A 227559-nucleotide genomic window follows, 5' to 3' on the forward strand; every position below is an offset into this window, starting at 1 on the left:
TATCGAACAGCAGATTAACGAGCTGACCGCGATGGCGAAAACCGGTGCGGACGCGCTGGTGCTGGTGACCAATCACCTGGATCCGAAGAATCAGGGCAGTGAGACCTTCTTTGCCACGCTCGACCAGTTGCTGAGTGCGTTACCCGAATCCATGCCGCTGGGGCTGTATGAGTGTCCGGCGCCGTATCGCCGCCTGCTGACCGACGAAGAGCTGACGTACTGCGCCAACACGGGGCGTTTTGTGGTGCTTAAAGACGTGAGCTGCGATTTGTCTACCGTGACCCGTCGCGTGAAACTGGTGGCACAGACGCCACTGAATATTATCAATGCCAATGCGGCGATCGCCTATCCGGCGATGCTGGCGGGTTCGAAGGGCTTTAGCGGCGTGTTCACCAACTTCCACCCGGAACTTTACGGCTGGCTGTATCACAAGGCCGCTGCGCATCCGAAACTGGCCGAAGAGCTGGCGATTTTCCTGTCGTTAGGAGCGGTGACAGAAACGCTGGGTTACCCGAAAAACGCCAAAATTTATCATCAGCGTCTGGGCACCTTTGATAGCGAGTTCTGTCGGGTAAACAAAGACAACGTGCTGGAAAAATTCTGGGGACTCACCGTGTTGCTGGACCAGATAAGCACCGGCACCGCGCTGTGGCAGAAAAAAATCGCGGCCGTTTAAGCCGCGATAACGTGTGGATGAGTCTCGACCTCATCCGCTTTTTGAATATCCCAGACTGAAAGTGGCATCAGGCGAATTAATTTTTATCGCCATTCTGTGCCTCGACTTTCGGAATAAAAAATATAAAAGGATTATTCAACATGATCGTATGTTGCCTGCGTGATTGGGAGCGTGAAAAGTTTGCTCTCCATCCGATTATTAATAAAGGTATCGAATTTATTACTCAAACCGATTTTTCAACGCTGACGCCAGGGAAAATAGACATTATTCCGGGAAAGATGTTTTGTCTTTTACAGGAAATGAATACCGTTCCCGCGAATGAAATGCGAGCTGAGTCACACTTTAAGTTTGTCGATATCCAGTTTCTCTTGCAGGGCGAAGAAACCATCGGCGTGGCGCGCGGTGCGGCACAGCATCAGGTGGTCGAAGACCGTGCCGAGAATCACGATATTGTGTTTTATCAGGAAACGAATAATGAATCGCTGATTCGTTTAGTGCCTGGCATGTTTGCTGTTTTCTTTCCGCAAGATTTACATCGCCCGTGTTGTCATACCTATAGCGAGTCTTTTATTCGTAAAGCCGTGATTAAAATTCACCTGAGCCTGTTTGACGATGGCTTATTTATGAATAACCCCTAGTGGATAATTAAAATTATGAAAGACGTCACCTCTTCCCTCAATGTACCTCTGGTAAAAAAGGCGGCTCCGGCTGTTTCACGCTTGCGCTGGGGTATTATTTTTATTCTGCTTATCGCGGCGGTCATTAATTATCTCGACCGTGCCAATCTCAGTATTGCCAATACGACCATCGCCAGGGAGTTTGGTTTTAGTCAGACTGAAATGGGCCTGCTGCTGTCGGCCTTCCTGTGGCCTTACGCGCTGGCAAACTTGCCTGCGGGATGGTTGGTCGACCGTTTCGGACCGAAAAAAATGTTCTCGTGGGGCGTCGGCCTGTGGTCGACCTTTACAGTGATGGCCGGTTTTGTGAACGGTTATTCGATGTTTTATACGCTGCGCGTGCTGCTGGGCATTTCCGAGTCGCCGTTCTTTACCTCTGGCATCAAGATAACCCACCGCTGGTTCTCGGATAAAGAGCGTGCGCTGCCGACCTCGATCATTAACACCGGTTCGCAGATTGCAAACGCCGTAGCACCACCGATTCTCACCGTGCTGCTGCTGACTCTCGGCTGGCGCGGTATGTTTATCGCCATCGGCCTGGCGGGCATTCCGCTGCTGCTGGTGTGGCTGAAGTTTTATCGAAACCCTTCCGAGCGTGAAGAGCAGTCGATCCACGCCAACGCTCAACGAGTGCAGCCGTCGGTCGTTGAGGCTAACGGCAACAACAGGGCGAGCTGGGCGGCGTTGTTCAAACATAAAACCACCTGGTTCATGGTGATCGGCAACTTCTCTATCATGTTTACCATCTGGGTTTATCTGACCTGGCTGCCGGGCTATCTCGAGAAATCACTGGGCTTTAGCCTGAAACAGACCGGCTGGCTGGCGGCAATTCCGTTCTTTGCGGGGATTTTGGGCGTGCTGTGCGGCGGCTCTATCTCAGACCGATTAATTCGTCGCGGTGTGAATACCATTACGGCACGTAAAGTGCCCATTGTCGTCGGTGCCGCCATGGCTGCCTGCTTCGTTGCGCCGGTTCCGTTCGTGCACAGCACCGCGCTGAGTATTGGGCTGCTGTCGGTGGGTTATTTCTTCTCACAGCTGCCACAGGGCGTTATCTGGACGCTGGCCTCCGACATCGCGCCAAAAGAGCAGGTGGCTTCGATGGGGGCTATCCAGAATTTTGGAGGATTTCTTGGGGCCGCCTGTGCACCGATTGTTACCGGCGTCATCCTCGACGCCACGGGGCAGTTCACTAACGTGTTCTTCCTTGGCGCGGGGCTACTGACGTTGGGCGCGTTGAGCTACGGCCTATTCGTGAAAAAACCGATTCAGGTCACGATGCAGAAATAAAGACCTAGCAGAGAAGCCCTTTTGCCACAGCGCGTGGGGGGTGAGAGGAGCGGCCCATTCAGCGTCGCTCCTCCGCGAGAAAAACCTTATACCTCAACGTCCTGAGGGAAGGTTTTCGACCAGGCTTCAAAGCCACCATCGACGCTATATACCGAATCAAATCCCTGGGTCAGCAGATATTGTGCGGCACTGCGGCTGCTGATGCCGTGATAGCACATCACCATCACCGGCGTGGTGGATTCAGTTTGCTGCATAAATGCGCCGATGCTTTCGTTACTTAAATGGAAAGCGCCGGGTGCGTGGGCGTTGTTAAAGCTCTGAATGTCACGGATATCAACCATCACTGCACCCCCTTCTTTCAGGCGGTTATGGGCCTGCTCAACGCTGATTGCTTCAAACTGTTCCATGCTGCTTTTTGCCTCGTCATGACGGGATGCGTCTATTAAGAAATATTCAGTCCTATTGTAACCAATTCTTTGTCCGGCAAGACCAGACAGAATGTGCGGGCTTTCGCTAAATCGCCCGTGCTGATGCGAAAAATTATGAAAATCTCAGACAAATAGCCACTCAAATTTCCTTAACTCATGATGCTGTCAGGAGTTTTAGCTGATTAACCTATGAGCAAATTTCTCGTATAGGGTTTATACATATAAGTGTCAGAGATCACATTACCTCCCTCGTCGTAAAGGAAAGAGATTCCCCTATGCCAAAACCGACTTTCAAGCAGGACAGTTTTTTGGCGGCTTTGACTCGCCAGTGGCAAGCTTTCGGACTCACTTCAGCCCAGGATATGACCCAGCACCAGTGGTGGCACGCCGTGAGCGCCGCCGTAGCAGAGCAACTGCCGCCGCGACCCGACAGCGGTAAAGGCAGCAATAAGGTTAAGCGCCACGTGAACTACATCTCGATGGAGTTTCTGGTCGGCCGCCTGACTGGCAATAATCTGATTAACCTGGGTTGGTACGATCAGGTCGCAAAAGCGCTCGAACAATATGATATTAATCTGACCAATCTGCTCGAAGAAGAGGTGGATCCTGCTTTAGGCAATGGCGGGTTGGGGCGACTTGCCGCCTGTTATCTCGACTCTATGGCCTCCGTCGGCCAACCGGCGATTGGTTATGGCCTGAATTACCAGTACGGCCTGTTTCGCCAGAGCTTCGTCGAAGGAAAACAGCATGAAGCGCCGGACGACTGGCATCGCAATGATTATCCTTGGTTCCGCCACAATAGCGCGCTTGCGGTTGACGTCGGCGTGGGCGGCAAGATAGTGAAAGGGGAAGGCGGAAAGTCTTACTGGAAGCCTGGTTTTAACCTGCGCGGCGAAGCCTGGGACCTGCCGGTCATCGGCTATAAAAATGGCGTGACTCAACCACTGCGCCTCTGGGAAGCGACCCACGTTCACCCGTTCGATCTCGAAAAATTCAATGACGGCAAATTCCTGCAGGCAGAACAGCAGGGGATTGACGCTGCCAAGCTGACTAAGGTGCTGTATCCTAACGATAACCATGAGGAAGGTAAACGCCTCAGGCTGATGCAGCAGTACTTTCAGTGTGCCTGTTCGGTCGCCGATATTTTACGCCGCCATCATTTCCTGGGCCGTAATATCCACGAACTGCCGGATTACGAGGTCATTCAGCTCAACGATACCCATCCGACCATTGGCATCCCGGAAATGCTGCGCGTGCTTATCGATGAACACCAGATGAGCTGGAACGACGCCTGGCACATCACCAGCCGCACCTTCGCCTACACCAACCATACGTTAATGCCTGAGGCGCTGGAAACCTGGGATGAAAGGCTGGTACGCAGCCTGTTGCCGCGCCACTTTGCGATTATCAAACAGATAAATGCCAACTTTAAGAAACTAGTCGACCAACACTGGCCGGGAGACGAGGCAGTATGGGCCAAACTGGCCGTGCATTACGATAAACAGGTCCGTATGGCAAACCTCTGCGTGGTGGCCGGTTTCGCGGTCAACGGCGTGGCGGCACTTCACTCGGATCTGGTGGTGAAAGACCTGTTCCCGGAATATCACCAGCTGTGGCCGGAGAAATTCCACAACGTCACCAACGGTATTACCCCAAGACGCTGGCTCAAGCAGTGTAATCCCGAACTTTCAGCGCTGATTGACGAGACGCTGAAAACTGAATGGGTCACGGACTTAGACGCGTTGAAAGGGCTTGAAGCCAGCGTCAAGGACAAGAAATTCTGCAAACGCTATCGACAGATCAAGTACGATAATAAGGTGCGTCTGGCTGAGTACGTTAAACATCATGTCGGGATTGAGCTTAATCCAGAGGCCATCTTCGACGTGCAAATTAAACGCCTGCACGAATACAAACGCCAGCACCTGAATCTACTGCACATCATTCATCTTTATCACCAGATTCGCGCCAATCCGAAGCTCGACATTGTGCCCCGCGTGTTCTTGTTCGGCGCCAAGGCAGCCCCAGGCTACTATCTGGCGAAAAATATTATTTATGCGATCAATCAGGTCGCCGAGAAGATCAATAACGATCCCCTGGTGGCTGACCGTATCAAGGTGGTGTTCATTCCGGATTATCGGGTTTCCGTGGCCGAGGTCATGATCCCCGCTGCGGACGTCTCAGAGCAGATTTCGACTGCCGGTAAAGAGGCTTCGGGCACCGGTAATATGAAGTTGGCGCTGAATGGCGCATTGACCGTCGGCACGCTGGATGGCGCTAACGTTGAAATCGCCGAGCAGGTAGGCGACGAAAATATCTTCATCTTCGGTAACACGGTCGATGAAGTGAAGGCGCTGGTGAAAAAAGGCTACAAGCCGAAAACGTGGCTTAAAAAGGACAAAGGACTCAAAGCTATTCTTGATGAGCTGGCGAGCGGTTTCTACAGCAACGGCGACAAAAAAGCCTTCGAACCTCTGCTGCATAGCCTGCTCGACGGCGGCGATCCCTATCTGGTGCTGGCGGACTTCGCTGAATACTGCGAGGCTCAGGACAAGGTCGACAAGCTTTACCGCGACCGCGATGAATGGACAAAACGCACGGTGCTTAACACCGCGCGGGTCGGGATGTTCAGTTCAGACCGGTCGATTCGCGATTACCAGCAGCGCATTTGGCAGGCTAAACGTTAAGGAGCAAGCATGCGGGGCGAGCAACTCGAACTGGCAGCAAAACGGGCTGGTATTCTGGACAGCTTTATCAATATGGTTGACGAGGTGCAATCCGTCTCTGCAGAGACCAAGCAGGCATTGTTAGAAGCGATGGGGCGCGACGAGCAGGAGCCTGACGTCGGCCCCCTTTCTCACGTGAAAGTGTTTATCGTTGGTGAGCCGGTCGATCTTTCCCCGCGCGGGGAAGGTCAGTATCGGTGGCAACTGACGCTGGAAAACGGCGATATCTCAGAAGGGACCGGCATTTTTGGCGAGTCTCTGGAGCTGGGCGACGACTACATGACCGGCTATCACCACCTCACCTTGAAGTGGGGAGAGGAGCAGTGGGGGTGTCGGATTATTGTTGCGCCGGAGCGTTGCTACGAGCCTGAGGCGTTGAAAAGCGGTGAGAAGCTTTGGGGCGCCTGCGTGCAACTTTACACCCTGCGTTCTGAAAATAACTGGGGAGTAGGCGATTTTGGCGATCTGAAACAGATGGTTGAGCAATTGGGGCAGCGTGGCGGAGCCTTTGTGGGCCTCAACCCGATCCACGCGCTTTACCCGGCGAATCCTCTCAGCGCCAGCCCTTACAGCCCGTCTTCTCGCCGCTGGCTCAACGTAGTCTACGTTGACGTTAACGCGGTCGAGGAGTTCCAGCAGTCTGAGAGCGCCCAAAGCTGGTGGCAGTGTACCGCCACCCGTGATGCGCTAAAACAGGTGCGCAGCGTTGACTATGTCGATTACGTCGAGGTCATGCGGCTGAAAATCACCGCGCTCGAACTGGCGTGGCAGACGTTCCGGAGTATTCCCGAGGCCAGCCAGCGAAAGCGTGATTTCCGCGCTTTCGTCCTGCTGGGCGGAGAGAGCCTGAAGCAGCAAGCGGTGTTTGACGCCCTGCACGTGCACCTCAATCAGACGGCAGAAGGACAGTGGGGATGGCCGGTATGGCCGAAGCCTTATCGCGATCCTCATCACCCCGGGGTACATGAATTTGTTGAACATTATTACGATGAGGTGGAGTTTTATCTCTGGTTGCAATGGCTGGCGCACGTGCAGTTTGCCTCATGCTATGAGGCCAGCCTCGCGCTCGAGATGCCGATCGGCCTTTATCGTGATTTAGCGGTAGGGGTGGCCGAAGGCGGTGCCGAAACCTGGTGTAATCGTTCTCTTTATTGCATGGGCGCGACAGTCGGTGCTCCACCGGATATCCTTGGGCCGCAGGGGCAGAACTGGGGATTACCGCCGCTTGACCCTCACGTGATGCGTGCCAGAGCCTACCAGCCCTTCATCGATCTGCTGCGCAGCAATATGGGCGACTGCGGTGCGCTGCGTATCGACCACGTGATGGGGCTGCTTCGGCTGTGGTGGATCCCAAAAGACGAGCACGCTGGATTTGGTGCCTACGTTAGCTATCCGCTGCGCGATCTTCTTGGCGTGCTGGCGTTAGAAAGCCAGCGCCACCAGTGCATGGTGATCGGTGAAGATCTGGGCACGGTGCCCAAGGAGATAGTCGCTAGCCTGCGTGACAGCGGGGTCTATTCCTACAAGGTGCTCTATTTTGAGCACGATAAAGACTTACACTACCGTGCGCCTGAAGACTATGTGGTACAGGCGATGGCGACTATCACCACCCACGACTTGCCGACGCTGCGCGGCTATTGGCAGGACGACGATTTAAGCCTGGGCGAGAAGCTGGGCATTTATCCCGATGAGGCAGTGCTGGCGCATCTGCGGCGCGAGCGAGCACTAACGCGACAGGCGTTGCTCGATGCTCTGCATCGTCATCACTGTGTACCAAAAAGTTTGGGAACCCACGCTGAACGCATGCCGATGAGTCCGGCGTTGAATCGCGGGCTACAGCGCTACGTGGCCGAAAGCGCGAGTGCTTTGCTCGGGCTACAGCCTGAAGACTGGCTGGATATGAATACGCCGGTCAACGTGCCCGGAACCAGTTCCGAATACCCGAATTGGCGCAGAAAGCTCACGATGTCGCTCGAGGAGATGTTTGCTGATGAAAGGATTAATTTACTGCTGAAGGATGTGGACAAGCGGCGCAGAAGGGTATGAATCACCGTGCCAACGGGAGGCACGGTGTTTTGCAGCAAGATGACTTAGTAGAAAGAGTGCTCGCCGCGCTGGTGCTCGGTCAGGTCGCGAACCCCTTTAAGCTCAGGGAAGGCCTGCAACAGTTCTTTCTCGATACCGTCTTTCAGCGTCACGTCAATCATTGAACAGCCGTTACAGCCGCCGCCGAATTGCAGAACGGCGATACCGTCTTCGGTAATTTCCATCAGTGACACGCGGCCACCGTGGCTTGCCAGCTGCGGGTTAACCTGCGCCTGCAGGAGATATTCAACGCGTTCCATCAGAGGGGCATCGTCTGAAACCTTGCGCATTTTGGCGTTAGGTGCCTTCAGGGTCAGCTGAGAGCCGAGCTGATCGGTCACGAAGTCGATTTCTGCTTCTTGCAGATAAGGTGCGCTAAGCTCATCAACGAAGGCTGACAGCCTTTCAAATTTTAGCTCGGTATCCGTGGATTCCACGGCATCGGGTGGGCAGTAAGAAACACCGCATTCGGCAGTAGGCGTACCTGGGTTAATCACGAATACGCGGATCTGGGTGCCTTCTTCCTGGTTTGCCAAAAGTTTGGCAAAGTGCTCTTGGGCAGCATCGGTAATAATGATCATAGCATTGGCTCAATAGTTGACTACTCTAATTGGTCATAATACGCCCTTTAACAGACTGACTACAAGGTGCGGCAAATGCACCAAACCTGTAATGAGGCAATATTGTTTTTATTCAGTATCTTACTGACTTCGCTAATTGTGCTACCGGTTGTCACCACGTCATCTATTAGCGCGATATGCTTTCCCTCCAGGTCCTGTTTGCAGCAGAAAGCGCGCTTTAGGTTAAGTTTCCTTTCAGTTTCCGAAAGCTGTTGCTGGGGAGGCGTAGCGCGACACCTTTCAAGCGCATAGGGCAGATATTCACAGCCGAGCCAGCGGGCAAGAGGGCGGGCCAGCAGTTCTGCCTGATTGTAGCCACGTTGCCGATGACGGTGTAAATGCAGAGGCACGCTGAGGATGGTGTTCGGCCTGACAACGTTGCCGTCTCGCCAGCGCTCCAGCCAGCGCAATAGCAGCAGCCTCGCCAGCGGTTCGGCCAACTCAGGAGTAGAGGAAAATTTCAGACGCAACAGCAGTGTGCTGAGCGGCGGCAGATAGACACCAGCAAAAATTAGCGACTGCCACGCGGGTGGCTTAATCAGGCAGCGGCCGCAGGATTGAAGCGCGCTGCCGCTCGGTAATCCACAGCGTGGGCAGCAAAGAGGGAGGGGCGGGAAGTGCCTGATACACAGGTTGCATAGGCCATGTCGGGCAATATGCAGCGGCTGCTGGCATAGCCAACAGCGGCTGGCAATGGTTAACATACTCGCTATCATGACCATGATAATGAAATCATCCCTGATGAAATCGCCGAGCTGCCTCTCGCAGGTCGGCGCTAATTTTCGAACAACAGACATGGACACTACAGTATGAATCGTCTCTATTGGCAGACTTTAGGTGAAGGATCGCGCGATATTGTGCTGCTTCACGGATGGGGACTGAACGCCGAAGTGTGGCGTTACATCGCTGAGCGATGGGCACCGCATTTTCGCCTGCATCTGGTGGACTTACCCGGTTATGGCCGTAGTCAAGATTTCGGTGCGCTTTCGCTGGCGGAAATGACCGAGGTCGTGCTGGCACAGGCACCAAAAAAAGCGGTGTGGATGGGGTGGTCGCTTGGCGGGCTGGTGGCGAGTCAGGCTGCGTTAACAGCCCCAGAGCGAGTTGACGCATTGATTACCGTTTCTTCCTCACCGTGCTTTGCCGCACGCGATGACGAGCAGTGGCCGGGCATTCGTCATGAGGTGCTTCATGGCTTTCAGCAGCAGCTGAGCGAAGACTTTCAGCGCACGGTAGAACGTTTTCTGGCCCTGCAAACGCTAGGCAGTGAAAGCGCACGTCAGGACGCCAAACTGTTGAAGTCGATGGTGCTGAACTTGCCCATTCCTCCGGTTGAGGTTTTGGCAGGAGGGTTGGATATTCTCAACCAGGAGGACCTGCGTTTAGCGCTAGCGTCACTTGAGATGCCGTTCCTGCGTATTTACGGGGCATTGGACGGTTTAGTGCCGCGTAAAATTGTGCCTCTGCTGGACGCCCGATGGCCAGATTCGCGTTCCGCCATCGTTGAAAAAGCCTCGCATGCGCCTTTTGTGTCACATCCTGATGCCTTCAGTGCATTAGTTACGGATTTTCTTGACGAAAATCATCTGATGTAACGTTTCAATTTCATACTCTAAAACAATGCGCCACTTCACAAAATAAAGGTTAAGTGGCGGGTCGTGACCTCTTTTATGGATAATTTCTCACGGTGATTAATACTCAATAAGGTAACGCCGGACGGTTGATGAAACGCGACTGTATGCGCTTTATCGGCGTCTGTGTCTCTGGGAGAGTTTGCGGTATTTGGGCGGGAAGTTCACTGCCGACGCAGAGGGTCTGGCGTGCGTTATCTTGACTGCTTTTAAAAATAATTCACCTAATAAAAGAGGTAATGTCATGAATTACAAGAAAATGGTTGTTGCTGCTCTGTTAGTGGGTACTTTCTCTGCCGGCGCGATGGCGGCCAAGGAAATCACCCGAGAAGATGCGCAGAAAAATAACTACACCAGTCTGGGCACCGTATCTATTGATAATGAGCAGACGGCGCCAATGGATGCGAAAAAGGCTATTTCTAAACTGGCCGATGAGAAGGGCGGTAAATATTTTGTTGTCATCTCTGCTGACACTGATAATAAAATCAGTGCGACGGCAGAAGTGTTTAAATAACCGTCACCTCATCGACATGAGGGTAGCTGTTTGCTTTACCCTCATGTCATAAACCTAACTCTGATGCTGATTTCAACGCCTGAATGTCATGAGTTTTTTTAAGATATTCCGCATTTTTTCCCTTCTGAACACCCTTTACAGCCACTTGATACCCGCGGTTTACTCACTGCGATGATGTCTGTCACCCTGTTCGAAACCCGGCTTTTTGAACGGCGTAATCCGATAAGAATAAAACCATTAACGACGATCACTGCGCCAATAATGGTCAGGCTTTGAAGAGGGTGCTCGGGGAGGGTTGCCGCCTGATAAAACAGCGTTGCCAGTGAGTAGGCAACGTTAAGTCCCCAGAGAATGGAGAACGCCATCCAGCTGCGGCTGGTTTCACGGGCGATGGCGCCCATCACCGAGACACAGGGCACATAGAGCAGCACGAAAATTAAATAGCTGTAGGCCGAGATGGCGGAGCCGAATTTGGCGCTCATTACGCCCATCGCGCTGGCGGCCATTTCACTGTCACCTTTGCTGGCCTCGATAGGGTTCGCCAGTACGCTCAGGCTAAAGGTATCGACCAGACTCTGCCCGGTTTCACGCACGGCATTGCGCAGCGCGCTTGCAGGGTCATAGCTGTTGGCATCAAAGGGTTCTGACTTCATTCTGTCGGCGGTATACAGCGTGTTTAAGGTACCGACAACTACCTCTTTGGCGAGCGCGCCTGTGACCAGGCCGACCGTGGCCTGCCAGTTGTCAGGATGCACGCCTATAGGCGATAGCACCGGCGTCAGGACCTTGCTGACGCTTGCCAGCGCCGAGTCGTTAAGGCCGTCGGCCGCCCTGCCGCTCAGTGAGAAACTGTTTAGTGCACCAATAAATACGCAGGCAATGACGATAACGCCACCCGCACGAAGGATGAAGCCTTTTAGGCGCTGCCAGGTTTGTTTCAGCAAACTTTTCAACTGAGGAATGTGGTAAACGGGCAGCTCCATGATGAACGGCGAAGCCTCGCCGCGCATAAGGGTATGCTTCATGACCAGACCGGTCATGACGGCGACGGTGATTCCGAGCAGATAAAGAGAAAAGATCGCCGAAGCACCGTGTTGCCCAAAGAAGGTAGCAGAAAACACGGCAAAGATGGCGAGCCTTGCGCCGCAAGACATAAACGGTGCCATCATCACGGTCATCAGGCGCTCACGCGGGGCGTCGAGGGTGCGTGCGCCCATAATCGACGGAACGTTACAGCCGAAACCGACAATCAGCGGCACAAAAGATTTGCCTGGCAGACCGAGCGACTGCATCAGTCGGTCCATAACGAATGCCGCGCGGGCCATGTATCCCGAGTCTTCGAGAAAGGAAAGAAACAGATACATCATGCCAATTTGTGGAATGAGCGGCATCACGGTGCTTATTCCACCGCCAATGCCCTGCGCCAGAAACAGCGTGAGCCAGACCGGAAAATGCAGTGAATAGCCTATCCACTGAATGCCGTCGACAAATATCGTCGCTGAACCTATTTCAAACAGCGGCTTCAGCGCGCCGCCGATGTTGATGGCCAGTACGAACATCAGGTACATCACCAGCAAAAAGAGGGGCACGCCGAGAAAGCGATTGAGGATGATTTTGTCCAATGCCTGCGTCAGCCTATGAGGCGAGCTCAGATGCGCGTTACTGGCGGCGGCACCTATCGCATTTATGGAGATGTAGCGTGCTTCGGCAATCGCCAGCGCGGGGTCAGCAACATTGGCCTCGACGAGAGTTTCCCGCACCTCAGGCAGTCGCGTGTTGGCATCACCGGCGTGCGTCGCGCTGTAGATATCGCCTTCGAGCATCTGTACCGCGAGCCAGTCACGTCTTTGATGCGGCAGATCGACAGGCATGGCTTCGGCCAAATTAACGATGGCATGCATCAGCGCCGGAGGATAATTGACGCGCTGGAGTGGGAGCGCCTGTGGGAAGCCGTCTATCGCGGCTGTTAAATCCGCGATTCCGTCGGTGCGGGTTGAAACCAGAGGGACGACAGGGCAACCGAGGCGTGCAGAGAGCATCTTGATATCGATAGTGATGTTTTGTTTTTCGGCGATATCGAGCATGTTGAGCGCCACGATACAGGGAATACCTAGATCGAGGATTTGTAGCGTCAGATAAAGATTTCTTTCAAGACTGGAGGCGTCGATAACGTTTATAAGCAGGTCGGCGTCGTTGCTTAATATGTAGTGGCAGGCAATCTGCTCGTCGAGCGAGGTCTGACTGGAGATAGTCGTCAGCGAATAAGTGCCGGGCAGGTCAACCAGTTTTACCCTGTGCTCGCCGGTCAGGAAATGGCCTTCCTTACGCTCAACCGTCACACCCGCCCAATTACCCACCCGCTGGCGTGAACCTGTAAGTTGGTTGAAAAGGGTGGTTTTACCCGAATTAGGGTTTCCAATCAGGCCTATTGTCATTGCTTTCATGGCGTTATCTTTGCTCCTGCAGCTCGACATGCAGCAGCTGCAAATCTTTCTTGCGCACGATGAGGCAGGTACGTCGGGTTTCTATCTGCATAGGGTCACCCAGCGGGGCGACGCGCAGCACGTTGAATTCGGAGCCAGGCAGCATGCCGAGCGACAGCAGTTTTTGCCGGTAGGCGGGGCTGATATCACGAGAGAAGCCGATGACTTTGTAGCAGCGCTGAGTCTGAAAGTGCATGGTGAACCTCTGTAGTGTCCTTTGGGACCAAAGTTTTGCATCCTGTTTGCATAACTTATTGAACAGTAAGGCTAATAATAATCATTACTGATTTGCGGAAGGGGTGAGACAGTCCGGCAGCGAAGAATAGTTTCGGTGCGTGAGTATGCTAATCCTCAGGGGAAGGGCGTTTATTGATGTAGCTCAGGTTAAAAGGGGTAAGAAGGGGAAATTAAGGCAAAATAAGGGAAAAATAAGGGAGCAGGCGTATCGCTGCCCCCTATTCTGTTTAGCGTTTTTTACCGAAGGCGGCAGCCAGAGCGTCAGCCATCGCATTGTTGCCCGCGCTGGCGTTGCCACGACCGGCCGGTGCCGCGTTCCCGCGTTTCGGTGCTTCACGTCCTTTGGCCGTGGCCGGTGCAGGCGAGCCACTGCTGCGGCGCGCTGGGCCTTCACCCGGCTGTTCGTCGAGACGCATCGTCAGCGCAATACGCTTACGCTGCAGGTCAACTTCCATGACTTTAACCTTCACGATATCGCCGGTTTTCACCACCGTATGCGGATCTTCTACGAACTTGTTCGCCAGAGAAGAGATATGCACCAAACCGTCTTGATGTACGCCAATATTAACAAAAGCACCGAAGTTAGTGACGTTGGTCACTGTGCCTTCGAGCACCATGCCCAGCGTCAGATCGTTCATGGTCTCGACGCCTTCGGCGAAGGTCGCGGTTTTGAACTCAGGACGCGGATCGTGACCCGGTTTTTCGAGCTCTTTGATGATGTCGGTGACGGTCGGCACACCGAAGGTGTCGTCGGTAAACTCGCTGACCTTCAGCCCACGCAGTACGTTTGAGTCACCCATCAGCTCTTTCAGCGCCAGCTGAGTCGCCGCCAAAATTCGCTCAACTACCGGATAGGTTTCCGGGTGAACGGTCGAGGCGTCGAGCGGGTTATCTCCGTGGTTAATACGCAGGAAGCCCGCGCACTGTTCAAAAGCTTTAGGCCCGAGACGGCTGACTTTTAGCAGCTGTTCACGGTTGCGGAACTGGCCGTTCTCGTCGCGCCAGTTCACGATATTCTGCGCCATCATGCGGGTCAGTCCCGCAACGCGCGTCAACAGAGGAACCGAAGCGGTATTGAGGTCCACGCCGACGGCGTTTACGCAGTCTTCCACTACGGCATCAAGTTTTTTGGCCAGCAGACTTTGGCTGACATCGTGCTGATACTGGCCCACGCCGATAGATTTTGGGTCGATTTTCACCAGTTCGGCGAGTGGGTCCTGCAGGCGGCGGGCGATAGACACGGCGCCGCGAATAGAGACGTCGAGATCCGGGAACTCGAGCGCCGCCAGTTCAGAGGCCGAGTAGACCGAGGCTCCGGCTTCGCTAACGATAACTTTCTGTGCTTTAACTTCAGGGAACTGCTTTTGCAGCTCGATGAAGAAGCGTTCGGTCTCGCGTGAGGCGGTGCCGTTACCGATAGCCACCAGCTCGACGTTGTGTTTGATGCACAGCGCAGCGACCTGTTGGGCTGCTTTCGCTGCCTGACCGGTGTGGGGATAGACGGTGTCGGTGCCGACCAGTTTACCGGTGTTATCCACCACGGCGACCTTAACGCCGGTACGCAGACCCGGATCGAGACCCATGGTGGCGCGCATCCCCGCTGGAGCGGCCATCAGCAGGTCGTGCATGTTGCGGGCGAATACGTTGATAGCCTCGTCTTCGGCACGTTCGCGCACGGTGCTCATCAGCTCGGTTTCAAGGTGCATCAACACTTTGATACGCCAGGTCCAGTTGACAACCGCGCGACGCCAGACGTCAGCCGGAGCATTGTTGAGCTTCAGGCCCAAGTGGTCGATGATGATTTGCTCGGCATAGCTCTCGCGCGGCGGTTCATCAGACTGAGGATCGGCATTCAGGCCCAGCTGTAAGACGCCTTCATTGCGGCCGCGGAACATCGCCAGCGCACGGTGTGAAGGCACCTGAGAAATCGGTTCATGATGATCGAAATAGTCGCGGAATTTCGCGCCTTCCTGCTCTTTGCCCTCGACCATACGCGAGGTCAGATGGGCATTTTTCCACAGATAGTCACGTACTTTCGCCAGCAGAGAGGCGTCTTCGGCGAAGCGTTCCATCAGAACGTAGCGGGCACCGTCAAGGGCGGCCTTCACGTCGCTTACGCCTTTATCGGCATCGACGAAGGCGGCGGCGGCCTGCTCTGGCTCTTGTTGTGCGTCCTGCCACAGCAAGTCGGCCAACGGTTCGAGACCGGCTTCGATAGCAATCTGGCCACGCGTGCGGCGCTTTGGTTTAAACGGAAGATAGAGGTCTTCAAGCTCGGTTTTGCTCAGCGTGCCATTAATGGCCTTCGCCAGGTCATCGCTCAGCTTGCCCTGTTCTTCGATAGACTTGAGGATAGTCTGCCGACGGTCTTCCAGTTCGCGCAAATAACCCAGGCGGGTGTCCAACTGACGCAGTTGGGTATCATCCAACCCGCCGGTGACTTCCTTACGATACCGCGCAATAAATGGCACGGTATTACCTTCATCCAGTAAGCGGACGACAGAAGCAACCTGCTCCGGACGTACCTGCAATTCTGTCGCGATAATGCGGCTCAGTTGATCATTCATAAGTTTTTTATCTTACTTTGGGTATAAGTAGATGACGTGAAAACAGGGGGACAGTTATACGTTTTGAACGCCCAAAATGCCAGCCATCCACGCGTGGTGACCGGCGTTTTGAGAAACTTGGAAGGTCATTCGCCTTGAGTATAGTCAATCTCGTTGACGTACCAGACGGCATCGCCGACCGGCGTGGTGACGACGGTGCTGTCTCCGACCTCTTTTTTCAGCAGGGCACGGGCCATCGGTGAATCGATGGATATATAGTCTTTGCGGCCAAAGATTTCATCATAGCCGACGATACGAAAACGCATCGTCTGGCCGTCGTCATTTTCAATCTCGACCCAGGCACCGAAGAACACTTTGCCGTCCTGCTGTGGCGAGTAATCGACAATGCGCAGCTGTTCCATGCATTTGGTGAGATACCTCACCCGGCGGTCGATTTCGCGTAAGCGTTTCTTATTATACTGATAATCGGCATTTTCACTTCTGTCGCCAAGGCTGGCTGCCCAGGTCACTTTTTTGGTGACTTCGGGACGTTCTTCCCGCCAGAGAAAGTCGAGTTCCTGCTTGAGTTTCTGGTAGCCTTCGCGAGTTATCAGCTTGGTTTTCATCGGCTTCTTCGTTTTTATCTGAGGAGGTGGAAACAGTGTTCACCGGAATTTATCCGGATTTTGTCTATCAGGGCAGAATAACTCAGCGAAACGCATCAGGGAAACCCTCTATTGCCGAGATTTTTGCCTGCAAAAGGAGAGTGCGCCCAAAAGTGTAAAAAGCATAAAGATATGAACAGACCCCTTAGCGGCGTAGTTTTTGCTGCAAGAAGGCGTGAAATCCCTAAAATTTATTGATAAATTGGGCAAACCATAAGCATTGTTACAATTTCGACTAGAATATATACCATTAAAAGCTGTTGGTTATAGCCAGCTTTTTTAACAATACCGGCTTCAGGTATTAGCGCCTTTGGGAGTAAGAAAATGCAAGAGAATCACAAGATTCTGGTAGTTGATGATGACATGCGTTTGCGCGCACTTTTAGAACGTTATCTGACCGAGCAAGGCTTCCAGGTGAGAAGCGTTGCCAATGCTGAACAAATGGATCGTTTATTAACGCGTGAATCCTTCCATTTGATGGTGCTTGACCTGATGCTTCCAGGTGAAGACGGCCTGTCAATCTGCCGCCGCCTGCGTAGCCAAAGCAACCCAATGCCGATCATCATGGTGACCGCGAAGGGTGAAGAAGTCGATCGTATCGTTGGCCTCGAAATTGGTGCCGATGACTACATTCCAAAACCGTTTAACCCGCGCGAGCTGTTGGCGCGTATCCGTGCCGTGTTGCGCCGTCAGGCCAATGAACTGCCGGGTGCACCTTCGCAGGAAGAAGCGGTGATTTCGTTTGGTAAGTTCAAACTTAATCTCGGCACGCGTGAAATGTTCCGTGAAGACGAGCCTATGCCTTTGACCAGCGGTGAATTTGCCGTGTTGAAAGCGCTGGTAAGCCATCCACGTGAGCCGCTGTCTCGTGACAAACTGATGAACCTGGCTCGCGGCCGTGAGTACAGTGCGATGGAACGTTCTATTGACGTACAGATCTCGCGTCTTCGCCGCATGGTTGAAGAAGATCCGGCGCATCCGCGTTATATCCAGACCGTTTGGGGCCTGGGCTATGTGTTCGTACCGGACGGCAGTAAGGCATGAGGAAAATACGCTTTTCACCGCGTAGCTCCTTTGCCCGTACTTTGCTTTTAATCGTCACCCTGCTGTTTGTCAGCCTGGTGACGACCTATCTGGTGGTGCTGAATTTCGCTATCCTGCCGAGTTTGCAGCAGTTCAATAAAGTCCTGGCCTACGAAGTCCGTATGCTGATGACCGACAAGCTGCAGCTTGAGGACGGCACACTACTGGAAGTGCCTCCGGCATTTCGCCGTGAGATTTACCGAGAGCTGGGCATCTCGCTGTACACTAACTCTGCTGCCGAAGAGAGTGGTTTACGCTGGGCGCAGCACTACGAGTTTCTGAGCCAGCAAATGGCTCAGCAACTTGGTGGCCCCACCGATGTTCGTGTCGAAGTAAACAAAAATACCCCGGTCGTATGGCTCAAAACCTGGTTGTCGCCCGACATCTGGGTGCGCGTGCCGTTGACCGAGATCCATCAGGGCGATTTCTCGCCGCTGTTCCGCTACACGCTGGCGATTATGCTGCTGGCTATCGGCGGTGCCTGGCTGTTTATCCGTATTCAGAACCGACCCTTGGTTGAACTGGAGCACGCCGCGTTGCAGGTTGGTAAGGGGATTATTCCGCCGCCGCTGCGCGAATACGGTGCCTCGGAGGTGCGTTCAGTGACCCGGGCGTTTAACCAGATGGCCGCGGGCGTCAAACAGCTGGCAGATGACCGAACTCTACTGATGGCTGGCGTTAGCCACGACCTGCGCACGCCGCTGACGCGTATACGTCTCGCGACCGAGATGATGAGCAGTGAAGACGGTTACCTCGCTGAATCAATCAATAAAGATATCGAAGAAAGTAACGCGATTATCGAGCAGTTTATTGATTATCTGCGCACGGGGCAGGAGATGCAGACTGAAGTTTGCGATCTTAACTCGATTCTGGGCGAAGTGGTGGCAGCAGAAAGCGGCTACGAGCGCGAGATTGAAACTGACCTGGTCGATGGCGACGTGCTGGTCAACGTGCATCCGTTGTCCATCAAACGAGCAGCGGTGAACATGGTTGTCAATGCGGCACGCTACGGTAATGGTTGGATCAAGGTCAGCAGTGGTCATGAGCTGAATCGTAGCTGGTTCCAGGTCGAGGACGATGGTCCGGGCATTGAGCCTGACCAGCTGGCACATCTGTTCCAGCCGTTCGTACGCGGCGACAGTGCGCGTACCATCAGTGGAACTGGGCTGGGTCTGGCTATCGTGCAGCGTATCATTGATGCACACGCCGGCAGCCTGGATATCGGCAAGAGTCCGCGCGGTGGGCTGCGGTTTAGGGCTTATCTTCCGAGGGTGACTCGGGAGCCGATGGCGGCATCAACGACAGAGTCTTAAAAGCAAAGGCCTCGGAGGTCGGCTTCATAGGACTCCGAGGAACTTTTCCGCTCCGCTTCGACAGCTTCAATGGGCATTTGATCGCCCGCACCTAGCCCGTAAGGGATTAAGATTTGCGACTCATGATAAAGTATTCGGCTGCTTCTTCGCGCCAGCGCGGGCTTCCCTGGTTTTCCCATGGGTTGAGCAGCGCAATGCCGGTCTGCGAGAAGCGCGCAACCTCGGAGGTTGCCAGTCGCGCCTGATGGTGTCGGCAAATCGCCGCGGTCTGTAATTCGTTGTAATTCAATGGGGTAGGGTACGCCTGATTCTCAGCGTAAAGCTGGGCGTAAATCAACGCGCTCGGCGCATCGAAGGCCAGCAGTCTGCCGGCAAAGTCTTGATTAAGCATCTCGAGGAGCAACGTCGAAACCTGCGCTTTCTGGCGGTTGTCTGCCAGGCATTCCGCGCTGGCAAACAGTTCCGCGACGGAGATAGCGGTCAGGAACAGCTGCTGCGCGTCCTGCGCGTTCAGCCACTCCAGCAAATATTTGTGCGGTTTTGGCCGCATTATTTCCGCTATCACCGGCGTATCAAGCACAATCATTCGTCATTGTCTCTTTGACGAGATGCTTCACTTCTTTGTGGTAAAGCCAACTCAACGCCACCGCTCTGCGAGAAACGCTGTTGCAGTCTGCTGCCTAAACCATAGCTCGGCTGGCTGCCTTGCAGCGCCTGGCGGAGAATGATCCGGGCCTCCTCTTCCATGGAGTGCCCGTTTTTTGCAGCCGAGAGTCGCAGCAAATCTTTGACTTCGTCATCAAGGTTGCGAATCGTCAGCGTCGCCATTACAGCTTAGGTCCCGCGCTTACCAGAGCGGCACCGGCCGGGGTGTCAGTGTATTTGCTGAAGTTTTCAACAAACAGCGTGGCCAGATCTTCAGCTTTGCTCTGCCACTGCTCTGCGCTTGAATAGCTGTCGCGTGGGTCAAGGATCTGCGTGTCAACGCCCGGCAACGACTGTGGAACCGCCAGGTCGAAAATTGGCAGCTGAGTCGTTGGCTGATTGTCGATTTCACCGCTGAGGATGGAGTCGATAATCGCACGGGTATTTTTCAACGAGATGCGCTTACCAGTCCCGTTCCAGCCGGTGTTGACCAGATAAGCCTTCGCGCCAGACGCCTTCATGCGTTTTTCGAGCACTTCTGCATACTGCGTAGGGTGCAGCGTCAGGAAGGCCGCGCCGAAGCAGGCTGAGAAGGTTGGCGTCGGTTCGGTTACGCCGCGCTCGGTACCGGCCAGTTTGGCGGTGAAGCCAGACAGGAAGTAGTATTCGGTCTGCTTGTCGGTCAGGCAGGAAACCGGTGGCAGCACGCCGTAGGCGTCGGCGGTCAGGAAGATGACCTTGGTCGCATGGCCTGCTTTAGAAATAGGCTTGACGATATTATCGATGTGATAAATCGGGTAGGTCACGCGGGTATTTTCGGTTTTAGCACCGTCGTTGAAATCAATGATGCCCTGCTCATTGACGGCAACATTTTCCAACAGCGCATCGCGCTTGATGGCGGCAAAAATGTCTGGCTCGGCTTCGTGGCTCAGATTAATGGTTTTTGCGTAGCAGCCGCCTTCAAAGTTGAACACGCCTTCGTCATCCCAGCCGTGCTCGTCGTCGCCGATAAGCTTGCGTTTAGGATCGGTAGACAGGGTGGTTTTACCGGTCCCTGACAGGCCAAAGAACACCGCCACGTCGCCTTTCTCGCCAACGTTTGCGGAGCAGTGCATAGAGGCGATGTTGTTGAGTGGCAGCAGGTAGTTCATCACGGCGAACATGCCTTTCTTCATTTCGCCGCCGTACCAGGTGCCGCCAATTAGCTGAACGCCTTCAGTCAGGTTGAACGCGATGAAGTTCTCGGAGTTCAGACCCTGCTCTTTCCAGTGTGGATTGCTGCACTTGGCGCCGTTCAGCACCACGAAGTCTGGCTTAAAACCGACCAACTCTTCATCGGTAGGACGGATGAACATATTTTTGACAAAGTGTGCCTGCCAGGCTACTTCAGTGACGAAGCGAACTTTCAGACGGGAATTCTCGTTGGTGCCGCAAAAAGCATCGACAACAAACAGGCGTTTTCCAGAAAGCTGACGGCCAACTAACTGCTTCAGCTCCTGCCAGGTCTCCTGACTCAACGGCTTGTTGTCATTCTTTCCTTTGCCCTGATCTGCCCACCAAACGGTGTCGCGGGTCGTGTCGTCACGGACGATGTATTTGTCCTTTGGCGAACGGCCGGTGAAGATACCCGTATCAACGTTAATAGCGCCGAGCTCGGTCAATTGACCGCGTTCAAATCCTTCCAGACCAGGAGCCAACTCCTCCTGATAAAGCACTTCGTAACTCGGATTATAAATGATTTCATTAGCTTGAGTGATCCCGTACTGGGCCAGCTCATCAGCTGAAAAAGGTGTACTAGACATATCCCTGCTCCTTTATATACATCGTCTGTCTGCGCGATATTGTAGGGAGAACAATAGTCCTTTTACACGGGAGTCACCAAATAATTGAAGCTATTGGAACATTTTTGGTAGATTTGAGATGTAGAGCACGGAGTAATGTAACAGGAGCAGCTATTAAACTGCTCCTCAGGTGGAATTTTATGCGGGATTTACTCAGTGAATGCTGTCATTGCTGCTGTTTGCGCCCGAGCGAATCGATACCATGTCCATCGCGTCAAACACGTAATGACTGCCGCAATAGTCGCAGTGCATATCAATTTTTTCATCTTCTTCAAGCATTTCCAGAACTTCTTCATCCGGCAGCGTCAGCAACGCGTCAGCACAACGCTGACGAGAGCAGGTGCACTTGAAGCAAACGTCCTGTGGTTCGTACAGCGTCACCTCTTCCTGGTGATACAAACGATACAGTACTTCGTTGGCTGGCAAGGTGAAAAGCTCTTCCGCCTTGATGGTGGTTGTCAGCTGAGACAGGTGGCTGAACTCTTCAGCATCGGTTTCCTGCGCAGGCAGAACCTGAAGCAGCATACCGCCCGCCGCTGGCTGGCCTTCCGACTCACCGGTGCGGATAAAGATGCGCGTAGGCAGCTGCTCTGAGCGCAGGAAGTAATCTTCCAGACATTCTGCCAGGGTTTCCCCTTCGAGGCCCACCACGCCCTGATAGCGCTCGCCTTCGGTTGGGGAAATGGTAATAACCATATACCCATTGCCGACCATCTGTTTCAGCGTGCTGCCTTCGGCGATGTCACCCTGCAGACGCGCTACGCCACGCATTTCTTGCAGATTGTTGCCGTTGATAACCGCCAGCTTCAGAGGACCATCGCCCTGAACCTGCACGGTGATGTCACCGTCGAACTTCAGCGTGGCGGTCAGCAGGCTGGTCGCAACCAGCAGCTCGCCCAGCAGCGTGCGAACTTCAGCAGGATAATCATGGCCATCTACGATTTGCTGAAAGGTTTCGCTCAGGGATACCAACTCGCCGCGCACGGCGTGATGATTGAATAAGTAACGGTGTAATTGATCTTTATTAGACATAGTTTACGTTCTCTTTTTGGCGATCGTGCCCTTGCAGCGGTTAACGCAGAGGACGTTATTCTTGATCGCTATATTTAAATTTAATCAGGCTGCGGCGTTCTTTCTTGTCCGGACGCCTGTCGGGATGCGGCATCGTCAGAGCATTCATCTTGCGGGCCTGAGAGATTTTCTCCCGATTGGCCACGCTGGCTTCCGTTTCCTGATAAAGCGTTTGAGCCTGTTCTGCACTGCGTCGCTGGTCGGTGACGTCTAGCACCACCACGACTTTTTCGTCATTGCCCTGACGCAGTTTTATCTCAGCGTTAAGCTCGACCAGTTTACTGGGCTTACCACGCTGGCCGTTGTAATGAACCTTGCCGCCTTCAATCATCTCTCGGGCGAGGGCGCGGGTTTTATAGAAACGCGCGGCCCACAGCCATTTGTCGAGACGAACGGCGTTATCATCCTGTTGCTGTGCTTTTGCCTTCATGATTCCTCCCGTTTCGGGCAGGGGCATAATCTGCTGAGGCCGCGCCGGTTAACCCAAAGGTAACAGACTGCGGTAATCACTGATTGAAGGATGACCCTGAAATGACTTTGTCGCCATCGTAGAGTCGGGATTTTCTATACCAAGACAGTAGCGGATCCCGTAGGCCTTCGCTGCATCAAGAATAGGTTCGCCGTCGTCTACAAAAAGCGTCCTCGCCGGATCAAAACCGGTTTGCTGCTGGACGGCAGCCCAAAGGCGCTGATCTTCTTTCGGATAACCAAATGTGTGGGTGGAAAGCAATAAATCAAGGTGCTGGTCTAAACCCGTATGCTCAATCTTCACCGCCAGACTGTGCGGATGCGCATTGGTTAGCAGGATGGTGCGTCGCCCGCTTTGGCGTAACTGTGTTAAAAAAGGCGTAGTATCTTCGCGCAGTTTCGCGTTACTGCCAATATCCGTGGTCATCTGGTAGATGTCCAGGTCGAGCTTTTTACTCCAATAGTCGAAGCAGTACCAGTTCATAGTGTGCTGTACTGCAAGATATTCCTCGTGGATGTGCTGCCTGGCCTGCTGCAGCGATATCTGGCGTTTCTCGCTCAGCGCCATGGGAACCTGCTGAAGCCAAAAATGGCTGTCGAAGGCTAAATCCAAAAGGGTGCCGTCCATATCCAGCAGTACGGTATCAATGTTATTCCAGTCCAGGTCCAGCATCATCTCTCTGTACTCTTCAATCTTTGATGAGGTCAGTCGCGCAGAGCAACGGTTACGACATCAACGTGGGATTAAAACAGCTGCTGTAATAGGCCTGAATTTTTTCCATCCGCTGCCTGTCGTTTATGCGGCGCTTAATCAACAGCACGACATTGGTCAACAGCGTGGCGATAACCCCCATCAGCAGGATGGTCGTGCCGAGATAGCGCCACAGCGTCGAGATATCCGGTTCGCTGTGCAGCGAGATATGGCGCGTGCCGTTGGCATCAATGCTGATGTTGGTGATGACACCCTGTGCTGCAAAGCGAGTATGCAACAGCATTGATGACAGATTTTGCAGCTGTTTCCATTGGTCCAGCGGATTATAGGCGAAAAGTGACAGAGCAGGACGGGCTTCTGGCACCAACTGTTTGCCTTCGTCGTTACTGATCAGGAAACCGCCCGGCGGTGGGCTGTTAAGCGCTGAAGCCGCGCGCAGGGTTTCATGGGAGTAAAACGCATTCGTCGCGCTGTTGACTAATTCATTGAGCGACTCGGCGCTTACCGGGCGCAGCAGAACGTTCATGCCTTTAAGCTGGCCTGACTTAGCGCGTTTGACCAGCGTGCTCCAGTTATCGGCATTGCCCAGATTGACCAGCGCATTTTTCAAACGCACGCAGTCTTCGCTGTTGCTGCACAGCGATTCGGTTTTCAGCACAATGTCCGAGAAGTCGTCGAGTAGAATCATGCCGGATTTCTCGATGGCGGTCGCCAGCTGCGGGTTGATGCTTTGCTCGTTACCCGCGCTGCCCGGATGCAGCTGATTGTGCACCGTCGCTATTAGGTCATCGGCGGCTTCAATCGTTTCAGACTGTGGGATAGGCAGCGGAGTGGCCTCGTTCCAGTACACTGAAGAACAGTCAAACGGCAAAAATGGCGACGTGTTGCCGCTGCTAAGATGTGGCGGCACATAACACATGCCAGTACCCTGTACTTTAAGCGTGTCGCCAACGCGCAGTGGCGTTTTTTCTAACGCGGCCACGCTGTTGACCTGCGTACTCTGCGCGCCCTGAAGCCAGGCTACGCTGAGTTTCAGCGACAGGCTAAGAGGCACGTAGGCCAGCAGCATCAGCAGCAAAAACAGTGAACTACAGGTTAGAACCAGATTCTTGCCCCAGCGCTGTAGCGGAAAGTTTTTGACTTCGTCGTGCAAGGAAAGGAACCGGCCCTGACGAACCACCTGGCTGTTGAGATAGACGTCAATATTGGTTTTTTGACCCAGCTCACGGCCAATGTAGGACTGCCAGTGTGACGGATAAACCAGGTCTACCACGCCGAGCGAAATGTTGCTGATATCGCCCTGTTTCGATTCGCCAAACAGGCCCCAGCGCTTAGGCATGCCGCGCAGGCAGTGGATCTCTTTGCGATTGCGGCCGAGCATATCCGACAGCAATCGCCAACCTACCCACGCCGCCAACAGCAACGTAAGTGCCATCATCCACGGCAGGATTGCCGGCGGACCAATCAGCGCAATAAACACCAGTATCATCGCCAGCGACAGGGCAATCGCCTCGCTCACGCCGTTCGACTGGGTAAGCTTATGTTCTTCTCTGGTTTCCTGACGCACGCTGACCAGTTCGACGTGGTCACTCTCTTCGGGGCGAATAGACGCGTTACGCGGCGGCGGGGCAACCACCGCAGAGGTCACCGAGGCACGGTCGTAAATATGGTCGACCAATGAATGCCCGTTGAGCGAGATGACCAGCGGGATAGTCTGTGTCTTGATTAACTCGACGTGGTTTTCCTGCGCAATGTACTGTTCCCAGAACAGCGGCAGGTGAATTTCCGTGGTCTCGAGAAAATAGCGCCATTTATTCGGATCGTCACTGGCCAGCCCGTAGCGGGTAATGGCGCGGGTAACGGAATAAACGCTCTCGCTTTTGGCGGTCAGAGCTAGCTTGTCGCGCTGCAGCATGAGGTTGCTGCGGTGGGTCATTGGCGTTGGGCTAAGAGGATCGTTCTGGCGGAAATACTTTTCAACAGCGTCGCGCTCCTGTTGAGTCAGTTTGCGCTGGTGTGGTTTTGAAAAATGTATGCTGGAAGAGGCTAACCGTCGGCGTTGCAGCACAAATCTCAGGCCTATGCCCGCGATGAGGAGAACTGCACACAATAAAATCAGCGTCTCGACGACTGTACTCATCCTATCCCCGTTCAGACTCAGGCGTGGTGAGTCATCTGATTGAAAAATTTAAACATATTGAAATCTGAAATATAAAGTTCAAAAGTGTTTAGAACCTGTCTCTTATCAGAAAAGCTACTATCAGGAAAAAGTTTTATTATTGTAATCAAAGTATTTGTTAGTCTGAATCGAGGTATGAAGAAATGTTTCACACAGTCCATGCCACTTTGAATCATAACAATCTCTTGCCCAAAATGGGTATCGGCATAATCCTATTTTTAATCATCTCTGAATTTGCTAACACCTCGAATGTACCGTGAGGTACGCAGATGTTACACAAATGGAACAGTAAAGGCAGGCATTACGTAAAGAATCGCGTTGAAAGATTGCGATACGGGTGAGCATTAACGCATTATAGGAATCGTGAATGTTAGGTAGTACAGGCTGGCTGCGGTAAGGGTTGGTCGTAGCAAGGGGATAATATTATTGGGGACGATATGGATAAGCACCTGCAAAAACCTAAGATCCTGAAAGTTGACACTATAGCCCGCTCCCGTTTGTTTACCATCGAGTCTGTCGATTTGACGTTTAGCAATGGCGAACAGCGTGTCTATGAAAGGATGCGGCCTTCGGATCGCGAAGCGGTGATGATTGTACCGATCGTGGGTGACGATTTGCTGCTGATTCATGAATACGCCGTCGGCATCGAGAGCTACGAGCTGGGGTTTCCTAAAGGGCTCATTGATCCAGGTGAAACAGTACTCGAAGCGGCTAACCGTGAACTGATGGAAGAGGTGGGCTTCGGCGCACAGCATTTCGACGTGCTGGCCAAGCTGACGATGGCACCGTCTTATTTTTCCAGCCGGATGAACATCGTGATTGCCAAGGGGCTTTATCCGCAGAGTCTGGTCGGGGATGAACCTGAGCCTTTGCCGCAAACGCGATGGCCTATCGCCCGAATGATGGAACTGCTGGAGCAGCCTGATTTCAATGAGGCAAGGAACGTTAGCGCCCTGTTTTTGGCGCACAAGTTTCTCACGCGCTGATGAATAGAATTCAGAATTGAAAAAGCCGGACTGAGAATTCCCAGTCCGGCTTTTTTATTGGCGAATCAGCCGAGATTCAGAGGCCCGCAGGCATCAGAACAGCTCTTTAGACTGGCCGTTATCCATGATGGTGGTACCGACGTCGTGCACGGCGTGCTCGGTCGGTTGAGTTCCATCAATAAAGTACTCCATGCGGCTGTCGGCAGACCCATCGGCCAGCTTGCCGCTGCGTTTGTCGATTTTGACCGACACGATGCCAGGAGGCGGGCTGAGCATTTGCTCGGGAACGCCATCCAGAATGGTCTTCATGTAGTCGTCCCACGCTGGCTGTGCACTCTTCGCGCCACCTTCATAACCGGAGATCTGGTCAGGGATTTCGCCCGATGCCGTAGTGCGGCCCAAATCACGACGGTGATCGTCGAACCCGATGTATACCGAGGTCACGACGCCCGGACCGTAGCCTGAGAACCACGCATCTTTCGAACTGTTGGTGGTACCGGTTTTACCGCCGATATCATGGCGCTTAAGGTCTCGTCCTGCGCGCCATGCGGTACCCATCCAACCCGGTTCGCCGAAGATGTTGCTGTTCAGCGCATCGTGGATAAGGAACGACAGCTGAGTACTGATAACGTGTGGCGCGTACTCTTGCTGGGTATCGCTCTGTACCTGGCCCGGCGTCACCTGTTCAAGCTGCGGTTGAGGAACGGTGGCGTTATTTGGCTCGTTGGAGACCGCCACGTTCTCGACGTTGTCATCCGACAGCACGGCGGTTTTCTGCGAGTTGCCGTAAATCACCGGAATATCGCAGGTTTCACAGGCAATACGCGGCTTCTCTTCGAAGACGGTCTTGCCCGACTCATCAACAATCTTGGAGATGAAGTACGGATCAATCAGATAGCCGCCGTTGGTCAGCGCGGCATAACCTCGCACCAGCTGCATTGGCGTAAAGGACGCAGAACCCAGCGCCAGAGACTCCGAGTGCACGATATTCTCAGGCGGGAAGCCGAAACGCTGCAGATAGTCTGCGGCATAGTCGACGCCCATCGCACGCATCGCACGCACCATCATCACGTTTTTAGACTGCCCAAGGCCCTGACGCAAGCGGATTGGACCATCGTAGGTTGGCGGTGAGTTTTTAGGACGCCATTCGGTACCTGCACCTGCATCCCAGCGGGTGATCGGCACGTCGTTGAGAATGGTCGCCAGCGTCAGGCCTTTGTCCATCGCGGCGGTGTACAGGAACGGTTTAATGTTCGAGCCCACCTGACGCAGCGCCTGCGTTGCACGGTTAAATTTGCTCTGATTAAAGTCGAATCCGCCCACCAGCGCTTCAACGGCACCGGTCACGTTATTCAGAGACACCAGCGCCGAGTTGACGTCTGGCACCTGCGCCAGCCACCAGTCGTTGCCGACCTTGCGCACCCAAATTTGCTGACCCGGCTGAACCACGTCACCGACTTTCTTCGGATTCGGGCCCTGGCTGGTGTCAGAACGGAAGGCACGTGCCCAAGTCATACCGCTAAACGGCATGCTGATGTTGTCGCCGTTGGCCATGACGGCCGTTGCCTGATTATCGTCAATCTGGGTCACTACGGCCGGGAACAGCGGTCCATACACCGGCAGCGTTTTCAAGGAGTTAACAATGCGCTTCTGGTCCCACGGCGTTTCACCCACTTTCCACAGCTGGTTCGACGGGCCACGGTAGCCGTGACGCATGTCATAGGCCAGCACGTTGTTACGCAGAGCGTCCTGTGCGGCCAGCTGAGTTTTGCGGGTAATGGTGGTGTAAACGGAGTAACCGTCGGTGTAGGCATTGTCGCCGTAACGTTTAACCATCTCCTGACGCACCATTTCGGTGAGATAAGGCGCGGAGAAAGCGATTTCTGGCGGATGGTAGTTGGAAACCAGCGGAGCCTGACGGGCCGCATCGTACTGCGCCTGAGTGATGTATTTCTCGTCAAGCATACGAGAAAGCACCACGTTGCGGCGAGCCAGCGCACGGTCGTGCGAATACAGCGGGTTAAAGGTTGACGGCGCCTTAGGCAGACCGGCGATAACCGCCATTTCACTCAGCGTCAGCTGATCGACATTTTTACCGAAATAAACCTGAGCAGCCGAACCCACACCGTAGGCGCGATAGCCGAGATAGATCTTGTTGAGGTAGAGCTCAAGGATCTCGTCTTTGGTCATCAGCTGTTCAATACGGATAGCCAGGAAGGCTTCCTTGATTTTACGGGTCAGGGTGCGTTCTGGACTCAGGAAGAAGTTTCTGGCCAGCTGCTGGGTGATGGTGCTCGCACCCTGCGAGGCACGGCCTGTAAACAGGGCAACCGAAGCGGCACGGAAAATACCGATAGGATCGATACCGTGATGCTCATAAAAGCGGCTGTCCTCGGTTGCGATAAACGCATGCACCAGGTCCGGTGGGATCTGGTCGAGTTTCAGAGGAATACGACGCTTTTCACCGTACTGAGCGATCAATTCGCCGTCGGCGCTGTAAACCTGCATAGGTGTCTGCAAGCGTACGTCTTTCAACGTCGCGACATCGGGCAGCTGTGGTTCGATATATTTGTAGAGTCCATATATCGAGGCGGCTCCCAGCACAATGCAACACACTATTAGAGTCAATAAATACTTTACGAACTTCACCTGATAATTCCCATTAAATGACATTTGGGCAGTTTATAAACAGCCGCGCGCGCAGTACGGTAGTCGAAGGCAGAGTATAAAAGCAAGCCTGCCACATAGATATACCCACGATACGGAGCCGGGTATGCCCTAAAATCGACAAGGAAGCGTAATGCAATGCGACACTGTTCATGGTACGTGGGCCTGGATATTCAAAACGATTATGCCAGAGCTATCGCCGTACAACGGCGGCGAAACGGCTGGCAGTTGCGCCATTGGTGGCAGCAGCCGTTACCGCAGGTGGTCATGCGGCAGGGAATATTACATGAGACCGAACAATTAATCGCCATTTTATCGCGCTGGCGTCACTCTTTGCCTTCAACCATTTCATTACGCATTTGTTTACCTGCACAGCGGATTATTCAGGTTCGTCTCCCGCTACCGGACAATAGGCTGAAGGAGCCGCATCGTCATACCTTTATAAGTGCTAGCGCTGCCAAACAGCTGCCGTTGGCGATGGAGTCACTGGCAATCGACTATCGCGTCGAACCCTGCGATGACCAGCGATTGATTGTTACCGCAGCGCGGCGGGAAGAACTTGCCCAGTGGCAGCACTGTCTGGCGCAGGCCAGGCTTTTCCCTGAGGTTATCGAACTGACGCCTTGCGCGCTTCAGTCTGCCGCCAGCGCGGCGGGGGTATCGAGAGAGTCGCTGCTGCTGCACCGCTTAAGCGACGGGTGGCTGTGGGCATCGCCACACGGGCTACCCTTCCAGTTTGGATTGTTTGATGACGATGAGGTGGCCGATCCCAACTCGCTTGGCCCCACGCTCGCCCCACTTTATCTGGCACATAAACTTTGCGACGGTGACATCTATTACACTAGCGTTGTCGATACTGCGCCGCCTAAGGGGGTGCAGAACTGGTCACCTTTCGCCGCCTTTTCCCAGATGTCACCCCCCATTCCGCCCAACTGCGGTGCGTTCGCTATCGCGGCGGGTCTGGCCGTTCGCCCGGCCGACCAGTGATGCTGCGCGTCAATCTGCTCCCCTGGCGTGAGCGAGCCTTTGAGAAACGCTATCGTTTTTGGCGCGGGCTGTTGCTGTGCGGAATCGCGGGCTGTGCGCTGTGGCTGATATTTTCTGCCTGGAGTACTCAACGGCAGACGGCAAGTCGGCAGCAACAGCTCTCGGCGCTTATGGCCTATCAGCTTTCCCTGCAACGTCAGCTCGAATCGGTACAGGCTCTGGGTGAACGCTACAGGCTGGCCGAGGCATTGAACCAGCAAAGCGACGCGCATTTTCAGCGCAGCCTGCACGTAGTCCAGCGCTTACGGCATCTGTCGCGGGTGGTGCCGGAGGGGGTATGGGCGACGCGGCTAAGCGACAGTGCCGTCCAGTTTCGGCTCGACGGGGAGGGAGTGGCATACGGAGAAATCCTGGCGCTCAGTAAAAGTCTCAGGGATGCGCCGCAGCTGCCGCAGGTGCAGTTGCAGGAGGTGAGGTTGCTTCCGGCCGCGAATCTGTCCTTTTCGGTCAATGCGAGACTTCCCGGCGCTGATTCTGTGGCCCGCGGCGATTAAAAGAAAGGAAACATCAATGCGAACGGAATATCGCGAAATGCTCAAGCGCCTGATGCAACGGCCCAATGGGCAGATTGCCTTACTGCTTGCCTTAGTGCTGTCGCTGCTGCTCACGGCCGGTTACGGACTCTCGCTCCATGGTCGGAAACAGTATGCTCAGGCGATTGCAGTGCAAATAAAGGAACAAAGGCAGTTGAGTGCCCAGCGCCAGCGTGTGTTGCTGTTGCAACCTTCGCGGCGTGCATGGCAGGCCAATCTGGATTTGCTGAAGCCACCTGCTGAAGCGAGGCAGTCTTTGCCTCATTATCTCCTGGCGCCGTTAGACGCGGTCTCTGGGCGCTTGCTGCACTGGCAGCCGGAACAAAAGACGCCCGTCAGCGCGGGGCAACAGCAAGGCGCTTTCAGGCTACAGGTCTCTTTTCACGGACTGATTCAGTTATTGCAGACCCTGCTGTTGCAGCAGCCTGCGCCCGTGGCAATTGAGCAGCTCAACGTGACAAAAAATCAGAGTATCGCCCCGCTGCTGGACGTCACGCTGCACCTCGCCACCTATGCGGGGCGCGTCAGTCAGGCGCAAAGGGAGCGGGCAGCGTCTGACATCGCCTCACCGCTGCTGCGAGACCCCTTTCAGGCAGATGATAATCGCCCTTGCGGTGAACCTTCCGACGGAGAAACGCTGACTCAGCTTAAGGGAATACTCGGTGGCGCGGGGCGCTATACCGGCTGGCTTATCGATGCCAGGGGGATGTGGCTCAAGGCGCAGGCGGGCGGGACGATAGCCGAGGGGAACTGGCACGTTGAAGAGGTGACCGATAAGCAGGTGCGTATCCGCACCCGCAGCGCCCAGTGTGGCGAGCGGCAACAAATATTCACGCTTGTGCGCCCTGATTAGGGTCAACGAAACGCGTCATGGAGGACTGCTTGATGAATTATTGTAAAAAGCTTATGCATAATAAATCTAAAGACGGCAAAGGGCAGGTGCGCGGAGCTTCCGACTGCGCGCGGTGCGGCATCATCTTTATCGTTGGCATAACGCTGTCAGCGACTTGGGCCATGGCTGCCGAAAAGCCGAAAGTCATACAGTTAAAGGAAAAGGCGGTGCCAACGACGGTGAGCCTCGAATTTTTCGATGCCCCGACAGGCCTCATCTTGCAGGCATTGGCCGACCATCAAGGCCTCAATCTGATTATCGGGCAGGGCGTAGAAGGCCGTTTGAGTCTTCGGCTGAACAACCTGCCGTGGCAGCAGGCGATGGACGTCGTGATGCATATGGGGAAATTGACCAGTCAGAAACAGGGCAACGTGCTGATGATTTTCCCGGAGTCTGAGCTGGCGGTGCAGCGCCAGCAAAAGGTCGAGCAGGCCGAGCGGCAGAAACAGGCGCGGCCTCTGGTCAGCCTGACGCTCGGGCTTAAACACGCCGATGCCACAGCGGTGGCGGCGCAGCTCAACGCCCAGAAAGGTACGCTGCTTTCTCTACGTGCGATGGTCAGCGCCGATTCGCGTACCAACCAGCTGCTGCTCCGCGATGCGCGGCCCGAGCTCGATAACGCACGGCGCTGGGTCGAGGCGATGGACTTCCCGATTCAGCAGGTGCGGATTGCCGCGCATATCGTGACCATGAACCGAGACAGCCTGAACGAGTTAGGCCTGCGTTGGGGGCTGAACCAACCGGCGACGGGCGCCAGATCATCGCTGGTAGAAAACGTCGAGATGGGGCAAGGCATTGAGAATCCGATGGTCACCGCCGGATTCACCCTTGCCCGCATCGGTGAGCGGTTGCTGAGCCTGGAGCTGACGGCGCTGGAGCAGAAGGACCGCGTCGAGATAATCGCCAGCCCGCGCCTGATGACGGCCAACATGCAGACCGCCAGCATCAAGCAGGGCACCGAAATCCCCTATCAGGTCTCGAGCGGGACCAGCGGCGCAACCTCTATCGAGTTTAAAGAGGCGGTACTGGGCATGGAGGTTACGCCGAAAATCCTTCCTAACGGTGCGATTACGCTGGCGCTGCAAATCAGCCAGAACATGCCGGGGCGCAAGATAAAGCAGGCAGAGGGCGAAGCCCTGTCGATAGACAAGCAGGAAATTAAAACCCAGGTCACGGTAAAAGACGGTGAAACGCTGGTGTTGGGCGGGATTTTTCAGCAGCAAGACATAAATACCGTGAATAAAGTGCCGGGATTAGGCGGTTTACCGTTGATTGGTGGGCTGTTCAAACAGCAATCTTCGCATGACCAACGTCGCGAATTAGTTATTTTTATCACTCCAACGCTGATCAACAGCCAATAACCTTTATTACTTGAGTATACTGTCAGACTGAAATCGCACGATAACGTTGAGCTTATGCAACTTTTTGTGTCGGTAAAGGCTTCTGAGTTTGACGCTGCGGCCGATTTAGCTTACAAGGGTTACCGAATTGAGCACCGAGATTTTTATTTAATGCCATCGCGCCGATAAAAACGTATGGTTTCCCTCCTGCGGCGCGCTATGTAATTTATTCGGTTGCCAAACTACCAGGAGTGTTGAGATAATTTTTATCTGATCTCGCACTATCGCTCATGAGGTTTCAGTTTAGGTCCCGCCGCTAATTTGATTGGCGGGGCGGGTTATCATCAACGAATTGTCTTAGTAATACCGAAAAACATGGCAGAGAAACGCAATATCTTTCTGGTTGGGCCTATGGGTGCCGGCAAAAGCACTATTGGTCGACAGTTAGCTCAACAACTCAATATGGAGTTCTTCGACTCCGATCACGAAATTGAGCGACGTACCGGAGCTGATGTGGGCTGGGTATTTGATTTGGAAGGTGAAGAAGGATTCCGCGACCGCGAAGAGAAAGTGATCAACGAGCTCACCGAAAAACAAGGCATCGTTCTGGCAACCGGAGGCGGTTCCGTGAAATCACGTGAAACCCGTAATCGTTTGTCAGCCCGCGGCGTCGTCGTATATTTAGAAACTACAATTGAAAAACAGCTGGCACGTACTCAACGTGACAAGAAACGTCCTTTGTTGCAGGTGAGCTCCCCGCCACGCGAAGTGCTTGAAGCACTTGCGGCAGAGCGTAACCCGTTATACGAAGAGATAGCGGATGTGACTATCCGTACCGACGACCAAAGCGCCAAGGTTGTTGCTAATCAAATCATTAACATGATTGAAGGCAACTGATTCTGGCATTCCACCACAGCCTGAGGGTGTAAGTTAAGAAGGTCATTGAGCACGACATGGAGAGGATTACTGTAACGTTAGGGGAGCGTAGCTATCCCATTACGATTGCCGCCGGATTGTTCAACGATCCGGCTTCTTTTATGCCTGTAAAGGCAGGTGATCAAGTCATGCTGGTGACAAACCAGACATTGGCACCTCTCTATCTGGACAAAGTTCGTTCAGTGCTTGAGCAAGCAGGCGTTCGTGTTGATCAGGTTATCCTGCCTGATGGCGAACAGTACAAATCCCTGTCTGTTCTGAATGAGGTCTTCTCTGCTCTTCTCGAGAAGCCTCACGGTCGTGATACCACCCTCGTGGCTCTTGGCGGTGGCGTAATTGGCGATTTGACCGGCTTTGCTGCGGCCAGTTATCAACGTGGTGTGCGCTTTATTCAGGTGCCTACCACGCTGCTTTCTCAGGTTGATTCTTCCGTTGGGGGCAAAACTGCCGTCAACCATCCGCTGGGTAAAAACATGATTGGGGCGTTCTATCAGCCTGCCTCGGTCGTGGTCGATTTAGACTGCCTGCGCACTCTGCCGGCCCGTGAGCTTTCGTCCGGTCTGGCAGAAGTTATCAAATACGGCATTATTCTGGATGCCGACTTCTTCACATGGCTCGAAAACAACATGGATGCCCTGCTGTCGCTGGATATGAACGCGATGGCTTACTGCATTCGTCGTTGCTGCGAGCTGAAGGCCGAAGTGGTTGCCGCCGACGAGCACGAGCACGGCATGCGTGCGCTGCTCAATCTGGGGCACACCTACGGCCATGCTATCGAAGCCGCCATGGGTTACGGCGTCTGGTTGCACGGCGAAGCCGTTGCTGCGGGCATCGTGATGGCGTGTTACACCGCGCATCGTCTCGGTCAGTTCAGCCTTGAAGATATTGCTCGCGTTAAATCTTTGCTGGTGCGCGCAGGCCTGCCTGTCAGGGGTCCGCAAGAGATGACCGCCGAGTCCTATTTACCGCACATGATGCGCGATAAAAAGGTGCTGGCGGGCGAACTGCGTCTGGTCCTGCCTACGGCAATCGGCGCGTCCGAAGTCCGTAAAGGCGTGCCTCATGATACGGTGCTTGCATCAATCAATGACTGCCGGGTGCCTTAAGCACTCAAGAAAGTCACGCGCAGTAAGCCAGAACAGTTGCCGGCCCTAATCATTGATGAATGGGCCATTTTGACGGGTTGGAGGATTTTAGATGGATGATTTAACACCGGAAGACGATCTTAAGCCAGATACCAGCGACCGCCGACCACAGCGCTCGCGTAAACCGTCTTCACAAGCCCCGAAGCTTGCGGTATCCCGTCAATACTTGATGATTGGCATCGGCATTATCGTGCTGTTGCTACTGATTCTTGGCATTGGTTCTGCACTGAAATCTCCGTCGCAAAACAACGCGGCTGCGCCGTCCAACGGGCCGAAAGACATTAATCTTTCTGGCGCGAACGCTGACGCGAGCACTTCAGGCTCAGCCCCGGCCGCTACGCCGGTGCCGACGCCTAATGACCAAACGCCTGCGGCTTCTGCTCCTTCTGACGCTAACGCGTCTGCGCAGCCGAAGAGTATCGGTTTGCCGCCTATTTCCTCTACGCCGACCCAGGCTCAGCCACAGGCTGACAGTGGTCAGAAAGAGCGTGTGGATCTTCCAGGCGACATCAACGACGCGCTTTCCCAGCAGCAAGGCCAGGTTAACGCCGCCGCTCAAGACGGTATCAACGCGGGCACGCAGTCTCTGACCTCGTTGCCAACCGCGCCGGCTACCGTCAACAGCAGCCTGAAAGGCCGAGCTCCAGCCGTTGCTCCAGCGCCACACGCGGTTCGCCGTGCGTCGGAGAAAACCACGCCAGTCGAGCATCGCGCCGAACGCCACAGCTCGTCGACCAGAACACCGGTTGCCAAAGCGGCAGAGCCAGTGCGTAAACCTGAAATCAGAAAAGAACCCGAACATCATACTGCTGTCAGTGCGCCTGCACATCAGAGCGTTGAGTCGGGCAGTGCGGCGGCGCTGAAGACTGCGCCGGGTAGTCACTTTACCCTGCAGCTTAGCAGCGCATCACAGTCGACCTCTTTGAATAACTTTGCCCGTCAGCAGGGACTTAAAAATTACAGCGTCTATCAGACAGTTCGCGATGGCAAACCTTGGTTTGTTCTGGTGAGCGGTAACTATGCGTCCTCAGCTGATGCAAAACGCGCGATAGCCAGTTTACCTGCCGACGTTCAAGCAAAAAAACCGTGGGTTAAGCCTGTACATCAAGTACAGCAAGACCTTAAAAAATGAATCTGATCTGTACGCGATGTGCTGTCTAAAACAGGGTACAATCCGCGGCTGTGAATTGTATAAGTAGCTAACTGACGGCATGAAGAAGAACCGCGCTTTTTTAAAATGGGCTGGTGGCAAGTATCCGCTGGTTGATGACATCAAACGTTATCTGCCAGCGGGAGATTGTTTGATTGAGCCTTTTGTCGGTGCGGGTTCGGTGTTTTTGAACACCGATTATGACGCCTATATTCTGGCCGATATCAACAACGATTTGATCAACCTGTACAACATCGTTAAAACGCGTCCCGACGAGTTTATCCGCGATGCTCGGGCGCTTTTTACGCCTGAATTCAATCAGTCAGAGCGTTACTATCAGTTAAGAGAAGAGTTTAACGCCAGCGCCGATGTCTATCGTCGTTCTCTGCTTTTTTTATACCTGAACCGCCATTGCTATAATGGGCTTTGCCGCTACAACTTGAGCGGTGCCTTTAATGTGCCTTTCGGTCGGTATAAAAAACCTTATTTCCCTGAGGACGAGCTCGCCTGGTTCTCTGAAAAAGCACAGAATGCACAGTTTGTATGCGAGCATTACCAGCACACTCTGCTGAAGGCGAAGAAAGGGGCTGTGGTGTATTGCGATCCGCCTTACGTGCCGCTTTCGGCGACGGCGAACTTTACGGCGTATCACACCAATAACTTCAATCTGACCGACCAGCAAAATCTGGCCAAACTGGCAGAGAAACTCTTGGCAGAACGCCAGGTGCCGGTGCTGATTTCGAACCACGATACTGCCTTGACCCGCGATTGGTATTCCGCCGCAGCGCTCCACGTGGTGACGGCGAGAAGAACCATCAGCAGCAATATTTTGCAGCGCAGCAAGGTAACCGAGCTATTGGCGTTGTATAGCTAAAGGACTTTTAAACGTAGGAGAAGCAGATGAAAGATTTTTTGATTGCTCCATCCATTCTGTCGGCTGATTTTGCTCGTCTGGGCGAAGACACCGTCAAAGCATTGGAAGCGGGCGGCGACGTGGTGCATTTTGATGTCATGGATAATCACTATGTGCCGAATCTGACCATCGGTCCCAACGTCTGCCAGTCCTTGCACAAGTTTCTGCAGGAAAAGGGGATCAACAAGCCTATCGACGTTCACCTGATGGTGATGCCAGTTGATAGCCTGATCCCGCAGTTTGCTGAAGCCGGGGCCACCTACATTACTTTCCACCCTGAAGCGACTCTGCACGTTGACCGTACGCTACAGCTCATCAAGTCACACGGTTGCAAGGCCGGTCTGGTGTTTACGCCTACGACCCCGCTGAGCTATCTCGACTACGTGATGGATAAACTCGACGTTATCCTGCTGATGTCTATCAATCCGGGCTTTGGCGGTCAAACGTTTATTCCGGCCACGCTCGATAAACTGCGCCAGGTGCGCCAGCGCATCGATGAAAGCGGTTACGATATTCGCCTCGAGATAGACGGCGGCGTCAAAGTTGAAAACATTGGCGAGATTGCTGCTGCAGGTGCGGACATGTTCGTCGCCGGTTCAGCGATTTTTGGCAGCCCGGACTATCGCGGCGTGATAGACAACATGCGCAAAGAACTGGCCAAGGTTTCCAATGACTGAGCCTCTTGCTCCGCTTGGCGTTGCCTTTGACCTTGACGGTACGCTGGTTGACAGCGCACCGGGTTTGGCCGAGGCGGTAGACAGAGCGCTGGCTGACGTTGGCCTGCCAAAGGCGGGCGTCGAGCGTGTTAGCACCTGGATTGGCAACGGTGCCGACATTATGGTCGAGCGTGCCGTTCGCTGGGCCAAGGGAGACCTCAGCCCCGAGTTTTGCCTCAAGGTTCGTGACCAATTCGACCACCACTATGCGCAAACCGCCGCCGGTGGCAGTCGCCTCTATCCTCAGGTCAAGGAAACGCTCGTTGCGCTCGCCGCAGCGGGGCTACCTCTGGGCCTGATAACCAACAAGCCAACGCCGTTTGTTGCGCCCTTACTGGTATCTCTGGGCCTCGATGGCCTGTTCTCGCAGGTATTGGGTGGTGACGACGTGGTGCAGAAAAAACCCCACCCCGCGCCCCTGTACCTGATGCTGGCCAACATGGGCCTGCGCGCCAGCGAGTTGGTATTTGTGGGTGATTCACGCAATGACATTCAGGCGGCGCAGGCTGCGGGCTGTCAGTGTGTGGGTATGACCTACGGTTATAATTACGGTGAAGCCATCGCCTTAAGTAAACCCGACCGGGTGCTTGAACGCTTTGCCGACCTTTTGCCCACCTTCGGGCTACCCTCTTTAAAGGATCAGGAAGCTTAAAAAATGAGTAAACCCATCGTCTTTAGTGGCGCACAACCCTCTGGTGAATTGAGCATTGGTAACTACATGGGTGCTCTGCGTCAATGGGTTAAAATGCAAGATGACTTTGATTGCATTTACTGCATCGTTGACCTGCATGCAATTACTGCTCGTCAGGATCCTGCTCAATTACGTAAAGCCACGCTGGATACGCTGGCGCTGTACCTCGCCTGCGGTATCGATCCTAAGAAGAGCACCATTTTCGTTCAGTCACACGTGCCTGAGCACTCCCAGCTTGGCTGGGCGCTCAACTGCTACACCTATTTCGGTGAGCTGAGTCGTATGACGCAGTTTAAAGACAAATCTGCGCGCTATGCCGAGAACATCAACGCCGGTCTGTTTGACTATCCGGTGCTGATGGCCGCCGACATCCTGCTGTACCAGACTAACCAGGTACCGGTTGGCGAAGATCAGAAGCAGCACCTGGAGCTGAGCCGTGACATCGCGGGTCGTTTCAACGCAATTTATGGCGATATCTTTACCGTTCCTGAGCCGTTGATTCCTAAATCGGGTGCTCGCGTGATGTCTTTGCAGGATCCGACCAAGAAGATGTCCAAGTCGGACGACAACCGCAATAACGTGATTGGCCTGCTGGAAGACACCAAGTCAGTGACTAAGAAGATCAAACGCGCGATGACCGACTCTGAAGAGCCGCCGGTCATTCGTTACGATCAGGCCGCTAAGCCAGGGGTTTCAAACCTGCTGGATATCCTGTCGGGCGTGAACGGCAAGAGCATTGCCGAGCTGGAAGCAGAATTTGAAGGCCAGATGTACGGGCATTTGAAAGGTGCGGTTGCTGAAGCAGTATCCGAGATGTTGGGCGGTCTGCAAGAGCGTTTCCACCAGTATCGTGCTGATGAAGCCTTCCTGCAGCAGGTTCTGCGTGAAGGTGCCGAGAAGGCGCGTGCTCGCGCTCAAGAGACTTTAAAGAAGGTCTATGAGGCAATCGGCTTCGTCCCCGCACTATAAAATCCTTCGTTCTTGACGCTGTCACTGCGTTGGCTGCGTCCGCGCACCCCAGTCACTGACTCTTGTCAGTTCCTGGGGATTTGCCGCCTTGCCGCCTTGTTACAGCGCCAAAGGCTGTGGATTTGCTTCGGCGCTTGAAAACCAGTTCAGCTTTTCTCTCAGCGCGACTACGCCGCCGACGATAATCAGGCTTGGGCTTTTAACTTGCGTTGCGAGTTCACTCAGCTGCGACAGTTCTCCCGTGACCACCTTCTGTGCCGGCGTGGTGCCGTTTTCTATCAGCGCGACCGGCGTATCAACGGCGAGTCCGTGATGGGTTAGCTGATGCTGTATCTCCCCCGCCTGCGAGAGTCCTATATAAAACACCAGCGTTTGCTTACCCTGTGCCAGACAAGGCCAGTCAAGACTGCCGTCTTTTTTGGCGTGGCCGGTAATCAACCGCAGGCTCTGCGCGTGATCGCGATGGGTAAGGGGAATGCCGCTGTAGGCCGAGCATCCTGAGGCTGCGGTAATCCCGGGCACCACGGAGAAACCGATACCGGCCTCGGCCAACACTTCTAGCTCTTCGCCACCGCGCCCAAAAATAAACGGGTCACCGCCTTTCAGACGCACCACTCTTTTACCGCGCTGCGCCTGCTCAACCAGAATCTGATTGATCTGCTCCTGCGGCACGCAGTGGTTGCCTGCCTTTTTACCGACAAAAATACGTTCGGCGTCGCGGCGCACCAGATTTAACACCTCATCGGAGACCAGCCTGTCATAGACCACCACGTCGGCCAACTGCATCTGCTGTAACGCTTTTAGCGTCAGCAGGCTGGCGTCACCCGGTCCTGCACCGACCAGCACCACTTCGCCCTGTTCCTCTATCGGCTGGGCGAAGAGCTGCTCAATAAAGGCCTCGCTTTGCGGGATGTCGTTATTGGCCAAAGACTGCGCTAAACGTTGGTGGTTAAACAGCTTTTCCCACCAGCGGCGACGCGTCATGCCGTCGCTGTAGTGCTGTTTTACCCGTTGGCGCAAACTTCCGGCCAACTCCGCCAGTCGACCGAGATGCAGCGGCAGCGTCGCCTCGAGGCGTTCGCGCATCAGCCGAGCCAGCACCGGCGCATTGCCGCCGGAAGAGACGGCAATCATCAGCGGTGAGCGGTCAATAATCGACGGCATGATAAAACTGGCCTGCTCAGGAGCATCGACGAGATTGCAGAATATCCTTCGCGCCTCGGCCGCCTCGCTGACCTGCATATTCAGCGTATCGGAGTCGGTGGCGGCAATGACCAGCCACTTGTCATCGAGCTGGCTGGCCGCGAATTCTCCCTCGATCTTCTGTAGTTGACCGCTCTCGGCCCAGCGTTCAAACGCGTCGGTAAAATCTAGCGCAACGACGGTGAGCGCCGCACCGGCGTCCAGTAACAGCCGCGCCTTGCGTTCGGCGACATCACCGGCGCCGACCAGCAGGCAGGCGCGTCCCTTGAGCTGACAAAACAACGGGAAATAATCCATGACTCACTCACTTTCTGACAACAACGGCCAACGAGGCCTGATAAACCCCACAAACCTCGATAGTATCAGCAATTAACGCGCAAGATTAACCTGCACGTTGCCGCCGCTTATCTGGACCTCAAAACTCTCGATGTTGAAGGCCTCATCCTCCATGCACAGCCCGTCTCTGAGACGAAAATGTTGCTTTTTCAGCGGGCTGGCGACCCACAGTTCACCCTGATGTTCGCCTATTATTCCACGAGACAGAACGCTAGCCTGCGCGAAGGGGTCGATATTGTTCAAAGCAAAGACGGTGCTCTGTACATCGGGGCGAAACAGCGCAATCTGCCATTCTCCGGCCTGTGCACAGACGCCGCAGCCGGGCGTGATATCTTCGAGTGCGCAAAGCGTTTGCCAGTTTTTCATAGGATGTCCTCCCCGGTTACGACCTGTGTCACCGGGATACGTTCTTCTGGTCGAGCAGGCCGATGCTGGTCGCGTTCGGCAACAAACTGCACCTGAGCGTCGCGTTTGTCGCTGTTGATAAAGTGTCGGAAGCGTCGCTGCGCTGCCGGGTCTTGCAGCGTCTGCTGCCACTCACAGCCGCTGAGTTCGTGCAGGCGCGCAAGCTCGGCTTCGAGCTGCTCAGCGAGCCCCAGGCTGTCGTCGATGATGACCCTGCGCAGGTAGTCGATGCCGCCTTGCAGGTTGTCCATCCAGACCGAGGTGCGCTGGAGTTTGTCGGCGGTGCGGATATAAAACACCATGAATCGGTCGAGGTAGCGCAGCAGGGTGTCGTCATCCAGGTCGGACGCCAGGAGATCCGCGTGGCGAGGTTTCATGCCGCCGTTGCCGCAGACGTAAAGATTCCAGCCCTTTTCGGTGGCAATAATGCCGACGTCTTTCCCCTGCGCTTCGGCGCATTCGCGCGTACAGCCTGAGACGCCAAACTTCATCTTGTGCGGTGTGCGGATGCCCTTGTAGCGATTTTCGAGTGCAATGCCGAATCCTAGGCTGTCGCCTACTCCGAAACGGCACCAGGCGCTGCCGACGCAGGTTTTCGCCATCCGTAGTGCTTTTGCGTAGGCCTGCCCGGTTTCAAAACCGGCGGCGATCAGTTTCGCCCAAATGGCCGGGAGGTCGTCCTTCTGGGCGCCAAACATGCCTATCCTCTGCGAACCGGTGATTTTGGTATACAGACGATATTCTTCGGCAATATCGCCGATAGCCTTCAGACCCAGCGGGGTGATTTCGCCGCCCGGCGAACGCGGGATAATCGAATAAGTGCCGTCTTTTTGCATATTGGCGAGGAACAGGTCATTGGTATCCTGAAGCGGGGCATGCTGAGGGCTGAGGACGTAATCATTCCAGCAGGAGGCGAGCAGCGAACCGACCGTAGGTTTACAGACTTCACAGCCGTAACCCTGCCCATATTTCATCAATAGCTGCTCAAAGCTGCGAATATTTTCTACACGAATCAGGTGGTAGAGTTCCTGGCGGGAGTAGGCAAAGTGTTCACAGAGATGGTGATTTACCTCGACGCCCTGCTGGGCAAGTTCGGCGTTCAGCACCTTTGTTACCAGGGGAATACAGCCACCGCAGCCTGTTCCGGCCTTGGTCTGGGCTTTCACGGCGGAAAGAGTCTGGCAGCCAGCCTGCACGGCGGCGATGATGTCGCCTTTGGTGACGTCAAAGCAGGAGCAGATTTGTGCGCTCTCGGGGAGGGCATCGGTGCCGAGTGCGGTGCTGGCATTGCCGTCCGTGGCCGGGAGGATCAGGCTCTCTGGGTTTTCCGGAAGCGGCAGTTGGTTCAACATCAGTTGCAACAGGTTGCCGTAATCGCTGGTATCACCGACCAAAACCGCGCCGAGCAGCGTGCGGTTGTCTTCACTCACTACCAGGCGTTTATACAACGAGGCCTGTTCGTTGAGATAAACATAGCTGCGAGCACCGAGAGTGCGAGCGTGCGCGTCGCCGATACCGGCCACATCCACGCCCATCAGCTTGAGCTTGGCGCTCATGTCGGCGCCGGTGAAGGCATTATCGCGACCCAGCAGATGGTCGACAGCGACCTGCGCCATCTTGTAACCGGGCGCAACCAGCCCGAAGACGCGCTGGTTCCAGGCAGCACATTCCCCGACGGCATAAATGTCGGCATCGCTGGTCTGACACTGATCGTTAATCGCGATACCGCCGCGTGGCGCGAGCGTCAGACCAGACTGGCGGGCCAGCGCGTCCTGCGGGCGAATACCGGTCGAGAAGACGATAAAATCCACCTCGAGCGCGCTGCCGTCGGCAAACTTCATGGTTTTGCGGGCTGTTTCGCCCTGCTGGATAATTTCCTGCGTATTTTTGGCGGTGTGAACCTGAACGCCCATGCTCTCGATTTTCTGACGCAGCTGGTTGCCGCCCATCGCGTCGAGCTGTTCGCACATCAGTCCCGGCGCAAATTCCACCACGTGGGTCTCAACCCCGAGGTTCATCAAGGCTCCGGCTGCCTCTAAACCCAGCAGGCCGCCGCCGACGACTGCACCGCGTTTACTGCGTTTTGCGCAGCGCGCTATGGCGTCTAAATCTTCCAGCGTGCGGTACACAAAGCAGTCTTCGCCGTCGGATCCGACAATGGCAGGCACCCAGGGATAAGAGCCTGTTGCGAGGATAAGCTTGTCGTAATCAATGCGTTGTCCGCTGCTTGAGAGGATGAATTTCTCCTCGCGGTTCAGCGTGACGGCACGTTCACCGACCCGTACATTGACGTTGTGCTCGGCATAGTAATTTTCTTCGACCAGTGAGAGCTGTTCGGCGCTGTGGTGTAAAAAATAGGAGGAGAGATGCACGCGATCGTAGGCTACGCGAGGCTCTTCACAGAAAACGGTGATGTCGAACTGGCCCGGCTCTGCTTTATTTATAATATCTTCAATACAGCGGTGGCCTACCATGCCGTTGCCAATTATCGCGAGTCTGACGTTGCGCATTTTTACCTCAAAATTGATTTCATTGCGCGTAACATAATCCCCTGCGAAGGTAAGGTTTTGATGCAAGTCAACCGTCCTCGTTTTCTACCCACGAGGGAGTAGGTGAAAACGATTGTTTATTTAACATACGATAATTGTCGCTTTTTCCCCGCCAGCGGCGGCATCGGCTATTGTTTGAAGTAAGCTAAAAAAAATTGATGCAAATAGAGAGGTAAAGGTGACGCAAAGCAGCCTGCGGGCCATAAAAAATGTACGCATGCCTGATTGTGAAGGGCTGTGGCAGATTGATATCGAACAGGGAAAAATTCGCCAGATTACGGCTCAGCCGCAGAATGAGGAACAGGGCGACGAGGTGCTCGATGCACAGGGCGGGTTGGCGCTGCCGCCGTTTATTGAGCCACACATCCACCTTGATACCACGCAGACGGCCGGTGAGCCCTCATGGAATCTCTCCGGCACGCTGTTCGAGGGGATTGAGCGTTGGGCGGAGCGCAAGGCGCTGCTGACCCACGAAGACGTTAAACAGCGCGCCTGGATCACCCTGAAATGGCAAATTGCCAACGGTATTCAGCACGTGCGTACCCACGTTGATGTCTCGGACCCGACCCTGACCGCGCTAAAGGCGATGCTTGAGGTCAGGCAAGAGGTCGCACCCTGGATCGATTTGCAGATTGTCGCCTTCCCACAGGAAGGCATTATGTCCTATCCGAACGGTGAGGCGCTGCTCGAGGAGGCGCTGAAACTGGGGGCGGACGTGGTCGGTGCTATTCCGCATTTTGAATTTACCCGCGAATACGGCGTCGAGTCGCTGCATAAAACCTTCGCGCTGGCGAAAAAATACCACCGGCTGATTGATGTTCACTGTGACGAAATCGACGATGAACAATCGCGTTTCGTTGAAACGGTTGCGGCGCTGGCGCATCGTGAAGGCATGGGGGCGCGGGTGACGGCGAGCCATACGACGGCCATGCACTCCTACAACGGCGCCTATACCTCGCGGCTATTTCGCCTGCTCAAGCTCTCGGGCATCAACTTTGTTGCCAATCCGCTGGTGAATATTCATCTGCAGGGTCGTTTCGACACCTATCCAAAACGCCGGGGCATTACCCGAGTGAAAGAGATGCTGGAGGCGGGGATTAACGTCTGCTTTGGTCACGATGACGTGTTTGACCCATGGTATCCGATGGGCACCGGCAATATGCTTCAGGTACTGCAAATGGGGCTGCACGTGTGTCAGTTGATGGGCTATGAACAGATTAACGATGGCCTCAAGCTGATCACCACCTACAGCGCCAGAACCCTGAATTTGCAGGACTACGGCATCAAGAGCGGTCACGCCGCTAATCTGATTATTCTGCCTGCCGACAGTGGATTTGATGCGATTCGACGTCAGGTGCCGGTGCGCTATTCTGTACGTCATGGCCGCATTATTGCCGAGACCCAACCGGCCGAATCGGTCATTCATCTGGAGAAGAGTGAACCCGTTGATTTCACTCGTTGATTTTAGGGATAAACGCCACAGCGCGGCGATCGCGCATATTGCGTAAATAACGGTAAAGGGCTGGCGCTACGGGGTTAGGCTCTTTAGAATCAATGCGTTTTGTGGCTTGCCTATTGGAGAAAGGAACCGTCATGTTTAAACGTACTTTAGTGACCTTCACAGCTTTGCTTTCCCTCACTGCGATGGCCCCTGCGGCATTCGCAGCCAAGTCTGCGGATACCCACGTCATGCTGACCACGTCGGCGGGTAATATCGAACTGGAACTCGATAACGCGAAGGCACCGGTTTCCGTTAAGAATTTTGTTGATTACGTGCAGAGTGGTTTCTACAACAATACCATTTTCCATCGCGTGATCCCTGGCTTCATGATTCAGGGCGGAGGTTTTACCGCCAACATGCAGCAGAAAAGCACTAATGCGCCGATCAAAAATGAGGCGGACAACGGACTGCGCAATCTGCGCGGCACGATTTCAATGGCCCGCACCTCGGATCCTAATAGCGCCACCAGTCAGTTCTTCCTGAACGTTGCCGATAACGCCTTCCTGGATCACGGCCAGACTGATTTCGGCTATGCTGTATTCGGTAAAGTTATCAAAGGTATGGACGTTGTAGACAAGATCTCTTCGGTGAAAACCGATAATGTGGGACCTTACCAGAACGTGCCAAGCACCCCGATCGTTATCCTTTCAGCTAAGGTTGTGCCATAACGGTCGCCAAGCGCTGAAAATAGCCTGATTCAGGCTGCTCGTCGTCTCTGGGGCAGCCGTGCAAGGAGAAAAGATGAGTGAACCCCGTGTGATTGCAAAAGCAATGCGCGCCGGAAAACCGGCTCAGAACCTGACTATTCTTCCTGCACTGGCTAACCGCCACGGCCTGATTACCGGTGCAACGGGCACCGGTAAGACGGTCACGCTACAAAAAATGGCCGAACAGTTTTCTCGCATTGGTGTGCCGGTATTCCTGGCTGATGTGAAAGGGGACCTATCGGGGATGGGGACCGAGGGGGTTGCCTCCGAGAAACTGAATGCCCGTCTGGCGGCGATTGACGTCACCGACTGGCAACCCACCGCCTGCACCCTTATTCCGTGGGATATCTTCGGCGAAAAGGGTCACCCGATCCGCGCCACGCTTTCCGACCTGGGCCCACTGCTGTTGGGGCGTCTGCTCAGTCTCAACGATGTTCAAAACGGCGTGCTGCAATTAGTGTTCAAGATTGCCGACGAAAATGGCCTGCTGCTGCTCGACATGAAAGACCTGCGCGCCATGCTGCAGTTTGTCGGCGATAACGCGAAGCAGTTCCAGACCCAGTATGGCAATATCTCACCCGCTTCGATCGGCGCTATTCAGCGTGGGCTGCTGGCGCTCGAGGGGCAGGGCGCGAACCCGTTCTTCGGCGAGCCGATGCTCGACATCAACGACTTAATGAAAACCGACGCCAACGGACAGGGGATTATCAACCTGCTGGCGGCGGACAAGCTTATTAATCAGCCCAAACTCTATTCGGTGTTCCTGCTGTGGCTGCTGGCAGAACTGTTCGAGCATCTGCCCGAGGTGGGCGATCTCGAGCAGCCAAAGCTGGTGTTTTTCTTTGACGAAGCCCACTTGCTGTTTAACGACGCGCCGGCGGCGCTGCTGACCAAGATTGAACAGGTGGTCAGGCTTATCCGCTCCAAGGGGGTAGGCATCTATTTCGTGACGCAAAACCCGCTGGATATCCCGGATTCGGTGCTGGGCCAGTTGGGCAACCGCGTTCAACACGCGCTGCGCGCCTTTACGCCACGGGACCAGAAAGCGGTCCGTGCTGCGGCGCAGACGCTGCGTGCGAATCCTGAATTTAACGTTGAAACCGCCATTACCGAACTTGGCGTCGGCGAAGCGCTGGTCTCCTTCCTCGATGAGAAAGGACGCCCCGAGATAGTCGAACGCGCGATGGTGATTGCTCCCGAGTCAAAGATGGGGCCGCTGGGCGCTGAAGGCCTGAACAAGGCCATCAATCAGTCGCCGCTTTACGGACGCTATGAAGATGCGATAGACCGCGAATCGGCCTATGAGAAACTTTCCGTGCAGGGGTTTAACACCGTCGGTAAAGCCGCGGGCGAAGTTGAGACCCCCCATCCGCAGGGCGAGAAATCGGCCGGTGGCGGGTTGATGGCTGGACTTAACGAACTGTTGTTTGGAACAACCGGTCCGCGCGGCGGTAAGCACGACGGCATTGTGCAGACTGCCGCCAAGAGCATGGCACGCGACCTGGGCCGCGAAATTTTACGCGGCGTGCTGGGGTCCATTACCGGCAGCAGAAAGCGCTAATCAACAGGCCTGGCTCTTAACCTGCTCGCCGTCCCGCGGGATATTGCCCTCTGCATCGCGGCGGCCACCGGCTCAAAAATCATTCTCGACGTCTATACTTAACATCCACTGTGTTCAGTCAACGGAGGAGCAGGTATGGCGACAAAAATGACGGACAAGCAGAAAGAGCAATTCTATCGCAAGCGCAGGAACCTCAATTTTCAAAGCAGCGCGGCGCTGGATGATCTCGACACGAAACTTGTCGAGCTGACTGATGAGCAAGTCCTTGAACGGCTTGCTGCGTTGAGGAGGCATTATGAGCGATAAAGTGATTTCAGGGGCAGACCCTTATCTTTACCCTGGCCTCAACGTGCTGAAGAACCGTCTCGAAATCCGTGAATCTCATCGGCTGCATCAGGCAGAGCTGGAGTTGACCCCACTGCGGGCCGCCACTATCGAGCTTGGGCAACCTAATATGGGGCTGCCGCATCTGTGCGCCATTCACTACACCTTGTTTCAGGACTTGTTTGACTGGGCGGGAAAGCTGCGTGAGGTAGATATCCTTAAGGATGATACGCCGTTTTGTCATTTCGCCTATATCGAGCGGGAAGGCAATAACCTGATGCAGGCGCTGGAAAACGAAGAGTATCTGCGTGGCCTGCCCGATGATGAACTCTATCAACGGCTGGCGCACTATTATTCCGAAATCAATTTGCTCCATCCTTTCCGCTACGGCAGCGGGCGCGCGCAGCGCATTTTCTTCGAACAGCTGCTGACCCACGCAGGCTATGACATTCAATGGAACAAGGTCAGCCATGAGGCGTGGATTGAGGCCAACAAAGCCGCTGCCTTTGGCGATGAGCAGCCGTTATCTAATGTTTTTAAAACACTGATCAGCGACGCCTAAACGCAGTCGAGCCCGGCAGGAAAAATCTGCGGGCCGTCGCCGAAAAATAGGTAGAATGGCCCGGCAAAATCTCAAGACTTCTTTAAGCCGGAAAACCATGCTGCTGATTATCGATAACTATGACTCCTTCACTTATAACCTTTACCAGTATTTCTGCGAGCTCGGTGCCGAAGTGCTGGTAAAGCGTAACGATGAACTGCAGCTTGGCGACATCACTCGGCTTAACCCTTCGCATCTGGTTATCTCACCCGGCCCCTGCACGCCAAACGAGGCAGGCATCTCGCTGAGCGCCATCGCTCATTTTGCCGACTCAATGCCGATTTTGGGCGTCTGTCTTGGACATCAGGCGATGGCGCAGAGCTTCGGAGCTCAAGTCGTGCGCGCTCGTCAGGTGATGCACGGAAAGACCTCGCTGATTGAGCATACCGGCACGGGAGTCTTTGCTGGCCTGAATCATCCGTTGACGGTCACCCGTTATCATTCGCTGGTGGTGAAACCAGACACCTTGCCCGCGTGTTTTTCACTGACTGCCTGGACCGGCAGCGCCGCGTGCCCGGACGAGATTATGGGCATCGCGCATTGTGAATTGCCGCTGCATGGCGTGCAGTTCCATCCTGAAAGCATTCTCAGCGAACAAGGTCATCAGCTGCTCGATAATTTCCTTAAAATTTAGAGCATTAAAAATTACTTACAGCAGAACCGCGATTAACGTTTGCCTGTGAGTGATTTTTTATGCATATTTTGTGATTATATTTTCACATTCATTTCGAGTGTGATCCCCTGACAGTAGCGGCAGCGCAAAGGAGAGTAGGGCAATGACAGAAAAAGCAGCGGTAGGGCGTGATGCATTTGATCGGGTTATTTTGCCGGTTTATTCACCAGCCAAGTTTATTCCAGTCAAAGGTAAAGGCAGTCGCGTATGGGACCAGCAGGGTACCGAGTATGTCGATTTCGCCGGGGGTATCGCGGTCACTGCGCTGGGCCATTGCCATCCCGCGCTGGTTGAGGCGCTGCACAAGCAGGGCGAAAAGCTCTGGCATGTGAGCAACGTCTTCACCAATGAGCCTGCGCTGCGTCTGGCGCAGAAGCTGATTGACGCTACTTTTGCCGATCGCGTGTTCTTTGCCAACTCCGGCGCAGAAGCCAATGAAGCGGCATTCAAGCTGGCGCGCTACTACTCTTCTGCCAAGCACAGCCCGTATAAAAGCAAAATCATCGCCTTCCATAACGGGTTCCATGGCCGCACGCTGTTTACCGTATCCGTTGGGGGACAGCCTAAATATTCCGACGGTTTCGGCCCTAAACCTGCCGATATCGTCCACGTGCCGTTCAACGATCTGGATGCGGTGAAGGCTGTTATCGACGATCACACCTGTGCCATCGTGGTGGAGCCGATTCAGGGTGAGGGCGGCGTCACGCCAGCCACGCAGGCGTTCCTGCAGGGGCTACGCGAGCTGTGCGATGCCAACAAGGCACTGCTGGTGTTCGATGAGGTACAGAGCGGCATGGGCCGTAGCGGCAAGCTGTTCAGCTACATGCACTACGGCGTCACTCCAGACATTCTGACCACCGCTAAGGCACTGGGCGGCGGCTTCCCGGTGAGTGCGATGATCACCACCGAAGAAGTGGCCTCGGTGATGGCACCGGGCAAACACGGTACCACCTACGGCGGTAACCCGCTGGCCTGCGCCGTTGCTGAAGCTGCGCTGGACGTGATTAACACCCCTGAAGTGCTGGCTGGTATTGAAGAGCGCCGCAACGCCTTTATCCAGGCGCTGGAAGCGATTAACGCCAAATACCACGTCTTCAGCGAGTTCCGTGGTCAGGGCCTGCTGATCGGTGCCGAACTGGCGGATAAATACAAAAACCGTGCGGGAGAATTCCTGACGGCTTCGGCAGAGTTTGGCCTGATGATGCTGGTGGCGGGGACCAACGTGCTGCGTTTCGCACCGTCATTGGTTATCGACTTCGCCGACATCAGCGAAGGCATGGCGCGCTTCGAAAAAGCGGTTAAGAAAATCGTCGGCTAATCAATACTCTCCTTTCCTCCTCTACCGGAGGAAAGGATCACTCCTTCACTCTTCGCGTTAACCAAATTCCGTGATGTGGCCTTTGCTTCCAGGCAAGGGACGAGATGGTGTGCATGGCGCTAAGGTGTGCCAGCATACGGCGCAAATGACGCTCCATTTCGGTAATCGGCATGTCAGGATGCTGATCTGGGGCATTGAAAAGCGATTTCTCACTGCTCGGCCCGTCATAGGTCAGGCGCTGCTGGCAACTTTGCAACGCAATCTCGCAGGTCTGCAAATACTCCATCGCCAGTTTGGGCGTCAGCATATAGTGCTCGCGCGCCAGAATTGTCATGCCATTAATGTGGTCTACCAGAAACTGACTGTGCGTGACCCACAGCCGCATATCGGTCAGATAGTGCGAATTAAAGCCGGGTTCCTGCATTGCCTGATTCAACGAGGTAAACAGTTGATTGTGCGCCTGATTGACCTTCATGCGCGCATAGGCCAGTTCGGCCGGGTCAGGATCCTCGTGCAATACCAGCCGGATAGCCTGCTGGTCTGCCTCCAGCGCCTGATAGGCATTGGTGCGCAGCAAACCACTTTGCCACTGCGGCCATAGCCAGATAGTGCCGCCAAACGCCAGCGCACAGCCAATTAGCGTGTCCAGCAGCCTCGGCAGCAGAAAGTTGGCCCCGTTTAGCCCCAGTATTTGCAAGGTATAGACGGCGGTTACCGTGAGGCCAATCATTCCCAGTCCGTAGTTTTTTCGCAGTACGGTGTAGGAAATCAGCGTAATCATCAGCATGAAAAACAGCGTGAGATTTTGCGGCAGCGCGAGCTGAAGCAACCCGGCTGCGGCGATAAGGCCCGCCAGCGTGCCCAACGCACGGTGCTGAATACGCACGCGGGTGGCGTTATAGCCGTTCTGGCTGACCAGCAGGGTAGTCAGCAGGATCCAATAAGGTTTAGGCAGATTAAAGAACATGCCGAGGCTGCTGCCAAGCGCCAAAATTACGCCGAGCCGTGCGGCATTGCGCAGGGCGGCGGACTTGACGGAAAGATAGCCTTTCAGCGCGGGCCAGAAGGGCAGACGATGCTGCGTTTGCATCAGGTCGCGGCGATACAGCGGACGCTGGGTGCGCAGCAGTCGGGCGATGCGGCTGAAATGGTAGTAGCAAAACTGCCCGACGGGATTGTCACGATAGCGAGAGGCTATTTTTTCCAGCGCGGCCAGCTCGTTGGCCATTGTGAACCGCTCCGAGCGCCGATGGTAGAGGATGTCGCTCGCGATAACGCGCAGCCGTGCGGCAATGACCTGCGCATTGCGGCGGATAACCGCCTCGGCGTGGCTTTCCTCAACCAGCTTTTGCACTTCTGCGGGCAGGTGCAGGCTTACGGTGATGTGCTCCTGCAGGTCGAGCGCCACCTGAAAACTGCGCAGCAGCCTTTTATGATGCTGATGATTGCCCGTCGGCAGCATGTGCAGTTGCTGATAGAGGGTGGCAATCAGGTCAATGACCTGCTGTTGTCGTTTCAACAGCGGCGGCAGCGCGGTTTCGGGGTCGGTGTGCTGGGTGAGCAGGCTGTATTTTGCTTCGAAATAATCGGCGAGTTCGACGTAGAGCTGGCTCAGCGTCTCGCGCATCGGCTGCTCTTCGGAGAGCCGAAACCAAAACCAGTTGAACAGCCCATACCAGGCGGTACCTACGACAAACAGCAGCGGAGCGTGCCAGATGGGCACCACACCGGCCATACTGAGGGTAAAGATGCTGGCGACCAGCGCGCCGGGCAGCAGGCGGCCGTGCAGCGGGCTGATTTCACCCGTGACGCCCAGTACCAGCGTCAGGCCAAGCATGATGAGCGGCAGCGGGACATGCCAGTTAATCAGCATCAGCTGGAGAAGAATACTGCTCAAGGCAAACAGCGAACCGCCGATAACCAGACGTTTGAAGAAGCGCTTATGCGGCGTATCGAGACCGGAGATATTGCAGCAGGCGGGGACCAGCGCAAACAGCATCCCGAGCTTCAGCTGACCAAACAGCATGGCAAAACCAATAGGCAGGCAGAGGACCAGCGTCTGTCTCAGCGCGTAGTTAACCTCGGGGTGGTAGAAGATTCGTCGCCAAAGCGTCATTAATTTTGTGTAACGTGACGAATAAAAACGGCGCACCAGAAGACTGCTGCGCCGTTTTTAAGGGGATTAACGGGTGCCGTAAACGACAATCGTTTTACCGTGTGCCGAGATCAGGCTCTGATCTTCAAGCATTTTAAGAATTCGACCGACAGTCTCGCGTGAACAACCGACGATCTGGCCAATTTCCTGACGGGTGATCTTGATCTGCATGCCATCTGGATGGGTCATGGCGTCTGGTTGCTTGGCCAGATTCAGCAGAGTTTGCGCAATGCGTCCGGTTACGTCGAGGAAAGCCAGGTTACCGACTTTCTCCGAGGTAATCTGGAGTCGACTCGCCATCTGTGCAGACAGGCGCATCAGGATATCCGGGTTAACCTGGATCAGCTGACGAAACTTCTTGTAGGAAATCTCAGCGACTTCACAGGCAGTTTTTGCTCTTACCCACGCACTACGTTCCTGACCTTCTTCGAAGAGTCCCAGCTCACCGATGAAGTCACCTTGGTTAAGGTAGGAAAGTATCATCTCTTTGCCTTCTTCATCTTTAATCAGCACGGCAACCGAGCCTTTCACGATGTAGTAAAGCGTTTCGGCTTTTTCACCTTGGTGAATCAGCGTACTTTTAGAGGGGTACTTGTGTATATGACAATGAGACAGGAACCATTCGAGAGTAGGGTCTGTTTGTGGCTTGCCGAGAACCATTAGTTATTATCCTCTTTTTATCGCTGCCCAAAATCACAGGGCTCAAAATCCCTGTTCGGCGATTTTTTACTTCGCGCTCTTTTAGCATATGAACTGACCAGCAATGCTGCAAGCGGCTTGAGGCGTGAATTAGGCAGTAATTTGCCATAATCACCAAGGTTATCCTGTTAAACCCAAAAACCCCGGCCGCAACTTGTTGGAAAGTTTCTTTCGCCTTGTTTGTAGCACAGCTTTGGTGACGTGTCTTGTGTTGTCTCGCTTCAGCATGATGCGGATCGAGTTCCATTGCCAGTTTCAGGGGTTAAGGGTAGTCTGTTTTGAAAATTATTACCGGAGAAAGGCAAATGCAAGCACGTGTAAAATGGGTCGAGGGATTAACGTTTCTCGGTGAGTCTTCTTCTGGCCATCAAATTCTGATGGACGGCAATGCGGGCGACAAATCACCGAGCCCGATGGAGATGCTGCTGATGTCAGCGGGTGGATGCAGCGCCATCGACGTGGTGTCCATTCTGCAAAAAGGCCGCAACGACGTCGTCGGTTGTGAGGTCAAGCTGACCTCCGAACGCCGCGAAGAAGCGCCGCGCCTGTTTACCACCATTAACCTGCACTTCATCGTGACCGGCAAGGGTCTGACGGATAAAGTGGTTGAGCGCGCTGTAACGCTGTCTGCCGAAAAATATTGCTCGGTTTCGCTGATGCTGGGCAAGGCAGCGACTATCACCCACAGCTTTGAAGTTATTGATTCAATAGAATAAGCTTGAGTGCTGTGCGGCACGTTACCAAGGGTAACGCTGACAGTGCAGCCGCAGCAGGTCTAAGAAACGCCGCGCCGTTAAGGTTAGCGGCGTTTTTTGTGAGTAAACCAGGCAGTATTGCGCCGCCGGCAGGCTGTCGACAGGCAGGCGGCAAAGCTTGTCTTCCATGAAGAACGGCGTCGCCATGGCGTTGCCGACCACCGACAGATAATCCCCGTTCAGCATCATCATCAGCCCGCTAATCAATGAGTCGGTACGGATAGGCGATTTCACCGCGTGGCAGCCGTTTTCCTCCAGCAGGGCAGCAAGCTGCTGGTAATAACCCATGTCCGTCTCGGGAAGCAGCCAGCTTGCCTCTCTCAATTCGCTTAACGACGTGGCCTGCGCCAGCGGATGCTGCCTGCGGGCGACGACGCAGAACGGCGCACTGAACAAGGGCTCGCACACCATGTCTTCGATGGGGAGTCCGACGCCCAGCGTGCCGATGGCGAAATCCAACCTTCCCTCACGCAATGAAGGCAGCAGGGTCGAGAGCTGCGACTCCTTGATATGCAATTTTGCCTGCGGATATTGCGCCGTGAACTCACTGGCCAGCGCGGGAAAAATGGTCAGCGCCAGCAGCGACGAGAAGCCGACCGCCACCGATCCCTGCGAGAATTGGTTGATTTGCTGTATTTCGTCGGCGGCGCGCTGCAGTTCTTCGAGAATAAACTGCATTCGCTGCGAGAAGGCGCGGCCGGTCTCGGTGAGCGTCATACCCTGCGTGCCGCGAACGATCAGCTGAGTATCGAGGATTTGTTCAAGCTCGCGCAGCGTTCTGCTGACGGCAGGCTGTGACTGATTCATCGCACGCGCCGCCCCGCGAATGCTGCCGCTGCGGATAACTTGCTGAAAAACCTTTAGCTGTTGCAGCTTGGGCAAATATTTCATCTCAGACCCTATCAGTAAAAAGCATCACCCCTCAAAAAATTGCATCTTATGGCCCTGAAGTAAAGCTGCTAGGTTTTTAAGAAGTCGGTAACTGACTGTTAACTGGCATATAAAAATAAACAATTCAGCGCGTTATCTTTTTCTCAGGTCAGGGGTGGCTGCTGGGATATAACATTCGAGGATATCAGTTATGCAAAATCGTTCTTTAATGATTTTCTTACTGTTTTTGGGTTATGTTCTGGTCTACATCGATAAAACCGTGATTGGTTTTGCGCTGTTGCCGATAGGTCGCGAGTTCGATTTAGCCCCTCAGCAACTGGGCTATATCACCGGCATGTTTTTTCTGGCCTATTCGCTGTTTCAGATCCCCGCCGGTTGGCTTAACGACTGCTTCGGCTATAAAAAAGTCCTGGCCTGTTCACTGACGCTGTTGGGCGGCTTTGCGCTGTGCTTCGGGCTGTTGGGTTTTGGTCTGGGTCTGCTGATCACCTTCCGTTTTCTGGCCGGTATCGGGCATTCGGGTTATCCCAGCTCGTGCGCCAAGTCGGTTGTTGCTAACTTCAACGTCGAACAGCGTACTTTCGCGCAATCGATTCTCTTGTCTTCTGCCGGACTGGCGATGACGGTCGGTCCGCTGGTGGCCGTGTACTGTCTGGCGCACGTCGGCTGGCGCGGATCGTTCTCGACCTTGGGCCTGCTGGCCTTCGTGGTGGCCGCTTTCATCCTGTTTTGGGTACCTTCGCCGCCGCGTGATTCGGCAACTTCGGCCGCCAACAAGACAGGGAGCTATCTCGCGTTGCTTAAAAATCCTATTGTGCTGGTGCTGTTCGCCGTTAATTTTTGCATCAATATCCCGACCTACGGGCTCATGGCCTGGTTGCCGAAATATCTGGTGCAGCAGCGTGGTTTTTCGCTCGACGTCGCGGGGATAGTCGTTGCGGTAGGGGGGTTGGGTATCTGGATCTCCTCGCTCTCGACGGGCTGGCTGGTGGGGAAATTCATGCAGGGCCGCGAGCCGAAGGTCATCTTGTACAGCTCGCTGCTGAGCGGTGTCTGTATCTGGCTGGTCTACACCTCGAATTCGGTTTACACCGTTTGCCTGTTCTTGTTCTTCGGCAACATTTTCATGATGTCGTCCTTTGTCACCACCTTTACCCTGCCGATGAAACGCCTGCCGACCGAGGTTATGGGCGGGGCGATTGGGCTGCTTAACACCGGGGGGACGTTGGGGGGATTCGTCGCGCCCATCGCGATGGGCTATCTGATTACCCTGACCCATGGCTATGACTCGACCTTTATTTTTCTGACGCTGGTGATGTGGGTCTCGGGCCTGCTGATGTTGCCTTTGCTGTCTAAATCTCGTTTTGCTGCGCGTGATGCAGCCTAGTGAACTGCCCCCATTTTGAGGAAGCCAATAATGACGATTAATTTTGAAGCATTAGTGAGTGAAGTTAACGCAGATGTGGTGCGCTGGCGTCGACATATTCACGCCAATCCTGAGCTGTCCTTTCAGGAGGCGAAAACCGCCGACTATATTGCCGAGCAGCTGTCGGCGATCCCCGGCCTGACTTTGACACGCCTGACGCCAAACAGCGTCATTGCCGAGCTGACTGGCGACAGGTCGGGTCCAATTTACGCGCTGCGTGCAGACATCGACGCACTGCCTATTCAGGAGGAGAGCGACGAGCCGTTCCGTTCAACCAATCCCGGCGTTATGCATGCGTGCGGTCATGACGCTCACGCGGCCATGCTGTTGGGCGCGGCTAAGGTTCTGGCGCAGTGCAAATCCTCGCTCAAAGGTCGCGTGCGATTTATCTTCCAACATGCGGAAGAAGCGCCTCCGGGCGGCGCTCAGGAGCTGGTCAAACTGGGCGTGCTCGACGGTGTGAGTATGATTTTCGGCCTGCATGTTCTGCCTAACTTCGCCACCGGCAAGGTGATTCTGAAAGAGGGCGTGTTCAGCGGTTCGAGCGATAATTTTGACATCATCCTCAAGGGGCGCGGGGGTCATGGCTCAATGCCACACATGTGTATTGATCCTGTGACCATCGGTGCGGAAGTGGTTACAGCAATGCAGCAGATTGTGGCGCGCAAGCTTAATCCGCAGCATGCCCCGGTACTGACCGTTGCCGTCTTCCAGGCCGGTGAGGTGTATAACGTTATCCCTGATACGGCAAGGTTGGCGGGTACGCTGCGTACCCACAATGCCGAAGTCCGCGAGCGGGTTCCGCAGCTGGTCGAGCAGACGGTGATGGGCATTGCTCAGGCGCACGGTGCTCAGGCTGAGGTGAAATGGACTCGCGGCTATGCGATTGGCAACAACCATGCCGATGCTTGTGCGATTGCGCGTCGCGTGGTGGCGCGTGAAAGGGGAGCAGAGGAATTGATTGAGCTGTCAGAGCCTATTTACGGCAGCGAGGACTTCTCGTCTTATCAGGAGAAAATCCCGGGCTGCTTCCTGTTTATCGGCAGCGGTAATGAAAGTATTGGCGCTACCCACGGCGTGCACCATCCGCGCTTCAAGCTGGATGAAGACGCGCTGGCGATCGGCGTTCAGCTGCACGTCGGGTTTATTCGTGACCTGCTGATCGCCGAGTAAACCACCGTGGGTTTAACGGCAGACGGTTCTCCCGCCGTCTGCCTATTCGATTTTCTTGCCTTCCATCAGCCGCTGCACCAGCGGTCCCATAATCAGCTCCATGGCCAGCCCCATCTTGCCGCCGGGAACCACCAGCGTATTAATGTGCGAGATAAAGGAGCCTTGCAGCATCGCCAGCAGATACGGGTAGTCAATCTGGTCCAGCCCCTGGAAATGAATCACCACGAAGCTCTCGTCGAGTGACGGAATGGCTTTCGCGGCAAAGGGGTTCGAGGTGTCGATGGTCGGCACGCGCTGGAAGTTGATGTGGGTTCGAGAAAACTGCGGCGTAATGTAATTGATGTAGTCGTCCATCGATCTGACCACTGAGTCCATAACCGCCTCGCGCGAATGCCCGCGCTCGCCGGTGTCGCGCACCAGTTTCTGGATCCACTCAAGGTTGACGATAGGCACCACGCCGACCAGCAGATCAACGTGTTTCGCGACATCAACCTGATGAGTGACTACGCCGCCGTGCAGGCCCTCGTAGAACAGGATGTCGGTTGGCTCGGGCAGCGCCTGCCAGGGAGTGAAAGTGCCGGGCACCTGGTTATAAGGCACCGCTTCATCATAAGTATGCAGATATTTGCGCGAACGGCCGGTACCGGTTTTACCGTATTCAATGAAGCTCTGCTCAAGCAGCGTGAAGTCGTTGGCTTCGGGGCCAAAGTAGCTAATGTGTCGGCCCAGGTCGCGCGCCTTACGGATGGCAGCGTCCATTTCAGGGCGTGTGAAATGATGAAAGCTGTCGCCTTCAAGAGCGGCAGCGTGCAGGCCAAGCTGTTGAAAAATCTTTCGAAAAGCGACGCTGGTGGTTGTGGTTCCGGCGCCGCTTGAGCCAGTTACGGCAATAACAGGGTGTTTAGCTGACATGGTAATCCCTTCATCTTTCAAATTGCAGTCAACGCATCTGCACCAGGAATCTATTGGGGAAGCCTAATACGCATAATTAAGCTTATTGTTACCATATCTATTCGCTAATTTATACGTCACCGGCGCGAAACTGTCCGCGTGGCATAATATTCAGCGTTTCATGCAGTTCAGACCATACCAGCACCACGTCGCCGCTTTTTAGCTGACGGCGTACGTCTTCCACTTTTTGCTCAAGCGTACGCTCTTGTTCGCCATAGTCGGTGCCTTCGCGCAGTACAAAACCTTCAATTACGCTATCCAGCGTTTCCGGGGCTAACTCTTTCCAGGGGATCATCATCTTAGGTTTATCTTTTCTCAGTCTGTGATTCGGGGATCAGCCGCGGCGCTATCCAGTCGGGAATGCGTTTTTCCAGCCACATTACTGGATTCAGCCAACTGCCGGTAACGAAACCGACGTGACCGCCGTGTTCGGTGAGCTGATATTCTACCCCAGGCGGTAGATCCTGTGCGTTCGGAATCACCGCATCCGTCATGAACGGGTCGTCCTTCGCGTGAATGATCAGCAGCGGCACTTTGACCCTCGGCAGCCGCGGCATTCCGCTACAGCGTCGATAATAGTCTAGCGCGTTTTGGAAACCGTGGGCGCGCGAGGTAATGGCGTCGTCGAACTCGCGGATACGCCGCATCGATTTTAGTTGCTCGAGCGTCACCGGCAGCGTGCCCGGATATTTAATCAGCTTGCGTCGGGCGTTAGCCTTGAGCTGGTCCAGCAGGTAGCGCTGATAAAAGCGTGACGAGCCTTTCTCGAGGCGATAGGCGCAGGGTTCGAGCATCAGTGGCGCAGAGACGATGACCGCCGCCTGTAAACGGCAGTTCTCGCCCTCCTCGCCAAGATAACAGGCCAGCATATTGCCGCCCAGCGAAAAACCGACGGCGGCGGTTGGGGCATCACCGTAGGTCTCGCTCAACCAGTTAAGGAAGAAGCGGGCGTCTTCCGTTTCACCGGAATGATAGATGCGCTTAAGTCGATTAGGTTCTCCGCTACAGCCGCGAAAATGCATCACCACACCGAGGCCGCCTTTGTTTTTCCACGCCGCTAACAGCCCGTGGGCATAGGGGCTGCTAAAGCCGCCTTCAAGCCCGTGAAACAGCACCATACGCGGCTTGTGGCGGGCAAACTGCGGGTCTTCACTCCAGGCCAAATCGATAAAGTCGCCGTCGGGTAAATCGAGCCGTTGCCACACCGGTTTGAGTTTGACGCGCCGCCTGAACAAACGCGGCAGCAAGGTTTGCAAGTGCGGATTGCTAGCGCCGCGCAGGGGAAGAAAATGATGAGCCATATTTTCTGAAAAAAATCCTGTTCAGTAAGCTTGTACTACCAATAGCACACTGATAGCTTCACTGCTAATCGCACAATAGTTGGAGGTGAGGAGCACCTGTTAAATGGAACTTAGTTTATTTCTTTCGATGCTTGGATTTTTATGGGTAGCGGCAATTACGCCCGGCCCAAATAATATGTTGTTAACGACCTCGGGTGCGAACTTTGGTTTTATGCGTTCACTCCTGCTGATGATAGGCATCATGTTGGGCATGCAGAGCATTCTGCTGCTGGTTGCCTTCGGCGTTGGCGGGTTAATCCTGATTTATCCTACCCTGCACACGGTATTAAAGGTTCTCGGTAGCCTTTATCTGCTGTGGCTGGCGTGGAAGATTGGCACCTCAGCCTATGAGAAACTCGAAACTGACGCCCCGCCACCCAAGCCTATTCGTCTGTATCAGGGATGGCTGCTTCAGTTCCTGAATCCCAAGGCCTGGCTGATGGGACTCGGGGCGGTTGCCAGCTTCAGCCTCGCCGGAGCGGCCTACAACCACTCTATTGCGGCTATCAGCTTGGGTATGTTCCTGGTCAATCTGGTTTCAGGTATTATCTGGCTGGGTTTCGGCACCGTGATCGGTCGACTGCTGCACAGCCGCCGAGCGTGGTACACCTTCAACATCGCCATGGGGCTGCTCACTGCCGCCTGCGTGTTGTTGATTTGGCGATAATTATCGACCCGGCTCGATAAATAACGGTCATCCGCGAGGGTGGCCGTTTTGCTTTTGTATCCTACCGTGCCTGCATTATAAATTCCATATATTCCTTTTGGTTATTAAAGGTAATTTTTAATTACTTTAAATGCTTCCTGCGCTCAGCTAAAAATTCTCTACAAACCCGAATAAAAACGACTCATCACTCTTGTGGAGCATTTATCGATGGCAAACCGTTCAATTTTGCGTGGCGCAGCACTGCTGCTGTCACTGACCGCACTCAGCGCACACGCGGTAGACGTCACCGTGGCCTATCAGACCTCCGCCGAACCGGCCAAGGTGGCGCAGGCCGAGAACACCTTTGCGAAAGAATCCGGTGCCAAGGTGGACTGGCGTAAATTTGACAGCGGTTCAAGCGTACTGCGCGCGCTGGCCTCGGGCGATGTGCAGATCGGGAATATCGGCTCCAGCCCGCTCGCCGTTGCCGCCAGCCAGAAACTGCCTATCGAAGCCTTCCTGCTGGCCTCGGAGTTAGGCAGCTCTGAAGCCTTCGTGGTGAAGAAAAGCATCAACAGCCCACAGGACTTGATAGGCAAACGCATCGCCGTACCGTTCATCTCCACGACGCACTACAGCCTGCTGGCTGCGCTGAAACACTGGGGCATCGATCCTAAGAAAGTTACCATCGTTAATCTACAGCCACCGGCCATTGCCGCCGCTTGGGCTCGCGGAGACATCGACGGCGCCTATGTCTGGGCACCGGCGGTGAACGAGTTGGAAAAAACCGGCAAGGTGTTGACCGACTCCTCTCAGGTGGGCAAATGGGGTTCGCCGACGCTTGACGTTTGGGTGGTCCGTAAAGACTTCGCCCAGGCGCATCCTGAAGTGGTCACCGCTTTTGCCCGTGCCGCACTGGGCGCACAGAAATCTTATCTGCAAAACCCTGACCAGTGGCTGAAGGACACCTCGAATCTGAATACTCTGTCGCGCCTGAGCGGGGTACCGGATGACCAAATTGCCGAGCTGGTAAAAGGTAACCGTTATCTGCCGGTCAGCGAGCAGGTGACGCAATTGGGTCAGCCGGTCGATAAAGCCATCAAAGATACGGCCAACTTCCTGAAAGAACAGGGCAAAGTGGACCAGGTAGACGCCGACTACAGCAGCTACGTGACCAACAAGTTTGTTAAGGCCGTTCAGGCCAGCCCGCAGTCCTAAGGAGAAAGACATGCTTCAGGTTTCTCAACTTTCCGCCGAGTATCAGGGTAATCCGGTACTGCATGATATTTCCCTGCAGATAGATGCCGGGCAGCTGGTGGTGGTGCTAGGGCCGTCGGGCTGTGGCAAAACCACGCTGCTCAATCTGATTGCCGGATTTACCGCGCCGAGCGGTGGGTCGATAAGCCTGGACGGTTTGCCGGTTAACGCACCCGGTGCGGAGCGCGGCGTGGTCTTCCAACACGAGGGGCTGCTGCCGTGGCGTGACGTACAAAGTAACGTCGAGTTTGGCCTGCAGCTCGCCGGCGTCGATAAACACCAGCGTCGGCAGACGGCGGAACGGATGCTCGCCAAGGTTGGACTCTCGGGGTATGAGAATCACAAACTGTGGCAGCTTTCCGGCGGTATGCGTCAGCGCGTAGGCATTGCCCGTGCACTGGCTGCCGATCCTCGCCTGCTGCTGCTCGACGAGCCCTTCGGCGCGCTCGACGCCTTTACCCGCGAACAGATGCAGGAGCTGTTGCTCAAGATCTGGCGCGATAGCGGCAAACAAATCTTCCTGATTACCCACGACATTGAGGAAGCGATATTCCTCGCCAGTGAACTGCTGCTGCTCTCTCCGGGGCCGGGTAGAATACTGGAACGCATCTCGCTGGACTTCGGACAGCGCTACGCCGACGGTGAATCATGCCGTAGCATCAAGTCATCGCCGGAATTCATTCAACGGCGCGAGTACGTGCTCAGCCAGGTATTTGAACATCGTGGAGGCCTGCTATGAGCGCAGAACCTGTTCTGAAAACACTCGTGCGCGAGAAGGGTAAAACGTCAAAAGGCAGGTCGCTGCCGCGTAACGTGCGTCTGAGCATAGGTACACTGGTGACGCTGTTGTTTATCTGGTGGGCCGTCACGGCGCTCAAGTGGATCCCGCCGCTGTTTCTGCCTGCACCGCAGCAGGTGCTGCATCAGCTGATTACCATTGCCAGTCCGCAGGGCTTCATGGACGCCACGCTGTGGCAGCACCTTGCGGCCAGCCTCACGCGCATTGTTATTGCCCTGTTGGCGGCGGTGGTGGTGGGAGTACCTGTCGGGATTGCCATGGGGCTGAATGAAACGCTGCGCGGCATTCTGGACCCGTTAATCGAACTTTATCGCCCCGTTCCTCCACTGGCGTATCTCCCGCTGATGGTTATTTGGTTTGGTATCGGTGAAACCTCGAAAATTCTGCTGATTTATCTGGCAATTTTCGCGCCGGTGGCGATGTCGGCGCTGGCCGGCGTTCGCAGCGCCTCAAAGGTCCGCATTCGGGCCGCGCAGGCGTTGGGCGCAAGCCGTTGGCAGGTGCTGCGCTATGTGATTCTGCCCGGTGCGCTGCCTGAAATTCTCACCGGCGTTCGCATCGGACTCGGGGTGGGGTGGTCAACGCTGGTCGCCGCCGAGCTTATTGCGGCAACGCGGGGATTAGGTTTTATGGTTCAGTCGGCCGGAGAGTTTCTGGCCACTGATGTGGTTATTGCCGGGATAAGCGTTATCGCGCTGATTGCCTGTGCGCTTGAACTGGGGTTGCGTTATCTGCAACGCAAACTGACCCCCTGGCACGGAGAACAACAATGAACGAACGTCTCAAAATTACCCCGCTAGGGCCGCACATCGGCGCGCTGGTGGAGGATGTGTCGCTTAGCCGTCCATTATCCGACGCACAGTTTGAACAGCTCTATCATGCGCTGCTCAAGTATCAGGTGTTGTTTGCCCGCGATCAGCCGATCACCCCGGTTCAGCAGCGTGCGCTGGCGGCACAGTTTGGTGATCTGCACATCCACCCTGTCTATCCGCAGACGCCGGAGGCGCAGGAAATCATTATTTTCGATACTCACGACAACAATCCGCCGGATAACGATAACTGGCACACTGACGTGACCTTTATCGAGACCCCGCCTTTGGGGGCCATACTGGCGGCCAAGACGCTGCCCTCTACCGGCGGTGACACCCTGTGGGCCAGCGGCATTGCGGCCTATGAGGCGCTGTCTGAACCCTTCAGGAAGCTGCTGGCCGGTTTGCAGGCTGAGCATGATTTCACCAAGTCGTTCCAGGAGTACAAATACCGTAAAACGCCGGAAGAACATCAGCAGTGGCTGGAGGCCAAAGAGAAGAACCCGCCGTTGCTGCATCCGGTTATCCGCACGCATCCGGTGTCTGGCCGGCAGGCGCTGTTTGTGAATGAGGGATTCACTACCCGCATCGTGGGACTTGAAGAAAAAGAGAGTGCGGCGATCCTCGAGTTCCTGTTCCGCCATATCACCAAACCGGAGTTCCAGGTGCGCTGGCGTTGGCAGGAGAACGATATCGCGATTTGGGATAACCGTATCACGCAGCACTACGCTAATGCGGACTACTTACCGCAGCGGCGTATCATGCATCGGGCGACGATCCTCGGGGATAAACCTTTCTATAAGGCTTCGTAACCTCATAGCCTGAAGAGATGTCGGGGGCACGGACGCGCCCCCGCATTAAGAAGGCTCAAGCGCCGGCGTTAAATTCCTGCGCCAACTGCTCAAGCTGTTCCTGCGCATCGAGCCAGGTCATCTCGACCTCTTCCAGCTCGCCTTTCACCTTGATCTGCTGTTGCAGGCAGGCGGTCAGATCGGCCTTGCGGCTGCTGTCATAAATTGCCGAGTCGGCCAGCTTCTCTTCGACGCTCGCCAGTTCGCTGCTCAGCTTGTCCATCTGTTTTTCCAGTGTGGTTATCTGTTTACGCAGCGGTTGAGTCTGGTTGCGGAAATCGGCTTCACGACGTTTTTGGTCTTTGCGTGACTGCGCACTGTTGGCACCGGCGTCTTTTTCCGGTGTGTCCTGCTGGCTTTCCTGACGCTGAATATCGACCAGCCACTGCTGGTAGTCTTCGAGGTCGCCGTCGAACTGCTCGACCTTACCGCCATGGACCAGATACAGGTCGTCGGTGGTGGAGCGCAGAAGGTGGCGGTCGTGCGATACCACCACCATCGCGCCTTCGAAGTCGATCAGCGCCTCGGTCAGCGCTTGACGCATGTCGAGGTCAAGGTGGTTAGTCGGTTCGTCGAGCAGCAGCAGGTTAGGGCGCTGCCACACGATCAGCGCCAGCACCAGACGGGCTTTCTCGCCGCCGGAGAAGCGCTCGGTCTTCTCGGTCACTTTGTCACCCTGGAAGCCGAAGCCGCCGAGGTAGTCACGCAGCTGCTGTTCGGTTTGCTTGTCTGCCAGTCGCACCAGATGCTGTAACGGGGAGTCTTCGGCACGCAGGAACTCGAGCTGATGCTGGGCGAAGTAGCCGAGCTTCACGCCTTTCGCCAGACCAATATCGCCAGCAAGCGGCGGCATGGTACCCGCAAGTAGCTTAATCAGGGTCGATTTACCCGCGCCATTGCGGCCGAGCAGGCCGATACGCGAGCCAGGAACCAGATTGAGCTTGATAGAATCGAGGATGACGTTGTCGTCATAGCCCGCGCTAACTTTTTCCATACGCAGCAGCGGGTCGGGCAGACTTTCCGGCGACCTGAAACTAAAATGAAAAGGGTTGTCGACGTGGGCCGGGGCAATCAGCTCCATGCGTTCCAGCATTTTGATACGACTCTGTGCCTGCTTGGCCTTGGTGGCCTGAGCGCGGAAGCGGTCGATATAGCTTTGCAGGTGTGCCACCTTTTCCTGCTGATGTTCGAACAGTGACTGCTGCTGGGCGAGTTTGGTCGCGCGCTGGCGTTCAAACGACGAATAGTTACCGGTGTATTCGTTTAAGGTCTGCTGTTCGATGTGCAGGATTTTATCGACGATCGGGTCGAGGAAGTCTCGGTCGTGGGAAATCAGCACCAGTGTACCGTTATAGTTCTTCAGCCATTTTTCCAGCCAGATAACGGCGTCCAGATCGAGGTGGTTGGTCGGTTCGTCGAGCAGCAGCAGGTCGGAGCGGCAGATAAGTGCCTGCGCCAGGTTGAGGCGCATACGCCAGCCGCCGGAGAAGGATTTTACCGGCTGTTGCAGCTGATTCTGCGTAAAGCCGAGCCCGCTGAGCAGGCTGGCGGCACGTGCCGGAATGGTCCAGGCCTGAATGGCGTCGAGCTTGCCGTGCAACGTCGCGATGGCGTGGCCGTCGTCGCGCTCGTTGGCGGCTTTGAGCTCGGACTCCAGCTGACGAAACTCACGATCGCCGTCGATAACATACTCAACCGCAGGAACGTCTAGTGCCGGAGTTTCCTGATTTACCCAGGCCAGTGCCCAGTTTGACGGAAACGTCAGGTTGCCCGCATCGGCGCTCATTTCGTTTTTCAACAGGGAAATCAGGGTTGATTTACCGCAGCCGTTTTTTCCTACCAGTCCGACTTTCTGACCCGGATTGATAGTGGCAGATGCATTGTCAAGCAGGACATTGGTGCCACGCCTGATTTGTAACGATGAGAAAACTATCATAAAGCGCCGTCTGTTTAGGGTATGTTAAATTAACTGTCACGAGCATGAGTTACACAAGACGTATAAAACGTCCTATTTGGTATTTGCGAAGCATGGTAGCTGAAAAACGGCACCCTGACGACGCTTTGGAGGTATTGATGTCGCAGCCACCTAAGGTTTTGCTGCTTTACGCTCACCCGGAGTCACCCGATTCGGTCGCCAACCGCGTATTACTCGACAAGGCACGCAAGCTGGACAACGTTACCGTTCACGATCTGTACGCCCATTATCCTGATTTTTTTATCGATATTCACCGCGAACAGCAACTGCTGCGTGACCATAAAGTGATTGTTTTTCAACATCCTCTGTATACCTATAGCTGTCCGGCACTGCTCAAGGAGTGGATGGACCGCGTACTCGCCCGTGGCTTTGCCAGCGGTGCGGGCGGGACGGCGCTGAGCGGCAAGTACTGGCGTTCGGTTATTACCACCGGCGAGCCGGAGGGCGCGTACCGGGTGGGGGGATACAATCGCTACAAAATGAGTGACATTCTGCGGCCCTTTGAGCTAACCGCCGCTATGTGCCACATGCACTGGATGACGCCGATTCTTATTTACTGGGCGCGACGTCAGCAGCCGGAAATGTTGGCCAGCCACGCCGAGGCCTACGCGGAATGGCTACAGTCTCCTGTCCCACATGGAGGGGTTTAACTATCGACAGCTCTAATTTACCGACAGCGATACTGCTGTTCCTGTTTGCCGCCGTGGTCGCGGTGCCGATAGCCCAACGCCTGGGGATTGGCGCGGTATTAGGCTACCTGCTGGCCGGCATTGCCATCGGCCCTTGGGGCTTGGGCTTTATTCGCGACGTCGACGAGATTCTGCATTTTTCCGAGCTCGGTGTCGTGTTCCTGATGTTTATCATCGGGTTGGAGCTGAATCCCGGCAAGCTGTGGCAGCTGCGGCGACAGATATTTGGCGTTGGGGCCGGTCAGGTCATTCTCACCGCGCTGGTGCTGGGCGGCCTGCTGTATCTGACACACTTCGCCTGGCAGGCGGCGGTGATAGGCGGCATCGGTCTGGCGATGTCCTCGACCGCGATGGCGCTTCAGCTGATGCAGGACAAAGGCATGACGCGCAACGAGGGCGGACAGCTCGGTTTTGCGGTGCTGCTGTTTCAGGATATCGCGGTTATCCCGGCATTGGCGCTAATCCCCGTGCTGGCGGGCACCTCTTCCGGCGGTAATGACTGGGCGATGATCGGCATGAAGGTGCTGGCATTTGTCGGCATGCTGGTCGGCGGGCGCTATCTGCTGCGGCCGATCTTTCGTCTTATTGTGGCCTCCGGCGTGCGCGAGGTGTTTACCGCTGCCGCCCTGTTGACGGTGCTTGGCGCGGCGCTGTTCATGCAGGAGCTTGGTTTCTCGATGGCGCTAGGCACCTTCATCGCCGGGATACTGCTGGCGGAAAGCGAATACCAGCACGAACTGGAAATCGCTATCGAGCCTTTTAAGGGACTGCTGCTTGGCCTGTTCTTTATTTCTGTCGGCATGGCGCTGAATCTTGGCGTGCTTTACACCAATATTTTGCTGGTGCTGGCGAGCGTCATCTTGCTGGTGATGGTCAAGGGCGGTGTGCTCTATCTATTGGCCCGGGTGTTTGGCCTGCGCACCTCGGTGCGATTACAGTTTGCGGCGGTGCTAAGTCAGGGCGGAGAATTCGCCTTCGTTCTGTTCTCTGCCGCCGGGGCGCTGAAGGTTATCTCTTCGGCACAGCTTTCCCTGCTGTTGGTCATTGTCACGCTGTCGATGATGACCACGCCGCTGCTGCTCAAATACGTCGACCGGATTCTGGTGCGCCGCTATAACGCGCAGGAGGAGAGTGACGAGAAGCATTTCGTCGAGGATAACGAGCCGCAGGTGATCATCGTCGGCTTTGGGCGTTTTGGTCAGGTTGTCGGTCGCCTGTTGATGGCCAACAAGATGCGTATCACCGTGCTCGAGCGCGATATCAGCGCCGTGAGCCTGATGCGCAGCTTTGGTTATCAGGTGTATTACGGCGATGCGACCAAGCTCGAGCTCATGCGTGCCGCTGGCGCAGAGAAGGCCAGGTCCATCGTTATCACCTGTAATGAACCGCAGGATACGATGGAAATCGTCCGACTGTGTCAGGAGCATTTCCCGCATCTGAATATTCTGGCTCGTGCGCGCGGGCGCGTTGAGGCGCACGAGCTGCTGCAGGCCGGTGTTCAGAACTTCTCGCGTGAAACTTTCTCGAGTGCGCTTGAACTGGGTAAAAAGACGCTCATTACGCTCGGTATGCATCCTCACAGCGCCTACCGTGCGCAGCAGCATTTCCGCCGTCTGGATATGCGCATGCTGCGTGAATTGGTGCCGCAGGTGCAGGGCGATGTGGCGCAAATTTCCCGTGTGAAAGAGGCGCGTCGCGAGCTGGAAGATATCTTCGAAAGTGAAATGCATAATGAACGTCGGCAGCTCGACGGCTGGGACGATGACGAATAGCGCCGCAAGGCGTGCCATGACAGAAGTTTCCGAATATTTTTTGTAAAGGATTCCATCCGGCGAGGCGGCTACGGGCGTCTCGTGGTGGAGATTCATGAGAGGCAAGAAATGGCTACAACGCGTAAACGTTTTATCGCCGGTGCGGTATGCCCTGAGTGTAAAGCACTGGATACACTGATGTTATGGCAGGAAGATCAGGTCGAAGTGGTGGAATGTGCCAAGTGCGGGCACCACAAACGTCAGACCGATGAGCAGGTCACCAAGCACGTTCGAGGCGAAGAGCAGGTAATTGGAATCTTCCATCCCGAGTAGTGCTATCCCGCGCCTTTTTTTATGCTGTTCGGTACAGAGGCGCGGTTTTCCGCTACAATATTTCGCAAAATACAGTGTTCCGCAAAGTACAATCTTTGACGAAATCAAGTTTTCAACGGTAGGAGTTATCATGAAAGTATCAAAAGACCTGGTTGTCAGCGTTGCGTATCAGGTACGTACAGAAGACGGTGTGCTGGTTGACGAATCACCGGTTAGCGCACCACTGGACTACCTGCACGGTCACGGCTCGCTGATTTCCGGTCTGGAAAGCGCGCTGGAAGGCCATGCGGTTGGCGATCGTTTTGACGTGCACGTGGGCGCTAACGAAGCTTATGGTAACTACGACGAGAACCTGGTTCAGCGCGTTCCTAAAGACGTGTTCATGGGCGTAGACGAGCTGGAAGTGGGCATGCGTTTCCTGGCTGATACCGATCAGGGTCCTGTTCCAGTAGAAATCACCGAAGTTGACGGCGACCACGTTGTGGTTGACGGTAACCACATGCTGGCCGGTCAGAACCTGAACTTCAACGTTGAAGTTGTGGCTATCCGTGAAGCAACCGAAGAAGAACTGGCTCACGGCCACGTTCACGGTGAGCACGGTCACGACCACGACCACGATCACGGCCATGACCACGGTCAGGGCGGTTGTGGTACCGGCGGTTGCGGCTGCAGCCACTAATCGATAAAGGCCGATTAATGAAAAAAGGCGACCCCGGGGTCGCCTTTTTTATTGCTTCATTTAGCTCTCAATAGTGCGGCGGCGGGGTTTCTTCCGACGCATCGGCAATCATTGAAGGCTGTGAAGCACGCAGCCTGTCAGTCAACAGGCGCAGGTGGTCATGCAGTCGGCTCATTTCCAGCTGATGCGAGGTCACTATCTGATTCAGCTCCTCAATGGTCACTTCCTGAAAAGCCAGTTTGCTTTCCAGCGCTTCAAGCCGCTGTTCGAAGTTATGTTGGTCCATAATTTTTGCCTGTAATGCCGCTTAGGTGCCGCCTGATAAGGATAGGCTGTCAGAATGACAGAGTTTGCGCCATATTCTACCCGCAATCATCAGAAAAAACTCAGAGTTAGCCGTTTTGTGGTGACTTCAGAAACTTATTGAAGCAAAAAAGGTCTCATTTAGGCGCGTTCGATTAGTATAGCGATTGTCATGCATTGACACGGACAGTTATATTAACCGGCGAACTTTCGTATTGTTACTTGAGGTAAGAGCCTCAAGTCTTGGAGAAATGGATGAAATCACTGTTTAAAGTAACGCTGTTAGCTACCACGATGGCTCTTGCCCTGGGCGCAACTCAGGCCATGGCAGCAGATGCTGCAAAAGCGACTGATTCGACTGCAGCTGCACCAGCGGCTTCAGCACCAGCTACTACCAACCCACAATTCAAAAACGACGATGAGCAGGCTGCTTACGCTCTGGGTGCTTCATTGGGTCGTTACATGGACAATTCCCTGAAAGAACAAGAAAAACTGGGCATCAAACTGGATAAAGACCAGCTGATCGCCGGTGTTCAGGACGCGTTCGCGAACAAGAGCAAGCTGTCTGACGCAGACATCGAAAAGACCCTGCAAAGCTTCGAAGCTAAAGTAAAAGCTTCTGCCCAGCAGAAAATGGAAGCAGACGCTAAAGCCAACGAAGACAAAGGCGATAAATTCCGCGCTGACTTCGCTAAAGAAAAAGGCGTGAAGAAAACTGAGTCAGGCCTGCTGTATCAGGTTGAGAAACCAGGTACCGGCGCTACGCCAAAAGACAGCGACACCGTAGTTGTGAACTACAAAGGTACTCTGGTTGACGGCACCGAGTTCGACAACTCTTACACCCGCGGCGAGCCACTGTCCTTCCGTCTTGACGGCGTTATCCCAGGCTGGACCGAAGGTCTGAAGCACGTTAAGAAAGGCGGAAAAATCAAGCTGGTTATCCCACCGGCCCTGGCCTACGGTAAAACTGGCGTCCCAGGTATCCCTGCCAACTCTACTCTGGTATTCGAAGTAGAATTGCTGGATATCAAACCGGCTCCAAAAGCTGACGCGAAAGATGCGACCAAACCGGCTGACGCTGACGCTGCTAAATCAGAATAATTTTTTCTGATTTTTGCCCAAGAAAACCGTCGCTTATGCGGCGGTTTTTTTTTACCGTCATCTTTGTGAGCGCTTCCTCCCCATTTTTACTGGGGTTACTCTATGATGATAGCTTGACGACTTTATCGCTCGAGCTTAACGTCAATAACTTGAATAATCGTAGGCACCTTTTTCGCTGCAGCTTTGTTACATTAGGGCCTGCTGAGATTGATTGAACGGAGAGCCTCATTCCAGATGATGAGTGAGCTCACGATGTAGAGGGTGGTAGCTTCAATGTCTAATTCGCTTTTAAATGGCGAAACCGGTGAACTGGATTTGCTGGACCAACGTCCTTTTAGTGCAACCGACCATGAAATCCTGACCTCCTACGAGGCGGTGGTAGACGGTTTGGCCATGCTGATTGGGCAACACTGTGAAATAGTTCTGCATTCTCTGGAAGATCTGAAATGCTCGGCTATTCGAATCGCCAATGGGGAACATACCGGTCGCAAGATAGGCTCGCCTATCACCGATTTGGCGCTGCGCATGCTGCACGATATGACGGGCGCAGACAGCAATGTCTCTAAAGCCTATTTTACCCGTGCAAAAAGTGGCGTGCTGATGAAGTCGGTCACTATCGCCATTCGCAACCGCGATCAGCGTGTGATCGGTTTACTGTGTATCAACATGAACCTCGACGTGCCGTTCTCGCAGATCATGCAAACCTTTATGCCGCCGGAAACGCAGGACGTCTCGCCTTCCGTCAACTTTGCCTCCTCCGTGGACGATCTCGTCGCGCAAACGCTCGAGTTCACCATCGAAGAAGTCAACGCGGACCGTAACGTCACTAACAATGCCAAGAATCGTCAGGTGGTACTCAACCTGTATGAGAAGGGCATTTTTGATATCAAAGACGCAATCAACCAGGTTGCCGACCGCCTGAATATCTCCAAACATACGGTTTATCTGTATATTCGCCAGTTCAAAAGCGGCGAGCCGTTGGGGAATTAGCGTTGACATTGCGATACAGCATTTTGGTCACTGGGGCGCCGTATGGCACCCAGCAGGCCAGCGCAGCCTATCAGTTTGCTCTGGCGCTTCTCGCCCGTGGACACAAACTCGACAGCGTTTTTTTCTATCGTGAAGGTGTGCTTAACGGCAACCGGCTGACCTCACCGGCTTCCGACGAATTTGACCTGGTGCGCGCATGGCAGCAGTTGGCCCACGCCCATGAGGTTGAACTTAATGTCTGCGTCGCCGCCGCGCTGCGTCGCGGGGTGATGGACGCCGATGAGGCCACCCACCATGAAGACAAATATCCCAATCTGCAGCCAGGTTTCGCGTTGACCGGATTAGGCAGTCTCGCGGAAGCCGCGTTGGTCTGCGATCGGCTGATACAGTTTTAAGCGTCAGGAACAGGCCGAAACATGAAGGCAGAAAACCAAGTAAAAAGAGTGGCCTTTGTGTTTTCACAAGGACCACACGGCACGTCTGCCGGCAGAGAAGGGTTGGACGCACTGCTCGCGACCTCGGCGCTCAGTGAAGACATTGGCGTCTTTTTCGTGGCCGACGGTGTGCTGCAGCTGCTCAAGGGCCAGCAGCCGGAAAAAATTTTAGCGCGTGATTATATTGCTACTTATGGCGTATTGCCGCTTTATGACGTTGAACAATGCTTTATCTGTGGCGCATCTGCACAGGAGCGTGGGCTGGCAGAATATGACGATTGGGTGCTGGATGTAGAACGGCTCTCACCTGATGTATTGCGCCAGAAGCTGGCTTCCTATGACGTTGTCATGACTTTTTGATCGGGAAAAGACTATGCTTTTTACCCTTGCCCGTTCTCCTCAACAATGTGATTTACCGGCACTTATGCGCCTGGTGAGTGACACGGATGCCTTACTGCTTATGCAGGACGGTGTGACGGCCGCGCTTGAAAACAGCCTGGCACAGTCCCATATATCTGTTCTGACTTGTCCGGTGTATGTGCTCAGCGAAGACCTGCAGGCCCGCGGCCTGTCTGGTCAAATTTCACACAAAGTGACGCCGATCGACTATACTGGATTCGTTGATTTGACCGAGAAGCATCGCCAACACGTCGCATGGTGATTTCGCGAATTGTTGTATATTTCTTGACACTTTCACGGGTCAGCAATAAAATTCTGCGTCCCATATTGGCATCTGCCGATCGTGGGTCGATTTATCACGTGTTTACAAAGTAGTTTACGAAACAAAATCCAGGAGCTTTTTAATGGCAACAATTAATCAGCTGGTACGCAAACCACGCTCTACGAAGGTTGCTAAAAGCAACGTTCCAGCGCTGGAAGCTTGCCCGCAGAAACGTGGCGTTTGTACCCGTGTGTACACCACCACTCCAAAAAAACCAAACTCCGCACTGCGTAAAGTATGTCGCGTTCGTTTGACTAACGGTTTTGAAGTTACCTCCTACATCGGCGGTGAAGGTCATAACCTGCAGGAACACTCCGTGATCCTCATCCGTGGCGGTCGTGTAAAAGACTTGCCAGGTGTGCGTTACCACACCGTTCGCGGCGCACTGGACTGTTCAGGCGTTAAAGACCGTAAGCAGTCTCGTTCTAAATACGGCGTTAAAAAGCCGAAGTCTTAATGGTTCTCCGTTAAGTAAGGCCAAACATTTTCACATTACTGTCAAAATAAACTCATAGAGTTTTGGACAATCCTGAATTAACAACGGAGTATTCCCATGCCACGTCGTCGCGTCATTGGTCAACGTAAAATTCTGCCAGATCCTAAGTTCGGGTCCGAACTGCTGGCTAAATTCGTAAATATCCTGATGGTAGATGGTAAAAAATCTACTGCAGAAGCAATCGTCTACAACGCACTTGAGACCCTGGCTCAACGTAGCGGTAAAGACAGCCTGGAAGCTTTCGAAGTCGCTCTGGACAACGTCCGTCCGACCGTCGAAGTTAAGTCCCGCCGCGTTGGTGGTTCTACTTATCAGGTTCCAGTTGAAGTACGTCCGGTTCGTCGTAATGCTCTGGCAATGCGTTGGATCGTTGAAGCTGCTCGTAAACGCGGTGATAAATCCATGGCTCTGCGCCTGGCGAACGAACTTTCTGATGCAGCAGACAACAAAGGTACTGCTGTTAAGAAACGTGAAGACGTTCACCGTATGGCCGAAGCCAACAAGGCGTTCGCCCACTACCGCTGGTAATTACCCGCTGTAGATACCCCAAGATTTCAACTTGCAGAAAGACGGCAGTTGGAAGACCCCCGGGAATTTACATGGTTAATGGACCGGGGTGAGCGAAACGGCTTACGCATCTGCGATTTGAAAGATTGCGGGTATATGCTAAACAAGCGGGCGCTGGCAACAGTTAGCCCGTTTGGATTAACTGAACTTGAACGCCCTAGTAATAGAGGAATCAAATGGCTCGTAAAACACCCATTGAGCGTTACCGTAACATTGGTATCAGCGCTCACATCGACGCCGGTAAAACGACGACTACCGAACGTGTTCTGTTCTACACCGGTGTAAACCACAAGATCGGTGAAGTACACGACGGCGCAGCAACCATGGACTGGATGGAGCAGGAGCAGGAACGTGGTATTACCATCACGTCTGCTGCGACTACCTGTTACTGGTCTGGTATGGCTAAGCAGTTCGAACCACACCACATCAACATCATCGACACCCCAGGACACGTTGACTTCACCATCGAAGTTGAACGTTCTATGCGTGTTCTTGATGGCGCAGTAATGGTTTACTGTGCTGTTGGCGGCGTTCAGCCACAGTCTGAAACCGTATGGCGTCAAGCTAACAAATATAAAGTTCCTCGTATCGCGTTCGTTAACAAAATGGACCGTATGGGTGCTAACTTCCTGAAAGTTGTTGGTCAGATCGAACAGCGTCTGAATGCAACTCCGGTTCCTCTGCAGCTGGCTATCGGCGCAGAAGAGAAATTCACCGGCGTTGTTGACCTTGTCAAGATGAAAGCAATCAACTGGAACGAAGAAGATCAGGGCGTGACCTTCGAATACGAAGAGATCCCAGCTGATATGCAAGAACTGGCTGAAGAATGGCGCCAGAAACTGGTTGAAGCCGCTGCTGAAGGTTCTGACGAGCTGATGGAGAAATTCTTTGGTGGCGAAGAGCTGACCGAAGAAGAGATCAAAGCTTCTCTGCGTAAGCGCGTTCTGAACAACGAAGTAATCCTGGTTACCTGTGGTTCTGCGTTTAAAAACAAAGGCGTACAGGCAATGCTGGATGCTGTTGTTGAGTATCTGCCAGCACCAACCGACGTTGAAGCTATCAACGGTATGTTGGACGACGGTAAAGACACTCCAGCAGTTCGCCATTCTGACGACAAAGAGCCGTTCTCTGCTCTGGCGTTCAAAATCGCTACTGACCCATTCGTGGGTAACTTGACGTTCTTCCGTGTTTACTCCGGTCTCGTCAACTCAGGTGACACTGTATTTAACCCAGTGAAATCTCAGCGTGAACGTCTGGGTCGTATCGTTCAGATGCACGCTAACAAGCGTGAAGAAATTAAAGAAGTTCGTGCAGGCGATATCGCTGCAGCGATCGGTCTGAAAGACGTGACTACTGGTGATACCCTGTGTGATCCGGACAACGTGATCATTCTTGAGCGTATGGAATTCCCAGAGCCGGTAATCTCCGTAGCTGTAGAACCAAAAACCAAAGCTGACCAAGAAAAAATGGGTCTGGCTCTGGGCCGTCTGGCTAAAGAAGACCCATCATTCCGCGTTTGGACTGATGAAGAATCTGGTCAGACAATCATCGCAGGTATGGGTGAGCTTCACCTGGACATCCTGGTTGACCGTATGCGTCGCGAATTCAACGTTGAAGCTAACGTTGGTAAGCCGCAGGTAGCCTACCGTGAAGCGATTCGCGCCAAAGTTACCGACATCGAAGGTAAACACGCCAAGCAGTCTGGTGGTCGTGGTCAGTACGGTCATGTTGTTATCGACATGTACCCACTCGAGCCGGGTGTTAACCCTAAAGGCTACGAGTTTGTCAACGAAATCAAAGGCGGTGTAATTCCTGGTGAATTCATCGGTGCGATTGACAAAGGCATCCAGGAGCAGCTGAAATCTGGCCCGCTGGCTGGTTACCCGGTAGTGGACATGGGCGTGCGTCTGCACTTCGGTTCTTACCATGACGTTGACTCCTCTGAACTGGCGTTTAAACTGGCAGCATCTATCGCCTTTAAAGATGGCTTTAAGAAAGCAAAACCTGTGCTTCTTGAACCAATCATGAAGGTTGAAGTAGAAACTCCAGAAGAGAACACTGGTGACGTTATCGGTGACCTTAGCCGTCGTCGTGGTATGCTGAAAGGCCAAGAATCTAACGCGACTGGCGTTGTGATTCACGCTGAAGTTCCGCTTTCCGAGATGTTCGGTTATGCAACTCAGCTGCGTTCACTGACCAAAGGTCGTGCATCTTACTCCATGGAATTCCTGAAGTATGATGACGCGCCAAGCAACGTTGCACAGGCCGTAATCGAAGCCCGTGGTAAATAAGCCTAGGTTTTTAACACAATGATCCCGTGCTCTCTCCTTGAGGGGAGAGCACAATAGTAAGGAATATATCCGTGTCTAAAGAAAAATTTGAACGTTCCAAACCGCACGTCAACGTTGGTACTATCGGCCACGTTGACCACGGTAAAACTACCCTGACTGCTGCTATCACCACCGTTCTGGCTAAAACCTACGGCGGTTCTGCTCGTGCATTCGACCAGATCGATAACGCACCAGAAGAAAAAGCACGTGGTATCACCATCAACACTTCCCACGTTGAGTATGACACCCCATCACGTCACTACGCGCACGTTGACTGCCCAGGGCACGCCGACTACGTTAAAAACATGATCACCGGTGCTGCTCAGATGGACGGCGCTATCCTGGTTGTTGCTGCGACTGATGGCCCTATGCCACAGACTCGTGAGCACATCCTGCTGGGTCGTCAGGTTGGCGTTCCTTTCATCATCGTATTCATGAACAAATGTGACATGGTTGATGATGAAGAGCTGCTGGAACTGGTAGAAATGGAAGTTCGTGAACTTCTGTCTGCTTATGACTTCCCTGGTGATGACCTGCCAGTTGTTCGTGGTTCAGCGCTGAAAGCACTGGAAGGCGAGCCAGAGTGGGAAGCTAAAATCATCGAACTGGCTGGTTTCCTGGATTCTTACATCCCAGAACCAGAGCGCGCTATCGACAAGCCGTTCCTGCTGCCAATCGAAGACGTATTCTCCATCTCCGGTCGTGGTACCGTTGTTACCGGTCGTGTTGAGCGCGGTATCGTTAAAGTTGGTGAAGAAGTTGAAATCGTGGGTATCAAGGACACTGTTAAGTCTACTTGTACTGGCGTTGAAATGTTCCGTAAACTGCTGGACGAAGGTCGTGCAGGCGAGAACGTTGGTGTTCTGCTGCGTGGTATCAAGCGTGAAGACATCGAACGTGGTCAGGTTCTGGCTAAACCAGGTTCAATCAAACCACACACCAAATTTGACTCAGAAGTTTATATCCTGAGCAAAGATGAAGGCGGTCGTCATACTCCGTTCTTCAAAGGCTACCGTCCACAGTTCTACTTCCGTACAACTGACGTGACCGGTACCATCGAACTGCCAGAAGGCGTTGAGATGGTAATGCCTGGTGACAACGTGAACATGGTTGTTACCCTGATCCACCCAATCGCGATGGACGACGGTCTGCGTTTCGCAATCCGTGAAGGCGGCCGTACTGTAGGCGCTGGTGTTGTTGCTAAAGTTATCGCTTAATCGCTGATAAATTTAGGAATATAAAAGAGGGTGCTTAGGCACCCTTTTTTTTGCCCGTTTTCAGCAGAAGTGACAATGTAAATTTCTACAAACAGAATTGAAATAAAAACGATTCTCATTTACAGTTATGTGAATTGATTGAATATTGAGTTCCCGTATGTACGTGTGTTTGTGTAACGCAGTCACTGATAAAGTGATCCGCAAAGTCGTTCAACAGCATCAGCCACAAACGATGAAAGAGCTTCGCCAACTTTGCCCGATTGGGACTGACTGTGGTAAATGCATCAGACAAGCCAGGGAGATCTTGGTAGAGGAGCAAGATAACGCCACTTACATCATCGAGGTCGCCTGATAATTAGTAGGGGTATTTCTTTCACTCTTTGCTAAGTGGTTCTACACTCTTAGAACCTATAGCGGAGGGGATTCCTATGAAAGGCGATACCAAAATGATTTCGCACCTCAACAAGTTGCTTGGAAACGAGCTTGTTGCCATCAATCAGTATTTTCTTCACGCCAGAATGTTCAAGAACTGGGGTTTAATGCGACTTAACGGCATTGAATACCATGAATCCATCGATGAAATGAAACACGCCGATATCTACATCGAGCGTATCCTGTTCCTTGAGGGCATTCCCAATCTGCAAGATCTCGGCAAGCTTAATATCGGTGAAGACGTTGAGGAGATGCTCAAGTCTGATCTGGTGCTTGAACTCGACGGTGCCAAAGATTTACGTGAGGCCATTGCCTATGCCGATTCCATTCATGACTATGTAAGCCGCGACCTGATGATTACTATTTTGGCCGATGAAGAGCACCACATAGACTGGATAGAAACCGAGGTTGACCTGATAGGACGCGTGGGTATTCAAAATTACATTCAGACCCAGATTAAAGAAGAATCAGCAAAAGCGTCCCACTAGTCTCTCTTTACTTAATCGTTACGCAGACCATGCATAAGGGATCAGCCAGGCTGCATACTCGCTGGCTGATATAAAACTCCCCTTAGCCTTTCTCAACAGCACCTCCTCAAGCCGAAAAATCCCAGTGCCAGCATCGCTATTCTCACTGTCAGCGCAGATATCGCCCCCAAGGGAAAATACTCTAACCCAATTCAGCTACTTCACGCCGCCATTTGTAAAACTCCCGTAGCTGCGGTCATAGATGCCGTTTATCAACCTGTGTCACTCTCGCGAGAAGGGCAGGGTGTACGAAATAAACGCACTTTATTGTCAGGAGGGGTTGCTATGTTTGGTGAGTTACGTATAATGCGCGGGCTTACCTAATCTTGGTAAGCCTAATTCGATATGAATTAGTTGTCAGACAAAATAACCGTCTGGCAAACAATACTCCCGATATGGGGGTTATGTGAAGAACGATTACACTCTCCCATCAATCGAAATGGGACCGAGGAGTAATCATTTTACGTTTAAAATAATTGGAGCTCTGGTCTCATGCAGAACCAAAGAATCCGTATCCGCCTGAAAGCGTTTGATCATCGTTTGATCGATCAATCAACTGCGGAAATCGTTGAGACCGCGAAGCGCACTGGTGCGCAAGTTCGTGGTCCAATCCCGCTGCCGACCCGCAAAGAGCGCTTTACCATTCTGATTTCTCCGCACGTCAATAAAGATGCGCGCGATCAGTATGAGATTCGCACTCACAAGCGTCTGGTTGACATCGTTGAGCCAACCGAGAAAACCGTTGATGCTCTGATGCGTCTGGATCTGGCTGCTGGTGTAGACGTGCAGATCAGCCTGGGTTAATCAGGGTCATTGAGCGATTGAGAGGTTGAAACAATGATTGGTTTAGTCGGTAAGAAAGTGGGTATGACTCGCATCTTCACAGAAGATGGTGTTTCTATCCCTGTAACCGTTATCGAAATTGAAGCAAACCGCGTTACTCAGATCAAAGATCTGGAAAACGACGGTTACCGCGCTGTCCAAGTTACTACTGGTAGCAAAAAAGCTAACCGTGTAACCAAACCAGAAGCGGGTCACTTCGCTAAAGCTGGCGTAGAAGCTGGCCGTGGTCTGTGGGAATTCCGCCTTGCAGAAGGTGAAGAGTTCACAGCAGGTCAAGACATTAGCGTTGAAATTTTCGCAGACGTTAAGAAAGTAGACGTTACTGGTACATCTAAAGGTAAAGGTTTCGCGGGTACTGTTAAACGCTGGAACTTCCGTACTCAAGATGCTACTCACGGTAACTCCTTGTCACACCGCGTTCCGGGTTCTATCGGTCAGAACCAGACTCCGGGCAAAGTGTTCAAAGGCAAGAAAATGGCAGGCCAACTGGGTAACGAGCGTGTAACCGTTCAAAGCCTGGACGTAGTACGTGTTGACGCTGAGCGCAACCTGCTGCTGGTCAAGGGTGCTGTTCCGGGTGCTACCGGTGGCAACCTGATCGTTAAACCTGCTGTTAAGGCTTAACGTCGAGGAGATAGGAATGGAATTAGTAGTGAAAGACGCGCAGAGCGCGCTGACTGTTTCCGAAACTACCTTCGGGCGTGATTTCAATGAAGCGCTGGTACACCAGGTTGTTGTTGCGTATGCAGCAGGTGCCCGTCAAGGTACTCGCGCTCAGAAGACCCGTGCTGAAGTAACTGGTTCTGGAAAGAAACCATGGCGCCAGAAAGGTACCGGCCGTGCGCGTTCAGGTTCTGTTAAGAGCCCGATCTGGCGTTCAGGTGGTGTGACCTTCGCTGCGAAGCCACAGGACCACAGTCAAAAAGTAAACAAAAAGATGTACCGCGGCGCGCTGAAAAGCATCCTGTCCGAACTGGTACGTCAAGATCGTTTGATCGTTGTCGAGAAGTTCTCTGTAGAAGCGCCTAAAACTAAGCTGCTGGCACAGAAACTGAAAGACATGGCTCTGGAAGACGTGCTGATTGTAACCGGCGAAGTCGACGAGAATCTGTTCCTGGCCGCACGTAACCTGTACAAGGTTGACGTTCGCGATGTAGCAGGTATCGATCCAGTAAGCCTGATCGCCTTCGACAAAGTGGTTATGACTGCTGACGCAGTTAAGCAAGTTGAGGAGATGCTGGCATGATTCGTGAAGAACGTCTGCTGAAAGTGCTGCGCGCGCCGCACGTTTCTGAAAAAGCATCCGCTGCGATGGAAAAGAACAACACCATCGTACTCAAAGTTGCCCTCGACGCGACCAAAGCAGAAATCAAAGCTGCGGTTAAGAAACTGTTTGAAGTCGAAGTCGAAGACGTTAACACCTTGCTGGTTAAAGGCAAGTCTAAACGTCACGGTCAGCGTGTTGGTCGTCGTAGCGACTGGAAAAAAGCTTACGTGACCCTGAAAGAAGGCCAGAATCTGGACTTCATCAGCGGCGCAGAGTAAGTCGGAGGAGTAAGAACAATGGCAATTGTTAAATGTAAACCTACATCTCCGGGTCGTCGCCACGTTGTTAAAGTGGTTAACCCTGAGCTGCACAAGGGTAAACCTTTTGCTCCGCTGCTTGAGAAATTGAGCAAAAGCGGTGGCCGTAACAACAATGGCCGTATCACCACCCGTCATATCGGTGGTGGCCACAAGCAACACTATCGTCTGGTTGACTTCAAACGCAACAAAGACGGTGTCGCTGCAGTGGTTGAGCGTCTGGAGTACGATCCGAACCGTTCCGCGAACATCGCGCTGGTTCTGTACAAAGACGGCGAACGCCGTTACATCCTGGCGCCGAAAGGCCTGAAAGTGGGTGACCAGATCCAATCTGGCGTTGATGCTGCAATCAAAGTGGGTAACACCCTTCCGATGCGCAACATCCCAGTAGGTTCAACGGTTCACAACGTAGAAATGAAACCAGGTAAAGGCGGCCAGCTGGCTCGTTCTGCTGGTGCCTACGTTCAGATCGTTGCTCGTGATGGTTCCTACGTAACTCTGCGTCTGCGCTCTGGCGAAATGCGTAAAGTTCAGATCGACTGCCGCGCCACCATGGGTGAAGTTGGTAACTCTGAACATATGCTTCGCGTTCTGGGTAAAGCAGGTGCTGCACGTTGGCGTGGTATTCGTCCTACCGTTCGCGGTACTGCGATGAACCCAGTCGATCACCCACACGGTGGTGGTGAAGGTCGTAACTTTGGTAAACACCCAGTAACACCATGGGGCGTTCAGACCAAAGGTAAGAAGACCCGTAGCAACAAGCGTACTGACAAGTTCATCGTACGTCGCCGTAGCAAAAAATAATTAGAGGATAAGCCATGCCACGTTCTCTCAAGAAAGGTCCTTTTATTGACCTGCACTTGCTGAAGAAGGTAGAGAAAGCGGTGGAAAGCGGTGACAAGAAGCCTTTGCGCACTTGGTCCCGTCGTTCAACGATCTTTCCTAACATGATCGGTTTGACCATCGCTGTCCATAATGGTCGTCAGCACGTACCAGTGTTTGTTTCCGATGAAATGGTCGGTCACAAGCTGGGTGAATTCGCGCCGACTCGTACTTATCGCGGCCATGCGGCTGATAAAAAAGCTAAAAAGCGCTAAGGTAGGAGGAAGAGATGGAAACTATCGCTAAACATCGCCACGCTCGTTCTTCTGCTCAGAAGGTTCGCCTTGTTGCAGACCTGATCCGCGGTAAGAAAGTGTCGCAAGCTCTGGAAACTCTGGCCTACACCAACAAGAAAGCTGCTGGTCTGGTTAAGAAGGTACTGGAGTCTGCCATTGCTAACGCAGAACACAACGATGGCGCTGACATCGATGATCTGAAAGTCACGAAAATTTTCGTAGACGAAGGCCCAAGCATGAAGCGCATTATGCCGCGTGCTAAAGGTCGTGCAGATCGCATTCTGAAGCGCACCAGCCACATTACTGTGGTTGTGTCCGATCGCTGAGACTCTGGAGACTAGCAATGGGTCAGAAAGTACATCCTAATGGTATTCGCCTAGGTATTGTCAAACCTTGGAATTCTACCTGGTACGCGAATACCAAAGAATTCGCTGACAACCTGGACAGCGACTTTAAAGTTCGTCAGTTCTTGACTAAAGAACTGTCGAAAGCTTCCGTTTCTCGCATCGTTATCGAGCGTCCAGCGAAGAGCATCCGTGTGACTATTCACACCGCTCGTCCTGGCATCGTTATCGGCAAGAAAGGTGAAGATGTCGAAAAACTGCGTAAGGTCGTAGCGGATATCGCTGGCGTTCCTGCACAGATTAACATCGCCGAAATCCGTAAACCGGAACTCGACGCTAAATTGGTTGCTGACAGCATCACTTCACAGCTGGAACGTCGCGTTATGTTCCGTCGTGCAATGAAGCGTGCTGTACAGAACGCAATGCGTCTTGGCGCTAAAGGTATCAAAGTTGAAGTAAGCGGCCGTCTTGGCGGTGCTGAAATCGCGCGTACCGAATGGTACCGTGAAGGTCGTGTTCCACTGCATACTCTGCGTGCGGATATCGATTACAACACATCTGAAGCGCACACCACTTATGGTGTAATCGGCGTTAAGGTATGGATCTTCAAAGGTGAGATCCTGGGTGGTATGGCTGCAGTTGAACAACCGGAACCGGCTGCTCAACCTAAAAAGCAGCAGCGTAAAGGCCGCAAGTAAGGAGAGTCGCTGATGTTACAACCAAAGCGTACAAAATTCCGTAAGGTGCACAAGGGCCGCAACCGTGGTCTTGCGCAAGGTACGGATGTGAGCTTCGGCACTTACGGTCTGAAAGCTGTTGGCCGTGGTCGCCTGACTGCTCGTCAAATTGAAGCAGCACGTCGTGCGATGACCCGTGCAGTTAAGCGTCAAGGTAAGATTTGGATCCGTGTATTCCCGGACAAACCAATCACCGAGAAGCCACTTGAAGTTCGTATGGGTAAAGGTAAGGGTAACGTGGAGTATTGGGTTGCCCTGATCCAGCCTGGTAAAGTCCTGTACGAAATGGACGGTGTGCCTGAAGAGCTGGCGCGTGAAGCATTCCAGCTTGCAGCAGCGAAACTGCCTATTAAAACCACCTTTGTAACTAAGACGGTGATGTAATGAAAGCAAAAGAGCTGCGTGAAAAGAGCGTGGAAGAGCTGAACACTGAGCTTCTGAACCTGTTGCGTGAGCAGTTCAACCTGCGCATGCAAACGGCCAGCGGCCAGCTGCAGCAAACACACACGTTGAAGCAAGTGCGTCGTGACGTAGCACGTGTGAAGACTTTACTGACTGAGAAGGCGGGCGCGTAATGAGTGACAAGATCCGTACTCTGCAAGGTCGTGTGATCAGTGACAAGATGGAAAAATCTATCGTTGTTGCGATTGAGCGTTTCGTGAAACACCCAATCTACGGTAAATTCATCAAGCGTACGACTAAGCTGCACGTACATGACGAGAACAACGAATGCGGTATCGGCGACGTCGTTGAAATTAGCGAATGCCGTCCGCTGTCTAAGACTAAGTCTTGGACACTGGTTCGCGTTGTAGAGAAAGCAATTCTGTAATAGAATCGCAAACTCGAAAATGAATAAGCGGCTCATGGAGACCTGGGCCGTTTATTTTTTCTACCCATAATGAGCAACCGGTGTTATAATGCCGCGCCCTCATTTGTGGGGATTTCTTAATGGCCTATATTCCTAGGTCTTAAAGTTGTAGTTGACATTAGCGGAGCACTAACATGATCCAAGAACAGACTATGCTGACCGTGGCCGACAACTCCGGTGCACGTCGCGTAATGTGTATCAAGGTTCTGGGTGGCTCGCACCGTCGCTACGCAGGCGTTGGCGATATCATCAAAATTACCATCAAGGAAGCAATTCCTCGCGGTAAGGTGAAGAAAGGCGACGTGCTGAAGGCGGTAGTGGTGCGCACCAAGAAGGGTGTTCGTCGCCCGGACGGTTCTGTCATTCGCTTCGATGGCAATGCATGCGTTATTTTAAATAATAACAGCGAGCAGCCAATCGGCACGCGTATTTTTGGGCCGGTAACTCGTGAACTGCGTAATGAGAAGTTCATGAAAATTATCTCTCTGGCACCAGAAGTACTCTAAGGAGCGAACCATGGCAGCGAAAATCCGTCGTGATGACGAAGTTATCCTGCTTACCGGTAAAGATAAAGGTAAGCGTGGTAAAGTAAAAAATGTCCTGTCTTCTGGAAAGGTCATTGTTGAAGGTATCAACCTGGTTAAGAAACATCAGAAGCCTGTACCGGCCCTGAACCAACCAGGTGGCATCGTTGAAAAAGAAGCTGCTATTCAGGTTTCTAACGTTGCAATCTTCAACGCGGCAACCGGTAAGGCTGACCGTGTAGGCTTTAGATTCGAAGACGGTAAAAAAGTCCGTTTCTTCAAGTCTAACAGCGTAACTATCAAGTAATTTGGAGTAGTACGATGGCGAAACTGCATGATTACTACAAAGACGATGTCGTAAAGAAACTCATGTCTGAGTTTAATTACAATTCTGTCATGCAAGTCCCTCGGGTCGAGAAGATCACCCTGAACATGGGTGTTGGTGAAGCGATCGCTGACAAGAAACTGCTGGATAACGCAGCAGCTGACTTGGCAGCTATCTCCGGTCAAAAGCCGTTCATCACCAAAGCACGCAAATCAGTTGCAGGCTTCAAAATCCGTCAGGGCTATCCGATCGGCTGTAAAGTAACCCTGCGTGGCGAACGCATGTGGGAATTCTTTGAGCGTCTGATCTCTATTGCTGTACCGCGTATCCGTGACTTCCGTGGCTTGTCCGCTAAGTCATTCGATGGCCGTGGTAACTACAGCATGGGCGTGCGTGAACAGATCATCTTCCCGGAAATCGACTATGACAAAGTCGATCGCGTTCGTGGTTTGGATATTACCATCACCACTACTGCGAAATCCGATGATGAAGGCCGCGCTCTGCTGGCTGCCTTTAACTTCCCGTTCCGCAAGTAAGGTAGGGTTACTAATGGCTAAGCAATCCATGAAAGCACGCGAAGTCAAACGCGTGAAACTGGCTGACAAGTTCTTCGCTAAACGCGCTGAACTGAAAGCGACTATCTCTAACGTGAACGCTTCCGACGAAGATCGTTGGGATGCCGTTCTGAAGCTGCAGACTCTGCCGCGTGATTCCAGCCCGTCTCGTCAGCGTAACCGCTGCCGTCAAACTGGTCGTCCGCACGCTTTCTTGCGGAAGTTCGGGTTGAGCCGTATTAAGGTCCGTGAAGCCGCTATGCGCGGTGAAATTCCGGGTCTTAAAAAGGCTAGCTGGTAATTGTCACCAATTGAATCACGGGAGTAATGACAGATGAGCATGCAAGATCCGATCGCGGATATGCTGACCCGTATCCGTAACGGTCAGGCCGCGAACAAAGTTGCGGTCACCATGCCTTCCTCTAAGCTGAAAGTGGCAATTGCCAACGTGCTTAAAGAAGAAGGCTATATTGAAGAATTTAAAATCGAAGGCGACGCCAAACCTGAACTGGAATTAGTACTGAAGTACTTCCAGGGCAAGGCTGTGGTAGAGAGCATTCAACGTATCAGCCGTCCTGGTCTGCGCATCTACAAGAAAAAAGATGAGCTGCCAAAGGTAATGGCCGGTTTGGGTATCGCTGTTATTTCTACCTCTAAAGGTGTTATGACTGATCGTGCAGCTCGCCAGGCTGGTCTTGGTGGCGAGATTATCTGCTACGTAGCTTAATCGGGAGGAAAGCATGTCTCGTGTTGCAAAAGCACCCGTCGTCATTCCTGCCGGCGTAGAGGTAAAACTCAACGGTCAGGTTATTACGATTAAGGGTAAAAACGGCGAGCTGTCACGTACTATCCATGACGCCGTTGAAGTTAAACAGGAAGAAAACGCACTGACCTTCGCTCCGCGCGACGGTTTTGCAAACGCATGGGCCCAAGCGGGTACCACTCGTGCACTGTTGAACGCAATGGTTGTAGGTGTTACCGACGGCTTCACTAAAAAGCTTCAACTGGTTGGTGTTGGTTATCGTGCTGCCATTAAAGGCAACGCGGTGAGTTTGGCCCTGGGCTTCTCTCACCCGGTCGAGCACCAGCTGCCGGCAGGCATTACTGCAGAATGTCCAACTCAAACTGAAATCGTGCTGAAAGGCGCTGATAAGCAGGTGATTGGTCAGGTTGCTGCAGACTTACGTGCCTACCGTCGTCCTGAGCCTTATAAAGGCAAAGGTGTCCGTTACGCCGACGAAGTCGTGCGTACCAAAGAGGCTAAGAAGAAGTAAGGTAACACTATGGATAAGAAATCTGCTCGTATCCGTCGTGCGACCCGCGCACGCCGCAAGCTCAAAGAACTGGGTGCGACACGTCTGGTGGTACATCGTACCCCGCGTCATATTTACGCACAGGTGATTGCACCTAACGGTTCTGAAGTAATTGCATCTGCTTCTACAGTAGAAAAAGCTATTACTGAGCAATTGAAGTATACCGGTAACAAAGATGCTGCGACTGCTGTAGGTAAAGCTATTGCTGAACGCGCATTGGAAAAAGGGATTTCGAAAGTTTCCTTTGACCGTTCTGGTTTCCAATATCATGGTCGAGTCCAGGCACTGGCAGATGCTGCCCGTGAAGCTGGCCTTCAGTTCTAAGGTAGAGGTGTAAGATGTCACACATCGAAAAACAAGCTGGCGAACTGCAGGAAAAGCTGATCGCGGTAAACCGCGTATCCAAAACCGTAAAAGGTGGCCGTATTTTCAGCTTTACCGCACTGACAGTAGTTGGTGATGGTAACGGTCGCGTTGGTTTTGGCTACGGCAAAGCACGCGAAGTTCCGGCAGCGATCCAGAAAGCGATGGAGAAAGCCCGTCGCAACATGTTGAATGTCGCGCTGAACAGCGGCACCCTGCAGCACCCTGTTAAAGGTGCTCACACGGGTTCTCGCGTGTTCATGCAGCCGGCTTCCGAAGGTACCGGTATTATCGCCGGTGGTGCAATGCGCGCCGTCCTGGAAGTCGCAGGGGTACACAACGTATTAGCCAAAGCTTATGGTTCTACTAACCCGATTAACGTGGTTCGTGCAACTATCGCAGCTCTGGAAGATATGAAGTCCCCAGAAATGGTCGCTGCCAAGCGTGGTAAGTCCGTCGAAGAAATTCTAGGGAAATAACCATGGCAAAGACTATTAAAGTAACTCAAACAAAAAGCAGCATCGGTCGTTTGCCGAAACACAAGCAAACTCTGACTGGTTTAGGTCTGCGTCGTATTGGTCACACCGTAGAGCGCGAGGATACTCCTGCTGTACGCGGTATGATCAATCTTGTTTCCTACATGGTTAAGGTTGAGGAGTAAGAGATGCGTTTAAATACTCTGTCTCCGGCTGATGGTGCCAAGCAAGCGCCTAGGCGTGTAGGTCGTGGTATTGGTTCTGGCCTGGGTAAAACCGGCGGCCGTGGTCACAAAGGTCAGAACTCACGTTCTGGCGGTGGCGTACGTCGCGGGTTTGAAGGTGGTCAGATGCCTTTATATCGTCGTTTGCCGAAATTCGGCTTCACCTCTCGCAAAGCTATGATCACGGCAGAAGTTCGTCTGTCTGAACTGGCTCTGATCGAAGGCGACGTTATCGACCTGAACACGCTGAAAGCCGCTAACGTAGTTGGTATCCAGATCGAATTCGTGAAAGTAATCCTTTCAGGCGAAGTCGCTCGTCCGGTTACCGTACGTGGTCTGCGTGTCACCAAAGGCGCTCGTGCTGCTATCGAAGCTGCTGGCGGTAAAATAGAGGAATAAGTAGCAGATGGCAAAGCAACCGGGATTAGATTTTCAAAGTGCTAAAGGTGGACTTGGCGAGCTGAAGCGCAGACTTTTGTTTGTTATCGGTGCGCTAATCGTTTTCCGTATCGGCTCTTTTATTCCGATCCCTGGTATTGATGCCGCTGTACTTGCTAAATTGCTCGAGCAGCAAAGAGGCACCATCATTGAAATGTTTAACATGTTCTCTGGTGGTGCTCTCAGCCGTGCTTCGATCTTTGCTCTGGGGATCATGCCGTATATTTCGGCATCGATTATTATCCAGCTGTTAACGGTGGTTCATCCAGCGCTGGCAGAAATTAAGAAAGAAGGGGAGGCTGGCCGTCGTAAGATTAGCCAGTACACCCGCTACGGTACGCTGGTTTTGGCCGTATTCCAGTCGATCGGTATTGCTACCGGTTTACCGAATATGCCTGGTATGCAAGGTCTGGTATTAAACCCAGGCCTTTCATTCTACTTTACTGCAGTCGTGAGCCTGGTTACCGGGACAATGTTCCTGATGTGGCTAGGTGAGCAGATTACTGAGCGTGGTATCGGTAACGGTATTTCGATTATAATCTTTGCTGGTATCGTAGCGGGTCTCCCGCCAGCCGTTGGTCATACTATCGAACAAGCTAGACAAGGCGACCTGCACTTCCTCCTGTTGCTGTTGGTTGCAGTCTTAGTGTTTGCAGTGACGTTCTTTGTTGTGTTTATGGAACGTGGTCAACGTCGTATCGTCGTTAACTATGCCAAACGTCAACAAGGTCGTCGTGTTTATGCAGCACAGAGCACACACTTACCGTTGAAAGTAAACATGGCGGGCGTAATACCTGCTATCTTTGCTTCCAGCATCATTCTGTTCCCGGCCACGATAGCATCATGGTTCGGTGGCGGAACCGGTTGGAACTGGCTGACAACAATTTCGCTGTATTTGCAGCCTGGGCAACCGCTTTATGTGTTACTCTATGCTACTGCAATCATCTTCTTCTGTTTCTTTTATACTGCGTTGGTTTTCAACCCGCGTGAGACAGCAGATAACCTGAAGAAGTCCGGTGCATTTGTACCAGGAATTCGTCCGGGAGAGCAAACGGCGAAGTATATTGATAAAGTAATGACCCGCCTGACCTTGGTTGGTGCGTTGTATATTACTTTCATCTGCCTTATCCCGGAGTTCATGCGTGATGCAATGAAAGTTCCATTCTACTTTGGCGGTACATCACTGCTCATCGTAGTGGTCGTCATCATGGACTTTATGGCTCAAGTGCAAACTCTGATGATGTCAAGTCAGTATGAGTCTGCGCTGAAGAAAGCAAACCTGAAAGGCTATAATCGCTAATCTGGTGAGTTTGCGAAGTAACGGAGAGTAAAAATGAAAGTTCGTGCTTCCGTCAAGAAATTATGTCGTAACTGCAAAGTTGTTAAGCGTAACGGTGTCGTTCGCGTAATCTGCAGCGCCGAGCCGAAGCATAAACAGCGTCAAGGCTGATTATCTCGCATATTTTTCTTGCAAAGTTGGGTTGAGCTGGCTAGATTAGCCAGCCAATCTTTTGTATGTAAGCTGCATCACTATTTGAGTATCCTGAAAACGGGCTTTTCAGAATGGTGTTGCCGTATATAAATAGTAGGAGTGCATAGTGGCCCGTATAGCAGGCATTAACATTCCTGATCAGAAACATACCGTAATCGCGTTAACCTCGATCTACGGCATCGGTAAAACCCGTTCACAGGCTATCTGTGCTGCGTCTGGTATTGCCGAAAATGTTAAGATCAGAGAGCTGTCTGAAGAGCAAATCGAATTGCTGCGTGACGAAGTCGCCAAGTTCGTTGTTGAAGGTGATCTGCGTCGTGAAGTCACCCTGAGCATCAAGCGTCTTATGGACCTTGGAACTTATCGTGGTTTACGCCATCGTCGTGGTCTTCCAGTACGCGGTCAGCGTACCAAGACTAACGCACGTACCCGTAAGGGTCCGCGTAAACCGATCAAGAAATAATCGGGGTGATTGAATAAATGGCAAAGGCACCTGTTCGTACACGCAAGCGTGTAAGAAAACAAGTCTCTGACGGCGTGGCTCATATCCATGCGTCTTTCAACAACACCATTGTGACTATTACCGATCGTCAGGGTAATGCTTTGGGTTGGGCAACAGCTGGTGGTTCCGGTTTCCGTGGTTCCCGTAAATCAACTCCGTTCGCAGCTCAGGTTGCAGCAGAGCGCTGTGCAGATGCAGTGAAAGAGTACGGTATCAAGAATCTGGAAGTTATGGTTAAAGGACCTGGTCCTGGTCGTGAGTCTACTATCCGCGCGTTAAACGCGGCTGGTTTCCGCATCACTAATATTACTGATGTGACTCCTATCCCTCATAACGGTTGTCGTCCGCCGAAAAAGCGTCGCGTATAACGCTGCTTTTAGGATTGTTGGAGAGAGAAAATGGCAAGATATTTGGGTCCTAAGCTCAAGCTTAGCCGTCGTGAGGGCACAGATTTATTCCTTAAATCTGGTGTTCGCGCGATCGATACCAAGTGTAAGATTGATCAAGCTCCTGGTCAGCACGGTGCGCGTAAACCGCGTCTGTCTGACTATGGCGTGCAGTTACGTGAAAAGCAAAAAGTTCGCCGTACCTACGGTGTTCTGGAGCGTCAGTTCCGTAACTACTACCAAGAAGCAGCCCGCCTGAAGGGCAACACCGGTGAAAACCTGTTGCAACTTCTGGAAGGTCGTCTGGATAACGTTGTTTACCGTATGGGCTTCGGCGCTACGCGTGCAGAGTCACGTCAGCTGGTTAGCCATAAAGCTGTTATGGTAAACGGTCGCGTTGTCAACATCGCTTCTTATCAGGTATCTCCGAATGACGTTGTCAGCATCCGTGAGAAAGCTAAAAAGCAATCTCGCGTGAAGGCCGCTTTGGAGTTGGCTGAACAGCGTGAAAAGCCGACTTGGCTTGAAGTTGATGCTGCTAAGATGGAAGGTCAGTTCAAACGTAATCCTGAACGTACCGATCTGTCAGCTGACATTAACGAACACCTGATCGTCGAGCTTTACTCCAAGTAAAGCTTAGTACCAAAGAGAGGACACAATGCAGGGTTCTGTGACAGAGTTTCTAAAACCGCGCCTGGTAGATATCGAGCAAGTCAGTTCGACGCACGCCAAGGTGACCCTTGAGCCATTAGAGCGTGGCTTTGGCCATACTTTAGGCAACGCACTGCGCCGTATTCTGCTTTCATCCATGCCGGGTTGCGCGGTGACCGAGGTTGAGATTGATGGTGTACTGCATGAGTACAGCACCAAAGAAGGCGTACAGGAAGATATCCTGGAAATCCTGCTCAACCTGAAAGGGCTGGCGGTGAGAGTTCAAGGGAAAGATGAAGTTATTCTTACCCTGAATAAGTCTGGCATTGGCCCTGTGACTGCAGCCGACATTACCCATGATGGTGATGTCGAAATCGTCAAGCCGCAACACGTTATCTGCCACCTGACTGATGAAAACGCTGCTATCAGCATGCGTATCAAAGTTCAGCGCGGCCGTGGTTATGTGCCGGCGTCTGCCCGAATTCATTCGGAAGAAGATGAGCGCCCAATTGGTCGTCTGTTAGTAGATGCATGCTACAGCCCTGTAGAGCGTATTGCCTACAATGTTGAAGCAGCGCGTGTAGAACAGCGTACTGATTTGGACAAGCTGGTTATCGAAATGGAAACCAACGGTACGATCGATCCTGAAGAGGCGATCCGTCGTGCGGCAACCATTCTTGCTGAACAACTTGAAGCTTTTGTTGATTTACGTGATGTACGTCAACCAGAAGTCAAAGAAGAGAAGCCGGAGTTCGATCCAATCCTGCTGCGCCCTGTTGACGATCTGGAATTGACTGTCCGCTCTGCTAACTGCCTCAAAGCAGAAGCAATCCACTACATCGGTGATCTGGTACAGCGTACCGAAGTTGAGCTTCTTAAGACGCCTAACTTAGGTAAAAAATCTCTTACTGAGATTAAAGACGTACTTGCTTCCCGTGGTTTGTCTCTGGGCATGCGCCTGGAAAACTGGCCACCGGCAAGTATTGCTGACGAGTAACCGGATCACAGGTTAAGGTTTTACTGAGAAGGATAAGGTCATGCGCCATCGTAAGAGTGGTCGTCAACTGAACCGTAACAGCAGCCACCGACAGGCTATGTTCCGTAACATGGCCGGCTCTTTGGTTCGTCATGAAATAATCAAGACGACCCTGCCGAAAGCGAAAGAGCTGCGTCGCGTTGTTGAGCCGCTGATTACTCTTGCCAAGACCGACAACGTTGCAAATCGTCGTCTGGCATTCGCCCGTACTCGTGATAACGAGATCGTGGCAAAACTGTTTAATGAACTGGGCCCGCGTTTCGCGAGCCGTGCCGGTGGTTACACTCGTATTCTGAAGTGTGGTTTCCGTGCAGGCGACAATGCGCCGATGGCATACATCGAGCTCGTTGATCGTGCAGAGTCAAAAGCAGAAGTAGCAACTGCTGAATAATCTGTAGATGCATGAAAAGACCGGGCCTAAGTGCCCGGTTTTTTTACGCCTGAATTTTGATACACTGCAATGCAACCGATCCGGTCACCGCTATTTCCCTCTTTACGTCCATCGCGCTATGCTAGTTCCCGTACCCGTCAAAGTTTGAAGGAGACCCTATGTTTCTCAGTGACCAATGGGCAGAAAGACAGATCCTTGATGCACAAAGCAGAGGTGAGTTCGACAACCTTCCCGGTGCCGGCGCTCCTTTGGTGCTGGATGACGACATTGGTGTTCCCAGGGAGCTGCGCGTTGCTTATCGTATCCTCAAAAATGCGGGATATGTCCCCGCAGAGATTCAGGACCGAAAAGAGGCATTGGACCTCCAGACGTTGTTGGAGCAGGTTGCCGAGGGGTCTGACGATCATGTTCAGGCTGAAAAGCGTTTAAAGGTTCTCAGGCTACGGCTACAGCAGGCAGGGATGAATACTGACTTCCTGGACGACAGGCTTTACCGTGAAAAGCTACAGAATCACCTGAATGGAGCATAATATGTATAAGATTGGTGAATTAGCCAAGCTTGCTGACGTGACGCCCGATACCATTCGCTATTATGAAAAACAGGGCATGATGTCGCTCGGTGAACGTAGCGAAGCGGGTTATCGTCTTTACACCGAAAACTGTCTTCAGAGGCTGCGCTTCATTCGCTATGCGAAAACGATCGGCTTCACGTTGGAGACGATCGGTGAGTTATTGTCGATCCGTATCGATCCGGCGCATCATACCTGCCAGGAATCCAAATCGATCGTTGATAGCCGTCTCGCCGAGGTTGAACATAAGCTGACTGAACTAATCCGCATGCGTGATTCACTGCAGCGTCTCAGTGCAGCCTGTTGTGGCGGCGAACACTCGAGTCGCAGTTGTTCTATCATTGAGGCGCTCGAAAATGGAGCCAGTGGGGATATTGCAAAACGGTAAAATTGGGCATAAATTTGTCATCGCAGCCACGGTGCTGCAGTTCAATCACACAAAGAGGTCAACATGAGCGATTATCAACATAAGAAAGGTGTTATTCAAGACAACGCCGTTCAGGCATTGCTGCACGATCCGCTGTTCCGTCAACGAGTAGAAAAGAATCTGAAAGGAAAAGGCAGCTATAGTCGGAAAGATAAAAAAGGTAAGGCAGCAAGCTGGGAGGGCAGTCTTAACGGTTTTACGGCAATGGCCGCATAAAATCGTTAAAACTGCTCTTCCCGTTCAAGCAATAAAAAAGCCATCGACATGCGATGGCTTTTTAGTTTTTATTCGTTATTTAAAGCTTAGGCGTCTGCTGGTCTTTCAGCAAATCACGAATTTCGGTAAGCAATACGACGTCGTCAGCAGGTTTGGCCGGCGCTGCTTCTTCTTTCTTACGCATTTTGTTCATGAGTGAAATGGCAATAAAGATAGCTAATGCAACAATCAGGAAGTCAAAAATGTTCTGAATAAAGATACCGTAATGCATTACGACGGCGGGCGTCGTTCCTACAGCATCGCGGAGTACCCACTGGAAGGATTTGAAATCAACCCCACCAATCAGCAGACCCAGCGGAGGCATAATGATGTCGGCAACCAAAGATGAAACAATTTTGCCAAATGCTGCACCGATGATTACACCGACTGCCAAGTCTACAACGTTGCCGCGCATGGCAAATTCACGAAACTCTTTCAAAAAACTCATAAACTAACTCCTTGGCAAATCCATATTTATGTCAGTCAAAGTAAAGACTATTTGGAGCCAATCCGCTACCAAAGTTAACGATAAATGCTTATTTAGTTGATAAATTTCACTTAAGTAAACTGTTTATAGGAAGAATGGACTCGGCTGGAACAGTCTTTCCACATCACGAACGAATTTTTTATCGGTGATGAACATCACCACATGATCACCCTGCTGAATGCGGGTTGTTCCATTAGCGATGATAACCTCATTGCCGCGAACCACGGCACCGATGGTGGTACCCGGTGGCAGTTTAATCTGTTCAACCGTGCGGCCTACCACTTTAGACGTGCTCTCATCACCGTGAGCAATCGCCTCAATGGCTTCAGCCACACCGCGGCGCAGGGATGAAACGCTGACAATATCGGCTTTGCGTACGTGGCCCAGCAGGGCGGAAATCGTGGCCTGCTGCGGTGAAATAGCAATATCGATAACGCTGCCCTGAACCAGATCAACGTAGGCGCTGCGCTGAATCAGCACCATTGCCTTCTTGGCCCCCATGCGTTTTGCCAACATCGCCGACATGATGTTTGCCTCGTCATCGTTGGTGATGGCGATGAAAACGTCCACCTGCTCAACGTGCTCTTCAGCCAACAGTTCCTGGTCAGAAGCATCGCCGTAGAACACGATGGTATCCTGTAGCAGCTCCGCCAGCTCGGCCGCGCGCTGTTGATCGCGCTCGATAAGTTTCACGCTGTAATTCTTCTCGAGGCGACGTGCAAGACCTGCACCGACGTTACCGCCGCCGACAATCATGATGCGTTTATAGGGTTTTTCGAGGCGCTGAAGCTCGCTCATTACTGCACGGATATGCTGCGAAGCGGCAACGAAAAATACTTCATCACCGGCCTCGATAATGGTCGACCCTTGAGGACGAATCGGACGGTCCTGACGAAATATCGCCGCAACGCGTGTATCGATATGCGGCATATGTTCGCGCATCGCCGACAGCGCGCTGCCAACCAGCGGTCCACCATAATAGGCTTTTACTGCTGCGATACTGACCTTGCCTTCGGCAAAGTTAACCACCTGTAGCGCACCCGGATATTCGATAAGCTTGTAGATGTAGTCAATGACTAGCTGTTCTGGCGAAATCAGGTGATCAATGGGCACCGCTTCAGGCTGGAAAAGCTTCTCTGACTCGCGAATGTATTCGGGAGAGCGTATGCGCGCAATACGATTAGGCGTGTTAAACAACGAATAGGCTATCTGGCAGGCCACCATATTGGTTTCATCCGAATTGGTGACCGCGATCAGCATATCGGCATCTTCTGCACCCGCTTCACGCAGCACCCGCGGATGGGATCCGTGCCCCTGAACGACGCGCAGATCGAACTTGTCCTGCAGCTGGCGCAGACGCGTTGTATTGGTATCAACGATAGTGATGTCGTTGTTTTCACCCACCAGATTTTCCGCGAGCGTACCGCCAACCTGGCCAGCACCGAGAATTATTATTTTCATAGCACTCTCTGTATTGCCTTAAATGTCGTCAAGGGCCGTCGAAAAGACGTTAGCCTTTAATCAGCTTAGCGTAATAGAAGCCATCGCCACTCTGCGCATCAGGAAGATTCTGCCGCCCCGGTTGATTGAGACTGCCGGTTTCTACCAGTTGCGCATCGGGATGCAGTTTAAGGAACGCGGAAATCTGCTCGCTATTTTCATCCGGCAGGATGGAGCAGGTGGCATAAACCAGCACGCCACCTGACTTTAGGCATGGCCAGATAGCTTCAAGAATTTCTGCCTGCAGGCGAGCCAGTTCGGCGATATCGCTGTCGCGACGGAGCCATTTGATATCCGGATGACGGCGAATGACGCCGGTCGCGGAGCAGGGCGCATCGAGCAGAATTTTGTCAAAGGTTTTTCCGGTCGCCCAGACGTGTGGCTCACGCCCGTCACCTTGCTTAACTTCGGCATGCAGGCCGAGGCGTTGCAGGTTTTCATGTACACGAAGGAGACGCTTTTCATCGACGTCGACCGCGAGAACGTGCGCTTTGGGGGCAACTTCAAGGATATGCGTGGTTTTTCCGCCCGGTGCGCAGCAAAGATCGAGTATTGACTCACCGTCTTTAGGAGAGAGCAGGCTAACGCTTCCTTGTGCCGACGCATCCTGCACGGTAACCCAGCCTTGTTCGAAGCCCGGCAGCGCAGTGACGGCGCACGGCGTTTCCAGACGCAGCGCGTCGGGATATTCAGGATGGGGATGCGCTTCGATGCCGGCTTCGATCAGCAGGGCAAGATAAGCCTCGCGGGTATGATGCTGACGGTTTACGCGCAGCCACATTGGCGGACGCTGATTGTTGGCATCAACAATATGCTGCCACTGGTCAGGGTAGGCATTTTTAATACGCTTCAATAACCAGCTTGGATGCAGATAACGGTTGTCAGTATTCTCGACGCGCTGCATCAGATCAACCTGCTGACGCTGGAACTGACGAAGCACGCCATTTATCAGGCCTTTGAGCTGAGGACGCTTCAGCGCCACGGCGCCTTCAACGGTCTCTGCCAACACGGCATGTGCAGGAATGCGGGTATGCAGCATCTGGTATAGACCGACCATCAGCAGGTAGTGCAGCGTACGCTGTTTCCCAGTCAAGGGTTTTGCCATCAGCTGTTGCAGGCACCATTCGAGCTGAGGCAATACGCGCAATGTGCCAAAACACAGTTCTTGCAACAGCGCTCTGTCTTTATCTGCGATGCTTTTTTGCAAACCCGGCAGCACGGTCGACAGCGACTGGCCCTGATCCAAAACCTGGCTTATGGCTTTTGCAGCAATGCTGCGGAGGTTATATGCGTTTTTCATAGTTAAAAAAGCTGACCTCAGTCAGCATACCGACCGTAGCCAGCATAAATAAAGAGAAGAAGAGTACAGAACCCGGCATCCAGATGGTAAAGATGATGCCGGGTGGCGTTGTTAGTTTAAAATCGTGCCTGGCGTGAACCATTCACTGCGTGAATTCAGCAGATCCTGAGCAGACATCGGTTTTTTACCCGCAGGCTGGAGCTGGGTAATGTTCAGCACGCCCTGCGCAGTGGCAATCTGAATACCTTTTTTGTCAGCCGCCAGGACAGTGCCCGGCTTAGCTGCGCTGTTATTGCTATCGATAACCTGCGCTTGCCAGACTTTTACCGGCTGCTCTTCGATAACAAAATAGCTCACCGGCCACGGATTAAAGGCGCGGACACAGCGTTCGAGCTGCTCTGCACCGAGGGACCAATCCAGACGGGCCTCTTCTTTGCTCAGCTTTTCGGCGTAGGTCACTAATGACTCGTCCTGAACTTCAGGCTTGGACGTACCCTGTTCGAGCTGCGTCAGGGTATGCAGCATGCCCTGTGGGCCGAGGTCTGCCAGTTTGCCATACAGCGAGGCGCTAGTATCTTCTGCCTCAATTGGGCAGTGAATCTTGTAGAGCATGTCGCCGGTATCAAGCCCGACGTCCATCTGCATGATAGTGACACCCGTTTCGGCATCACCGGCCCACAGCGAACGCTGGATAGGTGCCGCGCCGCGCCAACGAGGCAGCAGAGAACCGTGCACGTTGATACAGCCAAGCTTCGGCATCGCCAGTACGGCCTTAGGCAGAATTAACCCATAGGCAACGACTACCATCACATCGGCCTGCAGAGAGGCGACACACTGCTGGCTCTCTTCAGGGCGCAGTGATTTAGGCTGAAATACCGGGAGGTCGTGCTGCAAGGCCAGTGTCTTAACCGGGCTTGGCGTTAGCTTGTTTCCCCGTCCTGCCGGGCGGTCGGGCTGAGTGAAAACGCCAACGATTTGGTGCTCAGAAGTTAAAAGCGCGTCAAGATGACGCGCTGCAAAATCAGGTGTACCGGCGAAAATTATCCGCAAAGTCCGTGTCCTGTAATGAGTAGCCAGTAGCGCATGGCCAGAAATCTGACCTGCAATGACACAACGCAGCGCGCAGCGATTAGCCGCGAGCGTTGAGTTTTGCCAGTTTTTCCATCTTCTGACGGATACGCTGACGCTTCAGAGGCGATAAATAATCAACGAACAGTTTACCAACCAGGTGGTCCATCTCGTGCTGGATACAGATAGCCAGCAGTTCATCGGCTTCAAGCTCAAAGCTCTTGCCGTTGCGGTCGAGCGCACGGATCTTAACGTTGGCCGCACGAGGGACCAGACCGCGCTGATCGGGAATAGACAGGCAGCCTTCTTCGATACCCGTTTCACCGCTTTGCTCAAGCAGTTCAGGGTTGATTAGCACAAGCTGTTGGCTCTTATCATCAGTCACATCAATAACGATGATGCGCTGGTGGATGTTAACCTGAGTCGCGGCCAGCCCGATGCCTTCTTCGGCATACATGGTTTCAAACATATCATCCACGATCTGCTGAATTTCGGCGTTAACTTCTTTGACTGGTTTAGCAACAATGCGCAGCCTGTCGTCTGGGAAATGCAATATTTGTAATACGGACATAAATCTCTGGATCTTTATTCAAAGGATTGACGATATATAATCTCTATTCTAGACATTTCCGGCTCTGATTGACAGCATCGTCTATCAATTGAGCAAAGCGCCAGCACGGCGTTTAACGGGAAATAATCAACATGGCACAGCGGGAAGTGTGGCTCAGGTTGTCTGAGGTAAAAGGGCTAGGTGTCATGAGGTTATGTCAACTGGCCGACTGTTTGGCAGAAACTCCCCGGCACACGCCTGCCTTGCTTCGTTCGCTGGGGCTGACCGAGGCTCAGATAAGCGCTTTTTTCCATCCTCGTTCGTTAGATATTAGCGCTTCCCTGCGATGGGCCGAGCGGGAAGGCCATCATCTCGTTGCGCTCAATAGCCCCGCTTATCCCTCTTTGCTTAAACAGATTGCCTCACCGCCAAGGCTGCTTTACGTCAAAGGCCCGCCAGAGTTGCTCGCTTCACCGCAGCTGGCGATGGTCGGCAGCCGTAACTGCAGTCATTACGGCGAACATTGGGCGCAATACTTTGCTGCACGACTGGTTAACAGCGGTTTCACCCTTACCAGCGGGCTGGCGATGGGTATTGACGGAATCTGTCATCGCGCAACGCTTGAAGCACAGGGGAAAACGGTCGCGGTGCTTGGAAACGGGTTGCAGCATGTTCATCCCCGTTGCCACATCCCGCTGGCGGAACGCATTCTGGAAAACGGGGGCGTGCTGGTTTCTGAATTTTCCCTTGAGACACCGCCACTGCCGCATAACTTCCCGCGGCGTAATCGCATTATCAGCGGCCTGAGCGTCGGCGTGCTGATTGTCGAAGCCTCTTTGCGCAGTGGTTCACTGATTACTGCACGCTGTGCGCTTGAGCAGGGAAGGGAAGTGTTTGCACTGCCGGGCTCAGTGGATAATCCCAATAGTGAGGGCGCACATTGGCTTATCAAGCAGGGGGCATATCTGGTGACAGACCCACTCGATATTGCCGAGCATATTGGTAGCGGTCTGACCTGGCTTAGCGTCGAGAATTCGTCATTTTTTGGCAATCCGAGCCTTATAAGAGAAAAAATTGCCCCTGACGCAAATATTTGTGCGGAAGATACCGAAGTTGAATTGCCATTTGTCGATGTGTTGGCTAACGTAGGATATGAGGTGACACCTGTTGACGTCGTCGCCGAACGTGCCGGCCAACCTGTGCCAGTCGTTGCAGGACAACTGCTCGAACTGGAGTTAGCAGGATGGATCGCAGCTGTATCCGGCGGCTATGTCCGAATTAGGAGGGCAGGCCATGTTCGACGTACTAATGTACTTATTTGAAACTTACATTCACAACGAAGCGGAGATGAGTGTCGACCAAGATAGGCTAACAGATGATTTAACCGAAGCCGGATTTCACCGAACCGATATCCACAACGCGTTAAATTGGCTTGAAAAACTTGCTGATCTGCAAGAGGGCGGTACACCATCGCATATGCTGGATGCAGACCCTTTTGCTCTGAGAGTTTATACCGATGAAGAAATGAGTCGATTAGACGTCAGCTGCCGGGGATTCCTGCTATTTCTGGAACAGATTAAGGTGTTGAATGTCGATACCAGGGAGATGGTCGTCGATCGTGTTATGGCTCTGGATACCGACGAGTTCGATCTTGAAGATCTGAAATGGGTCGTGTTGATGGTTCTCTTCAATATTCCAGGATATGAAAGTGCTTATCAGCAAATGGAAGAGCTGCTATTTGATGTTAATGAAGGTTATCTGCATTAGAGCGTTCTGATTCAGGTAACGGGTAAAACACAGAGTATGACGAAAGCAACGCTTTTTGCTGGGAAGCAAAATGAAATCTGTCCGGAATGCGGGGCCGATTTGGTGATCCGTAGTGGTCGCCACGGCCCTTTTCTCGGCTGCTCCAATTATCCTGAATGCCAGCATATTCGCCCGCTAAAAGCTCAGGCCGATGGACACATCGTTAAAATCCTTGATGGTCAACACTGCCCTAAATGTCAGGCGACTCTGGTACTACGACAGGGACGATTCGGCATGTTTATTGGCTGCTCCGAATATCCGGAATGTGACCATATAGAAGTTATCGATAAACCTGAAGAGACTACCGTGCCTTGCCCGCAGTGCTTTCAGGGGCATTTGTTGCAGCGTAAATCGCGGTTCGGCAAAGCGTTTCACGCCTGCAACCGTTATCCCGACTGCCAGTTTGTTATTAATAACAAGCCGGTCGCGGGGAGCTGTGAGTTCTGCCAGTATCCATTATTAATGGAAAAGAAAACGGCGCAGGGCATTAAACTCTTTTGTGCCAGTAAGCTTTGCGGCAAAGCCGTAGTGACAATAGATTGAAAACGATATGAATAAAGAAAATGAACTCAATTTGCCTGTCATCTTGCAGGCATTAAAAAACCAGCAGGTTATCGCCTATCCTACCGAAGCCGTATTTGGCCTGGGGTGCGATCCTGATAGTGAATACGCCGTCGAGGCACTTTTGGCTCTTAAACAGAGGCCGAGAGAAAAGGGCCTGATCCTCATTGCCGACAGCTACGAGCAACTCTTACCTTATATCGATGACTCTCAGCTGAGCGCCGAAAGACGCGAGCAGATCTTTGCCACCTGGCCAGGCCCGGTGACTTGGGTCATGCCTGCCAAGCCTGATACACCGCAATGGCTCACCGGACGCTTCAGCTCGCTTGCCGTCCGCGTTAGCGATCATCCTTTAGTAAAACAACTGTGTCGCCAGTATGGTAAACCTCTGGTTTCAACCAGTGCGAATCTCAGCGCTCAGCCCCCTTGCCGCACGGCAGATGCCGTTAAGCAGCAGTTTGGGCCAGACTTCCCGGTATTGGAAGGTCTCGTCGGTGGGCGCGAAAATCCGTCTGAAATCAAAGACGCTGCCACCGGCGAACTTATACGTCAAGGTTAAGGAAAGCTGTCATGTCATCTTTTGCTGTATTCGGTAATCCAATCAGTCATAGCAAATCACCGCGCATTCACGCTCTCTTTGCGGAGCAGACAGGGATAGCACACCAGTACGGTACCGTCCTGGCGCCGCATGAAGAGTTTGAAGAAACGCTGCGCGGCTTTTTTGCCAATGGCGCAAAAGGTGCGAACATTACTGTTCCATTTAAGGAACGCGCGTTTGCCGAGTCGGATGAGCTATCGGACCGCGCTGCACTAAGTGGTGCAGTCAACACACTGAAGAAGCTTGATGATGGCAGACTGCTTGGCGATAACACCGACGGCATCGGCATGATTAGCGATCTTCAGCGTCTGGGGATGCTCAAGTCAGGCGACCGCGTTCTGCTGGTAGGCGCAGGCGGCGCGGCGCGCGGCGTTATTCTCCCGTTGCTGGACTTCGGTTGCCGCGTTGTTGTGACTAACCGCACCTTCGAGCGTGCTCAGCACCTGCATACAATTTTCGAAGCCAAAGGCGATATCAATGCCATTGCGCTGGCAGACCTAGGCGGCGAATCGTTTGATTTAGTTATCAACGCGACCGCATCCGGGATTAAAGGCGAGGTGCCTGCCGTGCCTTCATCAGTCATCACACCGCAAACCCGCATTTACGATATGTTCTATCAGGCTGGCCCAACGCCGTTCATTGCCTGGGCAAAACAGCACGGTGCGGAGCAAACGGCCGATGGTTTAGGGATGCTGGTGGGGCAAGCTGCACATGCTTTCAATTTATGGCATGGCGTGATGCCGGAAATTGAACCTGTATTAGCGCAGTTGAAGCAGGATTTGGCAGTATAATTCATCAGGGGATCGTTTGCCGATCCCCTGGGTAATAAGAAGGGGGCTACTTGTCTTCTCCAGACAGGTATTCATCCTTCCATTTAACGTAGTTGTTTGATGAGTAGGTAAGCCCCGCGATTTCTGCCGCCGTTAGCTCGCGAATCTGTTTAACCGGGCTGCCCAGATAAAGATAGCCGCTCTCCAGTCTTTTCCCCGGCGGTACCAGACTGCCAGCACCAATCATCACGTCATCTTCTATTACCGCGCCATCGAGAACAATCGATCCCATCCCGACCAGCACCCTGTTACCTACCGTGCAGCCGTGCAGCATTGCCTTATGTCCTACCGTCACATCTTCCCCAATAATAAGAGGGAAGCCCTCGGCATTGTGAGCCGACTGATGCGTCACATGCAGCACGCTGCCGTCCTGGATATTGCTACGACAGCCAATCACTACGTTATTCACGTCCCCTCGAATAGCAACCAACGGCCAAATGCTGACGTCATCTGCCAGATCCACATCACCAATCACCACGCTGGTGGGATCAACCATCACTCTTTCGCCCAGTTTTGGGCGCATTCCTTTATATGAACGTAAAAAGTCAGACATCTTTATCCCTCTTATGAGAACGATCGCTTCTGGCAATATAGTCTTTGGATCAATGAATACAAAGTTTTGCCCCACAGGATCGTTGATAAAACCGCCTCATCGCACAAGAACTCCACGAAAGGAGCGAAAAACAGGCAGTCGGAATTAAAAGATCAAAAAACACTTGTGGAATAAATCGGGATCCCTATAATGCCGCTCCATCGACAGGGAACAACGCAGCAGCAACGCGGTGTGAACAAGTCGGAAAGAATTAAAAATGATGATGACCGCGAAAATAAACGGTTGACATCAAATGAGGAAAGCGTAATATACGCCACCTCGAGTTAGCAAGCGAAAGCGCGTAACTCACTGCTCTTTAACAATTTATCAGACAATCTGTGTGGGCACTCACAAGACGATATCAGCCACCTCGGTGGCAAAAAATATCAAGTCTTAGAGTGACCAAGCAGTAATTCATTATGAATGATGTGAAGTAACTTTGAGCATCGCTGAACTTGTTTCAGCAAATCGAACTTTTAATTGAAGAGTTTGATCATGGCTCAGATTGAACGCTGGCGGCAGGCCTAACACATGCAAGTCGAGCGGTAGCACGGGAGAGCTTGCTCTCTGGGTGACGAGCGGCGGACGGGTGAGTAATGTCTGGGAAACTGCCTGATGGAGGGGGATAACTACTGGAAACGGTAGCTAATACCGCATGATGTCGCAAGACCAAAGTGGGGGACCTTCGGGCCTCACGCCATCGGATGTGCCCAGATGGGATTAGCTAGTAGGTGGGGTAATGGCTCACCTAGGCGACGATCCCTAGCTGGTCTGAGAGGATGACCAGCCACACTGGAACTGAGACACGGTCCAGACTCCTACGGGAGGCAGCAGTGGGGAATATTGCACAATGGGCGCAAGCCTGATGCAGCCATGCCGCGTGTGTGAAGAAGGCCTTAGGGTTGTAAAGCACTTTCAGCGAGGAGGAAGGCGTTGTAGTTAATAGCTGCAACGATTGACGTTACTCGCAGAAGAAGCACCGGCTAACTCCGTGCCAGCAGCCGCGGTAATACGGAGGGTGCAAGCGTTAATCGGAATTACTGGGCGTAAAGCGCACGCAGGCGGTTTGTTAAGTCAGATGTGAAATCCCCGAGCTTAACTTGGGAACTGCATTTGAAACTGGCAAGCTAGAGTCTTGTAGAGGGGGGTAGAATTCCAGGTGTAGCGGTGAAATGCGTAGAGATCTGGAGGAATACCGGTGGCGAAGGCGGCCCCCTGGACAAAGACTGACGCTCAGGTGCGAAAGCGTGGGGAGCAAACAGGATTAGATACCCTGGTAGTCCACGCTGTAAACGATGTCGACTTGGAGGTTGTGCCCTTGAGGCGTGGCTTCCGGAGCTAACGCGTTAAGTCGACCGCCTGGGGAGTACGGCCGCAAGGTTAAAACTCAAATGAATTGACGGGGGCCCGCACAAGCGGTGGAGCATGTGGTTTAATTCGATGCAACGCGAAGAACCTTACCTACTCTTGACATCCAGAGAATTTGCTAGAGATAGCTTAGTGCCTTCGGGAACTCTGAGACAGGTGCTGCATGGCTGTCGTCAGCTCGTGTTGTGAAATGTTGGGTTAAGTCCCGCAACGAGCGCAACCCTTATCCTTTGTTGCCAGCACGTAATGGTGGGAACTCAAAGGAGACTGCCGGTGATAAACCGGAGGAAGGTGGGGATGACGTCAAGTCATCATGGCCCTTACGAGTAGGGCTACACACGTGCTACAATGGCGTATACAAAGAGAAGCGAACTCGCGAGAGCAAGCGGACCTCATAAAGTACGTCGTAGTCCGGATTGGAGTCTGCAACTCGACTCCATGAAGTCGGAATCGCTAGTAATCGTAGATCAGAATGCTACGGTGAATACGTTCCCGGGCCTTGTACACACCGCCCGTCACACCATGGGAGTGGGTTGCAAAAGAAGTAGGTAGCTTAACCTTCGGGAGGGCGCTTACCACTTTGTGATTCATGACTGGGGTGAAGTCGTAACAAGGTAACCGTAGGGGAACCTGCGGTTGGATCACCTCCTTACCTCAAGATACGCATTGTGCAGTGTCCACACAGATTGTCTGATAGATGTAAACGAGCAAGCGCTACCTGTTGATGCAGTAAGGGAAACCTTACGCTGATACGAAAGAAGCGCCGGGTTTTATCACCTGGTGCGGCATTTTCGTGTCCCCATCGTCTAGAGGCCTAGGACACTGCCCTTTCACGGCTGTAACAGGGGTTCGAATCCCCTTGGGGACGCCACGCCGATAATGTGTGAAAGACATTATCACTCTGTACCTTAGCGGGTCAGAATTTATCTTAAAGATGACTTTAACGAGTCGTGTTTAAGATATTGCTCTTTAACAATCTGGAACAAGCTGAAAAATTGAAATGATACAGCTGAACATAACTCTCCGTAGAAGTATTGAGTTATGCGCACCTGTATTAGAGTCTCTCAAATAATCGCAGCCTCGAATGTTGTCACTCTTTACGAGTTTATAAGACACCTTCGGGTTGTGAGGTTAAGCGACTAAGCGTACACGGTGGATGCCTAGGCAGTCAGAGGCGATGAAGGGCGTGCTAATCTGCGAAAAGCGTCGGTAAGGTGATATGAACCGTTATACCCGACGATACCCGAATGGGGAAACCCAATGTGATACGTCACATTATCGCATGGTGAATACATAGCCATGCGAGGCGAACCGGGGGAACTGAAACATCTAAGTACCCCGAGGAAAAGAAATCAACCGAGATTCCCCCAGTAGCGGCGAGCGAACGGGGAACAGCCCAGAACCTGAATCAGTTTGTGTGTTAGTGGAAGCGTCTGGAAGGTCGCACGGTACAGGGTGATAGTCCCGTACACAAAAGCGCATGAATTGTGAGTTCGATGAGTAGGGCGGGACACGTGACATCCTGTCTGAATATGGGGGGACCATCCTCCAAGGCTAAATACTCCTGACTGACCGATAGTGAACCAGTACCGTGAGGGAAAGGCGAAAAGAACCCCGGCGAGGGGAGTGAAATAGAACCTGAAACCGTGTACGTACAAGCAGTGGGAGCCTACTTGTTAGGTGACTGCGTACCTTTTGTATAATGGGTCAGCGACTTATATTTTGTAGCAAGGTTAACCGTATAGGGGAGCCGTAGGGAAACCGAGTCTTAACTGGGCGTCAAGTTGCAAGGTATAGACCCGAAACCCGGTGATCTAGCCATGGGCAGGTTGAAGGTTGGGTAACACTAACTGGAGGACCGAACCGACTAATGTTGAAAAATTAGCGGATGACTTGTGGCTGGGGGTGAAAGGCCAATCAAACCGGGAGATAGCTGGTTCTCCCCGAAAGCTATTTAGGTAGCGCCTCGTGAATTCATCTTCGGGGGTAGAGCACTGTTTCGACTAGGGGGCCATCCCGGCTTACCAACTCGATGCAAACTCCGAATACCGAAGAATGTTATCACGGGAGACACACGGCGGGTGCTAACGTCCGTCGTGAAGAGGGAAACAACCCAGACCGCCAGCTAAGGTCCCAAAGTCATGGTTAAGTGGGAAACGATGTGGGAAGGCATAGACAGCCAGGATGTTGGCTTAGAAGCAGCCATCATTTAAAGAAAGCGTAATAGCTCACTGGTCGAGTCGGCCTGCGCGGAAGATGTAACGGGGCTAAACCATGCACCGAAGCTGCGGCAGCGACGCTTAGGCGTTGTTGGGTAGGGGAGCGTTCTGTAAGCCGTAGAAGGTGAACTGTGAGGTTTGCTGGAGGTATCAGAAGTGCGAATGCTGACATAAGTAACGATAATGCGGGTGAAAAACCCGCACGCCGGAAGACCAAGGGTTCCTGTCCAACGTTAATCGGGGCAGGGTGAGTCGACCCCTAAGGCGAGGCTGAAAAGCGTAGTCGATGGGAAACAGGTTAATATTCCTGTACTTGGTGTTACTGCGAAGGGGGGACGGAGAGGGCTAGGCTAGCCGGGCGACGGTTGTCCCGGTTTAAGCGTGTAGGGGTGTAGACCTGGTAAATCCGGTTTACTGTAACCCTGAGGCGTGATGACGAGTCACTACGGTGATGAAGTAGTTGATGCCGCACTTCCAGGAAAAGCCTCTAAGCATCAGGTAACATTAAATCGTACCCCAAACCGACACAGGTGGTCAGGTAGAGAATACTCAGGCGCTTGAGAGAACTCGGGTGAAGGAACTAGGCAAAATGGTGCCGTAACTTCGGGAGAAGGCACGCTGTCGCTAGGTGGAGGAACTTGCTTCCCGAGCCGAAGACAGTCGAAGATACCAGCTGGCTGCAACTGTTTAATAAAAACACAGCACTGTGCAAACACGAAAGTGGACGTATACGGTGTGACGCCTGCCCGGTGCCGGAAGGTTAATTGATGGGGTTATCCGCAAGGAGAAGCTCTTGATCGAAGCCCCGGTAAACGGCGGCCGTAACTATAACGGTCCTAAGGTAGCGAAATTCCTTGTCGGGTAAGTTCCGACCTGCACGAATGGCGTAATGATGGCCAGGCTGTCTCCACCCGAGACTCAGTGAAATTGAACTCGCTGTGAAGATGCAGTGTACCCGCGGCAAGACGGAAAGACCCCGTGAACCTTTACTATAGCTTGACACTGAACATTGAGCCTTGATGTGTAGGATAGGTGGGAGGCTTTGAAGCGTGGACGCCAGTCTGCGTGGAGCCAACCTTGAAATACCACCCTTTAATGTTTGATGTTCTAACTCGGCCCCATAATCTGGGGTGAGGACAGTGTCTGGTGGGTAGTTTGACTGGGGCGGTCTCCTCCTAAAGAGTAACGGAGGAGCACGAAGGTTAGCTAATCACGGTCGGACATCGTGAGGTTAGTGCAATGGCATAAGCTAGCTTGACTGCGAGAGTGACGGCTCGAGCAGGTACGAAAGTAGGTCATAGTGATCCGGTGGTTCTGAATGGAAGGGCCATCGCTCAACGGATAAAAGGTACTCCGGGGATAACAGGCTGATACCGCCCAAGAGTTCATATCGACGGCGGTGTTTGGCACCTCGATGTCGGCTCATCACATCCTGGGGCTGAAGTAGGTCCCAAGGGTACGGCTGTTCGCCGTTTAAAGTGGTACGCGAGCTGGGTTTAGAACGTCGTGAGACAGTTCGGTCCCTATCTGCCGTGGGCGTTGGAAGATTGAGAGGGGCTGCTCCTAGTACGAGAGGACCGGAGTGGACGCATCACTGGTGTTCGGGTTGTCATGCCAATGGCATTGCCCGGTAGCTAAATGCGGAAAAGATAAGCGCTGAAAGCATCTAAGCGCGAAACTTGCCTCAAGATGAGTCTTCCCTGGAGCTTCGAGCTCCCTGAAGGGACGTTTAAGACTAAGACGTTGATAGGCTGGGTGTGTAAGTGCAGCGATGCATTGAGCTAACCAGTACTAATGACCCGAGAGGCTTAACCTTACAACACCGAAGGTGTTTTAGAGAGACACAAGACTAAAGTAAATTTTTCAGCGACTTCCAGATAAAGTATTCGCGGGAACGAAAGATTTTGCGCTGAAGCCAGGCGGCAACAGAGTGTAATAAAGGAGCATACGAGGGTATGTGACTGCATTGCGCGAAGGCAGCCAACGCAGCAGCAGGGTAAAAGATTCGTTTCATGCACCAAGATTTGCCTGGCGGCAGTAGCGCGGTGGTCCCACCTGACCCCATGCCGAACTCAGAAGTGAAACGCCGTAGCGCCGATGGTAGTGTGGGGTCTCCCCATGCGAGAGTAGGGAACTGCCAGGCATCAAATTAAACATCTCGCTGTGATTTGACCAGCACGATGTTGTTGTAGATTAGTATGCTGATATGGCTCAGTTGGTAGAGCGCACCCTTGGTAAGGGTGAGGTCCCCAGTTCGACTCTGGGTATCAGCACCAGAAACAAAGCGTAGAGTTCGGTAAATTAACAGAATTTGCCTGGCGGCAGTAGCGCGGTGGTCCCACCTGACCCCATGCCGAACTCAGAAGTGAAACGCCGTAGCGCCGATGGTAGTGTGGGGTCTCCCCATGCGAGAGTAGGGAACTGCCAGGCATCAAATAAACAGAGAAACCTCAGTCGAAAGACTGGGGTTTTTTTGTTGCTTGCAGCGGCCCGAAGGGGGTATGGCGAAGTCATGCATAAACTGCCAGCCATCAAATAAAGAACAAAAAGCCCTCAGTCTCGCGACTGAGGGCTTCTTTTTTGGAGAATTTTTGGGCGTTATCTAGTGCTTACTGCTCTGCGAAATGCCAATACCGGTCTGAGAACGTACAAACTGCGGCCAAAAAAGCTCTCTTTCCCGCTGTCCTTCTGCCGATTTATCGGTAATCGAAAAGAACCAGATGCCGACAAAAGCAACAATCATCGAGAACAGTGCAGGGTATTCATACGGGTAAATTGGCTTGGCGTGGCCCAGAATCTGTACCCAAATTGTCGGGCCAAGGATCATCAAAATGACCGCAGTGAGCAACCCTAACCAGCCTCCAATCATCGCCCCGCGCGTAGTCAGTTTGGACCAATACATCGACAGTAAAATAATCGGGAAATTACAGCTTGCCGCAATTGAGAACGCCAATCCGACCATAAACGCAATATTCTGTTTTTCAAACAAAATACCCAGTGCGATCGCGACGAAACCCAGCACCACTACGGTAGATTTCGACACCCGCAGCTCGGCTAATTCAGTTGCCTTACCGTCCTTCATGACGCTGGCATAAAGGTCATGAGAAACCGCAGAAGCGCCTGCTAACGTTAATCCAGCGACAACGGCCAGAATTGTCGCGAAGGCCACCGCCGAGATAAAACCGAGGAAGAAACTGCCGCCAACCGCGTTAGCCAAATGCACCGCTGCCATATTGTTACCGCCGAGCAGGACACCACTGGCATCTTTGAAGGCAGGATTGGCGCTGACCAGCACGATAGCACCGAAGCCGATAATAAAGGTCAAAATATAAAAATAACCAATAAAACCAGTGGCATAGAACACACTTTTGCGGGCTTCCTTGGCATCATTCACCGTGAAGAATCGCATCAGTATATGCGGTAGGCCAGCGGTACCAAACATCAGTGCCAGCCCGAGGGACAGTGCCGATATCGGGTCAGATACCAACCCTCCCGGACTCATGATCGCTACCCCTTTCGGATGCACGGCAACCGCCTGAGAGAAAAGCGTATTAAAGTTAAAGCCGACCGACTTCATGACCATAATTGCCATGAAAGTTGCCCCCGCCAGTAGCAGCACGGCCTTGATGATTTGTACCCAAGTGGTGGCCAGCATGCCACCAAAGAGAACGTACAGCACCATCAGAATACCGACCAATACCACGGCCACTAGATAGTTCAGCCCGAACAGCAGTTGAATCAGCTTACCCGCACCGACCATCTGTGCAATCAGATACAGTGCGACGACAACCAGCGAGCCGCAGGCCGATAGAGTACGAATCGGTTTCTGCTTCAGGCGGTAGGAGGCTACGTCAGCAAAAGTATACTTGCCCAGATTGCGGAGACGTTCGGCGATAAGAAACAGAATGATCGGCCAGCCAATCAGAAAACCAATTGAGTAGATAAGTCCATCATATCCCGAGGTGTAAACCAGCGCGGAGATGCCAAGAAAAGATGCGGCAGACATAAAGTCGCCCGCGATAGCCAGACCGTTTTGCAGGCCCGTAATCTGCCCACCTGCGGTGTAATAGTCCTGACGAGAGCGGGTGCGTTTAGAAGCCCAATAGGTGATATACAGCGTCGCGCCCACGAACAGCACGAACATGATGATAGCTTCAACGTTGAGCGGCTGCCGTTTAACTTCACCGCCAACGCCCTCAGCGGCCCAGGCGGTAGAGCTCAACGCCAGAGAGGCCAGAACGCCCAGACGACGCGCGTTCATGGTTGCACCTCACGGATGATATCGGCCGTCAGACGATCAAACTCGCCGTTGGCACGAAACACATAGATTCCGGTCAGTACAAAAGAGATAACAATCAGCCCTACGCCAACCGGGATCCCACGGGTGATGGTCGCACCGGCATACAGCGGCGTGCCCAGCCACCCGGGTTCGAAGGCGATAAGAAAGATGAAAGCAACGTACAACAACAGCGTAATGCCAGAAAGCAGCCAGGCGAACCGGCTGCGTTTTTGCACCAACTCTTTAAAGCGCGGGTTACTTTCAACCTTTTGATAAATGAGATCATTCATCTACACCACTCCTATGAGGCATTGATTGAGTTCACCGCGCTGAAGCGGTGAAAATTATGACGACGCTTTCATTGATTGTTTTTCTTCCAGCAGTTTATCGACCACGCCAGGATCGGCGAGGGTAGAAGTATCTCCGAAGTTAGTGGTGTCGCCAGCGGCAATCTTGCGCAGGATACGACGCATAATCTTGCCCGAGCGGGTTTTTGGTAATGAATCGGTCCAGTGAAGAATATCCGGTGTGGCGATCGGCCCTATCTCTTTACGTACCCAGTTACGCACTTCGGTATAGAGCTCTGGCGACGGTTCTTCACCGTGATTCAGCGTGACGTAGGCATAAATAGCCTGCCCTTTGATGCTGTGTGGGAAGCCAACCACGGCCGCCTCGGCAATTTTTGGATGTGAAACCAGCGCGGACTCGATTTCCGCCGTGCCCAGACGGTGACCGGAGATGTTCAGCACGTCATCAACGCGGCCGGTTATCCAGTAATAGCCGTCTTCGTCACGACGCGCGCCGTCGCCGCTGAAATACATATTTTTGAAGGTTGAGAAATAGGTCTGCTCGAAGCGCTCGTGGTCGCCGAATAGCGTACGCGCTTGTCCCGGCCAGGAATCGGTGATAACCAGATTACCCTCGGTTGCACCTTCCTGCGGATTGCCCTCGTTATCGACCAGCGCAGGCTGCACGCCGAAGAATGGACGGGTCGCCGAACCGGCTTTCAGCTCGGTCGCACCCGGCAGTGGGGTGATCATAAAACCGCCGGTTTCGGTCTGCCACCAGGTATCAACGATAGGGCACTGGCTGTTGCCGATAGTCTTGTAATACCACTCCCAGGCTTCCGGGTTAATGGGTTCACCCACCGACCCCAGAATACGCAGCGAACTGCGGCTGGTGCCTTCAATGGCTTTATCGCCCTCTGCCATCAGTGCGCGGATGGCGGTCGGAGCGGTATAGAGAATGTTAACCTTATGTTTATCAACTATCTGAGACATACGGTTGGTGGTCGGATAGTTTGGCACACCCTCGAACATCAGCGTAATCGCGCCCACCGCCAGTGGGCCGTACAGCAGGTAGCTGTGGCCTGTTACCCAGCCCACGTCCGCCGTACACCAATAGACGTCGCCAGGGTGATAGTCGAAGACGTATTTGAAGGTCAGGGCGGCATAAACCAGATAACCGCCGGTGGTGTGAAGCACACCCTTTGGCTTGCCGGTCGAGCCGGAAGTGTAAAGGATAAACAGCGGATCCTCAGCCTTCATCTCGGTCGGTGGACACTCAGCCGAAGCGTTGGCGATAACGTCATGCCACCACAGGTCCCGCCCCTCTTTCCACTCACCTTTCTTACCGGTGCGCTGGTAAACAATCACGTTAGTCACACTGACGACGGCAGGATTTTTCAGCGCGTCATCGACGTTTTGCTTCAGTGGAATAGTGCGACCGGCACGCAGGCCTTCGTCGGCAGTAATGACCAGCTTGGCGTTAGAGTCGATAATACGGCCAGATACGGCTTCCGGAGAGAAACCGGCAAAGATGACGGAATGCACCGCGCCGATGCGTGCACAGGCCAGCATCGCGACGGCAGCTTCAGGCACCATCGGCATATAGATAGCCACCACGTCACCTTTGGTCACGCCATGGTCTTTCAATACATTGGCAAATTTACACACGTCTTCGTGCAGCTGCCTGTAGGTCACAAATTTGTTCTCGGCCTTCGGATCGTCGCCTTCCCAGATGATAGCGACCTGATCCCCTCGTTCGGCGAGGTGACGGTCGAGGCAGTTTGCGGCCAGATTCAGCGTACCGTCTTCAAACCATCGAATATCGATGTTGCCCGGTGCAAACGAGGTGTTTTTTACTAGGGTGAAAGGTTTGATCCAGTCCAGCACTTTAGCCTGCTCGCCCCAAAATGCCTCAGGATCCTGCACAGATTGTTGATAATATTGCTGATATTTCTCGGGTGTGATCAGAGTTCGTTCTGCAATAGACGCAGGAATAGGATGCTTGTGGGATTGGCTCATCATTTTTCTCCTTAGGAATACGTTAATACTATGTCAATCAAAGGTTAATTGTAGTTTGCACCCGGGCTTTGTTTAGGTTTTGGGTGGCAGATCACGCAAAGTGGTGACTCGTTAATCAACGGTCATTGATGAATAAGATAAGGTGAAATTAATTCAATCTTATTGCTCTCAAAATCGATCTGAATTTGGCTGCCTAACGGGAGAGTCAGCATCGGATGTGTGTGGCAACAGTCAAAGCCATCGACCAGGGGAGGAACGCGGTCACCGAGCACCTCAAGTAATACGTCTACCGGACGACGCCCGGTAGCGGAATCATTAAATCCCTCGTGTTTTCCCAGCAAAATGGCGGCAACGCGGTCGAAAACGCCGTTAATTTTCAGCAGAGAGAACGCACGCTCGACGGTCGCAATATCCTTCAGGCTGTCTTCAATCAATAAAATATCGCCCTGTCCGATCTCCGGCATATACGGACTGCCCCAGATACCAGACATCGTATTCAAATTGCCGCCTAGCACTCTGCCGGAAACTTTCCCGTTACCCAGGAAGCGGCAGTCGTTGTCATAGCACTGTTTAGGACGTTCGGGCACCAGGTTATCCCAGTTGAGACGTTCGTCGCTCCAGAAAGGCGGTAAGGGATAGGCGTAAGGCAAGGCGGGTGGCGTGACCAGTATCTGTGCGAAGGAATCCCAGGTGGTATCAACCAGAGGAGGAAACTCGCCGAAGGAGGCGACCAGCGCGGGACCGTAAAAAGTAATCAGCCCCGTTTGGGCATAAATGCCGAGCAGCAGCGCGGTGGTGTCCGAATAGCCGATAATAATTTTAGGATCGGCCTCAATCGCCTCATAGTCGAGGTAGGGCAGCAACGAATTGCTGTTCATGCCGCCGATAGTCGACATCACGCAGCGTACCTGCGGATCGCGCAGCAGCTGATTCAGCTCTTCTGCCCGCTCCTGTATCGATCCCGCGCGGTAGAAGTCTGCCTTATGCGTCAGCTGTCCCGCTTTTAGCCTGAAGCCCTTGCTCTCAACGAACTGCCTGGCGCGCGCAAACCGGTTCGGGGCGGTGACGGTGACAGGGGAAGAGGGCGAAAAAAATCCAATCGTTTCGCCTGGGTTAAGTGGCTGAGCTAGCAACGTTTTTGAAGGCGTATCCATCGTCGTCTCTCCTGACGTATAAGGGAGACTTACCATCGCTTATTCGTTGCACTTCCTCAATCAAAATGATTCACGGCACTTATACAATGCATAAAACATCGGCGTTAAAGTGGCACCGAAAATTCAAAACAGGCACCTTTGCCGGGCTGCTCAATCAGCGCAATATTGCTGCCGTGTAATTCGAGTATTCGTTTTACGATCATCAAGCCTAAGCCGCCGGCTCGTTTTCGACCGGTACTCAAAATGGAGGGGCGAATGAACAAGTCTTCTTTCAGCTCTGCGGCAATGCCCGGTCCGCTGTCGTTAAGTTGAACCACTACCTTCTCTTTCTGCTGCCAGAGACGAATCTCAATGGTGCCGTAATCGGGGGTGAAACGAATGGCGTTATCCAGCAGATTAGTCATAACACGCTCTATCAACGCCAGGTCGGCATTCACCAAAGGGATGCCTGGCGAGATATCCGCACGAAGGATCAGATGACGTGTCTCTGCGGTGAGCTCAAACTTCTGATACACGTCCTGAACCAACTCGCCCATCGAAAAGGGTTCTTTTTGCGGTTTGACCACACCATATTCGAGGCGCGCCAGTTCAAAAAGCTCTTGAGCTAGACGGCCAACCTTTCTGCTCTGCACCAGCGCAATGTTCAGATAACGGTTTCGCTCCTCGTCGCTTAGCTGCTCTGATTTGACCGACAGCGTTTCCAGATAACCATGAAGGGAGGTTAACGGGGTACGCAAATCATGCGAGATGTTGGCGATAAACTCCCGCCGCTGCTGGTCCTGACGGGTGAGCCTTTGCCACTGTTCGTCAATGCGCTTGGCCATCTTGATAAACGCCTGTTGCAGCAGAAAAACCTCGTCACGCGGGCCTTGGGGGGAGGCAATCGTTTTAGATAGCTGTTGCACAGCCTCCATCCCGCCGCTGTCCAGATTGCTGACCTGCTCGGTCAATCGGCGGATGGGACGCGTCACCCAACGAAAGGCGATGGCACCGGCCACCAATCCAAATAAAATAACCAGCCCCATTGAACGCACCGCCATCAGCACGGCCCAGTGAAACTGGGCGTCTTTATCCAACGCGGTAACCTCGTCGCCCAATAATACGATATAGACGTACCCCTGCACCTGCCCATTGTCGATCAGTGGGGCGGCACTAAAGACCTGGAGTGAAGCGCTGTCTGCGCTTCGTGGGTTGTCGCCATAGACCGGCATTTTGGCACCCTGCAATAACGCCTGCACCGGCTGCAAATTGACCTGCGTCCTTTTTACTGACCCTTTGGGTGCCGCATCGCCAATAATTTTTCCCTGTTTATCGAGGAGATAAACCTCAACGCTGGGGTTGACCGCCATCAGTTGATCGAAAAGCGTGTGCACCGAGGCATTATTTAATCCGTTCTGACTCAGCAGGGGATTGCTCTCGGCGATGTGTTTGGCCAGATTCTGCGAAAGGCGTTGAATAACCGCCTGGCTATATTGATTGCTCGACCGTACCTGCAAATACCCTGAGATTGAGCCGCAGGCGACCAGCAGCACAATAAAAACCAGCGTTAACCTCTGCGATAGCGTCATATTTTTCACGGTTTACCCCTGGTTTTCATCGCTGGAGAGCATGAACTTATAGCCCATACCCCATACGGTCAGGATCCTTTCTGGCTCGGCAGGGTTGGCCTCGATTTTGATGCGCAGGCGGTTGATATGAGTGTTCACCGTATGCTCATAGCCTTCATGCTGATAGCCCCATACCTGATTAAGCAGGCTGAGGCGTGAGAATACTTTTCCTGGATTCCTGGCAAAGAAATAAAGCAGGTCGAATTCGCGAGGTGTGAGCTCGATACTCTGCTGATTAAGCAGCACTTCTCTGGAAATGGGATCAATAACCAGCCCTTTAAAACTCAGCGTGCCTGCATCCATTTGCAGATTACGTCCCATCGCTTCCTGACGGCGGAATAATGCTTTAACGCGAGCAACCAACTCCAGCATAGAAAATGGCTTGGCGAGATAGTCGTCGGCCCCAAGTTCCAGCCCGAGTACGCGATGCACTTCGCTCGAGCGTGCGCTTATTATGATGATTGGGGTATAGCGCGTCATATTGCGCGCCCTACGGCAAATCTCGAGCCCGTCGATGCCCGGCAGCATTAAATCGAGAATTAACGCATCCCATCCCCCTTTTTCCAGCAGCGCGACGCCCAGATTGCCATCGGGCGCATGGGTTATTTCATAACCTTCGTCAGTGAGATGAAGCGTCAGAAGTTCAGCAATATTACTGTCGTCTTCGACAATCAGGATCTTTTTATTCTTTTCCATTACTGGCCCTGAGGTGGTTAAAACCTGTGCATTACCTTGCAGTCTACACAAGGTCATCCGTTGGAGTTATCACATTTTATTTAACTTTGCGTGAGGTCTTGGGGAACAAATCGGCTTAATACTCTCCCCATCGAAACCGCTGAGTCAGGGAGTGCATGATGGCACTGCATACCACACCTTTACTGCCCGCAGGACAGCAAAATATCCACGCCTTATGGCTGCGTTTAGCGCATTGGATCAATGCGTTGGCAATATTGATTATGGTCACCAGCGGATGGCAAATTTATAACGCCTCGCCGTTGTTCGACTTTGAGTTTTCGAAAACCATAACGCTCGGCGGCTGGCTGGGGGGCGCCATTCAATGGCACTTTGCCGGGATGTGGTTATTCGGCATAAACGGCCTTTTTTATCTCCTGATGAACGTTGCCACCGGCCGATTACAGAAAAAATTCTTTCCGGTAACCCCGCGCGCACTGTGGGACGATCTTCTTGCCGCCGTGAAAGGCAAGCTGGCGCACAACGATTTACGTCATTACAACACGGTGCAGCGCGTTGCTTATCTGTTCGTCATGGCAGATGGCGTCCTGTTGGTGGTCTCCGGGCTGGTGGTGTGGAAATCGGTGCAGTTTCCATTATTAAGAACCTTGATGGGCGGGTTTGATGCTGCTCGCTACGTACACTTTTTTGCCATGTCAGCGATGGTCGGTTTTGTCGCCGTCCATTTAATTATGGTGATGTTGGTACCCAGAACATTACTGGCAATGCTGCGCGGACGCTGAGGCCATCATGAGAAAAAAAGACAGCAAAATCATTATTCCGAATGCCGATACGCAGGACGTGATCCATGAGGCTCAGCGCTTGATTGCTCGTAAGCTCGGGTCAACCTCCCGCCGCCATTTTTTGCGACAGGGCCTGACGCTTGGCGGGATGGTGATGCTCACGGGCTGTGATATCAGCGATAACAGCAGTGTGGAAAAGGCCTTGGTTGCAATTTCCGGCTTTAACGACAGAGTACAGGCGTGGCTCTTTGGCGCGGATCGTCTGGCACCGGAATATGCCGAATCGATGATAACTCGCCCCTTTCCTTTTAACGCCTTTTACGGCGAAGAGGAGGCTCCAGAGGTGGATGCCCAGACTTACCGTCTGCAGATAGCGGGCAATGTATTGGACAAATCCAGTTGGTCGCTGACTCAACTTTATCAGATGGCTCAGGTCAGCCAGATAACCCGTCATATCTGTGTAGAAGGCTGGAGCGCAGTCGGTAAGTGGGGAGGGGTTCCATTTTCAACTTTCTTGAAGCTGGTCGGTGCGGATCTCAATGCTAAATACGTGAGCTTCAAATGCGCTGATGACTATTACACCAGCATTGATATGGCGACTGCGCTGCATCCCCAAACGTTGCTGGCATTGACTTATGACGGTCAGATTTTGCCGCGTCAGTATGGCTTCCCTATGAAATTAAGAATGCCGACCAAGCTTGGCTACAAGAATCCAAAACATATCAAGGTGATTGAGGTGACTAACGCCTATCCCGGCGGATATTGGGAGGATCAGGGGTACAACTGGTTTGGCGGTAGCTAAAGACGAATTCTGAATGACCCTGCACACTCCGTGCATTTTCTTACCTTAGAAGGAAATACTATGAAAAAGTTAATCGCTGTTTTGATCTCTTCAACATTGATGTTGGGCATGATGGGCGCACACGCTGAGGATGCGATGAAAAAGCCAGTGGTCAAGAAAGACAGTATGGGGATGTCTAAAGACGCGATGTCTAAGGATTCTATGTCCAAAGATTCTATGTCCAAAGATTCGATGTCTAAAGGCAAGATGAAGAAAGATGAAATGAAGAAAAAATCTGCGATGAGCCAATAGGTTCGCCTCGACTGACTCCGTGTGTTTGGTACGCGGAGTCAGAATTAAGCCTAACAATATCCCCTCAAAAACTAACACTGCCAGCAAGTTACCCGCGTTAGCGTCAATCCTGCACAAAACATCACGCCGTTATTTTCATGGTTGGTTACACGCTATTGCAAATGAAAATAATTATCAATACTATTCTCTGTACCGTTTAATGTTTTTGAATCATAACAAGAGTAATTGTTTTGAAACCAGATTGTTTAGACAGGCTGTCGACATCAGCGAGCGAAACGCTGTTAAACAGCAAGCATGCAGGGAGCAGCGGTTGGTGGCTGGAAGTCGCTCGACGGGGTACGCCCTGGATAGAGCCCTCCGGTGAGGGGCGATGCAAAGTCACCTTCTTCTGGCGCGATCCGCAGGGGAGTGAATTTACCTCCGCCTACAAACGGGTCTGGATCAACATTAACTGTCTTACCGATCACCATCAGTCATCGCCGCCTCAAAGCCTACAGCGCCTGAGTGGAACCGACGTCTGGCACTGGCAAATCGAACTGAAATCCGACTGGCGCGGCAGCTACAGCTTTATCCCGAGCGTCGAGGACCGCGGTGTTCCCGATGATGCAGAAGATGCGTTCGGCCGTATGTTTGCGGTGCGCAGCTGGTGGAGAAGCATTTTTGCCAGCGCGAGCCATGATCTACTGAATCCAACTCGCAGCTGGCCCGGTGCGAAGGGCCACGCGCTTTCCGGCGTAAGCCTGCCGGATGCACCTGCCCAGCCTGCCTGGCAAGATTTTGACTGTTACGCCACCTCCAGCGGACTCTGTATGCCCGCACCGCCAGCTAAAATACAGCGTTATCAGTGGAATAGCTCTCGTCTTGGCAATGAGCGCAAGGTGTGGATCTATACCACCGGTGAAAGTGAGAACCCCGCATCGCGCCCGTTGGCTATCCTGCTCGACGGCCAATTCTGGTCGCAGAAAATGCCGATTTGGGAACCGCTGATGCAGCAAACGGCGCAGGGAAAATTGCCCGAAGCGGTGTACGTGCTGATTGAGGCGATCGACACCCAGCACCGCAGCGAAGAGCTCACCTGCAACCCTGATTTCTGGTTAGCCGTGCAGGAAGAGCTGCTGCCGGAGGTCGCGAGCCTGGCGCCTCATACGCGCAGCCCGTCCAAAACCGTAGTCGCAGGGCAAAGCTTTGGCGGGCTGTCGTCGCTGTACGCCGCGCTTCACTGGCCGCAACGCTTTGGCTGCGTGCTGGCACAGTCCGGCTCATTTTGGTGGCCGCGTCGCGATATGCTGCAGCGCCACACGGTGCCCGAAGACGCCTGCTGGCTGCCAAAACAGGTGCAGCAGGGACTGGGGCAGAACGCCGCACTCAGAATATTTATGGAGGCCGGTAGGCATGAAGGCCTGATTCATCAGGTGAACGACAGCCTGGTCAACATTCTGCAGGACTCCAATCACAGCGTGCATTACCGCATCGTTGAAGGCGGACACGACGCGCTGTGCTGGCGCGGTGGATTGGTTGACGGCCTGCAGGCGCTTTGGGCCGAGAAATTCATCGCTCGTCAGCCCTCTCTCTCTTTTTCATTAAATTCAATCAAGTCAGGAGCTCAGCATGGAAAAGCTTAACCCCTTCGATGACGAAAATCAGCGCAGTCTGATCCTGGAAAACGAGGAGAAGCAGTTCAGCCTGTGGCCGGATTTCAGCGAAATTCCTGCGGGCTGGCAGCCGATTTTTGGGCCGGCATTGCGCGCTGATTGTATCAGCTGGCTGGAAAGCCATTGGCAGGATATGCGTCCCGCCTCGCAGCGCGCCGCTTCATAAGCTATTTATCAGGAGTACTTAGGGTGCAAGACGTGACTTCGAAGCGACAGCCAGTGAAGGCTGAGACGCCAAACAAACAGAGTTCAAAACCACATTCTTCCAGCCGCGATATGATGCCGCTGGTGGCCGCACAGCCGGGTATCTGGGTTGCAGATCAACTTTCTCCCCACGATAACGCCTATGCCGTTGCTCACTATATCGAGCTGACCGGCTCGCTCGAGCGCGAGCACATGAGTGAGGCCATTGCTCAGGGGCTGGCGGAGGCTGACACGCTGCGTATGCGTTTTGAAGAGCAAGACGGCGTGCCGATGCAGTGGTTTGACGCGACGGCGACGATCCCTGCCGTGGAGTGGGTCGATCTTTACGATCGTGCGCGGTCAAAAGCGGCATCCGGGCAGCAAACTGCTGAAAGTCAGGAGTCGGCGGCGATCGCGCTGATGCGTCAGGATCTCAATGGCGCTCTGCGTGTGGCCGACGGACAGCCGCTGTTGCGCCACATACTGATCCGCGTGGGGGAGGATCGTTGGTTTTGGTACCAGCGTTACCACCATGCGATCGTGGATGCCTACAGCTTCACCGCCATCGCTCGCCGCATCGCTCATCTCTATACCGCCCTGTGTCAGCAGCAACAGCCCGAGGAGACGCCGTTCGTGGCTTTCCGCGAGGTCGTGGAAGAGTATCAGCAGTATGAGCAATCCTCCGTCCGTCAGCGCGACAGGGAGTTCTGGCTTGAAAAGGCACGTCAGCTGCCGCCTGCGGCCAGCGTCAGCCCGCAGCCATTGGCCGGTCAGACGCCGTCGACGCATATTTTCCGCCTGTCTCAGGCCTGTTCGCACGAACCGTTTTCTCAGCTCATTGCGGCCGGTGAGGCGCACAGATTAACGCCTTCAGACATGGCGTTAGCGCTGGTTTCGCTGTGGGTCGCACGGTTGAGCGGGCAAAACGAATTTGGTGCCGGATTTATCTTTATGCGCCGCATGGGATCCGCCGCGCTCTGCGCCACCGGACCGGTTATCAACGTGCTGCCGATGGCGTTTAACGTCGCACCACAGAATACCTTGGTCGAGGTGGCCGCTGAGATTGCGCGTGAGCTGAAGATGGCGCGTCGTCATCAGCGCTACGACGCCGAGCAGATCCAGCGCGACGTCGGCAGTATCGGCGATGCCCAGCCGCTTTATGGCACTGTCTTTAACTTCAAGATGTTCGATTTCCGTCTCGATTTCAACGGCATGGAGGGTGTCACGCACGAGCTGGCATCAGGACCGGTTCGCGACCTGGAGATTGCGCTTTATATCGATGAGACGGGGCAGCTTACCGTCGACTTGCTCGCCAACGGCGAACGTTATCAGGCGGACGAGCTGGCTACCCACTTGGCACGCTTGCCGCTGCTGCTCGAACAGTTTGCTGCCAACCCCGCGCTGCGGGTTGGCGATGCCAATATGCTGAGCGCCGATGACCATGCGCTGTTGGCTCGCGTCAACGACACCGCCTTCCCGGTCGAGGAAAACACCCTTAGCCGTCTTCTGGCACAACAGGCCGAGAAAACCCCTGACAGCCCGGCGCTCGCCGATGAGCAGCATTATTTTACCTATCGCGAGACCCGCGAACAGACCCTTGCTCTGGCGCAAAGGCTGGTGGAACAGGGCGTTCAACCCGGAGATATCGTCGCCGTAGCGTTGCCGCGATCCGTATTCCTTTCGCTGGCGCTGATGGCAATCGTCGAGGTCGGGGCTGCTTACTTGCCGATGGACACCAGTTATCCTGACGATCGTCTGGCGATGATGCTGGAGGACGCCTCGCCGCGTCTGATTATTACCGACAACAGCCAGTTGCCTCGCTTCGCCAGCTTCGGCAACGTGATGCTGTACGACGCGCCTCTCAGCATAAGCTCAGATTTACCTCAGAGTTTTAAGGGCGCTTCGCCTCATCATCCGGCTTATCTCATCTTTACCTCAGGGTCGACGGGCAGGCCTAAAGGCGTGGTGGTAGGTCACCAGGCTATCGTAAACCGTCTGCTGTGGATGCAAAACCACTACCCGATGAACGGTGACGACGTCGTACTGCAAAAAACGCCGAGCAGCTTCGACGTCTCGGTCTGGGAGTTTTTCTGGCCGCTTATCGTCGGCGCAAAACTGTTTATGGCCCCGCCGGAAGCGCATCGCGATCCTCAGCTGCTTCAGCAACTGATCGCCTCTCACCGCGTGACCACGATGCATTTTGTTCCCTCGATGCTGGCCGCGTTTGTCAGCACGCTGGAAGAGCCGGACGCAGTGCGCCAATGTGCCTCGCTGCGTCAGGTATTTTGCAGCGGCGAAGCGTTACCGGCCGAGCTGTGCCGCCTGTGGCAGCGTCGGACTGGAGTCGCGCTGCACAATCTTTATGGACCGACCGAGGCCGCCGTTGATGTGAGTTGGCATCCTGCGTGGGGCGAGGCCTTGGCCGCCGTCAGCGGGGCAAATGTGCCGATTGGCCTGCCGGTCTGGAACACCGGTCTGCGTATTCTCGATGCCCGCCTCCAGCCGGTACCACCGGGCGTCGCGGGTGACCTCTACCTGACCGGCGTGCAGTTGGCACACGGCTATCTTGCGCGCCCTGACCTGACTGCCAGCCGTTTCGTAGCCGACCCACAGGGCAACGGTGGACGCATGTATCGCACCGGTGACGTGGCGCGTTGGTTGTCGACCGGCGCGGTAGAGTACCTCGGGCGCAGCGACTTCCAGCTCAAAATTCGTGGACAGCGTATCGAGCTGAGCGACATAGACCATGCGCTGCTCTCATTGCCTGGCATCGCGCAGGCGGTGACGCATGCCCTGACCCTGGGTCACGTAGGGCAGGATGCGACCGGCGGCGATTCTCGCCAGCTGGTGGGGTACCTGGTTGCTCAGCCCGACGTGCGCCTGGATCCCGAGGCGCTGCGCCAGGCGCTAACCGGCCTGTTGCCGCCGCATATGGTGCCGGTGGCGTTGGTCGAGCTGCCGACGCTGCCGCTGAGCGCCAACGGTAAACTGGACCGTAAAGCCCTGCCGCAGCCGGAATCTGCGCAGCAGACCCAGGGACGTGAGCCGGAGCCGGGACTGGAGACGATGGTAGCCGAAACGGTTGCAGCGTTGCTGGGCCGTGAAACCGTGTTCGCCGACGATGACTTTTTTGCACTCGGTGGCCACTCACTGCTCGCGATGCGCCTCGCCGCCCAACTGCGCCGCGAGCTGAGTAGACCGGTCACGGTAGGGCAGATTATGGTGGCCTCCAGAATTGAACAGCTTGCGGCGTTACTGAGCGAAGAGCAGAGTCAGGCTGAAGCCGATAACTGTGGATTCGAGGCGCTACTGCCGCTGCGCAGCGGCACCGGACCCACGCTGTTTTGTTTGCATCCGGCATCCGGTTTCTCTTGGCAGTTCAGCGTGTTGCCACGCTATATCGACCAGCAGTGGTCGGTGGTCGGCATCCAGTCGCCGCATCCGGATGGCCCGCTATGCACCAGTCAGAATATGGACGAAGTGTGCGACGCGCATCTGCAAACCGTGCTGAGCGTGCAGCCGCACGGGCCTTATCACTTCATCGGCTATTCGCTCGGTGGCACGCTGGCGCAGGGTATCGCGGCACGCCTTCAGGCACGGGGTGAAGAGGTGGCGTTTCTTGGGTTGCTGGACACCTATCCGCCGGAAACCCAGAACTGGGACGTCATGTTTGATGACAACGTGCTCAAGGAGATCCAGCGCGAAAGGCAGCAGTTTATTGCCGTCTCCGAAGAGGCGTTGGATCCAGACGACGCCGGCGACAAGCACGGCATGTTCGACAAGATCGAGGCCAATTACGCCGATTCAGTACGGCTGCTTTCGGCGACCCACACGGCGCGCTTTAACGGCGAGGCGACTCTGTTTGTGGCGAAACGTACTCTGCAAGAGGGGATGGACGTGCAGCAGACGTGGTCTCGCTACGTGGATGCTTTACGGGTTCATGAGCTGGACTGCGCGCATGTAGATATCGTTTCTCCGGCGTCCTTCAAGGTGCTGGGGCCGATGCTGAATCGGCTGCTGCGTGCGCTGTAGAATAAACAACCCCGCCTGGTGCGGGGTTGTTTTTACCTATTTGCCGTGGCCCAGTGGAATGATCAGCGGGGTATGGGAAATCGGACAGTCGATGATATGACAGCGCAGGCCAAACACCTGCTCTATCAGTTCTGGGGTGACAATATCCGCCGGTGCACCCTCTGCGACAATCTTGCCGTCTTTCATGGCGATAAGATGGCCCGCGTAGCGACAGGCGTGATTAAGATCGTGTAGGACGACGACCAGCGTACGCGCGTTTTGCTGATTCAGCCTGCACATTAACTCCATCAAATCAATCTGATGTGCGATATCCAGCCAGGTTGTCGGCTCGTCGAGCAGCAGCAGCGGCGTCTGCTGCGCCAGCACCATCGCTATCCAGACGCGCTGGCGTTGGCCGCCGGAAAGGTTATCGACCAGCCTGTCGGCAAGTTCATACACGCCGGTGGCGCGCATCGCTTCCTCGACCGCCTGTGTGTCTTCCGCTCGCCAGCGGCTGAAGAGATTCTGATGTGGATAACGCCCTCTGGCGACCAAATCTGCCACGCTGATATCTCCCGGTGCGGTCGAATTTTGCGGCAGCAGGCCCAGCTGTTTGGCGACCTCTTTGGTCGGCATCTCACCGATCATTTTTCCATTCAGCCACACCGCGCCCTTTTGCGGCTGCATCAGGCGGCTCAGGGTACGCAGCAGAGTCGATTTGCCGCAGGCGTTGGGGCCGATAATGACCGTGACTTTGCCCTCAGGGACAGCGACCGACAAATCGCGTGCGACCACCTTTTTCTCATAACCGAGGGTGAGATTTTCTGCCCGTAACGGGGAAAACTGTGCAGTGCTCATTAGCGTCGTGACTCCCGAATGAGTAATACAATCAGATAGATGCCGCCAAGGCTGACGGTAAGCACGCCAACGGGTATTTGGTAGGGCATAAACAGGCGCTGGGCGGTGACGTCGGCGGCCAGCAGCAGTAGAGCTCCGGTCAACGCCGCAAAGAGCAGCGGCTGTTGCTGATTGGCACACAGACGGCGAGAAATCTGTGGGGCAACCAGCGCGATAAATGAAATCGGTCCGGCGACGGCGGTCGCCGCAGCAGTCAGCGAAACCCCGGTCAGCAACAGCAGCAGGCGCGAACGTTCGACCGGTACGCCAAGCGCAGAGGCCGTGTCGTCGCCCATTTCAAGCAGCCGCATTCTTCTGCACAGCATTTGCGCCAGCAGCACGGCAACAACGATGACGCCGATCGCAGGGAGACTCTTCTGCCAGGTGATGCCGTTGAGCGAGCCGGCGCTCCATAAACCGGCGGTCAGCGCCGACTCCAGCGAGGCATTGATGATGAGCCAGGTATTGGTGCCAATCAGCAGGGCGCGAATGGCAATGCCGACCACGATCAGCCTGAAAGTCTGCACGCCCTTACGCCACGCCAGCCAGTAAATCAGCAGGCCAGTAAGGATGCCTCCCGCCATGGCACCGGCGGTTATTTCGCTGATGCTGCCGTTGAACAACACGATAGCGATCAGCACACCGCTGTAAGCACCGGTGTTAAAGCCGATGACGTCGGGGCTGCCGAGCGGATTTCGCATCAGTGACTGAAATATGGCACCGCTAATGCCCAGTGCTGCGCCCAGAACCAAGGCCATTGCGACACGGGGTAAACGCCATTGGGTGACAATAACCGACAGATTTTTCGGGCCTTCACCGCGCAGTGCATCAATCACCTGATGGGCACTGAGCGAGAGCGTGCCGCTGCCAAGCGCGTAGACGGCTAACAACACGCAGCCCAGCAGCAGCGCGAAGGCGGTCAGCAGCGGGCGTGCGAGGCGTGATTTTGGGGGCGTCAAACGCGGTGAGTTCAGGGCGGGATCCATGCTCATCCTCGGCTCAGTCCGTCAGGGCGGCGTACCAGCCAAATCAGCATCGGCGCGCCAATGAAGGCGGTAACCACTGAAACCCGCATCTCGCCCACCACCAGAATTCGACCCAGCAGGTCGGCGGCCAGCAGCAGCGACGGCGTCAGCACCAACGTCCAGGGCAGCATCCAGCGCGGATTGGCGCGCGAAAGACGACGGGCAATGTGCGGCATCATCAGACCGACGAAGCCTATCGGGCCGACAGCGGCCGTCGCACTGCCACAAAGCAAAGTTATCGCCAGCAGGCCGGTGAGCTGCGTCAGAGCGATGCGCGTGCCCAACGCGGTGGCCAATTCGCTGCCCAGGGTCAGATTATTAAGCGAACGACTCATCAACAGCGTCAGCAGGCTGGCAAAGAGAATGGGCGGAGCGACGGTGCGGATAACGGCCATGCTGCGTATGTCGAGGGTACCGGCCTGCCAGAAGCGCAGCTGATCGAAGGCCTGTGGATTAAGCAGCGAAATACCCGAAGACATGCCTTCGAGCACCGCGCCGAGTGCCACACCGGCCAGCGTGAGACGGACAGGATTGATGAGTCCGCGTCCTAGCGCACCTATCACCGCGACCAGCAGTGTCGCTATCATCGCACCGCCAAATGCGTACCACAGATAGTGGTTGATATCGGTGGCGCCAAAAAAGGCGATGCCGATAACTACCGCAAAGCTGGCACCCCAGTTGACGCCAAGAATGCCAGGATCGGCCAGAGGATTGCGGGTGAGAATCTGCATCAGCGCGCCTGAAAGCCCGAGCGCCATTCCCGCCAGAATGCCCGCTAGCGTGCGCGGCAGACGAGCGTCGAGCACTATCACACAGTCGGCGTTGCCACATTGCCCCTTTAACGCTGTGATGACCGTATCAAAGGGGATAGATTTTTCCCCCACTGACAGGCTGAGAACTATCATCAAAAGGAGCAGCAGGAGAGCCACGAAAATACCACCCAGCTGGCGTGAGACAAGGAAAGAAGGCGGTGAGGTATTAAGTGCGGTGGCATGGGTCTGCCGAGACATAAGCTCTATCCATTTTTTATCGAAACGGTCCATCGATTCGAACCAATGATGTAATGTTAATGATATTTATTATCGTTATCGCTTGTATTTGTATATGTTAGCATGACTCATCGATCTGTTGCAGCATCCACGCTTGCGGATCCGCTACACCGCCATTTTGGCTACGATTCAAATGACTTTTGGTATAAAAACTTGCATGGATAAGCCCTCTATTTTATTGAATTTTAGTTTACTGAAAACGCACCCTGACTTCCGGTCAGTATTCTGTGCACGCTTTATTTCTATTCTGGCGCTTGGCCTGCTCGGCATTGCTCTGCCGGTGCAGATACAGGCGTTAACCGGCTCTACCCTGCTGGTGGGGCTGGCGGTAACGCTGGCGGGGAGCGGGATGTTTGTCGGGCTGCTGATGGGCGGCGTCATGGCCGACCGCTACGAGCGCCGCCGGTTGATTCTTTTTGCCCGATCCACCTGCGGTCTCGGTTTTGTCGGTTTGTGCGTTAACGCTGCCATGCCTTCTCCTTCGCTGGCGGTTATTTATTTCCTGTCCGTCTGGGACGGCTTCTTTGGCGCAGTGGGCGTGACCGCGCTGCTGGCCGCAACGCCTGCGCTAGTGGGGCGTGAGAACCTGGTGCAGGCGGGGGCCTTGAACATGCTGACCGTGCGCTTCGGCTCGATCCTTTCGCCTGCCATCGGCGGCCTGATCATCGCCAGCGGCGGCGTAGTGTGGAACTATGGTCTGGCGGCGCTCGGCACGCTGCTGACGTTGCTGCCTATCCTGCAATTGCCGCAGCTCGCACCGCCGCCGCAGCCGAGGGAACATCCGCTGCGGGCGCTGATGAGCGGATTCCGCTTCCTGTTGCAGAACAAGATTATCGGCATGGTGGCGCTGATTGGTGCGCTCTTGACGATGGCCAGCGCGGTTCGCGTGCTCTATCCGGCGCTTTCCGGGCAATGGCACGTTGACCCGTCGCGGCTGGGATTAATGTATGCAGCGGTTCCTTTGGGGGCGGCCATTGGTGCCTTTACTAGCGGTCGGGTGGCCGGCGTGGCGCGTCCCGGCTGGATGATGCTGATGACCGCCATTGCCTCATTTATTGCCGTCGGCCTGTTTAGCCTGATGCCGTGGTATAGCACTGCGCTGCTGTGTCTGGTGATTTTTGGTTATCTGAGCGCCATCAATTCTTTGCTGCAATATGGGCTGATTCAGCGCCTGACGCCAGATGAGTATTTAGGACGAATCAACGGATTATGGACGGCGCAGAACGTCACGGGTGATGCGTTGGGCGCGCTGCTGCTTGGCTCGATGGGGTCTATTATGCTGCCCGCCGTTAGCTCGGCGAGTTTTGGGCTGGGTGCGGCGATCGCTGGCATCGTATTGGCCTTCTTTATGCGTGCACTGCGCAACGTCAGCCAGGGCGAGGTGGGAGCGGTTCAAAATCTGACGCGTTCGGTGAAGTAACGTTAACCGCGGGCCAGCGTCAAACTCCGGCCCGCTGCGCAGTTTTAGTGACTGCTAAACTGTTTTTCTAACTGCGTTAGCACATTGCTGGCGCTGTAGTAATCCAATCTGAAAGTATCATCACCTAACGCATAGACCTGCTTGCCTTGTACCGCAGGCAAGTGGCTCAAGAACACGTTTCCTTCCACACGCTGCACGTCATTTTTATCGCCAGCAAACAGCAGCAGCGTTTTGCCGTTCAGGCCGGCCGCCATATTTTCCCCTGCTAACTGCAGGATATCCTTACGCACGCCCTGCGACTGGCCGCTAGCAGCATTGGCCGGCGGTTGTGCGAGCGTAAAGCCCAACTGTTGCAGCATCTGCCCCTGTGGGGAAGCCGGTGTCCACAGATTGGCCGCTTTACCGTCTGGACGATAAACCAAGGCAGAAACCGGCTGTGGCGGCAGGTGAATGCTCGCCTTCACCGCTTTCTCACGTGCGTCAAAGCGGGCAACCGCTTTGGCGGCCTGGTCCTCCTTGCCCGTCGCCTGGCCTAACTCCTGCGCCAGCTCCTGCCAGCTTTTATCGTCGTAGTTGACCACCAATACCGGCGCAACGGCCGACAGCTGGTCGTAAAGTTTTATCGCCGAGTCACCGCCGGTGGCGGCCACGACGATCAGATCCGGCGCAGCTCCGGCGATCGCTTCAGCATTGGGTTCACCGATATACAGGCGCTGCACGCCGCGCTGTTTGGCGACGTCACCCCATTGGCGGAAAAAACCCTGAGCGTCGGCGATTCGCGTGTTTGGGCTAGTCGCTCCACTAGCAACAACGGGGGCATCAATAGCCAAAAGCGTGCCGGTCACGGTCACGCTGGTGGAAACAATGCGCTGTGGAGCGTGCTGGAGCGTAATCGTACCCCGCGAGGTTTTAATCTCCCTCGGCCAACCGTCAGCGGCGTGGGCCGAAGCCGTTAAAGTAAAAAATACTCCAAAAATTACTGCCAGTTGGCGAAAACCTGTCCACTTCATTTTCAAAACCTTAAATGTGAGTAACTGCCGGTTTCAGTCGGTTGCGAGCAATACCAGAGCGGATGAATCGTGCCGGACTGAATTCTCGCGCATTGACACTGATAAATGCATAACGTACTTTAAACATGTTTAAATACAAATGATAATAATTATCATGAGAATTATCATTATATCACGTAGGATTATACAGATGGATACTGTGTTGAAAACGTTCGATTTTGCCGATGGGCAGCAAGACCTTGAAAGCGTAAACGTTGCCGAACTTTCCCCTACCTCGGGCTTTTTCTTTACCTCGCCATACCGAAGTCTTAGTACGGAAGGTTGTCTGGTCAAAATTTCAGAACCTGCTGCCGATGGCGACGTTATGGGTGGCAAGTTCCAGCAGGCCATTGAGGCCGCTTTTTCCGACGCACGTGCGGCAGGCATAAAACACCCTGTACTGTGCGGCGCGATTCCCTTCGATAAACGCCAACCTTCGGCGCTTTTCGTGCCACAGAAGACCCGCTGGCTCGCGCGCGATGCCGCGATGTCCATCGCCACGCAGGCCGAATCTTCTTTGCCAGAGATCCTCACCAAAAACGAATTGCCTGGGCAAGACGTGTTTATGCAGATGGTCAGCGATGCGGTGCAGGCGATGAACGACGGAAAGCTGGACAAAACGGTGCTGTCGCGTCTGCTCGAGATAAAAACCTGTGAGCCGGTGGCGCGTCCGGCGCTGCTGAGTCGGGTTGTCAGTCAGAATCCAAACGGCTATCACTTCCATGTCCCGCTCGAGAAGGGGGCGCTGATCGGTGCGAGCCCGGAGCTGCTGCTGCGTAAACACGGCAATAAGTTCCACTCCAATCCGCTGGCCGGTTCCACCCGCCGAGAGAGCCATCCGGAAAAGGATAGGGAAGTCAGCCGCGCGCTGCTTGAGTCTGGTAAAGACCTTTATGAGCATCGCATCGTCACTGAAGGGATGGGTAAGGTGCTGAAGAGCCGCAGCCGTGCCCTGGATATCCCGTCTTCCCCTGAATTGCTGAGCACCGCGACGCTCTGGCACCTCTCGACGCCGATTAATGGTGAAGTCCAGGACGCGCAGGAGAACGCATTGTCGCTCGCCTGCCTGCTGCACCCGACGCCTGCGCTGTGCGGGACACCAACGTTGGTTGCCCGAGATCTGATAGAACAGCTTGAACCTTTCGATCGTGGGCTATTCGGCGGGATCGTCGGCTGGTGTGACGATCGTGGCAACGGTGAGTGGGTTGTCACCATTCGCTGCGGCACGGTCAGCGACGATCGGGTGCGCCTGTTTGCGGGGGCGGGCATTGTTCCCGACTCCTCACCCGAATCCGAGTGGCGCGAAACTGGCGTCAAACTCAATACCATGCTGCGCGCATTTGGTCTGAATTAACGACAGAAACTGACGTTCGAGAAAATACTATGAGCATTGCCTTTACCGCTTGGCCGGAGAATCTTGCACGGCTTTACCGCGAACGCGGTTACTGGATTGATAAACCCCTGATCGACATCTTGACGCGTCAGGCCAATAACGACCACGTCGCGATGATTGATGCGGCGGGCAGCATGACCTATCGCGAGCTTGAGAAGCAGTCCAATCAACTGGCGGGCGCCCTGCGCCGCCGCGGACTGACCTCGGGTGACACCGCGCTCGTTCAGCTTGGCAACGTAAACGAATTTTATGTCGTGTTCTTTGCGCTGCTGAAAATTGGAGTGGTGCCGGTGAATGCACTGTTCAGCCATCAGCGTACCGAGCTCCAGTCCTATGCCAGCCAAATCAAGCCAGCCCTGCTGATTGCCGACCGCAGTCATGCACTGTTTGGCGACGATGCCTTCCTTGATACGTTTCTGGGTCAGCACCCGTCCTTACGGCAGGTTGCGCTGCGCGGTGCGCAGTCGGAAGAACAATCACTGGCGGCGTGGATTAGCGAACAGCAGGCAACGTTTACTGCCTCGCCAACCGCCGCCGATCGGGTCGCCTTTTTCCAGCTTTCGGGGGGCAGCACAGGTACGCCGAAGCTGATTCCACGGACCCATAACGACTACTACTACAGTATTCGCCTGAGCGTTGAGGTGTGCCGATTCAATAGCGAAACGCGTTACCTCTGTGCGCTGCCGATTGCCCACAACTATCCGATGAGCTCACCAGGTGCGCTCGGTGTGTTTTACGGTGGCGGTCAGATGGTGCTGGCGGCGGATCCGAGTGCGCTGGTGTGCTTCCAGCTGATTGAAAAGCATCAGATTAATGTAACGGCGCTGGTCCCTCCTGCGGTTACGCTATGGCTACAGGCCATTGAAGAATGGGGCAGCAACCAGGCGCTGAGCAGCCTTAAGCTGTTGCAGGTCGGCGGCGCCAAGCTGGGGGAAACGCTGGCGGCACGCATTCAGAATGAGATTGGCTGCCAGCTACAGCAGGTATTCGGCATGGCAGAAGGGTTGGTGAATTACACCCGTCTGGATGATGACGAGCAGCATATCCTGACCACGCAGGGCTATCCGATGTCACCGGACGACGAGCTCTGGGTCGCCGATGAACAGGGTAATCCTTTGCCAGCCGGGCAAGTCGGTCGCCTGATGACGCGTGGCCCATACACCTTCCGCGGCTACTACAACAGCCCTGAACATAACGCTGAATCCTTTGATGACAACGGTTTCTACTGTTCTGGCGATCTGATTTCACTGACTGAAGATGGTTACGTGAAGGTTGAGGGGCGTCTGAAGGACCAGATAAACCGCGGTGGCGAGAAGATTGCGGCAGAAGAGATTGAGAATCTGCTGCTGCGCCATGCTGACATCGTCAATGCGGCGCTGGTTTCCATGCCCGACGAGCTGATGGGCGAGAAGAGCTGTGCGTTTATCGTCTCGAACGTCGAGCTGAAATCTCCCGCTTTGCGTCGTCATCTGCGCGAGCAAGGCATAGCCGAATTCAAGCTGCCTGACCGCTTTATTCGCGTCGAACGGCTTCCGCTGACCCCGGTCGGCAAAATAGATAAAAAGCTTTTGCGCCAAACATTTGAAGCGCAATCACCGATCAAGACTTCTGGAGAATAAACGATGGCCATTCCAAAACTCGATTCTTATGCGCTGCCGACCGTTGCCGAACTGCCGACCAACAAGGTGCAATGGGAGCTGGAACCCTCGCGTGCTGCGCTGCTGATTCACGATATGCAGCAATACTTCCTCAATTTCTGGGGAGAGGATAGCCCGCTGGTCAAGCAGGTTGTTGAAAATATTGCCAACCTTCGCAGCTACTGCAAAGCGCAGGGTATCCCGGTATTTTACACCGCTCAGCCAAACAATCAGAGTGATGAAGACCGTGCGCTGCTTAACGACATGTGGGGACCGGGGCTGAATAAGCACCCTGAACAGCAGGCAGTCGTTGCTGCACTGGCACCGGACGAAGACGACCAGGTGTTAGTAAAATGGCGTTACAGCGCCTTCCACCGTTCGCCGTTGCAGGAAATCTTGCAGGAGACCGGCCGCGACCAGCTGATTATCTGCGGCGTCTACGCGCATATCGGTTGTCTGACGACGGCTATCGACGGCTTTATGCGTAATATTCAGCCGTTCATGGTGGCCGATGGTCTGGCCGACTTCTCGCGCGATGAGCATCTGATGGCGCTTCGTTATACTGCGGGCCGCTGCGGCCGCGTGGTAATGACCGAAGATTTGGTGGGTGCCAAAGGTGAAAGCATTAGCCTTGAGCAGCTGCGCCGTGAAATCTTGCCGTTGCTCGACGAAGACAGTGAAGATTTGGATAACGACGACAACCTGATCGACTACGGTCTCGATTCTGTTCGCATCATGGCGCTCGCGACGCGTTGGCGTAAAATTCGTGAAGACATCGACTTCGTGGCGCTGGCCAAAACGCCGACCCTCAATGGCTGGTTCAAGCTGTTGTCGGGAGAGAAGGCCTGATGGATAACGCGTTGGAATTTGCCAACAAGCGCGTCTGGGTCACTGGCGCGGGGCAGGGTATTGGCTACACGACCGCGCTGGCATTCGTTAAAGCGGGCGCTGAGGTGGTTGGCTTCGACAAGCATTTTAACGAGGGTGATTATCCTTTCCGCACCGAGGTGCTTGATGTCACAGACGCCAAGGCGGCGCGTGAAGTTTGTCAACGGCTGCTGGCCGAGCGTGACGGGCTTGACGTACTGGTCAACGGCGCGGGTATCCTGCGCATGGGCGCAACCGATGAGCTGAGTGACGAGGACTGGCACGACTGTCTCGCGGTTAACGCTGGCGGAGCCTTCAACATGTTCCGTCATACGCTGCCCGTATTTCGTCGTCAGAAGCGGGGTGCGATCGTCAGCATTTCCTCAAACGCTGCCCACGTTCCGCGTATCGGCATGTCGGCCTACTGTGCGTCAAAGGCCGCACTGCGCAGTCTCTGTCTGAGTGTGGGACTCGAGATGGCACCGTTCGGCGTGCGCTGTAATCTGGTCTCACCCGGTTCAACGGATACCCCGATGCAGCGTGGCATGTGGACCTCACCGGAGAGCGAACAGCTGACCATCGCTGGTTTTCCTGAGCAGTTCAAGCTCGGTATCCCTTTGGGCAAGATTGGCAAGCCGCAGGATGTCGCGGAGGCGGTATTATTTATGGCTTCGGACCGTGCGGGGCATATCACCATGCAGGATATTGTTATCGACGGGGGAGCGACGCTGGCTGCCTGAATATTATTGTTCGTTTCTGCAAGCCCACATAAACCCGCCGCGTGCGGGTTTTTAATTATGGAGTTGTGATGAAGAATGCTAAACCTGTGAGACATAAATCACAATTTTCTGAGGGATTATTTACCCCCGTTTTACTTTTTCCAACATAAGCACTAAATGGATAACGCTAGGCGATATTTTTCTGTTTTAGACGCGGCCTTTTGCTGAGAGAGCGCACTATTTGTCAAGTTGATAACAGCAAAGCGTAATTTTAAAGTTAAAGATGAAAGTGAGTGATTTGATGAAGGACAACAGAAGTAAAGCGTGAAGATGCCGGGAAGGAGTATGGCTGAAAAGTGAACATCACGTCACGTTTGACCAAACACCAACTCCATGATTCACATCAGAATAGTGAGTGTTTTTTCTTGTTTCAACGCGAATTACCAGGAGCGAATAAGTTTTTTAACTTTAATTAGCTTACGTTTATAGCTAATTCTGACCGCCGGATGGAGTAAGAACGGCAGCGTATCAACTTCCTCGATATTCTGTTTTATCGAGCTTCTGTCTTTCCATTTTGAAATCGTTAAATGATTTCGATTTATAAATTCAATCCAATGGCAAACCTGAAGAAATTTATAATCACCTTTCAGGACTAATGACATTTGGTCCAGTCCATTACGGCAGAGTTTAATTTTCTCTTCATCGAGATCGCTGGATAATGTATTACCATGTTTGAAATACATATAAGGACCTGTGGAAGAGAAATAAATATCCTTGCAGCTTTTTAATACCTCGGGAAATACGAAGGCATCTTCGTAGCAAATATAATTCGGAAATTTGCAGCGTAAAAGAATACTGCGCTTAATAAACTTGCCGATAAAGTGGGCCTGAAACGCCTGGTGAATGAGGTATTTCTTGATGGCAATATCGGTGGTGATCTGCTTGAGCTGCATAGGCTCGTGGTTCACCGGTGAAGAGCTGTCACGGACCTCGGTCAGCTTGGTTATCAGCATGTCTGGCTCGTTGGTGGTCAGGAAATTGATAATTTCCACCAGGGAGTCGGGTTTGAGCTGGTCGTCGCCGTCAACCATGGTGATGTAGTCACCACGGGCCTGTGAGACACCGAAGTTCCTGACTTTACCGATGTTTTTAAAAGCGACGTTATACTGAACGACATTACTGCGGCCCGCGGCAAAGGCTTCGAAAAGGGCGGGCGTGTCGTCGGAAGAAGAGTCATTAATCAGCACGAGTTCGCACTGAGGGAATTTATCCCCCATAGCTACCTGGATAGAGTTGAGGCAAGCTGTTAGGTACTTCGCACAGTTGTGCGCAGTCACGATAACACTCAAATCATAGTGTTTCATTGTTATAATTTCTTAGGTTGCTAAGGTAATTGTTCTGTTCAGTCACTGCGTCATTAAGCATTTTAGCACTCCGCATCATGTCTGTCTTTCAGGTAATTAAACCAAGTCCAACTTAGATTAAGACAATAAAACGACGCCATCATTCATTTATTCTTTGCATGAAAGATAAAATTTTCAGTGTTTGACGAATATTTCAGAAAAAGAGTCTAACACGGTTAATCATAATAATAGTAGTTCTGACGCGTTTCGAGGGCTATGGGAAAAGGTTTAAATCTGTTTGCTATTGGTCAATGCGGGTATGATACGAAAGCGGGTTGATTTTTCAGTGAAAGCGGAGAATGGGCGCGGGCTTTTTAATAAAAAAATTACAAATCGTCTGCCGTGTACCGGGGGGCTGAGGGCGTTCTAAGCGGGAAAACTAAGAAAGTTTAATGCAGAGTCTGTCGCTCTAAAAGCAAAAAACCCGCCATAGGCGGGTTCTTCAGAATATGGTGCCCGGACTCGGAATCGAACCAAGGACACGGGGATTTTCAATCCCCTGCTCTACCGACTGAGCTATCCGGGCAACGGGGCGCATTAAACCGTATTGCCCCTGCGCCGTCAACGCATTTATGCATTTAAACCTTCAAAACCTGACTGACTGCTGGCTTTTCAGACAAAAATCACAGAGCTGGGGCAAATTTCGTCATTTTGAACTCAGGAAAGCGCACCGTGCTCACGACAGCGGGCGACGTTAAGCACGTCTTCAGCCAGTCTGCTTGCCACTTCAACGTCGTGAAGCTGGCGTTTGACTAATAGTCGGCTTAGACAGCCTTCAAGAATGAGCTCCATCTGGTGGGCAACCATTTCTGGGTCATCAGAACCCATTTCCTGTAGTAAAGACAGAGTGTAGTTGAATGAGGCTGTTTTCTGCTGTTCGGCTAACTGGTGAATTGGAGATTCCCTGTCGGGATAAAAGCTGCACGCAGCGATAAACAGGCATCCTGGGTAGCGGCTCTGCCTGACCTGTTCATTAAGTACTTTATAACGTGCCAGCAGCTTCTGAGGCGGCGTCAGCGTCTCATCTAACAGTAACTGACGACGCCAAACCTCAATTTGCTCTCCGTGGTGTCTGAGGCTGTCATAGAGCAGTGCCTCGGCGTCCGGCCAAAAAAGCTTTAGCTCGTTTAAAGGGACATCGACCAGGTCGGCTACCGACTCTAAAGACATTGTTGCCAGACCTCGTTGTTCCAATAGGTTGAGCGTTTGGTCTAGAACCTGTTCTCTTAGCACTTTTTTCCTCCTCAAAACTGGCGCTAATGGCGTTCACAGGGTGCTTCACCGCCAATAGCTCTGGGTATTAGTGTCGTTTAAGGCTGGGTATTGTGCAAATGCGCGCTAAATTCGCCGCTGTTCATAAAGCCGGTGACGCGCGACTGAGGGAGCTCTTTACCGTCCGGTCCAAAAAACAGAATGGTCGGCAGTCCCAGTACATTCAGGCGTTTGAGCAGAGCGGCCTGCTCAGAGCTATTCTGCGTCACGTCGGCCTGCAACAGCAGCGTGTTGGCAAGCGCTTCCTGAACCTGTGGCGAGGTAAAGGTATATTTATCAAACTCTTTGCAAGCGACACACCAGTCGGCGTAGAGATCAAGCATCACGCGGCGGCCCCTGGCCTGCTGAAGAGCCGCATTAAGTTCGTCAACGTTATGGATCTTATCGAACTTAAGGGTAGGGCTGGCGGCCTCGTTCGTTACCGGCGCCGAGAAGACCCAGTCTTGCAGCGGACGGCTGACTATCAGGGCGGCGGCGAGAAACACCAGTTGTAGTACTCGGAAAACGCCGCGCGAACTCTTCATGCTGAGTTGCAGCGCCCAACCAAAGAAGGCTATGCCCAGAATGCTCCACAGGCGCAGGCCCCAGGTGTCGCCAATCACTCTCTCAAGCAGGAACACCGGCAGCGCAAGAATTACGAAACCAAAGCCTTCCTTTACGTAATCCATCCACGGCCCGCTGCGCGGCAGCAGGCGGTTGCCGAACAGCGTGGCGGCAATAAGTGGGATCCCCATACCGAAGGCATAAAGGTACAACGTCCCTGCGCCTGCCCACGGATTTCCGCTTTGGGCGATATACAGCAGAATGGCGCTGAGCGGTGCGGTAGTGCAGGGTGAACAGATAAGCCCGGCAATCGCGCCCATCACAAACACGCCAACCAGCGAGCCGCCTTTTTGACCGTTGCTCATCAGCGCAAGACGGGTTTGTACGGAAGAGGGCAGTTGCAGGCTGAAGAGTCCAAACATCGAGAGCGCCAGCGCAATAAACATCACCGACAGGGCAATCAGTACCCATGGACTTTGCAGGGCGGCCTGGAATTGCAGGCCCGCGACGGCCACCACGACGCCAAGCAGGGTATAGGTCAGCGCCATGCCCTGAACGTAGAGCATGGCCAGTAGGAAAATCCGCTTCAGGCTATGCGGGCGCTCACGGCCTAGAATAATGCTCGAAATCAGCGGATACATCGGCAAGACGCACGGCGTAAAGGCAATGCCTATGCCGATAATCAGCGCCCAAAGCGGCGAGAAAGGCAGCGGCGTGGGCTGAGGTGTCGTTTGCACCGCGACAGGCACCGCTGAGAAAGCAGGGTGGGTTGGGGCAACAAAGTCTGGCGCGTTGGCGGAAACCTGACTCAGCGGGATCTCTCGCGTCTCCGGCGGATAGCAGAACCCGGCGGCGGCGCATCCCTGATACGTTACGCGAACCTTGGCATTGGCCTTTGCTTCACGCAGCGGAATGGCAATGTTGAGGTTGTTTTTATAGATTTCCGAATCGCCGAAGAATTCGTCATGATGAGCGATCCCTTTTGGCAAAATAAACGCGGCAAGTGTGGCATTTTCGGCGACGATGTCGATTTTTTGACGATAAAGATAGTAGCCGTCACGAATTTGCCAGTTCAGGGCGAGATCCGAGCCTTTTTGCGAAAAATCGAAGGTAAACGCCTGATCGACCGTGACAAAATGCGGCGTATTAGATCCACCAAAAAATGAGGCCTGGCTGGCGGTGGGCAAAAAGGTCAGGCTGCACAGCAGCAGACAGCAAAGTTGGAAGAATTTTTTAAGAAACGGGTAATCCATCACGGGAGCATTTTCTCTTGTATTAAGCCTTTCTGATAAGGCGCTGCGTCTTTCCATCGCCTGTTTTTCAACCCGCCATTATACCCTTCATGGCGGGTTGGGAGAACGTCAGCTGAGCATGATTAAGGCTCTTTACCGAGAAAATAAGCTAAACCAGAGACATAGCGCAGGGTAAAACTGTTAAAGAATAATGCTGCCTAGCGCAAAACTGAAAATGACGGACAGCACGATCGCCAGCGTCCCCGGAATAAAGAACGGATGATTAAAGACCAAGCGCCCGATGCGCGTGCTGCCGGTATCATCCATTTGCACGGCGGCGACCAGGGTCGGATAGGTCGGCAGAATAAACAGGCCTGATACCGCAGGGAAGGCAGCAACGGCGGTCAGCGGCGATACGCTCAGCGCCAACGCCAGCGGCATCAGCGCCTTGGCTGTGGCTGCCTGAGAGTAGAGCAGCGCCGAGCTGAAGAAGAAAATCACCGCCAGCAACCAAGGGTGTGACTGAATCAGGCCACCCGCCGTCTCTTTTATCCAGCCGAGGTTGGCCTGCACAAAGGTGTCGCCGAGCCAGGCTACGCCCAAAATACAGAGGCAGGCGCTCATACCGGCCTTGAAGGTGCCCGACGAGAGGATAAGATCGGTATCAACCTTGCACATCAAGGTGATAATCGTCGCGACGCTCAGCATGATGATTAAAATGGCGCTATTGGTGGTCATGATTGGCGTGGTTATCAGACCCATTCCTGGGCTGCTTATCACCGCGTAGGCGACGACCGATAAAACCCCAAGCAGGAAGATACCCACCGAGGCTTTGGCGCGTGGTTTTACCTCAAGCACCTTGTTGCCGCGCAGGCTAATGAGCCCTTCTTTGAAACGCTTTTGATAGACGGGATCATCATGCAGTTTGGAATCAAAAAAGAGGCTAATAATCAATGAGGTCAGCACAATAGCGCACAGCGTTGAAGGCATAAGCACCATTAAAAGATGCAGATAGCTGATGCCGTGACCTTCCATGACTGATGACATATATACCACGGCGGCAGAAATTGGCGACGCGGTGATGGCAATCTGCGCCGCGACGACCGCCGTTGACAGCGGACGGCTGGGCTTGATGCCTTGCTCCTTGGAAACCTCGGCAATGACCGGCAGCGCCGACAGCGAGATATTGCCCGTTCCCGCCAGCACGGTTAGGAAATAGGTCACTATTGGTGCCAGTAGGGTGATGTGTTTAGGATTACGGCGCAGCAGTTTTTCGGTTTGCAGCACCAGATAGTCCATTCCTCCTGCGACCTGCATAGCGGAAATCGCGGCAATAACGGCCATCACAATAGAGATGACGTCGAAAGGGATAGTCCCGGGTTTTACGCCTGCCAGCGCAAGCGCCAAAACGCCCAACCCGCCCGCGAAGCCGATACCTACGCCGCCGAGACGTGCACCCAGAAAGATGGCGGCGAAGACGATGACCAGTTCAAGAATTACCATAATCACTTTTCCAATTATTATTTTTTACTGCATTTACCAGAAGAATCGAAGTTGAATTATTAATGAATTGGCGAGCGAAGGCAGGGTTTTTTTCTATAAAAGAAGGGGCACGGAGTTCAAAAGACCTCCGCGCCCCCCATTACGCTTATAAACAGTAAGGTTTAGCGGTTAAGGCTGGCTGATTATTGCTCGTTTTCGTCGGTGTAGCGTTTGGCTTTGTAGGCCGGGTGCATCAGGTTCTCAACCGAGAAGATATCGTCCAGCTCGGCTTCAGTCAGCAGCCCGCGCTCAAGAACCACTTCACGCACGCTCTTGCCGGTTTCTGCACAGATTTTACCGACGATATCGCCATTGTGGTGGCCGATGAACGGGTTCAGGTAGGTGACGATCCCTATCGAGTTAAAGACGTAGAATTCGCACACTTCCTTGTTGGCTGTAATGCCGTTGATGCATTTTTCCAACAGGTTGTAGCAGGCGTTGGTCAAGATATGGATAGACTCAAACATGGCCTGGCCAATCACCGGTTCCATCACGTTCAGCTGTAGCTGGCCTGCTTCGGCGGCCATGGTAACGCACATGTCGTTGCCGATAACTTTGAAACAAACCTGATTCACCACTTCTGGAATGACCGGGTTTACCTTGGCTGGCATGATGGAAGAACCCGCCTGCAGCTCCGGCAGGTTGATTTCGTTCAGACCGGCACGCGGACCCGAAGACAGCAGGCGCAGGTCGTTACAGATTTTCGACAGCTTAACCGCCAGACGTTTAAGCGAGCTGTGCACCATCACGTAAGCACCACAGTCGGACGTCGCTTCAATCAGGTCTTCGGCCGGAATACACGGCAGGTTGCTGACTTCGGCCAACTTCTGCACTGCCAGCACCTGATAACCTTCTGGCGTGTTCAGGCGTGTCCCAATAGCGGTCGCGCCGAGGTTAACCTCTAGCAGCAGCTCGCCGGTGCGCAGCAGGTTGCGCGTTTCTTCTTTCAGCAGCACGTTAAACGCATGGAATTCCTGGCCCAGCGTCATGGGTACCGCGTCCTGAAGCTGAGTACGGCCCATCTTCAGGATTTTTTCAAATTCGACCGCTTTACGCTCGAAGCCGTCGCCCAGCTGCGCGATAGCATCGACCAGCTTAAGCAATGAGGCATAGACGGCCAGGCGGAAGCCGGTCGGATAAGCGTCGTTGGTTGACTGGCACTTGTTGAGGTGGTCGTTGGGATTAAGGAACTGGTAGTCGCCTTTTTGGTGGCCCATTAGCTCGAGGCCAATGTTTGCCAGAACCTCATTGGTGTTCATGTTTACGGAAGTACCGGCACCGCCCTGAAAAACGTCGATTGGGAACTGATCCATACATTTCCCTTTATCTAACACTTCATCGCAGGCTGCGATGATGACGTCGGCGATTTTGCGTGGGATGGTTTGCAGCTCTTTATTGGCGAGAGCGGCCGCTTTTTTTACCATCACCATGCCGCGAACAAACTCCGGCACATCGCTTATCTTAGTGTTACTGATATAAAAGTTTTCAACAGCGCGCAGGGTATGAATACCCCAGTAAGCATCGGCGGGAACTTCACGTGTACCCAGCAGATCTTCCTCGATACGAATCGTATTTGACATGAGAACCTTCTTTTTGGTGCTAAACAGTTACAGGCTGATTAGAGTTATGTTACGGACGCTGGATAAAATAAAATATTACACCACTTAGCTCGGCCGCGGGTGCGATCATATGCTGCTTATGGCGAAATGCACGCACTAAGTCCATCCCACAGGGGCTTTGTGACGAGAGGTTTAGATTTCTGTGAAATTTCTCACAATTAATTACCCCAACCCAATTAAATATCGCCAACAGGTTGAAATTGCCTCTTAACGATACCATCTCACTGTTGTCAGTCTTCATAGGATAACCCTATGGGACCCCCATTATAGAGTTCTGAATCGACGCCTGACAGGGCACTTCAGGGCTTGTCATCACAAGGAGAGCGCAGTGCGCTGGTTACCTCTGCTTCTGTTATTTCTGTTGGCTTACATTGAAATAACCTTATTTATCAAAGTCGCCTCTGTCATCGGCGTGGCGTTTACCCTGCTGCTGGTGGTCTTTACCTCCTGCGTGGGCGTGTCGCTTGTGCGCAATCAAGGTATGAAAACTATCTTCCAGCTACAGCAAAAGCTGGCGTTGGGCGAAAGTCCGGCCGCCGAGATGGTGAAAAGTGTTTCTCTGGTGCTGGCTGGTTTTCTGCTTGTGGTACCGGGATTCTTCACCGATCTCCTTGGCCTGCTGCTGTTGCTGCCGCCGGTGCAGAAATCTCTGACCCTGAAGCTGATGCCCCACCTGAATATCTATCGCCCCGGTGGCGCAGGCCCGGCGACGGGCAATACCTTTGACGGAGAATTCCAGCGTAAGGACGAGCCCACCGAGCGTCTGGTATCTCAAATTGATGAAGACCGTCAGGATCATAAGGATCGCTAAGTTTGCGGATAAAGAAAATTCAAAAAAATTTTCTTTTCTGCCCTTGAAGGGGCGCGTAATGCCCCCATTAATCAAACCACGAGGTCAGGATAGGCTTTCTACCTGGCGTTCAACCCTAAATTATTAGATATGGACCTGCTCACAGGAGAGTTATCAATGAAAATTCGTCCATTGCATGACCGCGTTATCGTCAAGCGTAAAGAAGTTGAAACCAAATCTGCTGGCGGCATCGTTCTGACTGGCTCCGCCGCTGCTAAATCTACTCGTGGCGAAATTCTGGCCGTCGGTCATGGTCGCATTCTGGAAAACGGTGAAGTGAAAGCGCTGGACGTGAAAGTTGGCGACATCGTCATCTTCAACGACGGTTACGGCGTTAAAGCTGAGAAGATCGACAATGAAGAAGTGTTGATCATGTCAGAGAGCGACATTCTGGCAATCGTTGAAGCCTAATCGTCTCGTCACCCCATTTTCTGAACTGAACGAATTTAAGGGAAATTATAATGTCAGCTAAAGATGTAAAATTCGGTAACGACGCCCGCGTAAAAATGCTGAACGGCGTTAACATTCTGGCTAACGCAGTTAAAGTGACCTTAGGCCCTAAAGGCCGTAACGTCGTTTTGGACAAATCTTTTGGTGCGCCAACGATTACTAAAGACGGCGTTTCTGTTGCGCGTGAAATCGAACTGGAAGACAAGTTCGAAAACATGGGCGCTCAGATGGTGAAAGAAGTTGCGTCCAAAGCTAACGATGCTGCGGGTGACGGTACTACGACTGCAACCGTGCTGGCTCAGGCCATCATCACCGAAGGTCTGAAAGCTGTTGCTGCCGGTATGAACCCAATGGACGTTAAGCGCGGTATCGACAAAGCTGTCGTTAACGCGGTTGAAGAGCTGAAAAAGCTGTCCGTTCCTTGCTCTGACTCTAAAGCTATCGCTCAGGTTGGTACTATTTCTGCCAACTCCGACGAAACCGTGGGCAAACTGATTGCTCAGGCGATGGAAAAAGTAGGCAAAGAAGGCGTTATCACCGTTGAAGAAGGCACTGGCCTGATCGACGAGCTGGACGTTGTTGAAGGTATGCAGTTTGACCGCGGCTACCTGTCTCCTTACTTCATCAACAAGCCAGAAACTGGCGCTGTTGAACTTGAAAGCCCGTTCATCCTGCTGGCCGACAAAAAAATCTCCAACATTCGCGAAATGCTGCCAGTTCTGGAAGCCGTTGCTAAAGCCGGTAAACCACTGCTTATCGTTGCAGAAGACGTTGAAGGTGAAGCACTGGCAACGCTGGTTGTTAACACCATGCGTGGCATCGTGAAAGTTGCTGCTGTTAAAGCACCAGGCTTCGGCGACCGTCGTAAAGCTATGCTGCAAGACATCGCAACCCTGACCGGCGGTACCGTAATCTCTGAAGAGATCGGTATGGAGCTGGAAAAAGCGACCCTGGAAGACATGGGTCAGGCTAAGCGCGTTGTTATCAACAAAGACACCACCATCATCATCGATGGTATCGGTGACGAAACCACCATTCAGGGCCGCGTAAATCAGATCCGTCAGCAGATCGAAGAAGCGACCTCTGACTACGATAAAGAAAAACTGCAAGAGCGTGTGGCTAAACTGGCAGGCGGCGTTGCCGTTCTGAAAGTGGGCGCAGCGACTGAAGTTGAAATGAAAGAGAAGAAAGCACGCGTTGAAGATGCCCTGCACGCTACCCGTGCTGCGGTTGAAGAAGGCGTGGTTGCCGGTGGTGGTGTTGCGCTGATCCGCGTTGCTCACAAACTGGCTGGCCTGAAAGGCGACAACGAAGACCAGACCGTAGGTATCAAAGTTGCACTGCGTGCAATGGAAGCACCTCTGCGTCAGATCGTTATCAACGCCGGTGAAGAAGCTTCTGTTATCGCCAACAACGTGAAAGCGGGTGAAGGCAGCTACGGCTATAACGCTTACACCGAAGAATACGGCGATATGATCGCGATGGGTATCCTGGATCCAACTAAAGTTACCCGTTCTGCTCTGCAGTACGCGTCTTCTGTAGCTGGCCTGATGATCACCACCGAGTGCATGATTACCGACCTGCCTAAAGACGACAAAGTCGACATGGGCGGCGCTGGCGGTATGGGTGGAATGGGCGGCATGGGCGGCATGATGTAATCATCCCCCGGCAGTCTTTCTGCTGCGTTCTGACTGGGCTTCGGCTCGGTCAGCACTAAAGAAGCCCGGCCTTTAAGGTCGGGTTTTTTTATGGATGGTTTTCAGGGTTTAGTCTGCCGTCTGCTTAGCGAACGCTTAAATGTGAAGTGATTCTGAAATTTGTACCTTTATTTTGTGGTGTTAAGTAAGATAAGTCTCATCGTCCTGATTAAATAACGTGTAAACTATGGGCACGCTCTGCCACGGGTTCGTGTCAGATAATGCGTTGAATTTTAGGTAAACTCGGCAACGGATGCCTTAGATTGCGAAATGTTATCTGATAGGCGTTAGGTACTTCTCAAAACAAATGGGGAAAGAGATGCGGATTAAAATGTTGCTTGGCCTTTCGGCAGTCATGCTGCTGGCGGGTTGCAGCACAGCAAATCAATTAAGCTCTGCCGGTCAACAGGTGAAATTCACCGACGAAAAACCGAGCAGCCAGTGTCAGGCTCTGGGAACCGTGACCGGTGCTCAAAGCAACTGGTTGTCAGGGACCTCCGGTGACGGCAGCTCCATGCGCGGCGCGGCAAACGATTTGCGTAACAAGGCGGCGGCACTGGGCGGCAATACCATTTATGGTGCCAATAGCCCAACGCAGAATATCTTCTCCAGCTTTGCACCGCTGGACAGCAAAATGGTCGGTCAGGTTTATAAGTGCCCATAAGCGGCCACAACCGATAACCATAGCCAATAAAAAAGGGATGCCAACGGGCATCCCTTTTGCTTGGCATCAATCTGCGCAGACTCCGAAAAAATTCAGTGAAAAATCAGGATTGCGTCAGACCTAAGTCCAGCGGCGTCTTGCTCGGCTGCCCACCAATCTCGCGGGTGAGGGTGGGCACCAGATAACCCGATACGCGACTCAGCAAACCTTTGATAAGCGCTCTTGCCTCGTCATCCTCGACCATAAAGTGCGCCGCGCCCTGCACCTTGTCCAGCACGTGGATGTAATACGGTAAAATGCCCGCATCAAACAGCGCATTGCTCAGCGTCGCCAGCGTCTCGACGTTGTCGTTCACGCCGCGCAGCAACACGCTTTGGTTGAGCAGCGTCACACCGGATTTTTTCAGACGCGCCATACTGTTTCTCAGCTCGTCATCAATTTCATTAGCGTGATTGATGTGGGTCACCATCAGGACCTGCAGCCTGGACTCACGCAGGCGCTCACAGAGCCCCTGCGTGATGCGAGCAGGGATAACCACCGGTAAACGGCTGTGAATACGCAGACGTTTAATGTGTGGAATGGCTTCCAGCTCGCTGATGAGCCAGTCGAGTTCGTGGTCTTTTGCCATCAGCGGGTCACCACCGGAGAAAATTATTTCATCCAGTTCCGGCTGAGTGCGGATATACTCCAGCGCCTGAGACCAATTATTTTTGTTTCCCTGGTTGTCCTGATAGGGAAAGTGGCGTCTGAAGCAGTAGCGACAGTTCACCGCACAGCCGCCTTTGACCAGCAGTAGTGCGCGATTGCGATACTTGTGCAGCAGCCCCGGTACCACGCTTTTTTGTTCATCGAGCGGGTCGGTGCTAAAGCCGGGTGCCGCGATAAATTCTTCGCGCGCAGTCAGAACCTGCAAAAGTAAAGGGTCTTGTGGACATCCCGGCTGCATGCGCGCAACAAACGCGCGCGGCACGCGCAACGGGAACAAACGACGGGCTTCGCGGCCCTGCTGCAGTTCTGCATGATCGTTAAGTGCCAGAAGAGTAAGCAGTTCGTCCGGGTCTGTAATAACATCGCCGAGTTGATACAACCAATCTTCTCTAAATGGCGTATTTAGGGTTACAATGTGTGCCATTTTTTTGGCTAAGCTACCAGTTTAAAATTAGAGGGCCATTATGGCGACTTATTCTAGCAACGATTTCCGTCCGGGTCTTAAAATCATGTTCGAAAGCGAGCCTTACGCTATCGAATCAAGTGAATTTGTAAAACCGGGCAAGGGTCAGGCTTTCGCACGCGTTAAGATGCGTCGTCTGCTGACCGGTTCTCGCGTAGAGAAAACCTTCAAGTCTACCGACTCTTGCGAAGGTGCGGACGTTGTTGATACCAACATGAACTACCTGTACAACGACGGTGAGTTCTTCCACTTCATGCACCCTGAGACTTTCGAGCAGCACGGTGTTGAAGAGAAAACCGTAGGTGACGCGGCTAAATGGTTGCAGGACAATGCGGAATGTATCGTGACTCTGTGGGACGGTCGTCCTATCGCAGTTCAGCCACCGAACTTCATCGAAGCTGAAATCACCGAAACTGACCCAGGCCTGAAAGGTGACACTGCCGGTACCGGCGGTAAACCAGCGACTCTGTCTACTGGCGCAGTTGTTAAGGTTCCATTGTTCGTACAGATCGGTGAAGTTGTTCGTGTTGATACCCGTTCTGGCGAATACGTTTCTCGCGTTAAGTAATTTTCGCGCAGACGTATAACGCATAAGGCGCTGCGGTGGCCAGGCTGCCGCGGTGCTTACGTTCGACCCTTTGAATTTTTGGAATACGTTTACAATGTTGAAGAGAATGTTGTTTATCGTGGTTTCAGTGCTGGCACTGGCAGCGTTAAGCGGATGCAATACGGTTCACGGTTTTGGTGAAGACGTGTCACACCTCGGCGGAGCCATTTCCCGAGCAGGCTGACTTAGGTCGGCCTTTTTTTCGCCGAGTATCCACGTTTCTGCACTTGTTCTTATTTGTCCGAAATTTCATCAACTCGCTCCACTCCGCGCCAATTTTAACTACACTTAGAGCGTTATACTTTACATTCTCTTATAGGAAGGATTTTTATATGCTGAAGAAAAGTATTCTCACCCTCGTGTCAGTTATCGTTCTCTCAAGCCTGTTAACCGCCTGCAACACGACGCGCGGCGTGGGTGAAGACATTTCTGCCGGTGGTCACGCCGTTTCCAGAGCTGCACAGTAATTGCTAACTGGGTGACGCCGATTTGCCGTGTCACCCGATTTAGCTCGCCTAAGGCTGTTTAACCCACACCAGTTTATCGGTATCAAAACCATAGCGCTGCGCGGTTTCCAGCAAATGCTGTTTTACCCCGGCATCAAGCTGAGGCGTTCGTGAGAGGATCCACAGATAGCTTTTATCCGGTCCACACACCAGCGCGTACTGATAGTCTTTGTCGAGCTCAATCACGTTGTAGCCGCCATAAAACGGCCCAAAGAAGGAAACCTTGAGTGCGGCGCGTGAGGTTGGGCCGGTGAAATAGCCTTTTCCTTCACTCTGCTGCCATTTGTTTTTCGCCGGGTTGAATCCGCGGTTGATCACCTTCACGCCGCCGTCGTTGCGCAGGCTGTAATTGGCGGTGACCTGCTCCATGCCCCTTTCGAAGCCGTGATCCAGCCGCGCCACCTCATACCAGGTGCCCAGATAGCGATTTAACTCGAAGTTATTGACCACTTTGACGTTGTCAGGCGGATTAATGCTACAACCGACTGAAAGTAATGCAGAAATAAATACACCTAATTTTGCCCAGATTCGCATAGTCGTCCCTTTCTCACGTTAAGCCTTAAGTGTAGCCAACGGAAATTTGTTTGCCTGCGGGGATGCGAGTAGACTGCATGCCCTGTCTGATATCGGAGTAAATCATCATGAGCGAAACAGCAAGCTGGCAACCCAGTGCATCTATCGCCAATTTGTTGAAGCGTGCGGCAATCGTAGCTGAAATTCGACGTTTTTTCAGCGATCGTGGCGTTCTGGAGGTGGAGACACCGACCATGAGCCATGCAACGATCACCGACATTCACCTGTTTCCTTTTGAGACGCGCTTCGTCGGCCCCGGTGCCGCCGAGGGCATGACGCTCTACATGATGACCAGCCCAGAGTATCATATGAAACGCCTGCTGGCCGCGGGCAGTGGTCCTATTTATCAGATGGGCCGCAGTTTTCGCAACGAAGAGGCCGGTCGGTATCATAATCCCGAATTCACCATGCTCGAGTGGTATCGCCCACGCTATGACATGTATCGCCTGATGAATGAAGTGGATGACCTGCTGCAACAGATCCTCGACTGCGACAGCGCCGAAACGGTCTCCTATCAGCAGGTGTTTATCCGCCATCTTGACGTCGACCCTTTGTCTGCCGACAAAGCGCAACTGCGTGAAGCAGCCGCCAAGCTGGATCTTTCCAACATTGCCGATGAAGAAGAGGATCGTGACACGCTGCTCCAGCTGTTGTTCGCGATGGGCGTTGAACCGCATATCGGGCGAGAAAAGCCGACTTTCGTTTACCATTTCCCGGCGACGCAGGCGTCCCTGGCCGAAATAAGTACCGAAGACCACCGCGTTGCCGAGCGTTTTGAGGTCTACTACAAAGGCGTTGAGCTAGCCAACGGATTCCGTGAATTGACCGACGGCAACGAGCAGCGTCAGCGCTTTGAGCAGGACAACCGAAAGCGCGCCGCACGCGGCCTGCCGCAGCATCCTATCGACAACAATCTGCTGGATGCCTTGAAGCACGGCATGCCGGAGTGTTCCGGTGTTGCGCTGGGCGTCGATCGCCTGATTATGATTGCGCTAGGTGCCGACAGCATCGCCGACGTATTGGCTTTCCCCGTTACCCGCGCCTGATATTCTCGCGCAGCGATAAGAAATCCTGTCCCTGTGGGTCAGGATTTTTTTTATCTACAAATCTTGCCTTGTGGCGGTGCTTTGCACATTCATAGTGCGAATCTATGAGGATTTCACGTCTGATGAAACAAAAGTATGCAAATTAGTATTTTATGATTTTAAAGTTTCAGTAAAAAATTATGCGAAAAATACATTATTTTTCATTGAGTTATACAAGTTACGCTTAGTTTTTTACCGAATGGCCTGGTTTATGCATTAAAGGGGTAATACTCCCTTATCGCGGAACCACGTTATGTCAGAATCCAATGAAAAAGAGCTGCTCTATGGGCTGGAAGCCCGCATCGCTCCTGCGACTGCGTTTTTCACCGCCGTACAACACCTGCTGGCAAGTGTGGTTGGGATCATCACTCCGCCGCTGATCATTGGGTCGGTACTTGGGCTTAATGCCTACCTGCCTTATCTGATAAGCATGTCGCTGCTGGCTTCCGGGATAGGCACCTTTATTCAGGCACGCCGTATCATGGGGATCGGCGCAGGAATGATCTGCCTGCAAGGAACCAGTTTTGCTTTTCTGGGCGTGATCCTCTCCGGCGGCTTTCTGGTGAAAAGTCGCGGTGGCTCGCCGGAAGACATCATGGCGATGATCTTCGGCGTTAACTTTGTTGCCGCCTTTATTCCGCTGTTGATCAGTCGTTTCACCGGTCAGCAGCGCCGTGTATTTACACCGCTGGTGACCGGAACTGTCATCGTGCTTATTGGTATCAGCCTTATCAAGGTGAGCATCACCGATTGGGGCGGTGGCAACGGCGCAGCCGACTTTGGCGCACCGGCTAACCTTGGGCTTGGGGCATTAACCCTGCTGGTGATTGTTATTCTTAACCGCATTCCCGTGCGTGCGCTGCGCCTGTCTGCCATCGTGGTCGGTATTGCCGTAGGTTGCCTCGCCGCCGCGTTGACCGGCCATCTGACCTTCAAGACGCTACAGGGGAGCTGGTTTGAGTTGCCGCGCCTGTTCCGCTTTGGTTTCCATTTCGACTGGACTGTCTTCGTGCCGATCGCGTTGGTCTCTTTCATCAGCATTCTCGAGGCAGTCGGTGACCTGACCGCCAACTGCATGCTGTCGCAGCAGCCGATTGAGGGGGAGGCTTTCCGCAAGCGTCTGAAGGGCGGGATTCTAGCTGACGGTGTGAGCTGCATGATTGCGGCAATGTTATCCTCTTTCCCAAATACGACTTTCGCGCAGAATAATGGCGTTATCCAGATGACCGGCGTAGCCAGTCGCCGCGTGGGGCTCTATATCGGCGTTTTACTTGTGGTGCTAGGCCTTTTCCCGGCTATCGGTGGCCTGTTGCAGCAAATTCCCGCACCGGTGCTGGGGGGAGCAACGCTGGTGATGTTCGGCAGTGTGGTAGCCGCGGGTATTCGTATTATGACTCAGGCACCGCTTGGCCGCCGCGAGATGCTGATTATCGCTATTTCATTGGGGATCGGGCTGGGAATCGAAGCCGTGCCTGAAGTCCTTAAACAGTTCCCACAGGTCGTGGGCAATATCTTTGGTCATGCGGTGACCAGCGGTGGAATTGTCGCTATGTTGCTGAATTTCCTGATGCCAATGGAAAAAACTACCGCGACGGTCATTGAGCCAGTGAAATCGATTAAAGCAAACTGATATCCTGCGCTGCGGCGCCCCTGGATCAGCAGACAGGGCATAACTGAGCTGGCTAACCTTATGATTATCAACTTAAAGGAGCCAGTTATGTTGACGCAACGTACTTGGATCAAAAACCCTCTCGCCGTTTTCACCGCCAACCAGCTCGACGCCGCCGGCGGTCTCGTTATTGAAGGCTCACGCATCGCCGAGCTGCTGTCCGCGGGGCAGCAGCCAGCGCGGCCGGTAGACAGTGTCATTGACGCCGCCGAATGCGTGCTGCTGCCGGGTCTTATCAACACCCATCACCACTTTTATCAGACGCTGACGCGAGCCTGGGCACCAGTGGTCAATGCCCCGCTATTCCCGTGGTTAAAACAGCTTTATCCCGTGTGGGCCCGTCTCCAGCCTGAAGCGCTGGCGTTAGCGAGCCGCGTTGCAATGGCCGAGCTGCTGCTCTCTGGCTGTACCACGACCACCGACCATCACTATCTGTTTCCGCAGGGGATGGAAGAGGCCATCGACGTTCAGGTCGAGGTGGTCGGTGAATTGGGCATGCGCGCCTTATTGACTCGCGGCTCGATGAGCCTCGGGGAAGACGACGGCGGTCTGCCGCCGATGCATACGGTGCAATCCGCCGAGGTGATTCTGGAAGACAGCCAGCGGCTGATTCAGCGCTATCACCAGCGCGGCGAGGGAGCCTGGATGCAAATCGCGCTGGCGCCTTGCTCGCCGTTCTCCGTGACCCCCGATATCATGCGAGAAAGCGCCGCGATGGCGCAGCGCGAGGATGTCCGTCTGCACACCCATCTGGCCGAAACGCTGGACGAGGAGCAGTTTTGCCTTGAGCGCTTTGGCCTGCGCACGGTCGACTATCTCGACAGCGTCGGCTGGCTCAGCGATAGGACCTGGCTGGCTCATGGGATCCATTTCAACGAAGAAGAGATCCGCCGACTGGGCGCTGCGGGTACCGGCATTTGCCACTGCCCGGTATCTAACATGCGGCTGGCGTCAGGCATGTGTCCAACGCGGGATCTCGAGGCGGCAGGGGCATCGATCGGCCTTGGCGTGGATGGATCCGCCTCAAACGACGCCTCAAACCTGATGTATGAGGCGCGGCAGGCGCTTTATCTCCAGCGTCTGCGTTACGGAACAGAATACGCCACGCCGGAGCGGATCCTAGGCTGGGCAACGCGGGGATCTGCACGGGTCATTGGCCGTGAGGATATCGGGCAGCTTGCGGTGGGTAAACAGGCGGATCTGGCGTTATTTAGGCTGGACGAGCTGCGTTTTAGCGGAAGTCATGACCCGATCGCCGCGCTGTTGCTGTGTGGGGCAGAACGCGCTGACAGCGTGATGGTCGGCGGAAAGTGGCGCGTACGTGAGGGGCAAATTGTCGGCCTGGATGTGAAGTCGCTGATAGCCCGGCATCGTCATACTGCGAAGCGACTGTTTGCCGACATTTAAGGTGCAGGCTCCCTGTGCGTGATATGCAGGGAGCCAACAGGGGCTTTAGAGGTCGCCCGGCGATCGTGGACCGGCGCTGCTGATCGTGGCGTTGCTGCCGTTTTGGCCGCGATGCAACGTCTCCATGCGGACCTGGAAAGGCGGGAATGGCAGAATAATGCCATGCTCGCGGAACCCGGCCAGAATCAGCTGGTGGATTTCATGACGCAGCGGCATACGGTGCGCCATTTCTGCGGCGTGCATACGCAGCTCGAAGATCTGAATACCCTGTTGCAGGTCGACCAGATACGCCTCTGGAGCCGGTGTATCCAGCACCAGCGAACATTTGCGCGCCGCCTGGGTAAGAATAGACGTCACCTCTTCGCTGTTTGCCTCTACCGGTGCGGGCACCGTCAACACCACGCGCGTGACGGAGTCCGACAGCGACCAGTTGATAAACTGCTCGGTGATGAACGCCTTGTTTGGCACGATGATCTCTTTGCGGTCCCAGTCGACGATGGTTGTCGCTCGGGTATTAATCTTGGTCACGCTGCCGGTCAGATTACGAATAGTCACCGTATCGCCGATGCGGATAGGCTTTTCAAACAGGATCATCAGGCCTGAAATAAAGTTGGCGAAGATCTCCTGCAAACCAAAGCCCAGCCCCACGCCCATCGCCGCGACCAGCCACTGCAGCTTGCCCCATTCGATGCCAAGCATCGAGAACCCGGTCAGCCCACCTATCAGCAATACCGCGTATTTGGTGATAGTCAGCGCCGCATAACCGGTGCCCGGCGTCAGATCCAGATGCTGTAACAGCGCCAGCTCGAGCAGGGCGGGCAGGTTACGCACCAGCTGGGTGGTGATGATCAGAACCAGAATGGCGATCAGCACGTGGCCCAGCGTGATCGGCTGCATGCTCTCGACGCCCTGGGTGGTCGAGGAAACGTCCCACAGCTTGATGTTCTCGAGGAAAGAGAACGCCGAATGGATTTCCGACCACAGGAAAATCAACGACACCAGCGCAACCATCGCCAGCAGTGAACGTACCAGACGCAGAGACTGGGCGCTGATGGCGTCGAGATCGACCACCGGCTCCTCGATTTCAATCGCCCCTTCATTGCTGTTTACCTGCTGTTCCTCTTCACCGCGCGCACGCTGCGAGAGGATTTCGGCACGGCGCTGTTTGGCGCGTTCGAAGGCAATTTTACGGCGTTGAATCAGCATCCAGCGGCGGATGATGTGGTAAATGACCAGCAGCAGGAACCAGATGGCCAGCGACGTTTCCAGACGCGCCAGAAGCGCCTGTGAGGTCGCCAGATAGCCGAGCATTGAGGCAAAGGCCGCAATCAGCGGTGCACTCAGCATCAACCACCAGAGCGTGCTGTTCAGCAGGTTCTCGCCGTTGCCCTGCTTGTCGAGATACAGCGGAATACCGGCACGTTTCAGGCTCTGCGTCACCAGACTCAGCAGTACGCAAAGAATGATAAAGCACAGTCTTCCCAGCGTGTTGGAGAACTCGCGGTCGTTGAGATTATCGAAGGTTATCAGCGCCATAATCAACGGCACGACCAGCCAGATTGACAGCGAGTAGTAGCGCAGCGCACGCGAAACGCGGCGCTGCGGCCAGTTGAAGTGGGTGATGAACAGCCCTTTCGGATGCGCCAGATAGTGGCTTATCATAAACAGCCACAGTACCGGCAGCGCGGCGGTCACGCCGTCACCGATGGCGACCGCTATCGGGAATGGCCACGCGCTTTGCAGGCCGTAACCCAACGCCGCCCACAGCACTGGCAGGGGCAGGGCGACCAGAATCGACCAAAATACCGTGCGGGCGGTGAGCGAGAAGTGGTCCTGAGTGACCTTGCCAACGCGGCTGCTGGCACGGTCAAGGAAGTTGTAGTAGTGGCGACGGGAGCTGATGCTGACAATCACCAAAATCAGTGCGCCAAACAGCGGCAGCAGCGTTTCTTTGCTGGTAACCATCATCACCGAGGCTTTGCCCAGCTGCGAGAGTGTATCCAGCGACAGCAGACGATTCAGGTCGTGCATGGTTTGTAGCGGATAATTGAAGCTCAGCGGGCTGACGTCGGCGACCCAGAACAGATAGCGGTGCGCGGCGTCATTAATGTCTTTAAGCGCGTCAACCAGCTGGGTATTGGCGACCTTGAGCTTGGTCAGCTCAAGAATTTGGGTGTCACACCCTGAAAGCAGCGAGTTGAGCAAATCGGTCTGCGTTTTCAACTGCGCTTGAAGAATTTTTTGCTGTGCGGCGCTCAGCGGTTGGCCGTCGTCCTGACGCCCCTGGCGGTACTGCTGCTGTTTACCGAGTAAGTCTTCATAGTGCAGCCGCTGCACCCGCAGCTGACCCATCTCACCGTCGAGCTGCTGTGGTTTTGGCATTTCAGGCAGCTTGGCAACCTGGGCACGCAGGGTTTCACCGAGCAGCGGCGATGCGTCGAGCCACTGCGCCTGCTCGCGGATGGTGCTCAGTGCCTGACGAACCTGCAATGTTTGCGCGGCGGCCTGACGTTGCTGGGAGGAGATGAGGTCCATGCGCTGCGCCTGCTGGTTTAGCGCCAGCGAAAGCTCGCGGTTGGCCTGCAACTGTTGGGTAATCGATTTCGGCAGCTCACCGCTCTGCTCGGCCAGTTGCTCAGTTTTTTCAAGCGCATTTTCGGCCTCGCGCTGGCGCTGGCTGTTGAGATTGTTGCGCAGCGTTTGCAGCAGTTCATCGAGACGATCGTGACGCGTCTTATACAGTTCAGCGCGGATACGCGACAGTTCCTGACGATTACTCGCAGAAAGCTGTGCCAACTCAAGCTCGTCGACGCGCGCCTTGCGGGCGGCAGATTCTGCCTGTAACGCCTTGGCTTGAGCCTGCGCCAGCGGAGAATTGCTCTTGGTGAGATTTTGCAGGCGTTGATCGACGTCGGCCAGTGCGTTGCGGGCCTCAGACTGCTGCTGTGGAAGTTGACTCAGGGAATCACTTATCTCCCGCGAACGGTCCTGCTCCTGGCGCAGCTGGCGTGCTTCTTCGAGCAGCTGGCTGCTGACCTGCAGGATCTGCTGGTCAAGCTCAGCGCTTGAGAGGCTGTCGTCCACCGGCAGCGCTTTTTCACTCTGGGTTTTTAGCTCCTGACGCAGGCTCTGCGTCAGGCGCGGAAAGTCGTCGATGACCGTCTGGTATTGTCCTGAGCGGGCGAGGGAAGCACGTGCCTCACCCATCCAGTTAATCGCATTTTGCAGCAACTCGACGATCTGCGCCTGATTGGCCGTATCCTTACTGGATTGGGCTTGTTTTAGCTCTTGCTGGAGCTGGTCTTCTGAAAGCGCTGCGTTGGCATACAGTGGCAGCGCCAACAGCAAACTCAGCAACAGGGTTGAGATCAGGCGCACGACAATTTCCTTTCAACAAACTTAAATAACGTTCTCGGCAGAGACCGGTTCGACGGCGTGTGGGCGCAACGCCTCGGCAAAAGGTTCGCCCATGCGCGTTACGGTGCCGTTTTTCAACTGTGGCATAAATTCGACCTGATTGGCGGCAAAAAGGTTGATAACGGTTGAACCGAGCTTGAAGCGGCCCATTTCCTGGCCTTTTTCCAGCGCGATCGCGCCTTCTTCACCGGCAGCAGGGTAGGTCCAGCGTTTGATAATACCTTCACGCGGCGGGGTAACCTGACCAGACCATACGGTTTCGATGCTGCCCACGATGGTCGCGCCAACCAGGATTTGTACCATTGGGCCAAATTCAGTATCGAACACGCAGATGACGCGTTCATTGCGTGCGAACAGATTAGGCACATTCGCGGCGGTCAGCGGGTTAACCGAGAACAGGTCGCCCGGTACGTAGGTCATCTCGCGCAGTACGCCGTCGCACGGCATGTGAACGCGGTGGTAGTCGCGCGGGGCCAGATAAGTGGTTGCAAACAGGCCTTCTTTGAACTGTTCAGCCAACTGATAGTTGCCGGCCAGCAGCGCTTCGAGAGTGTAGAAATGGCCTTTAGCCTGGAACAGCTTGCTGTCGACAATCGCACCCAGCTGGCTTATTGCGCCGTCGGCAGGCAGGCACAGCATGTCCAGCCCGCTGACAACAGGGCGAGCGCCATCGCGCAGCGGACGCACGAAGAATTCATTAAAGGTTGGGTAAGCCGAAAAGTTCGGGTCCAGTGCTTCTTTCATATCAACTTTGTAATAGCTGGCAAAAGCTTTGATTACCCACTGGGTCAGCATCGCGGCGCGGCGTTCTGCACCCCAGCCTGCAAGTCGGGTCAGCCCTTGTTTAGGAAGTAAGTATTGAAGTTTTATTTTGATCCTATCCAGCACGGGGAGCCTCTTAAAGTATCGTCTGCCGCACTAAGCGACAGATCGTAGGAAATAAAAAAATGAAAAATAAATAGCCAAAAACTAACCGGCAATTGTACTGAAATTACCGGCGTTTTTTAAAGTTCATCGAAGTTTTTACGCGTTTTTACATCGGCCATGCTTTCGAGAATACGGTGATAGTTGTCAAAACGCTCCTCGGCAATCTCGCCTTTGTCGACGGCTTCACGAATTGCACAGCCCGGATCGCTGCCGTGTTTACAGTCGCGGAACTTGCAGTAGCCCAGATAAGGGCGGAACTCGACAAAGCCCTGGGTAATTTGCTCAGGGGCAAGGTGCCACAGGCCGAATTCACGCACGCCCGGGGAGTCGATGACGTCACCACCGTGCTGGAAGTGATAAAGCCGCGCAGCAGTAGTGGTGTGCTGGCCGAGCCCCGAGTTATCCGAGACATCGTTAACCAGAATCTGTTGGTCGCTCGGTGGCAGCAGCGCGTTCAGCAGGCTCGATTTACCCACGCCCGACTGACCGGCAAAGATGCTGATGCGGTCGGTCAGCGCGGCGATAAATTCCGGCATGCCTTCACCGGTATAGCTCGACACTTCAAGGACGCGATAGTTGATGTGGCGATAGATATCCATCATTTGTGCCACGAATTTACGGCTTTCGTCGTCCAGCAGATCGATTTTGTTCAGCACGATCAGCGGCTCGACCTCAACGGTTTCGCAGGCCACCAGATAGCGGTCGATGATGTTGAGTGACAGCTCGGGCAGGATGGCCGAGACAATCACAATCTGATTGATGTTAGCGGCAATCGGTTTAACGCCATCGTAGAAATCTGGACGTGTCAGTACCGACGTGCGTTCATGCACGGCTTCAACGATACCTTTGACGCTGGCGTTCTCGCCGGAGCGCCATACGACGCGGTCGCCGGTAACCAGCGAACGGATGGTCCGACGGATGTTGCAGCGGTGCTGGCTGCCGTCGGAAGCTTCAACGTCGGCGTGCATCCCGAAACGGCTGATGACCACCCCCTCTTGGGGTTCGCCGTGCAGGGAGTCGTCCAGCTCTTTACGTTTGTCGGTCTTAGTCAGACGACGTTCGTGGTTGGCGTTAACGCGACGTTGTTGCCCTTTTGACAGTTTTATCTTAGTCACTGCGCCTCACTTGACTGGCTTTAATCGCTCGTTGCGACCAAAACGTCTATGATACCAGCTATTTCGTATTAATTAACCGTTGTGGGACTTTTCATGACTGGAGCTATTTATGTCAGCGAGTGATAACAATCTAATTTGGATCGATTTGGAAATGACCGGCCTCGATCCGCAGCGCGACCGTATCATCGAAATCGCAACGTTAGTGACAGACGCCAATCTGAATATTCTGGCCGAGGGGCCGGTGATGGCGGTGCATCAGTCGGAAGCACAGCTTGCCTTGATGGACGAATGGAACGTGCGTACGCACACCGGAAGCGGATTAGTGGAACGCGTCAAGGCCAGCCCTTATGACGAACAGGCCGCCCAGCAGAAGACTATCGAGTTCCTGAAACAGTGGGTTCCGGCAGGTAAATCTCCTATTTGCGGCAACAGCATCGGTCAGGATCGCCGTTTCCTGTTCAAGTACATGCCGGAGCTGGAGTCTTACTTCCATTACCGTTACCTTGACGTCAGTACGCTGAAAGAGCTCGCGCGTCGCTGGAAGCCAGAAGTGCTCGACGGCTTTACCAAGCAGGGAACGCATCAGGCGATGGACGATATTCGCGAGTCAGTGGCCGAACTGGCCTACTATCGCGAAAACTTTATCAAGCTGTGATAACGGGCTAAAATATTTTTTCGTCTGATTTACGGCGTTAAAAGTAAAAAATTGCTGGTTAATTGAACGCCTTGCTCTTTTAATCAGCACTTGAACGATTTATTGAATAAAAACGGTTTTTTTTGGGAAAGGGGGCTTGCGGGACGAAAGATTTCTCGTATAATGCGCACCCCGTACCGATGAAGAATTTCGTTAGTACGCAGAGCGGGAATAGCTCAGTTGGTAGAGCACGACCTTGCCAAGGTCGGGGTCGCGAGTTCGAGTCTCGTTTCCCGCTCCAAATTTTTTTGATTGGCTTTCAAAGTTTTATCAAAGAAAAATAGCAGTAAAGAAAACAGTAGCACCATGCGACGCGGGAATAGCTCAGTTGGTAGAGCACGACCTTGCCAAGGTCGGGGTCGCGAGTTCGAGTCTCGTTTCCCGCTCCAAACTTTTCAAATGTTGTAGTTGTCGAAAAGTAGATGTCTCTTCAGACGAAGAGAATTTACAAGACGAAATTTACAACCGATGCACATTGCATCTCCTAAGCGGGAATAGCTCAGTTGGTAGAGCACGACCTTGCCAAGGTCGGGGTCGCGAGTTCGAGTCTCGTTTCCCGCTCCAATTTTCTTCTTCAAATCACTAAGCCAGTCACCATGCCCTCTCGGGGCCTTTTTCGTCGTTTAAAAAAATGACTTGAATTAATTCTGTGAACAGAGTTATCCACAGATTTAGTTTACTTTTTGCACTGATCTTTATTTGTCCTGTGGATATTGTTAAAAAATAACTTATTGATTTTTAATGAATAAAATTAATAGCAAAACGTTATGGCGATCGCTTGCTCTTTTTTTTGCAATTGATCGGCAAAGCAATTTTATTTTTATGCACAGCGGAGACGCTAGCGCATTTACAGAAATTTGCCTCTTTTAAGCGTCCCTCGGCAAACCTTTTTCCACAGCGCGAATCAGTCGTTTCTTCTGAGAAGACTGCACCTCTATCTGATGTTCGCTCCGCCTGGTCAACTGCTGCGCGATAGCCCACTCAATATGTTCATCCAGCATGCTATTTTCCCCTTTTCTGCTTTCTAACGCCAAAACGATGCTTTCGTCATAGGGAGCGTTACCCAAGGCGACGGAAATATTTCGCAGCCAGCGCAGGTGTCCGATACGCCGAATAGGCGAGCCTTCGGTAATGCGCAGAAACTTCTCTTCTTTCCAGTTAAACAATTCGACCAGCTGCGGCGCATGCAGCGCAGCGCGCGGACTGAAATCATCTTCGTCGGTCAGCTGAGAATAGCGATTCCAGGGGCAAATAAGCTGGCAGTCGTCGCAGCCGTAGATACGATTGCCCATCAGCGGGCGGAACTCTTCAGGAATGGCCCCTTCGAGCTCGATGGTCAGATAGGAGATACAGCGGCGGGCATCGACCTGATAGGGCGCGACAATAGCGCCGGTCGGGCAGGTAGTGATACAGGCCACGCATCGCCCACACTGTTCTTCCTGAGGTTTATCCACCGGCAGGGGGAGGTCGATAAGCAGTTCGCCCAGGAAGAACCAGGAACCTGACTCACGGTTTAATATAAGTGAGTGCTTGCCAACCCAACCAAGCCCGGCTTTCTCAGCAAGAGGACGTTCCATGATAGGTGCGGAATCAACAAAAGGGCGAAAGCTCAGCGCTGAATCGGGCTGCGCTTCGGTGCAGTAAGTCTGGATCATGTCTCCCAGCTTTTTCAGACGCTGGCGCAGAACCTTGTGATAGTCGCGGCCCAACGCATAGCGGCTAACATAGCCAAGCATTGGATTATTCAACGTTTTTGCGAAAGCCGCCTTGGCAGGCAGGTAGTTCATGCGCACGCTTATCACCCGCAGCGTGCCGGGTAAAAGCTCATGTGGGCGTGCGCGCATCATGCCGTGGCGCGCCATCCAATCCATCTCTCCATGATATTGTTTATCAAGCCACTCTTGCAGCTTTGGCTCTTCGGCCGAGAGGTCGGTATCGCAGATACCAACCTGTTGGAAGCCTAGCGACTGGCCCCATTGCTTGATATGTTGGGCTAATTGATCGAGATCGAGGAGGTGCGTCATGACTAACCAAATTGAAAAACAGAACCCGGCAAGTTTACCATACTCCGTCTATTCTGCAGACTGGTTGCGAGATGCGGAGGCACAGGCGGCGCGGGATACCGGCCTGTCGCTATTTACGCTGATGCAGCGCGCCGCCGCGGCCGCATTTCGCCATGCGCGTTCGACCTTTCCTCACGCCACGCGCTGGCTGGTGTTGTGTGGCCACGGTAATAACGGTGGTGACGGCTATGAGGTAGCAAGATTGGCCAAAGGCGCGGGTCTTGACGTCACGTTATTGGCAATAAGCAGCGATAAACTGCTGCCCGATGAGGCGGAACAGGCAAGAAAGGGCTGGCTCGACGCCGGTGGCACGATTGGCGATATCACCTCGGCGTGGCCTTCTGGCAGAGAGCTGGTGGTTGATGCGCTGCTCGGTACCGGCCTGAAATCTGCACCCAGAGAGCCGATGACGCGCCTCATCAAGGCGATTAATCACTATGATGCGCCTGTCTTGTCGCTAGATATTCCCTCCGGTCTGGCCGCAGAAACCGGCACCGCAGCCGGTGAAGGGGTTCATGCCACGCTGACCGTGACTTTCATTGCCCTTAAACCTGGGCTGCTCACCGGACAGGCCCGAGACTACGTGGGTGAGTTGCGTTGTGACACGCTCGGCCTCGAAAGCTGGCTTAGTGGCCATCTTCCTCTGCTGCAACGTCTCGACGCTGCACGGCTGGGGCAGTGGCTAAAGCCGCGTCGGCCTTGCTCGCACAAGGGCGAACACGGACATCTGCTGCTGGTCGGCGGTGATACCGGCTTTGCGGGGGCTATCCGCATGGCGTCCGAAGCGGCTTTGCGGGCAGGTGCAGGAATGGTGCGAGTACTCACTCACAAAGAGAATATTGCGCCGCTGCTGACCGCCCGTCCTGAACTGATGGTGCAGGAACTGAACGACGACTCACTGACCGAGGCACTCGAATGGGCCAGTGCGGTGGTAATAGGCCCGGGCCTTGGCCAGAAGGCGTGGGGGCAATCTGCCTTCAAACGTATCGCCGAAAATCAAAAACCCGCGTTATGGGACGCAGATGCGCTTAACATGCTGGCAAAAAGCCCTGAGAAACGGCAAAATCGCGTCTTGACGCCCCATCCCGGTGAAGCCGCACGCCTTTTGGGATGCACTGTGAAGGAAATCGAAAGCGATCGCTTACTTTCTTTACGACGCCTTACCCATCGCTATGGGGGGGTAGTGGTCTTAAAAGGGGCAGGCACGCTGATTGGCACCGAAGAGGGCCAGACCGCGCTGGCCGACGTCGGCAATGCGGGGATGGCCAGCGGCGGCATGGGCGACATTCTGTCAGGCATCATTGGCGGTCTGCTCGCTCAGAAGTTATCTTTCTATGATGCAGCCTGTGCCGGAACTGTGGTTCACGGCGCGGCGGCGGATATCATCGCTCAACGCCAGGGCACTCGCGGCATGCTGGCAACGGATTTGTTAACCTGGATAGCCCCAACGGTTAACCCTGACCTAGAAAAATAGAAACTACCCAATGAATCAAATTAACTTACCTTTGCCAGATGAAGTCGCCACCCTGAAACTTGGGGCTGATTTAGCCGCCGCCTGCACCGGTGCGACGGTCATCCATCTGTTTGGCGATCTGGGGGCTGGAAAAACGACCTTCAGTCGTGGGTTCCTGCAGGCGCGCGGTCATAACGGCAATGTTAAAAGTCCGACCTATACTCTGGTCGAGCCTTATCAGCTTCATCCGATGGCGGTCTATCATTTTGACCTGTACCGTCTGGCCGACCCGGAGGAGCTGGAGTTCATGGGCATACGCGACTACTTTACCGAAGACGCGATTTGTCTGGTGGAATGGCCTCAACAGGGGGCGGGCGTTTTGCCTGAGCCCGATCTGGAACTGACTCTCGCCTATCAGCCAGAGGGACGATTGGCGACTATCAAGGCCGTTTCCGAGACAGGTAACCGGCTGCTGCAGATGCTACAAAAGCAAGGATAATGCTGTAATGATTCAATGCGTTAACAGATTTTGGAAAAGAGTCGCGGCTATGTTGGTACTCACGGTTACCGTGATGATACCTACGGCATTCGTTCCTGCTTTTGGCGCAGGTATGAAAAACATCAATGTTTCCAACGGGAGTACGCAATCCACCGTTACCATCAACTTTGATGGCAAGCCTGACTATTCCTTCTTCCCGCTGCATAGCCCGGAACGCGTAGTCATCGATATCGTGCAAACGGGCGTGATGCGTGGTTTACCGCTGAATTTTAGCGGCCAAAATCTGGTTAGACGCGTGCGGGCGAGTACGCCTGCGGATGCCAAGACGCAGCGTCTGGTGTTTGAGCTGACGCAAAAGGTCAGAACCAATGCCCAGGTGCAGCAGGACGGCGGTCAGTACACCGTGGTGTTTACCCTCAGCGCCGCCGCGCCACAGCGCACCTCTTCTTCGGGAATGATCACCCGTGCCCAGCCGGGGAACCGCTTGGTCACGCCACCGCCACCGCCACCGCGCGGTAATCCGTTTGACGGCAGCCAGAGTCCGCGGGTCGCCGCTGCGCCAGGGCCGAGCACACAGCTCACGCCACGTACCAGCGGAACCACCTCGGATAATCAGGTCATCGTCGCCATCGATGCGGGCCACGGTGGGCAAGACCCCGGCGCACAGGGCGTAGGTGGACTAAAAGAGAAAAATGTCACTATTGCCATCGCCCGCAAACTGCAGGCAGAGATGGCGCGTGATCCGATGTTTAAACCGGTATTGACCCGCGATGGCGATTACTTCATCTCGGTAATGGGCCGTTCCGACGTGGCGCGTAAAAAAGGCGCCAACCTGCTGGTCTCCATTCACGCCGATGCGGCACCTAACCGCAGCGCGAATGGTGCTTCGGTCTGGGTGCTTTCAAACCGTCGCGCCAACAGCGAAATGGGTAACTGGCTTGAGCAGCACGAGAAGCAGTCCGAGCTGCTAGGCGGGGCGGGCGATATGCTGGCCAACACCGCGTCGGATCCTTATTTGAGTCAGGCGGTGCTTGACTTGCAGTTCGGCCACTCGCAGCGCGTAGGTTATGACGTTGCCGTTAAAGTATTGCAGCAGTTGCGCAAAGTCGGCGCACTGCACAAGGCCAAGCCAGAGCACGCCAGCCTTGGAGTATTGCGTTCACCGGATATTCCTTCGCTGCTGGTAGAAACCGGCTTTATCAGTAATCCTAGCGGGGAGCGGCTGCTTGGAAGCAGCGCGTATCAGGATAAAATTGCCCATGCCATCTATGAAGGCTTGCGCAGTTATTTCCTGGCGCATCCGTTACAAACCGGCCCAAAGGTCGAAAACCGACCGTTGCTAGCCAGCGCAACGTCGGTCACTAGCTCCAACGCTTCGGCACCGGACAGCAGCTCTTTGAGCCAGCCGGGGCCGATTGAAACCACGGCCGCACTGGGCGGCGCGACGCAGATTCATCAGGTCAAACGCGGTGAAACGCTGACGGGCATTGCGGTGCATTATGGAACCACCATGAGCGCACTGCGCGATCTTAACAAGCTGAAGAAAGACGGTGTCTGGGTCGGACAGCGTCTGAAAGTGCCGGCGGGCACCTCGGCGGTGTCGAGAAACACTACCGCTAAAGTGACGACGGCGCGTGCGACGAAACGACCTTCAAGGCATAAAGTGGTGCGCGGCGATACGCTGTCGGCCATTGCCTCGAAGTACGGTGTCAGCATGAGCGACATCAGAACGGCAAACCATATGAAATCCGGTGACGTGCAGCTTGGGCAGACGCTGACCATTCCGCAGTCGTAAACGGACGTAAGCGATATTCTTCTTAAGATGACAGGAGCGGCTATGCCGATTCGGGTACTGCCACCGCAGCTGGCAAATCAGATAGCGGCAGGTGAGGTTGTTGAACGGCCCGCATCGGTAGTGAAAGAGCTGGTCGAAAACAGTCTTGACGCCGGTGCGACGCGTATCGATATCGATATCGATCGCGGCGGCGCGAAGCTTATCCGCATCCGCGATAACGGCTGCGGCATCGCTAAAGACGAACTTGCGCTGGCGCTGGCCCGTCACGCCACCAGTAAAATCAGCTCGCTTGACGATCTCGAAGCGATTCTCAGCCTCGGTTTTCGCGGTGAGGCGCTGGCCAGTATCAGCTCCGTTTCGCGTTTGATGCTGACGTCGCGCACCGCCACGCAGGACGAAGCCTGGCAGGCTTACGCCGAAGGGCGTGACATGGCGGTGACGGTAAAACCCGCCGCACATCCACAGGGATCGACCGTAGAAGTCCTCGATTTATTTTATAACACCCCCGCTCGCCGCAAGTTCATGCGCACCGAAAAAACCGAGTTCACGCACATTGATGAGGTGGTGAGGCGTATCGCGCTGGCCCGTTTCGACGTCGCGTTTAACCTAAGCCATAACGGTAAGCTGGTCCGCCAATATCGCGCGGTGAAAGATCCCTCGCAGAACGCGCGTCGCCTGGCGAGCATTTGCAGTACCACTTTTGTCGAGCACGCCCTTGAGGTGGAATGGCGTCACGGTGATTTGGCGATCCGCGGCTGGGTTGCCGATCCTGCCGGTTCGCGCAGTCTGACCGAGATGCAGTACTGCTACGTCAATAACCGCATGATGAAGGATCGCCTGATAAATCATGCGATCCGCCAGGCTTATCAGGACAGGCTCAAAGACGATCAGCAGCCCGCTTACGTGTTGTATCTTGATGTGGATCCGCATCAGGTTGACGTCAACGTGCATCCGGCCAAACATGAGGTGCGGTTCCATCAGTCACGGATGGTGCATGATTTCATCTATCAGGCGGTGGTGGCGGTATTGCAGCAGGCGGGCGATTTGCAGCTTAATACCGAGCAGCCGGTCGAAGAGCAGCCACGCTGGCAGCCGGAAAACCGTCAGGCGGCGGGCATTAACCATTTTTCCCAGCCTGCACCCTCGGCCAGAGCGACGCCGCCGCGCCAGGAACCGTCTTACAAAGCGCCGTCTGCGGGCAAGCCGATATTCCCTGAGACATCGCGTTCTGCGCATCTGCGCGAGCCCGTGCAGCGCTATAGCGAAGAAAATACCTACAGCAAACCGCAGGGCGAGCTTTATCAGCAATTGTTGAGGCCTGGCGACGATACGCCTGCGGCGGTTAAGGCCGTTGAAGCCTCGGCCATCGTCGAGAAGGCCAGACCCGCCGGGCATGAAGATGTGCTTGCAGGGCATAGCCAAAGCTTTGGCCGCGTGATGACCGTCTGTGCCGCAAGTTTTGCTCTTATTGAACGTGGGCAGAAAATTATGCTGTTATCGTTGCCGGTCGCCGAAAGATGGTTGAAAACGGCCCAGCTGACCCCCACCTCTGAAGGATTGAAGCCTCAACCGCTGCTTATTCCGGTTAAACTGACGCTAAGCAAGGAAGAGCGCGACGCATTCACGCACCATCAGGCGCTGTTGCAACACTTTGGTATTGAAATGCTATTGGAGCACCAGCGTGGGACATTGCGCACAGTGCCTTTACCATTACGCCAACAAAATTTACAAAAGTTGATACCCGACCTGTTAGGCTATATTGCGGTTCTGCAGGAGGTCACTCCTGATGCGGTAGCTATGTGGTTTGCCCGCAGCATTGGCAGTGAGCATGACGTCTGGACGGTTTCACAAGCAATACAATTACTCGCGGACGTTGAGCGACTTTGCCCGCAGTTGGTCAAGTCACCTCCCTCCGGACTCTTGCAACCCGTTGATTTACAGCCGGCCTTGGCGGCTTTTAAGCATGACTGATTCAGAAAACAAAGCATTACCTCCCGCTATTTTTATCATGGGTCCGACGGCTTCGGGCAAAACTGCCTTGGCGATGGCCCTGCGCCAGCATCTTCCGGTTGAACTTATCAGCGTCGATTCTGCTCTTATCTACAAGGGCATGGACATCGGTACCGCAAAACCAACCGCCGAAGAGCTTGCGTTAGCACCTCATCGACTGATTGATATCCTCGATCCTGCGCAATCTTATTCGGCCGCCGATTTCCGCGCCGATGCGCTGCGAGAGATGCAGGAAATAACGGCACGTAAGAAAATTCCGTTGTTGGTCGGTGGAACAATGCTTTATTTCAAGGCTCTGCTAGAGGGCCTTTCTCCCCTGCCTCAGGCCGACGCGAAAGTCCGCGAGCGCATTGAGACGCAGGCTGCGGAGCAGGGCTGGGAAGCGCTGCACAAAAAATTGAGTGAAATTGATCCGGTATCGGCAATGCGAATTCACCCGAATGATCCACAGAGACTCTCCAGAGCACTGGAAGTTTTTTATATTTCGGGTAAAACTTTAACGGAACTCGTTAAAACTTCGGGTGAAAGCTTACCCTACCGGGTACATCAATTTGCGATCGCACCTACGAGTCGCCAATTGTTGCACGATCGTATTGAATTGCGCTTTAACCAAATGGTTTCGAACGGATTTGAGGCCGAAGCAAAAGCGCTTTTCACTCGGGGTGATTTGCATACGGACATGCCTTCCGTTCGTTGTGTCGGTTACCGCCAGATGTGGTCATATTTTTCTGGTGAAATCGACTACGATGAAATGGTTTATCGTGGTGTTTGTGCGACACGGCAGCTGGCTAAACGCCAGATGACATGGTTACGAGGTTGGGAAGGGGTTGAATGGCTTGATTCAGAAAAGCCTGACGAAGCCTTAAGCCGTGTAATTCAGGTTGTTAGTGCATAGGTTGGTTGATTGTGTACAATTGATTGGTACTCAACGCGCAAATTTTTTTATGTGATTTATTTTCGAGCTTGTAGGCTCAAAGTTACAAACAACAAACAAATAAGGAAAAGATAGAATGGCTAAGGGGCAATCTTTGCAAGATCCGTTCCTGAACGCATTGCGTCGCGAACGTGTTCCGGTTTCTATTTACTTGGTGAATGGTATTAAGCTGCAAGGCCAGATTGAGTCTTTCGATCAGTTTGTGATTCTTTTGAAAAACACGGTAAGCCAGATGGTGTATAAACACGCTATCTCCACCGTTGTTCCTTCGCGCCCGGTTTCTCATCACAGTAATAATCCAGGTGGTGGTACTACCAATAACTATCATCATGGTAGCGCACCGTCTGCTCCACAGCAGCCGCAGGATGGCGATGACGCCGAATAAGGCGCCCAGCTGTTCAATCTCGAAGGGGTTCATAAGGGGTTATTGCCGCTTATGTGCCCCTCGTTGAATTTTATTTCTCAATTGAGAGGTCACACGCTTGTTTGACCGTTATGAAGCCGGTGAGCAGGCCGTACTGGTTCATATCTATTTCTCGCAAGACAAAGACACGGAAGACCTGAGCGAATTTGAATCGCTTGTCTCTTCTGCCGGTGTTGAGGCGTTGCAAGTCATCACTGGGAGCCGTAAGGCTCCACACCCTAAATACTTTGTCGGTGAAGGAAAGGCCCAAGAAATCGCAGATGCCGTTAAAGCTACTGGCGCATCTGTAATCCTGTTTGATCACGCTTTAACACCTGGCCAGGAACGTAACCTGGAAGCCTTGTGCGAATGCCGCGTGGTCGATCGTACCGGACTTATTCTAGATATTTTTGCCCAGCGCGCCCGTACTCACGAAGGTAAACTACAAGTAGAATTGGCACAGTTACGCCATATTGCAACCCGACTGGTACGAGGCTGGACTCACCTTGAACGCCAGGGCGGTGGGATTGGTGCGCGCGGTCCTGGGGAAACCCAGCTCGAAACCGACCGTCGACTCCTGCGCGACCGCATCACGCTTATTTTAAACCGCCTTGAACGCGTCGCCAAACAGCGCGAGCAGGGGCGTCGTTCAAGAGTGCGTGCCGACATTCCGACGGTTTCTCTGGTGGGATATACCAACGCCGGAAAGTCGACGCTGTTTAACCGAATTACCGAGGCCGACGTTTACGTGGCCGATCAATTATTTGCCACCCTGGATCCAACGCTGCGACGCATTATGGTTGCTGACGTAGGAGAGACGGTACTGGCAGATACCGTAGGGTTTATTCGTCACCTGCCCCATGATTTAGTTGCTGCGTTTAAAGCAACATTGCAGGAAACCCGACAGGCATCTCTGTTAATTCATGTGATTGATGCAGCGGATATTCGCGTTGAGGAAAACATCGACGCGGTGAATACGGTGCTGGCAGAGATTGAAGCAGATGACATTCCTGCGCTGTTAGTGATGAATAAAATAGATATGTTGGACAACTTCGTCCCACGTATCGACCGCAACGAAGAGAATTTGCCAATCAGGGTCTGGTTATCGGCCGCGACAGGTGAAGGTATCCCGTTGCTATTTCAGGCATTAACGGAGCGTCTGTCAGGTGAAATTGCACAGGTAGAATTGTGTTTGCCACCGGAAGCGGGTCGCCTTCGTAGCCGTTTTTACCAGCTTCAGGCGATTGAAAAAGAATGGATTGAAGAGGATGGCAGTATCGGTCTGATGGTGCGTATGCCCATTGTTGACTGGCGTCGCCTCTGCAAACAAGAACCGGCTATGAGCGAATATGTTCGTAACGGATTCCCGGTAGATTTCGAAGAGAAAAATGCCTGGGATAACTTGACTGATATAGAGCCTGAAGAACACCAATCATAGAATAATGGAGCTATAACATGGCGTGGAATCAGCCCGGTAATAACGGACAGGACCGCGACCCCTGGGGAAGCAGCAACAATAGCGGCAACTCTGGTGGAAATAATTCTGGTGGTAATAACAATAAGGGCGGGCGCGATCAGGGCCCTCCCGATCTTGATGATATCTTCCGTAAGCTCAGTAAAAAACTCGGTGGTTTCGGCGGTAAAGGGTCCGGCAACGGCACTCCCTCCGGCCCGCAGAAGAATATGAACGGTCGATTCGTCGGCCTTGCCGTGGCTGCCGTCGTGGTTATCTGGGCTGCCAGCGGATTCTACACCATTAAGGAAGCAGAGCGCGGTGTGGTAACCCGTTTCGGCAAGTTCAGCCATCTGGTTGAGCCGGGCCTGAACTGGAAACCGACCTTTATCGATCAGGTTCAGGCGGTCAACGTCGAATCCGTTCGTGAGCTCGCGGCTTCCGGCATTATGCTGACCTCTGACGAAAACGTAGTGCGCGTTGAAATGAACGTGCAGTACCGCGTCACCGATCCCCGCGCCTATCTGTTTAGCGTGGCCAACGCTGACGACAGCCTGAGCCAGGCGACCGACAGTGCGCTGCGCGGCGTTATCGGTAAATACACCATGGACAAGATCCTGACCGAAGGTCGTACAACGGTGCGTAGCGATACACAGCGCGTGCTGGAAGAGACCATCCGTCCTTATCACATGGGGATTACCGTGCAGGACGTCAACTTCCAGACGGCGCGTCCGCCAGAGGAAGTGAAGGCCGCATTCGATGATGCAATTGCCGCACGTGAGAACGAGCAGCAGTATATTCGTGAAGCCGAAGCCTACGCCAACGAAGTTCAGCCTCGTGCTAACGGTCAGGCTCAGCGTCTGCTTGAAAACGCCAAAGCTTACAAAGACCGTACCGTGCTTGAAGCGCAGGGTGAAGTTGCCCGCTTCGCCGAGCTGTTGCCGGAGTATAAAGCCGCGCCGGAGATTACCCGCGAGCGTCTGTATATCGAGACCATGCAGGACGTGCTGAGTCACACCCGCAAGGTGCTTATCAACGATAAGAGCAACAACCTGATGGTGCTACCTCTGGACCAGCTCCTGGGCGGTAAAACGGCGGCAGCGGCCAATAACAGCGGCGATGATGCGAGTAGCATGATCCCGTTGCGACAGGTTCCTTCGCCGTCGAGCAGCAGTAGAAACAGCAGTGCCAGCAACAGCAGCTCAAGTTCTTCTGGCAGTGTCATGGATCAGCGCCGTGCCGATGTACAGCGTGACGACACCGTTCGCGTAGGGAGAGAATAACCAATGCGTAAGTCAATTTTACTTGTCGTTGTTGTAGTGCTGGTGGCGCTCTACGCTTCACTGTTTGTGGTGCAGGAAGGCCAGCGCGGTATCGTGCTGCGTTTCGGCAAGGTTCTGCGTGACGGCGACAACAAGCCGTTGGTGTATGCGCCGGGTCTGCACTTCAAGGTGCCTTTCGTTGAGTCCGTGAAAACGCTGGATGCGCGCATCCAGACCATGGACAACCAGGCCGACCGCTTCGTCACCAAAGAGAAGAAAGACCTGATCGTCGACTCTTACCTGAAATGGCGTATCAGCGACTTTAGCCGTTACTACCTGGCTACCGGCGGTGGTGATGTGTCACAGGCCGAGGTGCTGCTGAAACGTAAATTCAGTGACCGTCTGCGCTCAGAGATTGGTCGTCTTGACGTCAAAGACATCGTGACCGATTCACGCGGTCGTCTGACGCTGGACGTGCGTGATGCCCTAAATCAGGGTACCGACGACGATGACGCTGCGGCCGCTGCGACGACCGAAGCCGATGACGCTATTGCTTCAGCGGCCAAGCGCGTCGAGCAGGAAACCAACGGCAAGGTGCCAGCGGTTAACCCGAACAGCATGGCGGCACTGGGTATCGAAGTTGTTGATGTTCGCATCAAGCAAATCAACCTGCCGACCGAAGTCTCTGATGCCATCTTCCAGCGTATGCGCGCCGAGCGTGAAGCGGTAGCTCGTCGCCACCGTTCACAGGGTCAGGAAGAGGCCGAGAAGCTGCGTGCTACCGCCGATTACGAAGTGACCCGTACTTTGGCTGAAGCCGAGCGTCAGGCACGTATTACCCGCGGTGAAGGGGATGCTCAGGCAGCCAAGCTGTTTGCCGATGCGTTCAGTCAGGATCCGGACTTCTATGCCTTTATCCGTAGCCTACAGGCTTACAGAGAGAGCTTCAGCAGCGGTAATGATGTTATGGTAATGAGTCCTAACGACGATTTCTTCCGCTACATGAAAACGCCGGCAAAGACCAGTAAACCTTAATTGACGCAGACCGTCTTGACGTCATCCCACAAAAGGCCCATAACGGGCCTTTTGTTTTATCTGCCCGGCGCAAATTTTTAGCCGCAGGCGATAACTCCTCCAGGAAATTAGAGTAAAAATATGAACGTGAGTCTTTGGCTGGCCGTGGGAATGGTGTTGATTGTTGAAGGGCTGGGACCGATGGTGTTTCCCAAGGTGTGGCGAAAAATGATCCAAAGTATGACCCAGCTTCCAGACGGACTGCTGCGCCGTTTTGGCGGCGGGCTGGTGGTGGCAGGCGTGGTCATTTTCTTCATGGTGAGCCGCTATACTGGTCACTGAGGCTATCCTCACGGCGGATTTCCCCCGGCAAGAGAGCTGTCGCACGAAACGGACATTTTTCACCCAGCGGGTGGCTAAAACTACTGAAAGGCTGGGGAGAGGATGTTAGGATTCTTTTTTAAGCAACCTGGTGATTCTCAAGATGGGTAAGAACGTTGTCGTACTGGGCACTCAATGGGGTGACGAAGGTAAGGGCAAGATTGTGGATTTGCTCACCGAGCGGGCTAAATATGTGGTGCGCTATCAGGGCGGTCACAATGCCGGTCACACGCTGGTTATCAACGGTGAGAAAACCGTTCTTCATTTAATTCCTTCCGGCATTCTGCGTGAAAATGTCACCAGCATCATCGGCAACGGTGTGGTTCTGGCCCCGGACGCGTTGATGAAAGAGATGGGTGAACTTGAAGCGCGAGGGATCCCGGTTCGAGAGCGTCTGCTTATTTCTGAGGCTTGCCCGCTTATCCTTTCCTATCACGTCGCACTCGATATGGCGCGTGAGAAAGCCCGTGGTGCGAAGGCTATCGGCACTACGGGTCGCGGGATTGGTCCAGCCTATGAAGACAAAGTAGCCCGGCGCGCGCTGCGTGTCGGTGATTTGTTCAACATGGAAACTTTCGCCCACAAGCTTAAGGAGATTGTTGATTATCACAACTTCCAGCTGGTGCACTATTACAAGGTCGATGCGGTTGATTACCAACAGGTTCTCAATGATGTAACGGCAGTGGCTGGCATCCTGACCGCGATGGTTGTCGACGTCTCCGACCTTCTGGACAGGGCCCGCAAGCAGGGCGAACTCATCATGTTTGAGGGCGCACAGGGCACGCTGCTAGACATCGACCATGGCACCTATCCGTATGTGACCTCATCAAATACCACGGCGGGCGGCGTTGCTACGGGCTCAGGTATGGGCCCACGCCACGTCGATTACGTGCTCGGTATCGTCAAGGCCTACTCGACGCGGGTTGGCGCAGGGCCGTTCCCGACTGAGCTGTTCGACGATATCGGCGAATATCTCTGCAAGCAGGGCAACGAATTCGGTGCGACGACCGGTCGCCGCCGTCGCTGCGGCTGGCTAGACATTGTCGCCGTGCGTCGTGCAGTGCAGATAAACTCGCTGTCTGGCTTCTGCATGACCAAGCTTGATGTGCTTGACGGCCTGAAAGAGGTCAAACTGTGTGTGGCTTACCGTCTGCCGGACGGCAAAGAGGTGACCACCACGCCGTTAGCCGCTGAAAACTGGGAAGGGATCGAGCCCATTTATGAAACCATGCCAGGCTGGAGTGAAACCACCTTTGGCGTGAAAGAGCTCGATAAACTGCCGCAGGCGGCTCGCGATTACATCAAACGAGTCGAAGCACTGACTGAAGTGCCGGTTGATATCATCTCTACCGGCCCGGATCGTAGCGAGACCATGATCCTGCGCGACCCGTTCGACGCCTAATCGTCATCGATTATTGTGAAACGCAAAACCGGGCCACGACGCCCGGTTTTCTTTTTCTGTTGCCACCAACGCCAAATCGCTCAAGTTATGCTTCGAATTTCAGCGTCTGTTTGATTTAAAGACAAACTTTGTGGCGGGCAGCCCATTCAATAGAGTAATCTTGCTTATACCGGGCTTTCATAAGTTAACGGGTATATACGCATTACATTGTCATCATAGATGCGAATAAAACGGGTAAAAGTACCCAGAGGCGAGTGTGCAGTTAACGAGTTTTACCGATTATGGTTTGAGAGCGTTGATCTATATGGCGTCGTTGCCAGAAGGTCAGCTCACCAGCATTTCCGAGGTCACCGAAGTTTATGGGGTCTCGCGCAATCATATGGTGAAAATTATTAATCAGCTAAGCCGGGCAGGACTGGTCACGGCAATGCGCGGTAAAAACGGGGGGATCAGACTGGGTAAACCGGCTGAAACCATTCTATTGGGTAACGTCGTCCGCGAGCTGGAGCCGTTAGCCCTGGTTAATTGTTCGGCAGAATTTTGCCACATCACCCCTGCTTGTCGCTTAAAGCAGGTGCTGCATACGGCCGTAGAACACTTTCTTGATGAGTTGAATCAATACACGCTGGCCGACATGGTCAAAGATAATTCTCAACTCTACAAATTATTGCTTGTTGAATGAAAGACTCTCAACAAACTGCTGATGACAACGGAGGAACCGCTATGTCACAAGATCCATTCCTGGAACGAGAAGCAGAAAAATACGAATCGCCTATTCCTAGCCGCGAATTTATTCTCGAACACCTTGGTAAGCGCGAAACGCCTGCCAGCCGAGAAGAGCTGGCTAATGAACTGAATCTCTCGGGTGAGGAGCAGCTTGAAGCGCTGCGCCGCAGACTGCGCGCTATGGAACGCGACGGTCAGCTGGTCTTCACTCGTCGTCAATGCTATGCCCTGCCTGAGCGTCTAGATTTGTTGAAGGGTACCGTTATTGGCCATCGCGATGGTTACGGTTTCCTGCGCCTTGAAGGCGTGAAAAAAGACGACGTTTACCTGTCTGCCGAGCAGATGAAAATGTGCATCCACGGTGACGTGGTGCTGGCTCAGCCGGTCGGTACTGACCGTAAAGGCCGTCGCGAAGCGCGCATAGTGCGAGTGGTGGTGCCAAAGACCAGTCAGATCGTGGGCCGCTACTTCACCGACGCTGGCGCAGGCTTTGTGGTGCCGGACGACAGCCGTCTGAGCTTTGACATCCTGATCCCGGCCGACGCCGTCAGCGGCGCACGCATGGGTTACATGGTGGTGGTCGAACTGACGCAGCGTCCAACGCGCCGTACCAAGGCGGTCGGTAAAATCGTTGAAGTGTTAGGTGACAAAATGGGAACCAGCATGGCGGTGGATATCGCGCTGCGCACCCATGAAATCCCACACACTTGGCCGCCACAGGTTGAGAAACAGGTTGCAGGCCTGAGCGAACAGGTGCCTGAAGAGGCCAAAAAAGGCCGTGTTGATCTGCGCAATTTGCCGCTGGTCACCATCGATGGCGAAGATGCCCGAGACTTCGATGATGCCGTTTACTGTGAGAAGAAGCGCGGTGGCGGTTGGCGTCTGTGGGTGGCGATTGCCGACGTGAGCTATTACGTTCGTCCGGGCACCGCGCTCGATGACGAAGCACGCAGCCGTGCCACTTCGGTCTACTTCCCGTCGCAGGTTGTGCCTATGCTGCCGGAAGTGCTGTCGAACGGCCTCTGCTCCCTCAACCCGCAGGTTGACAGGCTGTGTATGGTCTGTGAGATGACTATCTCCGCGACCGGTAAACTGACCAGTTCCAAGTTCTACGAAGCGGTGATGAGCTCGCACGCACGTTTGACCTACACCAAGGTCTGGCACATCATCGAAGGCGACAAAGAGCTGCGTGAGCAGTACTCGCCGCTGGTTAAGCATCTGGTCGAACTGCACAACATGTATAAAGTGCTGGATCAGGCGCGCGCCGAACGCGGAGGTATTGCCTTCGAAACCGAAGAAGCCAAGTTTATCTTCAACGCTGAACGCCGCATTGAGCGCGTGGAAGCGACCGTGCGTAACGATGCGCACAAGCTTATCGAAGAATGTATGATCATGGCCAACATCTCTGCGGCACGTTTTGTTGAGAAATATAACGAGCCGGCGCTGTTCCGCGTTCATGACCGTCCAAGCGACGACCATATTTCGGCGCTGAAAAGCGTATTGTCCGAGCTAAGCCTGACCATGGGCGGCGGGATGAAACCTGAGCCGAAAGACTACGCTGACATCATGGAACAGCTCAAAGATCGTCCTGACCGCGAGATGCTGCAAACCATGCTGCTGCGCTCGATGAAGCAGGCGATTTACGATCCGGAAAACCGTGGACACTTTGGTCTGGCGTTGACCTCTTACGGTCACTTCACCTCGCCAATCCGCCGTTATCCTGACCTTGCGCTGCACCGTGCCATTAAATACGTGCTGGCGAAAGAGCACGGCACGCTGAAGGATCGCTGGACGCCAACCGGCGGCTACCACAGCGATTACGAAGAAATGGTGATGCTGGGCGATCACTGTTCGATGGCCGAACGCCGCGCCGACGAAGCGACCCGCAACGTCGCGGACTGGCTTAAGTGTGACTTCATGCAGGACCACGTGGGTGAAGTCTTCACCGGCGTTATCTCCAGCGTGACGGGCTTTGGATTCTTCGTGCGCCTTAGCGATCTGTTCATCGACGGACTGGTGCACGTATCGTCACTGGATAACGACTATTATCGTTACGATAATATTGGTCAGCGTCTGGTGGGTGAGTCTTCGGGCAGCGTTTATCGCCTCGGTGACACGGTCGAAATTCGCGTTGAGGCCGTCCACATGGACGAGCGTAAAATCGATTTCGCGCTGGTGTCCAGCACCCGCAAACCGCGCGGTGAAGGTAAAACGGCCCGCGATCGCGCCAAGAAAGGCGGCGAGCGCAGCATGCGTCCTACCGGTGCCGCCAACGCGGGCCGTCGTCGTACCGGCAAGAAAAACGTCAACTTTGAGCCGGATAGCGCGTTCCGCAAAGAGGGCGAAAAGCCGGCCAAAGCGCGCCGAACAGGCAAGGCCGAAACCGCGAAGGCGGCGGTCAAGTCCGAGTCAGCAAAGGTGACGAGCGCCGTCGGTAAAGACGGCAAGCCGAAGAAAACCAAAAAGCCTTCCGAGAAAACCCAGAAAATTGCTGCGGCCACCAAAGCCAAGCGTGCGAAGAAAAAACAGGCCGAATCCTGATTTGTGCATTTATTGACTGATGCCAGCGTCAGTCAATGATAGAATCGCCGCCAATCATCACTACCTCATGCGGACACGCGTTTTCCCGCATGAGGTATTCATAAAAAGTATTATTTTAAAGAGCATCATGAGCGAAATTATTTACGGTATTCACTCCGTTAAAGCCTTACTCGACAACGATCCCCAGCGTTTTCTGGAAGTGTTCATCCTCAAAGGCCGTGACGATAAACGTCTGAAGCCGCTTGTTGAGGAACTCGAAGCCAGCGGTATCGTTATTCAGGTGGCAAGCCGTCAGTGGCTGGACGACAAGTCTGAAGGCGCGGTCCATCAGGGCATCGTTGCACGCGTTAAAGAAGGTCGCCAGTATCAGGAAAACGACCTTCCTGCGCTGCTGGAAAGCCTGGAATCACCGTTCCTGTTGGTGCTGGACGGCGTGACTGACCCTCACAACCTCGGCGCGTGCCTGCGTACTGCCGATGCAGCGGGTGTGCACGCCGTTATCGTTCCTCGTGACCGTTCTGCCAAGCTGAACGCGACGGCGAAGAAAGTCGCCAGCGGCGCGGCCGAAAACGTCCCTTTGATCAACGTGACCAACCTTGCGCGCACGCTGCGTGTGCTGCAAGAGCACAACGTCTGGATCGTCGGCACTGCCGGTGAAGCGGACCATACCTTGTTCCAGAGCAAAATGACCGGTCCGATGGCGCTGGTCATGGGCGCTGAAGGCGAAGGCATGCGTCGTCTGACTCGCGAACACTGCGACGAGCTGATCAGCATCCCGATGGCCGGATCCGTGTCTTCACTGAACGTTTCCGTCGCGACCGGCGTTTGCCTGTTCGAAGCCGTACGCCAGCGTGCCGTGAAAGCGAAAGGCTAAGTCCCGCCTGATTCCTCTCCCGCAACCTCCCCGGTTGCGGGCGTTTCCCCTGTTTGTGATCCACTCTGCGGTAAATTCGTCAGTTTTTATCATACTGAATCCTGATGCTATGGATGACGGAGGTGGCGATGAACTGGGAAACTCACCGGGTGTTTAATCAACCCAAGCCCTTAAGCAACAGCAACTTATTCCTCTCTGATACGGCGCTACGTGAAGCCGTTGCCCGCCAGCATGCGGCCTGGGATCTCGATGTGCTTGCCTCGCTAGGCCAGCAGCTCGGGTCCGCCGAATCGCTGGAGCTGGGCCGTCTGGCGAATGCCAACCCCCCCGACTTATTGCGTTTTGAGCCAACCGGCGAGCCGCTCGACGACGTGCGATTTCACCCGGCCTGGCACCTGCTGATGCAGGGGCTGGTGGCGAATCGAGTACACAATCTGCCGTGGGAGGAGGACGCCCGTATCGGTTCCTACGTCGCGCGCGCCGCGCGTTTCCTGCTGCATGCCCAGGTTGAGGCGGGCACGCTGTGTCCGATAACCATGACCCACGGTGCTATTCCACTGTTACAACAGTCGCTCCCCGCTGAATTCAAAGCCTGGCTCACGCCGCTGCTTTCCGATCGCTACGACGCCCATCTGTTGCCTGGTGATAAAAAACGTGGGCTGCTGATGGGTATGGGCATGACCGAAAAACAGGGCGGTTCAGATGTCTTGAGCAACACCACTACCGCGACGGCCATCGAAGGACGTGGGCCGGGCAAACCTTATCGGCTAGTGGGCCACAAGTGGTTCTTCTCGGTGCCGCAAAGCGACGCACATCTGGTGCTGGCGCAGACGGAAGGTGGGCTGTCGTGCTTCTTCCTGCCAAGAATTTTGCCCGACGGTGAACGTAATCACGTGCGCATTCAGCGGCTGAAGGACAAGCTGGGTAATCGCTCCAACGCCAGCAGCGAGGTGGAGTTTTTCGATGCCGTGGGTTGGCTGCTAGGCGAAGAGGGCGATGGCGTTCGCCATATCCTTAAAATGGGCGGCCACACGCGCTTCGACTGCGCCCTCGGCAGCCACGGTATGATGCGGCGAGCATTTTCGGTCGCGCTCTATCATGCCTTCCAGCGCCAGGTATTTGGTAAACCCTTGATAGAACAGCCGCTGATGCGTCAGGTGCTAAGCCGGATGGCGCTGCGCCTTGAGGGGCAAACCGCGCTGCTGTTTCGTCTCGCACACGCCCGGGAAAACGTTGCCGACGGGCGCGAGCAGGTCATAAGCCGTCTGCTAACGCCAGCCGCCAAGTTTGAGGTCTGTCGTCAGGGCATTCCCTTTGTCGCTGAGGCGATGGAGGTGCTGGGAGGCATAGGGTACTGCGAAGAGAGCGAGCTGCCGCGCCTGTACCGCGAGATGCCGGTGAACAGCATCTGGGAAGGTTCGGGTAACGTGATGTGCCTCGACGTGCTGCGCAGCCTGAAGAAAATGCCGCTGGCGACAGAAGAGGTCCAGCAGCGGCTGTATCAGGTGCGCGGGCAGAACCGTCTGTTCGACAAGGCGGCGCGTCAATTTCAGCAGCGGCTCAAACGCGGAGACGAGGCGCAGGGGCGAGCGATCGCCAGTCAGCTCTTCAATCTCTACGCGGCGGCCGAGATGCTGGAGTTTTCCTCTCCGCCGCTGGCCGATGCCTGGTGCCGCCTCACGCTCGACGAACGCGGCGATACGCAGATTGATGAACGCCTTTGCCAGCAGCTTCTCGAGCGGGCAATAGGCGCTCAGTAGGCTATTTGTAGAGAATAGCCTCGGAATACCAGCGGCCCGGCATAATGGTGTCGCTTATTAGCAGAATCAGATAATAGTGCGCGCCGGCGGCATCCGCCTTGTGCTGAATGGCGCGCTCCACGTCCATCGGACTGCCGATGACGTTGGCTGTCACGTTGCCTATCTTGGTCAGCGTAGTGGTTTGTGCGCGTACCACTTCCTGCGCCTTGCTGGTCGGTGGAGGCGGCGCGACTGGCGTGGTTTTCAGTACGCTACAGGCGCTCAATGCGCTGAGCAGGACCAGTGCCCCGAAGCAGCGCTTAACAATCGGCAGGCTGATTTTCATTGAATTTATCCCCTTAAGTCGTTGTTTCAGTGTAGCGCCTGCCCATTCATCTGAGCGAGTGCGATATTGTTTCATTTTGACTTTCTAAGGCTCATTTTGTTTTTATACCCCGCAGTATGGTTATAAAACATAGCCAAAAGATTGTGGTGGCATTTTCACGGACAGATAAAATGGATAGCGATAACCTTACCCTGAGAGGGCTGCAAATCTAAGGAGCGAGAGATGGTTGAAATGCATGAGGAAAACGTCGAGGGGATTCAGATTATCCACGCCGTTCCCGCCGGGCAATATCATCAGAAACTGCCAACGGTATTTTTCTATCACGGATTCACCTCGTCGAAAGAGATCTACGCTTACTTTGGCTACAATCTCGCGAAAGCCGGTTATCGCGTCATTCTGCCGGATGCGCTGATGCACGGTGCTCGCGCCGAACCTGACTCGCGCGTGTTGTTCAATAATTTCTGGCGCATCCTGCAAAACAACGTCAACGATTTAGCCTTGCTTAAGGAGACCTTTGTGGCACGAGGTCTGGCCGACGAGCAGCGCCTTGGCGTGGGAGGCGTGTCGATGGGCGGCATGACCACGATGGCCGCACTGGTGCACTTTCCCTGGGTGAAGGCCGCGGCCAACCTGATGGGCTCCGGTTATTTCGTCACGCTTTCCGACCATTTGTTCCCATCGTATGGCGACGAGAGCGGGCGGTCTCGCGATGAGTTCGAACGGCAAACGGCGCAGCTGCTAAGTCTCGACGTTAGCGATAAAATCGAGCAGGTCGGCAGCAAGCCGCTACTGGTGTGGCACGGCGAGAAGGACGACCTGGTGCCGTTTGCCGAAAGCGCCCGGCTGAAGCACGCCCTGGAGCACGCCGGGCAAGCAAGGAATCTGACCTTTATCAGCGAACCGGAGGCCACGCACAAGGTCACGGTTTACGCTGCCAATCGAACCACCGAATTCTTTACTTCCCACCTGTAAATGCCGCCAGAACGGCTGAGCAAACGACGTCGAAAAATTAATCAGCCTGGGTCCTTGAGTTTATTATTCCCCGGGCATATAATTGCGCGTCATTTTTTCAGCCGTACACATAACACGTTCCTTGCTTCCATGGGCCACGGCTGACCCTGACAGGAGGCTGAATAATCCGTAAGGAGCAATTCTATGCGTCATTACGAAATCGTTTTTATGGTCCACCCTGACCAGAGCGAACAGGTTCCGGGCATGATCGAGCGTTACAGTGCTGTAATCACTAACGCTGCTGGTCAGATTCACCGTCTGGAAGACTGGGGCCGCCGTCAGCTGGCTTATCCGATCAACAAACTGCACAAAGCTCACTACGTTCTGCTGAACGTTGAAGCTCCGCAGGAAGCGATCGATGAGCTGGAAACTAACTTCCGCTTCAACGACGCCGTTATCCGTAGCATGGTTATGCGTACTAAACACGCGGTAACTGAAGCTTCACCAATGGTTAAAGCGAAAGACGAACGCCGTGAGCGTCGTGAAGATTTCGCCGAAGCCAATGATGATTCTGAAGCTGGGGATTCTGAAGAGTAATTTTTGTGACGACTAATCGCCTGGTGTTGTCTGGCACAGTGTGCAAGACCCCCATTCGTAAAGTCAGTCCATCGGGCATTCCTCACTGTCAGTTTGTGCTAGAACACAGATCACAGCAGCAGGAAGCCGGATTTAGCCGACAAGCATGGTGCAGAATGCCTGTGGTTGTTAGCGGACATCAGTCACAAGTGTTAACTCACAGTATAACGGTCGGCACGCAACTCACCGTCACTGGATTCATTAGCTGCCATCAAGGTCGCAATGGGCTCAATAAGGTGGTGTTACATGCCGAGCAGATTGAATTGATAGATTCTGGAGACTAGCCTAATGGCACGTTATTTCCGTCGTCGCAAGTTCTGCCGTTTCACCGCGGAAGGCGTTGTTGAGATCGATTACAAAGATATCGCTACGCTGAAAAACTACATTACCGAAAGTGGTAAAATTGTCCCGAGCCGTATTACCGGTACTCGTGCAAAATACCAGCGTCAGCTCGCTCGTTGTATCAAGCGCGCACGCTACCTGTCTTTGCTGCCGTACACTGATCGTCATCAGTAATCGGCCGCAGTCCATTAACGACTAGAGAGGATTAGGTAATGCAAGTTATTCTGCTTGATAAAGTAGCAAACCTGGGCAGCCTGGGTGATCAAGTTAACGTTAAAGCGGGCTACGCTCGTAACTTCCTGGTACCACAGGGCAAAGCAGTACCTGCTACCAAGAAAAACGTTGAGTATTTCGAAGCACGTCGTGCAGAACTGGAAGCCAAACTGGCTGACGTTCTGGGCGCCGCTGAAGCTCGCGCAAACAGCATCAACGAACTGGGCACCGTTACCATCGCGTCTAAAGCAGGCGACGAAGGTAAACTGTTCGGCTCTGTTGGCACCCGTGACATCGCTGACGCAGTAACTGCGGCCGGTGTTCAGGTTGCTAAGAGCGAAGTTCGTCTGCCAGAAGGCGTTCTGCGCACTCTGGGCGAACACGAAGTGGACTTCCAGGTTCACAGCGATGTATTCGCTAAGCTGACTGTAGTTGTGGTTGCAGAAGCGTAATATTCGCTTTAGTAATCCGTCAGAACGCCGGCCTTGTGCCGGCGTTTTGCATTTTAAAAAACCGTGTTTTATACGGCGATGCGAGAAGGGCGCGTTTGATTAACGCAGACGTCGATAGCTACCGTCTGACTGGCGGCTGAAGGTGACGGTATTGTTCTGATCGTTGGTCACCTGAAGTGCGGTCACCACACCCTGTGCGTTGACCTGAATTCTCACCTGCTGACCGGCATGCAGGTTGCTCAGCGGCTTGTCGTTCCCCTCCACCTGTGCCATCGCAAAGACGTCGTTGACCATCAGATTATTGTCGCGGAACAGCTGTGCCAGCGTCTGCCCCTGTTGAATCTGATAGTTTCTCCAACTGCCCTGATTCTGAGCAACCGGCTGAGACGAATCGTCAGGCTGCATCTGCGTAGAGCGGCCCTGTTCGTTGCGTAAATCGGCCTGCATCGGAATAGAGGTCGGTTGATCGGAAGGCGCATAGGTATTCTCCGGCGAATAAGGCCAGAGCAAGGCAAGCAGCACCACGATAACGCTGACAATAATCCAGCGGCGGTGGAAATAGGGCAGCGGCTCCATCCAGTGAAAATCATCACTGAGATGCCAAATCTTGTTAAACAGCGTAGGCGCTCTTGGCTTCATTACCGGGCGCTCAATCGCGTTGGCTTCAACGGCCTCATCCTGCGCGATGTCTGCCTCTGTTTCCGTCTCGGGTTTCTTCTTCTGCAACGGCTTTTGCATAATCGAAATCCAGGATCTCAACATCGGTTGATAAATGCGGGTGGCCTTCCTTCTCCTGGGCGGGTATTTGCCCATGACAACCTCTCTTGTTGCACGTAATGCCAATAAAATCAGACGTAAAAGATACAGCGTGTTAATGGGCCTAAGTATAGCTGTTTAACTGCATTCGAGGATATCCCCTTAATCACTCGAAATCTGGCGTTGTACCTCGAATTTTATCGTAACATTTTACCCAAAAGTCCTGCGCTGTTATGCTGCGTCTTCGACTTTTTATGATTAAAGGAAATTCCATGACAACCCCTTCATTTGACAGCGTTGAAGCGCAGGCAAGTTACGGTATCGGCTTGCAGGTCGGTCAACAGCTGCAGGAATCTGGTTTAGAAGGCCTGGAGCCTGATGCACTTCTTGCAGGTTTACGCGATGCGCTGGAAGGGAATACCCCTGCTGTGCCCGTTGACGTGGTTCATCGTGCACTGCGCGAAGTTCACGAGCGTGCCGATGCCGTTCGTCGTCAGCGTCAGGAAGCGTTGGCCGTTGAAGGTCAGGAATTCCTGGCTGCCAACGCACAGCGCGAAGGCGTGACCAGCACCGAGTCTGGTCTGCAATTCTCCGTGATAACGCAGGGCGAAGGTCCTATCCCAGGTCGTCAGGATCGTGTTCGCGTTCACTATACCGGTAAACTGATCGACGGTACCGTATTCGACAGCTCCGTGCAGCGCGGCGAGCCAGCAGAGTTCCCGGTAAACGGCGTTATCGCTGGCTGGATCGAAGCTCTGACCCTGATGCCAGTAGGTTCTAAGTGGGAGCTGTACATTCCTCACAACCTGGCTTACGGCGAGCGTGGTGCCGGCGCATCTATCCCGCCATTCAGCGCACTGACTTTCGAAGTTGAGCTGCTGGAAATCCTGTAATCGCCCCGCGATCGACAGAATTTAAAAAAGGCGCCCCAGGGCGCCTTTTTTTGGCCGCAATCGGGCTTAGGAGCCTTGGGTTTGCAGGTTTATTTGGTAGATGGCGAAGCCTACGGCGTCGGTGCCTTTTCGCGTCACCGGATACTGGGCCTGGGTCTTGATGAACTCGGCGGCTTTGGTGTCCGGCGACGTCTCAAAGCGAATATCCAGCGGCAGTTTTGTCTTGATGGGAGCCAGACGCCAGTTGTTGTCTGCGCTTGGCGTTACCGCACCGTGTTTTTTGGTTTCAGCGCTAATATAGGCGGCCAGCACCGCGCGGTTTTCGTCGGGTGAAGCGAAAGCGATATGTTTGTCGCCGGTACCGGCAAATTTACCGCCGTAGGCGCGATAGTTGTTGGTCGCGACCAAAAATACCGCATCGGAACGTATCGGCTTGCCCTGATAGGTCAGATTCTTGATGCGTTCGGCATTCTTGTTGATGAGATTGCATTCGCCGTCGAAGCGTGCGGGCTGCGTAACGTCTATCTGATAATCGACGCCGTCGATGACGTCGAAATTATAGGTGCGGAAGCCGTCCCAGTTGATAAGCGACTGCGGCTTGCTGCTGTTGACGTCAATCTGGTTGTATTGACCTGCTGAACACTCCAGCCAGTCTTTGACCTCCTGCCCGGTCACTTTCATGACCACCAGCGTATTCGGATACAAATAGAGATCCGCGGCGTTACGGAAGGTCAGCGGACCTTTCTCAACCTCGACGAAGCTTGCAGGATCGTTTTTACGGCCACCGGCCTTGAATGGCGCAGCCGCCGAGAGAACGGGTAGATCGGCCAGATCAGGATCGCCCTGAATAAAGTGTTCTGTGTAGGCCTTTTGCGCGTTATTCACAATCTGTACGGTGGGATCGTCCTGGATCAGCGAAAAATAGCTGTACATGTTAGCGGTCGACTTACCGATCGGCTGGCTGACAAACTCGCGGGTAGCGTCATGATCCGCTGCCAGCACTTTCAGCAGTTTAGGATCTTCTGCCGCCAGCGACTTTTTATTGATTTTGTCGAAGATGGGCCGGGCTTCCGCTTTGGCGTGGGTCACCTTCCAGCCACCGGCGTCGTTGCTTAATACCAGATCCACCACGCCAAGGTGATCTCCCCACATGCCCGGCATCACCGCCGGAATGCCGTTGAGGGTGCCCTGTTTAATATCTGCGCCTTTGATATTGGCGAATTCATCGCTCGGAAACACCGCATGTGCGTGACCAAACATGATGGCATCGATGCCTTTGACCTGGCTGAGATAGTAGACCGAGTTCTCGGCGAGAGTTTTGTAAGGTTCGGCGGAAAGGCCTGAGTGCGGAATGGCGACAATAATGTCGGCACCCTGTTTACGCATCTCGGGCAGCCATTTTTTGGCGGTCTCGGTGATATCGGCAACGGTCACCTTGCCCTGCAGGTTGGCCTTGTCCCAGACCATAATCTGCGGAGGCACAAATCCGATGTAACCGATGCGCAAGGTATGGGTTTTCCCCTCGCTGTCGGTGACCTGTTTGTCGATAATGATAAACGGCGTGAACAGTGGCTTGCCCGTTTTGTCGTCAATCACGTTAGCATTAACGTACGGGAACCTGGCCCCGGCTAGCGCCTTGTGAAGATAGTCCAGACCGTAGTTGAACTCGTGATTCCCCAGATTGCCGACCGCATAGTCCAGCGTGTTCATGGCCTTGTAAACCGGATGAATCTCGCCGGTTTTGAGGCCTTTGGCCGCCATGTAATCACCGAGCGGACTGCCCTGAATGATGTCACCGTTATCAACCAGCACCGAGTTTTTGACCTCTGCGCGCGCCGCCTCAATCAGGCTGGCGGTACGCACTAATCCAAACTTGTCGGTGGGTTTATCTTTGTAGTAATCGAAGTCCATCATATTGCTGTGCAGATCGGTGGTTTCCATGATGCGTAAATCCACCGTTACCGCGTTGGCCGTACCGGCGGCAACGAGAAGGGCAAGCGTAGAAAGTCTCAGGTGATGCTTAAACATGGCACTGGCTCCGTCAGAGGATTACATAATACAAATACGGGATAGCTATTCCCGCCAAAAAAAACTAGGCTTTATTGATAGGGTAAGAATATTAAAGAATAACTGAGGTGAATGATGTTGGAACAAATTTGCCAGCTCGCGCGCGACGCAGGCGACGCGATTATGAAAGTCTATGACGGCGAGCAACCGCTGAATGCGCGGCAGAAAAATGACGACTCGCCGGTAACGGCAGCCGATATCGCGGCGCACAACGTTATCAAGAAAGGACTTCTCGCTCTCGACCCACAAACGCCACTGCTTTCCGAAGAAGATCCTCCGTCGTGGGCGGTGCGCCAGAACTGGACGCGTTTCTGGCTGGTCGATCCGCTGGACGGCACCAAGGAGTTCCTTAAACGCAACGGTGAATTTACGGTTAACATCGCGCTGATTGAGAACGGGCTTCCGGTCCTTGGCGTGGTTTACGTGCCCGTTACCGGCGTATTGTACGCGGCGGCAGACGGTAAGGCATGGAAGGAAGAAAACGGAGATAGGGTTGAAATTACCGCCCGCGAAGCTCACCCGCCGCTGGTGGTGGTGAGCCGTTCTCACAGCAGTGATCAGGAACTGCAGGACTATCTGGCGCAGTTGGGTGAACATCAGACGGTGACTATCGGTTCTTCGCTGAAGTTCTGTCTGGTTGCCGAAGGATCGGCACAGCTTTATCCGCGCTTCGGGCCTACCTCGGTCTGGGACACGGCCGCTGGCCACGCCGTAGCCAGCGCCGCCGGTGCGACCGTCACAGACTGGCAGGGCCAGACGCTGACCTATACACCGCGTGAATCGTTCCTGAACCCAGGATTTCGCGTCTCGCTGTTTTAAGCCGGCCTGATTAAAAGGGGAGTAAAGCGCCACGAGGTGGCTTTACTCCTTCACTAACTGATTAACTAGCTCAATCACCTTATGCACTTCCTCTGGCGACAGCGCACCCTCTTGGGCATATCTCACCACACCGCCCTTATCTAGCACGATAATCGCCGAACTTTTGCTTTCGAGCCTCCAGGCTTTCAACACTGCGCCGTTGCTGTCGACCACAATTTGCGACCATGGAAACTCTTTCTTGCCGCTTTCGATGCTGCTGCGCACAAACATGCCGGTGCCCATAATCGCATCATCGGTGTTAATGATAGTGGTGGTCTGGTAGCGGTCACGCGGCAGATTATCCTGACGGATAGCGTCGATAAGCGAGGCGTTCATCGCCTTGGCGCTGGTCCTTCCCGCCATATGCTGCACGATGCGCACCTTGCCCGGCAGTTTGGCGCTGTTCCAGTTGCTGTAGCTGAACTCGCCGTTGCTGTAGATAAGTTCTCCTTTATCTTCAACGCCAACGGCTGGAACACGGCTCCCTATCTCTAAAATGTGGGCTGACGCCATAAATGGCGCAAACAGGCAGGCTATAATTAACAAACGATTAACAATCATGTGTTCTCCTGAGAAAGGTCAGGTCAGGTCACGGAAAGGCTTAAGCATAGGATTGTTTGAAGTGGTCTGTCCTGTTGGAATGTCAACAATGTGCTGTCCTTAGCAGAAATTTGGATTTTGTCTGATAGTCTCGGGCTGTAATATAGGTAAAACTTAATGTGCTGTCATATTCGGTACATATTGAAGGGATATACTGCACAGCGTTTTGAAAGAGAACTTCAGTATCGTCAACCTGTGTAAAAGTAGTGAATTAGACTGGTTGGATGGGAACTGAATGCTATCTTTTAGGTCTATTCAGTGTAATAGCAGTAGGACTCGGACGATGTTTAAACAATTACCCGTCCGGGAAGAGAGATACTTAAAGGGAGGAAAGTGAAAAAAAATGAGGATTTTCCAGCGTTATAACCCACTGATTGTGGCGAAATACGTGAAAACGTTGTTCAGAGGCCGTCTGTATATCAAAGACGTCGGGGCTTTTGAGTTTGACCAAGGCAAGATCCTGTTGCCAAAAATTCGCGACAAGCGCCACTTCAGCGTGATGTCTGAGGTGAACAAGCAGGTTAATCATCTGCAGCTCGAAGCGTAAACGCTAATACAGCTTTCTATGGAATAGAGCATTTATGCTAAATAGCTTTTACGTTGAATAAAAAAGGCCACAATTAAATCGCGGCCTTTTTTATTGGGCGTGGTCGAAGGTTGCTGATAATGCAAACAACCTCCGCCAATATTATGCTGTTGAATCTTCGGCAGTTTTCGGCAGCAGAGAAGCGACCGGTTTATCGCTAATGCGCGTGACCAGCAACTGATCGATTTTATAACTGTCAATATCAACCACTTCAAACTTGAAGCCGGAGAATTTCACAAAGTCGGTGCGCTTAGGAATTTTACGCAGCATAAACATCATGAAGCCGCCGATGGTTTCATAGTTGCCGGACTGCGGGAAGTCTTCGATATGCAGCACGCGCATCACGTCTTCGATTGGCGTACCGCCCTCGATAAGCCATGAGTTCTCGTCACGGGCAACAATCTGCTCTTCCATACCCTGACCTACCAGGTCACCCATCAGGGTGGTCATCACGTCGTTAAGGGTGATGATGCCGACCACCAGCGCGTACTCGTTAAGAATAACTGCGAAGTCTTCACCTGCCGTTTTAAAGCTTTCCAGTGCTTCGGACAGCGTCAGGGTGTCGGGGACAATCAGCGCTGAACGAATCTGCACGCCGCTGCTCAGCATCAAGCTCTGATTACCCAGTACGCGGTTCAGCAGGTCTTTTGAGTCGACATAGCCGACTACCTGATCGATTTGTCCGTCACAGACCAGGAATTTGGAGTGCGGATGAGTGGATATTTTGTCCTTGATGCTCTCTTCGCTTTCGCGCAGGTCGAAGTAAATCACGCTTTCACGCGAGGTCATCGACGACGGTACGGTACGTGATTCAAGCTCAAATACGTTTTCAATCAGCTCGTGTTCCTGCTTACGCAGTACACCGGCCAGCGCACCGGCTTCCACCACGGCATAGATATCGTCCGAGGTAATGTCGTCATTACGCACGGTAGGCAGCTTGAACAGACGGAAGATAAGGTTTGCCAGGCCGTTGAAGAACCAGACCATTGGTCGGCACACGAGCAGGCAGAAACGCATCGGGTTGACTATCCGAACGGCAACAATCTCGGGTGAAATCATACCGATGCGCTTCGGAGTCAAGTCAGCAAACAGAATAAACAGGCTGGTGACCAACACGAAGGAACAGATGAAGCTGACCTGATCGGCGAGCTCGGGAGACAGGAATTTACCAAAAAATACCTGAAATGCCGGGGAGAATGCGGCGTCACCGACGATACCACCGAGGATGGCGACGGCGTTAAGTCCAATTTGTACTACGGTAAAGAACAGGCCGGGGGTTTCTTGTAGTTTAAGTACGCGAGCGGCGTTGATGTTTCCTTCATCTGCTAAAAGTTTAAGTTTGATTTTGCGTGAAGCGGCCAGCGATATCTCCGATAAGGAGAAGAATGCACTGATCGCGATGAGTAAAAGAATCAGTAAAATACTGTTTAACATAATCTATCCGTTTAACACCGGCATTAAGGCCGACAGGGAAAGGTAATCCGTTTGGTTTTTGTTAATAGAAAAATCACTTTAAGGTGATAAAAGCCAAGATAACAGCAAGAAACGTAATTACCGGGCCGCGAATGCAGCCCGGATAGTATAGCAGTGGCAATGATGTAATCGCCACTGCTGAATCTATAGGCGTTTTAAGGGGTCAACTGCGGAGGAAGGCAAACGCCGATGCCGCCTAGCCCACAGTAGCCTTCGGGATTCTTGAACAGGTACTGCTGGTGGTCGTCTTCCGCATAGTAGAAGGGCAGCGCTTCGCTTATCTCGGTGGTGATATGGCGTACATCTCCAGAGGCCCGCATGGCGTCCTGAAAACGCGCAAAGCTGGCCTGTGCGGCGTCTTGCTGCTCCTTGCTGAGGACATACAGGGCAGAGCGGTACTGCGTGCCGATGTCGCCGCCCTGACGCATCCCTTGCGCCGGGTCGTGGTTTTCCCAGAAGGTTTGCAGCAGTTGTTCATAGCTCACGATCGACGGGTCGAAGACCACGCGTACCCCTTCTGCATGGCCGGTGAGGCCGCTGCACACTTCGCGGTAGGTCGGATTTGGCGTAAAACCACCCGAGTAGCCGGCGGCCGTGCTGTAGACGCCGTCCAACTGCCAAAAAAGGCGTTCGACGCCCCAGAAGCAGCCCATCGCAAAAATGGCGACGTTCATGTTGTCAGGCACGTGGGTCATCGAATGGCCGTTAACCGCGTGAAGTGTCGCGACCGGCATCGGGGTAGTGCGGCCAGGCAGCGCTTCTTCTTTGCTAATTGCCTGTGTTTTATCGGAGAGTTGAACCACGGAAAGACTCCACTAATATTATTCAATCAGGTTTGTTGGTTGTATCTGCAACTGACTTTGCACACAATAGCACCTTATGCACATCGTATAATTGCAACGATTTCGATAGATATTTTACCAGGATAATGAAACATAGCAGGAGAGCTTGTGCCACGATACCGTGAACTTTGTTTGTTAGCCGTACTGCTGGCACCCCCGTTATCCTACGCTGCGAAAGTGCGGCTTCAGTTGGAAGGACTGAGTGGGGATCTCGAAAAAAACGTACGCGTGCGCCTTTCTTCCATTGGGAGTGATGAGGTGTCTGCCGACGGGCGTTTTCGCGCAAGAGTCAGCGATGCGATAAAGCTTGGGCTGCGTCCTTTGGGCTATTATCAGCCCACCATCGACTTCAACTTTGTCCAGACGCCACCGCCGGGTCGTCCGGTTCTGATTGCCAAGGTATCCGCAGGCACGCCGGTTAAAATCGCCGGCACCCAGGTGGTTATCGAAGGGCAGGCGAAAGACGATACCGAATTTGAAGCACTTAAGAAGACCAAAGTGCCGGCTAACGGTACCATCCTCAATCACGGCACCTACGACGGCTTCAAAAGTGCGCTGAGCGGCCTCGCGCTGCGTAAAGGCTATTTTGACGCCAACATGCGTAAAAGCCAGCTTGGCGTGATTGAAGACAAGTATCAGGCCTTTTGGGACATTGATTTCGACAGCGGACAGCGCTATCGCTTCGGTAAGGTGATATTCAACGGTTCGCAGATCCGCGAAGATTATCTGCAAAACGTGGTGCCCTTTCATCAGGGCGACTATTACAGTTCCGCGCAGCTCGCCGAGCTGAACCGTCGTTTGGCCGCCACCGGCTGGTTTAACTCGGTGGTGGTGTCTCCCGAATTCGACAGTAAAGAGGTGAAAGCCAGCAAGACGCTGCCGCTGAACGCAGTGGTGACGCCGCGCACGCGTAATACCCTTGAATTGGGGGGCGGTTATGCGACCGACGTCGGCCCACGCGTGAAGGCCAACTGGAAGAAACCCTGGCTGAACGACCGTGGGCAGAGCCTTGAGAGTTCGATCAGCCTTTCTGCACCAGAGCAGACCTTGGATCTCACCTATAAGATCCCACTGCTTAAAGATCCGCTTCAGCAGTATTACACCCTCGGTGGCGGCTTTAAGCGTATCGATCTCAACGACACCAAGTCTGACTCAAGCACCGCCACCGTAGCGCGCTACTGGGACAGCAACAGTGGCTGGCAACGTTCCGTCAACCTGCGCTGGAGTCTTGACCACTTTACCCAGGGTACTGTTACCGATACCACCATGCTTATCTATCCGGGCGTCACGCTCAGCCGTACCCGCTCACGCGGTGGCCTGATGCCAACCTGGGGTGATTCGCAGCGCTACTCTCTCGACGTTTCCGATACCGCCTGGGGCTCTGATATCGACTTTGCGATTATTCAGGCGCAAAACGTCTGGATCCGTATGTTAGGCGACCGAAACCGTTTCGTGTTTAGGGGCAACGTTGGCTGGATTGAGACTAACGATTTCGAGAAAGTGCCGCCGTCGCTGCGCTTCTTTGCCGGGGGCGATCGCAGCATTCGCGGCTATAAATATGAGTCCATCTCGCCGAGAGACAGCGACGACAAGCTGACGGGGGCCTCTAAAATGGCGACCGGCTCGGTGGAATACCAGTATAACGTCACCGGAAAATGGTGGGGTGCGGTGTTCGTCGACAGCGGTGAAGCGGTCAATGACATCTCCAAAAGCGATTTCAAAACCGGGGCCGGTGTGGGCGTGCGCTGGGCGTCACCTATTGGCCCGGTTAAGTTGGATATCGCGACGCCAGTAGGCAATCCAACCAATCATGACGTGCAATTTTACATCGGCCTGGGTCCAGAATTATGAGTTTGTTTAAAAAGATCTGCCTGGCATTTCTGATTATTTTACTGCTGCTGATGGGTGCCGTTGCGTTTCTGGTCGGCACCCAAACCGGCTTGCATCTGGTGCTCAACGGCGCGCAGCGCTTTGTGCCGGGATTATCCATCGCCAACGTTGACGGTGGCTGGCGGAGTCTGACGCTGAAAGGTGTGGAATATAAAATGCCGGGCGTCGACGTGAAGGCCGGCGAGTTCCACCTGTCGGTGGACTTGTCGTGCTTGCGTCACAGCCAGCTTTGCATCAATGCCGTGCGGGCGCAGGACGTCAGCGTGGTGGTAAAAACCAACGAGATGACGCCGTCAACGAAGACGGAGCCCGAGTCCAGCGAGCCGCTGACCAACCTCAGCACGCCTTATCCCATCAGGCTACGTCTACTCACGCTTAACAACGTCAGCGTCGCTATTGACGACGAGACGGTATCGCTAGCCGAATTCCGCACCGGTATCGAGTGGAAAGGCCGTGCGCTAACGATGCTGCCAACCCAGATCAACGGTTTGCTGGTGGCGTTGCCAAAGACGCCACAGCATCCGTTGCCGCCGGTGGTGCAGGAAGCGACGGACAAGGCTGTCGCCAAGGTGAGTGAAAAGGTCACCGGCAAACCGGCAGAAGCGCCGAAGCCTGCCACGCCGGAGCCACCGATTGGCGATACGCTGAAGGCGATATTTGACAAGCCGCTGTTACCGAATCTGCCGGACTTTACACTGCCGCTGGACCTGACAATCCAGCAGATTACCGGCGAAAACCTGCGTCTGACCGGCGATACCGACCTGCTGGTCAATCGTCTGTTGTTGAAATTTACCACTGAAAATCAGCGGGTTAGACTGGATAAACTCGAGGTGCGTTCACCGCAGGGATCCATAGATGGTATCGGTCAGGCTGAATTGACCGACAGCTGGCCGGTGAATATGACCGTCAATACCGCAGTGAACATCGACCCGCTGAAAGGTGAGAAGGTGAAACTGACCGTGGAGGGTGAGCTGCGTAAGCAACTGAAGGTCGGTGTCAATCTCTCTGGGCCGGTGCGTGCTCAGTTGGCGCTGCAAACCGAACTGGCGGAGGTGGGACTGCCTCTGGACCTCACCCTGCAAAGTGAGGCCCTACAATGGCCGCTGACCGGTACCCCGCAGTATCAGATAAAAGGCTTCAATATGAAGTTCAGCGGCAAGGCGACCGACTATGCGCTGTCGCTGCGGTCGAGCTTCACCGGCGAGCAGCTGCCCCCGGCATCGTTAACGCTCGACGGCACCGGTAACCTTGAGCAGTTCAAGCTCAAGCTGATGCGCCTGGCGGCCCTACAGGGCAATACCGACCTCAGCGGCGTGGTTGACTGGAGCAAGGCGGTGAGCTGGAACACTCAGCTGACGCTAAGCAATATCGACACCGCGAAACAATGGCCAGAGTGGCCAGCCAGGTTGGCCGGTAAAATTGCCATGCGCGGCAGTCTCTATGGCGGGACGTGGCAGTTGCAGGTACCGACGCTGGAGCTGGACGGCAACGTTAAAAAGAATCTGGTCAAGGCGCGCGGTAATCTGCGCGGTAATAGCTACGGCCAGTGGGATATTCCACAGCTTCATCTTGAGCTGGGCCGCAACAATCTCGATGTTAAAGGTAAACTCGCCGACAAATGGGCGCTGGATGCCAACATCGATGCGCCACATCTTGACGGCGCGCTGCCGGGGCTCGGCGGCGTAGTTAAAGGCCTGGTGCAGGTACGTGGTGACCTCAAGGCACCTCAGCTGCTGGCCGACCTGACGGCCAGCAATGTACGCTGGCAGGCGATGAGCGTGAACCGGGTGAGCATCAAGGGCAATGTGACCTCGAGCGACCAGATTCAGGGCACGCTGGCGGTGAAGGTTCAGCAGCTGAAGCAGGATGCGCTGGACATCAGCGACATCACGTTGGATGCCAAGGGTAATGAGAAGCAGCATCAGCTCAACCTGAATATTACCGGTAAGCCGGTCGGGGGACATCTGGCCGTGAACGGCAGCTTCGACCGCAAGACACAGCAATGGAAGGGCAACATCAGCAATACGTTGTTCAATACCCCGGTAGGTGACTGGCGTCTGACGCGGCCGATTGCGCTGACCTATTTCAACACCGAACAGCGCGTCACCGTTGGCCCCCACTGCTGGCAGAACCCGAACGCCGACGTCTGCGTGCCGACTACCCTCGACGCGGGCACCAGCGGACAGGCCAGCATTGTCCTCAATCGTTTCGATTTGGCGATGCTCAAACCTTTCCTGACCGATGATACCCAGCTTGCAGGACAGTTTAGCGGCAAGGCTAACGTCGCGTGGAAAGCGCAGGGGGGATTGCCGCAGGCGAGTGTGTCACTGGTGGGTAAAGGCGTTAAGGTACAGCAGCTGGTGCAGGGTAACCCTCTGCCAGTTGCCTTTGATACGCTCAACGTAAACGCCGGGCTGCAAAACGGTCGTGCGAATCTTGACTGGATGATCAAGATTGCCAACAACGGGCAGCTTGACGGTAATCTTCAAATCGCGGACCCGATGGGCCGACGTAATCTGAGCGGCAACGTCAACCTGACCCGTATCTCGATGGCACTGCTTCAGCCGGCACTGATGGACGGCGAGAAGGCCTCGGGGATCCTTAACGCCAATCTGCGCGTGGGGGGTAACGCTCAAAAACCGCAGGTCTATGGCAAACTCGCGCTGACTAATGTCGATATCGATGCGCAGTTCATGCCGTTTGACATCACCAATGCTAATCTTAATATCAACTTTAACGGTATGTCCTCGCTGCTCGACGGTGTGATTCAGACCCCGCACGGTCAGTTGGCGTTAAACGGCAATGCGGACTGGAATGACCCCAATAACTGGCGTGCGCGCATCGCTGCGAAGGGAGATAAGGTGAGGGTATCGGTTCCACCGATGGTTCGGCTTGATGTCTCGCCTGATCTAGTGTTTGATGCTACACCGCAGGCGTTTTCGTTGAACGGTAGGGTTGATATTCCCTGGGCACGTATCACGGTTCAGGAACTTCCGCAGAGCGCGGTTGGGGTATCGTCCGATGAGGTTATGCTAAACGATCAGCGTCAGCCGATCGCACCAGCGTCGACCTCAATACCTATCAACACTAACCTTGTGGTGAACATCGGAGATGATGTTCGACTTGATGCCTTTGGTCTTAAGGCTCGTCTGAAAGGCGCGCTCAAGGTCGTACAGGACAAACGTGGGTTGGGATTAAACGGCCAGATTGATATCCCTTCAGGCCGGTTCCATGCCTACGGACAAGATTTAATCGTCAGAAAAGGCCAACTGCTGTTCTCAGGCCCTGCTGACCAGCCGCTGCTCAACATCGAGGCTATCCGTAATCCGGATTCCACCGAGAATGACGTGGTGGCAGGCGTGCGGGTGACCGGTGATGCAGATGCGCCTAAGCTGGAGGTTTTCTCTGACCCGACCATGTCGCAGCAGGAAGCGCTGTCCTATTTGTTACGTGGACAGGGGCTGGACAGTTCGGGGGCCGACAGCAGCGCCATGACCTCAATGCTTATCGGCATGGGGGTTGCACAAAGTGGCAAACTTGTGGGTAAAATCGGTGAGGCATTTGGCGTCAGTAATCTGTCGCTTGATACGCAAGGCGTTGGGGACAGCTCTCAGGTAGTGGTCAGTGGTTATGTCCTCCCTGGGCTGCAGGTTAAATACGGGGTGGGTATTTTTGACTCGCTGGCGACCCTGACTCTGCGCTATCGTTTGATGCCTAAATTGTATTTGGAAGCGGTGTCTGGCATCGACCAGGCATTAGATTTGCTCTATCAGTTTGAGTTTTAACCATGCGAATAATTGTCTACGGCAGTTTACGACGCAAGCAAGGTAATAGTCACTGGATGACAAACGCTCAGTGGTTGGGTGACCACGAGCTTGACGGCTATGCCCTGTATGATCTGGGGCACTATCCGGCAGCAATCCCCGGAGAAGGGAAGATCTACTGCGAAGTTTACCGCATCAACTCATCCATCATGGCTGAGCTTGACGAACTGAAAAGTAACACAAAAGATTACCGTCGAGAGCTAATCTCTACGCCGTACGGCAGTGCCTGGATCTACCTGTATATTCGTTCTCTGGAAGGCATGGAACGTATTGAGGGTGGGGATTGGGTCAAACGTGCGGAAGAAGAGAAGTGAGAATAAAATAAAGGTCGTCTGAGTCAGTAAAAAAACACCGCCCAATGGGCGGTGTTTTTTTTGAGATAAAACAAAACAGGCGCAGGCCTTATTTCGCTTTAGCACGCTCGAATGAGGACACAATCTCAGCTTTCGCTGCTTCTGCGTTATCCCAGCCGTCAACTTTAACCCATTTGCCTTTCTCCAGCGCTTTGTATTGCTCGAAGAAGTGGGTGATTTGGCCACGCAGCAGCTCTGGCAGGTCGTTCACATCTTTAATGTGATCGTATTCTTTGCTCAGCTTGGTGTGTGGAACCGCAACAACTTTCGCATCTTCGCCAGATTCGTCAGTCATTTTCAGAACGCCAACCGGACGGCAGCGGATTACTGAACCAGGCTGCAGTGGGTATGGGGTTGGAACCAGAACGTCAACCGGGTCACCGTCAAGAGACAGGGTATGGTTGATGTAACCGTAGTTGCACGGGTAGAACATTGCGGTTGACATGAAACGGTCAACAAAAAGTGCACCGGTATCTTTGTCTACTTCATATTTGATTGGGTCGGCATTGGCCGGAATTTCGATAACAACATAGATATCTTCTGGCATATCTTTGCCAGCCGGTACATTAATTAAGCTCATTGTTGGTTTCCTTTATTGAACCAGAAATGGAATGCCGGACATTATAGCCAACTCCGACAGGAATTCCTGCCTTTTCCTGGACCGTTTTTTCCTAAAATGAAGCGGGGTGGCGCGATGCCACCCCAGAATTTGGGTACTAAAAGTAAGTTAGCAAACAGCCCTGTAGGGGTTTTTATTCGTCAGGGAACTGTTTGATAAAACGTTCGGCGTCTTCGACCATATCGCTGTTGCCAACGAAGAACGGTGCGCGTTCGTGCAGTTTGGTCGGAACGATATCCAGAATACGGCCTTTACCGTCGCTGGCTTTGCCGCCTGCCTGCTCCGCGAGGAAGGCCATAGGGTTACACTCATACAGCAGACGCAGCTTGCCCTGAGGGTGACTCGCGGTGCTTGGATAAATGTAAATGCCGCCTTTCAGCAGGTTGCGGTGGAAGTCTGCCGCCAGTGAGCCGATGTAACGTGAAGTGTAAGGGCGACCGGACGCTTCGTCCTGCTCCTGACAGTACTTGATGTACTTTTTCACACCACGTGGGAATTTGATGTAGTTGCCTTCATTAATGGAGTACATGTAGCCCTTTTGCGGGAACATGACTTTCTCGTGAGAGAGGCAGAATACGCCCAGAGAAGGGTCATAGGTAAAAGCATGAACGCCTGCACCCGTGGTGTAAACCAGCATGGTTGAAGAACCATAAACCACATAACCTGCAGCAACCTGCTGGCTGCCCGGTTGCAGGAAATCTGCTTCGGTAACCGGCTGACCTAGAGGAGAAGTACGGCGATAAATCGAGAAAATGGTGCCGACAGACACGTTAACGTCGATGTTTGATGAGCCATCGAGTGGGTCCATCAGAATGACATATTTGGCATTATTGGCGCGTTCGCCTTCGAAGATAACAATTTCGTCTTCTTCTTCCGACGCAATACCGGCAATCTCGCCGCGCGCCTTCATGGCTGCCTTAAGCTTTTCGTTCGCGTACAGGTCAAGTTTCATCTGAACTTCGCCCTGAACGTTTTCAACGCCGCTGGTACCGAGAATGTCTACCAGACCTGCCTTGTTGATATCCCTATGAATAATCTTAGCACCAAGTTTAATTGCCGAGAGCAGCGCAGTAAGCTCGCCTGTGGCATGTGGAAAATCTTGCTGCTTTTCAACAATAAATTCGCCTAACGTTTTCATGATACGTTCCCTGAATCCTAGGATGAGTAACGGATTTATAAAAAATCTTTTACAGAAGCGAATGCAGTTTAGCCCAAATATATGGACGGATCATAGGCAAATCCATTTCTTCTGGAGGAATCTGAGCGTTAGAATAGCCACTGACTTAAGAGCAATAATGGAAAATTTATGCGCATTCATATTCTTGGGATTTGCGGCACGTTTATGGGCGGACTGGCTATGCTGGCCCGCGCACAGGGACATCAGGTGACTGGATCGGACGATAATGTCTATCCGCCGATGAGTACGTTATTGGAAAGTCAGGGAATTGAGCTGATTCAGGGCTACTCTCCGACTCAGCTGGATCCCAAGCCCGATCTGGTGGTTATCGGTAATGCCATGACGCGTGGCAATCCCTGCGTTGAGGCGGTTCTGGAGCAGGGTATTCCCTACGTTTCTGGCCCACAGTGGCTGCATGATCACGTGCTGCCAGGGCGCTGGGTGATTGCCGTTGCCGGTACCCACGGCAAGACCACCACATCGGGCATGGTTACCTGGATTCTGGAAGCCTGCGGCTATGAGCCGGGCTTTGTGATTGGTGGCGTACCAGGAAACTTTGACGTTTCTGCACGTCTAGGTAATAGCCCGTTCATCGTGCTTGAAGCCGACGAATACGACTGTGCGTTCTTCGACAAGCGTTCTAAATTCGTGCATTACAGCCCACGCACGCTGGTGCTTAACAATCTCGAATTTGACCATGCTGACATCTTTGACGACCTGAAAGCGATTCAGAAACAGTTCCACCATCTGGTGCGACTGGTGCCGGGACAGGGGAAAATTATTCTGCCTGAACATGACACTCCGCTGAAGCAGGTGATGGCGATGGGCTGCTGGAGCGAGCAGGAGCACACTGGCGAAGGCTGCACCTGGAATGCGAAGAAAACCACGCCGGATGCCAGCAAGTTCCAGGTTTACCTCAACGGAGAAGTGGCCGGTGAAGTGTCGTGGTCGCTGGTGGGTGAGCACAATATGCATAATGCCCTGATGGCGATTGCCGCGGCGCGCCACGTGGGCGTTACGCCAGCCGACGCCTGCAAGGCATTAGGCAGCTTCATCAACGCGCGTCGCCGCCTGGAGCTGCGCGGTGAAGCCCACGGTGTGACTGTCTATGACGATTTCGCGCATCATCCTACGGCCATCCTCGCCACGCTGGCTGCCCTGCGCAGCAAAGTCGGCGGCACCGCGCGCATTCTTGCCGTGCTGGAGCCGCGCTCCAACACCATGAAGATGGGAATGAGTAAAAATGAGCTGGCGCCTTCACTGGGACGTGCCGATGAAGTCTTCCTGCTGCAGCCGCACAATATTCCTTGGCAGGTCGCAGAAGTTGCTGAGCGCTGCGTTCAGCCTGCGCATTGGCATGCTGACGTTGACGCGCTGGTTGAGATGATTGCCAAAACCGCACAGCCGGGCGATCACATTCTGGTGATGAGCAACGGCGGTTTCGGTGGGATCCACGGCAAACTGTTAGCCGCGCTGGAACATAAAGCGCAGGAAGGCGGCAAGAAATAAGTTTTTGACCCTTAAAAAAAAGCCCTCGCAAGCGAGGGCAAAAGGGTGTCGTCGGACAGGACGACGAGGGTTCGGTAAAGCAATAAAACGCAGTGATCGAGTAGGATCCAAATTCTTATTTATAGATCTCGGCGGTAGCGTGATAGTTACCCTCATTGCGTGCTTCAATTACGCGATAAGATGATGCACCGGCGCTGTCTGCTTTCTGTGACAGCTGTTGGCGAATATCACTTGGCACGCCATCAATACCGCTTACGGAGATGGTACCGATAGGTTGCAGATTTTCGGCCTGTTGATTATTAACCAACTGTGCAGCAGAAGAACCGAATGAAACAGCGGAAAGTAAACCCAGAGCGGCGATAGCAGTAATGATTTTCATGATAATTTCCTCAATTACCTTTGCGCATCCTTTCGCGTGCAGACAATGGCTGTGTGCAGGCTGAGCGCAGATTAATTAATGGATTCATCAGGACTGAAAAGGACATTATGCATTAACATCGTCGCGCGTTCCGTGCTAACAAAGTTTGCGAACAAAATGCATCAGTTTTTGCAGCGATAAATCCGGTTTATCGGCGGCATTTGAATTGATATTCAAATCTCGTCTTACGGAATTCGTGTTTTTCAGAGAACGCCAAACGCCAATAACCTTGGGCGATCTACTCACGAACTGTGATTCTCATCACGAAAATAATTATACGTCTAATAACGGCAAAAATTAATAGTTTGCTAATAGTATTTTATTGAGCAATAAGCCGCGTTACTGAATTTTTAATAACCGAAAAGAATAAAAAATGATGGTTTATTGTTCATTTCTTGTTAAAGATTTTACAAATCAATGAATTAGTATAAATGAGCTATCTGTGCGGTATTTATCAGGGGATCGTGCTGGCGAGGGTGCATTGGGGCGCACAAAATGTATATAAAGTTGAAGTGAATAGGGAAGTGTTTGGTGATAGGCGGGTCAGCAGCGCTACGTCTGCTGACCAGAAACGGGTTAAAGCTCTTGCTCAAACAGGCTGAGAATAGCGTCGTGAAGCTGTTTAACGGTAAACTTGCGCGCGGGTGTTATAAAGATGGTGTCGTCACCGGCGATAGTACCGAGAATACCTTCGGATTTGCCGAGTGAGTCAAGCAGGCGAGCGATGAGCTGAGCGGCACCCGGGCTGGTGCGAATTACTACCACAGCGTCGTTATAGTCGATATCCAGCACCAGGTTTTTCAGTGGACTGGTGGTGGTTGGCACACCAATCTCTGCTGGCAGACAATAGACCATTTCCATCTTGGCATTACGCGTTCTGACCGCGCCAAACTTGGTCAACATGCGAGAGACTTTGGATTGATTGATGTTTTCGAAGCCATCATCCTGTAGTGCGAGAACGATTTCACCCTGAGAGCTGAACTTCTCTTCCTTCAAGAGGGCCTTGAAAGCTTTGATTAAATCTTCCTGTTTGGCAGGATTACGCATTTTGCACCCATAGCATCACGATGTTAGTTTCGTTGATTATGCATAATTTTGCATTTTTATGCAATAAAACTCCCCTCAAATAATGAAGAAACAGTTAAAATTTAGGGATAAAGCTCATCCATCTGCCCAATACAAGAAATGGATATGCCGAATCTATGAATTTTTTAATTTTTAAACTTTAAAATAATATGGATAAAATTAATTTTTTTTTGATAATTAAACCGCATAGTTGTTTATTAATTTTTATCCTCGCATGATGCCCCCGCTTTATTTTTTATTCCTGAACTTTTTTATCTCAATGATAAGAAAACAAAACACCTCAATAAACCAAAATGATTTAACAATTTAATTTCTGCGCTACGTCGCAATCTCTAAATAGGTTGTTTGTTTTTAATACAGGTGTTTACTAAGGTTATTAAGTAAATGAATGCGCGGTGTTTTTTAACGTCATTTAAAAAGGAGTATAGGATGAAAGTTGCAGTCCTTGGTGCCGCAGGCGGTATCGGTCAGGCCCTCGCTCTACTACTCAAAACGCAATTGCCGTCAGGCTCTGAACTCTCTCTGTATGATATCGCACCCGTTACGCCGGGCGTGGCGGTCGATCTCAGCCATATCCCAACGGCAGTAAAAATTAAAGGATTTAGCGGCGAAGACGCACGCCCTGCGCTCGAAGGTGCGGAGGTGGTGCTGATTTCGGCCGGGGTAGCGCGTAAGCCCGGTATGGATCGTTCGGATCTCTTTAATGTAAACGCGGGTATTGTTCGAAACCTGGTACAGCAAATTGCCACCACCTGTCCAAGTGCTTGCATCGGTATTATCACCAATCCGGTGAATAGTACGGTTGCGATTGCCGCGGAAGTACTCAAAAAAGCAGGTGTGTACGACAAGAACAAACTGTTTGGTGTGACCACCCTTGATACGCTGCGGGCAAATACCTTTGTCGCAGAGTTGAAGGGCAAGTCACCAGAAGAGGTTGAGGTCTCGGTGATTGGTGGCCATTCTGGCGTCACTATTCTGCCTTTGCTTTCCCAAATCCCCGGCGTCAGTTTCTCGGACAGTGAGGTCGAAAGCTTGACCCGGCATATTCAGGACGCAGGCACCGAAGTCGTCGAAGCTAAAGCGGGTGGCGGCTCAGCTACGCTTTCCATGGGACAGGCGGCCGCGCGTTTAGGACTTTCACTGGTTAATGCTCTCCAGGGAAAATCCGGCGTGGTTGAATGCTCTTATGTCGAGGGGAACGGTGAATATGCGCGCTTCTTTGCACAGCCGGTATTGCTGGGCAAAAATGGTATTGCAGAATTTAAGGAGATCGGTCATTTAAGCGCATTCGAAAAGCAGGCGCTTGATGCCATGCTTTCCGTACTGCATAAAGATATCGAACTTGGGGAGCAGTTCGTCAACAAGTGATCATTTTGAAACCGTGTCTGAAAAATGCTCTCATCAAACACGGAATAATAACGCATTGATTAATAAGTTTGATGCCGTGATTTACCATAAGTTATTTACGAGAATAATATTACCTGCCTATCCTATTAATATTTTAAAACCTGCCGGGGATCCCTCCGGCGGTTTTATTGTTTAATCTTCAGCGGCTGTCTTGTTAGGACAATATACGTTAATCCCCCGCGAGGTCAGGCTTAGGCATCTGCTGAGTGTGTTTGCGCATTTTTCTTTCTATTAATTCATCGGTTTTTGGGTCGAAATAGCGACTTGGCCATATCTCTGAAGGATGTAGCTGCAAGGCATTAGCGATTATCCACTCTCCTTTTGGCCACGGTCGCGATAACGCGTTTGCCAACGTTGAAGAACTTAATCCGGCAGAGCGTGATAAAGCTGCCAGAGTGGTGCGTTGCTTATGCAGCGACGCGATAATATCCGCGTGATGCCAATCTTCTTTCCGTAAAAGCATAATTGCTCCCTTGTATTATGAGCTGGCACGTGATCGTTTAAGTCAATCGATTATTAACCTTTGCATTGAGAAACATATAAGAGCAAATTTCCGAGATGACTTCAAATTACTTTCTAAAAATTAATGATTATTTTTAATCATTAGTTGTACCTGTTATTTAAAGCCGCAATGCAATTTCATTGCCTGTCTCAACTATCTGTAATGGTTATATTTTATCGCAAATCGTCATGTTATTAGAAGCCAATTACCTTTAAGGGGCGAGGTTTTTTTAGAAACGTGAAGTAATATTAAATGAGTGGTTTGATTTCATGTTTCCTAAAAAAGTTTATCTGAAATGCTTTTTTAAATTATATCATGATGAAAGTAATGGTTTTTGTAAGGATTATTTATTAGATATTAAGCTCAACTTACCTTAGAGAGTTAAATGACTCATTTAATTTTATTATTCTCAATAAAAATATTTCATCACGATTATGCTGCGCCAGGTTTTAATTTCGTGATGCATAGGCGTATTGTGTAGTGGTATAAGTTAAACGTTCTATGTAAATGCAGGTGCTAGCCTATTACCCTGAAATATGAGTTATTATCTCGATGTGGAGATTATAATTTGCATTACGTAAATAGATGAGATAACAAGAGAGAAAGTTTATGAATCAAGAGTGGTTTTCAGCGAAGGAACTAATTGGTTTTACTGGACTTCCTTCATCTACTCAGGGAGTCCACAGTATGGCAAGACGGCAAAGCTGGGTTCGACGTCGGCGGTTTGGTGTCCAGGGAAGAGGCGTTGAATATCATGTAGACAGTCTCCCGGTTAAAACAATTTCAAATTTAGTGCTAAAAGAACAGTCGGCACAGTATCTTTATTCTCATTATCAGGATCCGCTGGTTATTTGGATTGAAAGTTATAAGCAACTAGATGAAATAGAGAGAAGGCAGGTTATAACCTTTATTGTTCGGGAAGGTTTGACTGAAATGATAAATAGGCTGAATGTATTGGATGAAACCATTTATTAAATAGATATTTTCTCAAATTATTAATTTTTAACGAACTAAATTTCTAATTAACCGTTGATGTAAATGAGTTACCTTATGTGTTAACTGTAGATTGCGTGACCGCAAACATGGGCTGCGTGACTTCTAGAGCTTAAGACAATTAAAAGGATCGCCATGAAAAAGGAATGGTTTTCAGCAAGGGATCTCGTCGGATTAAATGGTCTGCCGACTTCAACGCAGGGTATCCATGGAATGGCCAGACGGCAAGAATGGGAAAAACGCCGTCGCGTGGGTGTTCAGGGAAGGGCGGTGGAATATCATATCAATAGTCTACCGAAAATGATGAAACCCGCATTAATCATTCAGGAAAAATCCGCTGAATATCTTTGTGCTTCCTATCATGACCCCCTGTTGATATGGATTGAGAGTTATAAACAGCTCAAAGATTCGGAACGTGAACAGATTATTTCGTTCATTGTACGCGAGGGGATGATGGCGATAATTAGTCGTTTAGGGCCAGCCAGAGAAAAGAGCGTCAATGAGGGACAGTGTGAATAGGCAAGGCACCCCATAGGGAGGGACCCTGCCAGCCAGATGTTGCTTAAAAAAGATTCAGTTAGAAATCGCGTTTCACGGCCAGATGGGCAAGACCCTCTAGCGCGAGACGATAAGGCGACTCAGGCAATATTTGCAGCGCGGCGATAGCCTTGTCTGCTTCTTCCTCTGCACGTTGGCGGGTATATACCAGGGAACCCCATTGATGCATGGCTTGCAGAACCGGCTCCAGCAAATGCCTGCCGTTACCTTCTTCGATAGCCAGGCGTATCATGCTTGACTGTTCCGGACTGCCGTTTTTCATCGCGTGCAGAAGTGGAAGGGTCGGTTTGCCTTCGTTAAGGTCATCGCCAGTGTTTTTGCCCAGCGTTTCTCCGTCAGCGTCGTAGTCCAGCAGATCGTCAATCAGCTGGAACGCAGTGCCGAGGTAACGACCGTAGTCCTGCAAGGCACTAACCTGTGCCTCATTACCGCCGGCAAGCATCGCTGATGCCTGTGCCGCTGCCTCGAAAAGACGCGCCGTTTTACTGTAGATAACCTGCATGTAGCTCTCTTCAGTAATGTCCGGGTCGTTGCAGTTCATCAACTGCAGCACTTCACCTTCTGCGATGACGTTTACTGCTTTAGACATCAACGCCAGCACCGGAAGTGATTCCAGGTCGGTCATCATCTGGAACGCACGGGTATAGATAAAGTCACCCACCAGAACGCTTGCTGCGTTGCCAAAGGCCGCATTGGCGGTTGCTTTACCGCGGCGCATATTCGATTCGTCAACCACATCGTCATGCAGCAGGGTCGCCGTGTGGATAAACTCTATCAACGCAGCGACGGTGACGTGCTTGTCGCCCTGATACTCAAGGGCGCGAGCTGCAAGAACGGCAATCATCGGGCGAATTCGTTTACCACCACCGCTAATGATGTAATATCCTAGTTGATTGATGAGCGAAACATCAGAGTTCAACTGTTCGAGAATTGCCGCATTAACTGCAGCCATATCCTGTTCGGTGAGGTCGGTAATCTGTTCTAGGTTCATTGTGATTTTTCGGCTTTATTTCTCTTCACCGCAATGAGAACGGGCTCACATTGGCACATGATGCAAACTGTAGCAGAGATTGTACTTGAAAAATGAGTGAGATAAACGCGTTCAAGTGAACTGCGCTTTTTTTCTTCTTTTCTGGTGAATGTGCTCTTGTCATATGCTGAGTTTTTGCGTAGAATTCGCGCCCTATTGTGAATATTTATAGCGCCCTCTGAACTATACAAAGTTGAGTGCGCGGAAAGCGGAGTTTTATATGTACGCGGTTTTCCAAAGTGGTGGTAAACAACACCGAGTAAGCGAAGGTCAAACTGTTCGCTTGGAAAAGCTGGACATCGCAACTGGTGAAACAATTGAGTTTGACCAAGTTCTGATGATCGCTAACGGTGAAGAAATCAACATCGGCTTGCCTTTAATTGCTGGCGGTGTGATCAAGGCAGAAGTTGTTGCTCACGGTCGTGGCGAGAAAATTAAGATCGTTAAGTTTCGTCGTCGTAAGCACTACCGTAAGCAGCAGGGCCACCGTCAGTGGTTCACTGATGTTAAAATCACCGGCATTAGCGCTTAAGTTTAGGAGAGCGGAACAATGGCACACAAGAAGGCTGGCGGTTCCACCCGCAACGGTCGCGATTCAGAAGCTAAACGTCTGGGCGTAAAACGCTTTGGCGGAGAAGCAGTACTGGCAGGCAGCATCATCGTTCGTCAGCGCGGCACCAAATTCCACGCTGGTATCAACGTGGGTTGCGGTAAAGACCACACTCTGTTTGCTTTGACTGACGGTAAAGTCAAGTTCGAAGTTAAAGGCAAGAACAACCGTAAATTCATCAGCATCGAAGCTGAATAATTTACCTTTCTCTTGTCCTTGAAAGTGATGTAAGCCCCGCAATTAGTTGCGGGGCTTTTTACATTCTGTTGGCCAAGACCGGCAAGAAAAAAATGAATGTTAAGAGGGCTGGCATCAACGCGGCTTCTCTTTTTGCTGTACACTTTATGTGCTATCGCACTGCTTCCTTTGGCGAAGCCTGAGACATTTTTTATGCTGGCAAGTAGCCTGTCTTCTGTTCTGCAGTGCTTAACCTGACGGGTTATTTCGGTGCCTTTGTGGTCGTTGCAGGGGCGATATTTTCTGCAATTGGCCATCGTAATGGCAACCAAGAACAGAACAAGACCTGGCGGCTGATTGCAGCATCCGGGTGAATGATTTACGGAGACAGTTCAAATGAAGTTTGTAGATGAAGCGACGATCCTGGTCGTAGCAGGCGATGGCGGCAACGGTTGCGTTAGCTTCCGCCGCGAAAAATATATTCCTCGTGGTGGCCCTGACGGCGGTGACGGCGGTGACGGCGGCGACGTGTATTTGATAGCCGACGAAAACCTTAACACGCTGATCGATTACCGTTTCGTAAAATCTTTCCGCGCCGAACGTGGTGAAAACGGCCAAAGCCGTGACTGTACCGGTAAGCGCGGTAAAGACATTACCGTCAAAGTTCCTGTCGGGACTCGCGCTCTGGATCAGGGCACCGGCGAAGTTCTGGCAGACATGACCCGCCACGGTCAGGTTCAGCTCGTTGCGAAAGGCGGCTGGCACGGTTTGGGCAATACCCGCTTCAAATCGTCCGTAAACCGCTCTCCGCGTCAGAAAACCATGGGCACCAAGGGTGAAATGCGTGATATCTCCCTGGAACTTATGTTGCTTGCCGACGTGGGTATGCTGGGCTTGCCGAATGCCGGTAAATCTACCTTCATTCGTGCCGTTTCTGCCGCTAAGCCAAAGGTAGCCGATTATCCGTTTACCACGCTGGTGCCAAGCCTCGGCGTAGTGCGTATGGACCACGAGCAGAGCTTCGTGGTTGCCGACATCCCGGGCCTGATTGAAGGCGCTTCTGACGGTGCCGGTCTGGGTATCCGCTTCCTGAAGCACCTTGAGCGTTGCCGCGTGCTTCTGCACCTTGTTGATATTGCGCCTATTGATGAATCTGATCCGGTTGAAAATGCCAAAGTCATCATCAATGAGCTGCAGCAGTACAGCGAGAAACTGGCAGAAAAACCGCGTTGGTTGGTCTTTAACAAGATTGATGTCATTGGTCAGGAAGAAGCAGAACGCCGCGCGAAAGAAATTGCTGAGGGCATGGGCTGGGAAGGCGATTACTTCCTTATCTCTGCTGCCAACCGCGAAGGCGTTAACGCGCTGTGCTGGGAAGTGATGAAGTTCATCAACGAGAATCCTAAGCACATGTCCGTTGAAGAAGCTGTACCGGAGAAAGTCGAGTTCATGTGGGATGATTATCACCGTGAACAGCTGGCCGTGGTCGAAGAAGAAGATGACGACTGGGACGACTGGGATGATGAAGACGACGAAGGCGTTGAAATCATTTATGAGCGTTAATTACGCGTAGTCATCGACCTCCATCATGACGAAAAAAAGGCCGCATTCAATGCGGCCTTTTCTTTTGGCGTTTTCGCTATTCTGACAGCGAGGTCGCACTGTTTTGCGTAAAGGCCTGACGCGGTAACCAGCACTGCGCGCTGAGCCCGCTGCGGTCTTTTCGATTGACCAGACGCAGGCTTCCGCCATGCATATTCAAAATACGTAAAACGATATTGAGCCCCAGACCACTGCCACCGAAGCGTTGATCGGCACGTTTATAGGCCTGTGTAAGCTCTCCTACGCGTTTCTCTTCAATCCCAGGCCCGCAGTCATCTACCTGCGCTAAAACGCCCTGATCGCTTTCTGAGAGCGTTATGGTGATATCGCTGTCTTGTGGGCCATAGCGGTAGGCATTCTCGACCACGTTCCTCAGCATTAAACGCAGCAACACTGCGTCACCCTCAACCTCGGCGTGCTCGCTGTGTTTCACAATCAGACGCTGTCGATGGCCTGCCAGCAGCTCCTCAAGCTCTTCCCGCAATGGCGCTATTACGTCGATGACAAGATTAACCTTCTGATATTGCCCCTCGGCGAAGTTTTGTCCGGCGCGAGAGAGCATCAGCAGCTGTTCTACGGTATGCATCAACTGGTCAATACGGCCTATCAACATACTGCTGCCGTCAACGCCTTTCCTTTCCATCAGCTCGAGATGCAGTCTCAGCCCCGCCAGCGGAGTGCGCAACTCGTGGGCTGCATCGGCGGTGAACAGCCTTTCCTGCGCGATGGTTTGTGAAAGCCGGGCTAACAGCTGATTCAAGGCGATGGTCACCGAGAAGACTTCCTGAATCTCGGTGTTCAACGGCAGCGGCGTAAGATTATCGGCCGAGCGTGTTTCAAGGCGGTGCTGCAGTTGCTTGAGTGGTCTGATGATCCAGTTGATCGCCCAGAAACACAGCAGCAGTGTCACCGCCAGCATGGTCAATGAAGGCGCGATAAGCGAGGCGATGGCCTCGGCTATCTCTTTCTCGACGTGAGCGTTACGTACCTTGGCTGAAAGCGTGTCATTGACCAGCAGGTTTATCTGTTCCTGACTCTCATGCCACAGCCAGAACACGCTGGTCAGCTGCGTAACAAACAGGATCAGCGCCAGCATCACCAACAGACGGCGGCGCATGCTGGTCATTTAGGCGTATCCAGGCGATAACCGATCCCGCGTACGGTATGGATAAGATCCTTGCCGAGTTTACGACGCAGGTTGTGTATGTGAACCTCGAGGGTGTTGGATCCCAGATCGTCCTGCCAGGAGTAAAGATCCTGCTGCAACAGCTCACGATTCACCGTTTGACCGGCGCGCATGATGAGGCGCGAGAGGATAGCGAACTCTTTCGGCGTGATCTCGACCAGTTGTCCCTGCTGATAAACCTGCTGCGACGAGAGGTTGAGCGTCAGGTTGCCGACTTCGAGCAGGTTGTCACTGTGACCCTGATAGCGGCGGATAAGCGCGCGCACGCGGGCCATCAGTTCAACCAGAGCGAATGGCTTGACCAGGTAGTCATCTGCGCCTGCGTCTAATCCGTCAACGCGATCTTCGAGCGCATCGCGCGCGGTGAGGATAAGCACCGGCAGCGAGATATTCTGGCGGCGCCACTGCCGTAATAATGTGGCGCCGTCGGTATCTGGAAGGCCCAGATCGAGAATGATCAGGCTGTACTGACTGCTTTGCAAAAGCGCGTTGGCCTCCGCTGCGGTCGAGGCGCTGTCGCTGGCATAGTTCTCGCCGTTAAGCGCCAGGGTTAATCCCTGACGCAGCAGGTCATCATCTTCGACTATGAGTAATTTCATAAAACGTGCTCAGACCCTCATCCAATCAATTGTTTTGATAAATATCCCGATACAGACGGCTTTCAAAACGGACCAAAGGTGCGCGACGTGTGCGCTGATCTTCAGGCGGTACGGCATAGCCGGAAAGATACTGCACAAAGGCCAGACGCTGACCGCTGGCGGTGGTAATGAAGCCTGCCAGATTGTAGACGCCCGCGAGGGAGCCGGTTTTCGCCGACACCTTGCCGTCTACGCCTGCTTCATGCAGGCCACCGCGATATTGCAGAGTTCCATCATGGCCTGCCAAAGGCAGCATCGAGATGAAATCCAGCTCTTTGTCATGCTCGGCGATATATTGCAGCGCCTGCATCATGGTTTTTGGCGACACCAGGTCATGGCGAGACAGGCCTGAGCCGTCTACCTGAATCGTGTTGCCCAACTCGATACCGGCTTTTTGGCGCAGGATCTGACGCACGGCATCCGAGCCTGCACGCCAGGTACCGGGTACGCCAAACAGCTGATGGCCGATAGTGCGGAACACGGTGTCGGCAATCATGTTGTCAGACTTTTTCAGCATCGTGTGCAGCAGCTCATGCAGAGGTGCCGACTGGGTTTGAGCCAAAATAGTGCCTGCCGGGGTGACGCGCGTCTGACGTTTCAGTCGGCCGTCTATCTGGATATCCGCCTGCAAAAGTTCCTGTTTAAGGATCTCGCCCGCATAGGCCGCGCCATCCTGAATCGAGAAGGCCAGCGGCAACGGTTCGCTCCGCTGAGTCAGGCATCCAGTCAGCGTATAGCGGTTGAATTCGCCCGGCATCACGTCAAGTTCACAGTACTGAGCATCTGGCGAGCCTTTTGCCAGCGTGCGAACCTGGCTGAACATCTGCACCGGATAGTAAGACGCGACGCGGATAAACGCATTCTCGTCCGGTTTGGTCGCGCTATACAGCGAGACCGAGAAACAGTTCCGGTCTACAATCGCCGCTGCCGGCGGGGCATCGAAGCACTGGGTGATATCGTTCCAGGGCCAACCCGGCGCTTTGTCATGACTGGCAAAAACGGAGGTATCGATGACGACGTCACCGCTAATCTCTTTAACGCCCTGTTTTTTGAGTGCAGCCACCATATTGCGAATATTCTGACGCTTAAAAGTCGGGTCACCGTCAAAACGTGCGATCAAATCGCCGCGCAGAACGCCGTCGCTGATACTGCCTTTGGTCTCAAAGGTGGTATTAAAACGGAAATCCGGACCTAACTGGAGCAGCGCTGCCAGCGCGGTGAATATTTTCATGGTACTGGCAGGCAGGCCCATCTGGTCGCCGTGGTAATCGACAACGGGCGTGGTTGCTCCAATCTTCTGTACCAGCACCGACAAGTTGGTGCCTTCTGGCAGGTATTGAGTATAGTTTTCTACCTGTGCAGCGTTTGCATTAAGAGCAATCGCGCAGGCTAATCCACTGACAATTCGTAAAAAACGCATTATTTTGAGTATAGGCTCTGGATAACTGCAGGATGACGTGGTGCCATACTACGATGCAACGAACGGGGGCGCAACGTGGGTGAAAGTAAACGATGATCCCGAATGAACTCTAGGCTAAAATACGACTCAAAATGAAAAACCAATCCTGGCTTGGGGCTTTCCCCGGGTGAGGTTTTTTTTGTTTATCGCCCGAGTGAATCGATCCTAAAGGCTTGATTTCTACCTGATAAATTCAGGACGGTGTATACCGAAAGGACAAAGTTAGAGGTAGTGAAAATATGAAACCGATTCCGATGACATTGCGTGGCGCTGAAAGATTACGTGAAGAGCTGGACCACCTGAAAAGCGTTCGACGCCCAAAAATTATTGCGGATATTGCAACCGCACGTGAGCACGGCGATCTGAAAGAGAACGCTGAATACCACGCTGCTCGCGAGCAGCAGGGTTTCTGCGAGGGGCGCATTCAGGAAATTGAAGCTAAACTTTCCAATGCTCAAGTTATTGATATCATGAAGATGCCGCAAACTGGGCGCGTGATTTTTGGCGCAACGGTGGCTGTGATGAACCTTGATACTGATGAAGAGCAGACTTATCGCATCGTGGGTGATGACGAAGCCGACTTCAAGCAGAACCTGATTTCGGTCAACTCGCCTATCGCGCGCGGCCTGATCGGCAAAGAAGCCGAGGACGTGGTGGTTATCAAAACGCCGGGTGGCGACGTCGAATACGAAGTGCTGAAAGTAGAATATATTTAATTGAGTGGTCAGGCGGTGGTTATGTGATGACTGCCGCTCTTTTTACCGGTCATGATGGCGGTAAAATGAAAAAGGCCCGTTAAGGCCTTTTTGTAAAACCACGTATAGATAGCAACTTTTCGTTAAATCCAAAGCGCTTTTCGTTAAACTCTAAAAAGTTAACGCGGTAATATAATTTTGCGGTCTTCAGTAGAAGGGCGATACAGTACCAGCATATTGCCGATAACTTGCACGTTGACTGCTTTGGTTTCACGCACAATAGCGTCTGCGATCAACGTCTTGGTTTCTCGCTCTTCGGCTGCAATTTTCACCTTGATGAGCTCATGATGCTGCAGCGCCTGTTCGATTTCGGCAAGCACACCTTCAGTGAGGCCGTTATTACCCAGCATGACAACCGGTTTTAACGGATGTGCCAAGCCTTTCAGGTACTGTTTTTGTTTATTGTTAAGATTCATCGTCTTTTTTTGCTTAAGTTGGGATTGAAAACGGGGCATTCTACCGCCATCTCATCTATATCACCAACTCGGTGTGTAACCGAGTGACGTGCCGAGACGACTTAGCCATAGACTAAACGACGCTAAGAGCTTGTTGTAAAGGCTCTACTCAGGGTAGTTTGAAAACTATATGGTTACTAAATAATGTCTAATAAAAAGCGTTCTGCAAGTTCCAGTCGCTGGTTGCAGGAACACTTTAGCGATAAATATGTGCTGGCAGCACAGAAAAAAGGGCTGCGTTCACGCGCCTGGTTTAAACTTGATGAAATACAGCAGGTCGACAAGCTGTTCAGACCGGGAATGACCGTTGTTGACTTAGGTGCAGCCCCGGGTGGATGGTCTCAGTACGTCGTAACGCAGATAGGCAACAAGGGGCGTATTATCGCTTGTGATATTCTGCCTATGGATCCCATCGTAGGTGTTGATTTCCTTCAAGGCGATTTTCGTGATGAATTAGTTCTCAAAGCCCTGCTCGACAGAGTAGGAGAAAACAAAGTTCAGGTGGTCATGTCCGATATGGCCCCGAATATGAGTGGTACTCCGGCAGTCGATATACCAAAATCGATGTATCTGGTTGAGTTAGCGCTGGATATGTGTCGTGATGTACTGGCACCAGGCGGAAGTTTCCTGGTGAAGGTGTTCCAGGGAGATGGTTTTGATGAATACCTACGGGAAATTCGCTCCCTGTTTACGAAGGTTAAGATTCGTAAGCCAGACGCTTCCCGAGCTCGTTCCCGAGAAGTGTACATCGTAGCGACAGGGCGGAAATCGTAGTACCCTAACGCTGTTTGTTAACACAGTTGTAATATGAGGTTAATCCCTTGAGTGACATGGCGAAGAACCTGATTCTCTGGTTAGTCATCGCGGTTGTATTGATGTCTGTATTTCAGAGCTTTGGGCCCAGCGAGTCTAATGGCCGTAGGGTAGATTACACTACCTTCATGTCCGAATTGACCCAAGATCAGATTCGTGAAGCACACATTAATGGACGTGAGATTGACGTTACCAAGAAAGACAGTAACAAATACACGACCTACATCCCTGTCAACGATCCTAAACTGCTGGATACCCTGTTGACCAAGAATGTGAAAGTTGTTGGCGAGCCGCCTGAAGAGCCGAGCCTGCTGGCATCTATCTTTATTTCCTGGTTCCCAATGCTGTTGCTGATTGGGGTCTGGATCTTCTTTATGCGCCAAATGCAGGGCGGCGGCGGCAAGGGCGCGATGTCCTTCGGTAAAAGCAAAGCCCGCATGTTGACGGAAGATCAGATCAAGACCACTTTTGCCGACGTCGCAGGTTGTGACGAAGCCAAGGAAGAGGTGAGCGAGCTGGTAGATTACCTGCGCGAGCCAAGCCGTTTCCAGAAACTGGGCGGTAAGATTCCTAAAGGCGTGCTGATGGTGGGCCCGCCAGGTACCGGTAAAACCCTTCTGGCAAAAGCGATTGCCGGTGAAGCGAAGGTGCCGTTCTTTACCATTTCAGGTTCCGACTTCGTAGAAATGTTCGTGGGTGTGGGTGCATCTCGTGTGCGTGACATGTTCGAGCAGGCGAAAAAAGCGGCCCCTTGCATCATCTTCATCGATGAGATCGACGCCGTCGGTCGTCAGCGCGGTGCCGGTTTGGGCGGTGGTCACGACGAACGTGAACAGACTCTGAACCAGATGCTGGTAGAGATGGATGGCTTTGAAGGTAACGAAGGTATTATCGTTATCGCGGCCACCAACCGTCCAGACGTATTGGACCCTGCGTTGCTGCGTCCGGGTCGTTTCGACCGTCAGGTTGTTGTTGGCCTGCCGGACGTTCGTGGCCGTGAGCAGATCCTTAAAGTTCACATGCGTCGCGTGCCACTGTCTCCAGATATCGATGCAGCGGTAATCGCGCGCGGTACACCTGGATTCTCCGGTGCTGACCTGGCTAACCTGGTCAACGAAGCGGCGCTGTTCTCTGCCCGTGGCAACAAACGCGTTGTGTCGATGGTCGAGTTTGAGAAAGCCAAAGACAAGATCATGATGGGTGCGGAACGTCGCTCCATGGTAATGACCGAAGCGCAGAAAGAATCTACTGCTTACCACGAAGCGGGCCATGCAATTATTGGCTGGTTACTGAAAGACAAGGGTCACGACCCGGTTCATAAAGTGACTATTATCCCACGTGGTCGTGCTCTGGGCGTGACGTTCTTCCTGCCGGAAGGCGACGCAATCAGCGCAAGCCGTGAGAAACTTGAAAGTCAGATCTCGACTCTGTACGGCGGTCGTCTGGCGGAAGAGATTATCTACGGTGCAGGTAAAGTTTCTACCGGTGCCTCTAACGACATTAAAGTTGCTACCTCGATTGCCCGTAACATGGTCACTCAATGGGGCTTCTCCGAGAAACTGGGTCCACTTCTGTATGCAGAAGAAGAGGGCGAAGTATTCCTGGGACGTTCAGTGGCGAAAGCCAAGCACATGTCCGATGAAACCGCGCGTATTATCGACCAGGAAGTGAAGTCTTTAATCGAGACCAACTACAAGCGTGCCCGTCAGATTCTGGATGAGAACATGGACATCTTGCACAACATGACGAAAGCGCTGATGACGTACGAAACCATCGATGCACCACAGATTGACGATCTGATGACGCGTAAAGATGTGGTTCGTCCGCCAGCCGGTTGGGATGCAGCAACCAGCACCGGTTCTGATGACAACAACGGTACGCCAAAAGCACCGACGCCTGTCGATGAGCCACGTACGCCTAATCCAGGCAATACGATGTGCGAGCAGTACAGCGGCAAGTAAGTCGGCCGATGTCTGGCTTTGCTTACCTAGTCTGTTCTGACTAAAATAAAACCCCGGCCTTGCCCGGGGTTTTTTACATATTGCGCACCAAGAATCGCTTTACGGGAATACCCCTTTTACTGGAATCACAACATGCAACTCACCGCGAACGGCAGCACTCTCGATCTCACGTTCCCTCAAGTCATGGGAATTCTCAACGTCACCCCTGACTCCTTCTCCGACGGCGGCCGTCACAATACGCTGGATCTCGCAATACATCATGCTCAGGAGATGATCAATGCGGGCGCGACCATTCTCGACATCGGAGGTGAGTCCACGCGTCCTGGTGCAGCGGAGGTCAGCGATGACGAAGAGCTGTCGCGCGTGGTTCCGGTCGTCGAGGCGCTGGCAAAACGTTTTGACGTGTGGCTGTCGGTGGATACCTCAAAGGCGTCGGTTATCCGAGAGTCGGCAGGCGTGGGCGCGCATCTGATCAACGATATTCGCTCTTTGCAGGAGCCGGGTGCGATACAGGCTGCCGCAGAGAGCGGTCTTCCAGTTTGCCTGATGCACATGCAGGGTGAGCCAAAAACAATGCAGCATGCGCCGCAATACGGTGATTTAATCGCTGAAGTCGATCAGTATTTTGTGCAACATATTGCGCAGTGCATCGATGCAGGTATCCCGAGGGAAAAATTGCTGCTCGACCCGGGGTTCGGTTTCGGTAAGAATTTGCACCATAACTATGAATTATTGGCCAGACTGGCAGAGTTTCACCATTTTGGATTACCGCTACTCGTCGGTATGTCGAGAAAATCGATGATTGGTCAGCTGTTACACGTTTCCCCCGAACAGCGGGTGACCGGCAGCGTTGCCTGCGCAGTAATTGCTGCGATGCAGGGGGCGCATATTGTCAGAGTCCATGACGTCAAAGAAACGGTGCAGGCCATGCGTATCGTCGAAGCAACACTTTCAGCTAAGAAGGGATGAGAATAAATTATGAGCAACCGTAAATACTTTGGTACAGACGGCATTCGTGGCAAGGTTGGCGATACCCCGATTACGCCTGATTTTGTACTAAAGCTCGGTTGGGCTGCGGGCAAGGTACTGGCTCGTCATAGCTCCGGTAAGGTGATTATCGGTAAAGATACGCGCATCTCTGGCTATATGCTCGAGTCAGCTCTCGAAGCGGGCCTGGCCGCTGCGGGGCTTTCAGCCTCGTTTACCGGTCCGATGCCGACGCCGGCGATCGCTTACCTCACTCGCACCTTCCGTGCCGAGGCGGGTATTGTGATTTCCGCCTCCCACAACCCTTATTACGATAACGGCATCAAATTCTTCTCAACGGATGGCGCAAAGCTGCCTGACCACGTGGAAGAGGCGATTGAAGCCGAGATGGAAAAACCGCTGACCTGCGTCGAGTCTGCCGAATTGGGCAAGGCGAGCCGTATCGTCGACGCGGCAGGGCGTTACATCGAGTTCTGTAAAGGCACCTTCCCCGCAGAGCTTAGCCTGAGCGGCTTGAAGATTGTGGTCGACTGTGCCAACGGTGCAACCTATCACATCGCCCCAAGCGTGATGCGTGAGTTGGGTGCGAAAGTGATTGCCATCGGCTGTGAGCCTGACGGTATGAACATCAACGAAGGCTGTGGTGCGACCGACGTGACTCTGTTGCAGCAGCGTGTACTGGAAGAGAAGGCCGATTTGGGCCTGGCGTTCGATGGCGACGGTGACCGTATCATCATGGTCGACCACGAAGGTAACAAAGTCGATGGCGACCAGATCCTTTACATCATCGCGCGTGAGGGTCTGCGTCAGGGCCAGCTGCGCGGCGGCGTAGTCGGTACGCTGATGAGCAACATGGGCCTTGAGCTGGCGCTTAAGCAGCTGGGTATTCCTTTTGCGCGTGCGAAAGTGGGTGACCGCTACGTGCTCGAGAAACTGCAGGAGAAGGGCTGGCGCATCGGGGCAGAAAACTCCGGTCACGTGATTTTACTCGACAAAACCACCACCGGTGACGGTATTGTCGCAGGTTTGCAAGTGCTCACTGCAATGGTTCGTAATCACATGAGCCTGCATGACCTGTGCAGCGGCATGAAACTATTGCCACAGATTCTGGTAAACGTTCGTTTCTCGGGTGAAAGTGATCCACTCGAAAATGCGGAAGTGAAAAGCGTGACCGCCGAGGTTGAGAAACAGCTGTCGGGCAAAGGTCGCGTACTGTTGCGTAAGTCGGGTACTGAACCGCTGATTCGCGTTATGGTTGAAGGTGAAGACGCGTCTCTGGTTGAGAGTCTGGCGCATCGTATCGCCGATGCAGTCAAAGCGGTGTAATTGTAATAAAAGTAAAAAGTGAGCGCCAAATTGTTCATCTTCTCGCCGTAAAGGGCGGGGGATTGCTGTATTTGGCGCTTTTTTCCGCAATCAAACGCTAACCTGAAAATTGCCCTTGCGCGAACATTAGGGTTTGGTTAGTATTCAGACCCGCTTCAGTAGGTCCTTGAAGACTTACGGCTAATCATAGTAAGAAGCTGGTGAGAAGCAATTAGCACGCGGTGAACCCGCAAGGATACAGGTACAACTATGTACGATGCTCTTCTGGTGATTTTCCTTATCGTAGCAATCGGCCTTGTAGGCCTGGTTATGCTGCAACAAGGTAAAGGTGCAGATATGGGAGCCTCTTTCGGAGCGGGTGCATCAGGCACTTTGTTCGGTTCGAGTGGTTCCGGTAACTTTATGACTCGAATGACAGCTATTTTGGCGGCGCTTTTCTTCGTCATTAGCCTGATTCTGGGTAACTTGAGCACCAATAAAACCAAACAAGGCAGCGAGTGGGAAAATCTGGGTCAGCCAGTTAAATCTGAGCAGACTACTGCGCCGGCAGCACCAACAGGGCCGACCAGCGATCTTCCTAAGTAAGTTGTAGATTGTAGTCGCAGTAAAGTTAAAGTAAGATTGACGCCAGTCGTCAGTGCTGAAAAGCAAAGAGTTTCAAACAATTGCAATTACTCGGACAGTAAGCGCGATTGAGAAAAAAAGAGTGCCGAGGTGGTGGAATTGGTAGACACGCTACCTTGAGGTGGTAGTGCCCGAATGGGCTTACGGGTTCAAGTCCCGTCCTCGGTACCAATCTTTTGATAACTTGCATTCTTGCGGTTATCAGCGTAGTATTTTGCGACATCAAGTCGCGTCAATATATACGCGTTACGTTGTTTTCGGACGCGGGGTGGAGCAGCCTGGTAGCTCGTCGGGCTCATAACCCGAAGGTCGTCGGTTCAAATCCGGCCCCCGCAACCACTTTCCTCAAGTATTTGTTTTCAAATATACTGCTAGTATCTCCCTGGTGCTTCCGAGTATCCATTTGAAAAAAATCCTTCTGAAAGTGCACCGAAGCCGCCATGCGGCAAATAGGGTCCAGTATCATAAAGCCCCGATTTATCGGGGTTTTTTGTTATTTGGCAACAGAATCACTGGGCTATTAAGCCCTTTTTTTATGTCTTGGGGGTGGACTTGTCCACATTAGAACAAAAATTAACAGAGATGATTTCAGCACCGGTCGAGGCATTAGGTTTCGAGCTGGTAGGTATTGAGTTCGTTCGAGCTCGCCAATCTACACTACGCATCTATATTGATAGTGAAGACGGGATCAACGTTGATGATTGTGCTGATGTCAGCCACCAGGTTAGCGCTGTACTCGAAGTAGAAGATCCGATTACCGTCGCCTACAACCTGGAAGTTTCCTCCCCGGGCCTCGATCGCCCTATGTTCACCGCAGAGCATTATCAACGTTTCCTTGGTGATGAAGTCAGCGTTGTATTGCGCATGGCAATGCAGAACCGCCGCAAATGGCAGGGAATTATCAAGGCTGTCGAAGGCGAAATGATCACGGTTACGGTGGATGGGAAAGATGAAGTGTTCGCACTGAGCAACATCCAGAAGGCGAACCTGGTACCCCACTTTTAAAGTTAGGATGAGGCAACTAGGATGAATAAAGAGATTCTGGCTGTTGTAGAAGCAGTTTCTAATGAAAAAGCCCTCCCGCGCGAGAAGATTTTTGAAGCGCTGGAAACTGCTTTGTCGACAGCGACCAAGAAGAAGTACGAGCAGGAAATCGAAGTTCGCGTCACCATCGATCGTAAAACCGGCGACTTTGACACCTTCCGCCGCTGGGTTGCTGTAAATGAAGTGACTCAGCCGACGCGCGAAATTACTCTCGAAGCTGCCCAATACGAAGATCCATCCATCGAACTGGGTGGTTACATCGAAGACCAAATCGAATCTGTCACCTTTGACCGTATCACCACTCAGACTGCCAAGCAGGTTATCGTACAGAAAGTACGTGAAGCCGAGCGCGCAATGGTAGTTGACGCATTCCGTGAACAGGAAGGCGAGATAGTGACCGGTGTGGTTAAAAAAGTTAACCGCGACAGCATCGCCCTGGATCTCGGCAGCAATGCTGAAGCTGTTATCCTGCGCGAAGACATGCTGCCACGTGAGAACTTCCGTTCTGGTGACCGTATTCGCGGCGTTCTTTACGCTGTGCGCCCAGAAGCGCGCGGTGCACAACTGTTTGTTAGTCGTTCACGTAACGAGATGCTGGTTGAACTGTTCCGCATCGAAGTACCTGAAATCGGCGAAGAACTTATTGAAATCAAAGCTGCTGCCCGTGACCCTGGTTCACGCGCCAAGATTGCAGTGAAGACTAATGATAAGCGTATCGACCCTGTTGGTGCTTGTGTCGGTATGCGCGGTGCGCGCGTTCAGGCCGTTTCCAGTGAACTGGGCGGGGAACGTATCGATATCATCCTTTGGGATGACAATCCTGCGCAATTCGTTATCAACGCTATGGCGCCGGCAGACGTCGCGTCTATCGTTGTTGATGAAGACAAGTGCACCATGGATATCGCCGTTGAAGCCAGCAACCTGGCACAGGCGATTGGCCGTAACGGCCAAAACGTGCGTTTAGCCTCCCAGCTTTTAAAGCAGCATCGTGGCGATGACAAGTGGGAACTGAACGTGATGACAGCAGATGACCTGCAGGCCAAACATCAGGCCGAGGCGCATGCTGCAATCGAAACCTTCACCAAGTATTTGGCAATCGACGAAGATTTCGCGACTGTTCTGGTTGAAGAAGGTTTCTCAACCCTCGAAGAACTGGCTTACGTGCCGGTGAACGAGTTGTTAGAAATTGATGGTCTGGACGAAGACACGGTAGATGCGCTGCGCGAACGTGCGAAAGAAGCGCTGACCACCCTGGCCCTTGCACAGGAAGAAAGTCTCGGTGACAACAAGCCAGCTGAAGACCTGCTTAATCTTGCAGGACTTGAACGCAGCATGGCGTTTAAACTGGCAGCAATCGGTGTTTGCACGCTGGAAGATCTTGCCGAGCAGGGTGTTGACGATCTGACAGATATTGAAGGTCTTAATGACGAGCAGGCTGGTGAGTTAATCATGGCCGCACGCAATATCTGCTGGTTTGGCGACAATGCGTAATAAACTGTAGCAGGAAGGAACAGCATGACAGATGTAACCGTAAAATCGCTGGCAGCGGAGATTCAAACTCCGGTTGATCGCCTGGTACAGCAATTTGCTGATGCAGGGATCGACAAGTCGGAAGCTGACTCTGTCACCCAGCATGAAAAAGAAACTTTGCTGGCGCATTTGAATGGTGGAAATTCGAATGCGACAAACAAACTGACGTTACAACGCAAAACGCGTAGTACACTTAATGTTCCGAGCACCGGCGGGAAGAGTAAATCGGTGCAAATCGAGGTCCGCAAGAAACGCACTTATGTTAAACGTGATATGACCGAGGCAGAACTTGCCCAGGCCGAAGCGGAAGAGCAGGCAAAGCGTGAAGCGGAAGAACAGGCTCAGCGTGTAGCACAAGAGCAGGCCCAGCAAGTGGCCGCTCAGGAAAAAGCTAAACGTGAAGCCGCTGAGCAAGCCAAACGTGAGGCCGCTGATAAAGCTAAGCGTGACGCAGCGGAAAAAGATAAAGTGACGAATCAACATACCGACGAAGTAACCAAGCCAGCTCAGGCAGAAAAAGCACGCCGTGAAGCTGAAGCCGCAGAACTTAAGCGTAAAGCGGAACAAGAAGCCCAGCGCAAAATCGAAGAGAACGCTAAACGCGTTGCTGAAGAAGCACGTAAAATGGCTGACTCAGGCGTTTGGACTGAAGCCCCTGCGCCAAGTGAAGCAGAAGCTGAAACTGCGGACTACCACGTAACCACTTCCCAGCACGCTCGTGCTGCTGAAGATGAGAACGATGCCAAAGTTGAAGGCGAGCGCCGCACCCGTACTCGCGGTGGCAAAGCGACCAAGCAGAAGAAAGGCAATAAACTGTCTGAATCTAAAGCCGATCGCGAAGAAGCCCGTGCCGTGGGCCGTAATGGCAAAGGTAAGCGTAAGCCAAGCAGCCTGCAACAGAGCTTCAACAAGCCTGTAGTCGCTGTTAACCGCGACGTGGTCGTTGGCGAAACCATTACCGTTGCCGAACTGGCAAACAAAATGGCAGTTAAAGGTTCTCAGGTCATCAAAACTATGATGAAACTGGGCGCTATGGCCACCATCAATCAGGTTATTGATCAGGAAACTGCTCAGCTGGTTGCTGAAGAAATGGGCCACAAAGTTATCCTGCGTCGTGAAAACGAGCTGGAAGAAGCGCTGATGAGCGACCGTGATACCGGTGCTTCAGCTGCTGCCGAGCCACGTGCGCCAGTTGTGACCATCATGGGCCACGTTGACCACGGTAAAACCTCTTTGCTCGATTATATTCGCTCAACGAAAGTAGCCGCAGGCGAAGCTGGCGGTATTACTCAGCACATCGGTGCTTATCATGTTGAAACCGAAAACGGCATGATCACCTTCCTCGATACCCCTGGACACGCCGCGTTTACATCAATGCGTGCTCGTGGTGCCAAGGCGACCGATATCGTTGTTCTGGTTGTTTCTGCGGACGATGGCGTGATGCCACAGACCGTAGAAGCGGTTCAGCATGCGAAAGCAGCTGGCGTGCCTATCGTTGTTGCAGTGAACAAAATCGATAAGCCTGAAGCTGATCCAGATCGCGTTAAAACCGAGCTGTCTCAGTACAACGTTATGCCAGAAGAGTGGGGCGGTGAGTCTCCGTTCATCCACGTATCTGCTAAAGCGGGTACCGGTATTGACGATTTGCTGGAAGCTATCCTGTTGCAGGCTGAAGTTCTCGAACTGAAAGCAGTGCGTACCGGTATGGCAAACGGTGTTGTAATCGAATCCTTCCTTGATAAAGGCCGTGGCCCAGTTGCTACTGTTCTGGTTCAAGAAGGTACGCTTAACAAGGGTGATATCATCCTGTGTGGCTTCGAATACGGCCGCGTGCGTGCTATGCGTGACGAAATGGGTCGCGACATCACCTCAGCGGGTCCTTCTATCCCTGTCGAAGTTCTGGGTCTGTCCAGCGTTCCGGCTGCGGGTGACGAAGTTACCGTGGTACGTGACGAGAAGAAAGCGCGTGAAGTTGCGCTGTACCGTCAAGGTAAGTTCCGCGAAGTTAAACTGGCTCGCCAGCAGAAATCTAAACTGGAAAACATGTTTGCGAACATGACCGAAGGTGAAGTGTCTGAACTGAACATCGTGTTGAAATCTGACGTACAGGGTTCTTGTGAAGCGATTTCTGACGCGTTGCAGAATCTGTCAACCGCTGAAGTTAAAGTTAAAATCGTGGGCATGGGCGTAGGTGGTATCACTGAAACCGACGCAACGCTGGCGGCGGCTTCTAACGCTATCATCCTTGGCTTTAACGTTCGTGCCGATGCTTCTGCTCGCCGCGTCGTTGAAAACGAAAGCTTGGATCTGCGTTACTACTCCGTAATCTATAACCTGATTGACGAAGTCAAACAGGCAATGAGCGGTATGTTGGCACCAGAGTACAAACAGCAAATCATTGGCCTGGCTGAAGTTCGTGACGTGTTCAAGTCACCGAAATTTGGCGCAATCGCAGGCTGTATGGTTACTGAAGGTATGATCAAGCGCAATAACCCAATCCGCGTTCTGCGTGACAACGTGGTTATCTATGAAGGCGAGCTGGAATCCCTGCGCCGCTTCAAAGATGACGTTAGCGAAGTTCGTAACGGCATGGAATGTGGTATCGGCGTTAAAAACTACAACGACGTACGTCCTGGCGATGTGATCGAAGTCTTCGAAATCATCGAAATTAAACGTACTATCGCTTAACGTTTCGATCTGACCCGGATTCTCGGGTATACAGTCAGAACCATTGGGGGCCTTGCGCCCCCTTATTTGTCTGATGCATGGTTGAAGTAAAAGTTTGGAGTAACAAATTATGGCTAAAGAATTCAGCCGTACCCAACGCGTCTCTCAGGAGATGCAGAAAGAAATCGCCATCATACTGCAGCGTGAAGTTAAAGATCCGCGCGTAGGCATGGCGACCGTCTCTGGTGTCGAAGTTTCCCGTGATCTGGCCTATGCCAAAGTTTTCGTGACTTTCCTTGACGTACTGACCACTGAGCCACAGGATCCAGACCGCGTTAAAAACGGTATCAAGGCCCTGCAAGACGCTCAGGGATTCATCCGTACCCTGATTGGTAAAGCCATGCGCCTGCGCGTCGTGCCTGAACTGACTTTTGCCTATGACAACTCACTGGTTGAAGGCATGCGTATGTCTAACCTGGTGACTAACGTTGTTAAGAATGACGTTGAACGTCGTTCTGCTGCAGGCGATGACGAGGAATCTTAATGAGTCGTCCACGTCGCCGCGGTCGTGATATTCACGGCGTTCTGTTACTGGATAAGTCACTGGGTTTGTCATCCAACGACGCGTTGCAAAAGGTAAAACGCCTTTATAACGCCAATCGCGCAGGTCATACCGGCGCGTTGGATCCCCTGGCCACCGGCATGTTGCCGCTGTGCCTGGGTGAAGCGACCAAGTTTTCACGCTTTCTGCTCGACTCGGACAAGCGCTATCGCGTGATTGCCCGCATGGGCCAGCGTACTGATACTTCTGATGCCGAAGGTCAGATAATTTCAGAGCGTCCGGTCACATTCAGCGCTGCCGAGCTTGAGAATGCCCTCGAAAGTTTCCGTGGGGAGACGCAGCAAATCCCTTCAATGTATTCAGCATTGAAATATCAAGGGCGCAAGCTTTACGAGTATGCGCGTGAAGGGATAGAAGTTCCGCGAGAATCGCGTAGCATCACGGTCTATGAACTACAGTTCATTCGCTGGGAAGGCAACGAGGTTGAGCTGGAGATCCACTGTTCAAAAGGGACGTACATTCGCACCATCGTTGATGACCTCGGCGAAAAGCTGGGTTGCGGCGCCCACGTGACCTTCCTGCGACGTCTGCAGGTTGCGACCTATCCGTTTGAACGTATGGTCACCATGGAACAGCTGCACGCGCTGGTTGCTCAGGCCGAGGCCGAAGGCATTGAACCGCGCCTGCTGCTCGACCCGCTGTTGCTGCCGATGGACAGCCCGTGTGAAGACTTCCCTGAAGTCAATTTACTGCCCGTTGTGGCCGGCTACGTCAAGCAGGGCCAACCTGTTCAGGCTTCAGGTGCACCGCTTTCGGGCCTGGTGCGCATGACGGAAGGCGAAGAACGTAAATTCATCGGTGTCGGTGAAATCGACGATCAAGGCCGCGTTGCTCCTAAGCGCCTGGTTGTAGAGTACCCCGAGTAATTTGCCAGCCTGTAAATACAGGAAGGCGAGTTAACAGGGTGTTGCTCGTGTTGCGATCGGGCATCTCAAAGAGTAGAATAGCGCAGCTTATGCATGGGGTAGCTGAATTAGAGATCGGCACCCGTTTAAATTAATCTATAATATTTTGGAGTTCATTATGTCTCTAAGCGTTGAAGCTAAAGCTCAAATCGTTGCTGACTTCGGTCGTGGTGCAAACGACAGCGGTTCTACCGAAGTTCAGGTTGCTCTGCTGACTGCTCAGATTAACCATCTGCAAGGTCACTTCTCCGAGCACAAAAAAGATCACCACAGCCGTCGTGGTCTGCTGCGTATGGTTTCTCAGCGTCGTAAGCTGCTGGACTACCTGAAGAGCAAAGACGTAGCACGTTACACCACCGTTATCGAACGTCTGGGTCTGCGTCGCTAAGTTAGCGAGTTTCAGTGTAAAGGGGCCAAGTGGCCCCTTTATTCTAGGCAGCAAGAGTCAATCTAGCTATTGCCAAATCTGTTGTTTCTACGCTACTTTTCTATAAATGAAGCTTTATAAAAAAGTAGAGTTTTAAAGAGTACGTTTCGCGAGATCTTCCGTTACAGAGGTTCGCGCGGCTAATGAGAGACTTTAATCCCGCCGAGAGGATTAAGGATTGTCATTAGTCGCGAGGATGTAGTGAGAAGTTCAGATTTTATTGACGTGAACTGCTGTCATAACAGCTGCGCGTCACAAGAAAAGGATATTACATTGCTTAAAGCGACAGTTCGTAAGTTCCAATACGGTCAACATACTGTGACCATCGAAACCGGTATGATGGCACGCCAGGCCACTGCTGCAGTTATGGTCAGCATGGACGACACCGCGGTATTCGTTACCGTTGTTGGCCAGAAAAAAGCTAAACCGGGCCAGAGCTTCTTCCCTCTGACCGTAAACTACCAGGAGCGTACTTACGCTGCCGGTAAAATTCCAGGAAGCTTCTTCCGTCGTGAAGCGCGTCCAAGCGAAGGCGAGACCCTGACTTCTCGTCTGATCGACCGTCCAATTCGCCCACTGTTCCCGGACAGCTTCCTGAACGAAGTCCAGGTTATCGCGACCGTTGTTTCTCTGAACCCGCAGGTTAACCCAGACATCGTTGCGATGATTGGTGCTTCTGCTGCCCTGAGCCTGTCTGGTATTCCATTCAACGGCCCAATCGGTGCAGCTCGCGTGGGTTACATTAACGACCAGTACGTGCTGAACCCAACGGCTGATGAACTGCTTGAAAGCAAACTGGACTTGGTTGTTGCCGGTACGCAGGGCGCGGTTCTGATGGTTGAATCAGAAGCAGAAGTGCTCAGCGAAGAGCAGATGCTGGGCGCTGTGGTATTCGGCCACGACCAACAGCAGATCGTTATCAACGAAATCAATGCA

224 protein-coding genes, 8 tRNA genes, 4 rRNA genes and 1 pseudogene (2 of these 237 running past the window's edge) are annotated in these 227559 nt (G+C 53.3%); 167 read left to right on the top strand and 70 right to left on the bottom strand.

Translation table 11 applies throughout. The annotated features are described in order from the left end of the window. From O1V65_RS19815 to O1V65_RS19825, 3 genes are all read left to right on the top strand, one after another. Nucleotides 1-676, top strand: the 3' portion of a protein-coding gene (locus tag O1V65_RS19815; RefSeq protein WP_269129964.1) for a dihydrodipicolinate synthase family protein. Its footprint begins 254 nt before the window's first position; 676 of the gene's 930 nt are visible here — the last part of the coding sequence; its start codon lies off the left edge, out of view; it ends in the stop codon at nt 674-676. A 140-nt stretch (nt 677-816) separates the two neighbouring features. Beyond that, nucleotides 817-1314 (top strand): NanQ anomerase/TabA/YiaL family protein, encoded by a 498-nt coding sequence (locus O1V65_RS19820; protein ID WP_227953608.1) that lies wholly within the window; start codon nt 817-819, stop codon nt 1312-1314. 15 nt (nt 1315-1329) lie between these two features. Next, the gene (locus O1V65_RS19825) at nt 1330-2643 is read left to right on the top strand and encodes an MFS transporter (protein ID WP_017493071.1); all 1314 of its coding nucleotides are present in this window, start codon (nt 1330-1332) and stop codon (nt 2641-2643) included. An 86-nt stretch (nt 2644-2729) separates the two neighbouring features. Here the strand turns inward: O1V65_RS19825 and glpE are convergent, their stop codons facing one another. Further along, the gene (gene glpE, locus O1V65_RS19830) at nt 2730-3050 is read right to left on the bottom strand and encodes a thiosulfate sulfurtransferase GlpE (protein WP_017493072.1); all 321 of its coding nucleotides are present in this window, start codon (nt 3048-3050) and stop codon (nt 2730-2732) included. 296 nt (nt 3051-3346) lie between these two features. On the opposite strand from glpE, the gene malP reads away from it, so the two are divergent. Next, entirely contained in the window at nt 3347-5755 is a 2409-nt protein-coding gene (malP, locus tag O1V65_RS19835) for a maltodextrin phosphorylase (protein WP_269129965.1), read from the top strand. Between the two features lie 9 nt (nt 5756-5764). Beyond that, nucleotides 5765-7840 (top strand): 4-alpha-glucanotransferase, encoded by a 2076-nt coding sequence (malQ, locus tag O1V65_RS19840; protein WP_084912583.1) that lies wholly within the window; start codon nt 5765-5767, stop codon nt 7838-7840. Nucleotides 7841-7884: 44 nt separating this feature from the next. Here the strand turns inward: malQ and nfuA are convergent, their stop codons facing one another. Beyond that, nucleotides 7885-8460 carry a Fe-S biogenesis protein NfuA gene (gene nfuA, locus O1V65_RS19845; RefSeq protein ID WP_017492306.1) on the bottom strand — a complete coding sequence of 192 codons (576 nt, stop codon included), beginning with the start codon at nt 8458-8460 and terminating at the stop codon, nt 7885-7887. Between the two features lie 59 nt (nt 8461-8519). Then, a complete protein-coding gene (gene gntX, locus O1V65_RS19850) occupies nt 8520-9203 on the bottom strand; it encodes a DNA utilization protein GntX (protein ID WP_017492307.1) in 684 nt (227 codons plus the stop codon). A 105-nt stretch (nt 9204-9308) separates the two neighbouring features. On the opposite strand from gntX, the gene bioH reads away from it, so the two are divergent. Next, the gene (bioH, locus tag O1V65_RS19855) at nt 9309-10094 is read left to right on the top strand and encodes a pimeloyl-ACP methyl ester esterase BioH (RefSeq protein ID WP_017492308.1); all 786 of its coding nucleotides are present in this window, start codon (nt 9309-9311) and stop codon (nt 10092-10094) included. 280 nt (nt 10095-10374) lie between these two features. Further along, the gene (locus tag O1V65_RS19860) at nt 10375-10644 is read left to right on the top strand and encodes a YdgH/BhsA/McbA-like domain containing protein (protein ID WP_017492309.1); all 270 of its coding nucleotides are present in this window, start codon (nt 10375-10377) and stop codon (nt 10642-10644) included. Between the two features lie 98 nt (nt 10645-10742). Here the strand turns inward: O1V65_RS19860 and feoB are convergent, their stop codons facing one another. The 4 genes from feoB to greB form a co-directional block, all read right to left on the bottom strand. Continuing rightward, nucleotides 10743-13088 carry a Fe(2+) transporter permease subunit FeoB gene (feoB, locus tag O1V65_RS19865; RefSeq protein WP_269129966.1) on the bottom strand — a complete coding sequence of 782 codons (2346 nt, stop codon included), beginning with the start codon at nt 13086-13088 and terminating at the stop codon, nt 10743-10745. 4 nt (nt 13089-13092) lie between these two features. After that, nucleotides 13093-13323, bottom strand: coding sequence for a ferrous iron transporter A (feoA, locus tag O1V65_RS19870; protein WP_017492311.1), 231 nt, complete (start codon nt 13321-13323; stop codon nt 13093-13095). A gap of 268 nt (nt 13324-13591) precedes the next feature. Next, complete coding sequence (locus O1V65_RS19875) at nt 13592-15931, bottom strand: Tex family protein (protein WP_269129967.1); 2340 nt, start codon at nt 15929-15931, stop codon at nt 13592-13594. A gap of 125 nt (nt 15932-16056) precedes the next feature. Then, nucleotides 16057-16536 carry a transcription elongation factor GreB gene (greB, locus tag O1V65_RS19880; protein WP_017492313.1) on the bottom strand — a complete coding sequence of 160 codons (480 nt, stop codon included), beginning with the start codon at nt 16534-16536 and terminating at the stop codon, nt 16057-16059. A gap of 363 nt (nt 16537-16899) precedes the next feature. Between greB and ompR the strand changes: the two genes are divergently transcribed. Together ompR and envZ are read left to right on the top strand one after the other, a co-directional pair. Continuing rightward, nucleotides 16900-17619 carry an osmolarity response regulator transcription factor OmpR gene (ompR, locus tag O1V65_RS19885; protein ID WP_009635740.1) on the top strand — a complete coding sequence of 240 codons (720 nt, stop codon included), beginning with the start codon at nt 16900-16902 and terminating at the stop codon, nt 17617-17619. Next, nucleotides 17616-18971, top strand: a complete 1356-nt coding sequence (envZ, locus tag O1V65_RS19890; RefSeq protein WP_017492314.1) for a two-component system sensor histidine kinase EnvZ — start codon at nt 17616-17618, stop codon at nt 18969-18971. The genes ompR and envZ overlap by 4 nt, the downstream gene beginning before the upstream one ends. Nucleotides 18972-19077: 106 nt before the next feature. On the opposite strand, the gene O1V65_RS19895 is transcribed toward envZ, so the two are convergent. The 7 genes from O1V65_RS19895 to O1V65_RS19925 form a co-directional block, all read right to left on the bottom strand. Next, nucleotides 19078-19557: a PIN domain-containing protein gene (locus O1V65_RS19895; RefSeq protein WP_017492315.1), complete on the bottom strand. Its 480-nt coding sequence runs from the start codon at nt 19555-19557 to the stop codon at nt 19078-19080. After that, complete coding sequence (locus tag O1V65_RS19900; RefSeq protein WP_017492316.1) at nt 19554-19799, bottom strand: FitA-like ribbon-helix-helix domain-containing protein; 246 nt, start codon at nt 19797-19799, stop codon at nt 19554-19556. Before O1V65_RS19900 ends, O1V65_RS19895 begins: the two co-directional genes overlap by 4 nt. Beyond that, complete coding sequence (pckA, locus tag O1V65_RS19905) at nt 19799-21418, bottom strand: phosphoenolpyruvate carboxykinase (ATP) (RefSeq protein ID WP_017492317.1); 1620 nt, start codon at nt 21416-21418, stop codon at nt 19799-19801. Before pckA ends, O1V65_RS19900 begins: the two co-directional genes overlap by 1 nt. 192 nt (nt 21419-21610) lie before the next feature. Next, the gene (gene hslO, locus O1V65_RS19910; protein WP_017492318.1) at nt 21611-22489 is read right to left on the bottom strand and encodes an Hsp33 family molecular chaperone HslO; all 879 of its coding nucleotides are present in this window, start codon (nt 22487-22489) and stop codon (nt 21611-21613) included. Between the two features lie 55 nt (nt 22490-22544). Next, nucleotides 22545-22958 (bottom strand): ribosome-associated heat shock protein Hsp15, encoded by a 414-nt coding sequence (gene hslR, locus O1V65_RS19915; RefSeq protein WP_017492319.1) that lies wholly within the window; start codon nt 22956-22958, stop codon nt 22545-22547. A gap of 48 nt (nt 22959-23006) precedes the next feature. Continuing rightward, nucleotides 23007-23672, bottom strand: a complete 666-nt coding sequence (gene yrfG, locus O1V65_RS19920; protein ID WP_017492320.1) for a GMP/IMP nucleotidase — start codon at nt 23670-23672, stop codon at nt 23007-23009. Between the two features lie 49 nt (nt 23673-23721). After that, nucleotides 23722-25848, bottom strand: a complete 2127-nt coding sequence (locus tag O1V65_RS19925) for an intracellular growth attenuator family protein (protein ID WP_017492321.1) — start codon at nt 25846-25848, stop codon at nt 23722-23724. A gap of 476 nt (nt 25849-26324) precedes the next feature. On the opposite strand from O1V65_RS19925, the gene nudE reads away from it, so the two are divergent. Next, complete coding sequence (nudE, locus tag O1V65_RS19930; protein ID WP_269129968.1) at nt 26325-26873, top strand: ADP compounds hydrolase NudE; 549 nt, start codon at nt 26325-26327, stop codon at nt 26871-26873. Between the two features lie 93 nt (nt 26874-26966). Here the strand turns inward: nudE and mrcA are convergent, their stop codons facing one another. Beyond that, nucleotides 26967-29522 carry a peptidoglycan glycosyltransferase/peptidoglycan DD-transpeptidase MrcA gene (gene mrcA, locus O1V65_RS19935; RefSeq protein WP_026110587.1) on the bottom strand — a complete coding sequence of 852 codons (2556 nt, stop codon included), beginning with the start codon at nt 29520-29522 and terminating at the stop codon, nt 26967-26969. A gap of 156 nt (nt 29523-29678) precedes the next feature. On the opposite strand from mrcA, the gene pilM reads away from it, so the two are divergent. The 11 genes from pilM to trpS all read left to right on the top strand — a co-directional run bounded on the left by pilM (nt 29679) and on the right by trpS (nt 39872). Further along, a complete protein-coding gene (pilM, locus tag O1V65_RS19940; RefSeq protein WP_017492325.1) occupies nt 29679-30527 on the top strand; it encodes a type IV pilus biogenesis protein PilM in 849 nt (282 codons plus the stop codon). Next, nucleotides 30527-31081 carry a PilN domain-containing protein gene (locus O1V65_RS19945; RefSeq protein WP_017492326.1) on the top strand — a complete coding sequence of 185 codons (555 nt, stop codon included), beginning with the start codon at nt 30527-30529 and terminating at the stop codon, nt 31079-31081. Before pilM ends, O1V65_RS19945 begins: the two co-directional genes overlap by 1 nt. Nucleotides 31082-31097: 16 nt before the next feature. Further along, nucleotides 31098-31973, top strand: a complete 876-nt coding sequence (locus O1V65_RS19950; protein ID WP_017492327.1) for a hypothetical protein — start codon at nt 31098-31100, stop codon at nt 31971-31973. Between the two features lie 161 nt (nt 31974-32134). Next, on the top strand, nt 32135-33373 hold the full coding sequence (gene hofQ, locus O1V65_RS19955) for a DNA uptake porin HofQ (RefSeq protein ID WP_225741554.1): 1239 nt from the start codon (nt 32135-32137) through the stop codon (nt 33371-33373). 354 nt (nt 33374-33727) lie between these two features. Further along, nucleotides 33728-34249 (top strand): shikimate kinase AroK, encoded by a 522-nt coding sequence (gene aroK, locus O1V65_RS19960; protein ID WP_017492329.1) that lies wholly within the window; start codon nt 33728-33730, stop codon nt 34247-34249. 56 nt (nt 34250-34305) lie between these two features. Then, a complete protein-coding gene (gene aroB / locus O1V65_RS19965) occupies nt 34306-35394 on the top strand; it encodes a 3-dehydroquinate synthase (RefSeq protein ID WP_017492330.1) in 1089 nt (362 codons plus the stop codon). 91 nt (nt 35395-35485) lie between these two features. Beyond that, nucleotides 35486-36565, top strand: coding sequence for an SPOR domain-containing protein (locus tag O1V65_RS19970; RefSeq protein WP_269129969.1), 1080 nt, complete (start codon nt 35486-35488; stop codon nt 36563-36565). A gap of 79 nt (nt 36566-36644) precedes the next feature. Further along, nucleotides 36645-37457 (top strand): adenine-specific DNA-methyltransferase, encoded by an 813-nt coding sequence (dam, locus tag O1V65_RS19975; RefSeq protein WP_017492332.1) that lies wholly within the window; start codon nt 36645-36647, stop codon nt 37455-37457. Nucleotides 37458-37483: 26 nt separating this feature from the next. Next, entirely contained in the window at nt 37484-38173 is a 690-nt protein-coding gene (gene rpe / locus O1V65_RS19980) for a ribulose-phosphate 3-epimerase (RefSeq protein WP_017492333.1), read from the top strand. After that, on the top strand, nt 38166-38864 hold the full coding sequence (locus tag O1V65_RS19985) for a phosphoglycolate phosphatase (RefSeq protein ID WP_017492334.1): 699 nt from the start codon (nt 38166-38168) through the stop codon (nt 38862-38864). Before rpe ends, O1V65_RS19985 begins: the two co-directional genes overlap by 8 nt. Nucleotides 38865-38867: 3 nt before the next feature. Next, nucleotides 38868-39872 carry a tryptophan--tRNA ligase gene (trpS, locus tag O1V65_RS19990; RefSeq protein WP_017492335.1) on the top strand — a complete coding sequence of 335 codons (1005 nt, stop codon included), beginning with the start codon at nt 38868-38870 and terminating at the stop codon, nt 39870-39872. Nucleotides 39873-39971: 99 nt separating this feature from the next. On the opposite strand, the gene cysG is transcribed toward trpS, so the two are convergent. From cysG to nirB, 3 genes are all read right to left on the bottom strand, one after another. After that, on the bottom strand, nt 39972-41372 hold the full coding sequence (cysG, locus tag O1V65_RS19995; protein ID WP_269129970.1) for a siroheme synthase CysG: 1401 nt from the start codon (nt 41370-41372) through the stop codon (nt 39972-39974). Between the two features lie 72 nt (nt 41373-41444). Next, nucleotides 41445-41777: a nitrite reductase small subunit NirD gene (gene nirD, locus O1V65_RS20000; RefSeq protein ID WP_084912592.1), complete on the bottom strand. Its 333-nt coding sequence runs from the start codon at nt 41775-41777 to the stop codon at nt 41445-41447. Beyond that, nucleotides 41774-44326 carry a nitrite reductase large subunit NirB gene (nirB, locus tag O1V65_RS20005; RefSeq protein WP_269130535.1) on the bottom strand — a complete coding sequence of 851 codons (2553 nt, stop codon included), beginning with the start codon at nt 44324-44326 and terminating at the stop codon, nt 41774-41776. The genes nirD and nirB overlap by 4 nt, the downstream gene beginning before the upstream one ends. A 217-nt stretch (nt 44327-44543) precedes the next feature. Here nirB and O1V65_RS20010 point away from each other — a divergent pair, with 217 nt between their 5' ends. The 7 genes from O1V65_RS20010 to argD all read left to right on the top strand — a co-directional run bounded on the left by O1V65_RS20010 (nt 44544) and on the right by argD (nt 51050). Continuing rightward, complete coding sequence (locus O1V65_RS20010) at nt 44544-45827, top strand: cytosine deaminase (protein ID WP_227956060.1); 1284 nt, start codon at nt 44544-44546, stop codon at nt 45825-45827. A gap of 131 nt (nt 45828-45958) precedes the next feature. Continuing rightward, a complete protein-coding gene (gene ppiA / locus O1V65_RS20015; RefSeq protein ID WP_017493605.1) occupies nt 45959-46534 on the top strand; it encodes a peptidylprolyl isomerase A in 576 nt (191 codons plus the stop codon). 73 nt (nt 46535-46607) lie between these two features. Continuing rightward, entirely contained in the window at nt 46608-48134 is a 1527-nt protein-coding gene (locus O1V65_RS20020; protein ID WP_227953897.1) for a helicase HerA-like domain-containing protein, read from the top strand. Between the two features lie 135 nt (nt 48135-48269). Then, complete coding sequence (locus O1V65_RS20025; RefSeq protein WP_017493603.1) at nt 48270-48440, top strand: YhfG family protein; 171 nt, start codon at nt 48270-48272, stop codon at nt 48438-48440. After that, nucleotides 48430-49020, top strand: a complete 591-nt coding sequence (locus tag O1V65_RS20030; protein ID WP_165429936.1) for a putative adenosine monophosphate-protein transferase Fic — start codon at nt 48430-48432, stop codon at nt 49018-49020. The genes O1V65_RS20025 and O1V65_RS20030 overlap by 11 nt, the downstream gene beginning before the upstream one ends. Nucleotides 49021-49117: 97 nt before the next feature. Next, entirely contained in the window at nt 49118-49693 is a 576-nt protein-coding gene (locus O1V65_RS20035) for an aminodeoxychorismate synthase component II (protein ID WP_017493601.1), read from the top strand. Between the two features lie 142 nt (nt 49694-49835). Further along, nucleotides 49836-51050: a bifunctional acetylornithine/succinyldiaminopimelate transaminase gene (gene argD / locus O1V65_RS20040; protein ID WP_269129971.1), complete on the top strand. Its 1215-nt coding sequence runs from the start codon at nt 49836-49838 to the stop codon at nt 51048-51050. Nucleotides 51051-51087: 37 nt separating this feature from the next. Here the strand turns inward: argD and O1V65_RS20045 are convergent, their stop codons facing one another. Both O1V65_RS20045 and crp read right to left on the bottom strand, forming a co-directional pair. Next, nucleotides 51088-53166, bottom strand: coding sequence for a YccS/YhfK family putative transporter (locus O1V65_RS20045; protein WP_017493599.1), 2079 nt, complete (start codon nt 53164-53166; stop codon nt 51088-51090). Nucleotides 53167-53232: 66 nt separating this feature from the next. Continuing rightward, nucleotides 53233-53865, bottom strand: coding sequence for a cAMP-activated global transcriptional regulator CRP (gene crp, locus O1V65_RS20050; RefSeq protein ID WP_009638999.1), 633 nt, complete (start codon nt 53863-53865; stop codon nt 53233-53235). A 344-nt stretch (nt 53866-54209) separates the two neighbouring features. On the opposite strand from crp, the gene O1V65_RS20055 reads away from it, so the two are divergent. Beyond that, complete coding sequence (locus O1V65_RS20055) at nt 54210-54620, top strand: OsmC family protein (protein WP_084912596.1); 411 nt, start codon at nt 54210-54212, stop codon at nt 54618-54620. 21 nt (nt 54621-54641) lie between these two features. Here O1V65_RS20055 and O1V65_RS20060 read toward each other — a convergent pair whose 3' ends face one another. After that, nucleotides 54642-55550 (bottom strand): LysR substrate-binding domain-containing protein, encoded by a 909-nt coding sequence (locus O1V65_RS20060; protein ID WP_227989722.1) that lies wholly within the window; start codon nt 55548-55550, stop codon nt 54642-54644. Nucleotides 55551-55740: 190 nt separating this feature from the next. Between O1V65_RS20060 and O1V65_RS20065 the strand changes: the two genes are divergently transcribed. Further along, the gene (locus tag O1V65_RS20065) at nt 55741-56937 is read left to right on the top strand and encodes an MFS transporter (protein WP_269129972.1); all 1197 of its coding nucleotides are present in this window, start codon (nt 55741-55743) and stop codon (nt 56935-56937) included. A 30-nt stretch (nt 56938-56967) separates the two neighbouring features. Beyond that, on the top strand, nt 56968-58149 hold the full coding sequence (locus tag O1V65_RS20070) for an amidohydrolase (protein ID WP_227989721.1): 1182 nt from the start codon (nt 56968-56970) through the stop codon (nt 58147-58149). A 42-nt stretch (nt 58150-58191) separates the two neighbouring features. On the opposite strand, the gene O1V65_RS20075 is transcribed toward O1V65_RS20070, so the two are convergent. The 3 genes from O1V65_RS20075 to O1V65_RS20085 all read right to left on the bottom strand — a co-directional run bounded on the left by O1V65_RS20075 (nt 58192) and on the right by O1V65_RS20085 (nt 60401). Beyond that, complete coding sequence (locus O1V65_RS20075) at nt 58192-59061, bottom strand: phosphoribulokinase (RefSeq protein ID WP_017493680.1); 870 nt, start codon at nt 59059-59061, stop codon at nt 58192-58194. Between the two features lie 109 nt (nt 59062-59170). After that, nucleotides 59171-59398 carry a YheU family protein gene (locus tag O1V65_RS20080; protein ID WP_017493679.1) on the bottom strand — a complete coding sequence of 76 codons (228 nt, stop codon included), beginning with the start codon at nt 59396-59398 and terminating at the stop codon, nt 59171-59173. A gap of 7 nt (nt 59399-59405) precedes the next feature. After that, nucleotides 59406-60401 (bottom strand): hydrolase, encoded by a 996-nt coding sequence (locus tag O1V65_RS20085; protein ID WP_192504210.1) that lies wholly within the window; start codon nt 60399-60401, stop codon nt 59406-59408. A gap of 103 nt (nt 60402-60504) precedes the next feature. Here O1V65_RS20085 and O1V65_RS20090 point away from each other — a divergent pair, with 103 nt between their 5' ends. The 5 genes from O1V65_RS20090 (at nt 60505) to tauD (ending at nt 64763) form a co-directional block, all read left to right on the top strand. Further along, nucleotides 60505-61107 (top strand): LysE family translocator, encoded by a 603-nt coding sequence (locus O1V65_RS20090; RefSeq protein ID WP_269129973.1) that lies wholly within the window; start codon nt 60505-60507, stop codon nt 61105-61107. A 207-nt stretch (nt 61108-61314) separates the two neighbouring features. Then, the gene (tauA, locus tag O1V65_RS20095) at nt 61315-62304 is read left to right on the top strand and encodes a taurine ABC transporter substrate-binding protein (protein WP_269129974.1); all 990 of its coding nucleotides are present in this window, start codon (nt 61315-61317) and stop codon (nt 62302-62304) included. A gap of 10 nt (nt 62305-62314) precedes the next feature. Beyond that, nucleotides 62315-63082, top strand: a complete 768-nt coding sequence (gene tauB, locus O1V65_RS20100; RefSeq protein ID WP_269129975.1) for a taurine ABC transporter ATP-binding subunit — start codon at nt 62315-62317, stop codon at nt 63080-63082. Continuing rightward, nucleotides 63079-63915 (top strand): taurine ABC transporter permease TauC, encoded by an 837-nt coding sequence (tauC, locus tag O1V65_RS20105; protein WP_017493674.1) that lies wholly within the window; start codon nt 63079-63081, stop codon nt 63913-63915. Before tauB ends, tauC begins: the two co-directional genes overlap by 4 nt. Then, nucleotides 63912-64763, top strand: coding sequence for a taurine dioxygenase (gene tauD / locus O1V65_RS20110; RefSeq protein WP_017493673.1), 852 nt, complete (start codon nt 63912-63914; stop codon nt 64761-64763). Before tauC ends, tauD begins: the two co-directional genes overlap by 4 nt. A 55-nt stretch (nt 64764-64818) precedes the next feature. Here the strand turns inward: tauD and O1V65_RS20115 are convergent, their stop codons facing one another. Then, the gene (locus tag O1V65_RS20115) at nt 64819-66738 is read right to left on the bottom strand and encodes an ABC transporter ATP-binding protein (protein WP_084912599.1); all 1920 of its coding nucleotides are present in this window, start codon (nt 66736-66738) and stop codon (nt 64819-64821) included. 137 nt (nt 66739-66875) lie between these two features. Here O1V65_RS20115 and kefG point away from each other — a divergent pair, with 137 nt between their 5' ends. The 4 genes from kefG (at nt 66876) to slyD (ending at nt 70229) form a co-directional block, all read left to right on the top strand. Continuing rightward, on the top strand, nt 66876-67427 hold the full coding sequence (gene kefG / locus O1V65_RS20120; RefSeq protein ID WP_017493671.1) for a glutathione-regulated potassium-efflux system ancillary protein KefG: 552 nt from the start codon (nt 66876-66878) through the stop codon (nt 67425-67427). Beyond that, on the top strand, nt 67391-69238 hold the full coding sequence (kefB, locus tag O1V65_RS20125; protein WP_265576864.1) for a glutathione-regulated potassium-efflux system protein KefB: 1848 nt from the start codon (nt 67391-67393) through the stop codon (nt 69236-69238). Before kefG ends, kefB begins: the two co-directional genes overlap by 37 nt. Before the next feature lie 108 nt (nt 69239-69346). Then, nucleotides 69347-69550 (top strand): YheV family putative zinc ribbon protein, encoded by a 204-nt coding sequence (locus O1V65_RS20130; protein WP_017493669.1) that lies wholly within the window; start codon nt 69347-69349, stop codon nt 69548-69550. Between the two features lie 130 nt (nt 69551-69680). After that, nucleotides 69681-70229, top strand: a complete 549-nt coding sequence (gene slyD / locus O1V65_RS20135) for a peptidylprolyl isomerase (RefSeq protein WP_017493668.1) — start codon at nt 69681-69683, stop codon at nt 70227-70229. A 67-nt stretch (nt 70230-70296) separates the two neighbouring features. Here the strand turns inward: slyD and O1V65_RS20140 are convergent, their stop codons facing one another. Next, nucleotides 70297-70515 (bottom strand): protein SlyX, encoded by a 219-nt coding sequence (locus O1V65_RS20140; protein WP_017493667.1) that lies wholly within the window; start codon nt 70513-70515, stop codon nt 70297-70299. A gap of 272 nt (nt 70516-70787) precedes the next feature. Here O1V65_RS20140 and fkpA point away from each other — a divergent pair, with 272 nt between their 5' ends. From fkpA to O1V65_RS20350, 42 genes are all read left to right on the top strand, one after another. Then, nucleotides 70788-71633: an FKBP-type peptidyl-prolyl cis-trans isomerase gene (fkpA, locus tag O1V65_RS20145; protein ID WP_017493666.1), complete on the top strand. Its 846-nt coding sequence runs from the start codon at nt 70788-70790 to the stop codon at nt 71631-71633. Between the two features lie 273 nt (nt 71634-71906). Continuing rightward, nucleotides 71907-72623 (top strand): helix-turn-helix transcriptional regulator, encoded by a 717-nt coding sequence (locus O1V65_RS20150; RefSeq protein WP_017494305.1) that lies wholly within the window; start codon nt 71907-71909, stop codon nt 72621-72623. Between the two features lie 2 nt (nt 72624-72625). After that, nucleotides 72626-73018 carry a sulfurtransferase complex subunit TusD gene (gene tusD / locus O1V65_RS20155; protein WP_017494306.1) on the top strand — a complete coding sequence of 131 codons (393 nt, stop codon included), beginning with the start codon at nt 72626-72628 and terminating at the stop codon, nt 73016-73018. Nucleotides 73019-73039: 21 nt separating this feature from the next. Then, nucleotides 73040-73417: a sulfurtransferase complex subunit TusC gene (tusC, locus tag O1V65_RS20160; protein WP_165429942.1), complete on the top strand. Its 378-nt coding sequence runs from the start codon at nt 73040-73042 to the stop codon at nt 73415-73417. Between the two features lie 13 nt (nt 73418-73430). Further along, the gene (tusB, locus tag O1V65_RS20165) at nt 73431-73718 is read left to right on the top strand and encodes a sulfurtransferase complex subunit TusB (protein WP_017494308.1); all 288 of its coding nucleotides are present in this window, start codon (nt 73431-73433) and stop codon (nt 73716-73718) included. Between the two features lie 142 nt (nt 73719-73860). Continuing rightward, nucleotides 73861-74235: a 30S ribosomal protein S12 gene (gene rpsL, locus O1V65_RS20170; RefSeq protein WP_013573668.1), complete on the top strand. Its 375-nt coding sequence runs from the start codon at nt 73861-73863 to the stop codon at nt 74233-74235. A gap of 96 nt (nt 74236-74331) precedes the next feature. Next, entirely contained in the window at nt 74332-74802 is a 471-nt protein-coding gene (rpsG, locus tag O1V65_RS20175; protein WP_009638962.1) for a 30S ribosomal protein S7, read from the top strand. Nucleotides 74803-75017: 215 nt separating this feature from the next. After that, complete coding sequence (fusA, locus tag O1V65_RS20180) at nt 75018-77132, top strand: elongation factor G (RefSeq protein ID WP_017494309.1); 2115 nt, start codon at nt 75018-75020, stop codon at nt 77130-77132. Between the two features lie 71 nt (nt 77133-77203). Continuing rightward, nucleotides 77204-78388 carry an elongation factor Tu gene (tuf, locus tag O1V65_RS20185; RefSeq protein WP_192504208.1) on the top strand — a complete coding sequence of 395 codons (1185 nt, stop codon included), beginning with the start codon at nt 77204-77206 and terminating at the stop codon, nt 78386-78388. A gap of 157 nt (nt 78389-78545) precedes the next feature. Further along, nucleotides 78546-78740, top strand: coding sequence for a bacterioferritin-associated ferredoxin (bfd, locus tag O1V65_RS20190; RefSeq protein ID WP_017493961.1), 195 nt, complete (start codon nt 78546-78548; stop codon nt 78738-78740). Nucleotides 78741-78816: 76 nt separating this feature from the next. After that, on the top strand, nt 78817-79308 hold the full coding sequence (bfr, locus tag O1V65_RS20195; RefSeq protein ID WP_017493962.1) for a bacterioferritin: 492 nt from the start codon (nt 78817-78819) through the stop codon (nt 79306-79308). A 531-nt stretch (nt 79309-79839) separates the two neighbouring features. Then, a complete protein-coding gene (gene rpsJ, locus O1V65_RS20200) occupies nt 79840-80151 on the top strand; it encodes a 30S ribosomal protein S10 (RefSeq protein WP_009639175.1) in 312 nt (103 codons plus the stop codon). A 33-nt stretch (nt 80152-80184) separates the two neighbouring features. Further along, on the top strand, nt 80185-80814 hold the full coding sequence (rplC, locus tag O1V65_RS20205) for a 50S ribosomal protein L3 (RefSeq protein ID WP_017493963.1): 630 nt from the start codon (nt 80185-80187) through the stop codon (nt 80812-80814). A 16-nt stretch (nt 80815-80830) separates the two neighbouring features. Next, the gene (gene rplD / locus O1V65_RS20210; RefSeq protein ID WP_017493964.1) at nt 80831-81436 is read left to right on the top strand and encodes a 50S ribosomal protein L4; all 606 of its coding nucleotides are present in this window, start codon (nt 80831-80833) and stop codon (nt 81434-81436) included. Next, nucleotides 81433-81735, top strand: a complete 303-nt coding sequence (rplW, locus tag O1V65_RS20215; RefSeq protein WP_009639178.1) for a 50S ribosomal protein L23 — start codon at nt 81433-81435, stop codon at nt 81733-81735. Before rplD ends, rplW begins: the two co-directional genes overlap by 4 nt. 18 nt (nt 81736-81753) lie before the next feature. Beyond that, on the top strand, nt 81754-82578 hold the full coding sequence (gene rplB / locus O1V65_RS20220; RefSeq protein WP_017493965.1) for a 50S ribosomal protein L2: 825 nt from the start codon (nt 81754-81756) through the stop codon (nt 82576-82578). Between the two features lie 14 nt (nt 82579-82592). Next, nucleotides 82593-82871, top strand: coding sequence for a 30S ribosomal protein S19 (gene rpsS / locus O1V65_RS20225; protein ID WP_004929772.1), 279 nt, complete (start codon nt 82593-82595; stop codon nt 82869-82871). 14 nt (nt 82872-82885) lie between these two features. Continuing rightward, complete coding sequence (gene rplV / locus O1V65_RS20230; RefSeq protein ID WP_004391423.1) at nt 82886-83218, top strand: 50S ribosomal protein L22; 333 nt, start codon at nt 82886-82888, stop codon at nt 83216-83218. A 17-nt stretch (nt 83219-83235) separates the two neighbouring features. After that, on the top strand, nt 83236-83934 hold the full coding sequence (gene rpsC / locus O1V65_RS20235) for a 30S ribosomal protein S3 (RefSeq protein WP_017493966.1): 699 nt from the start codon (nt 83236-83238) through the stop codon (nt 83932-83934). A gap of 12 nt (nt 83935-83946) precedes the next feature. Then, nucleotides 83947-84357: a 50S ribosomal protein L16 gene (gene rplP, locus O1V65_RS20240; protein WP_009639183.1), complete on the top strand. Its 411-nt coding sequence runs from the start codon at nt 83947-83949 to the stop codon at nt 84355-84357. Continuing rightward, a complete protein-coding gene (gene rpmC, locus O1V65_RS20245) occupies nt 84357-84548 on the top strand; it encodes a 50S ribosomal protein L29 (protein ID WP_017493967.1) in 192 nt (63 codons plus the stop codon). Before rplP ends, rpmC begins: the two co-directional genes overlap by 1 nt. Then, nucleotides 84548-84802: a 30S ribosomal protein S17 gene (gene rpsQ, locus O1V65_RS20250; protein WP_009639185.1), complete on the top strand. Its 255-nt coding sequence runs from the start codon at nt 84548-84550 to the stop codon at nt 84800-84802. The genes rpmC and rpsQ overlap by 1 nt, the downstream gene beginning before the upstream one ends. A gap of 173 nt (nt 84803-84975) precedes the next feature. Next, nucleotides 84976-85347 (top strand): 50S ribosomal protein L14, encoded by a 372-nt coding sequence (gene rplN / locus O1V65_RS20255; RefSeq protein ID WP_008457164.1) that lies wholly within the window; start codon nt 84976-84978, stop codon nt 85345-85347. A gap of 10 nt (nt 85348-85357) precedes the next feature. After that, on the top strand, nt 85358-85672 hold the full coding sequence (gene rplX / locus O1V65_RS20260) for a 50S ribosomal protein L24 (protein WP_017493968.1): 315 nt from the start codon (nt 85358-85360) through the stop codon (nt 85670-85672). A gap of 14 nt (nt 85673-85686) precedes the next feature. Then, nucleotides 85687-86226 carry a 50S ribosomal protein L5 gene (gene rplE, locus O1V65_RS20265; protein ID WP_017493969.1) on the top strand — a complete coding sequence of 180 codons (540 nt, stop codon included), beginning with the start codon at nt 85687-85689 and terminating at the stop codon, nt 86224-86226. 13 nt (nt 86227-86239) lie between these two features. Continuing rightward, nucleotides 86240-86545 (top strand): 30S ribosomal protein S14, encoded by a 306-nt coding sequence (rpsN, locus tag O1V65_RS20270; RefSeq protein ID WP_017493970.1) that lies wholly within the window; start codon nt 86240-86242, stop codon nt 86543-86545. A gap of 33 nt (nt 86546-86578) precedes the next feature. Further along, entirely contained in the window at nt 86579-86971 is a 393-nt protein-coding gene (rpsH, locus tag O1V65_RS20275; RefSeq protein WP_017493971.1) for a 30S ribosomal protein S8, read from the top strand. A gap of 13 nt (nt 86972-86984) precedes the next feature. Further along, entirely contained in the window at nt 86985-87518 is a 534-nt protein-coding gene (rplF, locus tag O1V65_RS20280; RefSeq protein WP_017493972.1) for a 50S ribosomal protein L6, read from the top strand. 9 nt (nt 87519-87527) lie between these two features. Then, complete coding sequence (rplR, locus tag O1V65_RS20285) at nt 87528-87881, top strand: 50S ribosomal protein L18 (RefSeq protein WP_017493973.1); 354 nt, start codon at nt 87528-87530, stop codon at nt 87879-87881. Between the two features lie 14 nt (nt 87882-87895). Further along, nucleotides 87896-88399 (top strand): 30S ribosomal protein S5, encoded by a 504-nt coding sequence (rpsE, locus tag O1V65_RS20290; RefSeq protein WP_009639192.1) that lies wholly within the window; start codon nt 87896-87898, stop codon nt 88397-88399. 2 nt (nt 88400-88401) lie between these two features. Next, complete coding sequence (gene rpmD, locus O1V65_RS20295) at nt 88402-88581, top strand: 50S ribosomal protein L30 (RefSeq protein ID WP_017493974.1); 180 nt, start codon at nt 88402-88404, stop codon at nt 88579-88581. Between the two features lie 3 nt (nt 88582-88584). Continuing rightward, entirely contained in the window at nt 88585-89019 is a 435-nt protein-coding gene (gene rplO / locus O1V65_RS20300; protein ID WP_017493975.1) for a 50S ribosomal protein L15, read from the top strand. Nucleotides 89020-89026: 7 nt separating this feature from the next. Continuing rightward, nucleotides 89027-90358 (top strand): preprotein translocase subunit SecY, encoded by a 1332-nt coding sequence (secY, locus tag O1V65_RS20305; protein ID WP_084913269.1) that lies wholly within the window; start codon nt 89027-89029, stop codon nt 90356-90358. A gap of 33 nt (nt 90359-90391) precedes the next feature. After that, complete coding sequence (gene rpmJ / locus O1V65_RS20310) at nt 90392-90508, top strand: 50S ribosomal protein L36 (protein ID WP_017493620.1); 117 nt, start codon at nt 90392-90394, stop codon at nt 90506-90508. A 148-nt stretch (nt 90509-90656) separates the two neighbouring features. Next, nucleotides 90657-91013, top strand: a complete 357-nt coding sequence (gene rpsM, locus O1V65_RS20315) for a 30S ribosomal protein S13 (RefSeq protein WP_017493621.1) — start codon at nt 90657-90659, stop codon at nt 91011-91013. A gap of 17 nt (nt 91014-91030) precedes the next feature. Further along, the gene (rpsK, locus tag O1V65_RS20320; protein WP_004929731.1) at nt 91031-91420 is read left to right on the top strand and encodes a 30S ribosomal protein S11; all 390 of its coding nucleotides are present in this window, start codon (nt 91031-91033) and stop codon (nt 91418-91420) included. Nucleotides 91421-91450: 30 nt separating this feature from the next. Further along, entirely contained in the window at nt 91451-92071 is a 621-nt protein-coding gene (gene rpsD / locus O1V65_RS20325) for a 30S ribosomal protein S4 (RefSeq protein ID WP_017493622.1), read from the top strand. 25 nt (nt 92072-92096) lie between these two features. Next, the gene (locus O1V65_RS20330; protein ID WP_002919219.1) at nt 92097-93086 is read left to right on the top strand and encodes a DNA-directed RNA polymerase subunit alpha; all 990 of its coding nucleotides are present in this window, start codon (nt 92097-92099) and stop codon (nt 93084-93086) included. A 40-nt stretch (nt 93087-93126) separates the two neighbouring features. Next, on the top strand, nt 93127-93516 hold the full coding sequence (gene rplQ / locus O1V65_RS20335) for a 50S ribosomal protein L17 (RefSeq protein ID WP_013573706.1): 390 nt from the start codon (nt 93127-93129) through the stop codon (nt 93514-93516). A gap of 158 nt (nt 93517-93674) precedes the next feature. Next, the gene (locus tag O1V65_RS20340; RefSeq protein WP_017493623.1) at nt 93675-94046 is read left to right on the top strand and encodes a DnaJ family domain-containing protein; all 372 of its coding nucleotides are present in this window, start codon (nt 93675-93677) and stop codon (nt 94044-94046) included. Between the two features lies 1 nt (nt 94047). Continuing rightward, the gene (gene zntR / locus O1V65_RS20345; protein WP_017493624.1) at nt 94048-94473 is read left to right on the top strand and encodes a Zn(2+)-responsive transcriptional regulator; all 426 of its coding nucleotides are present in this window, start codon (nt 94048-94050) and stop codon (nt 94471-94473) included. Nucleotides 94474-94536: 63 nt separating this feature from the next. Then, complete coding sequence (locus O1V65_RS20350; RefSeq protein ID WP_017493625.1) at nt 94537-94728, top strand: alternative ribosome-rescue factor A; 192 nt, start codon at nt 94537-94539, stop codon at nt 94726-94728. Nucleotides 94729-94807: 79 nt separating this feature from the next. Here the strand turns inward: O1V65_RS20350 and mscL are convergent, their stop codons facing one another. The 5 genes from mscL to def form a co-directional block, all read right to left on the bottom strand. Next, nucleotides 94808-95215, bottom strand: a complete 408-nt coding sequence (gene mscL, locus O1V65_RS20355; protein ID WP_084913267.1) for a large-conductance mechanosensitive channel protein MscL — start codon at nt 95213-95215, stop codon at nt 94808-94810. Between the two features lie 123 nt (nt 95216-95338). Continuing rightward, nucleotides 95339-96715 carry a Trk system potassium transporter TrkA gene (trkA, locus tag O1V65_RS20360; protein WP_017493628.1) on the bottom strand — a complete coding sequence of 459 codons (1377 nt, stop codon included), beginning with the start codon at nt 96713-96715 and terminating at the stop codon, nt 95339-95341. A 49-nt stretch (nt 96716-96764) separates the two neighbouring features. After that, the gene (gene rsmB, locus O1V65_RS20365; protein WP_227956459.1) at nt 96765-98054 is read right to left on the bottom strand and encodes a 16S rRNA (cytosine(967)-C(5))-methyltransferase RsmB; all 1290 of its coding nucleotides are present in this window, start codon (nt 98052-98054) and stop codon (nt 96765-96767) included. A gap of 111 nt (nt 98055-98165) precedes the next feature. Further along, a complete protein-coding gene (gene fmt, locus O1V65_RS20370) occupies nt 98166-99131 on the bottom strand; it encodes a methionyl-tRNA formyltransferase (protein WP_192504428.1) in 966 nt (321 codons plus the stop codon). Nucleotides 99132-99183: 52 nt separating this feature from the next. Further along, nucleotides 99184-99693 carry a peptide deformylase gene (def, locus tag O1V65_RS20375; protein WP_017493631.1) on the bottom strand — a complete coding sequence of 170 codons (510 nt, stop codon included), beginning with the start codon at nt 99691-99693 and terminating at the stop codon, nt 99184-99186. Nucleotides 99694-99824: 131 nt separating this feature from the next. Here def and dprA point away from each other — a divergent pair, with 131 nt between their 5' ends. Genes dprA through aroE form a run of 5 tightly spaced genes read left to right on the top strand, consistent with a single transcriptional unit; the run spans nt 99825 to nt 103428 of the window. Beyond that, complete coding sequence (gene dprA, locus O1V65_RS20380; protein WP_026110764.1) at nt 99825-100994, top strand: DNA-protecting protein DprA; 1170 nt, start codon at nt 99825-99827, stop codon at nt 100992-100994. Next, a complete protein-coding gene (locus O1V65_RS20385) occupies nt 100966-101439 on the top strand; it encodes a DUF494 family protein (RefSeq protein ID WP_017493633.1) in 474 nt (157 codons plus the stop codon). The genes dprA and O1V65_RS20385 overlap by 29 nt, the downstream gene beginning before the upstream one ends. Before the next feature lie 36 nt (nt 101440-101475). Continuing rightward, on the top strand, nt 101476-102021 hold the full coding sequence (locus tag O1V65_RS20390; RefSeq protein ID WP_017493634.1) for a DNA topoisomerase family protein: 546 nt from the start codon (nt 101476-101478) through the stop codon (nt 102019-102021). A gap of 7 nt (nt 102022-102028) precedes the next feature. Then, nucleotides 102029-102598, top strand: coding sequence for an L-threonylcarbamoyladenylate synthase type 1 TsaC (gene tsaC / locus O1V65_RS20395; RefSeq protein ID WP_017493635.1), 570 nt, complete (start codon nt 102029-102031; stop codon nt 102596-102598). An 11-nt stretch (nt 102599-102609) separates the two neighbouring features. Then, nucleotides 102610-103428: a shikimate dehydrogenase gene (aroE, locus tag O1V65_RS20400; RefSeq protein WP_165428783.1), complete on the top strand. Its 819-nt coding sequence runs from the start codon at nt 102610-102612 to the stop codon at nt 103426-103428. Nucleotides 103429-103474: 46 nt separating this feature from the next. Here aroE and O1V65_RS20405 read toward each other — a convergent pair whose 3' ends face one another. Beyond that, complete coding sequence (locus O1V65_RS20405) at nt 103475-104020, bottom strand: gamma carbonic anhydrase family protein (protein WP_165428784.1); 546 nt, start codon at nt 104018-104020, stop codon at nt 103475-103477. Nucleotides 104021-104536: 516 nt separating this feature from the next. Between O1V65_RS20405 and O1V65_RS20410 the strand changes: the two genes are divergently transcribed. The 6 genes from O1V65_RS20410 to rrf (O1V65_RS20435) all read left to right on the top strand — a co-directional run bounded on the left by O1V65_RS20410 (nt 104537) and on the right by rrf (O1V65_RS20435) (nt 110076). Continuing rightward, nucleotides 104537-106079, top strand: a 16S ribosomal RNA gene (locus O1V65_RS20410). Nucleotides 106080-106222: 143 nt separating this feature from the next. Then, a tRNA-Glu gene (locus O1V65_RS20415) sits at nt 106223-106298 on the top strand. A gap of 258 nt (nt 106299-106556) precedes the next feature. Continuing rightward, nucleotides 106557-109462: ribosomal RNA gene (locus O1V65_RS20420) — 23S ribosomal RNA — on the top strand. Nucleotides 109463-109673: 211 nt separating this feature from the next. After that, a 5S ribosomal RNA gene (gene rrf / locus O1V65_RS20425) occupies nt 109674-109789 on the top strand. 57 nt (nt 109790-109846) lie between these two features. Beyond that, a tRNA-Thr gene (locus O1V65_RS20430) sits at nt 109847-109922 on the top strand. Nucleotides 109923-109960: 38 nt separating this feature from the next. Beyond that, nucleotides 109961-110076 (top strand): 5S ribosomal RNA (rrf, locus tag O1V65_RS20435). The 16S, 23S and 5S rRNA genes sit together here with 2 tRNA genes alongside, the layout of an rRNA operon. A gap of 172 nt (nt 110077-110248) precedes the next feature. Here rrf (O1V65_RS20435) and actP read toward each other — a convergent pair. The 6 genes from actP to O1V65_RS20465 all read right to left on the bottom strand — a co-directional run bounded on the left by actP (nt 110249) and on the right by O1V65_RS20465 (nt 117688). Continuing rightward, nucleotides 110249-111907, bottom strand: a complete 1659-nt coding sequence (actP, locus tag O1V65_RS20440) for a cation/acetate symporter ActP (RefSeq protein WP_017493020.1) — start codon at nt 111905-111907, stop codon at nt 110249-110251. Further along, nucleotides 111904-112215, bottom strand: coding sequence for a DUF485 domain-containing protein (locus O1V65_RS20445; RefSeq protein ID WP_017493021.1), 312 nt, complete (start codon nt 112213-112215; stop codon nt 111904-111906). The genes actP and O1V65_RS20445 overlap by 4 nt, the downstream gene beginning before the upstream one ends. A gap of 54 nt (nt 112216-112269) precedes the next feature. Continuing rightward, on the bottom strand, nt 112270-114231 hold the full coding sequence (gene acs, locus O1V65_RS20450; RefSeq protein ID WP_017493022.1) for an acetate--CoA ligase: 1962 nt from the start codon (nt 114229-114231) through the stop codon (nt 112270-112272). A gap of 122 nt (nt 114232-114353) precedes the next feature. Further along, nucleotides 114354-115385 carry a S66 family peptidase gene (locus O1V65_RS20455; RefSeq protein WP_227955670.1) on the bottom strand — a complete coding sequence of 344 codons (1032 nt, stop codon included), beginning with the start codon at nt 115383-115385 and terminating at the stop codon, nt 114354-114356. 104 nt (nt 115386-115489) lie between these two features. Further along, on the bottom strand, nt 115490-116962 hold the full coding sequence (locus O1V65_RS20460) for a sensor histidine kinase (protein WP_084912665.1): 1473 nt from the start codon (nt 116960-116962) through the stop codon (nt 115490-115492). 3 nt (nt 116963-116965) lie between these two features. Continuing rightward, entirely contained in the window at nt 116966-117688 is a 723-nt protein-coding gene (locus O1V65_RS20465) for a response regulator transcription factor (RefSeq protein ID WP_269129976.1), read from the bottom strand. Between the two features lie 158 nt (nt 117689-117846). Between O1V65_RS20465 and O1V65_RS20470 the strand changes: the two genes are divergently transcribed. From O1V65_RS20470 to O1V65_RS20495, 6 genes are all read left to right on the top strand, one after another. Next, nucleotides 117847-118467, top strand: coding sequence for a cytochrome b/b6 domain-containing protein (locus O1V65_RS20470; RefSeq protein ID WP_017493026.1), 621 nt, complete (start codon nt 117847-117849; stop codon nt 118465-118467). Nucleotides 118468-118474: 7 nt separating this feature from the next. After that, nucleotides 118475-119269 carry a molybdopterin-dependent oxidoreductase gene (locus tag O1V65_RS20475; protein ID WP_084912666.1) on the top strand — a complete coding sequence of 265 codons (795 nt, stop codon included), beginning with the start codon at nt 118475-118477 and terminating at the stop codon, nt 119267-119269. Nucleotides 119270-119329: 60 nt separating this feature from the next. After that, a complete protein-coding gene (locus O1V65_RS20480) occupies nt 119330-119560 on the top strand; it encodes a pentapeptide MXKDX repeat protein (protein WP_017493028.1) in 231 nt (76 codons plus the stop codon). 230 nt (nt 119561-119790) lie between these two features. Further along, nucleotides 119791-121182 carry an enterochelin esterase gene (gene fes, locus O1V65_RS20485; RefSeq protein WP_084912667.1) on the top strand — a complete coding sequence of 464 codons (1392 nt, stop codon included), beginning with the start codon at nt 119791-119793 and terminating at the stop codon, nt 121180-121182. Next, nucleotides 121169-121378, top strand: coding sequence for an MbtH family protein (locus tag O1V65_RS20490; protein WP_017493030.1), 210 nt, complete (start codon nt 121169-121171; stop codon nt 121376-121378). Before fes ends, O1V65_RS20490 begins: the two co-directional genes overlap by 14 nt. Nucleotides 121379-121491: 113 nt before the next feature. Continuing rightward, nucleotides 121492-125427: an enterobactin synthase subunit F gene (locus O1V65_RS20495; RefSeq protein WP_269130536.1), complete on the top strand. Its 3936-nt coding sequence runs from the start codon at nt 121492-121494 to the stop codon at nt 125425-125427. A 36-nt stretch (nt 125428-125463) separates the two neighbouring features. Here O1V65_RS20495 and O1V65_RS20500 read toward each other — a convergent pair whose 3' ends face one another. Genes O1V65_RS20500 through fepD form a run of 3 tightly spaced genes read right to left on the bottom strand, consistent with a single transcriptional unit; the run spans nt 125464 to nt 128338 of the window. Further along, nucleotides 125464-126264 (bottom strand): ABC transporter ATP-binding protein, encoded by an 801-nt coding sequence (locus O1V65_RS20500; RefSeq protein WP_017493032.1) that lies wholly within the window; start codon nt 126262-126264, stop codon nt 125464-125466. After that, a complete protein-coding gene (fepG, locus tag O1V65_RS20505) occupies nt 126264-127295 on the bottom strand; it encodes an iron-enterobactin ABC transporter permease (protein ID WP_017493033.1) in 1032 nt (343 codons plus the stop codon). The genes O1V65_RS20500 and fepG overlap by 1 nt, the downstream gene beginning before the upstream one ends. After that, complete coding sequence (gene fepD / locus O1V65_RS20510) at nt 127292-128338, bottom strand: Fe(3+)-siderophore ABC transporter permease (protein ID WP_017493034.1); 1047 nt, start codon at nt 128336-128338, stop codon at nt 127292-127294. The genes fepG and fepD overlap by 4 nt, the downstream gene beginning before the upstream one ends. 196 nt (nt 128339-128534) lie before the next feature. On the opposite strand from fepD, the gene entS reads away from it, so the two are divergent. Continuing rightward, the gene (gene entS, locus O1V65_RS20515; RefSeq protein ID WP_269129977.1) at nt 128535-129797 is read left to right on the top strand and encodes an enterobactin transporter EntS; all 1263 of its coding nucleotides are present in this window, start codon (nt 128535-128537) and stop codon (nt 129795-129797) included. A gap of 44 nt (nt 129798-129841) precedes the next feature. On the opposite strand, the gene fepB is transcribed toward entS, so the two are convergent. After that, a complete protein-coding gene (gene fepB / locus O1V65_RS20520; protein ID WP_017493036.1) occupies nt 129842-130807 on the bottom strand; it encodes a Fe2+-enterobactin ABC transporter substrate-binding protein in 966 nt (321 codons plus the stop codon). A 190-nt stretch (nt 130808-130997) separates the two neighbouring features. On the opposite strand from fepB, the gene O1V65_RS20525 reads away from it, so the two are divergent. The 4 genes from O1V65_RS20525 to dhbA are packed head-to-tail and all read left to right on the top strand — an operon-like array spanning nt 130998 to nt 135483. Further along, entirely contained in the window at nt 130998-132200 is a 1203-nt protein-coding gene (locus O1V65_RS20525; protein ID WP_269129978.1) for an isochorismate synthase, read from the top strand. A 29-nt stretch (nt 132201-132229) separates the two neighbouring features. Further along, a complete protein-coding gene (locus O1V65_RS20530) occupies nt 132230-133858 on the top strand; it encodes a (2,3-dihydroxybenzoyl)adenylate synthase (RefSeq protein WP_269129979.1) in 1629 nt (542 codons plus the stop codon). A 3-nt stretch (nt 133859-133861) separates the two neighbouring features. Continuing rightward, a complete protein-coding gene (locus O1V65_RS20535; RefSeq protein WP_084912672.1) occupies nt 133862-134725 on the top strand; it encodes an isochorismatase family protein in 864 nt (287 codons plus the stop codon). Continuing rightward, nucleotides 134725-135483 (top strand): 2,3-dihydro-2,3-dihydroxybenzoate dehydrogenase, encoded by a 759-nt coding sequence (dhbA, locus tag O1V65_RS20540; RefSeq protein ID WP_269129981.1) that lies wholly within the window; start codon nt 134725-134727, stop codon nt 135481-135483. Before O1V65_RS20535 ends, dhbA begins: the two co-directional genes overlap by 1 nt. Nucleotides 135484-135902: 419 nt before the next feature. On the opposite strand, the gene O1V65_RS20545 is transcribed toward dhbA, so the two are convergent. The 6 genes from O1V65_RS20545 to aspA all read right to left on the bottom strand — a co-directional run bounded on the left by O1V65_RS20545 (nt 135903) and on the right by aspA (nt 143034). Next, nucleotides 135903-136826 carry a glycosyltransferase family 2 protein gene (locus O1V65_RS20545; protein ID WP_081601466.1) on the bottom strand — a complete coding sequence of 308 codons (924 nt, stop codon included), beginning with the start codon at nt 136824-136826 and terminating at the stop codon, nt 135903-135905. A gap of 489 nt (nt 136827-137315) precedes the next feature. Then, nucleotides 137316-137391: transfer RNA gene (locus O1V65_RS20550), tRNA-Phe, on the bottom strand. A gap of 131 nt (nt 137392-137522) precedes the next feature. Further along, nucleotides 137523-138098 carry a division control transcriptional repressor DicD gene (gene dicD / locus O1V65_RS20555; protein WP_026110786.1) on the bottom strand — a complete coding sequence of 192 codons (576 nt, stop codon included), beginning with the start codon at nt 138096-138098 and terminating at the stop codon, nt 137523-137525. A 77-nt stretch (nt 138099-138175) separates the two neighbouring features. Continuing rightward, nucleotides 138176-139933: a protein-disulfide reductase DsbD gene (locus O1V65_RS20560; RefSeq protein ID WP_165428791.1), complete on the bottom strand. Its 1758-nt coding sequence runs from the start codon at nt 139931-139933 to the stop codon at nt 138176-138178. A gap of 180 nt (nt 139934-140113) precedes the next feature. Continuing rightward, nucleotides 140114-141415: an anaerobic C4-dicarboxylate transporter gene (locus O1V65_RS20565; RefSeq protein ID WP_165428792.1), complete on the bottom strand. Its 1302-nt coding sequence runs from the start codon at nt 141413-141415 to the stop codon at nt 140114-140116. Nucleotides 141416-141597: 182 nt separating this feature from the next. Continuing rightward, nucleotides 141598-143034 carry an aspartate ammonia-lyase gene (aspA, locus tag O1V65_RS20570; protein WP_017493789.1) on the bottom strand — a complete coding sequence of 479 codons (1437 nt, stop codon included), beginning with the start codon at nt 143032-143034 and terminating at the stop codon, nt 141598-141600. 367 nt (nt 143035-143401) lie between these two features. Between aspA and O1V65_RS20575 the strand changes: the two genes are divergently transcribed. From O1V65_RS20575 to O1V65_RS20590, 4 genes are all read left to right on the top strand, one after another. Then, a complete protein-coding gene (locus O1V65_RS20575) occupies nt 143402-143884 on the top strand; it encodes an FxsA family protein (RefSeq protein ID WP_017493788.1) in 483 nt (160 codons plus the stop codon). Nucleotides 143885-144040: 156 nt separating this feature from the next. After that, nucleotides 144041-144334, top strand: coding sequence for a co-chaperone GroES (locus tag O1V65_RS20580; RefSeq protein ID WP_017493787.1), 294 nt, complete (start codon nt 144041-144043; stop codon nt 144332-144334). 50 nt (nt 144335-144384) lie between these two features. Continuing rightward, nucleotides 144385-146031: a chaperonin GroEL gene (gene groL, locus O1V65_RS20585; RefSeq protein ID WP_017493786.1), complete on the top strand. Its 1647-nt coding sequence runs from the start codon at nt 144385-144387 to the stop codon at nt 146029-146031. Between the two features lie 358 nt (nt 146032-146389). Then, nucleotides 146390-146734, top strand: coding sequence for a DUF4156 domain-containing protein (locus O1V65_RS20590; RefSeq protein ID WP_084912677.1), 345 nt, complete (start codon nt 146390-146392; stop codon nt 146732-146734). Between the two features lie 103 nt (nt 146735-146837). Here O1V65_RS20590 and epmB read toward each other — a convergent pair whose 3' ends face one another. Next, nucleotides 146838-147866: an EF-P beta-lysylation protein EpmB gene (gene epmB, locus O1V65_RS20595; protein ID WP_026110778.1), complete on the bottom strand. Its 1029-nt coding sequence runs from the start codon at nt 147864-147866 to the stop codon at nt 146838-146840. Nucleotides 147867-147906: 40 nt separating this feature from the next. Between epmB and efp the strand changes: the two genes are divergently transcribed. The 3 genes from efp (at nt 147907) to O1V65_RS20610 (ending at nt 148979) form a co-directional block, all read left to right on the top strand. Beyond that, a complete protein-coding gene (gene efp, locus O1V65_RS20600) occupies nt 147907-148473 on the top strand; it encodes an elongation factor P (RefSeq protein ID WP_017493725.1) in 567 nt (188 codons plus the stop codon). Between the two features lie 106 nt (nt 148474-148579). Then, nucleotides 148580-148696: an entericidin A/B family lipoprotein gene (locus O1V65_RS20605; protein ID WP_376783578.1), complete on the top strand. Its 117-nt coding sequence runs from the start codon at nt 148580-148582 to the stop codon at nt 148694-148696. Between the two features lie 148 nt (nt 148697-148844). After that, complete coding sequence (locus O1V65_RS20610) at nt 148845-148979, top strand: entericidin A/B family lipoprotein (protein WP_017493726.1); 135 nt, start codon at nt 148845-148847, stop codon at nt 148977-148979. 48 nt (nt 148980-149027) lie between these two features. Here the strand turns inward: O1V65_RS20610 and blc are convergent, their stop codons facing one another. Then, nucleotides 149028-149552 (bottom strand): outer membrane lipoprotein Blc, encoded by a 525-nt coding sequence (gene blc / locus O1V65_RS20615; RefSeq protein WP_017493727.1) that lies wholly within the window; start codon nt 149550-149552, stop codon nt 149028-149030. Nucleotides 149553-149659: 107 nt separating this feature from the next. On the opposite strand from blc, the gene epmA reads away from it, so the two are divergent. The 3 genes from epmA to O1V65_RS20630 all read left to right on the top strand — a co-directional run bounded on the left by epmA (nt 149660) and on the right by O1V65_RS20630 (nt 153752). Beyond that, a complete protein-coding gene (gene epmA / locus O1V65_RS20620) occupies nt 149660-150637 on the top strand; it encodes an elongation factor P--(R)-beta-lysine ligase (RefSeq protein WP_269129982.1) in 978 nt (325 codons plus the stop codon). Between the two features lie 292 nt (nt 150638-150929). After that, nucleotides 150930-152306, top strand: a complete 1377-nt coding sequence (locus tag O1V65_RS20625; protein ID WP_269129983.1) for a nucleobase:cation symporter-2 family protein — start codon at nt 150930-150932, stop codon at nt 152304-152306. Between the two features lie 87 nt (nt 152307-152393). Continuing rightward, the gene (locus O1V65_RS20630) at nt 152394-153752 is read left to right on the top strand and encodes an 8-oxoguanine deaminase (protein ID WP_269129984.1); all 1359 of its coding nucleotides are present in this window, start codon (nt 152394-152396) and stop codon (nt 153750-153752) included. Nucleotides 153753-153797: 45 nt separating this feature from the next. Here the strand turns inward: O1V65_RS20630 and mscM are convergent, their stop codons facing one another. The 3 genes from mscM to rsgA all read right to left on the bottom strand — a co-directional run bounded on the left by mscM (nt 153798) and on the right by rsgA (nt 159211). Continuing rightward, on the bottom strand, nt 153798-157130 hold the full coding sequence (gene mscM / locus O1V65_RS20635; RefSeq protein ID WP_017493731.1) for a miniconductance mechanosensitive channel MscM: 3333 nt from the start codon (nt 157128-157130) through the stop codon (nt 153798-153800). Nucleotides 157131-157151: 21 nt separating this feature from the next. Then, nucleotides 157152-158057, bottom strand: coding sequence for an archaetidylserine decarboxylase (gene asd / locus O1V65_RS20640; RefSeq protein ID WP_017493732.1), 906 nt, complete (start codon nt 158055-158057; stop codon nt 157152-157154). 116 nt (nt 158058-158173) lie between these two features. Beyond that, nucleotides 158174-159211 (bottom strand): small ribosomal subunit biogenesis GTPase RsgA, encoded by a 1038-nt coding sequence (rsgA, locus tag O1V65_RS20645; RefSeq protein WP_017493733.1) that lies wholly within the window; start codon nt 159209-159211, stop codon nt 158174-158176. 109 nt (nt 159212-159320) lie between these two features. Between rsgA and orn the strand changes: the two genes are divergently transcribed. The 4 genes from orn (at nt 159321) to O1V65_RS20665 (ending at nt 160469) form a co-directional block, all read left to right on the top strand. After that, complete coding sequence (gene orn, locus O1V65_RS20650; RefSeq protein WP_269129985.1) at nt 159321-159866, top strand: oligoribonuclease; 546 nt, start codon at nt 159321-159323, stop codon at nt 159864-159866. Between the two features lie 204 nt (nt 159867-160070). Next, a tRNA-Gly gene (locus tag O1V65_RS20655) sits at nt 160071-160146 on the top strand. A 72-nt stretch (nt 160147-160218) separates the two neighbouring features. Next, nucleotides 160219-160294: transfer RNA gene (locus O1V65_RS20660), tRNA-Gly, on the top strand. A 99-nt stretch (nt 160295-160393) separates the two neighbouring features. Continuing rightward, nucleotides 160394-160469, top strand: a tRNA-Gly gene (locus O1V65_RS20665). Nucleotides 160470-160771: 302 nt separating this feature from the next. On the opposite strand, the gene queG is transcribed toward O1V65_RS20665, so the two are convergent. Continuing rightward, nucleotides 160772-161929 (bottom strand): tRNA epoxyqueuosine(34) reductase QueG, encoded by a 1158-nt coding sequence (gene queG / locus O1V65_RS20670; protein WP_165428795.1) that lies wholly within the window; start codon nt 161927-161929, stop codon nt 160772-160774. On the opposite strand from queG, the gene nnr reads away from it, so the two are divergent. From nnr to O1V65_RS20745, 15 genes are all read left to right on the top strand, one after another. Then, on the top strand, nt 161928-163442 hold the full coding sequence (gene nnr / locus O1V65_RS20675; RefSeq protein ID WP_227953593.1) for a bifunctional ADP-dependent NAD(P)H-hydrate dehydratase/NAD(P)H-hydrate epimerase: 1515 nt from the start codon (nt 161928-161930) through the stop codon (nt 163440-163442). The two genes, queG and nnr, sit on opposite strands and share 2 nt — an antisense overlap. A gap of 10 nt (nt 163443-163452) precedes the next feature. After that, the gene (gene tsaE, locus O1V65_RS20680; RefSeq protein WP_084912685.1) at nt 163453-163920 is read left to right on the top strand and encodes a tRNA (adenosine(37)-N6)-threonylcarbamoyltransferase complex ATPase subunit type 1 TsaE; all 468 of its coding nucleotides are present in this window, start codon (nt 163453-163455) and stop codon (nt 163918-163920) included. A 7-nt stretch (nt 163921-163927) separates the two neighbouring features. Continuing rightward, on the top strand, nt 163928-165715 hold the full coding sequence (amiB, locus tag O1V65_RS20685) for an N-acetylmuramoyl-L-alanine amidase AmiB (RefSeq protein ID WP_420066643.1): 1788 nt from the start codon (nt 163928-163930) through the stop codon (nt 165713-165715). A 42-nt stretch (nt 165716-165757) separates the two neighbouring features. Next, nucleotides 165758-167686, top strand: a complete 1929-nt coding sequence (gene mutL / locus O1V65_RS20690; protein ID WP_269129987.1) for a DNA mismatch repair endonuclease MutL — start codon at nt 165758-165760, stop codon at nt 167684-167686. Further along, nucleotides 167679-168620, top strand: coding sequence for a tRNA (adenosine(37)-N6)-dimethylallyltransferase MiaA (miaA, locus tag O1V65_RS20695; RefSeq protein ID WP_017492186.1), 942 nt, complete (start codon nt 167679-167681; stop codon nt 168618-168620). Before mutL ends, miaA begins: the two co-directional genes overlap by 8 nt. Nucleotides 168621-168735: 115 nt before the next feature. Then, entirely contained in the window at nt 168736-169044 is a 309-nt protein-coding gene (gene hfq, locus O1V65_RS20700) for an RNA chaperone Hfq (RefSeq protein ID WP_017492187.1), read from the top strand. Between the two features lie 97 nt (nt 169045-169141). Continuing rightward, nucleotides 169142-170500 (top strand): ribosome rescue GTPase HflX, encoded by a 1359-nt coding sequence (gene hflX, locus O1V65_RS20705; protein WP_017492188.1) that lies wholly within the window; start codon nt 169142-169144, stop codon nt 170498-170500. 17 nt (nt 170501-170517) lie between these two features. Continuing rightward, complete coding sequence (gene hflK, locus O1V65_RS20710) at nt 170518-171798, top strand: FtsH protease activity modulator HflK (RefSeq protein ID WP_017492189.1); 1281 nt, start codon at nt 170518-170520, stop codon at nt 171796-171798. A gap of 3 nt (nt 171799-171801) precedes the next feature. Further along, nucleotides 171802-172812: a protease modulator HflC gene (hflC, locus tag O1V65_RS20715; RefSeq protein WP_017492190.1), complete on the top strand. Its 1011-nt coding sequence runs from the start codon at nt 171802-171804 to the stop codon at nt 172810-172812. A 120-nt stretch (nt 172813-172932) separates the two neighbouring features. Further along, nucleotides 172933-173133, top strand: coding sequence for a DUF2065 domain-containing protein (locus O1V65_RS20720; protein ID WP_084912689.1), 201 nt, complete (start codon nt 172933-172935; stop codon nt 173131-173133). Between the two features lie 142 nt (nt 173134-173275). Beyond that, entirely contained in the window at nt 173276-174574 is a 1299-nt protein-coding gene (locus O1V65_RS20725) for an adenylosuccinate synthase (protein ID WP_017492192.1), read from the top strand. A 256-nt stretch (nt 174575-174830) separates the two neighbouring features. Then, entirely contained in the window at nt 174831-175256 is a 426-nt protein-coding gene (nsrR, locus tag O1V65_RS20730) for a nitric oxide-sensing transcriptional repressor NsrR (RefSeq protein WP_017492193.1), read from the top strand. 41 nt (nt 175257-175297) lie between these two features. Then, the gene (rnr, locus tag O1V65_RS20735; protein WP_269129988.1) at nt 175298-177841 is read left to right on the top strand and encodes a ribonuclease R; all 2544 of its coding nucleotides are present in this window, start codon (nt 175298-175300) and stop codon (nt 177839-177841) included. Between the two features lie 127 nt (nt 177842-177968). Next, complete coding sequence (gene rlmB / locus O1V65_RS20740) at nt 177969-178715, top strand: 23S rRNA (guanosine(2251)-2'-O)-methyltransferase RlmB (protein WP_017492195.1); 747 nt, start codon at nt 177969-177971, stop codon at nt 178713-178715. 128 nt (nt 178716-178843) lie between these two features. Next, nucleotides 178844-180475, top strand: coding sequence for an isovaleryl-CoA dehydrogenase (locus tag O1V65_RS20745; protein WP_165428797.1), 1632 nt, complete (start codon nt 178844-178846; stop codon nt 180473-180475). Nucleotide 180476: 1 nt separating this feature from the next. Here the strand turns inward: O1V65_RS20745 and bsmA are convergent, their stop codons facing one another. Then, on the bottom strand, nt 180477-180800 hold the full coding sequence (gene bsmA, locus O1V65_RS20750; protein WP_017492196.1) for a biofilm peroxide resistance protein BsmA: 324 nt from the start codon (nt 180798-180800) through the stop codon (nt 180477-180479). Nucleotides 180801-181022: 222 nt separating this feature from the next. Here bsmA and yjfP point away from each other — a divergent pair, with 222 nt between their 5' ends. The 5 genes from yjfP to rplI all read left to right on the top strand — a co-directional run bounded on the left by yjfP (nt 181023) and on the right by rplI (nt 183394). Beyond that, nucleotides 181023-181772 (top strand): esterase, encoded by a 750-nt coding sequence (gene yjfP / locus O1V65_RS20755; RefSeq protein ID WP_017492197.1) that lies wholly within the window; start codon nt 181023-181025, stop codon nt 181770-181772. 183 nt (nt 181773-181955) lie between these two features. Further along, on the top strand, nt 181956-182348 hold the full coding sequence (rpsF, locus tag O1V65_RS20760; RefSeq protein ID WP_017492198.1) for a 30S ribosomal protein S6: 393 nt from the start codon (nt 181956-181958) through the stop codon (nt 182346-182348). Nucleotides 182349-182353: 5 nt separating this feature from the next. Next, nucleotides 182354-182671: a primosomal replication protein N gene (priB, locus tag O1V65_RS20765; protein WP_081601410.1), complete on the top strand. Its 318-nt coding sequence runs from the start codon at nt 182354-182356 to the stop codon at nt 182669-182671. A gap of 4 nt (nt 182672-182675) precedes the next feature. Then, the gene (rpsR, locus tag O1V65_RS20770) at nt 182676-182903 is read left to right on the top strand and encodes a 30S ribosomal protein S18 (RefSeq protein ID WP_002210155.1); all 228 of its coding nucleotides are present in this window, start codon (nt 182676-182678) and stop codon (nt 182901-182903) included. A gap of 38 nt (nt 182904-182941) precedes the next feature. Next, a complete protein-coding gene (gene rplI, locus O1V65_RS20775; RefSeq protein WP_017492199.1) occupies nt 182942-183394 on the top strand; it encodes a 50S ribosomal protein L9 in 453 nt (150 codons plus the stop codon). A 99-nt stretch (nt 183395-183493) separates the two neighbouring features. Here the strand turns inward: rplI and O1V65_RS20780 are convergent, their stop codons facing one another. Next, nucleotides 183494-184207 (bottom strand): OapA family protein, encoded by a 714-nt coding sequence (locus tag O1V65_RS20780; RefSeq protein ID WP_192504192.1) that lies wholly within the window; start codon nt 184205-184207, stop codon nt 183494-183496. Nucleotides 184208-184422: 215 nt separating this feature from the next. On the opposite strand from O1V65_RS20780, the gene fklB reads away from it, so the two are divergent. Continuing rightward, complete coding sequence (gene fklB, locus O1V65_RS20785; protein WP_017492201.1) at nt 184423-185043, top strand: BamJ family beta-barrel-assembly machinery protein; 621 nt, start codon at nt 184423-184425, stop codon at nt 185041-185043. A gap of 66 nt (nt 185044-185109) precedes the next feature. Here the strand turns inward: fklB and O1V65_RS20790 are convergent, their stop codons facing one another. Continuing rightward, nucleotides 185110-187071 carry a bifunctional 2',3'-cyclic-nucleotide 2'-phosphodiesterase/3'-nucleotidase gene (locus O1V65_RS20790; RefSeq protein ID WP_269129989.1) on the bottom strand — a complete coding sequence of 654 codons (1962 nt, stop codon included), beginning with the start codon at nt 187069-187071 and terminating at the stop codon, nt 185110-185112. 114 nt (nt 187072-187185) lie between these two features. Here O1V65_RS20790 and cysQ point away from each other — a divergent pair, with 114 nt between their 5' ends. Beyond that, nucleotides 187186-187929, top strand: a complete 744-nt coding sequence (gene cysQ / locus O1V65_RS20795) for a 3'(2'),5'-bisphosphate nucleotidase CysQ (protein ID WP_026110566.1) — start codon at nt 187186-187188, stop codon at nt 187927-187929. A gap of 42 nt (nt 187930-187971) precedes the next feature. Here cysQ and O1V65_RS20800 read toward each other — a convergent pair whose 3' ends face one another. After that, complete coding sequence (locus O1V65_RS20800) at nt 187972-188529, bottom strand: YtfJ family protein (RefSeq protein ID WP_017492204.1); 558 nt, start codon at nt 188527-188529, stop codon at nt 187972-187974. 382 nt (nt 188530-188911) lie between these two features. Here O1V65_RS20800 and O1V65_RS20805 point away from each other — a divergent pair, with 382 nt between their 5' ends. Beyond that, nucleotides 188912-189115, top strand: coding sequence for a DUF1107 domain-containing protein (locus O1V65_RS20805; RefSeq protein ID WP_017492205.1), 204 nt, complete (start codon nt 188912-188914; stop codon nt 189113-189115). Nucleotides 189116-189256: 141 nt separating this feature from the next. Here O1V65_RS20805 and paeA read toward each other — a convergent pair whose 3' ends face one another. Both paeA and msrA read right to left on the bottom strand, forming a co-directional pair. Beyond that, complete coding sequence (gene paeA / locus O1V65_RS20810) at nt 189257-190588, bottom strand: polyamine export protein PaeA (RefSeq protein ID WP_269129990.1); 1332 nt, start codon at nt 190586-190588, stop codon at nt 189257-189259. Between the two features lie 194 nt (nt 190589-190782). Next, entirely contained in the window at nt 190783-191430 is a 648-nt protein-coding gene (gene msrA / locus O1V65_RS20815; protein WP_017492207.1) for a peptide-methionine (S)-S-oxide reductase MsrA, read from the bottom strand. A 147-nt stretch (nt 191431-191577) separates the two neighbouring features. Between msrA and tamA the strand changes: the two genes are divergently transcribed. From tamA to O1V65_RS20830, 3 genes are read left to right on the top strand one after another with little or no spacing between them, the layout of a single operon-like run. Next, nucleotides 191578-193320, top strand: coding sequence for an autotransporter assembly complex protein TamA (gene tamA, locus O1V65_RS20820; protein ID WP_026110567.1), 1743 nt, complete (start codon nt 191578-191580; stop codon nt 193318-193320). After that, nucleotides 193317-197144, top strand: a complete 3828-nt coding sequence (gene tamB / locus O1V65_RS20825) for an autotransporter assembly complex protein TamB (RefSeq protein ID WP_269129991.1) — start codon at nt 193317-193319, stop codon at nt 197142-197144. Before tamA ends, tamB begins: the two co-directional genes overlap by 4 nt. Before the next feature lie 2 nt (nt 197145-197146). Next, nucleotides 197147-197497, top strand: coding sequence for a gamma-glutamylcyclotransferase family protein (locus O1V65_RS20830; RefSeq protein ID WP_026110568.1), 351 nt, complete (start codon nt 197147-197149; stop codon nt 197495-197497). Between the two features lie 88 nt (nt 197498-197585). On the opposite strand, the gene ppa is transcribed toward O1V65_RS20830, so the two are convergent. Both ppa and fbp read right to left on the bottom strand, forming a co-directional pair. Then, a complete protein-coding gene (ppa, locus tag O1V65_RS20835; protein ID WP_017492211.1) occupies nt 197586-198116 on the bottom strand; it encodes an inorganic diphosphatase in 531 nt (176 codons plus the stop codon). 172 nt (nt 198117-198288) lie between these two features. Beyond that, nucleotides 198289-199293 (bottom strand): class 1 fructose-bisphosphatase, encoded by a 1005-nt coding sequence (gene fbp / locus O1V65_RS20840; RefSeq protein ID WP_084912694.1) that lies wholly within the window; start codon nt 199291-199293, stop codon nt 198289-198291. Nucleotides 199294-199461: 168 nt separating this feature from the next. On the opposite strand from fbp, the gene mpl reads away from it, so the two are divergent. After that, nucleotides 199462-200841, top strand: a complete 1380-nt coding sequence (gene mpl / locus O1V65_RS20845) for a UDP-N-acetylmuramate:L-alanyl-gamma-D-glutamyl-meso-diaminopimelate ligase (RefSeq protein ID WP_017494330.1) — start codon at nt 199462-199464, stop codon at nt 200839-200841. A gap of 115 nt (nt 200842-200956) precedes the next feature. On the opposite strand, the gene yhcN is transcribed toward mpl, so the two are convergent. Together yhcN and argR are read right to left on the bottom strand one after the other, a co-directional pair. Then, complete coding sequence (gene yhcN / locus O1V65_RS20850; RefSeq protein ID WP_017494329.1) at nt 200957-201220, bottom strand: peroxide/acid stress response protein YhcN; 264 nt, start codon at nt 201218-201220, stop codon at nt 200957-200959. Nucleotides 201221-201835: 615 nt separating this feature from the next. Then, nucleotides 201836-202306, bottom strand: coding sequence for a transcriptional regulator ArgR (gene argR / locus O1V65_RS20855; protein ID WP_017494328.1), 471 nt, complete (start codon nt 202304-202306; stop codon nt 201836-201838). A 468-nt stretch (nt 202307-202774) separates the two neighbouring features. Between argR and mdh the strand changes: the two genes are divergently transcribed. Beyond that, entirely contained in the window at nt 202775-203713 is a 939-nt protein-coding gene (gene mdh / locus O1V65_RS20860; protein ID WP_017494327.1) for a malate dehydrogenase, read from the top strand. 208 nt (nt 203714-203921) lie between these two features. Here the strand turns inward: mdh and O1V65_RS20865 are convergent, their stop codons facing one another. Continuing rightward, nucleotides 203922-204215 carry a helix-turn-helix domain-containing protein gene (locus O1V65_RS20865; protein ID WP_084912695.1) on the bottom strand — a complete coding sequence of 98 codons (294 nt, stop codon included), beginning with the start codon at nt 204213-204215 and terminating at the stop codon, nt 203922-203924. 648 nt (nt 204216-204863) lie between these two features. On the opposite strand from O1V65_RS20865, the gene O1V65_RS20870 reads away from it, so the two are divergent. Continuing rightward, complete coding sequence (locus tag O1V65_RS20870; RefSeq protein ID WP_017492903.1) at nt 204864-205229, top strand: DNA-binding protein; 366 nt, start codon at nt 204864-204866, stop codon at nt 205227-205229. Nucleotides 205230-205382: 153 nt separating this feature from the next. Further along, complete coding sequence (locus tag O1V65_RS20875; protein WP_084913025.1) at nt 205383-205766, top strand: DNA-binding protein; 384 nt, start codon at nt 205383-205385, stop codon at nt 205764-205766. Nucleotides 205767-205824: 58 nt separating this feature from the next. On the opposite strand, the gene ispB is transcribed toward O1V65_RS20875, so the two are convergent. Continuing rightward, nucleotides 205825-206796 (bottom strand): octaprenyl diphosphate synthase, encoded by a 972-nt coding sequence (ispB, locus tag O1V65_RS20880; protein WP_269129992.1) that lies wholly within the window; start codon nt 206794-206796, stop codon nt 205825-205827. 259 nt (nt 206797-207055) lie between these two features. Between ispB and rplU the strand changes: the two genes are divergently transcribed. The 4 genes and pseudogenes from rplU to cgtA all read left to right on the top strand — a co-directional run bounded on the left by rplU (nt 207056) and on the right by cgtA (nt 209185). Beyond that, nucleotides 207056-207367: a 50S ribosomal protein L21 gene (rplU, locus tag O1V65_RS20885; protein ID WP_009636772.1), complete on the top strand. Its 312-nt coding sequence runs from the start codon at nt 207056-207058 to the stop codon at nt 207365-207367. Between the two features lie 18 nt (nt 207368-207385). Continuing rightward, nucleotides 207386-207643, top strand: coding sequence for a 50S ribosomal protein L27 (gene rpmA, locus O1V65_RS20890; protein WP_017492900.1), 258 nt, complete (start codon nt 207386-207388; stop codon nt 207641-207643). 96 nt (nt 207644-207739) lie between these two features. Next, nucleotides 207740-208022, top strand: a pseudogene (locus O1V65_RS20895) (EamA family transporter); the annotation flags it as partial. Further along, nucleotides 208019-209185 carry an Obg family GTPase CgtA gene (cgtA, locus tag O1V65_RS20900; RefSeq protein ID WP_017492899.1) on the top strand — a complete coding sequence of 389 codons (1167 nt, stop codon included), beginning with the start codon at nt 208019-208021 and terminating at the stop codon, nt 209183-209185. The pseudogene O1V65_RS20895 and the gene cgtA, both read left to right, overlap by 4 nt. 76 nt (nt 209186-209261) lie before the next feature. Here cgtA and pmrB read toward each other — a convergent pair whose 3' ends face one another. Genes pmrB through dacB form a run of 3 tightly spaced genes read right to left on the bottom strand, consistent with a single transcriptional unit; the run spans nt 209262 to nt 212468 of the window. Then, nucleotides 209262-210350, bottom strand: coding sequence for a two-component system sensor histidine kinase PmrB (gene pmrB, locus O1V65_RS20905; protein WP_017492898.1), 1089 nt, complete (start codon nt 210348-210350; stop codon nt 209262-209264). Further along, a complete protein-coding gene (gene pmrA, locus O1V65_RS20910; RefSeq protein WP_269129993.1) occupies nt 210347-211009 on the bottom strand; it encodes a two-component system response regulator PmrA in 663 nt (220 codons plus the stop codon). Before pmrA ends, pmrB begins: the two co-directional genes overlap by 4 nt. Before the next feature lie 25 nt (nt 211010-211034). Beyond that, a complete protein-coding gene (dacB, locus tag O1V65_RS20915; RefSeq protein WP_084913027.1) occupies nt 211035-212468 on the bottom strand; it encodes a serine-type D-Ala-D-Ala carboxypeptidase in 1434 nt (477 codons plus the stop codon). Nucleotides 212469-212746: 278 nt separating this feature from the next. Between dacB and greA the strand changes: the two genes are divergently transcribed. Next, a complete protein-coding gene (gene greA / locus O1V65_RS20920) occupies nt 212747-213223 on the top strand; it encodes a transcription elongation factor GreA (protein ID WP_017492895.1) in 477 nt (158 codons plus the stop codon). 158 nt (nt 213224-213381) lie between these two features. Here greA and yhbY read toward each other — a convergent pair whose 3' ends face one another. Beyond that, the gene (gene yhbY / locus O1V65_RS20925; RefSeq protein ID WP_009636779.1) at nt 213382-213678 is read right to left on the bottom strand and encodes a ribosome assembly RNA-binding protein YhbY; all 297 of its coding nucleotides are present in this window, start codon (nt 213676-213678) and stop codon (nt 213382-213384) included. Nucleotides 213679-213861: 183 nt separating this feature from the next. Here yhbY and rlmE point away from each other — a divergent pair, with 183 nt between their 5' ends. From rlmE to pnp, 14 genes are all read left to right on the top strand, one after another. Continuing rightward, a complete protein-coding gene (rlmE, locus tag O1V65_RS20930; RefSeq protein WP_026110675.1) occupies nt 213862-214491 on the top strand; it encodes a 23S rRNA (uridine(2552)-2'-O)-methyltransferase RlmE in 630 nt (209 codons plus the stop codon). Between the two features lie 56 nt (nt 214492-214547). Next, on the top strand, nt 214548-216491 hold the full coding sequence (gene ftsH, locus O1V65_RS20935) for an ATP-dependent zinc metalloprotease FtsH (protein ID WP_017492893.1): 1944 nt from the start codon (nt 214548-214550) through the stop codon (nt 216489-216491). A 132-nt stretch (nt 216492-216623) separates the two neighbouring features. Then, nucleotides 216624-217460: a dihydropteroate synthase gene (gene folP, locus O1V65_RS20940; protein ID WP_165428802.1), complete on the top strand. Its 837-nt coding sequence runs from the start codon at nt 216624-216626 to the stop codon at nt 217458-217460. A 9-nt stretch (nt 217461-217469) separates the two neighbouring features. Next, entirely contained in the window at nt 217470-218804 is a 1335-nt protein-coding gene (glmM, locus tag O1V65_RS20945) for a phosphoglucosamine mutase (protein ID WP_017492891.1), read from the top strand. A 249-nt stretch (nt 218805-219053) separates the two neighbouring features. Next, complete coding sequence (gene secG, locus O1V65_RS20950; protein WP_017492890.1) at nt 219054-219389, top strand: preprotein translocase subunit SecG; 336 nt, start codon at nt 219054-219056, stop codon at nt 219387-219389. Nucleotides 219390-219512: 123 nt separating this feature from the next. Next, a tRNA-Leu gene (locus tag O1V65_RS20955) sits at nt 219513-219599 on the top strand. Between the two features lie 91 nt (nt 219600-219690). After that, nucleotides 219691-219767 (top strand) — tRNA-Met (locus tag O1V65_RS20960). 213 nt (nt 219768-219980) lie between these two features. Then, nucleotides 219981-220433 (top strand): ribosome maturation factor RimP, encoded by a 453-nt coding sequence (rimP, locus tag O1V65_RS20965; protein WP_026110674.1) that lies wholly within the window; start codon nt 219981-219983, stop codon nt 220431-220433. A 21-nt stretch (nt 220434-220454) separates the two neighbouring features. Further along, on the top strand, nt 220455-221963 hold the full coding sequence (gene nusA / locus O1V65_RS20970; RefSeq protein WP_017492888.1) for a transcription termination factor NusA: 1509 nt from the start codon (nt 220455-220457) through the stop codon (nt 221961-221963). Between the two features lie 24 nt (nt 221964-221987). Then, nucleotides 221988-224690: a translation initiation factor IF-2 gene (infB, locus tag O1V65_RS20975; RefSeq protein ID WP_017492887.1), complete on the top strand. Its 2703-nt coding sequence runs from the start codon at nt 221988-221990 to the stop codon at nt 224688-224690. 109 nt (nt 224691-224799) lie between these two features. Then, nucleotides 224800-225213, top strand: a complete 414-nt coding sequence (gene rbfA, locus O1V65_RS20980; RefSeq protein ID WP_017492886.1) for a 30S ribosome-binding factor RbfA — start codon at nt 224800-224802, stop codon at nt 225211-225213. Next, the gene (gene truB, locus O1V65_RS20985; protein ID WP_017492885.1) at nt 225213-226157 is read left to right on the top strand and encodes a tRNA pseudouridine(55) synthase TruB; all 945 of its coding nucleotides are present in this window, start codon (nt 225213-225215) and stop codon (nt 226155-226157) included. Before rbfA ends, truB begins: the two co-directional genes overlap by 1 nt. Before the next feature lie 157 nt (nt 226158-226314). After that, on the top strand, nt 226315-226584 hold the full coding sequence (gene rpsO / locus O1V65_RS20990) for a 30S ribosomal protein S15 (RefSeq protein ID WP_017492884.1): 270 nt from the start codon (nt 226315-226317) through the stop codon (nt 226582-226584). Between the two features lie 312 nt (nt 226585-226896). Next, nucleotides 226897-227559, top strand: the 5' portion of a protein-coding gene (gene pnp, locus O1V65_RS20995) for a polyribonucleotide nucleotidyltransferase (protein ID WP_084913030.1). 1455 nt of this gene lie beyond the right edge of the window; 663 of the gene's 2118 nt are visible here — the first part of the coding sequence; it begins with the start codon at nt 226897-226899; its stop codon lies off the right edge, out of view.

The organism is Rouxiella badensis (assembly GCF_026967515.2).
Lineage (GTDB): Bacteria > Pseudomonadota > Gammaproteobacteria > Enterobacterales > Enterobacteriaceae > Rouxiella > Rouxiella badensis.

What these genes read in the sequence shown, in the direction of transcription:
- O1V65_RS19820 (WP_227953608.1), top strand. Translation starts at nt 817, where the DNA reads ATGATCGTATGTTGCCTGCGTGATTGGGAGCGTGAAAAGTTTGCTCTC.
- O1V65_RS19825 (WP_017493071.1), top strand. Translation starts at nt 1,330, where the DNA reads ATGAAAGACGTCACCTCTTCCCTCAATGTACCTCTGGTAAAAAAGGCG.
- glpE (WP_017493072.1), bottom strand. Translation starts at nt 3,050, where the DNA reads ATGGAACAGTTTGAAGCAATCAGCGTTGAGCAGGCCCATAACCGCCTG.
- malP (WP_269129965.1), top strand. Translation starts at nt 3,347, where the DNA reads ATGCCAAAACCGACTTTCAAGCAGGACAGTTTTTTGGCGGCTTTGACT.
- malQ (WP_084912583.1), top strand. Translation starts at nt 5,765, where the DNA reads ATGCGGGGCGAGCAACTCGAACTGGCAGCAAAACGGGCTGGTATTCTG.
- nfuA (WP_017492306.1), bottom strand. Translation starts at nt 8,460, where the DNA reads ATGATCATTATTACCGATGCTGCCCAAGAGCACTTTGCCAAACTTTTG.
- gntX (WP_017492307.1), bottom strand. Translation starts at nt 9,203, where the DNA reads ATGTTAACCATTGCCAGCCGCTGTTGGCTATGCCAGCAGCCGCTGCAT.
- bioH (WP_017492308.1), top strand. Translation starts at nt 9,309, where the DNA reads ATGAATCGTCTCTATTGGCAGACTTTAGGTGAAGGATCGCGCGATATT.
- O1V65_RS19860 (WP_017492309.1), top strand. Translation starts at nt 10,375, where the DNA reads ATGAATTACAAGAAAATGGTTGTTGCTGCTCTGTTAGTGGGTACTTTC.
- feoB (WP_269129966.1), bottom strand. Translation starts at nt 13,088, where the DNA reads ATGAAAGCAATGACAATAGGCCTGATTGGAAACCCTAATTCGGGTAAA.
- feoA (WP_017492311.1), bottom strand. Translation starts at nt 13,323, where the DNA reads ATGCACTTTCAGACTCAGCGCTGCTACAAAGTCATCGGCTTCTCTCGT.
- O1V65_RS19875 (WP_269129967.1), bottom strand. Translation starts at nt 15,931, where the DNA reads ATGAATGATCAACTGAGCCGCATTATCGCGACAGAATTGCAGGTACGT.
- greB (WP_017492313.1), bottom strand. Translation starts at nt 16,536, where the DNA reads ATGAAAACCAAGCTGATAACTCGCGAAGGCTACCAGAAACTCAAGCAG.
- ompR (WP_009635740.1), top strand. Translation starts at nt 16,900, where the DNA reads ATGCAAGAGAATCACAAGATTCTGGTAGTTGATGATGACATGCGTTTG.
- envZ (WP_017492314.1), top strand. Translation starts at nt 17,616, where the DNA reads ATGAGGAAAATACGCTTTTCACCGCGTAGCTCCTTTGCCCGTACTTTG.
- O1V65_RS19895 (WP_017492315.1), bottom strand. Translation starts at nt 19,557, where the DNA reads ATGATTGTGCTTGATACGCCGGTGATAGCGGAAATAATGCGGCCAAAA.
- O1V65_RS19900 (WP_017492316.1), bottom strand. Translation starts at nt 19,799, where the DNA reads ATGGCGACGCTGACGATTCGCAACCTTGATGACGAAGTCAAAGATTTG.
- pckA (WP_017492317.1), bottom strand. Translation starts at nt 21,418, where the DNA reads ATGTCTAGTACACCTTTTTCAGCTGATGAGCTGGCCCAGTACGGGATC.
- hslO (WP_017492318.1), bottom strand. Translation starts at nt 22,489, where the DNA reads ATGTCTAATAAAGATCAATTACACCGTTACTTATTCAATCATCACGCC.
- hslR (WP_017492319.1), bottom strand. Translation starts at nt 22,958, where the DNA reads ATGAAGGCAAAAGCACAGCAACAGGATGATAACGCCGTTCGTCTCGAC.
- yrfG (WP_017492320.1), bottom strand. Translation starts at nt 23,672, where the DNA reads ATGATGCTGGACCTGGACTGGAATAACATTGATACCGTACTGCTGGAT.
- O1V65_RS19925 (WP_017492321.1), bottom strand. Translation starts at nt 25,848, where the DNA reads ATGAGTACAGTCGTCGAGACGCTGATTTTATTGTGTGCAGTTCTCCTC.
- nudE (WP_269129968.1), top strand. Translation starts at nt 26,325, where the DNA reads ATGGATAAGCACCTGCAAAAACCTAAGATCCTGAAAGTTGACACTATA.
- pilM (WP_017492325.1), top strand. Translation starts at nt 29,679, where the DNA reads ATGCGACACTGTTCATGGTACGTGGGCCTGGATATTCAAAACGATTAT.
- O1V65_RS19945 (WP_017492326.1), top strand. Translation starts at nt 30,527, where the DNA reads ATGCTGCGCGTCAATCTGCTCCCCTGGCGTGAGCGAGCCTTTGAGAAA.
- O1V65_RS19950 (WP_017492327.1), top strand. Translation starts at nt 31,098, where the DNA reads ATGCGAACGGAATATCGCGAAATGCTCAAGCGCCTGATGCAACGGCCC.
- hofQ (WP_225741554.1), top strand. Translation starts at nt 32,135, where the DNA reads ATGGCTGCCGAAAAGCCGAAAGTCATACAGTTAAAGGAAAAGGCGGTG.
- aroK (WP_017492329.1), top strand. Translation starts at nt 33,728, where the DNA reads ATGGCAGAGAAACGCAATATCTTTCTGGTTGGGCCTATGGGTGCCGGC.
- aroB (WP_017492330.1), top strand. Translation starts at nt 34,306, where the DNA reads ATGGAGAGGATTACTGTAACGTTAGGGGAGCGTAGCTATCCCATTACG.
- O1V65_RS19970 (WP_269129969.1), top strand. Translation starts at nt 35,486, where the DNA reads ATGGATGATTTAACACCGGAAGACGATCTTAAGCCAGATACCAGCGAC.
- dam (WP_017492332.1), top strand. Translation starts at nt 36,645, where the DNA reads ATGAAGAAGAACCGCGCTTTTTTAAAATGGGCTGGTGGCAAGTATCCG.
- rpe (WP_017492333.1), top strand. Translation starts at nt 37,484, where the DNA reads ATGAAAGATTTTTTGATTGCTCCATCCATTCTGTCGGCTGATTTTGCT.
- O1V65_RS19985 (WP_017492334.1), top strand. Translation starts at nt 38,166, where the DNA reads ATGACTGAGCCTCTTGCTCCGCTTGGCGTTGCCTTTGACCTTGACGGT.
- trpS (WP_017492335.1), top strand. Translation starts at nt 38,868, where the DNA reads ATGAGTAAACCCATCGTCTTTAGTGGCGCACAACCCTCTGGTGAATTG.
- cysG (WP_269129970.1), bottom strand. Translation starts at nt 41,372, where the DNA reads ATGGATTATTTCCCGTTGTTTTGTCAGCTCAAGGGACGCGCCTGCCTG.
- nirD (WP_084912592.1), bottom strand. Translation starts at nt 41,777, where the DNA reads ATGAAAAACTGGCAAACGCTTTGCGCACTCGAAGATATCACGCCCGGC.
- nirB (WP_269130535.1), bottom strand. Translation starts at nt 44,326, where the DNA reads ATGCGCAACGTCAGACTCGCGATAATTGGCAACGGCATGGTAGGCCAC.
- ppiA (WP_017493605.1), top strand. Translation starts at nt 45,959, where the DNA reads ATGTTTAAACGTACTTTAGTGACCTTCACAGCTTTGCTTTCCCTCACT.
- O1V65_RS20020 (WP_227953897.1), top strand. Translation starts at nt 46,608, where the DNA reads ATGAGTGAACCCCGTGTGATTGCAAAAGCAATGCGCGCCGGAAAACCG.
- O1V65_RS20025 (WP_017493603.1), top strand. Translation starts at nt 48,270, where the DNA reads ATGGCGACAAAAATGACGGACAAGCAGAAAGAGCAATTCTATCGCAAG.
- O1V65_RS20030 (WP_165429936.1), top strand. Translation starts at nt 48,430, where the DNA reads ATGAGCGATAAAGTGATTTCAGGGGCAGACCCTTATCTTTACCCTGGC.
- O1V65_RS20035 (WP_017493601.1), top strand. Translation starts at nt 49,118, where the DNA reads ATGCTGCTGATTATCGATAACTATGACTCCTTCACTTATAACCTTTAC.
- argD (WP_269129971.1), top strand. Translation starts at nt 49,836, where the DNA reads ATGACAGAAAAAGCAGCGGTAGGGCGTGATGCATTTGATCGGGTTATT.
- O1V65_RS20045 (WP_017493599.1), bottom strand. Translation starts at nt 53,166, where the DNA reads ATGACGCTTTGGCGACGAATCTTCTACCACCCCGAGGTTAACTACGCG.
- crp (WP_009638999.1), bottom strand. Translation starts at nt 53,865, where the DNA reads ATGGTTCTCGGCAAGCCACAAACAGACCCTACTCTCGAATGGTTCCTG.
- O1V65_RS20055 (WP_084912596.1), top strand. Translation starts at nt 54,210, where the DNA reads ATGCAAGCACGTGTAAAATGGGTCGAGGGATTAACGTTTCTCGGTGAG.
- O1V65_RS20060 (WP_227989722.1), bottom strand. Translation starts at nt 55,550, where the DNA reads ATGAAATATTTGCCCAAGCTGCAACAGCTAAAGGTTTTTCAGCAAGTT.
- O1V65_RS20065 (WP_269129972.1), top strand. Translation starts at nt 55,741, where the DNA reads ATGCAAAATCGTTCTTTAATGATTTTCTTACTGTTTTTGGGTTATGTT.
- O1V65_RS20070 (WP_227989721.1), top strand. Translation starts at nt 56,968, where the DNA reads ATGACGATTAATTTTGAAGCATTAGTGAGTGAAGTTAACGCAGATGTG.
- O1V65_RS20075 (WP_017493680.1), bottom strand. Translation starts at nt 59,061, where the DNA reads ATGTCAGCTAAACACCCTGTTATTGCCGTAACTGGCTCAAGCGGCGCC.
- O1V65_RS20080 (WP_017493679.1), bottom strand. Translation starts at nt 59,398, where the DNA reads ATGATGATCCCCTGGAAAGAGTTAGCCCCGGAAACGCTGGATAGCGTA.
- O1V65_RS20085 (WP_192504210.1), bottom strand. Translation starts at nt 60,401, where the DNA reads ATGGCTCATCATTTTCTTCCCCTGCGCGGCGCTAGCAATCCGCACTTG.
- O1V65_RS20090 (WP_269129973.1), top strand. Translation starts at nt 60,505, where the DNA reads ATGGAACTTAGTTTATTTCTTTCGATGCTTGGATTTTTATGGGTAGCG.
- tauA (WP_269129974.1), top strand. Translation starts at nt 61,315, where the DNA reads ATGGCAAACCGTTCAATTTTGCGTGGCGCAGCACTGCTGCTGTCACTG.
- tauB (WP_269129975.1), top strand. Translation starts at nt 62,315, where the DNA reads ATGCTTCAGGTTTCTCAACTTTCCGCCGAGTATCAGGGTAATCCGGTA.
- tauC (WP_017493674.1), top strand. Translation starts at nt 63,079, where the DNA reads ATGAGCGCAGAACCTGTTCTGAAAACACTCGTGCGCGAGAAGGGTAAA.
- tauD (WP_017493673.1), top strand. Translation starts at nt 63,912, where the DNA reads ATGAACGAACGTCTCAAAATTACCCCGCTAGGGCCGCACATCGGCGCG.
- O1V65_RS20115 (WP_084912599.1), bottom strand. Translation starts at nt 66,738, where the DNA reads ATGATAGTTTTCTCATCGTTACAAATCAGGCGTGGCACCAATGTCCTG.
- kefG (WP_017493671.1), top strand. Translation starts at nt 66,876, where the DNA reads ATGTCGCAGCCACCTAAGGTTTTGCTGCTTTACGCTCACCCGGAGTCA.
- kefB (WP_265576864.1), top strand. Translation starts at nt 67,391, where the DNA reads ATGGCTACAGTCTCCTGTCCCACATGGAGGGGTTTAACTATCGACAGC.
- O1V65_RS20130 (WP_017493669.1), top strand. Translation starts at nt 69,347, where the DNA reads ATGGCTACAACGCGTAAACGTTTTATCGCCGGTGCGGTATGCCCTGAG.
- slyD (WP_017493668.1), top strand. Translation starts at nt 69,681, where the DNA reads ATGAAAGTATCAAAAGACCTGGTTGTCAGCGTTGCGTATCAGGTACGT.
- O1V65_RS20140 (WP_017493667.1), bottom strand. Translation starts at nt 70,515, where the DNA reads ATGGACCAACATAACTTCGAACAGCGGCTTGAAGCGCTGGAAAGCAAA.
- fkpA (WP_017493666.1), top strand. Translation starts at nt 70,788, where the DNA reads ATGAAATCACTGTTTAAAGTAACGCTGTTAGCTACCACGATGGCTCTT.
- O1V65_RS20150 (WP_017494305.1), top strand. Translation starts at nt 71,907, where the DNA reads ATGTCTAATTCGCTTTTAAATGGCGAAACCGGTGAACTGGATTTGCTG.
- tusC (WP_165429942.1), top strand. Translation starts at nt 73,040, where the DNA reads ATGAAGGCAGAAAACCAAGTAAAAAGAGTGGCCTTTGTGTTTTCACAA.
- tusB (WP_017494308.1), top strand. Translation starts at nt 73,431, where the DNA reads ATGCTTTTTACCCTTGCCCGTTCTCCTCAACAATGTGATTTACCGGCA.
- rpsL (WP_013573668.1), top strand. Translation starts at nt 73,861, where the DNA reads ATGGCAACAATTAATCAGCTGGTACGCAAACCACGCTCTACGAAGGTT.
- rpsG (WP_009638962.1), top strand. Translation starts at nt 74,332, where the DNA reads ATGCCACGTCGTCGCGTCATTGGTCAACGTAAAATTCTGCCAGATCCT.
- fusA (WP_017494309.1), top strand. Translation starts at nt 75,018, where the DNA reads ATGGCTCGTAAAACACCCATTGAGCGTTACCGTAACATTGGTATCAGC.
- bfd (WP_017493961.1), top strand. Translation starts at nt 78,546, where the DNA reads ATGTACGTGTGTTTGTGTAACGCAGTCACTGATAAAGTGATCCGCAAA.
- bfr (WP_017493962.1), top strand. Translation starts at nt 78,817, where the DNA reads ATGAAAGGCGATACCAAAATGATTTCGCACCTCAACAAGTTGCTTGGA.
- rpsJ (WP_009639175.1), top strand. Translation starts at nt 79,840, where the DNA reads ATGCAGAACCAAAGAATCCGTATCCGCCTGAAAGCGTTTGATCATCGT.
- rplC (WP_017493963.1), top strand. Translation starts at nt 80,185, where the DNA reads ATGATTGGTTTAGTCGGTAAGAAAGTGGGTATGACTCGCATCTTCACA.
- rplD (WP_017493964.1), top strand. Translation starts at nt 80,831, where the DNA reads ATGGAATTAGTAGTGAAAGACGCGCAGAGCGCGCTGACTGTTTCCGAA.
- rplW (WP_009639178.1), top strand. Translation starts at nt 81,433, where the DNA reads ATGATTCGTGAAGAACGTCTGCTGAAAGTGCTGCGCGCGCCGCACGTT.
- rplB (WP_017493965.1), top strand. Translation starts at nt 81,754, where the DNA reads ATGGCAATTGTTAAATGTAAACCTACATCTCCGGGTCGTCGCCACGTT.
- rpsS (WP_004929772.1), top strand. Translation starts at nt 82,593, where the DNA reads ATGCCACGTTCTCTCAAGAAAGGTCCTTTTATTGACCTGCACTTGCTG.
- rplV (WP_004391423.1), top strand. Translation starts at nt 82,886, where the DNA reads ATGGAAACTATCGCTAAACATCGCCACGCTCGTTCTTCTGCTCAGAAG.
- rpsC (WP_017493966.1), top strand. Translation starts at nt 83,236, where the DNA reads ATGGGTCAGAAAGTACATCCTAATGGTATTCGCCTAGGTATTGTCAAA.
- rplP (WP_009639183.1), top strand. Translation starts at nt 83,947, where the DNA reads ATGTTACAACCAAAGCGTACAAAATTCCGTAAGGTGCACAAGGGCCGC.
- rpmC (WP_017493967.1), top strand. Translation starts at nt 84,357, where the DNA reads ATGAAAGCAAAAGAGCTGCGTGAAAAGAGCGTGGAAGAGCTGAACACT.
- rpsQ (WP_009639185.1), top strand. Translation starts at nt 84,548, where the DNA reads ATGAGTGACAAGATCCGTACTCTGCAAGGTCGTGTGATCAGTGACAAG.
- rplN (WP_008457164.1), top strand. Translation starts at nt 84,976, where the DNA reads ATGATCCAAGAACAGACTATGCTGACCGTGGCCGACAACTCCGGTGCA.
- rplX (WP_017493968.1), top strand. Translation starts at nt 85,358, where the DNA reads ATGGCAGCGAAAATCCGTCGTGATGACGAAGTTATCCTGCTTACCGGT.
- rplE (WP_017493969.1), top strand. Translation starts at nt 85,687, where the DNA reads ATGGCGAAACTGCATGATTACTACAAAGACGATGTCGTAAAGAAACTC.
- rpsN (WP_017493970.1), top strand. Translation starts at nt 86,240, where the DNA reads ATGGCTAAGCAATCCATGAAAGCACGCGAAGTCAAACGCGTGAAACTG.
- rpsH (WP_017493971.1), top strand. Translation starts at nt 86,579, where the DNA reads ATGAGCATGCAAGATCCGATCGCGGATATGCTGACCCGTATCCGTAAC.
- rplF (WP_017493972.1), top strand. Translation starts at nt 86,985, where the DNA reads ATGTCTCGTGTTGCAAAAGCACCCGTCGTCATTCCTGCCGGCGTAGAG.
- rplR (WP_017493973.1), top strand. Translation starts at nt 87,528, where the DNA reads ATGGATAAGAAATCTGCTCGTATCCGTCGTGCGACCCGCGCACGCCGC.
- rpsE (WP_009639192.1), top strand. Translation starts at nt 87,896, where the DNA reads ATGTCACACATCGAAAAACAAGCTGGCGAACTGCAGGAAAAGCTGATC.
- rpmD (WP_017493974.1), top strand. Translation starts at nt 88,402, where the DNA reads ATGGCAAAGACTATTAAAGTAACTCAAACAAAAAGCAGCATCGGTCGT.
- rplO (WP_017493975.1), top strand. Translation starts at nt 88,585, where the DNA reads ATGCGTTTAAATACTCTGTCTCCGGCTGATGGTGCCAAGCAAGCGCCT.
- secY (WP_084913269.1), top strand. Translation starts at nt 89,027, where the DNA reads ATGGCAAAGCAACCGGGATTAGATTTTCAAAGTGCTAAAGGTGGACTT.
- rpmJ (WP_017493620.1), top strand. Translation starts at nt 90,392, where the DNA reads ATGAAAGTTCGTGCTTCCGTCAAGAAATTATGTCGTAACTGCAAAGTT.
- rpsK (WP_004929731.1), top strand. Translation starts at nt 91,031, where the DNA reads ATGGCAAAGGCACCTGTTCGTACACGCAAGCGTGTAAGAAAACAAGTC.
- rpsD (WP_017493622.1), top strand. Translation starts at nt 91,451, where the DNA reads ATGGCAAGATATTTGGGTCCTAAGCTCAAGCTTAGCCGTCGTGAGGGC.
- O1V65_RS20330 (WP_002919219.1), top strand. Translation starts at nt 92,097, where the DNA reads ATGCAGGGTTCTGTGACAGAGTTTCTAAAACCGCGCCTGGTAGATATC.
- rplQ (WP_013573706.1), top strand. Translation starts at nt 93,127, where the DNA reads ATGCGCCATCGTAAGAGTGGTCGTCAACTGAACCGTAACAGCAGCCAC.
- O1V65_RS20340 (WP_017493623.1), top strand. Translation starts at nt 93,675, where the DNA reads ATGTTTCTCAGTGACCAATGGGCAGAAAGACAGATCCTTGATGCACAA.
- zntR (WP_017493624.1), top strand. Translation starts at nt 94,048, where the DNA reads ATGTATAAGATTGGTGAATTAGCCAAGCTTGCTGACGTGACGCCCGAT.
- O1V65_RS20350 (WP_017493625.1), top strand. Translation starts at nt 94,537, where the DNA reads ATGAGCGATTATCAACATAAGAAAGGTGTTATTCAAGACAACGCCGTT.
- mscL (WP_084913267.1), bottom strand. Translation starts at nt 95,215, where the DNA reads ATGAGTTTTTTGAAAGAGTTTCGTGAATTTGCCATGCGCGGCAACGTT.
- trkA (WP_017493628.1), bottom strand. Translation starts at nt 96,715, where the DNA reads ATGAAAATAATAATTCTCGGTGCTGGCCAGGTTGGCGGTACGCTCGCG.
- rsmB (WP_227956459.1), bottom strand. Translation starts at nt 98,054, where the DNA reads ATGAAAAACGCATATAACCTCCGCAGCATTGCTGCAAAAGCCATAAGC.
- def (WP_017493631.1), bottom strand. Translation starts at nt 99,693, where the DNA reads ATGTCCGTATTACAAATATTGCATTTCCCAGACGACAGGCTGCGCATT.
- dprA (WP_026110764.1), top strand. Translation starts at nt 99,825, where the DNA reads ATGGCACAGCGGGAAGTGTGGCTCAGGTTGTCTGAGGTAAAAGGGCTA.
- O1V65_RS20385 (WP_017493633.1), top strand. Translation starts at nt 100,966, where the DNA reads ATGTTCGACGTACTAATGTACTTATTTGAAACTTACATTCACAACGAA.
- O1V65_RS20390 (WP_017493634.1), top strand. Translation starts at nt 101,476, where the DNA reads ATGACGAAAGCAACGCTTTTTGCTGGGAAGCAAAATGAAATCTGTCCG.
- tsaC (WP_017493635.1), top strand. Translation starts at nt 102,029, where the DNA reads ATGAATAAAGAAAATGAACTCAATTTGCCTGTCATCTTGCAGGCATTA.
- aroE (WP_165428783.1), top strand. Translation starts at nt 102,610, where the DNA reads ATGTCATCTTTTGCTGTATTCGGTAATCCAATCAGTCATAGCAAATCA.
- O1V65_RS20405 (WP_165428784.1), bottom strand. Translation starts at nt 104,020, where the DNA reads ATGTCTGACTTTTTACGTTCATATAAAGGAATGCGCCCAAAACTGGGC.
- actP (WP_017493020.1), bottom strand. Translation starts at nt 111,907, where the DNA reads ATGAACGCGCGTCGTCTGGGCGTTCTGGCCTCTCTGGCGTTGAGCTCT.
- O1V65_RS20445 (WP_017493021.1), bottom strand. Translation starts at nt 112,215, where the DNA reads ATGAATGATCTCATTTATCAAAAGGTTGAAAGTAACCCGCGCTTTAAA.
- acs (WP_017493022.1), bottom strand. Translation starts at nt 114,231, where the DNA reads ATGAGCCAATCCCACAAGCATCCTATTCCTGCGTCTATTGCAGAACGA.
- O1V65_RS20455 (WP_227955670.1), bottom strand. Translation starts at nt 115,385, where the DNA reads ATGGATACGCCTTCAAAAACGTTGCTAGCTCAGCCACTTAACCCAGGC.
- O1V65_RS20465 (WP_269129976.1), bottom strand. Translation starts at nt 117,688, where the DNA reads ATGGAAAAGAATAAAAAGATCCTGATTGTCGAAGACGACAGTAATATT.
- O1V65_RS20470 (WP_017493026.1), top strand. Translation starts at nt 117,847, where the DNA reads ATGGCACTGCATACCACACCTTTACTGCCCGCAGGACAGCAAAATATC.
- O1V65_RS20475 (WP_084912666.1), top strand. Translation starts at nt 118,475, where the DNA reads ATGAGAAAAAAAGACAGCAAAATCATTATTCCGAATGCCGATACGCAG.
- O1V65_RS20480 (WP_017493028.1), top strand. Translation starts at nt 119,330, where the DNA reads ATGAAAAAGTTAATCGCTGTTTTGATCTCTTCAACATTGATGTTGGGC.
- O1V65_RS20490 (WP_017493030.1), top strand. Translation starts at nt 121,169, where the DNA reads ATGGAAAAGCTTAACCCCTTCGATGACGAAAATCAGCGCAGTCTGATC.
- O1V65_RS20495 (WP_269130536.1), top strand. Translation starts at nt 121,492, where the DNA reads ATGCCGCTGGTGGCCGCACAGCCGGGTATCTGGGTTGCAGATCAACTT.
- O1V65_RS20500 (WP_017493032.1), bottom strand. Translation starts at nt 126,264, where the DNA reads ATGAGCACTGCACAGTTTTCCCCGTTACGGGCAGAAAATCTCACCCTC.
- fepG (WP_017493033.1), bottom strand. Translation starts at nt 127,295, where the DNA reads ATGAGCATGGATCCCGCCCTGAACTCACCGCGTTTGACGCCCCCAAAA.
- fepD (WP_017493034.1), bottom strand. Translation starts at nt 128,338, where the DNA reads ATGTCTCGGCAGACCCATGCCACCGCACTTAATACCTCACCGCCTTCT.
- entS (WP_269129977.1), top strand. Translation starts at nt 128,535, where the DNA reads ATGGATAAGCCCTCTATTTTATTGAATTTTAGTTTACTGAAAACGCAC.
- fepB (WP_017493036.1), bottom strand. Translation starts at nt 130,807, where the DNA reads ATGAAGTGGACAGGTTTTCGCCAACTGGCAGTAATTTTTGGAGTATTT.
- O1V65_RS20525 (WP_269129978.1), top strand. Translation starts at nt 130,998, where the DNA reads ATGGATACTGTGTTGAAAACGTTCGATTTTGCCGATGGGCAGCAAGAC.
- O1V65_RS20530 (WP_269129979.1), top strand. Translation starts at nt 132,230, where the DNA reads ATGAGCATTGCCTTTACCGCTTGGCCGGAGAATCTTGCACGGCTTTAC.
- O1V65_RS20535 (WP_084912672.1), top strand. Translation starts at nt 133,862, where the DNA reads ATGGCCATTCCAAAACTCGATTCTTATGCGCTGCCGACCGTTGCCGAA.
- dhbA (WP_269129981.1), top strand. Translation starts at nt 134,725, where the DNA reads ATGGATAACGCGTTGGAATTTGCCAACAAGCGCGTCTGGGTCACTGGC.
- O1V65_RS20545 (WP_081601466.1), bottom strand. Translation starts at nt 136,826, where the DNA reads ATGAAACACTATGATTTGAGTGTTATCGTGACTGCGCACAACTGTGCG.
- O1V65_RS20560 (WP_165428791.1), bottom strand. Translation starts at nt 139,933, where the DNA reads ATGGATTACCCGTTTCTTAAAAAATTCTTCCAACTTTGCTGTCTGCTG.
- O1V65_RS20565 (WP_165428792.1), bottom strand. Translation starts at nt 141,415, where the DNA reads ATGGTAATTCTTGAACTGGTCATCGTCTTCGCCGCCATCTTTCTGGGT.
- aspA (WP_017493789.1), bottom strand. Translation starts at nt 143,034, where the DNA reads ATGTCAAATACGATTCGTATCGAGGAAGATCTGCTGGGTACACGTGAA.
- O1V65_RS20580 (WP_017493787.1), top strand. Translation starts at nt 144,041, where the DNA reads ATGAAAATTCGTCCATTGCATGACCGCGTTATCGTCAAGCGTAAAGAA.
- groL (WP_017493786.1), top strand. Translation starts at nt 144,385, where the DNA reads ATGTCAGCTAAAGATGTAAAATTCGGTAACGACGCCCGCGTAAAAATG.
- O1V65_RS20590 (WP_084912677.1), top strand. Translation starts at nt 146,390, where the DNA reads ATGCGGATTAAAATGTTGCTTGGCCTTTCGGCAGTCATGCTGCTGGCG.
- epmB (WP_026110778.1), bottom strand. Translation starts at nt 147,866, where the DNA reads ATGGCACACATTGTAACCCTAAATACGCCATTTAGAGAAGATTGGTTG.
- efp (WP_017493725.1), top strand. Translation starts at nt 147,907, where the DNA reads ATGGCGACTTATTCTAGCAACGATTTCCGTCCGGGTCTTAAAATCATG.
- O1V65_RS20605 (WP_376783578.1), top strand. Translation starts at nt 148,580, where the DNA reads ATGTTGTTTATCGTGGTTTCAGTGCTGGCACTGGCAGCGTTAAGCGGA.
- O1V65_RS20610 (WP_017493726.1), top strand. Translation starts at nt 148,845, where the DNA reads ATGCTGAAGAAAAGTATTCTCACCCTCGTGTCAGTTATCGTTCTCTCA.
- blc (WP_017493727.1), bottom strand. Translation starts at nt 149,552, where the DNA reads ATGCGAATCTGGGCAAAATTAGGTGTATTTATTTCTGCATTACTTTCA.
- epmA (WP_269129982.1), top strand. Translation starts at nt 149,660, where the DNA reads ATGAGCGAAACAGCAAGCTGGCAACCCAGTGCATCTATCGCCAATTTG.
- O1V65_RS20625 (WP_269129983.1), top strand. Translation starts at nt 150,930, where the DNA reads ATGTCAGAATCCAATGAAAAAGAGCTGCTCTATGGGCTGGAAGCCCGC.
- O1V65_RS20630 (WP_269129984.1), top strand. Translation starts at nt 152,394, where the DNA reads ATGTTGACGCAACGTACTTGGATCAAAAACCCTCTCGCCGTTTTCACC.
- orn (WP_269129985.1), top strand. Translation starts at nt 159,321, where the DNA reads ATGTCAGCGAGTGATAACAATCTAATTTGGATCGATTTGGAAATGACC.
- nnr (WP_227953593.1), top strand. Translation starts at nt 161,928, where the DNA reads ATGACTAACCAAATTGAAAAACAGAACCCGGCAAGTTTACCATACTCC.
- queG (WP_165428795.1), bottom strand. Translation starts at nt 161,929, where the DNA reads ATGACGCACCTCCTCGATCTCGATCAATTAGCCCAACATATCAAGCAA.
- tsaE (WP_084912685.1), top strand. Translation starts at nt 163,453, where the DNA reads ATGAATCAAATTAACTTACCTTTGCCAGATGAAGTCGCCACCCTGAAA.
- amiB (WP_420066643.1), top strand. Translation starts at nt 163,928, where the DNA reads ATGATTCAATGCGTTAACAGATTTTGGAAAAGAGTCGCGGCTATGTTG.
- mutL (WP_269129987.1), top strand. Translation starts at nt 165,758, where the DNA reads ATGCCGATTCGGGTACTGCCACCGCAGCTGGCAAATCAGATAGCGGCA.
- miaA (WP_017492186.1), top strand. Translation starts at nt 167,679, where the DNA reads ATGACTGATTCAGAAAACAAAGCATTACCTCCCGCTATTTTTATCATG.
- hfq (WP_017492187.1), top strand. Translation starts at nt 168,736, where the DNA reads ATGGCTAAGGGGCAATCTTTGCAAGATCCGTTCCTGAACGCATTGCGT.
- hflK (WP_017492189.1), top strand. Translation starts at nt 170,518, where the DNA reads ATGGCGTGGAATCAGCCCGGTAATAACGGACAGGACCGCGACCCCTGG.
- hflC (WP_017492190.1), top strand. Translation starts at nt 171,802, where the DNA reads ATGCGTAAGTCAATTTTACTTGTCGTTGTTGTAGTGCTGGTGGCGCTC.
- O1V65_RS20720 (WP_084912689.1), top strand. Translation starts at nt 172,933, where the DNA reads ATGAACGTGAGTCTTTGGCTGGCCGTGGGAATGGTGTTGATTGTTGAA.
- O1V65_RS20725 (WP_017492192.1), top strand. Translation starts at nt 173,276, where the DNA reads ATGGGTAAGAACGTTGTCGTACTGGGCACTCAATGGGGTGACGAAGGT.
- rnr (WP_269129988.1), top strand. Translation starts at nt 175,298, where the DNA reads ATGTCACAAGATCCATTCCTGGAACGAGAAGCAGAAAAATACGAATCG.
- rlmB (WP_017492195.1), top strand. Translation starts at nt 177,969, where the DNA reads ATGAGCGAAATTATTTACGGTATTCACTCCGTTAAAGCCTTACTCGAC.
- O1V65_RS20745 (WP_165428797.1), top strand. Translation starts at nt 178,844, where the DNA reads ATGAACTGGGAAACTCACCGGGTGTTTAATCAACCCAAGCCCTTAAGC.
- bsmA (WP_017492196.1), bottom strand. Translation starts at nt 180,800, where the DNA reads ATGAAAATCAGCCTGCCGATTGTTAAGCGCTGCTTCGGGGCACTGGTC.
- yjfP (WP_017492197.1), top strand. Translation starts at nt 181,023, where the DNA reads ATGGTTGAAATGCATGAGGAAAACGTCGAGGGGATTCAGATTATCCAC.
- rpsF (WP_017492198.1), top strand. Translation starts at nt 181,956, where the DNA reads ATGCGTCATTACGAAATCGTTTTTATGGTCCACCCTGACCAGAGCGAA.
- rpsR (WP_002210155.1), top strand. Translation starts at nt 182,676, where the DNA reads ATGGCACGTTATTTCCGTCGTCGCAAGTTCTGCCGTTTCACCGCGGAA.
- rplI (WP_017492199.1), top strand. Translation starts at nt 182,942, where the DNA reads ATGCAAGTTATTCTGCTTGATAAAGTAGCAAACCTGGGCAGCCTGGGT.
- O1V65_RS20780 (WP_192504192.1), bottom strand. Translation starts at nt 184,207, where the DNA reads ATGGGCAAATACCCGCCCAGGAGAAGGAAGGCCACCCGCATTTATCAA.
- fklB (WP_017492201.1), top strand. Translation starts at nt 184,423, where the DNA reads ATGACAACCCCTTCATTTGACAGCGTTGAAGCGCAGGCAAGTTACGGT.
- O1V65_RS20790 (WP_269129989.1), bottom strand. Translation starts at nt 187,071, where the DNA reads ATGTTTAAGCATCACCTGAGACTTTCTACGCTTGCCCTTCTCGTTGCC.
- cysQ (WP_026110566.1), top strand. Translation starts at nt 187,186, where the DNA reads ATGTTGGAACAAATTTGCCAGCTCGCGCGCGACGCAGGCGACGCGATT.
- O1V65_RS20800 (WP_017492204.1), bottom strand. Translation starts at nt 188,529, where the DNA reads ATGATTGTTAATCGTTTGTTAATTATAGCCTGCCTGTTTGCGCCATTT.
- O1V65_RS20805 (WP_017492205.1), top strand. Translation starts at nt 188,912, where the DNA reads ATGAGGATTTTCCAGCGTTATAACCCACTGATTGTGGCGAAATACGTG.
- paeA (WP_269129990.1), bottom strand. Translation starts at nt 190,588, where the DNA reads ATGTTAAACAGTATTTTACTGATTCTTTTACTCATCGCGATCAGTGCA.
- tamB (WP_269129991.1), top strand. Translation starts at nt 193,317, where the DNA reads ATGAGTTTGTTTAAAAAGATCTGCCTGGCATTTCTGATTATTTTACTG.
- O1V65_RS20830 (WP_026110568.1), top strand. Translation starts at nt 197,147, where the DNA reads ATGCGAATAATTGTCTACGGCAGTTTACGACGCAAGCAAGGTAATAGT.
- ppa (WP_017492211.1), bottom strand. Translation starts at nt 198,116, where the DNA reads ATGAGCTTAATTAATGTACCGGCTGGCAAAGATATGCCAGAAGATATC.
- fbp (WP_084912694.1), bottom strand. Translation starts at nt 199,293, where the DNA reads ATGAAAACGTTAGGCGAATTTATTGTTGAAAAGCAGCAAGATTTTCCA.
- mpl (WP_017494330.1), top strand. Translation starts at nt 199,462, where the DNA reads ATGCGCATTCATATTCTTGGGATTTGCGGCACGTTTATGGGCGGACTG.
- yhcN (WP_017494329.1), bottom strand. Translation starts at nt 201,220, where the DNA reads ATGAAAATCATTACTGCTATCGCCGCTCTGGGTTTACTTTCCGCTGTT.
- argR (WP_017494328.1), bottom strand. Translation starts at nt 202,306, where the DNA reads ATGCGTAATCCTGCCAAACAGGAAGATTTAATCAAAGCTTTCAAGGCC.
- mdh (WP_017494327.1), top strand. Translation starts at nt 202,775, where the DNA reads ATGAAAGTTGCAGTCCTTGGTGCCGCAGGCGGTATCGGTCAGGCCCTC.
- O1V65_RS20865 (WP_084912695.1), bottom strand. Translation starts at nt 204,215, where the DNA reads ATGCTTTTACGGAAAGAAGATTGGCATCACGCGGATATTATCGCGTCG.
- O1V65_RS20870 (WP_017492903.1), top strand. Translation starts at nt 204,864, where the DNA reads ATGAATCAAGAGTGGTTTTCAGCGAAGGAACTAATTGGTTTTACTGGA.
- O1V65_RS20875 (WP_084913025.1), top strand. Translation starts at nt 205,383, where the DNA reads ATGAAAAAGGAATGGTTTTCAGCAAGGGATCTCGTCGGATTAAATGGT.
- ispB (WP_269129992.1), bottom strand. Translation starts at nt 206,796, where the DNA reads ATGAACCTAGAACAGATTACCGACCTCACCGAACAGGATATGGCTGCA.
- rplU (WP_009636772.1), top strand. Translation starts at nt 207,056, where the DNA reads ATGTACGCGGTTTTCCAAAGTGGTGGTAAACAACACCGAGTAAGCGAA.
- rpmA (WP_017492900.1), top strand. Translation starts at nt 207,386, where the DNA reads ATGGCACACAAGAAGGCTGGCGGTTCCACCCGCAACGGTCGCGATTCA.
- cgtA (WP_017492899.1), top strand. Translation starts at nt 208,019, where the DNA reads ATGAAGTTTGTAGATGAAGCGACGATCCTGGTCGTAGCAGGCGATGGC.
- pmrB (WP_017492898.1), bottom strand. Translation starts at nt 210,350, where the DNA reads ATGACCAGCATGCGCCGCCGTCTGTTGGTGATGCTGGCGCTGATCCTG.
- pmrA (WP_269129993.1), bottom strand. Translation starts at nt 211,009, where the DNA reads ATGAAATTACTCATAGTCGAAGATGATGACCTGCTGCGTCAGGGATTA.
- dacB (WP_084913027.1), bottom strand. Translation starts at nt 212,468, where the DNA reads ATGCGTTTTTTACGAATTGTCAGTGGATTAGCCTGCGCGATTGCTCTT.
- greA (WP_017492895.1), top strand. Translation starts at nt 212,747, where the DNA reads ATGAAACCGATTCCGATGACATTGCGTGGCGCTGAAAGATTACGTGAA.
- yhbY (WP_009636779.1), bottom strand. Translation starts at nt 213,678, where the DNA reads ATGAATCTTAACAATAAACAAAAACAGTACCTGAAAGGCTTGGCACAT.
- rlmE (WP_026110675.1), top strand. Translation starts at nt 213,862, where the DNA reads ATGTCTAATAAAAAGCGTTCTGCAAGTTCCAGTCGCTGGTTGCAGGAA.
- ftsH (WP_017492893.1), top strand. Translation starts at nt 214,548, where the DNA reads ATGGCGAAGAACCTGATTCTCTGGTTAGTCATCGCGGTTGTATTGATG.
- folP (WP_165428802.1), top strand. Translation starts at nt 216,624, where the DNA reads ATGCAACTCACCGCGAACGGCAGCACTCTCGATCTCACGTTCCCTCAA.
- glmM (WP_017492891.1), top strand. Translation starts at nt 217,470, where the DNA reads ATGAGCAACCGTAAATACTTTGGTACAGACGGCATTCGTGGCAAGGTT.
- secG (WP_017492890.1), top strand. Translation starts at nt 219,054, where the DNA reads ATGTACGATGCTCTTCTGGTGATTTTCCTTATCGTAGCAATCGGCCTT.
- nusA (WP_017492888.1), top strand. Translation starts at nt 220,455, where the DNA reads ATGAATAAAGAGATTCTGGCTGTTGTAGAAGCAGTTTCTAATGAAAAA.
- infB (WP_017492887.1), top strand. Translation starts at nt 221,988, where the DNA reads ATGACAGATGTAACCGTAAAATCGCTGGCAGCGGAGATTCAAACTCCG.
- rbfA (WP_017492886.1), top strand. Translation starts at nt 224,800, where the DNA reads ATGGCTAAAGAATTCAGCCGTACCCAACGCGTCTCTCAGGAGATGCAG.
- truB (WP_017492885.1), top strand. Translation starts at nt 225,213, where the DNA reads ATGAGTCGTCCACGTCGCCGCGGTCGTGATATTCACGGCGTTCTGTTA.
- rpsO (WP_017492884.1), top strand. Translation starts at nt 226,315, where the DNA reads ATGTCTCTAAGCGTTGAAGCTAAAGCTCAAATCGTTGCTGACTTCGGT.